Here is a 230686-nt window from a genome sequence, read left to right as displayed (position 1 = left end):
AGTTGTTGTCGCGCATCCGGGTGTTGCAGCGCTAGCGCGCGATGCGGCCTGTCCAACACCCCATCCCGCCTGATTCACACAGGCAAAAAAATCCCCGATCAAGCCGTGACAGGATCGGGGCAGGTGCGTTACTGGAGGAGCCGTCGCGCGAAGGTGACCAAACCATCGTGATTCAGCTTGGAGCTCAGTGTGCCCAGTCCCGATCCGGCTCAATTAGCCGAAAACGACACGCTCATAGCCATCCGGGCCATTGCGACAATTTGCCCTTGCCGCCATTCCGGGTGGCTACCAGAATCGAGTCACGACCCCACTCCCGGAACAAGGAAAAAGCGTCATGATGCACGCCGATTTGATCGACCACGAAGACCTGTTGGGCCAGCTCAAGGCCCTGGGGCTCCAGATACCCAGCGGCGCCACCGCCGAACAGGCGTGCGAGTGCGCCGTGCGAGGCCTGGACAGGGAACGCGCCAATGAATTGCGACGGATGGTCAAGGACATGTACACCAGCAGCGCAACCATCCTGCCGGCGGTGCGCCAGGCCATCGACAAGCAGCTGTTGCCGGCGCTGACGGAGTATCAGCAAAACCACAGCGCCTGACCTGTGGCGAGGGAGCTTGCTCCCTCACCACAAAAGCCCTCGGCTCAGAGCCTTACGCTGGCAAACGTCGACTCGTTGCGCGCCTGGCTCAGCGCCGACAGCGGACCGGACAGCGGCGACAGGACCAGGGCCTGCGGCAGCGGCATCATCGCCACCTGTTGCGTGGTGTTGGAACCGACGCGCTCGTCGCGCGGTGGAATGCCGAAGTATTCGCGGTAGCACTTGGAGAAGTGCGGCGTGGAGACGAAGCCACACACCGACGCCACTTCGATGATCGACATCGGCGTCTGCTTGAGCAGTTGCCGCGCACGAATCAGCCGCAGCTTGAGGTAGTAACGCGACGGCGAGCAGTGCAGGTACTTCTGGAACAACCGCTCCAACTGGCGCCGGGACACGGCGACATACACCGCCAGTTCATCCAGGTCGATCGGCTCTTCGAGATTGGCTTCCATCAGCGCGACGATTTCCTGCAACTTCGGCTGGTTGGTGCCGAGCATGTGCTTGAGCGGCACACGCTGGTGATCCTGCTCGTTGCGGATGCGCTCATAGACGAACATTTCCGAGATCGCCGCCGACAGTTCGCGACCGTGATCGCGGCTGATCAAGTGCAGCATCATGTCCAACGGCGCCGTGCCGCCGGAGCTGGTGAAACGGTTGCGGTCGAGGGTGAACAACCGGGTGCTCATCGAGACCCGCGGGAAGGCTTCCTGCATCGCGGCCAGGCATTCCCAGTGCACGCTGCAATCGAAACCGTCCAGCAGGCCGGCGCAGGCCAGGGCCCAACTGCCGGTGCAGACGGCACCGAGGCGTCGGGATTGACGGGCCTGGCCTTGCAGCCATGACACGTGTTCGCGGGTCACGGTGCGCTGGATGCCGATGCCGCCACAGACGATGACGGTGTCCAGCGGTGGTGCCTTGTGCATCGAGGCGTCCGGGGTGATCTGCAGGCCGTCACTGGCCCAGACTTGCCCGCCATCGACGGTGAGGGTGGTCCAGCGATACAGCTCGCGACCGGACAACTGGTTGGCCATGCGCAGCGGTTCTACCGCGGACGCCAGGGAAATCAGCGTGAAATTGTCCAGCAGCAAAAAGCCGATGGATTGAGGCGCACGGTTCTGGGGTTGGGCCCCGGAGTTGGACGTCGTCATCGCGGTATCTCCTCACACAAAGCGGGTGATGGCCTCAGGCGGAGGCTCTTGTTATGGCCATCGTTCTCTGGCGAGAGACGGGCTTTATCGGGGTAGAGCAAATGCCGTGCCTAAAATTGAATATGCATTCAATAAATCCTGAAAACGACATCGCAACCCGTCTACACAGGGCACGCGTTCGGCATGGGTTATAGGCGCCATCAGTGGCGACAGTCGGCTGTCACAGCGAGCTGTGAGCAGTTCGGTAGCACTTGTGGGAACTGGGCTGCGCCGCTTGCGCGAGGGGTATCACCACAGGCGCGGATGACGAACGGTCGAGCGCGATGCAAGGGCCGGTTCGTCATGGGGTGTCTTGTCTGTTTGCGACGCGCTAAAAGGTGGCGCATTTCGTCTTGCTGCTCATTTTTCGAGCGATTTGAAGCGTAACCCGTGGCGAGGGAGCTTGCTCCCGCTCGACCGCGCAGCGGTCGCAAATCCTATTTAGACGATAACGGTGAAACACCGCGAGATCAGGCCTTGGGGTTGCTTCGCAACCCAGCGGGAGCAAGCTCCCTCGCCACAGAGAGCCCCGACAATGCGTGCCTCAGCACTCCACCGCGCTCACCGCCAAGCCACCGCGCGAAGTCTCTTTGTATTTGTCATGCATGTCGGCGCCGGTATCGCGCATGGTGCGGATCACCCGGTCCAGGGAAATGAAGTGCTGGCCGTCACCGCGCAGCGCCATTTGTGCGGCGTTGATGGCTTTCACCGCGGCGATTGCATTGCGCTCGATGCACGGCACCTGCACCAGGCCACCGACCGGGTCGCAGGTCAGGCCGAGGTTATGCTCCAGGCCGATTTCCGCGGCGTTGCACAATTGCTCCGGCGTGGCGCCGAGGATCTCCGCCAGGCCAGCCGCCGCCATGGCGCAAGCCGAACCCACTTCGCCCTGGCAGCCGACTTCGGCACCGGAGATCGAGGCATTCTTCTTACACAGGATCCCCACCGCCGCCGCCCCGAGGAAGTAATCGACCACGTTGGCGTCGGTGACGGCCTCGCTGAATTTCATGAAGTAATGCAGCACCGCCGGGATGATCCCCGCCGCGCCGTTGGTCGGCGCCGTGACCATGCGCCCGCCGGCGGCGTTTTCCTCGTTGACCGCCAGGGCGAACAGGTTGACCCATTCCATGGCACTGAGGGTCGAGCCGATGACGTTCGGCTTGTTCAACTCTTGCAGGCTGCGGTGCAGCTTGGCCGCGCGCCGGCGCACATTCAAACCACCCGGAAGAATGCCTTCATGCTTGAGGCCGTGCTCGACGCAATCCTGCATGGCGCGCCAGAGCTTCATCAGCCCGGTGCGAATCTCTTCCTCCGAGCGCCAGACCTTTTCGTTGGCCATCATCAATTCGGCCACCCGCAGGTTGTGGGTGCGACACAGTTCGAGCAACTCCTCGGCGCTGGAAAAATCGTAAGGCAGTTGCGTGGTGTCCAGATCCACGACACCACTGGACGCCTGGGCCTGGTCGACGACGAAGCCGCCGCCGACGGAATAATAGGTGTCACGGTGCAGCTCGCCGCTGTCGCCCTCGGCCACCAGCGTCATCGCGTTGGGGTGGAACGGCAGGTTCTCGTCGATCAGGCGCATGTCCCGCGACCAGATGAACGGCACCGGCAGGCGGCCGTCGAGCAGCAGGGTTTCGGTTTCCCGCAGCAGCGTGATGCGCGTGCCGATTTGCGACGGATCGATCGCGTCGGGCCATTCGCCCATCAGCCCCATGATCACCGCGTTATCGCTGCCGTGGCCGATGCCGGTGGCCGACAACGAACCGTACAACTGCACCTCGACCCGACGCACGTCGTGCAGCAAGGCCTTGGCCCGCAACGCCTCGACAAACAACGCCGCCGCCCGCATGGGCCCCACGGTGTGGGAACTGGACGGGCCGATACCGATTTTGAACAGGTCGAACACGCTGATTGCCATTGCCGAGAGTCTCCAGAACGGGCATGTGCGGGCGCCGAAGCGTCCGGTGACGGAGCTGCTACGCTCAACGCCGGGATGGCCGCATCATCCGGCTTTTGCCCAGGTGCCCGACGTCTGACACCGACGCAATCATGCCCGCCAACGCCGCCGCTCTTTTGCTCCGTTTTCGCCGTTTTTCTGCGTGTCAGACGGCTCCCTGGGGCGGAAAAAATCTGTAAACGACGTCACCGACACTGGATGCGACCATCCCTGTACTGGATACGACCCACCCTGTAGGCGTCAGATTTGCGCTGGTACATGATCAGTTACGGCTCGTTTGCAAGGCCGCGTGTCAGAGAGTGCCCACGCGCCGCCAACCGCAACATCCAAAAAGCGTGCGGCTGTCCTGACAGGACACCGCCGATAAAACACCAGGAGTCCACCCATGAAAGGTTCCACGCCGTTGTTGTTGGCCGCCATCCTGAGTCTTCCGATGCTGGCCAACGCTGCAGAACCCGCACAATGCAGCACCGTTAACTTTTCCGACGTCGGTTGGACCGACATCACCGTGACCACCGCCACCACCAGCGTGGTACTCGAAGCCCTGGGCTACAAGACCAAGACCACCATGATCTCCGTACCGGTCACCTACAAGTCCCTGGCCGACGGCAAGAACATGGACGTGTTCCTCGGCAACTGGATGCCGACCATGGAGAACGACATCAAGGCCTACCGCGATGCCGGCACCGTGGAGACCGTGCGCACCAACCTCAAGGGCGCCAAGTACACCCTCGCCGTCCCCCAGGGTCTGTATGACAAAGGCCTGCACGACTTCGCCGACATCCCCAAATTCAAGAAGGAACTGGACGGCAAGATCTACGGGATCGAACCCGGCAACGACGGCAACCGCCTGATCCAGAGCATGATCGACAAGAACGCCTTCGGCCTGAAGGACGCCGGTTTCAAAGTGGTCGAATCGAGCGAAGCCGGCATGCTCTCGCAGGTTGACCGAGCCTCGAAACGCGGCACCGACGTGGTGTTCCTGGGGTGGGCACCGCACCCGATGAACACCCGCTTCAAGATCCAGTACCTGACCGGCGGCGATGACTTCTTCGGCCCGGACTTCGGCGCCGCCACCGTGGCCACCAACACGCGCAAAGGCTACAGCCAGGAATGCAGCAACGTTGGGCAACTGCTGAAGAACCTCGAATTCACCGTCGACATGGAAAGCTCGCTGATGGGCAACGTCCTGGACGACAAGATGAAACCTGAAGCCGCGGCCAAGGCCTGGCTGAAGAAAAACCCACAGGTGCTCGATACCTGGCTCGCTGGCGTGACCACCATTGACGGTAAACCTGGCCTGGAGGCCGTGAAAGCCAAGCTCGCGCAGTAATCGCTCATGTTATGCCGGGCGAGTTCGCTCGCCCGTGCTGTTTATCCCTTGCATGCGGACGTTCACTACCATGCTCATTGATCAGAAAATACCTTTAGGCCAGTACATTGCGGGCTTTGTCGAATGGTTGACGCAAGTTGGCGCCAGCACCTTCGACTCCATCGCACTGTTCCTGGAAACGATGATTCACGGCGTGACGTTTGCGCTGACCTGGTTCAACCCACTGGCCTTGATCGGCCTCATAGCCCTGCTGGCGCATTTCATCCAGCGCAAATGGGGCCTCACCGTATTCGTCATCGCCTCCTTCCTGCTGATCCTCAACCTGGGGTACTGGCAGGAAACCATGGAAACCCTGGCCCAGGTGCTCTTCGCTACCCTGGTCTGCGTCGTGATCGGTGTGCCGCTGGGCATTGTTGCCGCGCACAAGCCGATGTTCTACACCCTGATGCGTCCGGTACTCGATCTGATGCAGACCGTACCGACCTTCGTCTACCTCATTCCTACCCTGACCCTGTTCGGTCTGGGTGTGGTCCCGGGCCTGATCTCCACGGTGGTGTTCGCGATTGCCGCGCCCATCCGCCTGACTTACCTGGGCATCCGCGACGTTCCGGAAGAATTGATGGACGCGGGCAAGGCCTTTGGCTGCTCCCGTCGCCAGCTCCTGTCGCGTATCGAACTGCCCCATGCGATGCCGAGCATCGCGGCCGGTATCACCCAGTGCATCATGCTGTCGTTGTCGATGGTGGTGATCGCCGCACTGGTAGGTGCCGATGGCCTGGGCAAACCCGTGGTCAACGCACTGAACACCGCTGATATCGCCCTGGGCTTCGAAGCAGGCCTGGCGATCGTATTGCTGGCGATCATGCTCGACCGAATCTGCAAACAACCCGACGCCAAGGTAGGGGGTGACGCATGAGCATCATTCGTTTCGAAGACGTCGATGTTATTTTCTCCAGCCGTCCCAAGGCCGCGCTGGAACTCTTGGACAAGGGTTTTTCGCGCCCCGAGATCCTGCAGCAGACCGGCCTGATCGTCGGCGTGGAGAAGGCCAGCCTGTCCATCGAGAAGGGCGAAATCTGTGTCCTGATGGGTCTTTCCGGCTCAGGCAAATCCAGCCTGCTGCGCTGCATCAACGGTTTGAACACCGTCAGCCGTGGCAAGTTGTTCGTCGAGCACGAAGGGCGGCAAATCGACATCGCCTCCTGCTCCCCCGCCGAACTGAAGATGATGCGCACCAAGCGCATCGCCATGGTGTTCCAGAAGTTCGCCCTGATGCCTTGGCTGACCGTGCGCGAGAACATCAGCTTCGGCCTGGAAATGCAGGGCCGTCCCGAGAAGGAACGGCGCAAGCTGGTGGATGAAAAACTCGAGCTGGTAGGCCTGACCCAGTGGCGCAACAAGAAACCCGACGAGCTGTCCGGCGGTATGCAGCAACGGGTCGGCCTGGCCCGCGCCCTGGCGATGGACGCCGACATCCTGCTGATGGACGAACCGTTCTCGGCCCTCGACCCACTGATCCGCCAGGGTTTGCAGGACGAACTGCTGGAGCTGCAACGCAAACTGCAAAAGACCATCGTGTTCGTCAGCCATGACCTGGACGAAGCCCTGAAACTGGGCACCCGGATCGCGATCATGAAGGACGGCAAGATCATCCAGTACAGCAAGCCGGAAGAAATCGTGCTGAACCCGGCGGACGACTACGTGCGCACCTTCGTTGCCCACACCAACCCGCTCAACGTGCTCTGCGGTCGCAGCCTGATGCGCACCCTGGACAACTGCAAGCGCATCAACGGTTCGGTCTGCCTGGACCCGGGCGGCGACTCCTGGCTCGACCTGGCCGAAGGCAACACCATCAAGGGCGCCCGCCAGAACGGCGCGGCACTGGACCTGCAAAACTGGGCACCGGGCCAATCGGTGGAAGAACTGGGCCGCCGTCCGACCCTGGTGGACTCCAACATCGGCATGCGCGATGCCTTGCAGATCCGTTACCAGACCGGCAACAAACTGGTGCTTCACGATAACCAGAAAGTGGTCGGGATCCTCGGTGACAGCGAGCTGTACCACGCCCTGCTCGGCAAGAACCTGGGCTAAGCCTCAACCCTGTGGGAGCGGGCTTGCTCGCGAATGCGGTGTCTACGTCACGATTGGGTGGCGGCATAGCGCTTCGCGAGCAAGCCCGCTCCCACAGGGTTTTTGCTTTATGGACCGTGAGTGCTTGCTTCTCGAAAACCGTTCGATTTTTTATTGATTGAACGTTCAATCAAAACAAAATAGACTCTTCCTCACCCATCAAGACCGAGGAGAAGTCACCCAATGCCCAAGGTCGGTATGCAACCCATCCGCCGCCAGCAATTGATCGAAGCCACGTTGCAGGCGGTCGATCAGGTGGGCATGGGGGACGCCAGCATCGCGCTGATCGCCCGTCTGGCGGGTGTCTCGAACGGCATCATCAGTCACTACTTTCAGGACAAGAACGGCCTGATCGCGGCTACGGCCCAGTACCTGATGACTGTCCTGAGCGAGAACGTCACCGCGCGACGCCAGGCGCTCGAGGATTCCAGCCCACGGGCCCACCTGCAGGTGATCATCGAAGGCAACTTCGACGCCAGCCAGGTCAATGGCCCGGCCATGAAAACCTGGCTGGCCTTCTGGGCCACCAGCATGCATCACCCGTCACTGCACAGGTTGCAGCGGATCAACGATCACCGTCTGTATTCCAACCTGTGTTGCCAGTTCCGCCGCGCATTGCCCCTCGATGAGGCCCGCAGTGCGGCGCGGGGCCTGGCCGCGCTGATTGACGGCTTGTGGCTGCGCGGGGCGTTGTCGGGAGACGCGTTCGATACCGCCCAGGCGCACCGGATCGCTTACGAATACATGGACTTCCAACTGGCCAAGGCAGGAACGTCAGAGCACACAGAATCGCTCGGTTCCTGAACCGTCACCGAACCGCGTAGTCAGCTGTAAACGACACGCTCCCGGTGGCAGCCAACCACTCATGCACTTGCGAGGATTTTATGGCCCGTTTCGAACTGCAAAAACTCTACATCGATGGCGCCTACAGCGATGCCAGCGGCGACGCCACTTTCGAAGCCATCAACCCTGCCAACGGTGAAGTGCTCGCCCTGGTGCAGCGTGCAACGAAGGAAGACGTCGAGCGCGCCGTGGTCAGCGCTGAAAAGGGCCAGAAAGTCTGGGCCGCGATGACCGCCATGCAACGTTCGCGCATCCTGCGCCGGGCCGTGGACATCCTGCGCGAGCGCAACGATGAACTGGCGGCCCTGGAAACCCTCGACACCGGCAAGGCCTATTCCGAAACCCGCTACGTCGACATCGTGACCGGCGCCGACGTGCTGGAATACTACGCCGGCCTGGTGCCTGCCATCGAAGGCGAGCAGGTGCCGCTGCGCACCACCTCGTTCGTCTACACCCGTCGCGAGCCATTGGGCGTGGTGGCCGGTATCGGTGCGTGGAACTACCCGATCCAGATCGCCCTGTGGAAGTCGGCCCCAGCCCTGGCGGCCGGCAACGCCATGATCTTCAAGCCGAGCGAAGTCACGTCGCTGACCACCCTCAAACTGGCCGAGATCTACACCGAGGCCGGCGTTCCAGCGGGTGTGTTCAACGTACTGACCGGCAGCGGCCGTGAAGTCGGCACCTGGCTGACCGAGCACCCGCGCATTGAGAAGGTTTCCTTCACCGGCGGCACCGACACCGGCAAGAAAGTCATGGCCAGCGCCTCGAGCTCGTCGCTCAAGGACGTGACCATGGAACTGGGCGGCAAGTCGCCGTTGATCATCTTCGACGACGCCGACCTGGATCGCGCCGCCGACACCGCGATGATGGCCAACTTCTACAGTTCCGGCCAGGTCTGCACCAACGGCACCCGCGTGTTCGTCCCGAGCCACCTCAAGGCGGCGTTCGAAGCCAAGATCGTCGAGCGCGTGGCACGCATCCGCATTGGCAACCCGGAAGACGAGAACACCAACTTCGGCCCGCTGGTGAGCTTCGCCCACATGGAAAGCGTGTTGGGCTACATCGAGAACGGCAAGGCCGAAGGCGCTCGGCTGCTGTGCGGCGGCGCTCGGCTGACCGAGGGCGAATTCGCCAAGGGCGCGTTCGTCGCCCCGACCGTGTTCACCGACTGCACCGACGAGATGACCATCGTGCGTGAAGAGATCTTCGGCCCGGTGATGAGCATCCTCGCCTACGACACCGAAGAAGAAGTGATCCGCCGCGCCAACGACACCGACTTCGGCCTCGCCGCCGGCGTCGTGACCCGCGACCTGAACCGCGCCCACCGCGTGATCCACCAGCTCGAAGCCGGCATCTGCTGGATCAACGCCTGGGGCGAGTCCGCCGCCGAAATGCCGGTGGGCGGCTACAAGCAATCGGGCGTGGGCCGCGAGAACGGCCTCAGCTCGCTGAACAACTACACGCGCATCAAGTCGGTACAGGTCGAGCTGGGCGATTACGCGTCGGTGTTCTGAACCGAGACGAGATCTTGAGTGAACGCCGTTGTGGCGAGGGGATTTATCCCCGTGGGGCTGCGTAGCAGCCCCTTCCCAAGCCCCCCCGTTCTCCAGACAAGTCCAGTCGCCGGTTTACGACTGCTGCGCAGCCGAACGGGGATAAATCCCCTCGCCACAGGTTACGTGGCACCCCGGCAAGCGCGACCTGAACCCAACTCAAAAAGAGGGTGCCTTTCATGTCCCAAGAATTCGATTACATCATCATCGGTGCCGGCTCGGCCGGTAACACCCTGGCCACCCGCCTGACCGAAGACGAAGGCGTCACGGTCCTGCTGCTGGAAGCCGGCGGCCCGGACTATCGCCTGGATTTCCGCACGCAAATGCCCGCCGCCCTGGCGTTCCCACTGCAAGGTCGACGCTATAACTGGGCCTACGAAACCGATCCCGAGCCGCACATGAACGGCCGCCGCATGGAATGTGGCCGAGGCAAGGGCCTGGGCGGTTCGTCGCTGATCAACGGCATGTGCTACATCCGCGGCAACGCCCTGGACTACGACAACTGGGCCAAGCTGCCCGGCCTGGAAGATTGGACCTACCTGGACTGCCTGCCATATTTCAGGAAAGCCGAAACCCGGGACATCGGCCCGAACGACTACCACGGCGGCGACGGCCCGGTCAGCGTGACCACGCCCAAGGCTGGCAACAACCCGCTGTTCCACGCCATGGTCGAGGCCGGCGTGCAGGCCGGCTACCCGCGCACCGATGACCTCAACGGCTACCAGCAGGAAGGCTTCGGCCCGATGGACCGCACCGTCACGCCGAACGGCCGTCGCGCCAGCACGGCTCGCGGCTACCTCGACATCGCCAAGAAGCGTTCGACCCTGACCATCGTCACCCACGCCCTGACCGACAAGATCGTGTTCGAAGGCAAGCGTGCCGTGGGCGTGCGCTACCTGGTCGGTGCCGCTGAAGAGCGCGTCGAAGCCCGGGCCCGCAAGGAAGTGCTGCTGTGCTCCGGCGCCATCGCCTCGCCGCAGATCCTCCAACGCTCCGGCGTCGGCCCGGCCAAGCTGCTGGAAAGCCTCGACATCCCGGTGGTCCACGACCTGCCCGGCGTCGGTGAAAACCTGCAGGACCATCTGGAACTGTACCTGCAATACGCTTGCACCCAGCCGGTCTCGCTGTACCCATCGCTGCTCTGGTACAACCAGCCGGCCATCGGTGCCGAGTGGCTGTTCAACGGCACCGGCATCGGCGCCAGCAACCAGTTCGAGGCCGGTGGTTTCATCCGCTCTCGTCCAGAGTTCGATTGGCCGAACATCCAGTATCACTTCCTGCCGGTGGCGATTAACTACAACGGCAGCAACGGTGTGAAGGAACATGGCTTCCAGGCGCACATGGGCTCGATGCGTTCGCCCAGCCGCGGTCGGATCCAGGCCAAGTCCAAGGACCCACGCCAACACCCGAGCATCCTGTTCAACTACATGGCGACCGAGCAGGACTGGCAGGAGTTTCGCGACGGCATCCGCCTGACCCGCGAGATCATGCAGCAGCCGGCGCTGGACCCGTTCCGCGGGCGCGAGATCAGCCCGGGGATCGAGGTGCAGACGGACGAGCAACTGGATCAGTTCATCCGCGAACACGCCGAAACCGCCTTCCACCCGTCGTGCTCGTGCAAGATGGGCACCGACGACATGGCGGTGGTGGACGGCGAAGGGCGCGTGCATGGCATGCAGGGCCTGCGGGTGGTCGATGCCTCGATCATGCCGATCATCACCACCGGCAACCTGAACGCGCCGACGATCATGATCGCCGAGAAAATCGCCGACAAGATCCGTGGCCGCAAGCCACTGCCGCGCAGCACCGCTCCGTACTACGTGGCCGGCGACGCACCGGTCAAGGGCAAGCCGCTGCGTGAACTGGCGCCAGCCGGGCAGTAACCCCCAGCGCCGCCTTCGCGGGCAAGCCCGCTCCCACACAAGATCTACGGTGGACACATATCTCGCGCCCACCCACGATCAACCTGTGGGAGCGGGCTTGCCCGCGAAGCGGCCGGCCTATCCAGCATCTCTATCGACTGACACACCGCCTGACATCCACAATTTCCTTGTTCCTTGATCCCTCCCCCGGCCAGGCCTACTCTAGAGCCGCCGCATCAATGCGTCGCACCTCGCTGCAGCGCCAGTCCAGACAAGGAGGTTCCCGAATGTTCGACTTCCACCCTCAGCTCAAGCAGCGGTTTGCTGCCTTGCGCACGGGCGCCGAATTCTTTTCCCTGCGTTATGTGCGCGAGTCCGGCCAGCATTTGTCGGTGCGCAAGAATGTCGCCGAACCGCCCAGCCTGAGCCGTGACGAAGGGGCGATGCTCACCGCGCGGGTCAATGGCGTGGAGGCCTATGCCGCCACCAACGACCTGTCCCAGGCCGGCTTGCAGGCAGCGCTGGAGCGCGCCGAGCAACAGGCCCGCCGGCTCAAGCCCCATGCACTGCTCGACCTGCGCGAGCAGGCAGTGGCCAGCGACCGGGCCGATTATTTCTCGCCGCATTTCGACCAGGCATTCCCGTCCCTGAGCGACTGCTACCAGCTGCTCGGCGCCGAATCGGCGGCGGTGCCCCAAGACGAGCGCCTGGTGAACTGGCAGGTCAGCATCGGCCTGACCCAGGTCGAGCAGATCTACCTCAACAGCGCCGGCGCCGAATTGCGTCAGGCCCAGCGGTTCATCTACCCGTCCCTGGATGTCACCGCGTTCGACGGCCAGGACAGCCAGACTCGCACCCTGGGCCGCGAGAACTTCGGCCAGCAAGGTGGCTTCGATGTGATCGACCGCTGCGGCCTGATCGGCGCCGGACCGAAAATCGCCGACCAGGCCCTGCAACTGTTGATGGCGCCGAACACCCCGCAAGGCCCGCGGGACCTGCTGCTGATGCCGGACCAGATGATGCTGCAGATCCACGAGTCCATCGGCCATCCTCTGGAGCTGGACCGCATTCTCGGAGACGAGCGCAACTACGCCGGCACCAGCTTCGTCAAAGCCAGCGACTTCGGCCACTTGCAGTACGGCTCCAGCCTGTTGAACGTGACGTTCGACCCGGACATTCCCGAAGAACTGGCCAGCTACAGCCATGACGACGACGGCAGCCCGGCGAGCAAGCAGTTCCTCATCCGTGAAGGACGGCTGTTGCGCCCGCTGGGTGGCGCGCTGTCGCAATTTCGCGCGGGCCTTGCCGGCGTCGCCAACAGCCGCGCCTGCGGCTGGAATCGCCCGCCCATCGACCGCATGGCCAATTTGAACATCGAACCCGGCGACCAGTCCCTGGGGCAACTGATCCAGGGCATCGAGCACGGCGTACTGATGCGCACCAATCGTTCCTGGTCCATCGACGACGCCCGCAACAAGTTCCAGTTCGGCTGCGAGTGGGGCCAGTTGATCGAGAACGGTGAGCTCAAGGGCGTGGTGAAGAACCCCAACTACCGGGGTATCTCCGCGCAGTTCTGGAAGAGCCTGCGAGCGGTGGGCGATGCCAGTACCGCCCAGGTGCTGGGCACCCCGAACTGTGGCAAGGGCGAACCGAACCAGGTCATTCGCGTCGGGCATGCGTCGCCGGCCTGCGTGTTCAGCAACGTCGACGTGTTCGGAGGTGACGCCTGATGGCTACCATGAATAACCAGGCCGAAGCCTTCAAGGCATTGGTCGACTGGCTGCGCGCGGCGCTGCGTGAGCCTGAACAGTTCACCCTCGGCTACGCTGCCGAGTCCTCGGCCTTCGTGCGCTTCAACCATGGCAAGGTCCGCCAGGCCGGGCAGGTGCAACAGGCCAACGTCCGTTTCAAGCTGATCGACGAGGGACGCCATGCCGACCTGCAGATCACCTTGTCCGGCGAGGCCGAGACTGACAGGCAGCGCCTGGAAGAAGGCTTGCACCAGCTTCGCGAGACCCTGGCGCTGCTGCCTCGCGACCCATACCTGCTGCTCAACTCCAACCACTGGCAAAGCCACGCCGTGCAGGATCATCCATTGCCGGAGACCGAACAGGCCGTGGCCGAGATCGCCCGCGCCGCCGAAGGCCTGGACCTGGTGGGGATCTACGCCGCCGGCCCCATCAGCCGTGGTTTCGCCAGTTCGTCGGGGGCCTTTGGCTGGCATCAGGCCAACAGCTTCAACTTCGATTTCAGCCTGTTCCACGAAAACGGCCAGGCGGTCAAAGCCAGCTACGCCGGGCATGACTGGAGCAGCGAAGGGTTCGCCCGGCGCTTTGCACAGGCTCGCGAACAACTGGCGTTTCTCGGCCGGCCGCTGCGTACGCTGCCGCCCGGCGAATACCGCGCCTACCTCGCGCCCGCCGCCCTGGAAGAAATCATGGGCATGCTCAGTTGGGGCGGTTTCTCGGCCCGGGCGATCGCCAGCAAGCAGAGCCCCTTGCAGAAGTTCTATGCCGGCGAAGCCGCTTTCAGCCCTGCCGTGGGCTTGCGTGAACAGGTCAGCGGCTCCCTGAGCCCGGCCTTTTCCGACGAAGGCTATCCCCGTGACGACCTGGCGTTGATCGCCCAGGGCACCGCCAGTGCCCGCTTGATCAACTCCCGCAGCGCCGCCGAATATGGCCTCGCCGCCAATGGCGCGAGCAGCTACGAATACCCCACGGCCCTGGTCATGGACGAAGGCCAGTTGGCACAGCAGGAGATCCTCGCCCGCCTCGGCACCGGCCTGTACATCAGCAACCTCTGGTACCTGAACTACTCGGACCAACCCGCCGCCCGACTGACCGGCATGACCCGGTTTGCCACGTTCTGGGTGGAGGACGGCCAGATCCAGGCGCCGGTCAGCACCATGCGCTTCGACGACAGCGTCTACAGCCTGCTCGGCTCGCAACTCGAAGGCCTGACCCGGGAGCGGGAACTTCTGCTCTCGGCCAGCACCTACAGCCAGCGGGCCACGGCTTCGATGCTGCTGCCGGGAGCGCTGGTGAAGCGGTTGACGTTGACGCTGTAAGCCCCTGTGGCGAGGGAGCAAGCTCCCTCGCCACAAAAGCATCACCGCCCGATCAATACGCATACAAGAGGTCCCATGCCCAACCGCGCACCGCTCGACGCCACCACCGCCCGCTGGCTTCCGTGGGTGGTGGCGATCGCTTTCTTCATGCAGTCCCTCGACGGGACCATCCTCAACACCGCCCTGCCCGCCATGGCCAGCGACCTGGCCGAAAACCCGCTGCGCATGCAGGGTGTGATCATCGCCTACATGCTCACGGTGGCGCTGCTGATCCCGGCCTCGGGCTGGATCGCCGATCGTTTCGGCACCAAGAAGATCTTCTTCGGGGCGATCCTGCTGTTCAGCTTCGGCTCGTTGCTGTGCGCCCTGTCGAGTTCGTTGAGCATGCTGATCGGCGCCCGGGTGATCCAGGGCCTGGGCGGCGCGCTGATGCTGCCGGTCGGCCGGCTCGTGGTGCTGCGGGCGTATCCGCGCTCCGAGCTGGTGCGGATCATGGGCTTCATCACCATTCCCGGCCTGCTCGGCCCGCTGATCGGCCCGACCATGGGCGGTTGGATGGTGCAGTACCTGACCTGGCACTGGATCTTCATCATCAACCTGCCGGTCGGCGTGATCGGTTGCTACGCGGTGTGGAAGTTCATTCCCGACCTGCGCGGCAGCGAGCGCACGCGGTTCGACGGCCTGGGCTTCCTGCTGTTCGGCGCGGCGATGGTGCTGATCACCATTGCCATGGAAGGCCTCGGTGAACTGCACTTGCCGCACTTGCGAGTCATGTTGCTGCTGTTCGGTGGCATGGCCTGCCTGGCGGCGTACTGGCTGCGGGCCGGGCACATCGAAAACCCGCTGTTCGCACCGTCGCTGTTCAAGACCCGGACCTTCGCCGTGGGCATCCTGGGCAACCTGTTCGCGCGCCTGGGCAGCGGTGCCCTGCCGTTCCTGGTGCCGTTGCTCTTGCAAGTGGCCCTGGGGTACTCACCGTCCCAGGCAGGAATGAGCATGCTGCCCCTGGCGGCCGCCGCCATGGTCGCCAAGTCCGTGGCCCGCCCGCTGATCGAGCGCCTGGGCTATCGCATCGTGCTGACCGGCAACACCCTGGCCCTGGGCGTGATGCTGGCGAGCATGGGCCTGGTCAGCGAACAGACGCCGTACTGGCTGTTGCTCGCGCAACTGGCGGTGCTGGGGGCGATCAACTCGCTGCAATTCACTGCGATGAACACCGTGACCCTGATCGACCTGGACGACGCCAGCGCCAGCAGCGGCAACAGCCTGCTGTCGGTGGTGGCGCAACTGTCCCTGAGCCTCGGCGTCGCCTGCGCCGGCGCCCTGCTCGGCGGCTTTACCGCCCAGGTGGGCAACGATGGCGTGGAGACCGTGTTGGGTGCGTTCCAGTTGACGTTCGTGACGGTGGGTATCATGGCGATGCTGGCGGCGACGATTTTCTCTCAACTGTCTCGTGAAGACGGGCGACGGGTGAAGCGGCCGGATGAGCATATCGAGCACTGACAACGTGTGATATTCCCTGTGGCGAGGGAGCTTGCTCCCGCTCCGCTGCGAAGCAGTCGTCATCCGCGATGCTTCGCAATGCATCGGGTCGAGCGGTTTGGGGTCGCTGCGCAACCCAGCGGGAGCAAGCTCCCTCGCCACAAGAGCCAACGTACTCGCGCAACAAATCAGGCGCGAGCAGGGCCCTCAGCCCTCCACAGCTCGTCCAGAACTTTCAAAGAAAGTGGCAAGAGGCTGCTACACTGCGCGACATTTTGTTTTGCAGGCCCGTCCCGTGACCACCATTGCCACCGCTTTTAATACTTTGCCGCTGTCCGCCGCCATGCTGGCTAACCTCGAATCACTCGGTTATGCCCAGATGACGCCGATCCAGGCGCAGAGCTTGCCGGTGATCCTCAAGGGCATGGACCTGATCGCCCAGGCCAAGACCGGCAGCGGCAAGACCGCGGCCTTCGGCATCGGCCTGCTGAACCCGATCAACCCGCGCTTCTTCGGTTGCCAGGCGCTGGTGATGTGCCCGACCCGTGAGCTGGCCGACCAGGTGGCCAAGGAAATCCGCCGCCTGGCTCGCGCCGAGGACAACATCAAGGTCCTGACCCTGTGCGGTGGCGTGTCCTTCGGCCCGCAGATCGCCTCCCTGGAACACGGCGCCCATATCATCGTCGGCACGCCGGGACGTATCCAGCAGCACCTGCGCAAGGGTTCGCTGGTGCTCGACGGCCTCAACACGCTGGTCCTCGACGAAGCCGACCGCATGCTCGACATGGGCTTCTACGACGCCATCGAGGACATCATCCAGCAGACCCCGGAACGCCGCCAGACGCTGCTGTTCTCCGCCACCTACCCGGTGGGCATCAAGCAATTGTCGTCCAAGTTCATGCGTGACCCGCAGCAGGTGAAAGCCGAGGCGCTGCACTCCGATGCACAGATCGAGCAGCGCTTCTACGAGATCGCCCCAGAAGAGCGCATGGACGCGGTGGTCAAGGTGCTCGCGCATTTCCGCCCGGCGTCCTGCGTGGCGTTCTGCTTCACCAAGCAGCAGGTCCAGGAAACCGTCGACCATCTGACGTCCAAGGGCATTTCCGCGGTCGGCCTGCACGGCGACCTGGAGCAGCGCGACCGTGACCAGGTGCTGGCGATGTTCGCCAACCGCAGCACCTCGGTGCTGGTGGCCACCGACGTGGCGGCCCGTGGCCTGGACATCGATGCGCTGAACATGGTGATCAACGTCGAACTGGCCCGGGATTCGGAAATCCATATCCACCGCGTCGGCCGCACCGGTCGCGCCGGCGAAACCGGGATCGCCATCAGCCTGGTCGCACCGTCCGAAGCCCACCGCGCCCAGGCCATCGAGCAGCTGCAGAAGGCGCCGTTGAACTGGGACCAGCTGGACAATCTCAAGCCCCAGGGTGGCGGCCCGCTGCTGCCGGCCATGAGCACCTTGTGCATCGCCGCCGGCCGCAAGGACAAGGTCCGCCCCGGCGACATCCTCGGCGCCCTGACCGGCGAGGCCGGCATCCCTGGCGCCCAGGTCGGCAAGATCGCGATTTTCGACTTCCAGGCCTACGTGGCCGTGGAACGCGGCATCGCCAAGCAGGCCCTCAAGCGCCTGAATGAAGGCAAGATCAAGGGCCGCTCGTTGCGGGTGCGGATCCTCTGACCGATATCGATTCACCCTGTGGCGAGGGAGCTTGCTCCCGCTGGGCTGCGCAGCAGCCCTAAAAAACTATGAACACGGTGCTCCAGACAGTTCGCGTTCGTTAATTTTGCGACCGCTTCGCGCTCGAGCGGGAGCAAGCTCCCTCGCCACAAGAGCAAACTCCTGCCAGCCCCCAGACATACAGAGGACACCGTTTTGCGCTCTACCGAAGTCGTGATCATTGGCGCTGGCGCCGCAGGCCTGATGTGCGCGTTGACCGCCGCCGCGCGAGGGCGCCAGGTCATGTTGCTGGACCACGCCAACAAGGCCGGCAAGAAAATCCTCATGTCCGGCGGTGGGCGCTGCAACTTCACCAACCTGTACACCGAACCAGCCAACTTCCTCTCGCAGAACCCGCACTTCTGCAAATCGGCCCTGGCCCGCTACACCCAATGGGATTTCATCGCCCTGGTGGCCAAGCACAACGTGCCTTATCACGAGAAGAAACTCGGCCAGCTGTTCTGCGATAACAAGTCCAGCGACATCCTCGCCATGCTGCTGGATGAGTGCGACCAGGCCGGCGTCAGCCTGCACCTGGAAACCTCTATCGAGCACATCGACAAGACCGAAGGTGGCTACCAGTTGCAAACCACCCTCGGCGCCATCGGCTGCCAATCACTGGTGATCGCCACCGGCGGGCTGTCGATTCCGACCCTCGGCGCCACCGGCTTCGGCTATCAAGTGGCCCGGCAGTTCGGCCACCAGTTGCTGCCGACCCGCGCCGGCCTGGTGCCTTTCACCATCACCGACCAACTCAAGACGCTGTGCAGCGAGCTCTCCGGCACCTCGGTGGACTGCCTGGTGAGCTGCAACGAGCAGAGTTTTCGCGAGAACATCCTGTTCACCCATCGCGGCCTGAGCGGCCCGGCGATCCTGCAGATTTCGTCGTTCTGGACGCCTGGGGACACGGTGCAGATCAACCTGCTGCCCGACCATGACGTGCCGCAGTGGCTGCAACAGCAGCAGGCCGAACGCCCCAACAGCGAACTGAAGACCCTGCTCGGCGAGCTCTTCACCAAGAAGATGGCCAACCTGCTGGCCGACACCTGGTTCGTCTCCAAGCCCATGAAGCAATACACCCACGCCGAACTGGCGGACATCGCCGAGAAGCTGGCGAGCTGGAACGTTGTCCCGGCCGGCACCGAGGGCTACCGCACCGCCGAAGTGACCTTGGGCGGCGTCGACACCCGGGAAGTCTCGTCCAAGACCATGGAATCGCTGAAAAGCCCCGGCTTGTACTTCATCGGCGAAGTGCTCGACGTCACCGGGCACTTGGGCGGCTTCAACTTCCAATGGGCCTGGGCCTCGGGCTATGCGGCGGCGCAGTACGTTTGATTCATGATTCAAATGTGGGCACAAATCCTGTGGGAGCGAGCTTGCTCGCGAAAGGCGGTGTGTCAGCCAATTCAGATGCTGACTGACACACCGCATTCGCGAGCAAGCCCGCTCCCACAGGAGGCCAGTGGTGCTTTGGGAAGCGCATTCACACGTGACGGAACACTTTTTGCTGCCAGATGTGATCGTCCCCATTGCGTCGGCGTCATTACTGCCTCAATTTAGCGTCATTGCCCGTCAGGCCCGTGCACTTCATGTCATCGACCTCGTTTAGCCAATCTCTGCGTCGCCTTTGGGCGTTGGATAAGTTCAGTTATAGCGTGCGGGTGTTCATCGCCCTGACCGGCAGCATGGGGCTGTGCTGGTACCTCGATGAAATGGCCCTGCTGATCCCATTGTTCCTGGGCATCATCGCCAGTGCACTGGCCGAGACCGACGACAGTTGGCAAGGGCGCCTCAACGCGCTGGTCGTCACGCTGGTGTGTTTCAGCGTCGCGGCGCTGTCGGTGGAGTTGCTGTTCCCCTATCCCGTCCTGTTCATCATTGCCCTGGCCCTGGCGAGCTTCGGCCTGACCATGCTCGGTGCCTTGGGCGAACGCTATGGCGCGATTGCCTCGGCCACCTTGATCCTGTCGGTCTATACGGTGATCGGCGTGGACCAACGCGGTGGCGCGGTCACCGACTTCTGGCACGAGCCCTCGCTATTGGTCGCTGGCGCGGCGTGGTACGGCCTGCTCTCGGTGCTGTGGCACGCGCTGTTTTCCAACCAGCCGGTGCAGCAGAGCCTGGCGCGGCTGTTTCGCGAGCTGGGGCGCTACCTGAAGCTCAAGTCGTCGCTGCTCGAACCGATCCGCCAACTGGACATCGAAGCGCGACGCCTGGAACTGGCCCAGCAGAACGGTCGGGTGGTCGCCGCCCTCAACAGCGCCAAGGAGATCATCCTGCACCGCGTTGGCAACGGCCGGCCGGGGTCGAAAGTCAGCCGCTACCTGAAGCTGTACTTCCTGGCCCAGGACATCCACGAGCGCGCCAGCTCGTCTCACTACCCGTACAACGCCCTGGCCGAGGCGTTCTTCCACAGCGACGTGCTGTTCCGCTGCCAGCGCCTCCTGCGCCAGCAAGGCAAGGCTTGCCAGGCCCTGGCCGAATCGATCCAGTTGCGCCAGCCGTTCGTCTACGACGACACCTTCGCCGAAGCCCTCAACGACCTGCACGCCTCCCTGGAGCACCTGCGGATCCAGAGCAATCCGGCCTGGCGCGGTCTGCTGCGGTCGCTGCGGGCGTTGTCGGTGAACCTGGCCACCATGGACCGCCTGCTCAGCGACGCCAGCAACCCCGACGCCCTGGCCGATGCCACCGACAGCAGCCTGCTGGACCGCTCGCCGCGCAACCTCAAGGACGTCTGGCTACGCTTGCGCACCCAGTTCACGCCGACCTCGCTGCTGTTCCGCCATGCCCTGCGCCTGCCCCTGGCCTTGAGCGTCGGTTACGCCGTGGTGCACATGATCCACCCGTCCCAGGGTTACTGGATCATCCTCACCACGTTGTTCGTCTGCCAGCCGAACTACGGCGCCACCCGGCGCAAGCTCGGCCAGCGGATCATCGGCACCGCCATCGGCCTGACCGTGGCCTGGGCATTGTTCGACCTGTTCCCCAACCCACTGGTGCAGTCGTGCTTCGCCATTGCCGCCGGGGTGGTGTTCTTCACCAACCGCACGACCCGCTACACCCTGGCGACGGCAGCGATCACCATCATGGTGCTGTTCTGCTTCAACCAGGTCGGCGATGGCTATGGCCTGCTGCTGCCGCGCCTGTTCGACACCTTGCTCGGCAGCCTGATCGCCGGGCTGGCGGTGTTCCTGTTCCTGCCGGACTGGCAAGGCCGGAGGCTGAACAAGGTGCTGGCCAATACGCTGACCTGCAACAGCATCTACCTGCGCCAGATCATGCAGCAGTACGCCGCCGGCAAAAGTGATGACCTGGCTTATCGCCTGGCCCGACGCAACGCCCATAACGCCGACGCGGCACTGTCCACCACGCTGGCCAACATGCTGATGGAGCCGGGGCATTTCCGTAAGGAAGCCGATGTGGGCTTCCGCTTCCTGGTGCTGTCCCACACCCTGCTCAGCTACCTCTCGGGCCTGGGCGCCCACCGGGGCACCGAGCTGCCGGCGCAGGTGCGCGAAGACCTGATCGACGGGGCGGGAGTGAAGCTGGCGACCAGCATCGATGAAATCGCCCTGGGCCTGGCGAGCAAACAGCCGATTGCGGTGCAAAGTGACGAAGAAGAAGCCCTGGCCAATGCCCTGGAGCAGATGCCCGACGAGATCGACGAAGGCCAGCGGCTGGTGCAAACGCAATTGGCGTTGATCTGCCGTCAGTTGGGGCCATTGCGCACGTTGGCGGCGCATTTGATCAAGGAGACGGGTGAGGCCTGACCCGGTGGTGTCCAGACGGTCGCCTTCGCGAGCAAGCTCGCTCCCACGTTGGAATGCGTTCCCCTGTGGCAGCGAGCTTGCTCGCGATGAGGCCGGCGCAGGCACGCAAACTGCTTACATCCCGCTCACATCCCGTGCTGCTTCAATATTCGCTCATAGCTCCCATCGGCCTTCATCGCCGCAATCTCACGATCGAACCCCGCCACGATCTGCTCGTGCTCCGGGTTCTTCAGGCTGACCAGGATGTGCAGGCTGTTTTCGCTCAACGGCTTGGGCAAAAACTCCACGGCGTTGCGCACCTTGGCGGATTCGCGAGACAGGTAGTAACGGGCGACGAACTCATCTTCCAAGGTCAGTTTGACCCGGTCGGCGGCCAACATGCGCACCGCCATGGCGAAACTGTGGACCGGAACCTTCTGCATCTGCGGGTCTTCATCGAATGCCTTGGAGTAGGCATAACCGCGCACCACGGCAATCGGATACACGTGCAGTTGCTGCAAGTCGTCGTATTCGATGGGGATGTCCTTGCGTTTGATGAAACGCACGCTGTTGAGCAGGTACTCGGCCGAGAATTGGCCGATGCGGGTGCGCTCCTCGCTGTACCAGGCGTTGATCAACACATCGTAGCGGCCCTCGCCGATGCCCAGCATGGCCCGGGCCCAGGGCACCTGCTCGAAGTCGGTGGCATACCCCGCCCGCGCCAGGGCCGTGCTGACGATATCGGTCGCCAGGCCGCCGTTGACCAGCGTGGCGTCGGTAAAAGGAGGCCAACCATCGGCGACCAGGCGCAACTTTTGTGCGCAGGCGTTATGGCTCAGCAACAGCAACCCGACCAAAGCAAGAGCTCGATGCAATCGCGGCATGCCAACATCCTTGACGGGTTCAAATCCCGGTTTGTTTTTAGCCGAAACTCAAAGGCGATCCCTAAGATATCCGGTCCTAACATTAGCTCATTGAAACCGCTGCGCAGGGCTGGGTCGAAGATTACACAAAGAAGACAACAGCGCGACAGGCCAATGATGGCATTTTGGCCTCTATCACAGTTTTTTCCAGTCGCCCAAGGAAAGAGACTTCCCGGGGCAGCCCGCTTAATATCGGCAGCAGGTTTTTCAGGAAATTCAAAAAATGGATATCGATTGGGTCTGCAAACATCACAGTGACCTGAGCAAGGAACAGCTGTACGCCATCCTCAAATTGCGCGCCGAGGTGTTCGTCGTCGAGCAGAACTGCGCCTATCCCGACGTCGACGGCCTCGACCTGGAAGGCGACACCTGCCACCTGATGGCCTGGCAGGACAACCACCTGGTGGCCTACCTTCGCCTGCTCGATCCGCACTCGCAGAACAGCGACGTGGTGATCGGCCGCGTGATCATCGCGCCGCAGGCACGAGGCAAGGGCCTGGGCCATACGCTGATGGAGCAGGGCCTCAAGCAGGCCGAGAAGCATTGGCCCGGCACGTCGATCTCGTTATCGGCCCAGGCGCATTTGCAGGGGTACTACGGGCGGTATGGGTTCGAGGCGGTGGGGGTGGAATACCTGGAGGATGGGATTCCACACATTGGCATGCACAGGCCTTGAGGCCGTCTTCGCGGGCAAGCCCGCTCCCACATTGGAATGCATGCGCCCTTGTGGGAGCGGGCTTGCCCACGCAGGCGTCAGCCCTGATACCCACCCTCTTCAGGGGTATTGCAGCACCGTCTTGATCTGCTGCAGATTCTCCTCGATCCACCGCCGGTCGATCGCTCCCCAATCGCGAATCCGATAAGAGCCGGCATGATGGCGGGCGCCCTGCGCTTGCTCGAACTCGCAGACGATGTCCAGGTCCGCCAGCGCCGCCACGGTGTCCTGGGCCGTGCGCCGGGGCATCCCGGTGACCTCGGTCAGCGCGGGAATGCTGCTGGCCACGCCGCTGTCGATCAGGTAAGCCACGTACAAGCGCCGGTAGAAGCTGGTCTTGGTCTTGCTGACATCCATCCGATCATTCCTTGTGAGGTTGCAGGTCCCGCCAGGTCAGGTACACCCGCAGGTCGAATTCCAATTGGTGATAGCCCGGCAGCATGTGCTCGCAGAGCTGGTAGAACGCCTTGTTGTGGTCCGATTCCTTGAAGTGCGCCAGTTCGTGCACGACGATCATGCGCAGGAACTCCGGCGCCGCCTCCTTGAAGAGCGCCGCGATGCGGATTTCCTTCTTGGCCTTGAGCTTGCCGCCCTGCACCCGCGAAACGGTAGTGTGCAGGCCGAGGGCGCGGTGGGTCAGGTCCAGGCGATTGTCGAACAGCACCTTGTCGATGGCCGGCGCATTACGCAGGTACTGCTGCTTGAGCTCCAGCGCGTAGCCATACAGGGCCTTGTCGCTCTGGATCGCATGCCGTTCGGGATAGCGCTGTTGCAGGTAGTCGCCCAGGCGATCCTGGGCGATCAGTTGCTGCACCTGAGCTTGCAGGGCGGGCGGATAGGCCTGGAGGTACTTGAGCGCGGTCATCGGGCGGCAACAGTGTGAGAGAGGTCGCCAGTGTAGCGAATTCAGTGCCTGATCGCGCTCCAGTCGAACGGCTCGGCAAAGGCATCGGTGTCGTCGGCCACCAATGGCCGCGCCACCAGGAAGCCCTGCACGAACTCGCAGCCATGGGCCTTGAGCCACTGGTACTGCTCGGCGGTCTCCACCCCTTCGGCAATCACCCGCAAGCCCAGCTGCAGGCACAACTCGATCACCGACGCGGCCAGTGCCGCATCCCGCGGCGAACCGGGCAGGCGGGCGATCAGGTGCCGGTCGAGCTTGAGGGTGTCGAGCTCCAGGTCGCGCAGGTGCACCAGCGAGCACGGCCCCGAACCGAAATCATCCAGCGCCACCCGCACCCCGAGGTGACGCAGCAGCCGCAGTTGCTTCTGGGTTTCGTCGGGGTTGCGCACCAGCGCATCTTCCGTCACCTCGACCTCCAGTTGCCGGGGCTTCAAGGCATGGCGCTCCAGCACCTGGCGCAGCTCGGTCACCAGGTTGGGCATGCCGAACTGGGTGCTGCTCAGGCTCACCCCCAGCACCAGGTCGTCCGGGAACCTGCGCTCCCAGACTTTGCGCTGGGCGCCGCTGCGATGGTAGATCCAACTGCCCAGTCGACTGATCAACCGCGCCTCCTCCAGCAACGGCAGGAACAGCCCGGGCGGCACGTCGCCGACGCTCGGATGCTGCCAGCGCAGTAACGCCTCGAAGCCACGGATGCGCCCGTCGCCGATGCTGACCTGGGGTTGATAGACCAGGTTGAACTCACGGTTCTCGATGGCCGAGCGCACGCTTTCTTCGAGCATCAACCGTGAACGGGCTCGACCGTTCATTTCGTGATCGTAAAAACGGTATTGCTGGCGACCGGCGCGCTTGGCCTCGTACATGGCAATGTCGGAGGCACGCAGCAGGCCATCGAGGTTGGCGCCGCAGTCGGGGTACGTCGCGATGCCGATGCTGGCCCCGAGCGCCACGTCCATGCCCTCGATCTGCTGGCAGATCGCGACGCGCTCGATGAGCTTCTCGGCGATCTTGGCCGCCTGCTCCGGAAACTCCAGGTCCAGCAGCGCGGTGAACTCGTCGCCCCCCAGGCGGGCAAGGATGTCGAAGGGCCGCAGGCACGCCTTCAACTGTTCCGAGACCCAGCGCAGCACCCGATCGCCGGCGTCATGGCCGAGCAGGTCATTGACCCGCTTGAAGCCGTCGAGGTCCAGGTACAGCAGCACCCAGTTGCTTTCCAGTCGCTCGCTGCGCATCAGCAGGTTTTCTGCGGTCTGGTAGAACCCTCGCCGGTTGAGCAAGCCGGTCAGCGGGTCCGTGACCGCCTGGTATTCGAGTTGCTGGTGCAGGTGACGCACCACCGACATGTCCTGCAGTGTCACCACCATGGCCTTCTGCTCTGCCGGCAGCGGTGCACAGGACAACGCCACCGACACCTGCTGGCCCGGCGCCGTGCGCAATACGGCATCATGCAGGCGCAAGGTCTGCCCACGGCAATAGGCCGCGAAGATATCGGAATCGGCCCAATCGGGAATGTGGGGTTTTTGCAGGAAATCCAGCATCGGCAGCCCTTGCAACTGCTCAGCCGTCGCGTTGAGCAGTCGGCAGGTGGACGGATTGGCGAAGCGGATGCAGCCGCTCTCATCCACCACCAGGATCCCTTCGGCGGCGTTATCCAGCACCGAAGCGTTGAAGGCCCGGGCCGCTTCCAGGTCCTGGCTCAGGCGCTGCAAGGCTCGGCGATTGCGCTGATGCTCCAGCAACGCCTGGACCTTGGGCTTGAGAATCTGCGGGTCGAAGGGCTTGAACAGGTAATCCACGGCGCCACTGGCATAACCCTTGATCACCGCGTCCTGGGATTGTTCGTTGGCGGTCAGGAAGATGATCGGCGTGAGCCGCGTGCGTTGGCTACCGCGCATCAGGCGCGCCACCTCGAAACCGTCCATGTCGGGCATCTGCACATCCAGCAGCACCAGATCGATGTCGTGTTCGAGCAGCAGGTTGAGGGCCTCGACACCCGAGGCCGCCGTCATCACCTGCCAATCCTGACGCTGCAGTAACGCTCGCATGCTGAGCAGGTTTTCGGGGTAGTCATCAACAATCAAAAGGACAGAGTTGTCTTCGCCAAGCGTAGGTTGCGCGCATTCCATGCTGCTTCTCTTATCAGGCGCCACGTCCGTTTTTCACAAAGTAAAGCGGACAAATACTGAGATCTCACTCTAGACCGGGATTTTGAAAAGCAGTAGGTGTCATCACGCCATCATCCAGACAAAGCCCGAAATAGCCGACTAACGGTCACCCTCCTCAGGCATAGAACCTGCAAAGACGGATTTCGACGGACATTTGACGTCAACCATCCGCCGGGCAGCGCTCGAAAACATCCTGCCTGACTTTTATAGATACGCCTCAAAGGCCTGGGCTAGAGCCTCCCTGATGCGGCGTGCAACATTGAACCGTTACGCAGGATCCGAACATGATCGATCTCAACACCTGGAACTTGAGCATTCCTGAAGGCAGCCCGGCCATCACCATCGAAACCCCTCGATTGGCACAAGGTTTCAAGGACGAATACTTCAACGCCGAAACCGGCACACTATTCTTCTGGGCCCCGGTGACCGGCACCAAGACCGCCAACGCGATCTACCCGCGCAGCGAGCTGCGCGAAACCTACAGCGACGGCACCCTGCGTAACTGGCTGTATTCGGCGGCGGATAACTCGCTGAAGGCGACCCTGATGGTCAACCAGGTACCCAGTACCGGCAAGATCGTGATCGGTCAGATCCATACCAAGGACAGCACCAGCCCCATGGTGAAGCTCGAATACCAGTACAAGACGAAAACCTCCACCGGCAACATCGTCGCCAAGGTCCGCATGCGTCCTGACGACGAGGAAGGACAGGTCGTCATCATTGCCACCGGCGTCAAGCTCGACAGCCGGTTCTCCTACCAGATTCATCTCAACCAGAAGGGTGCGCTGGGTATCACCGCAGCGGGCTACAACTGGAGAACCACCATCGACCCGACCTGGAAAGACAAGCCGCTTTATTTCAAGGCGGGGGTCTACGTGCAGGACAACACCGGCTACACCACCGAAGGCGGAAAAGTGACCTTCAGCCTGCTGGCTGTCGATCACAAGATCTGATCCCCTCCAGGCGCCGAAGCAGCAGGGAACGCTGCTTGGGCGGACGCCTGTCGATCCCCCCCCTCTTCAAGCAAGAGCTGCCAAAAAGTGGAAAGCGACAGATACCACTTGGCCATCGTTCCAACCATTTTGCGATTAATCGACCAACGGTCATTCCGTTCGGGCACAAAAGCGGCAAATGCCACTCTGACGGTCCGTTGACGCCAACCCTCCGCCGAACGCGTACAGGAAGAATTACCGTCGCGCACGCCCACCGGTGTCTTCAAAAGCGCGTCACAGAGCCTCCGGCTATGGCGTAAATCATTTCTTTTGTACAGAAAGGATCCGAGCATGGTCGATCTTGCAACGTGGAACTTGAGCATCCCCGAAGGCAGCCCGCCGAAAACCATCGAAACCCCACGCCTGGTGGACGGGTTCAAGAACAAATACTTCAACTCCGACGGCAGTACCGTCTACTTCTGGGCGCCGGTCACCGGCGCCAAGACCGAAAACGCCATCTACCCGCGCAGCGAGCTGAGGGAAACCTATAAAGACGGCACCTTGCGTAACTGGTTGTACCCCGACGCCGATAACTTCTTGAATGCCACCCTGACCGTCAGCCAGGTGCCCAGCAGCGGCAAGGTGGTGATCGGCCAGATCCATACCAAAGACAGCAACAAACCCATGGTGAAACTGGAGTACCAGTACAAAGAGGCCACTGACACCGGTGACATCGTCGCCAAGGTCCGCATGCGCCCCGACGACAAAAATGCCCGGGTCATCACCGTCGCCACTGGCGTGAAGCTTGGCCGCGCCTTCTCCTACCGCATCCACCTTGACCGCACCGGCGACCTGGGCATCACCGCGGCGGGCCGCAGCTGGTACACCACCATCAGCGCAACCTGGCGAGTCAGGCCGCTGTATTTCAAGGCAGGCGTGTATGTGCAGGACAACACCGGCTATACCAGCGAAGGCGGGAAAGTGACGTTCAGCAAGCTGGATATCGATCACAACACCTGACACGTTCTGTTCCTAAAATCTCGTAGGCATTTACGCTTCGTGGCGAGGGAACTTGCTCCTGTTGGGCTGCGAAGCGGCCCTCGCTTTTCGTCAGACCCGGCGCATGCCCAGGCTTTGCGGCGGCCGCGCTACCGAGCGGGAGCAAGCTCCCTCGCCACGGGGGTGGTGATGGTCCTACAGGTCGGTTGTTGCGTTGGAAATCCACTCTATAGTTAGGGCCGTCGCTGGCTTTGGTCAGTGATCGGGTTTCGCAGCCCAGCAGCAGGAATGCACCGTCGAATGAAATTCAGGCAAACTTGCCCGCGTTCATTTAATGGCGGTTGCGCGCGGGAGACTTTCGGGTCTGCCGGGTTTGATTCCTCTCGGTCTGCGAACCCGCGCGTAGCTGCCACCCATTTGTTTCGCAGCAAAAAGGTGGCATTTCTTCTTAATTGCAGGGATCAACCTTATGACAGCTAATCAGACGTCCAGCCGCTTCACTGCTCTAACCTCAATTGCCACTTCCACCCCTGTCCTGTTCATCGACAGCACAGCACCGTTGGCCGAACTCCACGCCTGCGCCAGTGAGCGCTTGCACGCTACCCTCGATTATTTGACGCTCATGGCCTGCATGACTTTGCGCGATTCGGGAGCCAATGACGTCAATACCATTACTAATGTCGCCCGGATCATGGTGCAGGATGTAGCGGATGTTTTTGGGGTGATTGAACAGCGTGGGCTTGAAGCGCAATAGCGCTCCTATGGAAAAAATCTGTGGGAGCCTGCTTGCGATGGCGGTGGCTCAGCCAAACGGCTTCTGGATGTGCCGTTACCTTCGCGAGCACGCTCGCTCCCACACGGAGTTCTTCATTGGCCTGGGATTCTGTGCTCTACACAGCCCTCCCCTGTCTTAAAGCAAATATTTAGAGATGTACTGGCGCTCGAACGGCAATTCTACGTATAACCGAGTGGTTCCCAGCACCAGGAGATTGCCGTCTGAGGTGAACGCCAAGCGACTGACTTGCTCAAAAAAACCAGCGTCGACCGTGTGCGTCCAGCCCATGTATTCAGGGCTTCCATCAAAGCTTGGAAAGCCAAAGCTATGGTCAAGGGCACCGCTACGTTCCAAACGAAAAAGCACTCCCTGCTCTAGCCCCGCGGTTTGTCCGCCCACCACGATCTTGCCATCGGTTTGGATGGCGACAGCCTTTGCATCCCCACTGTCGATGCCCAGCTCTATTGCCACAAGCGGTTGCCCGCCGTTGAACGTGTTATCGAAGCTCCCGTCACTGTTGAGGCGCAAGACGACTGCATCAGTGGTATGTGCTCCTTCAATGCCGATTCCTCCAACCGCTACCAGTTTTCCGTCGGACTGCAACGCAAGGGCCTGCAGCATCGCCGGGCGCCCGTCAACGGGTACGAAAGTCACGTATCCTCCACTTCCGAATGCCGGTTCCAGGCATCCATCGAGTCGGTACTTGGCGACCAATGCGCTTTCCCCATTGATGACGCCCGTAGCAAGAATATGCCCACTGTGCAAGACAACTAGAGGCCCGCGCAGCCCTACAGGCGCCAGAAGCACGACGCCCAATTCACCGAATGAATGATCGATTTCGCCATCAACCGTGAAGCGCATGAGCCAGGATGCTCCACTCGAGTATGGACCATGACCAGCGCCGATCACCCGACCATCAGGCAGAAGGGCAATCCTGGCGGTCGTGAGCATACCGATAGGTACCGGTGCCCAAGCGAAGCCACCGTCGCCAAAATCAGGCTCAAGCACACCTTCGGAAGTGACGCACATCAGGCGCACGGTTGTCTGCTCTCGCCCCAATCCGTAGACCAGAACTTTACCCTCCGCCAGAATCGCAACATCTGTCACACTGAAGAACCCCGAATCAGGCATTTGCAGGCCGCCACCATTGCCATAGCTTTGATCGGGCTTGCCATCCGCTGTAAAGCGCCACAGCTCCAGTTGCAGGCCCGGCGCCATGAATGCTGCGAATATTTTTCCATCCGGCAGCTGGACGACCGAACCGGGAAAACGTTCGGTCTCAACACCGGAGGGGGGCGGAAAAACCAGTGCACCTCGGTCAGCAAAAGCTTCATAAGGACTGCCTGGGTGCAAAGGTACGCTCTGGTTCATGGTCATACTCTCCTGAGTTAGCAGCCTCTTGATGACGTCCCGGACAGATCTGCTCAAACTCGCACTTACGATCCGACTTCTGATGGTGCACGGCGTCGCTTTAACGGTCGTGCTTAAAGTGTCACCCAGGGTTTGCAGTGGCGCTACTGTCAGGATCGACAGCTGCACAGACAGTTTCCGAATATAAGGTTGCTCCAAACCACCAGAAGTCATCCAAGAGAATGCCCTCAACAACTGCTGGCACGAGGCGTGCATTGGCCATGAACGCAATGAGGGCGTTGAATGGATTCTGTATGTACCGACGCCTTCGCGGGCAAGCCCGCTCCCACAATTGGATCGGGTATTGCCGAAAGAGTCAGGCCGGCTATTAGGCCGCCTCGCGAGCAAGCTTTGCTCCCACAGCCTTAGCCCTACAGACCTTATGAATGTACGACCGCAAGAGCCAGATCGGCTTTAAGGCCGCTTCGGCGAGCTTTTGATCTGGGGGCCCCGTTAACCACGCCTGCGTTCGGGCACACCGAGCCTAGGCGAGGTGCCGAGTGGTGGGGCAAGGCGCTTTTGGTTACTTTTGGCGCCTTTCCAAAAGTAACCCGCTGTAAGAGCGGAACCCTAAGTAGCCGTTACCGCAGCAATGGATATGCACACAAAAACCGCCCATAAAAAAACCCGCAAAAATGCGGGTTTTTTCGAAAGCAGAAAGACTCAGTTGACCTTGGCGTTCAACTCGCCCTTCAGATAACGCTGGTACATGGCTTCCAAGGAGATCGGCTTGATCTTCGAAGCATTACCCGCCGTACCAAACGCCTCATAGCGCGCAATGCAAACGTCACGCATCGCAGTCACGGTCGCGCCAAAGAACTTGCGCGGATCGAACTCGCTGGGATTGGTCGCCATCAAGCGGCGCATGGCACCGGTGGACGCCAGGCGCAGGTCGGTGTCGATGTTGACCTTGCGCACGCCGTACTTGATGCCTTCGACGATTTCCTCAACCGGCACGCCGTAGGTTTCCTTGATGTCACCGCCGTACTGGTTGATGATCGCCAGCCATTCCTGAGGCACCGAGGACGAACCGTGCATCACCAGGTGGGTGTTGGGGATGCGCTTGTGGATTTCCTTGATGCGGTCGATGGCCAGCACGTCGCCGGTAGGCGGCTTGGTGAACTTGTAGGCGCCGTGGCTGGTGCCGATGGCGATCGCCAGGGCGTCGACCTGGGTCTTCTTGACGAAGTCGGCGGCTTCTTCCGGATCGGTCAGCATCTGGCTGTGATCCAGCACGCCTTCGGCGCCGATACCGTCTTCTTCACCGGCCATGCCGGTTTCCAGCGAACCCAGGCAACCCAGCTCGCCTTCCACCGAAACACCGCAGGCGTGAGCCATGGCAACGGTTTGCTGGGTAACACGCACGTTGTACTCGTAGTCGGTCGGGGTCTTGCCGTCTTCGCCGAGGGAGCCGTCCATCATCACCGAGCTGAAGCCCAGTTGGATGGAGCGCTGGCAGACGTCCGGGCTGGTGCCATGGTCCTGGTGCATGCACACCGGGATGTGCGGGAATTCTTCGATGGCGGCCAGGATCAGGTGACGCAGGAACGGTGCACCGGCGTATTTACGCGCGCCGGCCGAAGCCTGGACGATCACCGGGGAGTCAGTCTTGTCAGCGGCTTCCATGATGGCGCGCATCTGCTCAAGGTTGTTGACGTTAAAGGCTGGGACGCCGTAGCCGAACTCGGCTGCGTGGTCCAGCATCTGACGCATGCTGATAAGTGCCATGTGTGTCTCTCTCCCGGTCGAGGGTCGTTAATCGTGCCAGCCTGCCGGAGCGGCGGCGGCTATTCAAGTCATTGCAGGTCGGGGCTTGGCCCTGGCCTGGATGTTTGGTGAAGCAAATGCTCGAAACTGCAGCGGCCCCTTGTGGGAGCGGGCTTGCTCGCGAATGCGGTTTCACATCCAACTAAAATGCAATCTGATCCACTGCATTCGCGAGCAAGCCCGCTCCCACACTGGATCTCTGTGAATCAATCGGCCTTGCAGCCACGCCCAATCAAGTCATTGGTGGCGACCCAATACACCAGGCCTTCCTCACCCTTGACGTGAAACGCCAGCATGTCATCGCTGTACAGCGACCCTGAGGCGCCCGGCTCCTGCTTCAGGTGGTAGACCTGCTCGGCACCGCCAAGGCGCACGTCGACTTCCTGATGGGCGGCATCGGTGTAGCGCCAGAGCACCTTGGCCTCGCTGTCACAGGTCCAGGTCGTCCAACCCGTAGCAGGCGCGGACCCGCCCGAAAAACCCAACTGCGCACAACCGGCCAGCACTGCCAACGCCGCAACGGCGATCAAGCCTTTCATCCGTGTTCCTCGACTGACGGCGCACGCCGCCAGCCATGAGTTAAGAGTCAGACCCGTCAAGGACAACCACGTTCCTTGGCCGGGGTTTGCGTCTCGTATTTGTCCAGGCCGTCGGGTCCGGAACGCTTGTTCAGCACCGGATTGGTCTCGGCCTGCCAGTCGGCCTGGTAGCAGCCTTCCTCAGGCGCCGGCGTCCCGGTTTCCGGGGGCGTGGCCTTCGGACTGCCGGAGCAGGCCGCCAACAGCGTCGCCGCAAGCAGCAACGTGAACGTCTTGACCATCAGAACCCTCCTTTGCCTGGTCAACGCAGCCTCAGGCCTTGGCCCGGCTTTCCAGGACTTCCACGGCCGGCAGCACTTTGCCCTCGACGAATTCGAGGAACGCGCCACCCCCGGTAGAAATGTAGGAGATCTGCTCGGCCACGCCATATTTATCGATGGCCGCCAGGGTGTCGCCGCCGCCCGCGATGGAAAATGCCGCGCTCTCGGCGATCGCCTGGGCCAGCACCTTGGTGCCGTTGCCGAACTGGTCGAACTCGAACACGCCCACCGGGCCGTTCCACAGGATCGTCTGGGACGATTTCAACAGTTCGGCGAAATTGGCCGCGGTTTGCGGGCCGATGTCGAGGATCATGTCGTCTTCGGCCACGTCGGCGATCAGCTTCACGGTCGCGGCAGCGCTTTCGGCGAACTCCTTGGCCACCACCACGTCCACCGGCAACGGCACGCTGACCTTGGCGGCGATGTCCCGGGCCGTGTCCAGCAGGTCCGGCTCATACAGGGACTTGCCGACCGGGTGACCGGCTGCCGCAAGGAAGGTGTTGGCGATACCGCCACCTACGATCAGTTGGTTGCAGACCTGACTCAGGCTGTTGAGCACATCGAGCTTGGTCGACACCTTGGAGCCGGCGACGATGGCCGCCATCGGCTGGGCCGGGGAGCCCAGGGCCTTGCCCAGGGCGTCCAGTTCGGCGGCCAGCAGCGGGCCGGCGGCGGCGACCTTGGCGAACTTCGCCACGCCATGGGTCGACCCCTCGGCGCGGTGGGCGGTGCCGAACGCGTCCATCACGAATACGTCGCACAGGGCGGCGTATTGCTGGGCCAGTTCATCGGCGTTCTTTTTCTCGCCCTTGTTGAAGCGTACGTTTTCAAACAGCACGACATCGCCGGCCTTCACGTCCACGCCGCCCAGGTAGTCAGCCACCAGAGGCACCTCACGACCCAGGGCACGGCTCAGGTAGTCGGCCACGGGCTTGAGGCTGTTTTCGGCCGAGAACTCGCCTTCGGTCGGGCGGCCCAGGTGGGAGCAGACCATCACGGCCGCGCCTTTTTCCAGGGCCAGCTTGATGGTCGGCAGCGAAGCCAGGATACGTGCGTCGCTGGTGACAACACCGTCCTTGACGGGGACGTTGAGGTCTTCGCGAATCAGTACACGCTTACCTTGCAGATCGAGGTCGGACATCTTCAACACGGTCATGGGTCGCAATTCCTGGGTAACTGTTTAGAGAGCAGGTTTGTTGGAAGCACTGAGCGGGCCAGAATGCGCCGTCGCTGCTTGCAGGTAATGTTCAGCAACGTCGAGCATTCGGTTGGCAAAACCCCATTCGTTGTCGAACCAGGCCAGGATGTTCACGAGCCGCGGCCCGGAAACACGGGTCTGGCTGGCATCGACGATGGCCGAATGGGGGTCATGGTTAAAATCACAGCTGGCATGAGGCAATTCGGTGTAGGCCAGAAGGCCTTTGAGCGGGCCGCTGGTGGCGGCTTCGCGCAGGATCCGGTTGACCTCGGTGGCGTCGGTATCGCTCACGGTCTGCATCGTGATATCGAGGCAGGACACGTTGACCGTCGGCACCCGCACGGCTTTGGCCTGAATTCGCCCCGCAAGTTCCGGCAGCAGCCGTTCGATGCCGCGCGCCAGACCAGTGGACACCGGAATCACCGACTGGAACGCCGAACGGGTGCGGCGCAGGTCTTCGTGGTGATAGGCGTCGATCACCGGCTGATCGTTCATCGCCGAGTGGATGGTGGTGATCGACACGTATTCCAGGCCGATGGCCTGGTCCAGCAGGCGCAACAGCGGCACGCCGCAGTTGGTGGTGCAGGACGCGTTGGACACCAGCAGTTCGTCGCCCGCCAGGCAATCCTGGTTCACGCCGTAGACGATGGTCGCGTCCACATCCGCTTCGCTGGCCATCGGTTGGGAGAACAGCACGCGGGGCGCGCCGGCCGCGAGAAAACGCTGGCCGTCTTCGCGGGTGTGGTAGGCGCCGGAACATTCGAGCACCAGGTCGACGCCCAGGGACGCCCAGTCGATGCCTTCGGGGGTGGCACTGCGCAGGACCTTCACGCAGTCACCATTGATATGCAGACAATCGCCCTCGACCCGCACTTCGCCCGGGAACCGGCCGTGGGTGGAGTCAAAGCGTGTCAGGTATTCGATACTGGCCATGTCGGCCAGATCGTTGATCGCGACAATTTCAAACCCGGCCTTCGCCCCTCGCTCGAACAACGCACGCAAGACGCAACGACCAATCCGGCCGTAGCCGTTGAGTGCAACTTTGTAGGGACGCGGTTGGGGCATGGGGGTCTCTGGGCCTGGTTGAATCCATTAAGACAATCTTTATCTGGACCACCGCCATCGCGAGCAAGCTCGCTCCCACAGGTTCGACGAAGGTCTTTGTGGGAGCGAGCTTGCTCGCGATGGCGTCAGAACAGACAACTTGTTCGCGGATCAGTCTTCCAGCAACTCTTCAGCCTGGCCCAGGATGTTGTCCAGGGTGAAGCCGAACTCCTCGAACAGCGCCGGCGCAGGCGCCGATTCGCCGTAGGTGGTCATGCCGATCACGCGACCTTCCAGGCCGACGTACTTGTACCAGTAATCGGCGTGAGCTGCCTCGATGGCGATCCGGGCGCTGACCTGCAGCGGCAGTACCGCCTGCTTGTAGCCGGCGTCCTGAGCGTCAAACACGCTGGTGCACGGCATCGACACCACGCGTACGTTGCGACCCTGCGCGGTCAGCTTGTCGTAGGCCTGGACGGCCAGGCCAACTTCGGAGCCGGTGGCGATCAGGATCAGTTCCGGCTCGCCGATGCAGTCCTTGAGCACGTAGCCACCGCGAGCGATGTCGTCGATCTGGCCGGCTTCGCGCACTTGGTGTTGCAGGTTCTGACGGGAGAAGATCAGCGCCGATGGGCCGTCGTTACGCTCGATCGCGTACTTCCAGGCCACCGCCGACTCCACGGCGTCGCAAGGGCGCCAGGTATCCAGGTTCGGCGTGCAGCGCAGGCTGGCCAGTTGCTCGATCGGCTGGTGAGTCGGGCCGTCTTCGCCCAAGCCGATGGAGTCGTGGGTGAACACGTAGAGCACGCGTTTCTTCATCAGGGCCGACATGCGCACGGCATTGCGGGCGTATTCCATGAACATCAGGAAGGTCGCGCCGTAAGGCACCAGACCACCGTGCAGCGCCACGCCGTTCATGATGGCGCTCATGCCGAATTCACGAACACCGTAGTACATGTAGTTGCCGCTGGCGTCTTCGGCGCTGACACCCTTGCAGCCTTTCCACAGGGTCAGGTTGGAACCGGCCAGGTCGGCCGAACCGCCCAGCAGTTCGGGCAGCAGCGGGCCAAAGGCATTGAGGGTGTTCTGGCTGGCCTTGCGGCTGGCGATGGTCTCGCCCTTGGCCGCGACTTCGGCGATGTACGCCGAGGCCTTGGCGGCGAAGTCGGCCGGCAGCTCGCCGCTGAGGCGACGCACCAGCTCATTGGCCAACTCAGGGAATTCGGCGCTGTAGGCCGCGAAACGCTGGTCCCAATCGGCTTCGACGGCGCGGCCTTTTTCCTTGGCGTCCCACTCGGCATAGATGTCGGCCGGGATTTCGAACGGGCCATGGTTCCACTTCAGCGCCGCGCGGGTCAGGGCGATTTCCTCGGCGCCCAGGGGAGCGCCGTGGCAGTCTTCCTTGCCCTGCTTGTTCGGCGAGCCGAAGCCGATGGTGGTCTTGCAGCAGATCAGGGTCGGCTGGGCACTTTTGCGAGCGGTTTCGATGGCGGTCTTGATCTCTTCCGGGTCATGACCGTCGACGTTGCGGATCACCAGCCAGTTGTAGGCTTCGAAACGCTTGGGGGTGTCGTCGGTGAACCAGCCTTCGACTTCACCGTCGATGGAGATCCCGTTGTCGTCGTAGAAGGCGATCAGCTTGTCCAGGCCCAAGGTACCGGCCAGGGAGGCGACTTCGTGGGAAATGCCTTCCATCATGCAGCCATCACCCAGGAACACGTAGGTGTGGTGATCGACCACGTTATGGCCGGGACGGTTGAACTGCGCCGCCAGGACTTTTTCCGCGAGGGCGAAGCCCACGGCGTTGGCCAGGCCCTGGCCCAGCGGGCCGGTGGTGGTTTCCACGCCTGGGGTGTAGCCGTATTCCGGGTGGCCCGGGGTGCGGCTGTGCAACTGGCGGAAGTTCTTCAGGTCATCGATCGACAGGTCATAGCCGGTCAGGTGCAGCAGCGAGTAGATCAACATCGAGCCGTGGCCGTTGGACAGCACGAAGCGGTCACGGTCGGCGAACGATGGATTGCTCGGGCTGTGCTTGAGGTAGTCGCGCCAAAGCACCTCGGCGATATCCGCCATACCCATAGGGGCACCGGGATGGCCGCTGTTGGCTTTCTGCACGGCATCCATGCTGAGGGCACGAATGGCATTGGCTCGCTCACGACGGCTGGGCATCGCTGATCTCCTGCGGGAATTGAATCGAGAATGAATAAAACGAAACTGAAAAAGGCGAGCATTTTCCCTCACCCACCCGCCCCGGGGCAATGACAGATAGTCATCGGCAGGCGTTTTTCCGGTGGATAAAGTCTCATTCGCCAGGTGAAACCTTTCCGCTGATGGATTGTAGAGTCCGGCACGCGGCGGGAAGTGCCATTTATCAAGCAATATCAAAACTTTTTGATATTGACCTTGCGATGCACCGCCCCCCTCACTAGACTGCCGCCTTATGAACTTACACGTGCCTTCCATTCGCCACGACGATTGCGATGAGCTGGCGGCCCTTTGCAAGGCCGGCGGCGATCCGTTGCGGCTCAATGTATTGCGCGCCCTGGCGAACGACTCGTTCGGCGTGCTGGAACTGGCGCAGATCTTCGGCATCGGCCAGTCCGGCATGAGCCACCACCTCAAGGTCCTGGCCCAGGCCGACCTGGTGGCCACCCGCCGCGAAGGCAACGCCATTTTCTATCGCCGCGCCCTGCCCCACACCGATCTTCTGGGCGGCAAGCTGCACGCCGCGCTGCTGGACGAAGTGGACGCGCTGCAGTTGCCGACGGACGTGCAGGCACGCATCGCCCAGGTCCACAAGCAACGGGCCGCCGCCAGCCAGGACTTCTTCGCCCGTGTGGCCGAAAAATTCCGCGCCCAGCAAGACCTGATCGCCGGTCTGCCGCAATACCGCGAAAGCGTGGTGGCGCTGCTGGACAAGCTCGGCTTCGAGCCCACGGCCAGCGCGATCGAAGTCGGCCCTGGCGACGGCGCGTTCCTGCCGGAACTGGCGCGGCGTTTTAACCAGGTCACGGCGCTGGACAACAGCCCGGCCATGCTCGAACTGGCGCGCCAGGTGTGCGAGCGGGAAAACCTGGCTAACGTCAGCCTGCAACTGGCCGATGCCCTGGATGGCATCAACCAGCAGGCCGACTGCGTGGTATTGAACATGGTGCTCCACCACTTCGCCGCACCGGCCGATGCCCTCAAGCACTTGGCCAGCCTGGTGCAAACGGGCGGCAGTCTGCTGGTAACCGAGTTATGCAGCCACAACCAGAGCTGGGCCAGGGAGGCCTGCGGAGATCTCTGGCTGGGGTTTGAACAGGATGACCTGGCCCGTTGGGCCTCCGCTGCGGGCCTTGTGCCCGGGGAAAGCCTCTATGTGGGCTTACGCAATGGTTTCCAGATTCAGGTTCGCCACTTCCAGCGACCGACTGGCGACACTCACCAACGGTAACTTGTAGGAAAACATCGAGATGAGCGAATACTCCCTTTTCACCTCCGAGTCCGTGTCTGAAGGGCATCCGGACAAAATCGCCGACCAGATTTCCGATGCCGTGCTGGACGCCATCATCGCGGAAGACAAATTCGCCCGCGTGGCGTGCGAGACGCTGGTGAAAACGGGCGTGGCGATCATCGCCGGCGAAGTCACCACCTCGGCCTGGGTCGACCTGGAACAGATCGTTCGCGATGTGATCCTGGGCATTGGCTACAACAGCTCCGACGTGGGCTTTGACGGCGCCACCTGCGGCGTGATGAACATCATCGGCAAGCAGTCGGTGGACATCGCCCAGGGCGTTGACCGCAGCAAGCCGGAAGACCAGGGCGCAGGCGACCAGGGCCTGATGTTCGGCTACGCCAGCAACGAGACCGACGTGTTGATGCCGGCACCGATCACCTTCTCGCACCAACTGGTGCAGCGCCAGGCCGAAGCCCGCAAATCCGGCCTGCTGCCGTGGCTGCGCCCGGATGCCAAGTCCCAGGTCACCTGCCGTTATGAAAATGGCAAGGTAGTGGGTATCGACGCCATCGTGCTGTCGACCCAGCACAACCCTGAAGTGTCCTACAAAGATCTGCGCGAAGGCGTGATGGAGCTGATCGTCAAGCACGTATTGCCTGCCGAGCTGCTGTCCAAGGACACCCAGTTCCACATCAACCCGACCGGCAACTTCATCATCGGTGGCCCGGTTGGCGACTGCGGCCTGACCGGCCGCAAGATCATCGTCGACAGCTACGGCGGCATGGCCCGTCACGGCGGCGGCGCGTTTTCCGGCAAGGATCCATCCAAGGTCGACCGTTCGGCCGCCTACGCCGGTCGCTACGTCGCCAAGAACATCGTGGCCGCCGGCCTGGCCGAGCGTTGCGAGATCCAGGTTTCCTACGCCATCGGCGTCGCCCAGCCAACGTCGATCTCGCTGAACACCTTCGGCACCGGCAAGATCGGCGACGACAAGATCATCAAGCTGGTACGTGAAGTGTTCGACCTGCGTCCATACGCCATCACCACCATGCTCGACCTGCTCCACCCGATGTACCAGGAGACCGCAGCCTACGGCCACTTCGGCCGCACGCCGCAAACCAAGACGGTCGATGGTGACACCTTCACCACCTTCACCTGGGAAAAAACCGACCGCGCCGACGCCCTGCGCGCCGCTGCCGGCCTGTAATACCCGCAGTCAGGAAAGCCCCTGCCGACCTGGGTCGCCAGGGGCTTTTTTCATGCCAAACATAACCCTGTGGCGAGGGAGCTTGCTCCCGCTGGGTTGCGCAGCAACCCCAATAGCGCGCGCCGCAGATCCAATATCCCTGAATGTTACATCGGGGGGGCGCTTCGCGCCCCAGCGGGAGCAAGCTCCCTCGCCACAGGGGCTTGCATCGGACTCAAGATCGGCGAGCCACTAACAAAAACGAAGCCGCACTCGCCAACAACCCCGCACACATCCGATTGAACAAGCGCTTGCCGCTGGGCCGGGCAAACAACCGCCGTGCATAGATTCCCATGTAGCAGTACAACGCGATGGCGATGCATTCAAGCGCCAGGAACAGCCCGCCGAGTACCGCAAACTGCTGCATGACGACGCCCGCACGGTCGACGAACTGCGGCAGGAAGGCCGTGAACAACAGGATCGCCTTGGGATTGCCGATCGCCACCAGAAACTCCTGGCGTGCCAGGCTGCTCCTGTTCACCGCCCCGACTTCGGCTTCGCCGCCCATCTCGGGCCGGGCCCGCCACAACTGCACGGCCAGATAAAACAGATAACCCGCCCCGACCAGCTTGATCCCCAGGAACAACAGCTCCGAGGTATGCAGCACCGCCGTCAGGCCCACAGCCGCCAGGGCGATCATGATTGCAAAGGCCACCAGCCGACCGATGCCACCGCTACAGGCCCGCACGAAGCCATAACGCGAAGCGTTGCTGATCGATAGCAGGTTATTCGGCCCAGGCGCCATGTTCAGCGCAAAGCAGGCCGGAATGAAAACAGCGAGTGTCGTCAGGTCCATCGGGCAGATTCCAGGCAGGGACGAATCGAAGGATCATTCTGCGCCAGGCGATGAGGGGTTCAAGGCACAGTTGCACGGCTAAATCGCCTCGCACTGTACCGCCGCAACGGCGCCATCAGGTCCGGCAAAATCCGGAAACGCTCCAGCCGCGCAGCTTCGGCGACAGTGGCTAGCCTTCAAGGACACCCGCCGCAAGGATGCCTTTGATGCCAGCGTTGTCGTTTGTATTTGCCTGTCTTTTGTTCATCTGCGCCCCTGCCATCGCGACGCCCTGCCCCGACTGGCCCGCTGAGCGCGCCGAGGCACAGATCGCCGCCCTGCAACAGCAGATCGATACCTGGGACGACAGCTACCACCGTCTCGGTCGATCACTGGTGGCCGATGAACTGTACGACCAGTCCCGCACCCAACTGAGCCAGTGGCGCAACTGCTTTGACCTGCCGGGGCCAGCCGACCCGCTGCGCACGGCTCGTGGGAAAATCCCACACCCGGTGGCTCATACAGGGCTGGACAAGCTCAAGGATGCCGATGCCGTCGACGCTTGGCTGCGCGGTCGGGAAGACGTCTGGGCCCAGCCAAAAATCGATGGCGTGGCGGTCAGCCTGGTTTACCGCGAGGGACACCTGCATCAGGCCATCAGCCGTGGCGACGGCGTCCACGGCCATGACTGGACCCGGGCTGCAGTGCAGATCGACGCCATTCCCCGACGGCTGCGCCGTCCCTTGGATCTGCGCATCCAAGGCGAATTGTATCGGCGCCTGGGCGAGCATGTGCAAGCCAGCAGCGGCGGCCTCAACGCCCGGGGGACCGTGGCAGGCCTGATGGCGCGACACAACCTGACGGCGCAAGAGGCGGCAGGCATCGGCCTGTTTGTATGGGATTGGCCTGAAGGGCCGGACACCCTGGCCGAGCGGATGACGACGCTGAGTGAGCTGGGTTTCGCGGATGCGCTCAACTACAACCAACCCGTCCAGAACCTGGCCGATGCCGAGCACTGGCGTGACCATTGGTACAGAACGCCGCTGCCATTTGCCAGCGACGGGATCGTCCTACGGCAGAGCCGCCGCCCACCCGCCGATCGTTGGCAGGCCCGGGCGCCATTCTGGGCCGTGGCCTGGAAATATCCGTACGCCCAGGCCCTGGCGCAAGTGCGCAAGGTGCAATTCAAGATCGGACGTACCGGACGAATCACCCCGGTACTGGAGCTTGAACCGGTCATGCTCGATGACCGGCGCATCCGTCGGGTGAGCGTCAGCTCTCTCGAACGCTGGGAAGAAATGGACATCCGCCCCGGCGACCGGGTCGCCATCAGCCTGGCCGGGTTGACCATCCCGCGACTCGACAGTGTCGTGCTGCGCAATCCCGTGCGACAGGACATCCGCATCCCGAGGCAGGCCGACCACCACCCGTTGAGTTGCTGGCAACCGACACCGGGCTGCGAAAGCCAGTTTCTCGCCCGCTTGAGCTGGCTCAGCGGCAAGCACGGCCTCGCCCTGCCCCACGTCGGCCCCGGCACCTGGGAAAAGCTCCTGGCCGCCGGGCGAATCGACGGATTGCTGGATTGGTTGACCCTCGATGCCGCCGAGCTTGCTACCATTGCCGGCTTTGGCGAACACAGTAGCGCCCGTCTGCTCACCAGCCTGCAAGCCGCCCGACAGCGTCCTTTTGCGCAATGGCTCAAAGCCCTGGGTCTGCCGCCTGTCGGCGAGGCCCGTCTGGAGGGGCCGTGGCAGGTGCTGGCTGAACGCGATGCCGAACAATGGCAAGCCGAAGCCGGCATCGGGGCGGGGCGTGCGGCGCAACTGAGCGCTTTTTTTCGCGACCCGCAGGTGTTGGCCTTGAGTGAGGTATTACGCACCGTCGGGGTCGATGGTTTTTAATCCAGACCCGAGCGGTTGAACCCAAGGGGCCAAAATGCGCTCCAACAGCGCATCTGAACCGACCGCTCGCGATACTTACGGAGTTGCTATGAATTTCCTGTCACCCGTTGCCCTGCTGGTCATCTGCAGCGTCATGGCCACTCCCTTGCTGGCGGATGAGCAAGCCCCTGAGCTCACCGGCTGTGCGGCCAAGCGCCAAGGCATCATCAACCAGATCGAGCTGGCCAAGTCCCGCGGCAACCCGGATCAGCAAGCGGGCCTGGAGACCGCGCTGAACGAGGTCACCACCCACTGCACCGACGCGTCCTTGCGCAAAGAGCGTGAAAACAAAGTGCTCGAAGCCAAGCATGAAGTCAGTCGGCGCCAGGCCGACCTGGAAAAAGCTATGAAGAAAGGCGACGCCGAGCGGATCAACAAACGCAAGGACAAGCTGGCGACTTCCCGCAAGGAGCTGCAGGAAGCGGTGGATGAACTGGATAAATAGCTACAAGCTACAAGCTACAAGCTACAAGCGGCAAGTTACAGCGAACCGCGAGCTCTTCACTTGCAGCTTGCCGCTTGCCGCTTGAAGCTGCCGTATTTCAATGATCGCGAAATTCCTTATGGCAGGCGCTGCACGCATCTTCAACCTTCTGTACCGCCGGTCCCAGGTTGCTGGCTTTGTAGGGCTGGACCCGGCTGGCGACCACCAGCTCTGCAGTGGCCGCTTCAAGGTTGCGGGCCAGTTCCTGGAAACGCGCCTGTTTCTGCCAGACGTCATCCCGGGCGCTGGTATGGTCCTGCTCGCGCACTTGGGGAAAATGCTTCCACGGTTCGTGGGACAGTTGATCGAGTTGTACCGCGCCCTCGGCGAATCGCGCACCGTCGAACGGAACGCGGCCACGCAGCATGCCGCCCAGCTCTTCGCCGGTCTTGAGCATCTGTTTGAAAATCGCCTTGCGCTGGCCTAGGGGCGAATTGGGATCGACGCCACCACAGGCGGATAACATCAGGCAGGCCAGCACGGCCACGGAAAATCGTTTTACAAACATCTTGGCCTCGGGACAGGAAACGACGGTTAGTATCCTCGGGTCATTGGCAAACACCAATGGCCCTATCAACAATACGGGTTGTTCGAGCAGCAGATACAGCGCTCGGGGGACTCCAAGGGAAATCTTCATGAACAGCCGCTTCAACACCTGGCACAAAGGCCTGGTACTGACCCTACCGCTGCTCGCGCTACTGGCCGGTTGCAATCGCGGCGAACAGGTCGAAGAGCCCAAGACCCATGCCCTGGCGACCTACGTCAGCGCGCCATGGGAGGCCCTGCCGGCGGTATCCGATGAAGACCTGCTGGCCGGTTTCGGCTCCTGGCGCAGCGCCTGCACCCGGCTCAAGGCCGACCCGAACTGGGGCCCGACCTGCGCGGCGGCGGCGAATGTGCCGCAGACTGCCCGGGACGTACGCGCCTTCCTGAAACAGAACCTGGATGTCTATGGTCTGCGCTCGGGGGACAACAGCCCCAACGGCCTGATCACCGGCTACTACGAACCGGTCTACCCGGGCAGCCTGACCCGGACCGCCACTGCGAATGTGCCGGTGTACGGGGTGCCGGAGGACATGATCATCGTATCGCTGGACAGCATTTATCCGGAGCTCAAGGGCAAGCGCCTGCGCGGCCGGCTCGAAGGCCGGGTGCTCAAGCCGTACGACGATGCCGTCACCATCGAAACCAAGGGTGTGAAAGCACCGGTCATTGCCTGGCTGACCGATCCGATGAACCTGCAGTTCTTGCAGATCCAGGGCTCGGGCCGCATCCGCCTCGATGACGGCCGCCAGTTGCGCATCGCCTATGCCGACCAGAACGGCCACCCTTACCGGCCCATCGGTCGCTGGCTGGTCGAACAAGGGCAACTCGCGAAGGAAGACGTGACCATGGGCACCATCAGTGCCTGGGCCAAGGCCAACCCGAACCGGATTCCCGAGCTGCTGGGCAGCAACCCCAGCTACGTGTTCTTCAACCGCAATCCCGACAGCAACGAAGGCCCGCGCGGTTCGCTGAATGTGCCACTGACCGCCGGCTACAGCGTGGCGGTGGATCGCAAGGTGATTCCGCTGGGCAGCCTGCTGTGGCTGTCCACTACCCGTCCCGACGGCAGCGCCGTGAACCGGCCCGTCGCCGCCCAGGACACCGGCGGCGCGATCACCGGTGAAGTGCGCGCGGATCTGTTCTGGGGCACCGGCGAGGCCGCGGGGCAACTGGCCGGTGACATGAAGCAGCAGGGACAGATCTGGATGCTCTGGCCCAAAGGCATGGCACTGCCACAAGTGCCGCAGGTGGCGAATGCGGTGACGGCCAACCGCTAGAATCGGGTTGGCTGTTCCGGAGTTCAAAAACCTGGCTCAGATCGAAACAAAAAAGAAACTCGCCACCAACCCCACCCCCACCAACCACACCAGCGAACGCAGGATCGCCCAATCCGCCAGGTAGCAAATGATGTAAAGCAGCCGGCTGGTGATGAACAGCACCGCCAGCACGTTGATGGTCACCAGCTCAGCGTTGCCGGCCAGGTGCGCAACGATGACCGCCGCTGCAAAAGCCGGGTTGATCTCAAAGCTGTTCAACTGCGCGGCATAGGCACGCCGGGGGAAACCATCGAGGCTTTCCAGGAAGTCTCGCGGGTCGTGGTTGTCCTGCAACCGGAATCTACCGCCGACCTTGGCGATGACGATGCACAGATAAGGCAGCACGAAGGCAATCAAAATACACCACAGGGCAACCGTCATGACGCAGTTCCTTCTTCGGTTTGAGGAAAATCGGGGAATCGGCGGTGCGGTTCAGGACTTCATCACCAACATGCCTGCCAACACCAGCCCGCAAGCTAAGAGCCGCGGACGGCCAAAAGGTTCTTTCAGGTAGCGCATGCCGAACAACACCACCAGGATCACGCTGATCTCCCGCAGGGCTGCCGCTTCGGCAACCGACCCCAGCTGCATAGCCCACAGCACCAGAGCGTAGCTGAACAATACGCAGAACCCGACCGCCAGCCCCAACCGCCACTGCTCACGCCAGAACCCCACGAATGCCGGCCGCTTGGCGACCACCGCCAGCAACGGGAACGGCCAGGCACTGAGCAAGGTGAGCCAGACCAGGTAATCCAGCGGGTGCGACCAGCGGCGCAGGGCATGGCCGTCGATGAAGGTGTAGCAGCCAATACACAGGCCGATCAGCGCCACCACCGGCAACATCGACCAGGGCAGTCGATCTCCGCCGCCGCCCTGCCACAACAGGCAAAGCATGCCGAACGGGATCAACAGGATGCCGATCACCTGCTGGACCGTCAGCGCCTCGCCGCCGAAAATCAGCGTCAGGGCCAGCACCACCAGCGGCGACAAGCCGCGCATCAGCGGATACACCAGCCCCAGGTCCCCGACCCGATACGCCTGGATGAGCAGGTAGCGGTAAAGCAGCTCGAAGGCCGCCGAGGCCAGGATCCACGGCCAGATCTCCAGCGGCGGCAACGCCACGAATCCCAAGGCCGACACAGCGAACAGCAACGCGACGCTGTCCATGCACGCCACCACCAGCAAACGCTCGCCGCTGAACTTGATCAGCGTGTTCCACGCCGCATGCAACAGCGCCGCTACCAATACCAAGGCCGTCGCAAGCACGGCATACTCCTTTCCCTGCCCCATCGATCAGTGGGGCGATGAATTGATTCGCGATCCTTCGACAGCTGTTTATACTGCCAGCCACCACGCCGCATTCAGTTGCGCATACTCCAATTCCAATAATCCTGCTGGTGCCCCGTATCGTTCGAAACGGAGCAGCCCGGCTGCGTATGCCTGATCAAGAGCGTCAAGACTACAGACAGAGACCTTGCGCATGCCACTCGCCTTGCTTGCTTTGGCCGTCGCCGCTTTCGGCATCGGCACGACTGAATTCGTCATCATGGGGCTATTGCCCGATGTCGCCCGCGACCTGGCGGTGAGCATTCCCCAGGCCGGGCTGCTGATCACCGGTTATGCCCTGGGTGTGGTGTTCGGCGCGCCGATCCTCGCCATCGGCACCGCCAACATGCCGCGCAAAGCCACATTGCTGGGCATGACCTTGATGTTCATCCTCGGCAACGTGCTCTGCGCGCTAGCACCGAACTACGCCACGCTGATGGCCGCCCGGGTCATTACCGCGCTGTGCCACGGAGCGTTTTTCGGCATCGGTTCGGTGGTGGCGGCCGGGCTGGTGGCGCCGAATAAACGGGCCCAGGCGATTGCCATGATGTTCACCGGCCTGACCCTGGCAAACGTGCTCGGCGTGCCGTTGGGCACGGCCCTGGGCCAATACGCCGGCTGGCGCGCAACGTTCTGGGCGGTGGCGGTCATCGGCGTCATCGCAGCCGCCGCCCAATGGGTCTGGCTGCCCAGGGAGATCCCCATGGAGAAGGCCAATCTGGCCAGCGAGTTCAAGGTCCTGGGCAAGGCCAACGTGCTCCTGGCCCTGGGCATGAGCGTGCTGGCCTCCACCAGCCTGTTCAGCGTGTTCACCTACATCGCGCCGATCCTGCGGGACATCACTGGCGTCAGCCCCCACGGCGTCACGGTGATGCTGCTGTTGTTCGGGGTCGGCCTGACGGCGGGCAGTTTCCTTGGCGGCCGCCTGGCCGACCGGCGCCTGTTGCCGTCACTGGTGGGCATGACCCTGGCCGTGGTGCTGGTGCTGGCCGCGTTCAGCCAGACCAGTCAATCGGTAATTGCGGCGGCGATCACTCTGGTGCTGTGGGGCATCTTCGCCTTCGCCCTGTGCCCGATCCTGCAACTGCTGATCATCGACCAGGCCCATGAAGCGCCGAACCTCGGCTCGACCCTGAACCAGAGCGCATTCAACCTCGGCAACGCCGCGGGCGCGTGGATCGGTGGCCTGGTGGTCGCCAGCGGCGCGGATCTGGCGGACCTGCCGTGGACCGGGGCCCTGGTCGGCGGCCTGACGACGTTGACGGCGTTGTTCTTTATTTATCGACAGCGGCGCCTGGCTGCAGTCGCTGCCTGAGGCGACGGAAACCTGCCCTGCCGGCGACAGAATGGGCAACGCATGCTGTAAGACATTGCCAACCTGCTTGCAGGCTATTTTACGTACCGGCTAGGAGCCTCATTCCAGAGCGCTTTCGGAGACAGAGGCTGACGGCCCGCCGCGCGCGGCAGATGTTTTTCCAGTTGCGTCGCGCCACCGGCAGGCCTCCAATTCTCTTTACAGTTCCGTCCTTTCCCTTTCAGGTCAAAGGAACGAACCAGAATGCCATTAATCACTGGGCTCAAACTTTTCTCCACTATTCATCCAAAGGACCCAGCCAACAGCTCATCACAGCAAACGGCCCTGAAAAATGTGGATTGGAGTGGTTTCAGCCAGGGCATCAATGAGCGAGCAAACCCCGGGCGAGCCTGCCTGCTGGTATGCGGTGTGACAGACCGTCGGATGTCGATCGTTCTTCATGAGGACGGCAGCGTCAAAATCAGCATGGACCGGCCTCCCATTGACGATGTAAGCATGAGCGGTGGCGGTGCCAAAGGGGTGGCCAATTCCGGGCTCGTCAAGACACTTACCGAAAACAATGTCATGGATCTTGTCCGAAGGTTTTCAGGGTCTTCCGCAGGCGCCATATCAGCCGCCTTACTCGCCAGCGGCATGAGTCATGCGGATTTCGACAGGATCTCCGACTACGTTTCCCTCGTCTCGTTACTCAACAGTACCCAACCTGACCTTGCCGCCGAACAGGATGAATGGTCGAGGATGGGCAAGAACATGAACGCCATCCCACTGGCTCAATTGCTTTGCGATCTGCTGCCACGCCTGGGTTCCAAGGGAATGCCGCTGGAAGAGTTGATCAGGAAAGAAAGCTATAAGTCACTTTTGCAGCATTGCGTCCAAGGGCCGCTTTCTGAACAGGTGCATAAAGCCGTCGAAAATGTGAAACACAACCAATACGTCACCTTTGCCGACCTGGCGACATTGAGCAAGGAAATCCCGCAAATCAAATCCTTGGAAATCACCGGCACCGCCATGTTCGATAGCGGTGCGCAACTGGTGGTCTTCAGTGCGGACCTGACGCCTGACATGGACATTGCCGTGGCCGCGCATATCTCCGCAGCGCTGCCGGTGGTATTCAGCAAACCGACCTTGCAAGGACAGCCCTTTCAACCGGCAGACGCAACCACTGCATTTGCAGATGGTGGCATCCTGAACAACACACCGATACCAGCCTTGTACAACCCGATGCCCCAAATGAGCCCGATCCCGGAGGGGGAGCCTTTGATCCTGGTGTTCGAGACGGACGAATCGAATCAGAAAAAGCCACGAGGAACGGGAGTATCAGCCCTGGTCGACAAATTCCTCAAGGCTCCACATACGGCACTCTCCGCATTGAATTCCGAACGAATGAAGCCTTTTGCCGACCAGACCATCGTCGTTCCGCTGAAAACCGATAAAGGCGATTACCGTGGTGTGTTTACTGGAACGGTTTACTTCAGTATGCCCACGGAGGTGAAGAATCATCTTCAGGAAGAACTGCGCAAGGCTGTCCAATCCCATCTGGACAAACGCAATGCCACCCAGCAGACCTTCTGGTTTGCTTCGCTCGAGGCAGCCCTGCTGGCACTGGGCGACAAAGAGTTCGACCAACTGGGCGCAGAATTGAAAGGCAACGAAGCCTATGACGAAGTGGCTGCCTTCAGGCAGCAGGCCCAACAAACGCTGGCAAGTCTCAAGAGCGCGATCAAGGAGGCCAACATGACATCCACCCGGCTTGAACCCACTCCACAGATACGCGAGGCCATCGGGACTCTGGATCAGTTGGCGGACAACGCCGGGAAACTGGAGTGGCTGGCAAAACGCATTAACCACCGCAACGACCCGGACTTCATGCAATTGCTGCAAGCGGCCGCCCGTTGGGACAGCGGTGCGACGACCGGCGTCTCAGAGGTGACCCGTCAAGCCATCGAGGAAATGGACCGACGCGACCTTGCTACTCGTGTCGATAATGTCGTGCGAGACGTACTACAGATCTCCCGGTTTCTCGGCGGCCAGCACGACTCGAACCTCAAGCTGCTAGAGGGGGCCATCCGCGACTTGAGGGACGTGCAAACCCCAGAAGCTTTCAACAATGCACTCGAGCGGGTCATTGCCAACTACACATCACGCTATACGGGACTGAAACCCTTCAGTTCAAAAACGGTTGAGCAATTGCGTAACTGGCGGATCAAACCACCTATTCGGGATCTCCAGGCCTTGCAGACGACGTCTTATCTTTCGGAGGTCCCTCCTCGCTTCGAATCTGCGCGTGGCTGAGCAAGGCAAAGATAAAGCTGCCACCGACAATGTTGCCCGCCAGCGTCGGCCCGGCAAACACCATCCAGAAATCTTCCCAGGGTAGCTCGCCGGCAAACACCAGGTACGACACCTCGGCCGAGCCGACGACAATGTGGGTGAAGTCGCCGAGCGCCATCAGGTAGGTGATGAGGATGATGGTCCACATCTTGGCGCTTTCCATGGAGGGGATCATCCAGACCATGGTGGCGATCATCCAGCCGGAAATGATGCCCTTGGCGAACATCTGGCCAGCGTCGTTTTCCATGACCTTGCGACCGATCTCCAGGAAAGCGAGGTCGGTGCGCGGGTCGAAGATCGGCAGGTGCAGCATCACGTAGGCTACCAGCAGGGTGCCGCACAGGTTGCCCACCAGCACCACGCCCCAGAGCCGCAGCAATCGTCCGAAATTGACCAGGGTGGGTTTGCTCATGACCGGCAACACGGCGGTCAGCGTGTTTTCGGTGAACAATTGCTGGCGGGCAAGGATCACCGCGAGAAAGCCGGCGCAGTAGCCGAAACTGGCGATCACCTTGAAGCCTTCGTGGTCCGGCAGCCGGGAGTTGAGCAAGCCCATCGCCATCAGCGACAAACCCATGGTCAGCCCGGCCGCCAGGGCCGACCACCAGAGCGCGGCAATGCTGCGCTCCAGTTCCTGGTCGCCCTGGGTGCGGATGATTTCATGCAGCACCGCCGCCCGTGGCGGCTGGTTGCGGTCGACTTCCTGCTGTTCCTGAGCCGAAAGGTCAGGGGTTTTGCCGTCTTTATGAGTGTCCATACAGCTCCTGAACCGGTGGCGTGATGTAGCTACGACAGGCGGCGCACGAAGCTGTTCAGTGGTGGGTTGCACCTCGATGCTGAGATGGCTGCAAAACCCATGTGGGAGCGGGCTTGCTCGCGAAAAGCGGTGGTTCAGCGTGCCATGATGCTGAATGTAACGACGCCTTCGCGAGCAAGCCCGCGCCTACAAGATGGTCACTCAGTGATGTCGTCCTGGAACTGATCCTTGACGTACTTGATCTCGGTACGGCCATGGGGCGCCGGCAGGCCATCCTCGCCAAGATTGACGAAGACCATCTTCTCCACGGTCAGGATGCTCTTGCGGGTGATTTTGTTGCGCACCTCGCATGTCAGGGTGATGGAGGTACGGCCAAACTCGGTGGCGGTGATCCCCAGCTCGATGATGTCGCCCTGGCGCGAGGCGCTGACAAAGTTGATCTCCGAGATGTACTTGGTGACCACACGCTGGTTGCCGAGCTGGACGATGGCATAGATGGCCGCCTCTTCGTCGATCCAGCGCAGCAGGCTGCCGCCGAACAGCGTGCCGTTGGGGTTGAGGTCTTCGGGCTTGACCCACTTGCGGGTGTGGAAATTCATGTTCACTCCTGAGTGTCTGGCCGATGAATGGCTGCATCATGGCAGACCGGCCGGTCAGGCTCTACGTCGCGGGTCCTATAACGACCATCGGCAATTTTGATTTGCCGACAGAAACCCTTTGGAAGATCGGCCGAGCCCGTTATAATCGCCACCGCTTCAACCGGTCCTCGCTTTGGACCGTTCCCGCCACCTGTCCGAGGGGCGCTGCAGCAGGCTCGGCCTGTCAGGCTCGGATGGGGCGTTGTTCACACGGGGCAACCTGCATGGACACTAAACGCACAACGGCGCCCATTCGCATACATTACGAATGGAGGCTCTTCATGAGCGCTGTTATCACGCCTGCAGATTTTAACGACTACAAAGTTGCCGACATGTCCCTGGCCGCCTGGGGCCGTCGCGAAATCATCATCGCCGAATCCGAAATGCCAGCCCTGATGGGCCTTCGCCGCAAATACGCCGGCGAGCAACCGCTCAAGGGCGCGAAGATCCTCGGCTGCATCCACATGACCATCCAGACCGCCGTGCTGATCGAAACCCTGGTAGCCCTGGGTGCCGAAGTGCGCTGGTCGTCCTGCAACATCTTCTCGACCCAGGACCAGGCCGCCGCCGCCATTGCCGCCGCCGGTATCCCGGTGTTCGCCTGGAAAGGCGAGACCGAGCAAGAGTACGAGTGGTGCCTGGAGCAGACCATCCTCAAGGATGGCCAGCCATGGGACACCAACATGATCCTCGACGACGGCGGCGACCTGACCGAGCTGCTGCACAAGAAATACCCGGCCGTGCTCGAACACGTCCACGGCGTGACCGAAGAGACCACCACCGGCGTGCACCGCCTGCTGGACATGCTGGCCAAGGGCGAACTGAAAATCCCGGCCATCAACGTCAATGACTCGGTGACCAAGAGCAAGAACGACAACAAGTACGGCTGCCGTCACAGCCTCAACGACGCCATCAAGCGCGGCACCGACCACCTGTTGTCGGGCAAGCAGGCGCTGGTGATCGGCTACGGTGACGTGGGCAAGGGCTCGGCCCAGTCCCTGCGCCAGGAAGGCATGATCGTCAAGGTCTCGGAAGTCGACCCGATCTGCGCCATGCAGGCCTGCATGGACGGTTTCGAGCTGGTTTCGCCGTTCATCGACGGGATCAACGACGGCACCGAAGCGAGCGTCGACAAGGCCCTGCTGGGCAAGATCGATCTGATCGTGACCACCACCGGTAACGTCAATGTCTGCGACGCGAACATGCTCAAGGCCCTGAAGAAGCGCGCCGTGGTGTGCAACATCGGTCACTTCGACAATGAAATCGACACCGCCTTCATGCGCAAGCACTGGGCCTGGGAAGAAGTGAAGCCGCAGGTCCACAAGGTACACCGCACCGGCACCGGCAGCTTCGACCCACAGAACGACGACTACCTGATCCTGTTGGCCGAAGGCCGCTTGGTCAACCTGGGCAACGCCACTGGCCACCCGAGCCGGATCATGGACGGTTCGTTCGCCAACCAGGTCCTGGCCCAGATCTTCCTGTTCGGCCAGAAATACGCCGACCTGTCGCCTGCCCAGAAAGCCGAACGCCTGACCGTGGAAGTATTGCCGAAGAAACTCGACGAAGAAGTGGCGCTGGAAATGGTCCGCGGCTTCGGCGGCGTGGTCACCAAGCTGACCAAGCAACAGGCTGACTACATCGGCGTCACCGTCGAAGGCCCGTTCAAGCCGCACGCCTACCGGTATTAAGCAGCTGCGAGCTTCAAGCTTCAAGCGGCAAGCAGAGCGGTTTGTCTACTTGTGACTGGAAGCTTGGATCTACTTCTTCATCGCTATTACGCAGCCGCGAGCTGCAAGCCTGAAGCACAGGAATCGGCGCAACGCCCTCTTGTAGCTCGCAGCTTGCAGCTTGCAGCTGGGAGCTCCGACCATGTCCCAAGACCGTCGCTACAGCTTCGAATTCTTCCCGACGAAGACCGATGCTGGGCATGAAAAACTGATCGCCACTGCCCGCCAGTTGGCGAGCCACAAACCCGACTTCTTCTCCTGCACCTACGGCGCCGGCGGTTCGACCCGTGACCGCACGATGAACACCGTGTTGCAGCTCGAAAGCGAAGTGAAAGTCCCGGCAGCGCCCCACCTGTCCTGCGTGGGCGACAGCAAGGACGACCTGCGCGGCCTGCTGACCCAGTACAAGGCGGCGGGCATCAAGCGCATCGTTGCCCTGCGCGGTGACCTGCCCTCGGGCATGGGCATGGCCAGTGGTGAACTGCGCCACGCCAACGAACTGGTGAGCTTCATTCGTGAAGAGACCGGTGACCACTTCCACATCGAAATCGCCGCTTATCCGGAAATGCACCCGCAGGCGCGCAATTTCGAAGACGATCTGCGCAACTTCGTCCGCAAGGCCCACGCCGGGGCGAACAGCGCCATCACCCAGTACTTCTTCAACGCCGACAGCTACTTCTACTTTGTCGAACGCGTGCGGCAGCTGGGAGTCGACATTCCAGTGGTGCCGGGGATCATGCCGATCACCAACTACAGCAAGCTGGCGCGTTTCTCCGATGCGTGCGGCGCCGAGATCCCACGCTGGATCCGCAAGCAGCTGGAAGCCTATGGTGACGACACGTCCAGCATCCAAAGCTTCGGCGAGGACGTCATCACGCAAATGTGTGAACGTTTGTTACAGGGCGGTGCACCGGGGCTGCATTTCTATACCCTTAACCAGGCCGAGCCAAGCCTGGCGGTATGGAACAACCTCAAACTGCCACGTTAATGGCTTAACGTGCCGGTATGAAAAAGGCCTTGGCACCCTCCAAGGCTTTTTTTTCACCCAAGACACCTGAAGGATTGCAGTAGATGCTCAACGGTCAAAGGTTAAAGACCCCACAACTGATCTACCTGGTCTATGGGGCCAAGACCTATCACCAGGAAGCCTTGTTCAGCATCGCCAGCGCGTTGGCGGGCCTGCGCAAAACCCCCGGCGAAGCCTTGGATATCCAGGTATTCACCGACGATCCGGCACCGTACGAAGGCCTGCCGGTGCGCTTGCGCCTGCTGGACGACGAGACCCGCAAGGCCTGGATCGAGCCCCACGGCTATCATTTCCGCGCCAAGCATGTGGTGATGCAAAAGGTGCTTGAAGAAGCCGAACTGGCCCTGTTGATCGACACCGACACCTTCTTCCATTGCTCACCGCTCGAATTGTTCCGCCGTATCCAACCCGGCACCTTGCTGTGCAATGCCGTCAACCTGAGTTATGGCGCCAACAAGGATTCGTTGCTGTACGTGACGCTGGCGGACATCCTGCGTGAGCGCCGGCTGGCGGACGACAGCATGCCCCAGTTGAATTCGGGGGTCATCGGCCTCTACCACACGGAAGCGTCGGTGCTGGACCGCTCGATTGCACTGATGGATGAGCTCTTTCCCCTGGCACAAGGGGCCTACACCCTGGAAGAGTTCTGCCTGGCGGTGGCGGCCTACCGCTCGGTGCAACTGCGCGAATGCCCGGACCTGATCCATCACTATTGGAGCCGCAAGCAGCTGTTCCGCGCCAAGACCAAGGCCTGGCTCGACAAGCACCATGCCGCGCCCACCTGCCAGCAGGCGCTGGACGAAACGGCGCAGGTCACCACCGTCCTGCCCCGCCCTCCGGCGTTCCAACGCCTGGCCTACAAGTTCGTCACCCTGGCGCTGCCCGCCCATAAACGGCAATTCATGCGCGAGATCCTCTACGGCTGCTACCGCCATACCAACCAGTTCGATCAGGCTTGCGCCCCGGTCTGGTGGGAAAAAGCCCTGGAAAACGTCGAAGATCGCCTTAAAAAACCACTGGAAGACCACGAACTCAAGCGCTGGCTCAATCATCCGCTGATTCGCCTGGTGCTGGGCGAGCGCCGCGAAGTCATCTATGCGCACCTGATGCAGACAAAAGGCGACTGAGGCCCAGGCCAGAGCACTCTAGCTATTTGATGAGCTCTCGTCGTAACCTCAGGGCATGCCCGTCATTGCCCAGCTACTGACAGCCTTAATTCTCATGTGCCTGAGCATTGCCGCTCGGGCAGAGAAGTTGCGCATTGTCACTGAGCCCTGGGCGCCGTACGTGTACGAAGAAAACGGCAAGCGCCTGGGCCTGGACTACGAAACCACGGCCATTGTGTTCAAGCGCCTGGGGATCGACGTGGAATGGCAGTTCCTGCCCTGGAAGCGTTGCCTGGCGATGCTGGAGGAAGGCTTGGCGGATGGCGCGCTGGACATTTTCCACAGCGACGAGCGCGATGCCACGCTGCTGTACCCCAGCGAGCCGCTGTCGGACGTGGAGTTCGTGATGTTCTACGCCAATGCCCGCCCCCATCCCTTTCGTACACTCGACGACCTCAAGGGCCTGACCGTCGGCACGTCACCCGGCTATCTCTACAGCCAGGCCTTCAGCGAATCGAACCTGTTCAAGCGCGAAACCGCACCCACCCACGAAGCCAACTTCGGCAAGTTGCAACTGGGCCGGATCGACCTGCTCATCACCGATCGCCGGGTCGGCCGCCATGTGCTCGAGCAGATGCAGCTCGGCGACCAGATCACCGAGAACCCGACGGTCGTCAGTCGTCAGAGCCAATACCTGGCGGTGCGACGCAACGCCGGCATGGACCTGCTGGTGCAACGTTTCGGCGCCGAACTCAAGCGTTTCAAGCGCGAACCGGCCTATGCCGAACTGAGCGCCCGGTACGGCGCAGGCCCGATGGCCCAGGTCATGCCGTCGGCTGCGGCCAACGCCGAAATACACCGTTGAGCAGCAGGAAAGCAGCGCACGGCGTTTGCTCTGTTATACTCCGGCCTTCCCGCCAGGCTCACGCCCGGACGCCCGGTCTTGCAAAAGGTCTCCCGACACCGCTACAGCGCAGCTTTCAGCCCCGCGCGAGCCGTATCCGGACCCACCTTTAAGACCCGGCAGGACCGGACGGGATGACATTTATTGACCGTCATTCGCGCCAGGCAAGACTATCCCATTGGGCCAGGCCCTCACTAAAACAGGATTACTCATGTCCTTTGCTTCCCTCGGTCTCTCCGAGGCTTTAGTCGGCGCCATCGAAGCCGCCGGCTACACCGAGCCTACCCCGGTGCAACAGCGGGCCATTCCCGCCGTGTTGCAAGGTCGCGACCTGATGGTCGCGGCGCAGACAGGCACTGGTAAAACCGGCGGTTTCGCCCTCCCGATCCTGGAGCGGTTGTTTCCCAACGGTCACCCAGACAAATCCCAGCGTCATGGCCCGCGCCAACCGCGCGTACTGGTCCTGACCCCGACCCGCGAACTGGCGGCCCAGGTCCACGAGAGCTTCAAGATCTATGCCCGTGACCTGAAGTTCGTCAGCGCCTGCATCTTCGGCGGCGTGGGCATGAACCCGCAGGTCCAGGCCATGTCTCGCGGTGTCGACGTGCTGGTGGCCTGCCCCGGCCGCCTGCTGGACCTCGCCGGCCAAGGCAGCGTCGATTTGTCCCACGTGGAAATCCTCGTGCTGGACGAAGCCGACCGGATGCTCGACATGGGCTTCGTCCATGACGTAAAGAAGGTCCTCGCCCGCCTGCCCGCCAAGCGCCAGAACCTGCTGTTTTCGGCGACGTTCTCCAAGGACATCACCGACCTGGCCGGCAAGCTGCTGCACAACCCGGAACGCATCGAAGTCACGCCGCCCAACACCACGGTCGAGCGCATCGAGCAGCGAGTGTTCCGCCTGGCAGCCAGCCACAAGCGCGCCCTGCTGGCGCACCTGATCACCGCCGGCGCCTGGGAACAGGTCCTGGTGTTCACGCGCACCAAGCACGGCGCCAACCGCCTGGCCGAATACCTGGACAAGCATGGCCTGCCGGCCGTGGCGATCCATGGCAACAAGAGCCAGAACGCCCGCACCAAGGCCCTGGCCGACTTCAAGGCCGGTGAAGTGCGCATCCTGGTCGCCACCGACATCGCCGCCCGCGGCCTGGACATCGACCAGTTGCCCCACGTGGTCAACTTCGAACTGCCGAACGTCGATGAAGACTACGTGCACCGTATCGGCCGTACCGGCCGGGCCGGTCGTTCGGGCGAGGCGATCTCCCTGGTTGCGCCGGACGAAGAAAAGCTGCTCAAAAGCATCGAGCGCATGACCAAGCAGAAAATCGCCGACGGCGACCTGATGGGTTTCGACGCCAGCACCATCGAGGCCGAGAAGCCTGAAGTGCGTGAACGTCCGGACGTGCGCAACCCGCGCAATGCCCGTGGCCCACGGGGCGACGGTCCGAATGGCGGTGGCGGTCGCAAGGACAAAGGCAAGGACAAGGGCAAGGAAAAATCCGCCAGCAACGGCCGTGGCGAACGCCCGGCCCGTGAGCAGAAGCCCCGTGAAGGCAGCCCAGCCCGCGAGCAGCAGCGTCCGGCCCCACGCGCCGCAGCCGATCGCGCCCCGGACGAGTTCCTGGACGACGATATCGACAACTTCGGTAACCGCGTCGACTACGTACCGCAGCAAAAGCCCGCCCAAGGCCGCGGCCGTCGCCCGGGTGCTCCGGCACAAGGCGCAGCACGCAGCGGCCAGTCGCAGGGTCGCCAGAACGGTCCGCGCAACAGCAATGGCTCGTCCACCGGCACCCCGCCAGCCAAGCGCAACGGCCCACGCAACGGTGCGCCCCGTGACGGCCAGGCACGCCGCGAAGACTCCCGCCCTCGCCGCCCGGCCCGTGACGACCAGTCTCGCCAGGAACCGGCCGTACAGAACCCACGTGGCAACCAGCCGAAGATCATGCACAAGGAGTCGAAGATCGATCGTTTCCCGACGCCTGAGCAGCTGGATCAACTGCCGAGCCGTCCACGAGGCGAGAAACCGGCCTTGCTGACCCGCAATCGCTGAGTTTTTCCGTGCCGTAGAAAATGCCCCTTGGTCTCACGATCAAGGGGCATTTTTGTTGAAGCCTCACACACATTCCTGTGGGGCACATCCTAATGTGGGAGCGGGTTTGCTCCGGGCGGCGATCCGACGAATGCGCACTGTCATTCAACATCTGTGTCTACTGGCCCACCGCTTTCGCGAGCAAGCCCGCTCCCACAGAGGTCAGGGGTCGTTTGCAGCATATTCATACGGCCATAAAAAAACGCCCCCGACCGCAAGGCCGGGGGCGTTTTCTTGTCAGGCGCGAAGATTACTTCGCTTTGACACCTTCAAACGAAACGTACAGCTCGACCACATCGGACGATGGGCCCAGGTCTTTCTGTTTGCCGAAGTCCGAGCGCTTGATGCTGGTGGTGCCTTCGAAGCCGGCACGGTAGCCGCCCCATGGGTCCTTGCCTTCACCCAGGAAAGTGGCCTTGACCACGACTGGCTTGGTCACGCCCAGCAGGGTCAGGTCGCCGGTGACGTCGGCCGTTTCCTTGCCATCAGCGTTCTTGCCGGTGGACTTGACGCTGGTGGAGACGAACTTGGCGTCGGCGAATTTGCCCGCGTTCAGGAAGTCGGCACTGGCGATGTGCTTGTCGCGCTCGGCGTGGTTGGTGAACACGCTGGCGGTGCGGACGTTGAACTCGATCTTGCTGTCTTCAGGCTTGGCGGCGTCGAAGTTGAACTTGCCGTCGATGTCCTTGAAGGTACCGGTGATGTAGCTGTAGCCCAGGTGGCTGATCTTGAAGTCGACGAAGGCGTGCTGACCTTCCTTGTCGACTACGTAGTCGGCAGCCATGGCCTGGCCGGCCAGCAGGGTGGAACCGATTGCCAGGGCGGCGAGCGTCTTTTTCAACATGCTTTCTATTCCTTTGGAGTCGAGGTTGAACATCAGGCTTGGCGCCCCAGCATGCGCTTGAGGGTCGCGTCACGGTCGATAAAGTGGTGTTTCAATGCTGCCAACGCATGGAGGCCGGAGAAAATGACCAGCGCCCATGCCAGGTACAGGTGAATCAGGCCGGCGACGTCTGCCTGGTCAGGCAGTCCAGACACCAACGCGGGTACTTCGAACAGGCCAAACACCGGGATCCCGACACCGTCTGCGGTGGAAATCAGGTAACCGGCAATCATCACGGCGAACAACCCGAGATACAGGGCACTGTGGCCGAGCTTGGCGCCGACGCGGGTCAGGCGACCATAGCTGGGCAAGGTCGGTGGCGGCGGGCTGACAAAACGCCAGAGCACCCGCAGCAGCATCACCGCCAGCAGCACCAGGCCAATGCTCTTGTGCAGGTCCGGCGCGTCTTTGCGCCAGGTGCTGTAGTAATCCAGGCCGACCATCCACAAGCCAAGCGCGAACAAACCGTACACCACCAGCGCAACGCCCCAGTGCAAAACGATACTGACCCAGCCATAGCGAGAAGAAGAGTTGCGTAGCTGCATTGCTCATATCCTGTAAAAACTGCGACCAAGACTAGCGAGTTATCTATCGATTTAAAGCGGAAAATTTCGCTTTGAAATATCGAGAAATACGATCATCAGTGTGGGTGGAGCGGGTTAAGAAAAGATTAAAGCTAATACGCTGTGTGGTATTGGGTAATCCCCAGGCAAAAAAAGCGCGGCTGATACGCCGCGCTTTTTTGGTTCACCCCGAGTCGTTACTGAGCCTTGGTCTCAGCCGGTGTGGCCGTGGCCGGCTTGGCCGCCGGTTTTTTTGCCGGTGCGGATTTCTTCTCCGGCGCTTTTTTCGCCGGCGTTTTCGCCGCAGGCTTCTTGGCAGCCGGCTTGGCGGCGGCCTTCTTCGCCGGTTCAACCTTGGCCGGGACCGCAGGTTTCGGCGCTTCCACCGGAGCCGGGGCCGGTGCGGGAGCAGGCGCCGGGGCGGGTGGCGCTACCGGTTCCGGTGCCTTGACCGGCTCTGGCTTCTTCTCGTCGTCCGAACCACCGAACAGGTTGGTGAAGAAGTTGCCCTTCTTCGCCGCCACGGCGCCCGCGGCTGCGGCCGCGACCGGAGCTACCTTGGCCGGCTCGAACGACTTGCCCGCGGCCAGGTCTTCCACCTGGCTGGCCGCCCGTTGACCGCTGCGCAGCGCACCTTCGAGGGTGCCTGGGTACAAGGTGTCGGTGTGCTCGCCGGCAAAGGCTACGCGTTGCAACGGTTTTTCCCACAGACGCCAGTACTTGCTGATCTGGCCCGGGCCAAAGGCCAGGTAGGCGCCGCCCATGGACGGGTCGGTGCTGTAGCGGCGGATTTCATAGCCGGTGAACGCGCCACGGGCCTGTGGGTAGAACGCGTGCAGGCGAATGAGCACCTGGTCGACCATCTGCTTGTCGCCGAAGGCCTGCATCACCCGGGCGTTGTCGCCAGACAGGTTGATGACCACGTTGGCGCCGCCCTTCAAGGCCGGCTCGATCCACATCATGCCCAGGCCGGTGTTGCTGTAGATCTCGCCGGACATGCGCGCCTTGCTGTCCCATACCGGGGTCTTGAACTTGAGCATGATCTGGTCGCGCCAACCATAGTTGGTGCCTTTGATCGCGCCCTGGTGCTGGGCGTCGAGGGCCGGGGTCAGCTGGATCTTGTTCAGCGCCCGCAGCGGTACGGCCAACACCACGTAGTCGGCCTGGTAGCCGACGGCGCCGACCTTGACGGTCACGCCGTCCTTGTCCTGGGAAATCGCCGATACCGGCGAGTTGGTCTTGATGGTCTTCAGTTGCTTGACGAACGCCTGGGCCAGGACCGGGCTGCCACCGAGCAGGCGCGAAGCCCGCAGGTCGCGGTCGGACACACCCCGGTAAACGCGGTTCTGCTGTGCGAAATACAGCAGCGACAGGCGCGAAGGTTCGTCATAACGGGTACGGATTTCCTGGTTCACCAGTTGCCGCGCGGTGGCGGGCAGTTGCAGGCGGTCGAGCCAGTTGGACACGGTGATCTGGTCCAGGGCGTGCAACGTGTTGGTGGCGGCCGGGTTCTGCGGGTCCTCGATGGAGCGCGCCAGGTCGTCCAGGGTGGTTTCGTAGCGCTTCAGGGCTTCGGCGGTGGCCGGCTGCTTGGTCGCCAGGTCCGCGGCCGTGAAGTAGGTGCCGTCGATCAGGTAGCTAGGGGTGCGCACGAACTCCGGGGCCGGCGTGGTGCTCAGCTTGAAGGTCGAGACGTATTTGTTCAGTACCGGCTGGGTCTTGTCATTGCCGATCCATTCACTGGTGGCCATGCCCGAACGGCCGCCCAGGTCCTGCTTGGCCTCCAGCAGCGTCACGGCCCAACCCTTGTTCTGCAGCTCATAGGCCGCCGTCAGCCCCGCCAGGCCGCCACCGACGACGATGGCCGTCGGTTGTTTGTCCTTGGCCAGCGCCGAAACGCTGAACAGCCCTATCATCACCAGCGCACAGGCGCGCAGCCAACCAGCAGACATTCAGCGAACTCCGGATTAAAACGTAGGAAATTTCAGTTGTTCGAGCCAGACGGCTCTCGGTCTTGCGAGCCAGTCGGCTCAGGGAACGGCGAAGAATACGTCAGCCATCAAAACGCCGCCAGCGACGTCTATCGCCTCGGCCAAAGTAGCGGGAATGACACAATGGGTTGTCCGCGCGGCCACCATTGCATAGGCTTGCGCGATTGTTTTGCCCGCGCCCGCCGCGAGCCGCACCGAGGAGACTGTAAATGGGCCTGAATGACCAGTGGATGCAACGCGACCTCGCCGTGCTGTGGCATCCCTGCACCCAGATGAAAGACCACGAACAGCTGCCGCTGATCCCGATCAAGCGCGGTGAAGGCGTGTGGCTGGAAGACTTCGAGGGCAAGCGCTACCTCGATGCCGTCAGCTCCTGGTGGGTCAACGTGTTCGGCCACGCCAACCCGCGCATCAACCAGCGGATCAAGGATCAGGTCGATCAACTGGAGCACGTGATCCTCGCCGGTTTCAGCCATCAGCCGGTGATCGAACTGTCCGAGCGCCTGGTCAAGCTCACGCCTGAAGGCCTGACGCGGTGCTTCTACGCCGATAACGGCTCGTCCTGCATCGAAGTGGCGATGAAGATGAGCTTCCATTACTGGGTCAACCGCGGCCGGTCGGACAAAAAGCGCTTCGTCACCCTGAGCAACAGCTATCACGGCGAAACCATCGCGGCGATGTCGGTGGGCGACGTGCCGCTGTTCACCGAAACCTACAAGGCGCTGCTGCTCGACACCCTCAAGGTGCCGAGCCCCGATTGCTACCACCGGCCCGAGGGGGTGAGCTGGGAAGCGCATTCGCGCACGATGTTCGCCGCCATGGAGCAGACCCTCGCCGAACATCACGATACGGTCGCGGCGGTGATCGTCGAGCCGCTGATCCAGGGCGCCGGCGGCATGCGCATGTATCACCCGGTGTACCTGAAACTGCTGCGCGAAGCCTGCGATCGCTACGGCGTGCACCTGATCCACGACGAAATCGCCGTCGGCTTCGGGCGCACCGGCACGATGTTCGCCTGTGAGCAGGCCGGCATCACGCCGGACTTCCTGTGCCTGTCCAAGGCCCTGACCGGTGGCTACCTGCCGCTGGCGGCCTGCCTGACCACCGACGAGGTCTACAGCGCCTTCTACGACGACTACCCGACCCTGCGGGCCTTCCTGCATTCCCACAGCTACACGGGTAATCCACTGGCCTGCGCGGCGGCCCTGGCGACGCTGGATATCTTCGAGCAAGACCAGGTCATCGACAACAACCGGGCCCTGGCCCAGCGCATGGCCAGCGCCACCGCGCACCTGGTCGATCATCCGAATGTCGCCGAAGTGCGCCAGACCGGCATGGTGCTGGCCATCGAGATGGTCAAGGACAAGGCGAGCAAGACCGCCTACCCCTGGCAGGAACGGCGTGGCCTGAAGGTGTTCCAGCATGCCCTGGAGCGCGGGGCGTTGTTGCGTCCGCTGGGGAGCGTGGTGTATTTCCTGCCGCCGTACGTCATCGCCCCGGAGCAGATCGACTTCCTGGCCGAAGTGGCCAGCGAAGGCATCGACATTGCCACCCGAGACACGGTCAGCGTGGCGGTGCCGAAGGATTTTCATCCGGGCTTCCGGGATCCGGGCTAAACGCTGGGCTATGGTGAAACTCTGTGTGGCGAGGGGATTTATCCCCGCTGGGCTGCGCAGCAGCCCCAGATGCGTCCAACGCGTTTTGCCTGAAACCCACCGGGATCCGCCTTAGGGCTGCTTCACGCAGCCCAACGGGGATAAATCCCCTCGCCACAGAAACCGCATCGCACCGTTAACTTTTTCAGAGATTCAACATGAGACTGTCCCGCTTCTTCATCGACACCCCCCTGAGCCTTGGCGACCACGAGCTGCCCGAGGCCCAGGCGCATTACATCGGCCGGGTGCTGCGCATGGCCGAGGGGGATGCGGTGCAGGTGTTCGACGGCTCGGGCCAGGAGTTTCGCGGTAGCCTGGCCGAAGTCGGCAAGAAGCGCGTGCGGGTGCAACTGGACGAGCAGTTCGCCGGGCAGCCTGAATCACCGTTGCGCATCCACCTCGGCCAGGGCTTGTCCCGGGGCGAGCGCATGGACTGGGCCATTCAGAAAGCCACGGAACTGGGCGTTAGCGAGATCACGCCGATATTCAGCGAACGCTGCGAAGTGCGCCTCAAGGACGAACGCGCCGACAAACGCCTGCTGCACTGGCGCCAGGTGGCGATCAGCGCCTGCGAGCAATGCGGCCGTTCGACCGCGCCGGTGATCCATGCGCCATTGCTGCTGGCCGATTGGCTGAAGCAGACCGAGGCCGAGCTGAAACTGGTGCTGCACCCGGTGGCCGAGCCACTGGTCAGCCATGCCAGGCCATCGACGCTGGCCTTCCTGATTGGCCCCGAAGGCGGGTTGTCCGAGGGCGAAGTCGAACAGGCCAAGGCCGCCGGCTACCACGCCGCCCGCCTCGGCCCTCGGGTGCTACGCACCGAAACCGCGCCGGTGGTGGCGCTGGCGGTGGCGCAGCAGTTGTGGGGGGATTTCTAACCGCCTGCGGCCACTGAGGAACCCGTGTGGGAGCGGGCTTGCTCGCGAATGCCATGGGTCAGTGACATCGATGTTGGCTGACCCACCGCTTTCGCGGGCAAGCCCGCTCCCACACGGGTTCGGCGGTGTTTGTCAGAGTACATAACGCAGAATCGCCACGAAGTGCAGCAGGCTGCCGGCGATCACGAACAGGTGCCAGATGCCATGGGCATGGCGCAGGCGTTTATCGAGGGCGAAGAAAATGATGCCCACGGTGTACAACACGCCGCCCGAGGCCAGCCAGGCGAAACCGGTGCTGCCCAGGGCCACCAGCAGCGGCTTGACCGCCACCAGCACGATCCAGCCCATCACGGCGTAGATCACGATCGACAGGATCCGCGCCTCGGACCGCGGCTTGATCTCCTGCAGGATCCCGATCAGCGCCAGCCCCCAGACGATCCCGAACAGGCTCCAGCCCCACGGCCCGCGCAAGGTCACCAGGCAGAACGGCGTGTAGCTGCCGGCGATCAGCAGGTAGATCGAAAAATGATCGACCTTCTGCATGATCTCTTTTCGGCGCCCGCGCACGCTGTGATAGACCGTCGAGGCGCTGTACAGCACCAGCAGGGTAAACCCGTAGATCGCCACGCTGACGATCTTCCAGGGATCGCCGGTCAGCGCGGCAATCACCACCAGCCACACACCACCGATAAAGGCCGCAACGGCCCCGACCAGGTGGGTCCATGCGTTGAGTCGTTCCCCGTGATACATCGATTTCTGACCCTCCATGATGAAACAGGCGCCAAGGCTCAGCCCTGTGGCGCAAAAGTGCAATGGTTTGCTTCTTGGCGAAGAACACTCCGTGGCATCAGATCGATTGAGGCACAATCGGATGACACGAATAAGAGCCCGCCCCATGCTGATCGACGAAGAATTGACCCTGAAGAAACTCGAGGTGTTCCTGGCGTTCATGCGCACCGGCAACCTGGCGCGGGCGGCGGTTGAGTTGCAGACCAGCAACGTCAGTGTGCACCGGGCCATTCACTCGCTGGAGAGCGCCCTGCGTTGCCCGCTGTTCAAGCACGAAGGTCGCAACCTCACGCCGCTGGAAAGCGCCTACGTGCTGGAGGAACGGGCCCAGAAGCTGATTCAGGACGTGGTCGAAAGCGTGCGCCTGACCCGTGAGGCCGCCGGGTTCTCCGCTGAGCGTTTCAAGCTCGGCTCGCTCTACTCACTGACGGTCAAGACCGTCCCGCAACTGATCATGGGCCTGAAGATCCGCCGCAGCGAACTCAACATCGACCTGATCATGGGCTCCAACATCGACCTGCTGTACAAGCTCAAGAACATGGAAGTGGACGCGATCCTGGTCTCGCTGGACGACAGCGTCAACGACCCGGACTGCGAGCACATCGCGCTGTTCTCCGATGACATTTTCCTCGCCACGCCGGCCGACTCACCGTTCGCCCAGCGCAGTGAGGTCGACCTGGCCGAGGTCCGCGACGAGACGTTCATCACCCTGACCCAGGGGTTTGCCACGCACCAGGACGGCATCCGGGTGTTCAGGCAGGCGGGGTTCGAGCCGAAGGTGGCGATGCAGGTCAACGACATCTTTACCCTGCTGAGCATGGTCAGCTCGGGCGTGGGCTATGCGTTGCTGCCAGGCAGGATCGCGGCGGTGTACGAGAACCGGGTGAAACTCATCCCGTTGCAGGACAAGTACCGATTGCAACAGCACATCGGCGTGGTGTTCCTCAAGGCCAAGGAGCGCGACCCGAACCTGCTGGCGTTGCTCGCCGAGTGCCGGATGTACGCCAATCGCCAGGGTTGAGACCCCGCGGACTTCTTCGCGAACAGGCTCGCGCCCACAAGATCCCAGGACCTCTCGATCAAACGTGGGGCGAGCCTGCTCGCGAAGGGGGCGCCCCTGCCAACCGAACTACCCCAACAGCCCTCGCATGATCAAAAACAGTACCGAGGGACCCAGCAAGCAACCCAGCGCGGTATAGAACGCCGCCGTCAGACAACCATAGGGCACCAGCTTCGGATCCGTGGCTGCGAGCCCGCCCGCCACGCCACTGGAGGTCCCCATCAAGCCGCCGAAGATCACCGCGCTGCGTGGGTTGTTCAGGCCGATCAGTGGCGCCACGAACGGCGTCGCCACCATGACCAGGATCGCTTTGATCAAGCCTGCGGCAATCGACAGTGCCATCACCTCGGAACTGGCGCCGATGGCTGCGCCGGTCACGGGGCCGACGATGTAGGTGACCGCGCCTGCGCCAATGGTAGTCAGGCTTATCGCGTCGGTATAACCGAAGGCCATCGCCACCCCAACACCGGCGATGAATGATGTCCCGACGCCGACGAACAGCGCCAGCACTCCGACGAAACCGGCACGCTTGAGTTCTTCGATGTTCACGCCGAACGCAGTGGCGACGATGGCAAAGTCGCGCAACATCGCGCCGCCCAGCAGGCCGATGCCCGAGAGCAATGGAATGTCCACCACCCCTTTCTGTCCCCCGGTCATCGCGCCGCCAATGTACGACAGCACCAGCCCCAGCAGTATCGCGATGGCTGAACCATGCAGGCGACCCTTGGTGAATGTGTTACTGATCCAGTACGACACCCACATGGTGATGCCGACAATCGCGAAACCGCTGATCAGGCCGTAGCCGGTGATGACCTTCATCAATGACTCGTACATGGCGATCACCCTACCGTTTTCACGCAGGTGTCGGCTTCAGGCCCCTTGTTGCCGATGCGCACCAGCACCGGCACCATTGCAAAGGCAATCACCACCGCCAGAGTCCCCGCCAGGATCGCCATCGGCCCGCCCTTGAGGGCACCGTAGACATTCTGCTGGGCTGCCATTGCCACAACGATGGGAATGTAGACCGCGCTCCAGAATTCCACCCCGGCCTCGGATTTGCCCTTGAACAGACCACGCTTGCCCAGGTAGCTGCCCAGGCCGATCAGCAACAGCATTGCAATGCCGACCCCGCCGACATTGGCCGGCACGCCGATCAACTTACCCAGCAGTTCACCGATGAAAATACCCGTCAGGGTACAAAAAGCCAGAAACGCCACGCCGTAAATAATCATTGTTGTAGTCCTCAAAATGCATCGTCGAAGTTGTTGTTTTTGTGCTTCGCCAGCTTGAGTCGGTGGTCTAGGGTTGGCGGCGTCCCTCCTCTGCGAGCAGCGTCTGCAGCGTATCGAGCCGGGCACCGTCATAGGCCATGACCGTGCCCGACTCGAACACCCGGCGCGCCAGCCCGGTCAGCACCGCACCGGGTGGCAGTTCGATCTGCAGCCGCACACCGCGCTCGTAGGCACTTTGCACCGTGCCGCGCCAATCGACGACACGGCACATGTTGAAGGCCAGGTCGTCACGCAAGGCCTGCGGCGCGATGACCGGCCGGGCACGGCTGCCGCTCAAGTAACCCAAGGCCGGGGCTTGCAGCGGCACGTCGGCAAACGCCTGGGCCAACGTTCGCGCCGGCGTCTCCAGCAGCGGGCAATGGGACGGCACGCTCACCGCCAGGCGACAGGCCTTGCCGGCGCCCTGGCCGCGCGCGTGCCTGGCGACGGTGGCCATGGCCTCGTCGCTGCCGGCGATGACCACCTGGTTATCGGCATTGATATTGGCCAGGTAGACCGGCGTGCTGTCGCTGTGCACTTGCGCCAGCAAGCCTTCCACGGCGGCGAGGTCCAGGCCGATGATGGCGGTCATGCCATAGCCCTGTGGGTACGCCTGCTGCATCAACTCGCCCCGAAGGCTGACCAGCCGCAGCGCATCCTCGAAGCCCAACGCACCCGCCACCACCGCCGCCGGATAGGCACCGATGGACAACCCCGCCACATAATCCGGTGCCGGCGCCTGCTCCAGCAATCGACGGGATGCCGCCACGCCGGCGATCAACAGGCACAACTGCACGGCGCGGGTCGATTGCAACGCCTGGGCGCTGTCCAGTTGCAGCACGTCTTCACCGAGCACTTCGCTGGCCTGTTCCAACCACTGCGGCGCCAGGCCGTGGAGCATGCCTGCCCGCTGCGCGCCCTGGCCCGGAAACACCAAAAGGCTGCTCATGCCACCTGCTCCAGCGCCGGCTGCCAGGGATTGCTCACCAGTCGGGCCTGGCGGTCATCCTTGAGCAGGACCCGGCGCGACGACCCCGCCCACTCCCGCAGCGCCACGGCGCCGAAGGGCGTTTGCAACTGCATGTCCACCCCGCACGCCGAGTCCTCCAGGTCCGCCAGCAACGCCTTGGCTCGCTGGCGTTCCAACGGTTGTGGCGTGCGCAGGATCAGGTCCAGGTCGCTGCGCGCATGCAGGGCCTCGACCCCACTGGCAAGCTCGAACCCGGCGCTGCCGCTGATGCCCCAGCGCCAGCCGCAGGCATCGAGCAGCGGCCGCAGACGGGACAGCGCTCGCAGGGCCGGCAGGTCGCGAGCGGAGTGGGCCTGGCACAGGTCTTCCGGGCGAACCCGGCGCAGGATCGCCGCCAACGGCATCGACGTGGCATAACGTTGTTCCCGGGCCCGACCACGAATGCCCACCGCCACCCACCCGGCCGGGCTCAGCGCCCGTCGTACCACCACCGGGTGCCCGAGACCGAGGGCTTCGTTCGCCCAGGCGGGTGCATCCAATGGCAACTGCGCCGGGGTCATCCCCCAGAGCAGGTCGTGGGCCAGGAAGGTGCTCACCACTGCTCACTCAGCAATTGGCGAACATGGCTGGAAGCGGCGCGATGGGGCGCCCCAAGGCGACTGCGCAAATCCCGAGGCGCCCCGCCGACATGCTTGATCGCCTGTTGCAGGCAGTCGGCAACCCGGGCCAGATCGGTCGCCGAGGGCTGTTCGATCTGCTCGACCGACAAGGTTTCCCAGAGCAATCCCAGGCTGGCAAAGCTGTCGATGTCATAGGCCATCGGCGGCACGCTGGCGGCCAGTGCTTCCAGTTCTTCGACACTGCGCAGGGTCACCCGCGCCGCCGACGCCTTGCCCATGGCGTGGACCATCACCCCCGGATCGCGCAGCGCAATCAACCGGTTCGCCTGGTAGCCGTGGGCCAGGAACGCCCCAGACATCGCCTTGCCCACCAGCAGGCCGATCACCGGGTGCCCGGCCAGGCGGGCACGGGCGTAACTGTCCGCCGCCCCCGCCAGGGCCTGATGGATGCCCAGGGCTTCTTCCCGGCGCCCATAAGCCTGGCTGGGCACATCGACAATGGCGATCAGCGCCCGCTTGGCGGACGCCTGGCGGTCGGCCTCGATGGCGTCGTCCACCGCCTTGGCCAGGCCCCAGCCCTCCAGCAAACCGACCTCGCCGTTGCGCGCACGGGGAAAACGGTTGTCGGGGTCGGCCACGACCGCCAACAGGCGCACGGCCTGTTCGCCCAGCGTCGTGTCGACGACTTTCACCGAAGCAGGCAATCCCGACAGCGGCTCGGCACCGCCGCTCAAGGCTTCGAACCAGCGCAAGCCTCTCAATGAATACGAACTCATGGGCGTTCTCCCTGATACAACTGGCGAACCGCGGCCGGTTCGATCTGCGCGTGCGTGTCCAGGCGAGCCAGGCGTTGCAGGAACAGCCCGGCCTGGCCGCTGCGGTGCTGGGCAGGTACGCCCAGGTGCAGCAACTGCCTGACCTGTTGGCGAATCTGTGTCACATCATCGGCGCTGTAGCGGTCCACCAGCCCGGTGGCAAAACGCTGTTCGCCGCCGGTCAGGCTCCAGATGAAGGGGCGGTCGCGGGAGTCGTACTCGTCGAGCCCGGCCTCCTGCTCGATCACCTGCGGGCCGTTCAGGCCCAGCCGGGCCTCCTGGGTCACCAGCAGGTAACTGCACAACCCGGCGGCGATGGACATGCCGCCAAAGCAGCCGACGCTGCCCGCCACCACGCCCACCACCGGCTGGTACTGGCGCAGGTCGACGATCGCCGAGTGGATCTCGGCAATCGCCGCCAGGCCCAGGTTCGCCTCCTGCAAGCGCACGCCGCCGGTTTCCAGCAGCAGCACGGCGCGGGTCGGAATGCCACGACGGTTGTCCTCGGCAGCCAACTCCAGCGCACCGGCAATCTTCGCCCCACCGACCTCGCCGAGGCTGCCGCCCTGGAAAGCCCCTTCAATGGCGGCGATCACCACCGGCAGGCCGTCGAGCGAGCCCTTGGCGATCACCACCCCGTCGTCGCTTTGGGGCACCACGCCTTGGCGCAGCAACCAGGGCGACATGACCCGCTGGAACGGGTCGAGCAACTCGCGGAACGTACCGGCATCGAGCAAGGCTTTCGCCCGCTGCCGGGCGCCGAGTTCGACGAAGCTGTGCTTGTTGAGCAACGCTGCGCTGTCAGTCATGGCCGATCTCCTCGAAGCCTTGTTCCAGGCGCAGGCGCACCACGCCTGGGGTGGCGCCGAAATCGTGGATGTCGATGGCCAGCGCGGGAGGCGTCTGGCCGTCGAACATCCGGGCGAACAGATGTTGCCAGCGTTGTTCGCTGCCATTGACCGAGGTCTGCACCTGGATGGTCAGTTTGCCGGCCAGTCCCGGCTCGATCAGCACTTCCAAGTCGCCCGAGCCGACACAGCCCACCAGGGCACGCCCCCGTGGCGGCTGCCCGGCGGGGAATTCGAACATTAAGGTTTGCATCAGAAAGCTCCCTGGATGAGGCCGTCACCCGATTCGATACGGTCGACGAACAGGCAGGCGGCGAGCAGGTCGGCGGCGCCGCCGGGCGAGGCGTTCAAGGCGATCAGTTGTTGGTCCAGCCCGTGCAAGCGGCGGCGACCGTCGAGGCTGGCGCTGCCGCCGGCGTCCAGCACCGCCTGGGCGCCAGTCTGCATGGCCTGCAAACCGGGCTCGCCGGCGCGGTACAGCACGCAGGTGTCCGCCAGTTGGGTCATGATCGCCAGCAAGGCATCGAGCCGGGCGTTCTGTTCGCCGTGCCCTTGGGCGCGGCTGCGTCTGAGTTGCGGCAGGGCCCGTTGCGTGATCGAAGGGAAACCAAGCTGCGCTTCTTCCCTGGCGCCGCGGGCGCCGTAGCGTTGGGCGACTTGGGCGCCATGGCTGAGGGGCCTTGGCGCATAGCGATCGTCTAGCAACGCCAGGCGCGCGGCGCGCAAGGTGACCGCGCCGGCCGTAGCGGCTTGAGGTGCCAGCGCCGCCGCGGCCACCAACAGGCCCAGCGCCCAGATCGCGCCACGATGGGTGTTCACGCCGCCGGTGGTGGCAAGCATTGATGCTTCCCCTTCCCGCCCGATCCGCCCGAGGGCTTCGCGCAGCGGCAGGCCGATTTCACCGAACTCGATCGCTGCTTCAGCCATTTGCTTGAAAGCCGGCCACAAGGCCAGCGCCGAGGCGTGCATCAGTCCGAGGTGCAGGTCGGTGTGGGCGCCGTTGCCACGCCGGTCCACCAGCGCCGGTTTGGGCGACAGGTCCGCTTCGTCGATCAGCGCGTCCACCGCCAGGTCGGCCAGCCGGTCGGCCAGGCTCAGGGTTTTCGGTTGCAGGTTGAATGCGAGCATTACCAACTCCTGAATTTGGCGGGCGGGTTGTAGAGGCCACCGGACCACTCCACCAGATCGGCCACGCTCTTGGCGGCGAGCCATTGGCGGGTGGCGTCGGTGCGGCGAATGCCGAGGTCTTCGGGCAAGGCGATCAAGCCCTCGCGGCGCATGCGGGCGGTGTCCTTGGGGTTGTGCCGCAGGCCGATGGCGGTGACGCCGGCCACGGCAGCGATCATGGCCTGGCGCTCTTCCAGGGAACGGGCCTTGTACAGGTAGGCGATGCCTTCCTCGGTGAGCAGGTGGGTGACGTCGTCGCCGTAGATCATGATCGGCGCCAGGGGCATCCCGGCTTTCCTGGCCACGTCCACCGCATCGAGGGTGTCGACGAAGGTGGGCTTGCCGCCTTCCTGGAAGGTCTCGACCATTTGCACCACCAGCTTCTTGCCACGTTCGAGCAATGGCGCCTCGCCGTCGCCATGGCGCATGTCGAGCCAGGCCGGCGTGCCATGTCGACGACCACGCGGGTCGTGGCCCATATTCGGTGCCCCGCCGAAGCCGGCCAGTCGCCCTCGGGTCACGGTGGAGGAATGGCCGTCGCCGTCCACTTGCAGGGTCGCGCCGATGAACAGGTCCACCGCGTATTGCCCGGCCAGTTGGCACATCATGCGGTTGGAGCGCAGCGAGCCGTCGTGGCCGGTGAAGAACACGTCCGGCCGGGCGGCGATGTAGTTTTCCATCCCCAGCTCGGTGCCAAAGCAATGCACGCTTTCGACCCAACCGCTTTCAATGGCCGGGATCAACGTCGGGTGCGGGTTGAGGGTCCAGTTGCGGCAGATCTTGCCCTTGAGCCCGAGGGATTCGCCGTAGGTCGGCAAGATCAGCTCGATCGCCGCGGTGTTAAAGCCGATGCCGTGGTTGAGGGACTGGACGTTGTGTTTCTCATAGATCCCACGGATCGCCATCATCGCCATCAAGACGTGCACCGGCTTGATGTGACGCGGGTCGCGGGTGAACAGCGGCTCGATGTAGAACGGCTTGTCGGCCACCACCACGAAATCCACCCAGGACGCCGGGATATCCACCCGCGGCAGGTCGCTGACGTCGTCTACCAACTGATTGACCTGGACGATGACGATGCCATCGCTGAACGCCGCCGGTTCAATCAGCGCCGGGGTGTCTTCGGTGCTCGGGCCGGTGTAGATGTTGCCGGCGCGGTCGGCCATGAAGCCGGCCGAGAGCACCACGTTGGGAATCAAGTCCACCACCAGCCGGGCGTAAAGCTCGATGTAGGTGTGGATCGCGCCGACTTCCAGCAGCCCGTCTTCGAGCAACTGGCTGATGCGCAGGCTCTGGGTGCCGGCGAAGGAAAAGTCGAGCTTGCGGGCGATGCCGCGTTCGAACAGGTCCAGGTGCTCGGGCCGGCCGACGCTGGGCATGATCATGTGCAGGTCGTGCAGCTTCGAAGGATCGGCCTTGGCCAGGGCGCGCGCGAGGAAATCCGCCTGCTTCTGGTTATTGCCCTCCAACACCACACGGTCGCCTGGCAGGACCAGCGCCTCCAGCGCCGCCACGATCTTGTCGGTGGGCAACACCACACCGTCGGCCAGCCCCTTCACCAGCCCGAGACGCCGCTGCTTTTCGCCGCGCCGCCGCGTCCAGCGCGAGTCGGGGGATATTGTTGTTGTCATGACCACTCCACGGGTTCGCTGTCGTGGGGCTTACCTTAGGAGCGATGGTGTCAGGGCATCAATCAAGCTCGATGGTGGATCGTTACGCTTGGCGTAATGATCGAGCACCCCCCTTGTGGAAGGCTGTTTCAGGCACGCCGCTTTCGCGAGCAAGCCTGCTCCCACAGTGAGGGATGGCGGGCTGCTTGGATTGAGACTCGGCGCCGGGCTCTGTGGGAGCAGGCCAGTTCCCACAGACAGCGGGTGACCGTCTATCGAATAAGCGTCTCGACCTGTCAATGCTGACAGTATCCAACTGCTGTTTCTCAGTACTGAATGAGCTTGGCAGTGACCTGCTCATTTTAATGAGGAGAAACAACATGGCTTTTGAAGATTACACATCGTTCGATGACAAAAACTGGAATGGATGGGAGACGGGATCCGGAGCGACGCCAGGACATGGGATGCTGGTAAAGGACAAGGATTCAAACATCTACTGGGCTGGGCTGGTAGACATGGGATCCGTCGAACGCTTCGAACCCGCGCTCAGAAAAGCCTACATGGCCGTACCTAGCCAAAAGATTATTCAGGTACGGTTTCAGTACCGGATCAAAAAAGCACCAGAACCCGGTCAACATTTCTTGATTGGGGTCACCTCACCCAGTTTTCCAACCTCCAGGTTCAGCACATCTGTAGATAGCGATACCCCTCTAAACCGCTGGCTGGATTCAGCAGTAGGGGGTGCACCTCTTTTCAGCGGAGCGAAGGAAATCTGGATCGGCTTGTGGCGCGGAGGGGGCACGATCAACCCGCCGCAGTGGGCGATCGAGTTTGACAATATCAGGGTAACCGAAAGACCTTGACGCTTTTTGGGGCCGCTTTGCAGCCCAGCGGGAGCAAGCTCCCTCGCCACAAGAGCCGGGCACTGGCCTTTATGGGAGCGAGCCTACTCGTACACAGCGACGCTGGGTATGAATCAAGGTATCTGGCGTTCAGCCAGGCCGGCGGCGATGACCAGTTCTTCCAATGCCAGCAGGTCCGGTACTTTTGCCACGTGCTCGCCCACTTGCACCGCCGCCTGTTCCAGCCCGCACAGCGGTACATCGACGTAGCTCAGTTGAGCGTCGAGCTTGCAGGAACGGGGGATGCCTTGCACCAACAGTGCCATGAAGCGCAGCTCCGGGCGGCCGCCCAGGGCGTTGAGCACGACGATGCGCACTCGCTCGCCGATCACGGTTTTCTGGCCGCACGCCGATTCGAAGCTCAGCAGCGGGATCTGCCGTTCGCGCCAGCTGGCCCAGCCCAGGAACCACGGCGGCGTGTCCAGATCGAACGTGCTGCCCTGGTAGTCGATCAACTCGGCCACCGCGACGTTGGGCAGGATCAGGTGGCGGTCCGCCAGAGGCAACAGCAACCCGGTGAGGTGGCTGGTGCGCTGGTGGGGGTGCAGGTCATGCATGGGGCTTGCTCCAGTGCGCGATGCTGTCGAGCAGCACCGATTCCTGGTACGGCTTGCCCAGGTAGTCGTTGACGCCAATCGCCATGGCGCGGTCGCGGTGTTTCTGGCCGGTGCGCGAGGTGATCATGATGATCGGCAAATGTGCCAGGCGCGGGTCGTTGCGCACCAGGGTGGCCACTTCGAAGCCATCCATGCGCGGCATCTCGATGTCCAGCAGCATCAGGTCCGGCGAATGCTCGGCCAGCAGCGCCATCGCGTCCACCCCGTCCTTGGCGGTCAGGACATGCATGCCATGGCGCTCCAGCAGGCGGCTGGTGACCTTACGCACCGTCACCGAGTCGTCCACGACCAGCACCAGCAGCGGCCGTTGCGGCTCGCCCTCGCTTTCGGCCGGCAGCGGTCGGCGTGGCACCTGGTGAGGCAAGGCGCGGATCGGCGCCAGCAGGTCGAGGATCAACACCACCCGGCCATCCCCCAGGATCGTCGCCCCGGACACACCCTGCACCGCCGCGAACTGCGCGCCAAGGCTCTTGACCACGATCTCGCGGGTGCCGGCGGTGGTGTCCACCTGCACCGCGATATGGCGCTCGTTGCACTGCATCAGCAGCAGCGGCAACGGTTGGCTCTGGCCCAGCAGTTTCGGCCGCGCCGTGGTCTTGAGCAGCTCGCCCAGGTAGCACAGTTCGTAACGCTGCCCGGCGTAGGTATAGGTCGGCGGATCGAGCTGGTAATAGCCATCCAGCTCGGCAGGCAAGACCCGCACGATGCTTTCGATGGTATTGAGCGGGATCGCGTACTGGTCTTCGTGACACTGCACCATCAACGCCCGGTTGATCGCCAGAGTGAACGGCAGGCGGATGCGGAAATGCACCCCCTGCCCTGGCGTCGAGTCGATGATCATGCTACCGCCCAGTTGCCGCACCTCTTCGTGGACCACGTCCATGCCGACGCCGCGCCCGGAGATCTGGGTGATCTTCTCGGCGGTGGAAAACCCCGGCTGCAGGATGAACTGCAACACGTCGCGGTCACTGATGTCGCTGTCGGGAGCCAGCAGGCCGCGCTTGATCGCCTTGCGCCGCACCGCCTCCAACGGCACGCCGGCACCGTCGTCGCGGATGTCGAAAATGATGTCGCCGCCCTCCCGCGACAAGTCGAGGCTGATGCGTCCGCGGGTCGGCTTGCCGGCGGCGAGACGCACGTCGGCCGGTTCCAGGCCGTGGTCGACGGCGTTGCGCAGCATGTGCTCCAGGGGCGCGGCCATGCGCTCCAGCACGTTGCGGTCCATTTCGCCCTCGGCATTGTCGACCACGAACTCGACCTCCTTGCCCAGTTCCTGAGCCACTTGCCGGACGATGCGCTTGAGGCGCGGCAACATGCGCTCGAAGGGCACCATGCGCGTGCGCATCAGGCTTTCCTGGAGCTCGGTGCTGATCCGTCCTTGCTGTTGCAACAGGCTTTCGGCGTCGTGATTGCCGCGGTCGAGGGTTTCCTTGAGGTCGAGCAGATCCGAGGCGGATTCGAACAACGCCCGGGACAATTGCTGCAATTGGGAATGCCGATCCATTTCCAGCGGGTCGAACTCCTCGTAGCCCAGGCGCTCGGCCTCGACCTGCTGGCGACTGAGAATCCTCCCCTGGGTCTCGGTGTCCAGTCGGCGCAACTGATCACGCATGCGCTCGATGGTGGTTTCCATTTCGCTCAACGCCACCCGGGCGTCGTTGACTTGCTGTTCGATGCGGCCTCGGAAGATCGACGCTTCACCGGCCAGGTTGACCAGGTCGTCGAGCAGTTCGGCGGAGACCTTGACCATGTCCGCGCCGTCGCTGGGTGCGCTCGGCTCGGGCCTGGCGGGTGCCGGCGTGGCGGCAGTGACCGGGGCCGCGACCGGCGCCGGAAGCGGCTGTGCCACGGGCGTCGCCTGACTTGCCGGAGCGTCCTGCGCGTGACTCACCGCCTGGATCTGTGCGATCAGCCGGTCGCCCGGCGGGCACGGGTGCCCGGCGCGTACGGCATCGAGCATCTGCGCCAGTCGGTCGTGACTGCTTTGCAGCAGGGTGAACAGGCTCGGACTGGGCTGGAGCAGACCGGCCGACAAGCCTTCGTAAAGGTTCTCCAACTCATGGGCCAGGTCGCCGATGGGCACGATCTCCACCATCCGCGCGCCGCCCTTGAGGGTGTGCAGGTCCCGCAACAGGGTTTCCACGGCCTGGCGATTCGACGGCTCGGCCTGCCAGCGCAGCAACGCCGCGCCGGAGCTGTCGAGAATGTCGAAGCCTTCTTCGAGGAAGATCTCCAGCAACTCAGGGTCCTGGCCGGCTGCATCACCCTGGCCTGCCCCGGCGGTGTCGATGGCGTTCGGCTTGTCCTGGCGGAAGCGGCGGATGGCATCGATCAGCGCAACGGGATCGCCCAGCGGCTGGCCCTGTTGCAATTGCCCAAGCAGCAGGTCGAGGCGTTCGTGGCTGCGTTCGAGCAGTTGCTCCAGTGCCTCGCTGTGGCTGTAGCGACGGTCCACCAGGCCTTCGTAGAGGTTTTCCAGTTCCTGGGCCAGGTCGCTTACCGGCCGGATATCGGCCATCCGTGCCCCGCCCTTGAGCGTGTGCAGGTCCCGTTGCAACGAAGACAGCGGCGCACCGTTGTCCGGGTCGGCCAACCAGCGCTGCAAGGCCTGGGCGGCGCTCTCGAGAATGTCCTGGGCTTCCTCGAGGAAGATCGCCGCGATGTCGTCGTCCACCGCCGCGTCGGTGGGGGCGTCGCGTTCCAGCTCGGCGGTGGCCTGACCCAGTTCGTGGATGCTCAGGGTCCGACTGCCGTCGCTGCGGATCAGGCCGGTGGCCGCCGGGTCGAGGCCGTCTTCCAGCAACCTGCGCAAGGCCTGGACCCGTTCGGGTTGTGGATGCACCGACTGCCCGGCCGCCAGTTCATCGAGCATGTCGATCAGTGCCTCATGGGCGCGCTGGGCTTCCTGGAAAAACATGTCGCTGACCACCAGGCTGCTCTCTTCCACCGCGCCGTAGAGGTCGAGCAACGCTTCGCAAAGCTCATCGACCGGGTGCAGGTCGGCCAGGTGTGCGCCTTCGCCGAGGGTGGTCAGCTCATCCAGCAACGCACTCAGTTCCTGGCCTTCGCCCGGATGCTGCTGCCAGCGCTGCAGCAGGCTTTCGGCGTCGAGCAGGATGTCCATGCCCTGGGCGAGGAAGTTGTTGATCAGTTGGGGATCGCGCTTGGCACGCAGTCCCTTGTCCGGGGCGTCGAGGGCTGTTTGCAGGCGTTCGGCCAACAACGATTGGGCTCGCTGGATCAGGTCCTCGGCACCGGGAATCGGTGCCAGCGGCTCGCTGTGCAACTGGCGCAGGCTGCGGCGCAGCAACCCTTCGGCCTCCAGCAACAGTTCGACCTCATCCAGGTCGAGGGCAATCAGGTGGGCCTTGTATTCCCGGGCCAGTTCATCCAGTGCGCCAGTCAGCTCGGCAATCGGCAGCACGCCGGCCATGGAGGCACTGCCCTTGAGGGTGTGCAAGGCCCGTTGCAGTTCATCGCTGGCCTGCAACGGCAAGTGGTCGGTGGCCTGGTCGAGAAACCGATTGAGGCTGGCGAGGTGGCCCTGGGCTTCATTGTCGAAGATCTTCAGCAGCAACGGGTCGAGGGCGGCCACGTCCTGCACATCTTCATCGGCCTCGTCATCGCCCTTGGCGAGGGCATGGGCGCGGGCGGCCAGGCGATCGACGTCATCGCGCTGCCGTTGCTGGTGGGCGGCGAACTCGGTCACCAGGGCCGGCAGCAACTGCACGGTGTCCTCGATCAGTTGGCGCACCGAAGCCGTCGGCTCGACACTGCGCTCCAGCACCCGGTTGAGCAGGTTTTCCACCGCCCAGGCCAGTTCCCCCAGCACCAGCGCCCGCACCATCCGGCCGCTGCCCTTGAGGGTGTGGAAGGCCCGGCGCAATTCACTCAGGGCACCCTGGTCATCGGGGTGGACGTTCCAGCGCGGCAGGTATTCGCGCAGGACGTCCAGCACCTCATCGGTCTCCTCGAGAAAGACCTCGCGCAATTCATCGTCCACCGGATGTTCGTCCCGCGGCGGCGGCAGCAGGCTGCCCGGTGTGCTGCGGGCCGGCGGGTTGACCGTCGAGACCGGGCTGGCCAGCACTTGCGCCAGCGATTGCACCGTCAGCGGGTCGTCCAGTTCTTGCAAGTCCTGCATCAGCTGGGCTTCGTTGGGCCCCAGCACATCCTCCAGCAACGGCACCCGCGCTTCGTCCGGGAAATAGCCGAGCGCGGCCAGGCTCCGCTCGACCCCGTCGAGCAAAGACTCGCCAGGGGTCTGTGGGTCTTCGCTCAAGCGCTCCAGGTAGTATTCGAGGCCGCTGATCACATCGGCCAGATGGTCGAGGGCTTCCCAGCCCGGCTGGGCCTGGTCGAACAACAGGTGTTCGCGGATGAACCCGTTGCACGCCTCCACCAGGCCGGCCGCGCGGCTCAGGGGGATCATCGCCAGCGCACCGCGCACCTGGGTCAGCAGGGCCGGCAAGGGCTGCAACTGCTCGCGGTTCCAGTCGGCGTCGATGTAGTCGACGATCATGTCCTTGGCCTGTTGCAGGCAGGTGTGCGCTTCCTTGATGACAATCTGGTGGATCTGAGTCAGATCGGTGGTGGGCAGGTGCGTGTCTTCGCGGCTCTGCGGTTCGACGGTGCCGACCATGCCGGCCAGGGTGGCTTCGACGTAGAGCAAGGCACCGGCGACGTCCATCAGGGTCGCGTCATCTGGCTCGCGCTGGCCCTGGGCGAGGCTCAGCACCACTGCCAGTTGATCGATGATGACCTTGCGCGGCTGGCCGAAGCCCAGCACCGCCAGGGTATCGGCGATCTGTCGCAGCGGCGCCAGCAGGCTGTCCAGTTCCGAGGCGTGCTGGCGATCGCTGCGCACGAACAGGTCGAGGCGCTCCTTGACCCGCACCAGTTCTTCACAGAGCGCGGCAAGCACCGAGCGCAAGGCATCGCGGTCGGGCCCGGCGAGGCGCGCGCGTTCTTCGTCGACCATGGCGCTGTCGGGCAGCGCGTCGTCCAGTGAGTAGCGTTCTTTCATGATCAGCATCTGCCCGCTGGGGTGTTCGGCCTTGGCAATATAGAACAACAAGCTCTTGAGCAGGTGGGCCGGTGCCGGTTGATTGATGCCACCCATGCCGTGTTCGAGCAGGCGCCTGAGTTCCTTGTCGGCTTCCTTGAACAGGCTGCGCAACGCCGGGCTGTTGGCGATGCGCCCCTCGCGCATGCCTTCGACCAGCGCCGAGGCCACCTGCCACAAGGCATTGAGCGGCGCCCCGGCGCACAGCCCTTCCAGGCGATGGAAGACCTTGGCCAGGTAGCCGAGGTGGGTGGCATCGTCTTGTTCGCGCAACAGCCCGACGAGAGCCATTTGCAGGGTCTGGCGCAGCTTGCGCAGGGTGTTCGGTAGGTCCGGCGGTTCGAGTCGCCGCAACGCTTCGTCGCTCAGCGGCGGCAGTTGCGGCAGCTCGGGGCTGAACAGGCTGGTCTCCGACAACAGACTTTCGCCCCGGGCGCTGCGCAAGTCGTTGATCAACGGCAGCACCACCAGCGGTAAATCGCGGCGGGCGCCCTGGACACGGTCCAGGTAGATCGGCAACTGGCCCAGGGCCTGGCTCAACAGGCTGATGGCCTCTTCGCGATGGCTGATGCGGTTGTCCTTCAGGGCCAGGCACAACTGTTCCATCTCTTCGGCCAGCAGCGCGGCGCCGTAGAATTCGACCATCTGCAAGCCACCGTGCACCTGATGGATACCGGCCAGGCACTGCGCGAGGGCATCCAACGCCTGCGGGTCGTCCACCAGGCGATTGAGGGCCTGGTGGGCCTGCTTCAGCGTTTCGGCAATCTCGCCCTTGACCCACTCCAGGGCCACATAGTCGCGCCGATCAGCCATAACCACTCCAAATCAACAGTGACATGCCAAGGGTACGAATCAACCCTGTGGCGAGGGGATTTATCCCCGCTGGGCTGCGCAGCAGCCCCCAAAAACCCGGCAGCAAGATGTCAGCTCGTCAGACAGTTTGAATGGGGCCGCTTCGCGCCCCAGCGGGGATAAATCCCCTCGCCACAAAAGCGCCTCATCATCAGACGAATCCCGCTGGTCACCCCTTGTCCTCACCCGCAGCCGCCGGCAAGGTGAACCCGGACACCGACCGCCGCAGTTGGCTGGCCATTTTCGCCAGGTTGCCGATGCTCTCGGCGGTGGCGGTGGAGCCCGACGAGGTTTGCGTGGTGATCTGCTGGATCACGTTCATGGTCAGGGAAATCTGCCCCGCCGACGTGGTCTGTTGCTGCGCCGCGTTGGAAATGCTCTGGATCAGCGCCGCCAGGGTCTTGGACACGCCTTCGATCTCCTCCAGCGCGACGCCGGCATCCTGGGCCAACCGGGCCCCGCGCACCACTTCGGTGGTGGTCTGCTCCATGGAGATCACCGCTTCATTGGTGTCGGCCTGGATCGCTCGCACCAGTGTCTCGATCTGCCGGGTCGCCGCCGACGAACGCTCCGCCAGGCGCTGCACTTCATCGGCCACCACCGCGAAGCCGCGCCCGGCGTCGCCGGCCATGGAGGCCTGGATGGCGGCGTTGAGGGCCAGGATGTTGGTCTGGTCGGCGATGTCGTCGATCAGGCTGACAATGTCGCCAATCTCCTGGGACGATTCGCCCAGGCGCTTGATGCGCTTGGCGGTGTCCTGAATCTGTTCGCGAATGTTGTCCATGCCGTGGATGGTGTTGTGCACCACCTCGTTGCCCTTGTTGGCGATTTCCACCGAGCGCTCGGCCACCGCCGACGACTCGGCGGCGTTGGCCGAAACCTGGTCGATGGACTGGGCCATCTCATTGATGGAAGTCGACGCCTCGGAGATCTGCTGGGCCTGGTGCTCGGACGCCTGGGCCAGGTGCATCGCCGTGGCCTGGGTTTCCTGCACGGCGGCGGCAACCTGGCCGGCGGTGAGGTTGATGGTCGCCACCAGGTCGCGCAGTTGATCCACCGAATAGTTGATGGAGTCGGCGATGGTGCCGGTGAAGTCCTCGGTCACCGAGGCGGTCACCGTCAGGTCGCCGTCGGCCAGGTCTTCGATCTCGTCCAGCAGACGCATGATCGCGTTCTGGTTGCGCTCGTTCTTTTCCGCGGTCTCGCGCAATTGGCGGTTGGTTTCCCGAACCATTACCAGGCCGATCAGGATGATCGACGTCAGCGCCAGCAGGCCCAGCACATACCCGCCGATGGCGTTGGCCGCGCGCCCGCCGGCCAGGTTCTCGAACGCCGTGGCCAGGTGCGACGCTTCGTCGAGCAGGGTTTGCGACAGGCTGAAGATATTGCCGGCCGACTCACGGACCTTGAACAGCTCCGGCGACGTTTCGAGGATTTCATCCACCGAGCCCGAGACGAACTCGAACAGTTCGCTGATTTCGCTCAAACGGGCCCGGGCATCGCGGTCCTGGACCTGGGAAATCTTCAAGGCCGGGTCACCCTGCAACATGCCGTTGAGTACCTGACCGAAACGCGCGGCGTCGCGGCCGAAGGTGTCGGCGGCCTGGCTGGCGTTTTCATCCCCCGCCAGCACGGTGTTGACCGCGCCGAGAATCCGCTCGGCCAGCAGCGACTGGCGCTGGGCCATGGCCACCTGGGCCGCGGGCGCACCGCGTTGCAGCAGGATCTCGACGACTTTTTCGTACTCGACCTGCAGTTGCGGCACGGTCTCGGCCAACGTCGCCGCCACTTGATGCAACGACAGGACCGTCTGCTCGCTGGACAGAATGGCGTCGGCGTTTTTCAGCAGGCGTTCCCAGTCCAGCTGCACGGCGCGCATCTGCGGGCGCAGGGCGGCGGGCGCGGGCGGCAGCCCGGTCACCGGGTCCCCCTGTTTCAGGTAGCCCCAGCGCTGGGCAAAGTCATTGCGCGCATCGCTCAGCAACTTGAACGCGGCCGGCTTGCCGGCAGCGGCCTCGGTGGCGTTCTTGGCAATGCGCTGGGACAGCACCCGCAACTCACCGGCGTGACCGATGTACTGCTTGTCGTAGGTGGACTGGGTGTTGAGGTAGGCGAAGTTGGCGAACAGCAACATGATGAAGACAATCAGCGCGACGAACAGCACGATGATCTGCGAACGACTGCGCGACGCTTCCAGTGGCTTGCCTGCTTTTGCTTTGATCATCGGTTCTCGCCTGTACTGCATCATCCAACTCACTCACTGTGGTACCCCATGTGGGAGCGAGCTTGCTCGCGATAGCATTGGATCAGCCAGCCTTGATTTAGCTGACCCACCGCAATCGCGAGCAAGCTCGCTCCCACAAGGGACCGGCGCTGTATCCCGTCAAATCGCCACATCCATGAACCCTGGCGAGCGCGTCAACGCAAACGGGCTGAACACCTGCCACGGCGGCTCGCCGGGAAACTGCCCTTTGACGAACACCGACTCCGGGCCGTCGAGCTCGTCCACCAGCGTCGGCTCCAGGCTGCCCTGGGGAAAATGCTGCAACCCGAGGACCTCATCCACCAGCAAGCCGGTGAACACTTCGTCGTGATCCACCACCAGCACGCGCCGCTGCTTGCGCACGGGCGACAGTTCATGGCCGAAGAACCCGCACAGGTCCATCAATGGCAGCAACCGCCCGCGCAGGTTAGCCACACCGCGCACCCAGGGCTTGACCCCGGGCAACTGTGTGCAGCGCGGTTCATGCAGCACTTCACTGACCTCCCCCATGGGGGCCACGTACCAATGCTCGCCCAGGCGAAAACCGATGCCGCTCCAACTGTCGCGGTGGGTCGGCTGGGAAGGCAGGTCGGCCCCCAGCAGCCGGCAGCGCCGGTCGATCTGCAGCAGCAGTTCGAATGCCGTCAGGTTCTGGCTCATGGCCGCGTCGTCAATCCGCCAGCACTTTGTTCAGGGTCGCGATCAGGGTTTCTTCGTCCACCGGTTTGGTCAGGTAGTCCTTCGCGCCCTGGCGCGTGCCCCAGACCTTGTCGGTGTCCTGGTCCTTGGTGGTGATGATGATCACCGGGATGTGCCCGGTGTCAGGATCCTTGGTCAACTGGCGGGTGGCCTGGAAACCGTTGAGGCCGGGCATGACGATGTCCATCAGCACGGCGTCGGGTTTTTCCTGGCGCGCCAGGGCCACGCCATCGGCGCCGTTTTCGGCCTTCAGGACCTGGTGGCCGTGCTTTTCCAGCATGCCGGTCAATTTGTACATTTCGGTCGGCGAATCATCGACGATCAGAATACGTGCCATGGTGTTCCCCATTTTTGTCGACCCCAGGCCCGTTGGCCGAGTGTCATTAATGTGCCTGGTGCGGCTGGACAGCGGCAAAGCCCGGGACATGGGCCTGTATCGCACCCAGCAGTTCTTCCTTGCTGAACGGTTTGGTCAAAAACTGATCGGAGCCGACGATGCGCCCCTTGGCCTTGTCGAACAAGCCGTCACGGGACGACAGCATGATCACCGGCGTGGCCTTGAACGCGCTGTTGTTCTTGATCAGGGCGCAGGTCTGGTAGCCGTCCAGGCGCGGCATCATGATGTCGACAAAGATGATGCCCGGATGATGATCGGCGATCTTGGCCAGGGCATCGAAGCCGTCGATGGCCGTGATCACCTCGCAGCCGACGTTGCGCAGCAAGGTTTCGGCGGTGCGGCGGATGGTCTTCGAGTCGTCGATGACCATCACCTTCAAGGCACTGGGTTGCTGCTGCGTAAATTGCTCTGCCATTGCCACTGCGAACCGGTTTTTAACGCGCCAGGGTGGTCGACGGCGCAAACCCTTGATGTTCAAGGCCCGCGCGTCACATGGCAGCCTTTTTAGCACAGTCTCCATCGCCGATCTATCGGCCGCTCGGCGCGGCGGTTTTTCCTTGACCGCCAAACTTGGGGGCGCCACTCTGACGCCACTTTTTCACGCCATTTGTGCCCATCATATTTTCGAGGAACCAAGCCATGAGCGTACGCGTCGGCATTGTCATGGACCCTATCGCCAGCATTTCCTATAAGAAGGATAGCTCGCTGGCCATGCTGCTGGCCGCTCAAAAGCGCGGCTGGGAGTTGTTCTACATGGAGCAGCGCGACCTCTACCAGGCCGAGGGCCAGGCGCGGGCGCGGATGAAACCGCTGAAAGTCTTCGCCAACCCCGAGAAATGGTTCGAGCTGGGCGCCGAAAGCGATGCCCTGCTGAGCGACCTCGACGTGATCCTGATGCGCAAGGACCCGCCGTTCGACATGGAGTTCGTCTACTCCACCTACCTGTTGGAGCAGGCCGAGAACGCTGGCGTGCTGGTGGTCAACAAACCCCAGAGCCTGCGCGACTGCAACGAAAAGCTGTTCGCCACGCTGTTCCCTCAGTGCACGCCGCCGACCCTCGTCAGCCGCCGCCCGGACGTGCTGCGCGAGTTTGCCGAGCATCACGGCGACGTGATCCTCAAACCCCTGGACGGCATGGGCGGTTCCTCGATCTTCCGCCACACCGCCGGCCACCCGAACCTGTCGGTGATCCTGGAAACCCTGACCCTGCATGGCAAACAGCAGATCATGATCCAGGGCTACCTGCCGGCCATCGTCGACGGCGACAAGCGCATCCTGATGATCGACGGCGAACCGGTGGACTATTGCCTGGCCCGGATTCCAGCGGCTGGCGAAACCCGCGGCAACCTGGCCGCCGGTGGCCGTGGCGAGGCGCGCCCGCTGACCGACAAGGACCGCTGGATCGCCGCCCAGGTCGGCCCGAGCCTGCGGGAGAAAGGCCTGCTGTTCGTGGGCCTGGACGTGATCGGTGAGCACCTGACGGAAATCAACGTCACCAGCCCGACCTGCATCCGCGAGATCGACAACGCCTTCGGCACCGACATCGGTGGCCTGCTGATGGATGCCATAGAGAAGCAGCTGCAAGCCATTCGCGGCAAGCGGCAAGCGTGAAGCGGACGATGTGCAGCTTGTCGCTCGCTGCTTGAAGCTTGCAGCTAAAAACCAACATTGCGCTATCATGCCGGGCCCTGAAAAAAAGCGATGTTGGTTTTTGCCGCTATGACCCTCCCGTCCGACCTGCCCCAAGAGCTTGCCCATCGCGGCGTGCGCCCGGCCGATCGCCTCGGTTTTACGCTGTTCCTGGCGGCGCTGATCCACCTGGCCCTGTTGCTGGGCGTCGGGTTTGCCACGGTCGAACCCAAGCAGATCAGCCAGACCCTGGAAATCACCCTGGCCACCTTCAAGAGCGAGACGAAGCCGGCGAAGGCCGATTTCCTCGCCCAGGAAAACCAGCAGGGCAGCGGCACCCTGGAAAAAAAGGCCATTCCCAAGACCACCGAGATCGCGCCGTTCCAGGACAATCAGGTGCAGAAAACCAGCCCGCCCCCAGCCACCAAGCCCGAGGTGCAGGAGGCCGCGCCGAAGGCCGCCGTGACCACCGTGGCGCCCAAGTCCAAGAAGGCCCCGGTCAAGGAAGAGGTCAAGCCCGACCCCAAGCCCAAGGCCCCCGCCCCAACATTCGACAGCTCCCAGTTGTCCAGCGACATCGCCAGCCTGGAAGCCGAACTGGCCCAGGAGCAGCAGCTCTATGCCAAGCGCCCACGCATCCACCGCCTGAGCGCGGCCTCGACCATGCGCGACAAGGGCGCCTGGTACAAGGACGAATGGCGCAAGAAGGTCGAGCGCATCGGCAACCTGAACTACCCCGACGAAGCGCGGCGCAAGCAGATCTACGGCAACCTGCGGCTGATGGTCTCGATCAACCGCGACGGCTCGCTGTATGAAGTGTTGGTCCTGGAATCCTCCGGCCAGCCGCTGCTGGACCAGGCGGCCCAGCGGATCGTGCGCCTGGCCGCGCCGTTCGCCCCGTTTACCGGGGATCTGTCGGACATCGACCGGCTGGAGATCATCCGCACCTGGAAATTCTCCCGGGGCGACCGGTTGTCCAGTAACTGACACATCATTGATGCCTGTGGGAGCGGGCTTGCTCGCGAAGCGGCCTGTACATCCGACAGATTTCTTGCGGCAGGACCACCGTCTTCGCGAGCAAGCCCGCTCCCACATTGATGGGGCCGGGAGGCCGATAGGGGCATTTGCAACGCATCCCCAGCTTGTCAGTTCGCCCCCGCGCCGCCACACTAGCGCCTATGAAAAACGTCAGCCCCACCTACCTCAAGCATCAATTCCTGATCGCCATGCCGCACATGGCCGATCCGAACTTTGCCCATACCTTGACCTACATCGTCGAGCACACGGCCAATGGGGCCATGGGGCTGGTGATCAATCGCCCGCAGGAGCTGAACCTGGCGGACATCCTCGAGCAGCTGCGCCCTGATGTAGAGCCGCCATTGTTGTGCCAGCACGTGCCGATCTTCATCGGCGGCCCGGTGCAAACCGATCGCGGTTTCGTGCTCCATCCGTCGGGGCCGACCTACCAGGCCACGGTGGACCTGAACGGCGTGTCGCTGTCCACGTCCCAGGACGTGCTGTTCGCCATCGCCGACGGCGTCGGCCCGGAAAAAAGCCTGATCGCCCTCGGCTACGCCGGCTGGGAAGCCGGGCAACTGGAGGCCGAGCTGGCCGACAACGCCTGGCTGACCTGCCCGTTCGACGCCGACATCCTGTTCAACACCAGCAGTGAACTGCGCCTGGAAGCGGCCGCCAGCCGGCTGGGGATCAACCTCAGCCTGCTCACCAGCCAGGCGGGACACGCCTGATGGCCTTGCGCTTGCTGCTGGGCTTCGATTACGGCACCAAACAGATCGGCGTGGCAGTCGGCCAGGTCATTACCGGCCAGGCCCGCGAACTGTGCACGCTCAAGGCGCAGAATGGCGTCCCGGACTGGAACCAGGTCGAGGCGCTGATCAAGGAATGGAAACCCGACGCCGTGGTGGTCGGCCTGCCGTTGAACATGGACGGCACACCCAGTGACATGTGCGTGCGCGCGGAAAAGTTCGCCCGCCGGCTCAATGGCCGCTTCAACCTGCCCTTCTACACCCACGACGAACGCCTGACCACGTTCGAAGCCAAGGGCGAGCGCCTGGAGCGTGGCGGGCAGAAAGGCAGTTACCGCGACAACCCGGTGGACGCCATTGCCGCCGCCCTGCTGCTGCAGGGTTGGCTCGATGCCAACACCGCCCTGTTCGAAACCTGATTTTCTATAAAGCGCCGCCAAGGCGCTTTCTTTTAGCGATGAACCGCGCCCCTCACACCGGCCCGGAAACCTGAAGGAGCCAGCATGAGCCTGCCCAATCCTGCCGAACTGATCAGCCAGATGGCGATCCGTCTCACGGCACACCTGGAACAACGCGGCATCCGCGAACCGCGCTACATCGGTATTCGCACCGGTGGCGTCTGGGTCGCCCAGGCATTGCTCGATGAACTGGGCAGCCAATCGCCGTTGGGCACCCTGGATGTGTCGTTCTACCGCGACGACTTCAGCCAGAACGGCCTGCATCCGCAAGTCCGCCCTTCGGCGCTGCCGTTCGAGATCGAAGGCCAGCACCTGGTACTGATCGACGACGTGCTGATGAGCGGGCGGACCATCCGCGCGGCCATGAATGAGTTGTTCGACTACGGCCGCCCGGCCAGCGTGACCCTGGTGTGCCTGCTGGACCTGAACGCTGCCGAACTGCCGATCCGCCCGGACGTGGTCGGCGCGACACTGGCGCTGGCCGCCCACGAGCGCGTCAAGCTCTCCGGGCCCGCGCCGCTGCAACTCGAACTGCAAGACCTTGCCCTTTAACTGCCCTTGTAAGAGTCCATTGCGATGACGCCTCTCGAAACCAAGCGCCCGCTGCAGCTCAACGATCAGGGCCAGCTGCGGCACTTCCTGTCCCTCGACGGCTTGCGCCGCGAGCTGCTGACAGAAATCCTCGACACCGCCGACTCGTTCCTCGAAGTCGGCGCCCGGGCAGTGAAGAAAGTCCCGTTGCTGCGCGGCAAGACCGTGTGCAACGTGTTCTTCGAAAATTCCACCCGCACCCGCACCACCTTCGAACTGGCCGCCCAGCGGCTGTCGGCGGACGTGATCACCCTCAACGTGTCGACGTCCTCGGCGAGCAAGGGCGAGACCCTGCTCGACACCCTGCGCAACCTCGAAGCCATGGCCGCCGATATGTTCGTCGTGCGCCACGGTGATTCCGGCGCGGCGCATTTCATTGCCGAGCACGTCTGCCCACAGGTGGCGATCATCAACGGCGGCGACGGCCGCCACGCCCACCCGACCCAGGGCATGCTGGACATGCTCACCATCCGCCGGCACAAAGGCAGCTTCGAGAACCTCTCGGTGGCCATCGTCGGCGACATCCTGCATTCGCGGGTGGCCCGCTCGAACATGCTGGCCCTCAAGACCCTCGGTTGCCCGGACATTCGCGTGATCGCGCCGAAGACCCTGCTGCCCATCGGCGTCGAGCAGTACGGCGTGAAGGTCTACACCGACATGACCGAAGGCCTCAAGGATGTCGACGTGGTGATCATGCTGCGCCTGCAGCGTGAACGCATGACCGGCGGCCTGCTGCCCAGCGAAGGCGAGTTCTACCGCCTCTACGGCCTGACCACCGCCCGCCTGGCCGGGGCCAAGCCAGACGCTATCGTCATGCACCCGGGCCCGATCAACCGCGGGGTGGAGATCGAGTCGGCGGTGGCCGACGGGCCGCATTCGGTGATCCTCAACCAGGTGACCTACGGCATCGCCATCCGCATGGCCGTGCTGTCCATGGCCATGAGCGGGCAAACGGCCCAGCGCCAATTCGACCAGGAGAACGCCCAGTGAAGCTCAGCATTCTCGGCGCACGCGTGATCGATCCGGCCAGCGGCCTGGATCAAGTGACCGACATCCACATCGACGCCTGCAAGATCGTCGCCCTGGGCGCTGCGCCCGCCGGTTTCACCGCCGTGCAAACCCTCGACGCCCAAGGCCTGGTGGCGGCCCCGGGCCTGGTGGACCTGAACGTCGCCCTGCGCGAACCCGGCTACAGCCGCAAAGGCAGCATCGTCAGCGAAACCCGCGCCGCCGCCGCGGGTGGCGTGACCAGCCTGTGCTGCCCGCCGCAGACCAAACCGGTGCTGGACACCTCGGCCGTGGCCGAGCTGATCCTCGACCGCGCCCGCGAAGCCGGCAATACCAAGGTCTTCCCGATCGGCGCCCTGAGCAAAGGCCTGGACGGCGAGCAACTGGCCGAACTCATCGCCCTGCGCGACGCCGGCTGCGTGGCGTTCGGCAACGGCCTGAACAGTTTCCGCAACACCCGCACCCTGTGCCGCGCCCTGGAATACGCGGCGACCTTCGGCCTGACGGTGATCTTCAATTCCCAGGATCACGACCTGGCCGAAGGTGGCCTGGCCCACGAAGGCCCGACCGCCAGCTTCCTCGGCCTGCCGGGCATCCCGGAAACCGCCGAGACCGTGGCCCTGGCCCGGGACCTGCTGCTGGTGGAGCAAAGCGGCGTGCGTGCGCACTTCAGCCAGTTGACCAGCGCCCGTGGCGCGGCGTTGATCGCCCAGGCCCAGGCCCGGGGCTTGCCGGTCACCGCCGACGTGGCGCTGTACCAATTGATCCTGACCGACGAAGCGCTGATCGATTTCAACAGCGTCTATCACGTCCAGCCGCCGCTGCGCACCCGCGCCGACCGCGATGGCTTGCGCGAGGCGGTGAAGAGCGGCGTGATCTCGGCCATCTCCAGCCACCACCAGCCCCATGAGCGTGATGCCAAGCTGGCACCGTTCGGCGCCACCGAGCCCGGCATCAGCAGCGTCGAACTGCTGCTGCCGTTGGCGATGACCCTGGTGGAAGACGGCTTACTCGACCTGCCGACCTTGCTCGCGCGCCTGAGCGCTGGCCCGGCCCAGGCCCTGCAATTGCCGGCCGGGAAACTGGCCGTGGGCGCCGCGGCCGACCTGGTGCTGTTCGACCCTGCTGCTTCCACCGTGGCCGGCGAAGCCTGGCGCTCCAAGGGTGACAACTGCCCGTTCCTGGGCCACAGCCTGCCGGGGGTGGTGCGTTACACCCTGATGGATGGGCGGGTCACTCACCAGGCCTGAGACCGCGTCGCGCCTATCGCGAGCAAGCTCGCTCCCACAGTTGGATCTTTGGTGAACACATGATTTGTGAACACCTCGATCCAGTGTGGGAGCGAGCTTGCTCGCGATGCAGGCGCCCCGGTCTTACTGAAACGCCCCCCGCTTCTGCGCATTGCGTATCGAAACCTGGTCATTGAGTGTCCAGAAGTCATACAGCACCCCCAGGAAAAACACCCCGCCCGTCAGCAGATAGACAATCCCGCTGAGCCATTTGCCCTGGTACATGCGGTGTACGCCAAACACCCCGAGAAACGTCAGCAGGATCCACGCCACGGAGTATTCGATGGGGCCGGGGGTAAAGCGCAGGTCTGCCTCGCGGTCCATGGCCGGGATCAGGAACAGGTCGATCAGCCAGCCGATGCCCAACAGGCCAAACGTGAAGAACCAGAGCGTGCCGGTGACCGGCTTGCCGTAATAGAAACGGTGGGCACCGGTGAAACCGAAAATCCACAGCAGGTAGCCGATGACTTTGCTGTGGGTGTCGTGCACGGCGCCCGGTTGATAGCTGTTCATGAAGAGTCTCTTCGCCTCGATAGATAAATTTTTTCTGACTTTTTGTGACTTTTTCGTGTCTCGCCGACAAGCGGTCTTCGCCGCACCGATTCGACGAAAGCCCCGTACTAGCGGGGCTGTGTCGGACAATCGGGCCAATTTGTCGCATTTAGACGGGTTTTGCCTGGGGTTCCAAATCGACAAACGGCCTCGGAATCGCAAAAAAAGCTGTTATAAAGTTGCGCGCTAACCTTTATGAGCCCTGCCTAATGCGTCCATTTTTCAAGACATGGCTAACCATTTGCCTATTATTGCCACTGGCCGCCCACGCCACCAATCGTGAGCAACGTCTGCCCAACATCAACGGCTACACCCCCAAATCCCATGTTTCTGCTCCTTCGAGCAAGAACAAGCCCGGTGCACAACGCCCAGGCACCGCCAGCAGCAAGCTGGTACCGCCCATGGCGAGCAAGACCAGCAGCAACGTGCTGAGCCGCGCCGTCAATGTACTCGGTACACCTTATCGTTGGGGCGGCAGCAGCCCAAGTAAAGGCTTCGATTGCAGCGGACTGGTGAAATACGCCTTCAACGACGCCACCTTCGACCTGCCGCGCACCTCCAACGCGATGGCTGCCGGGCATGGCGAGAAAGTCGAGCGCAAGGACCTCAAGCCGGGCGACCTGATCTTCTTCAAGCTCAAGAGCCGCCGGGTCAACCACGTGGCGATCTACCTGGGCAACGACCGCTTCATCCATGCCCCGCGCCGTGGCAAGTCGGTGACCATCGACACCCTGAACAAGCCGTACTGGGACACCCACTATGTGGTAGCCAAGCGCGTGCTGCCAAAAGAGCCGGGCGGGATGCGGGTCGTCCAACGCTGATCAAAGCCCCCCCCTGTGGCGAGGGGATTTATCCCCGCTGGGCTGCGGAGCAGCCCCCAAATGTGGCGAGTCAGAAATAAAAATGTAAGCCTCTGCATTTTGGGGGCGCTTCGCGCCCCAGCGGGGATAAATCCCCTCGCCACAAGGGCTCGCGCCGGCCTTTCTAGAAATTATCCGGCGTACGCGCCTGCTCCCGCGCATGTTCCCGGCTGATCAGGCCCTTGTTCACCAGGTCCTTCAGGCACATGTCCAGCGTCTGCATCCCCAGCGACCCGCCGGTCTGGATCGACGAGTACATCTGGGCGATCTTGTCTTCGCGGATCAGGTTGCGAATGGCCGACGTGCCCAGCATGATCTCGTGCGCGGCAATGCGGCCGCCACCGATCTTCTTGATCAGGGTCTGGGAGATCACCGCTTGCAGTGACTCCGACAGCATCGAGCGCACCATGGACTTCTCGTCCCCCGGGAATACGTCCACCACCCGATCGATGGTCTTGGCCGCCGAGGTGGTGTGCAGCGTACCGAACACCAGGTGCCCGGTTTCGGCGGCGGTCAGCGCCAGGCGGATGGTTTCCAGGTCGCGCATTTCCCCCACCAGGATCACGTCCGGGTCTTCCCGCAGGGCCGAGCGCAAGGCCGTGGAGAAGTCCTGGGTATCGCGGTGCACCTCACGCTGGTTGATCAGGCACTTGCGCGGCTCGTGGACGAACTCGATCGGGTCTTCGATGGTAAGAATGTGATGGTGCTTGTGGCTGTTGAGGTAGTCGATCATCGCCGCCAGGGTGGTGGACTTGCCCGAGCCGGTCGGCCCGGTCACCAGGACCAGGCCCCGGGGTGACTCGGTCACTTTGCGAAACACTTCGCCCATCCCCAGGTCTTCCATGGTCAGGACCTTCGACGGGATGGTCCGGAACACCGCCCCCGCGCCGCGATTCTGGTTGAAGGCGTTGACCCGAAACCGTGCAACGCCCGGCACCTCGAAGGAAAAGTCGGTTTCCAGAAACTTTTCGTAATCCACTCGTTGCCGGTCGTTCATGATGTCGTAGATCAACTCATGGACCTGCTTGTGATCCAGTGCCGGCAGGTTGATCCGCCGCACATCGCCATCGACCCGGATCATCGGCGGCAAGCCGGCGGACAGGTGCAGGTCCGACGCCCCCTGTTTGGCGCTGAACGCCAGCAGTTCAGTGATATCCATAGCGCTCCTCAATTCCAGTAGAATGCCGCGAACCTCAGACCGCTGGCGCTTCTTTATGTCCACGATAGCAGACAACATCGCTCAGGTTAGATCGCGTATCCGCGCTGCGGAACAGGCCGCCCAGCGTGCCGAACAGAGTGTCCAACTGCTGGCCGTGAGCAAGACCAAGCCCGCCCAGGCCCTGCGCGAAGCCTATGCCGCGGGCCTTCGGGACTTCGGCGAGAACTACCTGCAAGAAGCCCTGGGCAAGCAGGCCGAACTCACCGACCTGCCCTTGATCTGGCACTTCATCGGCCCCATTCAGTCGAACAAGACGCGCGCTATTGCCGAACATTTCGATTGGGTGCATTCCGTGGACCGTTTGAAAATTGCCCAGCGCCTGTCCGAGCAGCGCCCTGCCGGGTTACCACCGCTGAACATCTGCATCCAGGTCAACGTCAGCGGTGAAGCCAGCAAGTCCGGCTGCACCCCGGCGGACCTGCCCGCCCTGGCCGCCGCCATCGACGCCTTGCCGCGGCTCAAGCTGCGCGGGCTGATGGCCATTCCCGAGCCAACCGAGGAGCGTACCGCCCAGGATGCCGCCTTCGGTGCGGTCCAACGCCTGCAAGCGAGTCTGCAACTGCCGCTGGACACCCTTTCCATGGGCATGAGCCATGACCTCGAGTCGGCCATCGCCCAAGGCGCCACCTGGGTACGAATCGGAACAGCCCTGTTCGGCGCCCGCGACTATAGCGCCGGCTGAGCCCAAGCCATGCCGACCCCCACTCTCTAATCAAGGACCAGTCATGAGCAACATGCGTATTGCCTTCATCGGCGCCGGCAACATGGCCGCCAGCCTGATCGGCGGCCTGCGGGCCAAGGGTCTGGATGCCTCGCAGATCCGCGCCAGCGATCCGGGCGAGCAAACCCGCAGCCGGGTGAGCAGCGAGCACGGCATCGAGACCTTTGCCGACAATGCCCAGGCCGCCGACGGCGCGGACGTCATCGTGCTGGCGGTCAAGCCCCAGGCCATGAAAGCCGTGTGCGAAGCCCTGCGCCCGAGCCTCAAACCCCATCAACTGGTGGTGTCGATTGCCGCCGGCATCACCTGCGCCAGCATGAACAAATGGCTGGGCGAGCAGCCCATCGTGCGCTGCATGCCCAACACCCCGGCGCTGCTGCGCCAAGGTGTCAGCGGCCTGTTCGCCACCCCGCAGGTGAGCGCCGCGCAACGCCAGCAGGCGCAGGAGCTGTTGTCGGCTGTGGGCCTGGCGCTGTGGCTGGACACCGAGCAACAGCTGGACGCCGTCACCGCCGTCTCGGGCTCGGGCCCGGCGTACTTCTTCCTGCTGGTCGAAGCCATGACCGCCGCCGGCGAGAAACTCGGCCTGCCCCGGGAGATCGCCGCGAAGCTGACGGCGCAGACCGCCCTCGGCGCGGCTCACATGGTGGTGTCCAGCGACGTCGATGCGGCCGAGCTGCGCCGCCGCGTGACATCGCCGGCCGGCACCACCGAAGCCGCCATCAAATCATTCCAGGCCGGGGGCTTCGAAGCCCTGGTGGAAACCGCACTCGGCGCCGCCGCGCACCGCTCGGCCGAAATGGCCGAACAACTGGGTCAATAAGGAGCCATCATGATTGGATTGAACACCGCAGCGGTCTACGTGCTGCAAACCCTTGGCAGCCTGTACCTGCTGATCGTGCTGCTGCGCTTCGTGCTGCAACTGGTGCGCGCCAACTTCTATAACCCGCTGTGCCAGTTCGTCGTCAAGGCCACCCAGCCGCTGCTCAAGCCCTTGCGCCGGATCATCCCGAGCCTGTTCGGCCTGGACATGTCGTCGCTGGTGCTGGCCATCCTCGTGCAGATGGCACTGATGGCCTTGACCCTGCTGCTGACCTACGGCACCACCGGCAATCCGCTGCAACTGCTGATCTGGTCGATCATTGGCGTGACCGCGCTGTTCCTGAAGATCTTCTTCTTCGCCATGATCATCAGCGTCATCCTGTCGTGGGTCGCGCCTGGCAGCCACAACCCGGGCGCCGAGCTGGTGAACCAGATCTGCGAACCGGCCCTGGCCCCGTTCCGCCGCATCGTGCCGAACCTCGGCGGCCTGGATATCTCGCCGATCCTGGCGTTCATGGTGCTCAAGCTGATCGACATGCTGGTGATCAACAACCTCGCGGCCATGACCATGATGCCCGAGATCCTGCGCCTGCTGATCTGACGAGGCGCACATCCTGTGGCGAGGGAGCTTGCTCCCGCTGGGCTGCGCAGCAGCCCCAAAAACCAGGGCCGCTACGCGCCCCAGCGGGAGCAAGCTCCCTCGCCACGGCAGGCTCTCAGTCATAAGTACCGCGTCAAGCAATAAGGCCCGCCCTTTGCTTGCCGCTAACCCCAGCGGTCTTTAGACTTACGCCTCATTTCAACGAGAGCAGGGTCGATGCCAGCTGCCTTTCCCGCCGATTCCGTTGGTCTGGTGACGCCGCAAGTGGCGCATTTCAGCGAGCCCCTGGCCCTGGCCTGCGGACGCTCGTTGCCGGCCTATGACCTGATTTACGAAACCTACGGCACCCTCAATGCCACGGCCAGCAATGCCGTGCTGATCTGCCACGCCTTGTCGGGCCACCACCACGCCGCCGGCTATCACAGCGTCGACGACCGCAAGCCGGGCTGGTGGGACAGTTGCATCGGCCCGGGCAAGCCCATCGACACCAACCGGTTCTTCGTGGTCAGCCTGAACAACCTCGGTGGCTGCAACGGCTCCACCGGCCCCAGCAGCCTCAACCCGGACACCGGCAAGCCGTTCGGCGCCGATTTCCCGGTGCTCACGGTGGAAGACTGGGTGCACAGCCAGGCACGCCTGGCCGACCGCCTCGGCATCGACCAGTGGGCGGCGGTGATCGGCGGCAGCCTGGGCGGCATGCAGGCGCTGCAATGGACCATCACCTACCCGGACCGCGTGCGCCATTGCCTGGCAATCGCCTCGGCCCCCAAGCTGTCGGCGCAGAACATCGCCTTCAACGAAGTGGCGCGCCAGGCCATCCTCACCGACCCGGAGTTCCATGGCGGCTCGTTCCAGGAACACGGCGTGATCCCCAAGCGCGGGCTGATGCTGGCGCGCATGGTCGGGCACATCACCTACCTGTCCGACGACTCCATGGGCGAGAAATTCGGCCGCGGCCTCAAGAGCGAAAAGCTCAACTACGACTTCCACAGCGTCGAGTTCCAGGTGGAAAGCTACCTGCGTTATCAGGGCGAGGAGTTCTCCGGGCGCTTCGACGCCAACACCTACCTGCTGATGACCAAGGCCCTGGACTACTTCGATCCGGCGGCGAGCTGCGACGATGACCTGGCGAAAACCTTCGCCGGCGCCACCGCCAAGTTCTGCGTGATGTCGTTCACCACCGACTGGCGTTTCTCCCCGGCACGCTCCCGGGAGTTGGTGGATGCGCTGATGGCCGCGCGCAAGGATGTCTGCTACCTGGAAATCGACGCGCCCCAGGGCCACGACGCCTTTCTGATCCCGATCCCGCGCTACCTGCAGGCGTTCGGTAACTACATGAACCGTATAACGCTGTGAGGACGCCATGAGAGCCGATCTGGAAATCATCCAGGAATGGATCCCCGCCGGCAGCCGCGTGCTCGACCTGGGCTGCGGCGACGGCGAACTGCTGACCTGGCTGCGGGACCACAAGCAGGTCAGCGGCTACGGCCTGGAAAACGACCCGGACAACATCGCCGAATGCGTCGCCAAGGGCATCAACGTCATCGAGCAGGACCTGGACAAGGGCCTGGGCAACTTTGCCAGCAACAGCTTCGACATCGTGGTCATGACCCAGGCCCTGCAAGCGGTGCATTACCCGGACAAGATCCTCGACGAAATGCTGCGGGTCGGGCGCCAGTGCATCATCACCTTTCCCAATTTCGGGCACTGGCGTTGCCGCTGGTACCTGGCGAGCAAGGGCCGCATGCCGGTGTCGGAGTTCCTGCCCTACACGTGGTACAACACGCCGAACATCCACTTCTGCACCTTCGCCGATTTCGAAGCACTGTGCCGCGAACGGGAAGCCAAGGTCATCGATCGCCTGGCCGTGGACCAGCAGCACCGACACGGGTGGGCCAGCAAGCTATGGCCTAATCTGTTAGGTGAGATCGGCATTTATCGGGTCAGCAGCCCAGGCCTGCCCGATTACCAGGTCGCGGTGTGAACCCCGGCCCTGACAGGAGCACGACATGAAACGTCTCGCATTGTTTCTCATCACCGCCTGCCTCTGTGCAGGCGCCATGGCCGCCGACGTCATCAAGGCCGAGCGCAAGGAAGTGTTCGGCGACGTCACCGTGCACTACAACACCTTCAACTCCACGTTCCTCACGCCGGACATCGCCAAGGCCACCGAGCTGGTGCGCAGCAAGAACCAGGGCGTGATCAACGTATCGGTGATCAAGGACGGCAAGCCCTTGATGGCCCAGGTCAGCGGCACGATCAAGGACCTGACCAGCAAGGCCGTCCCGCTGACGTTCCGCCAGGTCATCGAGCAAGGCGCGATCTACTACATCGCCCAGTACCCGGTGGAGCAGCAGGAAAACCGCACCTTCGAAATCAAGGTGCAGACCGGCGACAAGATCAACACCCTCAACTTCAACCAGGAACTGTTCCCCGGCGAATGATGAACCTCTCCCAACTCGTACTCGCCAGCCACAACGCCGGCAAACTCAAGGAACTCCAGGCCATGCTCGGCGGGTCGGTGCAATTGCGCTCGATCGGTGAGTTCAGCCAGGTGGAGCCTGAAGAAACCGGCCTGTCGTTCGTCGAGAACGCCATCCTCAAGGCCCGCAATGCCGCGCGCCTCTCGGGGCTGCCGGCGCTGGCCGACGACTCCGGGCTGGCAGTGGACTTCCTGGGCGGTGCGCCGGGCATCTATTCGGCCCGTTACGCCGACGGCAAGGGCGACGCGGCGAACAATGCCAAGCTGCTTGAGGCCCTCAAGGATGTGCCGCAAGCCGAGCGCGGCGCGCAGTTCGTTTGCGTCCTGGCGCTGGTGCAGCACGCCGACGACCCGCTGCCGATCCTCTGCGAAGGCCTGTGGCACGGGCGCATCCTCACCGAGGCCAGCGGCGAGCACGGTTTTGGCTATGACCCGCTGTTCTGGGTGCCGGAACGCAATTGCTCCAGCGCCGAACTCGGCCCGGTGGAGAAGAACCAACTGAGCCACCGCGCGCGCGCCATGGTCCTGCTGCGCCAGCGCCTGGGCCTGCAATGAACGATGACACCCCCGCGCCGCTGATCCATGGCGGCGCACAAACGCCTCGGGCGCCACTGCCGGTGCTGCCGCCCCTGGCGTTGTACATCCACATCCCGTGGTGCGTACGCAAATGCCCTTATTGTGATTTCAACTCTCACACCGCCAGCCCACAGCTGCCCGAAGAGGACTACGTCGATGCCCTGCTGGCCGACCTCGACCAGGACCTGCATGGCGTGCATGGCCGGGCACTGAGCTCGATCTTCTTCGGTGGCGGCACTCCCAGCCTGTTCAGCGCCCAGGCCCTGGGCCGGCTGCTCAAGGGCGTCGAGGCGCGCATACCGTTCGCCCCTGACATCGAAATCACCCTGGAAGCCAACCCCGGCACGTTCGAGCAAGAGAAGTTCGTCGCTTACCGGGCGCTGGGCATCAATCGCCTGTCCATCGGTATCCAGAGCTTCCAGCAAGCCAAGCTCGAGGCCCTGGGGCGGATCCACAACGGTGACGAAGCCGTGCGCGCCGCCGGCATGGCCCGCCAGGCCGGGTTCGACAACTTCAACCTGGACCTGATGCACGGCCTGCCGGACCAGTCCCTGGACGATGCCCTGGGCGACCTGCGCCAGGCCATCGCCTTGAAGCCGACGCATCTGTCCTGGTACCAGTTGACGCTGGAGCCCAATACCGTCTTCTGGAACCAGCCGCCGACGCTGCCGGAAGACGACACGTTGTGGGACATCCAGGAAGCCGGCCAGGCCCTGCTCGCCGAACACGGCTACGCCCAGTACGAAGTCTCGGCCTACGCCCAACCCGGCCGGGCGGCGCGGCATAACCTCAACTACTGGAGCTTTGGCGACTTCATTGGCATCGGTGCCGGTGCCCACGGCAAGCTCAGCCATCCGGACGGACGCATCGTGCGCACTTGGAAGACGCGCCTGCCCAAGGACTACCTCAACCCGGCCAAGCGCTTCCTGGCCGGCGAGAAGACCCTGGCCAACGAAGAGCTGCCGTTCGAGTTCCTGATGAACGCCCTGCGCCTGACCCAGGGCGTGGACGCCCACTTGTACCCGGAGCGCACTGGCCTGCCCCTGCAAAGCCTGGCCGACGGCCGCCGCGAGGCCGAACAAAGCGGGTTGTTGCAGGTCGAACCGTCACGTCTGGCGGCCACCGAGCGCGGACAACTGTTTCTCAATGACTTGCTGCAGAAATTTCTGAGCTGATCAACACAAGGAAATCGAATGGATCTGGTACTCGACCTGCTGGCCACCGTGTCCCGCTGGAGCCGCAGCAACCTGTCGGAAATCTCCCTGGCGCTGGTCGGCTGCCTGCTGGTGCTGTTCGGTGCGGACATCAAGGCCTGGGTCGAGCAACGCCTAGGCAGCATCGCCGGCGCGTTGCGCGTCCCGTTGATCGCCCTGCTGTGCATGATCGGCAGCGGCGCCGCCCTGATCTACGCCACGCCATGGGTGGTGCGAGGGCTGAGCCAGTTCAACAACTACAGCCTGGCGCCGGTGCTGTTGGTGGTACTGGTGTTGATCGGCGTGGTGGCGGATCGGCGCTGACCTTCGCACCGCCCCAAAACGACTGTGGGAGCGGGCTTGCTCGCGAATGCGGTGTATCAGTCGACATTAATGTGTCTGATACACCGCATTCGCGAGCAAGCCCGCTCCCACATTGAACTGCGTGTGGCTTAGGACTGCTTCTCGAACTTCAAATCCCAGACCCCATGCCCCAGCCGCTCGCCGCGGCGCTCGAACTTGGTGATCGGTCGTTCAGCCGGACGCGGGACGTATTGGCCGTCTTCGGCAAGGTTGCGGTAGCCCGGCGCGACGTTCATCACTTCCAGCATGTATTCGGCGTAGGGTTCCCAGTCAGTGGCCATGTGCAGCACGCCACCGACTTTCAACTTGCTGCGCACCAACTCAGCGAACGAAGCCTGGACGATGCGGCGCTTGTGGTGACGGCTCTTGTGCCAAGGGTCCGGGAAGAACAGCATCAGCCGGTCGAGGCTGTTGTCGGCCACGCAGCGGTTGAGCACCTCGATGGCATCGCAATCGTAGACCCGCAGGTTGGTCAGCCCCTGGGTCAGCACGCCGTTGAGCAGCGCACCGACACCGGGCCGGTGCACTTCCACACCGATGAAATCCTGTTCCGGCGCCGCGGCGGCCATCTCCAGCAGCGAGTGGCCCATGCCGAAACCGATTTCCAGCGAGCGCGGGGCCGAGCGGCCGAACACCTGGTCGAAGTCCACCGGCGCGTCGGCCAGCGGCAGGACGAACAGAGGGGCGCCCTGCTCCAGGCCACGCTGCTGGCCTTCGGTCATGCGCCCGGCACGCATCACGAAACTCTTGATGCGGCGGTGTTGGCGCTCTTCGCCTTCGTCCGGCTGGACAGGCGTGTCGTTCGATTCAGTCATCAATGGCTCTTACTTGATCAGACCATCCAGCGGCGAGGAGGCGCTGGCGTAAAGTTTTTTCGGCATGCGGCCGGCGAGGTACGCCAGGCGCCCGGCCACGATGGCGTGCTTCATGGCTTCGGCCATCAGGATCGGCTGCTGGGCGTGGGCGATGGCGGAGTTCATCAGCACCGCTTCGCAACCCAGTTCCATGGCGATGGTGGCGTCGGAAGCGGTGCCGACGCCGGCATCTACCAGCACCGGGATCTTCGCTTCCTCGAGGATGATCTGCAGGTTGTACGGGTTGCAGATCCCCAGGCCCGTGCCGATCAGCCCGGCCAGCGGCATCACCGCGATGCAGCCGATTTCCGCCAACTGACGGGCGATGATCGGGTCATCGCTGGTGTACACCATCACGTCGAAGCCTTCCTTGACCAGCGTTTCAGCGGCCTTGAGGGTTTCGATCACGTTGGGGAACAGGGTTTTCTGGTCGGCCAGCACTTCCAGTTTCACCAGGTTATGGCCATCGAGCAGCTCACGGGCCAGGCGGCAGGTGCGCACGGCTTCGGTGGCGTCAAAGCAACCGGCCGTGTTCGGCAGGATGGTGTAGCGATCCGGCGGCAGGATATCCAGCAGGTTCGGTTCGCCCGGGTTCTGGCCGATGTTGGTCCGGCGCACGGCGACGGTGACGATTTCGGCGCCCGAGGCCTCGATAGCCAGGCGGGTCTCTTCCATGTCGCGGTACTTGCCGGTGCCTACCAGCAAGCGCGACTGGTAGGTACGACCGGCCAGGACGAAGGGCTTGTCGCTACGAACGATGCTCATGGGAAATCCTCTGTTGGGGTGAGGTTCTTGCGAAAGACTGCGAAACCGGCGCGACTAGCCGCCACCAATGGCGTGCACGACTTCAACCTGGTCACCCTCGTTGAGGGTGGTGTCGGCGTGCTGGCTGCGCGGGACGATATCCAGGTTGAGCTCCACCGCCACACGGCGCCCGGTGAGTTCCAGGCGGGTCAGCAGGGCCGCGACGGTTTCACCGTCGGGCAGGTCAAGGGGTTCGCCGTTCAACTGAATGCGCATGCCGGATGCCGCCATCATTTTTAGGGGCAGGCATTCTAGCCCGATCAGTCTGGGGGACCCAAGTCCCTTGGTCAGCTACATCGGCAAGCGTTACGCCGCAAGCTGCAGGCGCCAGGCCGCGATCCCCAGGCAAAGCCAGCCGATCAAGAACGCCACGCCGCCGAACGGGGTGATGATGCCGAGCTTGCCGATGCCCGTGAGGGTCAGCAGGTAAAGGCTGCCGGAGAACAGCAGGATGCCGATCACGAATGAAATCCCGGCCCAGGTGACGATTCGACCAGGGATGTGCGTGGCCAGCAGCGCAACCCCCAGCAAGGCCAGGGTGTGCACCAGTTGGTAGGTGACGCCGGTATGGAAAATCGCCAGGTAATCGGCGCTCAGGCGGTTTTTCAGGCCGTGGGCGGCAAAGGCTCCGAGTGCCACGCCGGTGAAACCGAAAAAAGCAGCCAGCATCAGAAAGCTACGCAGCATGAGAACTCCAATCAGACGCGGTGGACAGGGTCTGTATAATGGCCCGCTCGACCGGTTCGGCCAAGCCATCCCTATGCTGCGTTCATTATTTCGACGATTCCTCAAAGCCCTGCTCTGGTTCGCCGTTGGCAGCGTTGTCCTGGTGCTGCTGTTTCGCGTCGTGCCGCCGCCGTTCACGGCGCTGATGATCGAGCGCAAAGTCGAGTCCTGGTTCAACGGCGAGCCCATCGACCTGCAACGCACCTGGCAACCCTGGGATCAGATCTCCGACAACCTCAAGCTCGCCGTGATGGCCGGCGAAGATCAGAAATTCCCCGAGCACTGGGGGTTTGACATCGGCGCAATCCAGGCCGCGTTCGCCCACAACGAACGGGGCGGTTCGATTCGCGGCGCCAGCACCCTCAGCCAGCAAGTGTCCAAGAACCTGTTCCTGTGGTCCGGTCGCAGCTGGCTGCGTAAAGGCCTGGAAGCCTGGTTCACCGCACTGATCGAAGTGTTCTGGTCCAAGGAGCGGATCCTTGAGGTGTACCTCAACAGCGTCGAGTGGGACGACGGTGTGTTCGGGGCCGAAGCCGCGGCGCGCCATCATTTCCGTGTTGGCGCCAACGCCCTGTCCCGACAGCAGGCCAGCCTGCTGGCAGCGGTCTTGCCCAATCCACGTAAATGGAGCGCCGGCCGGCCAAGCCCTTATGTGCTACGGCGGGCTAGCTGGATTCGCCAGCAGATGAGCCAGTTGGGGGGCGATAGCTACCTGCTGGAGCTCGATCGTGCGCGGCGAGCGCCCTGGGCTCAGTAGCCCAGACACTGAGGACCCCTTGTGGGAGCGAGCTTGCTCGCGATAGCAGTTCAACAGCCAGCACTGACGTTGAATGCAATGGCCTCATCGCGAGCAAGCTCGCTCCCACAGGATCAGCAGTGAGCTCAAATTATCGAGCCCGAACGAAAACGCCCCGATCATCGCTGATCGGGGCGCTTTTTATTACCGCTGCGAAGATCAGGCCGCAATCGATACCTTGAGCTTGTTCATCGCGCTTTTCTCGAGCTGACGAATCCGCTCGGCCGACACGTTGTACTTCTGCGCCAGGTCGTGCAGCGTGGCTTTTTCCTCGGCCAGCCAACGCTGGTAGAGGATGTCGCGACTGCGCTCGTCCAGCACTTCCAGGGCTTCGTGCAGGTTGGTGTTGGAGTTGTCGCTCCAATCGGCGTCTTCCAACTGGCGCGCCGGGTCGTACCGGTGGTCTTCCAGGTAGTTGGCCGGCGATTGGAAAGCGCTGTCATCGTCCGCTTCGGCGGCCGGGTCGAAGGCCATGTCATGGCCGGTCAGGCGGCTTTCCATCTCACGGACTTCCCGAGGCTCGACGCCCAGGCTTTCCGCCACGCGGTGGACTTCTTCGTTGTTCAGCCAGGCCAGACGTTTCTTCTGGCTGCGCAGATTGAAGAACAGCTTGCGCTGGGCCTTGGTGGTCGCGACTTTCACGATGCGCCAGTTGCGCAGGATGAACTCGTGGATTTCCGCCTTGATCCAGTGCACCGCAAACGACACCAGGCGCACGCCCATTTCCGGGTTGAAACGCTTGACCGCCTTCATCAGGCCGACGTTGCCTTCCTGGATCAGGTCGGCCTGGGCCAGCCCGTAGCCGGAATAGCTGCGGGCGATATGTACGACAAAACGCAGGTGGGCGAGCACCATCTGCCGAGCCGCCTCAAGATCCTGCTCATAATAGAGACTCTCGGCCAGTTCACGCTCCTGCTCGGGTGTCAGCAATGGAATGCTGTTCACCGTGTGCACATACGCCTCCAGGTTCGCACCCGGGACCAAGGCATAAGCAGGTTGCAAAGAAGTGGTCATACGAAAAAACCTCCGACTCACATAACTCGTGCAGTTCAGCACTGCGAAAATTGACCGGGAACCGTAGGACAAGTTCCCACAAAAACCGAAAGGTCAATACGCGCAAATTCACTATTTTGGTGCAAGCTCACGCAAGTGGCGTGCTACCGCAATCCATGCACCGATATAACCCAACAGTACGGCGCCAAGCAAGAGCGACAGACCGTCGGCGACTGGCACGCCGGCCAGTGCGAAGTCACTGCCGTACAAACCGGCCAGCCCCACCACCGCATCGTTCAGCCAATCCAGGCCGAACGCCAATACACCCCAGGACAGGATCCCGGCACCAAAGCCATAGAGCGCGCCCATATAGAGGAAGGGCCTGCGCACATAACTGTCCGTGCCGCCGACGAGTTTAATCACTTCTATCTCGGTGCGGCGGTTTTCAATATGAAGACGAATGGTATTGCCTATCACCAAAAGTAATGCAGAAACCAGCAGCACCGTCAGGCCGAAGACGAAACGATCGCCCAGCTTGAGGATCGCCGCCAGACGCTCGACCCAGACTAGATCAAGCTGCGCCTGTTGTACCTTCGGCAATTCGGAAAGTGTTTGTCTCAATGCTTCAAGGGTCGGCTTGTCGACCTCCTTCGGCGTCACCAGCACCACGCCCGGCAATGGGTTCTGCGGCAATTCCTTGAGGGCTTCGCCCAGGCCGGACTGCTGCTGGAACTCCTCCAGTGCCTGTTCGCGGCTGATGTACTCGGCGTCGGCCACCCCCGGCATGGCCTGGATCTGCTCACGCAGCGCCTGGCCTTCGCCCGGCGTCGCTTCCAGTTGCAGGTACAGGGAGATCTGCGCCGCACGCTGCCAGGAGCCGCCGAGGCGCTCCACATTGTTCAGCAGTAATGACAGCCCCATCGGCAAGCTCAAGGCGACGGCCATCACCATGCAGGTAAAGAAGCTGCCGATGGGCTGCTTGCCCAGGCGGCGCAGGCTGTCCAGCAGGCTGGCCCGGTGGCTTTCGATCCAGGCACGCAGCAGCGTCGGGAAATCCGGGCCGTCGTCATCGTCGCGTTTCTTTTTTTGCGGCTGCGGGTCGGAGGCCTTTGGCGCCACGCGCTCGGCCACTTTCGGGCTACGGGTTGCGCTCATACACCGGCCTCCCCGTCACCGATCAGACGGCCACGTTGCAAGGTGAGCATGCGGTGACGCATGCGTGCGATCAGGGCCAGGTCGTGACTGGCGATCAGCACGCTGGTGCCCAGGCGATTGATGTCTTCGAACACGCCCATGATTTCCGCCGCCAGGCGCGGGTCGAGGTTACCGGTGGGCTCGTCCGCCAGCAGCAAGGCCGGGCGATGGACGATGGCGCGGGCGATGCCGACGCGCTGTTGCTGGCCGGTGGACAGGTCGCCCGGATACAGGTCGGTCTTGTCCGACAGGGCCACGCGTTCGAGGGCCGAGTCCACGCGCTTGTTGATCTCGGCCTTGGACAGCCCGAGGATCTGCAACGGCAGCGCCACGTTGTTGAACACGGTGCGATCGAACAGCAACTGGTGATTCTGGAACACCACGCCGATCTGCCGCCGCAGGTAGGGAATCTGGGCATTGCTGATGGTGCTCAGGTCCTGGCCGGCCAGCAACAGCTTGCCAGTGGTGGGCCGCTCCATCGCCAGCAGCAGGCGCAGCAGGGTGCTCTTACCGGCACCGGAATGGCCGGTAACAAACAGAAACTCGCCGCGACGCACCCGAAAGCTCAGCTCATGCAAGCCGACATGCCCGTTCGGATAGCGTTTACCGACCTGTTCGAAACGAATCATGAATGCTCCCGCTCGGCAAACAGCGCCTGGACAAAGGGCTCGGCTTCAAAAGTGCGCAGATCATCGATGCCTTCACCCACGCCAATGTAGCGAATGGGCAGGCCGAACTGCTTGGCCAGGGCAAAGATCACCCCACCCTTGGCGGTGCCATCGAGCTTGGTCAGGGCCAGCCCGGTCAGTTCGACGGTCTGGTTGAATTGCTTGGCCTGGCTGATGGCGTTCTGGCCGGTACCGGCGTCGAGCACCAGCAGCACTTCGTGAGGCGCCTCGGCGTCGAGTTTGCCGATGACCCGGCGAACCTTCTTGAGCTCCTCCATCAGGTTGTCCTTGGTGTGCAGGCGACCGGCCGTGTCGGCGATCAGCACATCGATGCCACGGGCCTTGGCGGCCTGCACGGCGTCGAAGATCACCGAAGCGGAGTCTGCGCCGGTGTGCTGGGCGATCACCGCGATCTTGTTGCGCTCGCCCCACACTTGCAGTTGCTCCACCGCGGCGGCGCGGAAGGTGTCGCCCGCGGCCAGCATGACTTTCTTGCCCTCCAGTTGCAGCTTCTTCGCCAGCTTGCCGATGGTGGTGGTCTTGCCGGCGCCGTTGACGCCCACCACCAGGATCACATACGGCTTGTTCTGGGAAGCAATCACCAGCGGTTGCTCCACCGGCTTGAGCAGGTTGGTCAGCTCGCCCTGCAAGGATTTGTACAGCGCGTCGGCATCGGTCAACTGCTTGCGCGCGACTTTCTGGGTCAGGCTCTTGATGATCACCGAGGTCGCCTCCACGCCGACGTCGGCGGTCAGCAGGCGGGTCTCGATGTCTTCCAGCAGTTCGTCATCGATGACCTTCTTGCCCAGGAACAGGCTGGCCATGCCTTCGCCGATGCTGGCGCTGGTTTTCGACAGGCCTTGCTTGAGGCGGGCAAAGAAGCCGACCTTGGCCTCTTCGTTTGTACGTGCCGGCTGCGCCGGGGCCTCGGGCTCGACGGGCGCAGGCGCAACGGCGGGCACGGCTGGCGTGGCGACAGGTGTGGGTATGAGCGTGGCGGCCACCGCCGGCAGGTCGGCAACCGGCTGCACCACGGGTGCGACAACAGGCTGGGCAACAGCCGGGATCGGCGGGGTGACCTGCGAGGCCTGCGCGTCATCCACCAGCGCCACCGGCTCTTCCGCCACGGGCAGGGTCAGCCAGGGCGTTTGCCCGGCAGGCGCGGCCAGTGGCTGTTCGACCACAGGCTCGGGCGTGGGCTCGGGTTCGGATTCGGCCGGTTGCAGCACCGGCTCGGCAATCGGCAGGACGATGGGCGCGGCTTCCTCGGCCACCGGCTCGGCGGGTTCAAGCGGTGCTTGCGGCTGTTCGACGACGGTTTCCTGCGGCTTCTTGCGCAGCCATCCGAACAGGCCTTTCTTCTCGCCAGCCGCAGCTGGGGTCTTCTTGTCGTCGTTGGAACCAAACATGGAGGACGGCTATCTCACGGTAGCGAAGCGCCACAAGGGCGCCTCGGTGATAAATATTCGATGCTGAACAGACTGCGTTTCACCCAGCTTGTTCACGGGCAACAGATTGTCGAAATGTCCCGGGGACACCTCATGGCTGATTTTTTCAAAGGACTGGTACGGCATCATCGGCGAAAACGCCGGGATCGACGCGCTAACCCGGCGTTTCTGCGCAGAACCCAAACAGCCTCGGGCCGATAAAAGGCCCGATAGGCGTGGCCGCCAGTAAAACGGACCGTTATCCTAGCACCCTCTCGCCCGCCGACGCTAAGACCTAGCGGGCAGCCCAACAGGTTTAAACACGAATGAATGCTCTTGCCCGCCGCGTTGCAGGCCTGCTGTTCAGCACAGTTTGTCTGCCCCTTTCAGCCCTGGCTGCCGATCCACAACCCACCCACGAATTTACCCTCGATAACGGCCTGAAGGTCGTGGTGCGAGAAGACCATCGTGCGCCGGTGGTGGTCTCCCAGGTCTGGTACAAGGTCGGCTCCAGCTACGAGACACCGGGCCAGACCGGTTTGTCCCACGCCTTGGAACACATGATGTTCAAGGGCAGCGAAAAAGTCGGTCCTGGCGAGGCCTCGCTGATCCTGCGGGACCTGGGCGCCGAAGAGAACGCCTTCACCAGCGATGACTTCACCGCCTATTACCAGGTGCTGGCCCGTGACCGCCTGGGCGTGGCCTTCGAACTGGAAGCCGACCGCATGGCCAGCCTGCGCCTGCCGCCGGAAGAGTTCAGCCGCGAGATCGAGGTCATCAAGGAAGAGCGCCGCATGCGCACTGACGACAAGCCCATGTCCAAGGCCTATGAACGCTTCAAGGCCATGGCCTACCCGGCCAGCGGCTACCACACGCCGACCATCGGCTGGATGGCCGACCTCGACCGCATGACCGTCGAGGAACTGCGCCACTGGTACGAATCCTGGTACACCCCGAACAATGCGACCCTCGTGGTGGTCGGCGACGTAACGCCAGACGAGGTCAAGGCCCTGGCCCAACGCTACTTCGGCCCGATTGCCCGGCGCGCCGTGCCATCGGCTAAGATCCCCCTGGAACTGGCCGAACCCGGCGAGCGCCAGATCACCCTGCACGTGCAGACCCAACTGCCCAGCGTGATGCTGGCCTTCAACGTCCCCAGCATCGCCACCGCGACGGACAAGCGCTCGATCAACGCCTTGCGGTTGATCTCGGCGCTGCTGGACGGCGGCTACAGCGGGCGGATCCCGACCCAACTGGAGCGCGGTGAGGAACTGGTCTCCGGTGGCTCGTCGAATTACGACGCCTACACCCGCGGTGACTCGCTGTTCACCCTGTCGGCGACCCCCAATACCCAGAAAGGCAAGACCATCGCCCAGGCCGAAGCCGGGCTGTGGCGCCTGCTCGAACAACTGAAGACCACCGCCCCGACGACGGACGAACTGGAGCGCGTACGCGCCCAGGTCATTGCCGGCCTGGTGTACGAGCGCGATTCGATCACCAGCCAGGCCACCGCCATCGGCCAGCTGGAAACCGTCGGCCTGTCCTGGAAGCTGATGGACACCGAACTCGCCGAACTGCAAAGCGTGACCCCGCAAGATATCCAGAAGGCAGCCCAGCTGTATTTCACCCGCGCACGCCTGAGCGTTGCGCATGTCCTGCCCGAGGAGAAAGCCCATGAGTGAGCGCACATCATCGCGTCGGCTGTTGATCGGCCTGGTGTTCGTCGCCCTGGCCGGCGCACTGGCGTTCTATCTGTTGCCCGCCACGGGCGTCACCGCAAGCCAGGCCCTGGATAACGCCAAGTCCGGCAACAAGCTGCAATCGTTGGCCGAGCTGGACGGCAAGGCGCCCAGTCATCGCCAGCTCGACGTACAAACCTGGAAAACCGCCGAAGGCGCCAAGGTGCTGTTCGTCGAAGCCCGGGAATTGCCCATGTTCGACCTGCGCCTGACCTTCGCCGCCGGCAGCAGCCAGGACGGCGACGCCCCCGGCCTCGCGATGCTGACCAATGCCATGCTCAATGAAGGCGTGGCCGGCAAGGACGTCGGCGCCATTGCCGAAGGCTTCGAAAGCCTCGGCGCGGACTTCGGCAACGGGGCCTACCGAGACATGGCCGTGGCATCCCTGCGCAGCCTCAGCGCCGTGGACAAGCGTGAACCGGCGCTGCAACTGTTCGCCGATGTGGTCGGCAAGCCGACCTTCCCCGCCGACTCCTTCAGCCGTATCAAGAACCAGATGCTCGCCGGGTTCGAGTACCAGAAGCAGAACCCCGGCAAACTGGCGGGCCTGGAGCTGATGAAGCGCCTGTACGGCGATCATCCCTACGGCCACTCCAGCGATGGCACCGCACAGAGCATTCCACCGATCACCCTGGCCCAGTTGCGGGCTTTCCATGCCAAGGCCTACGCCGCCGGCAACGCGGTGATCGCGTTGGTGGGCGACCTGTCCCGTACTGAAGCCGAGGCGATGGCCAACCAGGTGTCCGCTGCGTTGCCCAAGGGGCCGGCCCTGGCCAAGACGCCTGCGCCGGTCGAACCGAAGGCCAGCGTCAGCCACATCGAATTCCCGTCCAAGCAGACCAACCTGATGCTCGCGCAGTTGGGTATCGACCGTGACGACCCGGACTTCGCCGCCGTGTCCCTGGGCAACCAGATCCTCGGTGGCGGCGGTTTCGGCACGCGCCTGATGACAGAAGTTCGGGAAAAACGCGGCCTGACCTATGGCGTGTATTCAGGCTTCACCCCGATGCAGGCCCGCGGTCCATTCATGATCAACCTGCAGACCCGCGCCGAAATGAGCGAAGGCACCTTGAAACTGGTGCAGGACGTATTCGCCGATTACCTGAAGAACGGCCCGACCCAGAAAGAACTCGACGACGCCAAGCGTGAAATGGCCGGCAGCTTCCCGCTGTCCACGGCCAGCAACGCCGACATCGTCGGCCAGCTCGGGGCCATGGGTTTCTATGACCTGCCGCTGAGCTACCTGGAAGACTTCATGCGCCAGTCCCAGGCGTTGACCGTCGAGCAGGTCCGCACCGCGCTGGAAAAACACCTGAGCACGGACAAGATGGTCATCGTCACCGCCGGCCCGACCGTGCCGCAAAAGCCGCTACCGGCCCCCACTGACAAACCTGCCGAGCAACCGCTCGGGGTTCCGGAGCACTAATGGCCCGCCCATCGAATTCCAAGAAACCCGCCCACAACGGCGTGAACCAGCTACGCATCATCGGCGGCGAATGGCGCAGCCGGCGCTTGAGTTTCCCCGACGCGCCCGGCCTGCGCCCAACGCCGGACCGTGTGCGGGAAACCCTGTTCAACTGGCTGGCACCGTACGTCGCCGGAGCACGGGTACTCGACCCGTTCGCCGGCAGCGGCGCGTTGTTCCTCGAAGCGCTGTCCCGTGGCGCCGCCATGGGCCAGGCCCTGGACGCCAGCAGCCTGGCGGTCTCCCAATTGAAAGAGCACCTGGGCACCCTGCGTTGCACCGTCGGCCAGGTGCAGACCGCCGATGCGCTGCGCTACCTGGACAGCCAGCCGGCGACGGCCTTCGACCTGGTCTTCCTCGACCCACCGTTCAACCAGAACCTGCTGCCGACAGTGTGCGCCCTGCTCGAGGAACGTCAGTGGCTGGCCGAGGATGCCTGGGTCTACACTGAAAGCGAGACCGCTCCGTCGACCCTGGGCTTGCCGGGCAATTGGCGTTTGCATCGCGAGCAGAAATCCGGGCGGGTGTACTACGCGTTATGGCAACGAATGGCGCAAGCCGTTGAATGAACGGCTGGCCGGTGCATCGAGAACAATAATAATGGCCGCTGCATCTGAACGATTCATCCCCGCCCGGGGCCTGGGCAACCCGCACTTGCAGACCTTGTGGGGGCCGCTGTGGCGCAAGACCACCGTCATCGAGCGCCAACGCGAGCGCCTGTGGCTGGAAGACGGTGACTTCCTCGACCTCGATTGGCATGGCCCCCACAACGCCGAGGCGCCGCTGGTGTTGGTGCTGCACGGACTGACGGGCTCCTCCAATTCGCCCTACGTGGCCGGCCTGCAACATGCCCTTGATCGCCAGGGTTGGGCCAGCGTTGCGCTGAACTGGCGCGGCTGCTCGGGGGAACCCAACCTGTTGGCCCGCAGCTATCACTCCGGCGTCAGCGAAGACCTGGCCGCCACCATCGCCCACTTGCGCGGGCGACGGCCGCTGGCGCCGCTGTTCGCGGTGGGTTATTCACTGGGCGGCAACGTGTTGCTCAAGCACCTGGGCGAAACCGGCAGCCATAGCCAGTTGCAGGGCGCCGTGGCGGTCTCGGTGCCGTTTCGCCTCGACCAGTGCGCCGATCGCATCGGGCAGGGTTTCTCCCGCTTCTACCAGGCCCACTTCATGCGCCAACTGGTGGCATACGTGCGCAACAAGCAGCGTCAGTTCCAGCACGACGGACGCCACGAAGGGCTGGCGACCCTGGCAGCGCTTGGTCCGCTGGAAAACATGCGCACGTTCTGGGACTTCGACGGCCGGGTGACCGCGCCGCTGCACGGTTTCTCGGACGCGGCGGACTATTACCGTCGCGCCTCCAGCCGCTATTTCATGGGCGAGATCAACACGCCGACCCTGCTGATCCAGGCGGCCGACGATCCTTTCGTCTTTCCCCACAGCCTGCCTGAACCTGGCGAACTGTCGGCGTCGACCCACTTGGAGCTGCATGCCCAGGGCGGGCACGTGGGGTTTGTCGACGGCACCATGCGCCACCCCGGTTACTACCTGGAGCGACGCATTCCCCAGTGGCTGGCCAGCCTGGGCCGCGGATAAGGTCCTGCACAAAGCGCCTGTGGGATGCACAAACCGCCTGTGGGAGCAAGCTTGCTCGCGAAAGCGGAGTGTCAGTCAACGTTTGTGTGTCTGGTACACCGCTTTCGCGAGCAAGCTCGCTCCCACAAGGCTCAATGACAGGGTTGAGTGTTACTCGCCGACGGCAACGGCCCTGTGTGGATCGGTGATCCACTCACTCCACGAGCCGGCGTACAACTGCCCCAACGGGTATCCCGCCAGGCAAAAGGCAAACAGGTTATGGCAGGCGGTCACGCCGGAGCCGCAATAGGCCACCAACCCCGCTGGTGAACGCTCGCCCAGTTTTTCGGCGAAACGCTGCTTGAGCTGGGCGGGCGGCAAAAAGCGACCGTCGCTGCCCAGGTTGTCGGTGAACGCGGCGCACTGCGCGCCCGGAATATGCCCGGCCACCGGGTCGATCGGTTCGACTTCACCCTTGAAACGCGGCAGCGCACGGGCATCCAGCAACGTCATGTCCGGCTGGCCGAGGCGCTGCTGCAAGGTTTGCGCGGTCAGCACCAGGGCGGTGTCCGGTGCGCCGTCGAAGGTGCCGCGGCGCGTCTGTGGCGGGTCGAGGCTCAATGGCAAGCCGGCCGCATGCCAGGCCTTGAGTCCGCCGTCGAGCAGGTACACGCCCTCGCGCTTGCCCAGCCAGGCCAGCAACCACCAGGCCCGCGCGGCATACGCGCCCGGACCGTCGTCGTAGAGCACGACGTCGCTGTCGTTATCGATCCCCCAGGCCCTCAAGCGCTCCACTAGGGCCTCGGGTGACGGCAGCGGATGGCGACCGGTCACGCCCTTGGTCACCGGCCCGCTCAGGTCTCGCTCAAGGTCCGCGAACGTCGCACCGGCGATATGGCCCTCGGCATAGCTGCGTTGGCCGTAATCCGGGTCTTCCAGGGCAAAGCGGCAATCAAGGATGACCAGCCCGGGCAGCGCTCGCCGCTGATCGAGGGCCTGGGGACTGATGAGTTGCGCAATCGACATGGTGAGCTCCTGTGGGAAATCGAGGGTCCGTTCCTACTGCCCTTCCTCCAGGGTCTGGGCCAGGGGGACATAAAACTCTTTGAACAAGGCATCCACCGCGTCGCGGGCCTGATCGGTCACGAAACCGGCTTCCAGCACCAGGACCTGATACACCCCGCGCTTGATGGCCTGTTCACTCAAGTGGCTGAAGTTTTCCCGCGTGGTGCACAGGAACCGCACCCACGACGTGAGGATGATCCAGGCATTGAGGGTCAGGGATTCGATCTGCACCCGGTCCATCTTCAGGATGCCCGCCTCGACGAAGCCCTCGTAGATGGCCGTGCCATGGATCAGGCTGCGCTGGGAAAAACGCCGATAGCGCGCCGCGAGGTCCGGGTCGCTGTCGAGCAGGTGCTCCAGGTCACGGTGCAGGAAGCGGTAGCGCCACATGGCCGCCAGCAGTTCCTGCAGATAGAAGCGCTTGTCCTCCACGGTCGCCGCGCGGCCCTGGGGCGGGCGCAGGAAACTGTCCACCAGGTTCTCGTACTCACTGAACAGCACGGCGATGATCGCCTGCTTGTTGGGGAAGTGGTAATAGAGATTGCCTGGCGACATGTCCATATGAGCGGCAATGTGGTTGGTGCTGACGCTGCGCTCGCCCTGCTGGTTGAACAGCTCCAGGCTGTTTTGCACGATGCGCTCGCTGGTTTTGATTCGTGGGGCCATGGTTTGGGCTTTAATTCTACGAAGGCATTGAGGGACATCTTACGACCTATTGGTCACCGGAAAAAACCCAAAGCCGCTTGTGGAGGCCATTGACTTTCTAGAGTATAAGCTCTAAAAAACACCCATTCTAATAACATCCGGTGCTCGAACATGCCTGCCGACGTTGCCTACCTGCATGAATCCCAACAGCAATTGGACGCGTTGCGGTCGCTCTTCGATGCCCAGCGCAAGGCCTACGCTGCCCACCCCATGCCGCCGGCCGAACAGCGCCGGCAATGGCTCAAGGCGCTGGGCGAGATCTTGAGCAACGAGCGCCAGGCCTTGATCGACGCCATCAGCCAGGACTTCAGCTACCGCAGCGCCGACGAAACACTGCTGGCCGAGCTGATGCCCAGCCTGCACGGCATCCATTACGCCAGCCGCCACCTCGCGGGCTGGATGAAGCCATCCCGGCGCAAGGTGGGCATGGCGTTCCAACCGGCATCGGCCAAGGTCATTTATCAACCGCTGGGCGTGGTCGGGGTCATCGTGCCCTGGAACTACCCGCTGTTCCTGGCCATCGGCCCGTTGGTGGGGGCATTGGCCGCAGGCAACCGGGTGATGCTCAAGCTCAGCGAAGCAACACCCGCGACCGGCCTGTTGCTCAAGCAACTGCTGGCCCGGATCTTTCCCCAGGACCTGGTCTGCGTGGCGCTTGGCGAAGCGGAGGTCGGCGTGGCGTTCTCCAGGCTGCCCTTCGATCACTTGTTGTTCACCGGCGCCACCAGCGTCGGCCGGCATGTCATGCGGGCCGCCGCCGAGAACCTGACTCCGGTGACCCTCGAGCTGGGTGGAAAATCGCCGGCCATCGTTTCCGCCGACGTCCCCCTGCGCGATGCCGCCGAACGCATTGCCTTCGGCAAGACCCTGAACGCCGGGCAAACCTGCGTCGCACCGGACTACGTGCTGGTGCCGCAGAACCGTGTCGGCGAATTCGTCGAAGCCTATCGCGAAGCGGTGCGCAGGTTTTATCCGACGTTGGCGGACAATCCGGACTACACAGCGATCATCAATGAACGACACCTGGCCCGGCTCAACGGCTACATCGGTGACGCCACCAGCAAGGGCGCACTGCTGATCGAGCTGTTCGACCAGGGCCAGGCGCGCCGCATGCCCCACAGCCTGCTGCTCAACGTCCACGATGACATGACCGTCATGCAGGACGAAATCTTCGGCCCGCTGTTGCCCATCGTGCCGTACGAGCTCCTGGACCAGGCCTTTGCCTACATCAACCAACGCCCACGCCCGCTGGCGCTCTACTACTTCGGCTACAACAAGGCCGAGCAGCAGCGTGTCCTGCACGAAACCCACTCCGGTGGCGTTTGCCTGAACGACACGCTGCTGCACGTCGCCCAGGACGACCTGCCCTTTGGCGGCGTCGGTCCTTCGGGCATGGGGCATTACCACGGGCACGAGGGCTTCCTGACCTTCAGCAAGGCCAAGGGCGTGCTGACCAAGCAGCGTTTCAACGCCGCGAAGTTGATCTATCCGCCCTACGGCAAGCCGCTGCAGACGTTGATCCAGAAGCTGTTCGTTCGCTAACAGGCCTGCCCCCGGTAACGATAAACATGAACCCTAGCCTCATCGATGCACCCGCGCTGTCGCGGCGCGGCCTGCTGAAGTTCAGCCTCGGTGCCAGCGCTTTCCTGGCCACGGTCGGATTGGGCGCCAGCCTCAGCGGTTGTTCGTCAAGCCTGCCGGCCCACGGTTTCGCCGCGTTGCGTGACAGCGACCTGCCGTTCTTGCGTGCCATCATTGCGGTGATGCTGGACGGCGCAGTGGCGGTTGAAGGGATCCCCGCCGCCACCGACGCTACCCTGCGCAACCTGGACACCGAGCTGGCGTACCTGTCCCCGGCCATGCTCAAGCTCACGCGCCAACTGTTCGACGTGCTCACCCTGGGCGTCACCTGCGGGCCGCTGGCGGGCATCTGGGGGGCGTGGGAAAACGCCAGCGCTGATGACATCCGCCAGTTTCTCAACCGCTGGGAAAACAGCTCCCTGGACCTGCTGCGGCAAGGCCACAACGCGTTGCTGCAAATGGTGATGATGGCCTGGTACAGCCGGGCCGAGGCCTGGGCGCACTGTGGGTACCCGGGACCGCCCAAGATTTGAGTCATCAAAATCCTGTGGGAGCGGGCTTGCTCGCGAAAGCGGTGTGTCAGCTTGCATAGAGGTTGAATGTACAGCCGCCTTCGCGAGCAAGCCCGCTCCCACAGGGTTCTTCATCGTCCATCCATAACAATAAGAGAGCCCTGAACATGCCCGTACCCGATCTCTTTCGCGAAGGCCTGGCCCGTGGCTGGACCACCTACAACGGCGCGCAACTGACCCAGGACCTGAGCCTGGACGCCGACGTGGCGATCATCGGCAGCGGCGCGGGCGGCGCAACCACGGCGGAAATCCTCAGCGCCGCCGGCTACCGCGTGTTGCTGATCGAGGAAGGACCGCTCAAGACCAGCAATGACTTCAAGCTGCTCGAAGACCAGGCCTATTCCAGCCTGTACCAGGAAGGCCTTGGGCGCATGAGCAAGGGCGGCGCCATCACCATTCTCCAGGGCCGGGCCGTGGGCGGTACGACGCTGATCAACTGGACCTCGAGCTTCCGTACGCCCGACCAGACCCTTGAGCATTGGGCCGCCGAACACGGCGTCCAGGGCCACAGCCCGGCGCAGATGGCGCCCTGGTTCGAAAAAATGGAGCAACGCCTGGGCGTGGCCCCCTGGATGGTTCCACCCAATGCCAACAACGACGTGATCCGCAAGGGTTGCGAACAGTTGGGCTACAGCTGGCACGTCATCCCGCGCAACGTGCGCGGCTGTTGGAACCTGGGGTACTGCGGCATGGGCTGCCCGACCAACGCCAAGCAGTCGATGCTGGTCACCACCATTCCCGCCACGCTGGACCAGGGTGGCGTGCTGCTTTACCTGGCCCGGGCCGAGCGCCTGGTGATCAAGGGCGATGCGGTCGTCGGCCTGGAGTGCGTGGCCATGGACGAGCGCTGCGTGGCACCGACCGGGCGGCGCATCACGGTCAAGGCGCGGCACTACGTACTGGCGGGCGGTGGCATCAACAGCCCCGGCCTGCTGCTGCGCTCCGACGCGCCGGATCCCCATGAACGCCTGGGCAAGCGCACCTTCCTGCATCTGGTCAACACGTCAGCCGGGCAATTCGACGACGTCATCAACCCGTTCTACGGCGCGCCGCAGTCGATCTATTCGGATCATTTTCAATGGCAGGACGGTGTCACCGGAAAAATGTCCTACAAACTTGAAGTCCCGCCCCTGCACCCGGCGCTCGCCGCCACCCTGCTGGGCGGGTTCGGGGCCGAGAACGCCGCGCACATGGGCAGCCTGCCCTACACCCACGCAATGCTGGCCTTGCTGCGCGACGGTTTTCATCCGGACAGCCCCGGTGGATGCGTCGAATTGCGCGGCGACGGCACGCCCGTGCTCGACTACACGGTTACGCCGTATACCTGGGAGGGCTTGCGCCGGGCCTTCCACAGCATGGCCGAGATCCAGTTCGCCGGCGGCGCCAAGGCCGTCATGCCGGTGCACGGCGATGCCCACTACGTGAAAACCCTGGCCGAAGCCCGGACCCTGATCGACGGCCTGGCGCTGGAGCTTTATCGCACGCGCCTGAGTAGCGCCCACGTGATGGGCGGCTGCGCCATGGGCGAAGACCCGAAAAACGCAGTCACCGACAGCCTCGGTCGTCATCACCAGTTGGCCAATCTTTCGATCCACGATGGCTCGCTGTTCCCCACCAGCATTGGCGCCAACCCGCAATTGTCGGTGTACGGACTGACGGCGCAACTGGCGACAGCCCTGGCCGAGCGCTTGAAAAACCCATGAATATCCGGATTATTCGCACCGTCTATAGTGCTTTCTTATCCCACGGCCGACTTGGCCGACCGGGTCGGCTGCGATACCATCCGACTCCCCAACGGACTCCCGCCAGGACGACGCGATGAACCGAGTGTTGTACCCAGGTACCTTCGACCCTATTACCAAGGGCCATGGCGATCTGGTCGAACGCGCCGCGCGCCTGTTCGACCACGTGATCATTGCCGTCGCCGCCAGCCCCAAGAAAAACCCGCTGTTCCCGTTGGAACAACGCGTGGAGCTGGCCCGTGAAGTCACCAAGCACCTGCCCAACGTGGAAGTGGTCGGCTTCTCCACGCTGCTGGCGCACTTTGCCAAGGAAAAGAACGCCAATGTGTTCCTGCGTGGCCTGCGCGCGGTCTCGGACTTCGAGTACGAGTTCCAGCTGGCCAACATGAACCGCCAGTTGGCGCCGGACGTCGAGAGCCTCTTCCTGACGCCGTCGGAACGCTATTCCTTCATTTCCTCGACCCTGGTGCGGGAAATCGCGGCCCTGGGCGGTGACATCACCAAGTTCGTCCACCCGGCCGTGGCGGATGCGCTGACCCTGCGCTTCAAGAAGTAGCCCTTGCCGGCGACACTGCGCTCACGCTTTCCCAAGCGCAGCGCAGCGCAGTCCATCGCACCCGCGTGCACTGCGCGCGCCAATGCGGCACAATTGCGCGCATACGTTTTCAGATGCCCGGGCCCAACGCCCCGGCAGGAGCCTGCATGTCCCTGATCATCACCGACGACTGCATCAATTGCGACGTCTGCGAACCCGAGTGCCCGAACGAAGCCATTTCCCAGGGTGAAGAAATCTACGTCATCGACCCGAACCTGTGCACCCAGTGCGTCGGCCATTACGACGAGCCCCAGTGCCAACAGGTTTGCCCGGTGGATTGCATTCCCCTGGACGAAGCCCATCCGGAGACTGAAGAACAGTTGATGGCGAAATATCGCAGGATTACTGGCAAGGGTTGAGCCGGATAATTTTGTAGTGTTTTTTGCGGGCCTCTTCGCGAGCAAGCCCGCTCCCACAAGGGGATCTGCTCAAGACGCAAATTCGGTGAGCACAGCCAATCCCTGTGGGAGCGGGCTTGCTCGCGAAGAGGCCATCAGCCATACCCCAAAACCAACTCCCTCACTCCTGCCGCTCAAATCCCTCCCCGATACACCCCAAACACCGCACAAACGTGGCTTTCGCCGGGTCCACCACCAGCGCTTTACCCGCATCGCCCACCCCACCGCCCAGCGCGGTAAAGGGCAACGACACCACGAACGCCCCCGTGCCGATCACGGTGGCAGCAAGCAACAACGGGCGGGCGATCAACAGGTCGCCGAGCATGGCATAGGCTGGTGGGTTCTGGATGGTATAGCGCGGGTCGCCGCTGCCACCGTTCGCCAGGGCGGGCGCGGCGACACTCAACAGCAACGTTAGAACGACGAGGCGAAACAGGTTCATGGGGCGGTCCTTCGGCTAAGCAGTCTGACAACTGACTATAGACCGTAGGACGGATCAGCTCCGATCAGCGCTGGCAGCGCGGACACCAGACACTGGCGCGCTGGCCGAGGCGGATTTCCCGCAGCCCCGTGCCGCAGACCTTGCACAGCTCGCCACCGCGGCCGTACACGAACAATTCCTGCTGGAAATACCCCGGCTGGCCGTCACCGCCGATGAAATCCCGCAGCGTGGTGCCGCCCCGCTCGATGGCATGGGCAAGGATGCGTTTGATCTCGATGGCCAGCTTCAGGTAACGCGCCCGGGAAATGCCCCCGGCCGCCCGGCGCGGGTCGATGCCGGCGGCAAACAGCGCCTCGGTCGCATAGATATTGCCCACCCCTACCACCACGGCGTTGTCCATGATGAACGGCTTGACCGCCATGGCGCGGCCCCGAGACAACTGGAACAGGCGCTCGCCGTGGAACAGGTCGGTCAACGGCTCCGGCCCGAGGCGCACCAGCAACTCATGGTTGAGCGGGTCGAGGCTCCAGAGCATGGCGCCGAAGCGCCGTGGGTCGGTGTAGCGCAAGGCCAGGCCGGACTCCAGCTCGATGTCCACATGCTCGTGCTTGGCCGCCGGCATGCCGATTTCCACCAACCGCAGGTTGCCGGACATGCCTAGGTGGCTGATCAACGTGCCGACCTCGGCATTGATCAGCAGGTACTTGGCCCGCCGCTCCACCTGCACGATGCGCTGGCCGGAGAGCCGCACGTCGAGGTCTTCCGGGATCGGCCAACGCAGGCGACGATCGCGCACCAGCACGCGGCTGACCCGTTGTCCTTCGAGGTGTGGCGCGATGCCGCGACGGGTGGTTTCGACTTCCGGCAGTTCTGGCATGGGGCTCTCGAGTCAGGCGAACCGGGCACTCAACGAGTGGACAGGTCGCGGATTTCCTGTTTCTGGGTCTGGAAGTCGTATTCCGACAAGCCGATGTAGTCGAGCACCAGCGCCCCGACGCTGTCCCACTCATGGTCTTCAGGCTGGTTGCCCAGCACCCGGTGGGAGGCGCAGATGTTCTCGGACATTTTCAGGATCGCCAGCAAATTCTTCAGCGCGGTGTTGTTGCGCGAGGACTCGTCGCTGAAGACCGCCAGGGCATTGTGGTGGTTGGCGATGGCCTGGCTGACGTGATCCGGCAGGCGCCAGGACTTGGAGGTGTAGTAGCCGACCACCGCATGGTTGGTATTGAACTCGCGGTTTTCAGTGTCCACCACCCGGCACTCGGCGCTGGCATTGGCGTAGGCCTGCTCGAGCACGCTCATGTAGTGGGGGAATTGCTTGAGCATCAACGGCACGCCGCAATCGTGGAACAACCCTAGCGCGTAGGCTTCGTCGCCGTTTTCCAGACCGACACGCTTGGCCAGGGTCAGGCAGGTCATCGCCACGTCCTGGGCGGTGTCCCAGAAACGGTTCAGGGTAACGATGGCGTCATCGTGCAATTCACCCTTGATCGACTGCGCGTTGATCAGGTTGATGATCGAACGACTGCCCAGCAGATTCACCGCGCGCTGAATCGAGGTGATCTTGTTGCGCAGCCCGTAGTAAGGCGAATTGACGATCTTGAGCAAGGCCCCCGAAAGGCCCGGGTCCTGGGAGATCAGCTTGGCGATGGTGTCCAGGTCCGGATCGGGCATGTACTGCTCCATCTGCAGGTCAACCATGATCTGCGGCTGGGGCGGCACACTGATGCCTTGCAGGGACTGTTGAATCTGTTCGGCGGAAAGCTCTTGGGACATGAGTACACACTCTGGGTCAAGCGGGGATTCTAACCCTTAAAGATGGATCCGATACACCGTCGGGTAGATAGTCGGAACTTTCCTTCGGGCTCAGGCTTCGGACTGTGTAGGGCCGACATCAAGCCTGCGTAAGGTTTAGGTCGGCCGCCAACCCACTCAGCTTGAGGAGATTTTTCATGCCCGGTTCGCTGAACAACAAGCGTGTTGCCATCCTGGTGACCGACGGTTTCGAACAGGTCGAACTGACCGGCCCGAAACAGGCGCTGGAACAGGCCGGCGCCCAGGTGGACATCATTTCCGCCGACGAAGGCCAGGTCAAAGGCTGGAACCATGACAAACCCGCCGACGACTTCAGGATCGACCGGACCTTCAAGGTCGCCAATGTCGAGCAGTACGACGCCGTGGTCCTGCCCGGCGGCGTGCAGAACTCCGACACCATCCGCATAGACCCCGACGCGCAGAAGCTGGTCAAGGGTTTCGAGGCGGCCAGCAAGCCCATCGCGGTCATCTGCCACGGTGGCTGGCTGCTGGTGTCGGCCGGGCTGGTCAAGGGCAAGACCATGACCAGCTACAAGACGCTCAAGGATGACCTGGTCAACGCCGGGGCGAACTGGGTCGACAAGGAAGTGGTCAAGGACGGCACATTGATCAGCAGCCGCCAGCCGGATGACATCCCGGCGTTCAATCGCGAGCTGATCGGGGCGTTGTCTGCCTGACTCATCGTAGCGAGGGGGCTTGATCGAAATAGGGCGGCTGCGCCACCCAGCGGGAGCAAGCTCCCTCGCCACATGTCCAGCGCAAGCCCCGGACCCGCTTCAACACGCTATACTCCCGCTCTTTTTTCCGGAGCGACGTCATGTCCCTGCCTAGCCTGCGCCTCAAAGCCAACGCCGACCGTCGCCTGCGCGCCGGCCACTTGTGGGTCTACAGTAACGAAATCGACGTGGCCGCCACGCCGCTGCACGGTTTCCAGGCCGGCGACCAGGCGGTCCTCGAGGCGGCCGGCGGCAAGCCGTTGGGCATCGTCGCGATGAGCCCCAACAACCTGATCTGCGCACGCCTGCTGTCGCGTGACGTGAAGCTGGCGCTGGACAAATCCCTGCTGGTGCACCGCCTCAACGTGGCACTGTCGTTGCGCGAGCGGCTGTTCGACAAGCCGTTCTATCGCCTGGTCTACGGTGACTCCGACCTGTTGCCGGGCCTGGTGGTCGACCGTTTCGGCGACATCCTGGTGGTACAGATTGCCTCCGCCACCATGGAGGCCCACAAAGATGACGTGATCGCGGCCCTGACCCAGGTGCTCAAGCCCAGCGGCATCCTGTTCAAGAATGACTCCGCCGCCCGCGACGCCGAAGGCCTGAACCGCTACGTCGAGACCGTGTTCGGCCTCGTGCCGGAATGGGTCGCCCTGGAAGAGAATGGCGTGAAATTCGAAGCACCGGTCATGGAAGGCCAGAAAACCGGCTGGTTCTACGACCACCGCATGAACCGCGCGCGCCTGGCCCCGTACGCCAAAGGCAAGCGCGTACTGGACCTGTTCAGCTACATCGGCGGCTGGGGCGTGCAAGCCGCGGCCTTCGGCGCCAGCGAAGTGTTCTGCGTCGACGCCTCGGGCTTCGCCCTCGACGGTGTCGAGCGCAACGCCGCGCTGAACGGCTTCGCCGAGAAACTGACCTGCATCGAAGGCGACGTCTTCGAAGCCCTGAAGGAACTCAAGGCCAGCGAAGAGCGCTTCGACGTGATCGTCGCCGACCCACCGGCCTTCATCAAGCGCAAGAAAGACCTGAAGAACGGCGAAGGCGCGTACCGCCGCCTCAACGAACAAGCCATGCGCCTGCTCAGCAAGGACGGCATCCTGGTCAGCGCCTCGTGCTCGATGCACCTGCCCGAAGACGACCTGCAAAACATCCTCCTGACCAGCGCCCGCCACCTGGACCGCAACATCCAACTGCTCGAACGCGGCGGCCAAGGCCCAGACCACCCGGTCCACCCGGCCATTCCCGAAACCCGCTACATCAAGAGCATTACCTGCCGGTTGTTGCCGAACAGTTGAGTGCTATCGTGGCGTGGGGCTTTTCCCGCGCCACTCCACCCTGTGGGCGTGAACGCTACCAATCGTCATCCCGTGCGCGACATTCACACCCGATCAGCACTTTGCGTCATTTCATCCTGACGCCAGCGGTGTAGAATCGCGACATTCATCGCCATTCATCCCCGGCGGGTTTATGAGCTCATGCCCAGGCTCGCAGCGATCCTGCACAGTCATCGGCCACCTCCAGACACTGCGCCCATCCCGAGTGTTCCAGAGGTCAACAGAAGCTCACTTCCCCTTGTTACCTGATTAGTACCTGATTAGCCGCCCGGAGTGCTCCATGCCCGATTACCGCTCGAAAACATCCACCCATGGCCGCAACATGGCCGGCGCCCGTGCCTTGTGGCGCGCCACGGGGATGAAGGATGACGACTTCAAGAAGCCGATCATCGCCGTTGCCAACTCCTTCACCCAGTTCGTACCGGGCCACGTGCACCTCAAGGACCTGGGTCAACTGGTGGCCCGGGAAATCGAACGCGCTGGCGGCGTGGCGAAAGAATTCAACACCATCGCCGTGGACGACGGCATCGCCATGGGCCACGACGGCATGCTCTATTCGCTGCCCAGCCGCGAGATCATCGCCGACTCCGTCGAGTACATGGTCAACGCCCACTGCGCCGACGCCATCGTGTGCATTTCCAACTGCGACAAGATCACCCCCGGCATGCTGATGGCCGCGCTGCGCCTGAACATCCCGGTGATCTTCGTTTCCGGCGGCCCGATGGAAGCCGGCAAGACCAAGCTGGCCAGCCACGGCCTCGACCTGGTGGACGCCATGGTGATCGCCGCCGACTCCAGCGCTTCTGACGAGAAAGTCGCCGAGTACGAGCGCAGCGCCTGCCCGACCTGCGGTTCGTGCTCCGGCATGTTCACCGCCAACTCGATGAACTGCCTGACCGAAGCCCTGGGCCTGGCCCTGCCGGGCAACGGCTCGACCCTGGCCACCCACAGCGACCGCGAGCAGCTGTTCCTGCAGGCCGGCCGCACCATCGTCGAGCTGTGCAAGCGCTACTACGGTGAGAATGATGCGTCGGTGTTGCCACGCAACATCGCCAACTTCAAGGCGTTCGAAAACGCCATGACCCTGGACATCGCCATGGGCGGTTCCACCAACACCATCCTGCACCTGCTGGCCGCCGCCCAGGAAGCCGAGATCGATTTCGACCTGCGCGACATCGACCGCCTGTCCCGCAACGTGCCGCAACTGTGCAAGGTCGCGCCGAACATCCAGAAGTACCACATGGAAGATGTGCACCGTGCCGGCGGGATCATCAGTATCCTCGGTTCCCTGGCCCGAGGCGGGTTGCTGCACACCGACCTGCCGACCGTGCACAGCAAGACCATGGCCGAGGCTATCGCCAAGTGGGACATCACCCAGACCACCGACGAAGCCGTGCATCACTTCTTCAAGGCAGGCCCGGCGGGCATTCCGACACAGACCGCGTTCAGCCAGTCGACCCGTTGGGAAACCCTGGACGACGATCGTGAGAACGGCTGCATCCGCAGCGTCGAGCACGCCTACTCCAAGGAAGGCGGGTTGGCCGTGCTGTACGGCAACATCGCCCTGGACGGTTGCGTGGTGAAGACCGCCGGCGTCGATGAGTCGATCCACGTGTTCGAAGGCAACGCCAAGATCTTCGAAAGCCAGGACAGCGCCGTGCGCGGGATCCTCGCGGACGAGGTGAAGGCCGGCGACATCGTGATCATTCGCTACGAAGGCCCGAAAGGTGGCCCGGGCATGCAGGAAATGCTCTACCCCACGTCCTACCTGAAGTCCAAGGGCCTGGGCAAAGCCTGCGCCCTGCTCACCGACGGCCGTTTCTCCGGCGGGACTTCGGGCCTGTCCATCGGTCACGCTTCGCCTGAAGCGGCGGCAGGTGGCGCCATCGGCCTGGTGCGCGATGGCGATAAGGTGCTGATCGACATTCCGAACCGCTCGATCAACCTGTTGATCAGCGATGAAGAGCTGGCCGCGCGCCGCGTCGAACAGGACAAGAAAGGCTGGAAGCCGGTGGAAGTGCGCCCGCGCAAGGTCACCACGGCACTCAAGGCCTACGCCCTGCTCGCCACCAGCGCCGACAAGGGCGCTGTACGCAACAAGGCAATGCTCGACGGCTTGTAAGCGTCTAAAGCGGCCAAAAAAATGCCCCGCCAAGTGCGGGGCATTTTTTTGGGCTCTCATTTGCCTTACGGCCGTGGAGTCTCTTGTGGCGAGGGAGCTTGCTCCCGCTGGCCTGCGCAGCAGGCCCCCAGCATTGCTTCAGGCAAACCGCATGACCTGGTTTGCGACTGCTACGCAGTCGAGCGGGAGCAGGCCCTTGCCACGGGTTCTTCGTGGCCCCCCGCGGGGTCGTGGGACTTACTGGATGTCTTCCGGCTTGACGATCACCCAGTTCTTGTCCGCCGTCACCGGCAGCCCTTCCTTGGCCTGGGCCGCAGCATGCTTGGCCATCATGCCGTTGATCTGGGTCATGTATTTGTCCTTGCGGTTGACCCACAGGTGGATACCGCCCTTCGCTACATCCACATCGTGGAACAACATGTAGCCATCGCTGCTCGGCGTGTCGCCGCCCACGAGCACCGGTTTCTTCCACTCGTCGATGTAGGTCAGGATCGCTGCATGCTTGCCGGCCATCCAGGTCGCCGGCGTCCACAGGTAAGGCGTGTACTCCAGGTCGAGGTTGGCCTTCTCGTCATACTTGCCGGCGCTGATCTGCTTGCGGGCCGTGGTCAGTTCGCCCGTCTTGCGATCCTTGAGCAGCGTGGTCACGCCGATCACGTTCTGCGGCTTGAGGTTGTAGCCATACTTCGGATCGGCAGCGACCATGCGCACCAATTCTTCCGACGCCGCGGTCATGACATAGACCTCGATGCCGTTTTCCATCAGTTTGTTGTACAGCTCGGCCTGGCCGGTGAAGACCTTGGGCGGGTTGACGGTGGAGTTGACGACCTTGTCGCCGTCGTAATACGTGGTGGGCACCGGCTTGCCAGAAGCCATCAGCTCGTCGACGTAGCCCTTGAGCTCCTTGAGGGTGAAACCGGAGAACACCTGGGCCACCCAGGGGTAGCAGACCATGTCGTCCACTTCGCACAGGCGATAGTAATAGCTGAACAGGCTTTCCTTGTGGTCGGCGGTGTCCTTGAACGGCATCAGCTTGAGGGACGGGTCCAGGGTTTCGCGGGTGATGAGGCCCTTGTTCTCCATGAACGGCAGCAACGATTCCTCGAGGTCGTAACGGTAGCTGGTGTTGTCCATGTCGAACACCGCGTAGTTACCCTTGTTGGCGTTGGCCGCGATCATCGCGTCCAGGGCCTTGGCCTGCTCGGCCGGCCAGTGCTTGAGCTCGGTGGCAAGGGCCTGTCCGGCCAGGCCCAGGCTCAAGGCGACAGCGAGAAAACGAGGTGCGAGCTTCATCGGCATTTCTCCCAGGTTCAAAGAACCCGACGCTAACAAATGCGTATGACAGTCCTCGCCTGTCCGCGACCGCTTACGTCTTGAAAACGCCAGCGACGTACCCGCAAACGCCACGTCCTTATTCCATAAACGACATTCAACATGCATTTTTAGTATTAATTCATTAGTTATCAGACTGTTAGGCTTCCCGGTTCGCAGTCGCGGCTTCAAGCGACTGGCAAAGTCTTAACGGAGCTCTCTTGATGAATCTGCCGCTGATCCTCAATCTGCTGGTGTTCCTCGCCTTGCTGTTCGGCCTGGCGCAAACCCGTCACGCCAGCTGGAGCCTGGCCAGGAAAGTACTGCTGGCCCTGGTGCTGGGCGTGGGGTTCGGGGTGGCCCTGCACACGATCTACGGGGCTGGCAACCCGGTGCTCAAGGCCTCGATCGGCTGGTTCGACCTGGTCGGCAACGGCTACGTGCAACTGTTGCAGATGATCGTCATCCCGCTGGTCTTCGCCTCGATCCTCAGCGCCGTGGCGCGTCTGCACAACGCCTCGTCCCTGGGCAAGATCAGCTTCCTGACCATCGGCACCTTGCTGTTCACCACGGCCATCGCCGCCCTGATCGGGATCGGCCTGACCAACCTGTTCGGCCTCACCGCCGAAGGGCTGGTGGCCGGCAGCCAGGAACTGGCGCGCCTGCAAGTGATCCAGAGCGATTACGCCGGCAAGGTCGCCGACCTGAACATCCCGCAGTTGCTGCTTTCGTTCATTCCACAAAACCCCTTTGCCGACCTGGCCCGGGCCAAGCCGACCTCGATCATCAGCGTGGTGATCTTCGCCGCGTTCCTCGGCGTGGCCGCCCTGCAGTTGCTCAAGGATGACGCGCAAAAAGGTCAGAAAGTGATCGACGCCATCGACACCCTGCAGAGCTGGGTCACGCGTCTGGTGCGGTTGGTGATGAAGCTGACGCCCTATGGCGTGCTGGCGTTGATGACCAAAGTGGTGGCGGGCTCCAACCTGCAGGACATCATCAAGCTCGGCAGTTTCGTGGTGGTGTCGTACCTGGGCCTGGGCCTGATGTTCGTCGTCCATGGCCTGCTGGTCAGCGCGGCGGGGATCAACCCGTTGCGTTTCTTGCGCAAGATCTGGCCGGTGCTGACCTTCGCCTTCACCAGCCGCTCCAGCGCGGCGACCATCCCGCTGAGCATCGAAGTCCAGACCAGCCGCCTCGGCATTCCACGCGCCATCGCCAGCTTCAGCGCCTCGTTCGGCGCCACCATCGGCCAGAACGGTTGCGCCGGCCTGTACCCGGCGATGCTGGCGGTCATGGTTGCGCCGACAGTGGGCATCAACCCGCTGGACCCGGTATGGATCGCGACGCTGGTGGCGATCGTGACCTTGAGTTCGGCGGGCGTCGCCGGGGTCGGTGGCGGGGCGACATTTGCCGCGCTGATCGTGCTGCCGGCGATGGGCTTGCCGGTCTCGCTGGTGGCGCTGCTGATTTCCGTCGAGCCGCTGATCGACATGGGTCGCACGGCGCTGAACGTCAGCGGCTCGATCACCGCCGGGGCGATCACCAGCCAGGTGATGCAACAGACCGACAAGGCCTTGCTCGACGCTGATGAACATGGGGAGTTGGTGCACGCTTGATGCGTGGCGCCTGATAGACCGCTTTCGCGAGCAAGCTCGCTCCCACAGTCGACCGAGGTCTGCCTGACAAAACTCGGTTAACTGTGGGAGCGAGCTTGCTCGCGATGCCCTTAACGCCTCTCCCACACCTCGAAGCTATACGCCGGCTTATCCCCTTCGGCCGGGTTCGGCTGGTTCGAAACCAGCGTCCACTGGTTCGCGTCGAACGCCGGAAACCACGCATCCCCTTCCGGGCTCAGCGCCACGCGGGTCAGGTACAGCCGGTCGGCCTGCTCCAGTGCCAGGGCGTACAGCTGCGCACCGCCGATCAACATCAGCTCATCGACACCCTGCGCCTGCGCCCAGGCTTCGGCCCGTTCCACGGCGGCGTCGAGGCTGGAAAAGACTTCCGCGCCCTCGAGCAGCAAGCCAGGCTGGCGACTGACCACGATGTTCAGGCGCCCCGGCAACGGTCGACCGAGGGAGTCCCAGGTCTTGCGTCCCATGATGATCGGCTTGCCCAGGGTGGTGGCCTTGAAGTATTTGAAATCCCCCGGCAAGTGCCAGGGCATGCTGTTGTCGACGCCGATCACCCGGTTTTCACCAAGGGCTGCGATCAGGCTTAAGGGAAGTGTTTTTTTCATGCCGCCGAGGATACCAGAGGCGCGCCGTACCCCGACAGGCGCTACAGCGGTTATGCTCAACCCTCATTTGAGCTACGGAAGCACCCGTGACGAAACTGCAAGAACTCTGGTTGACCGAGGCCATCCGCCTGCGTGAAGAGCACGCCGGCCCGTTGCAGGACCAGGAAGCCAATCGCCTGGCCCGTGCGGCCGGCGGTGAGTTGTCCACCCGTATCCGCCATCGCGCCCGCTGGCTGGCCGAGCGCGATGGCCTCGTCCTGGCTCTGCGCCACTGGTTGCAAGGGGCGCGCCTGGCGCTGGTGGTGTTGGCGGTGCTCGCCGTGGTCAGCGGCGCCGGCCTGGGCTTTGCCGCACTCGGCGACGGTCAGACGCCAGTCAACGTGTTCTGGGCCTTGGGCAGCCTCCTGGGCCTCAACCTGGTCCTGCTGATCGGCTGGGCCCTCGGCCTGGCGTTCGCCGGGGGCCAGGATGCCGTGCTGGGCCGCTTGTGGTTGTGGCTCAGCGAGAAGCTCGCCCGCGACGCCAAGGCCATCCAACTGGCGCCGGCCCTGCTGCTGTTGTTGCAACGAAAGCGACTCAACCGCTGGGTTCTCGGGGCGCTGGTCAACGGCGTCTGGCTGGTAGCGATGGTCAGCGCGCTGGTCATCGTACTGATGCTGATGGCGACCCGGCGCTACGGGTTTGTCTGGGAAACCACCCTGCTCGGCAGCGAGACCTTTGTCGCGCTGACCCGCGCCCTCGGTACTGTGCCTGCCCTGCTGGGTTTCAACGTACCGACCGTGGAGATGATCCGCGCCAGCGGCGACGGCGCCCTGAACCTCGACAGCGCCCGCCAGGCCTGGGCCACCTGGCTGGTGGGCGTGGTGCTGGTCTACGGCGTGCTGCCACGCTTGGGCCTGGCGCTGCTGTGCCTGTGGCGCTGGCGCCGCGGTCGCGCCGACCTGGCCCTGGACTTGAACCTGCCGGGCTATGCCCAGTTACGCGAACGTCTGATGCCCAGCAGCGAGCGACTGGGAATCAACGACGCCGCGCCCGCCCAGTTGCATCAGGTACAAAGCCCCGCCGGCACGGTGCAAAGCACCGGTGCCTTGCTGGTGGCCATCGAGCTGGACGAGCGGCCCTGGCCGCCGAAGCTGCCCGACTCGGTGAAAAACGCCGGTGTCCTCGACAGCCGCGAGTCTCGCCACAAACTCCTCGAACAACTGTCGCGATTTCCACCGGCGCGGTTGGCGATTGCCTGTGATCCACGCCGCTCGCCAGACCGGGGCAGCCTGGCGTTGATCGCCGAACTGGCCCGCAGCGCCAGCGCCACTCGCGTGTGGCTGTTACAGGCGCCGCCCGGCGAAGCGCTGGACGCCGAACGCCTGGGCGACTGGCACAGCGCACTGCAACAGCTGCAATTGCCTTTCGCCGATTGCGCCCCCATGAGCTGGTTGGAGAACGGCCATGACTGATTCCATCAAGCCGCTGAAACTGGCCGTGGTCGGGCATACCAACGTCGGCAAGACCTCGTTGCTGCGCACCCTTACCCGGGACGTCGGCTTCGGCGAAGTGTCCCATCGCCCGAGCACCACCCGGCACGTCGAGGGCGCACGCCTCTCGGTGGACGGGCAAGCCCTGCTGGAGCTGTACGACACCCCAGGCCTGGAGGACGCCATCGCCCTGCTCGACTACCTCGAATGCCTGGAGCGCCCCGGTGAACGCCTGGACGGCCCGGCACGCCTGGCCCGTTTTCTCGAAGGCAGCGAGGCGCGGCAACGCTTCGAGCAAGAGGCCAAGGTGTTGCGGCAGTTGCTCGCCAGCGACGCCGGCATTTATGTCATCGACGCCCGTGAACCGGTGCTGGCCAAGTACCGCGATGAGCTGGAGGTCCTCGCCAGTTGCGGCAAGCCGCTGCTGCCGGTACTCAATTTCGTCAGCAGCACCCAACACCGTGAGCCCGACTGGCGCGAAGCCCTGGCACGCTTGGGGCTGCATGCCCTGGTGCGCTTTGACAGCGTCGCGCCGCCCGAGGATGGCGAACGACGCTTGTATGAAAGCCTCGCGCTGTTGCTGGAAAGCGCCCGCGGGCAACTGGAGCGGTTGATTGCCGACCAACAGGCTCAGCGCCTGGCCCGCCAGCAGAGCGCAGCCCGGTTGATCGCCGAGCTGTTGATCGACTGCGCCGCCTGCCGCCGCAGCGTCGCCAGCGACCCCGAGCGGGAGCGCCAGGCCATCGACGAGCTACGCCATGCAGTGCGTCAGCGCGAACAACGCTGCGTCGAATCCCTGCTCAAGCTCTATGCCTTCCGCCCCCAGGACGCCGCCGCCAGTGACTTGCCACTGCTCGACGGACGCTGGGGCGATGACCTGTTCAATCCCGAGACTTTGAAGCAATTGGGTGTGCGGGTTGGCGGTGGAATCGCCGCAGGCGCCGCGGCCGGTGCCGGGGTGGACTTGCTGGTGGGCGGCCTGACCCTCGGCGCCGCCGCCCTCGCCGGGGCCATTGCCGGCGGCGCCCTGCAAACCGCCCGCAGCTACGGCAATCGACTCATGGGCAAACTCAAGGGCCAGCGCGAACTGACGGTGGACGACAGCGTGCTGCGCCTGCTGGCCCTGCGCCAACGGCAACTGCTGCAAGCCCTCAACCAGCGTGGCCATGCGGCCCTCGACAGCATCCGCATCGCCACGCCCCAGGCAGACAAGACCTGGCGCGAAGGCAAGCTGCCCGACGCCCTGGCCAAGGCCCGCGCCCATCCCCAGTGGTCCAGCCTCAACCCCCAGGCGCGGTTGAGCCAGGCTGAGCGGCAGGAGCAGATCGAGCAGTTGGCGGGTCAGTTATGACAGAAGACCGACTGTGGCGAGGGGATTTATCCCCGCTGGGGCGCGCAGCGTCCCTGATGCCTGACACCACGATGTGTCTGACAGACCGTGTCGATTCTTTTGGGGGCGCTGCGCACCCCAGCGGGGATAAATCCCCTCGCCACAACAGGGTTGTGCCAGATAGCAATCAGCGACTGTTCAACACCACGAGCGCCAACGCAACTTCAGCCAACTCCAACTCATTGAACACCCGCACCCCATGGCGCTTGAGCAAGGCCGCTGTCACGCCCTCGCCACTGACTTTCACGCCACTAAACGTGCCGTCGTAGGTCAGCAGGTTGCCGCACGATGGGCTGTTGGCCTTGAGCACGGCGATCCGGATGCCGTGTTCGCGCACCAGCGCCAGCGCCTGGTCGGCGCCCGACAGGAACTGCGCACTCACGTCCTCGCCGTCTGTGGTGATCACCGCCGCCTGGCCGTCGAGCACCTGGACGCCCTGTCCACCGGCAATCTCCGCCGCGGCCCGGGGCGTGGGCAGGCCGCCGGCGACTTCCGGGCACAGGGGCACGACCCGGCCTTCGTCGAACCATTGCTGAAGTTGATCGAATGGCCCGCTGGCACCGCCGTCATAGCGCACCCGGTGGCCGAGCAGGCAGCGACTGACCAGGATTTTTTCCATGGGGTCAGAACAACTCGTTGCCGCGGCGCCGGAACCAGCCGGTCAAGGACAGGCGGTTGCGCGTGGCCGGCAGGACTTCGTGGGGAATGTCGCCCGAGAGGAACACCACCAGGCAACCGCCGACGGGCACGACGTCATGCTCCACGCCATCGTCCAGGTACATGCGCAGTTGGCCACCCTGTTCCGCCGACCAGGCGTCATTGAGGTAGAGCACCGCCGACACCATGCGCCGGTCGTCGTCACGAAAGCGGTCGACATGCTTGAGGTAGAACGCGCCGGGCGGGTACAGGGCGAAGTGGCTTTCGAAATCCTCCAGGCCCAGGAACAGCCCACGGTTCATCGCCTCGCGCAGGCTGTCCATCAAGGCCAGGTAATGATCGCAAGCCTGCGCCTGGCCAGGCTCGATCCATTGGATGCGATCACCCCGGATACCTTCGCGGATCTCCGAGAACGGTCCGCGCCCGACCGCCGCCGGCGCCAGTTCGCCTTCGGCGGCGCGCTGGCGACACTCGGCCGCCAGGGCGCGGGTCAGCGCGTCCGGCAGGAACAGGTTCTGCTGCGACCAGCCGCGCTCGGCCAGGTCGTCGACGATACGTAACAGCAGCGGGTGATCAGAAGGTATTTGCATGGCGCGCATAGTATGCCTGTGCCTGCAAAACCGACAGCGCCACGCAGCGACTTTACGGCGCCAGGTAGCACTGGCGTACGAACTTGATACGAATTCTCGACAAGTTCCCATGCCCCACGGAGAATAGTCGGCTGCTGACAGGAGTCCCTATGCGCCGTTTGCTTTTCTCACTGTTGATGTTCTGCGTGTTGCCCGCCTGGGCAGACAGCTACGACCAGTTGTACAAGGTCGCCGGCTGGCCGGAACAACGGGCGCATTTCAATGACGCCCTGAGCGCGGCCCAGCAGCGCTACCAGAGCAGCCTGCCACCGGCGGTGTTCCAGGCCCTGGTGACCAACAGCAATCAACGCTTCGCCCCCCAGGCCATGGACCAGCGGGCCGAGGCGCAAATGCGCAAGAACCTTCGCGATCCGAACCCGGCACTGAATTTTTTCCAGACGCCCCTGGGTCGCAAGGTCGTGGCGGCCGAGTTGCTGGCCACCCGGCGCGATCAACTGGCCAAGAACGCCAAGGGCCTGCCGAAGATGCAAGCCAGTGACAATCGCCTGCTGATCATCGGCCACCTGGCCCAGGCCCTGCCCGCCCGCGAGGCCGGCGCCGAGGTCAGCCTGGCGATCGCCGGCGTCGCGGCCGACAGCCTGAGTTCGATGATCCCCGGCCTGCTGGGCGCCGGCCAGGCCCAGGGCATGCTGAACGGCCAGCGCCAGCGGTTGATGGAGCAGATCGGCGCGGACCTGAACAACACGCTGCTGTACGTCTACCGTGAGCTGAGCGATACCGAGCTGGAAGAATTCGCCACTTTCGCCGAATCAGCCGAGGGCCAGGCTTATTATCAAGCCGCGCTGGAGGCGATCCGGGCGGGGTTGGCGGTGGGGCAGAATCTCGGGCAGTAGTGTCCAATAACGCCATCGCGAGCAAGCTCGCTCCCACAGGGTTTTGAGTACGCTCAGATTTCCCGAACGCCAGAGGTCCAATGTGGGAGCGAGCTTGCTCGCGATTGCAAATTCAAAGTCACCGCCGCATCCGGCTCATCCGCTTCGCCAGAAACCCGAACATCTCCTGGCGCAACGCCAGGGTCTCGTTCGCCAGGTGATGCCGTCCCTGGGGCAGCATCAGCACGTGGGGCCGGTCGAACTTGCTGCGCAACACGTCCAGGTTGTGTTTCCAATCCACCGTCATGTCGGCCTGGCCCTGCACGATCAGCGGCTGGCGTGGGCTGCCTGGGGCGGCCTCGATACGCTTGATCCACTGGCCCAGCGCCCCGACCCACGCCGTGGGCAGGCGGAGCGGTTGCAGTGGGTCGGCTTGCAGGAATGGCAGGAACTGTGGGTCACTGGAGTTTTCGCTGAAGCGCCGGGCAATACCGGTCACGAACGGCTTGAGCAGGTAATAACTGAGACGCGACCAGCCCCAGGCCCGCGGTCGCACCAAAGGCGACAACAGGATGACCTGGCCCTGGGCCGGGCTCTGGGCGCCCTGGTTGAGCACGTGATCGACCACGATGGCCCCACCGGTGCTCTGCCCACACAGGTGCCAGGGCTGGGGCAGTTCCAGCGTGGTGGCCTCGCCCAACAGGCCCTGCAAGGTGGCCTGGTATTCGGCGAAATCACCGATGCTGGCGCGCTCGCCACTGGACAGGCCATGGCCCGGCAAGTCACAGGCGATCACCGCGAAGCCCTGCTCCAGGCCCCATTCGATCAAGTGCCGGTAAAGCCCCATGTGATCGTAATAGCCGTGGAACACGAACAGCGTCGCCACGGCTTTTTCCGGCCACCAGACCTGACTGACCAGCGTGTAACCCTCTACCTCGAAACACCCCAGCCCCTTGCGCACGTCGCGCCCGGGAAAGTCCAGGCCGTAGAAGCGCTGGTACGCCTGGGCTTGCTCCGACAGGGGTTGCCACCGGGCCAGGGGTTGCAGGCTGGCACGCAGGAGATCGGGATCGAAAGGAGCAGGCATCAATAGGTCCAGGCAGAAGCGCATCGCGCGAAACAGACTTTGTAGGCCTGAGATATTCATCTGTCGCGGCGGGCATGGCAAGCTACGCGACCTCAGAGGATCGACACCATGCGCCCGTCCCACCGCACGACCTTGCTTGCCAGCCTGCTTGCCCTCGCGTGCGCCATCCTGTTGTGGGTGGCCTACGACTGGTTCCAGGGGCGTTTTCTGCGGGCCTTCAGCCAACACACGGCGGTATTTTCCGGCGAGCCGCTGCGCCTGCCGTCCGAGCTGGCCGGCCCCGGTGCCATCCGCCTGGTGCATTTCTGGGACCCGGCCTGCCCGTGCAACGTCGGTAACCAGCAACACCTGTCCGAACTGGTCGATCAATATGCCGCGCAGGGCGTAGAGTTTTATGCGGTCCAGAAAACCGGCAGCCAGGGCCAATTGCCCGCGACGCTCAGCCGCCTCAAACCCCTCGCCACACTCCCCGGTTCCAACCAGATTCCCGCCAGCCCGGCAGTGGCGATCTGGGACCACAGCGGCCAACTGGCGTACTTCGGTCCCTACAGCGAAGGGCTGACCTGCAACTCCACTAACAGCTTTATCGAGCCGATCCTTGAAGCGCTTAGTACTGGCCGAAAAGTTAATGCGACTAACACATTGGCGGTCGGCTGTTATTGCCCCTGGTCAACTCCCAAGTGACTAATCTGAACTACGAAACGTATTTCCAAAACCCACTAGTTCAGTACTAAGCGATCGAACATTTGTTTGATTGTAGAGCGTTTGCTCCAAACAGGCGCTTGCGCTGAACCGTTTGTCGGATCCAATTTTCAGAAGCCCTTCCTACACGCCCCGTTTTTTGGCCGAACCCCATGCCAGACGGGTCGCGCAGGGGTGTTCCGGCTTTCCGGCCGTCGAGCTGAAACGATTAACATCTGCCGTGCCAGCATGAACTTTTTTTTAATCGGTTCTCTAAACCTCCGTAGCAAACAGAACGTTGGTCTCAAGTCGGTCATGCCGCGGCGCGGGAAATTTCTACGCGCCTTTGATCTTTAAATTGTCGACCTCCTACCAAAACAAGAATGGAATCGTCAGTGATGCAAAAGATGCTTTGCGCTGCACTTTCCACTACCCATAAAGAGGATGTTCTCAACCTTGAGGCGTTTGCCCAAAGTGTGGCGCCGCTCATGGTTGACGTGCTATTGCGCGGCGAAACCGGCACCGGCAAAGACACGCTGGCGGAGAAAATCCACCGCATGTCCGGTCGTTCCGGCAAGTTCGTCGCCATCAACTGCGCCGCCATTCCCGAGAGCCTGGCGGAGAGTCAGCTGTTCGGGGCCAACACCGGTGCGTTTACCGGTGTCAGCCAGAGCCGCGCAGGGTTCGTCGAGGCGGCGCATAACGGAACGCTGTACCTGGACGAGGTCGACAGCATGCCCCTGGCGCTGCAAGCCAAGCTGCTGCGTGTCCTGGAATCCAGGACCGTCCAGCGCTTGGGTTCGACCCAGAGCATCCCGGTGAACATGCGGGTGATCGCCTCCGCCCAGTGCCCTTTGGGGGAGATGGTCGAAAGGGGCGAGTTTCGTCGCGACCTGTACTTCCGGCTGAACATCGTCAGCCTCAAGCTGCCGCCCCTGCGCAGCCGCAAGGAACGCATCGTGCCGCTGTTCCAGTCACTGGTGCGGCGTGAAGCCAAGGCCCTGGACCGGCCCTACATCCCCCCGTCGCCGGAGCTGTTGTGCCACCTGATCGGCTACGCCTGGCCAGGGAACATCCGTGAGCTGCAATCCGCCGCCAAGCGCTACGTGCTCGGCCTGCCGGCGCTGCCCCGTGCCGAACTCTCGGAGCACTGCAACACCACGCTCAATTTGAAAGAGCAACTGCAGCAGTTCGAGAAAGTGCTCATCGAAGACTGCATGCGTCGCCACCATCGTCATATCGACAAGGTCATCGCCGAGCTGGGCATCGCCCGGCGCACGCTCTACTACCGGATGAAGTGCCTGGAAATATCGATGGGTTGAGTGCCCGGCGTGGAACCGTTTCCACCTGCGCCGCCACCTAACCTTCGAGACACTCACAACCGTCTCGCCATTCCACAATCCGGAGATACGACTATGAGTTTTGGTGGAGCTTCTCTTGCGGCCTCCATGGCGGCCATGCAGCAGATGGATGCTACCTCGGCTGCGATGACGACCATGAAATCCGAATTCGACCAAAAGAAACTGATCGCCGACACCATGAACGCCATCTCGGCAGAGTCCATGGACAGTGCCACCAAGGCCATTACGGCCATGGGGGAGGCGTCCAAGAACATACGATTCTGACAACCCGCTTCAAGCCCCGCCGCGGCGGGGTCTCTTCAAGCGCGATGAGATCAGGCCCATGCATATCGATCGGCTGAACAGCCTTCGTCCTCCCGCAGTCCTTTCACATGACGACTCCACGCAACGCCGCGCCTCGATCACTCAAGGCCTGGCAGATGCGGTGATCGAGCACCTGACGCAGCATGCGAGCAGCGGCCGGTTGAAAGAGTCACTGGTGCGATGGGGCGGTGAACACGACTCGGCAGGCGGACGCTCGCCCTTCGGCTGGCAGCCTCCGCAACAGGGCTTGGCCGTGGAAACGGAAAACCCGCTGAACCTGGTCCTGACGGACATCCTGGAAGAGATCAACGGCGGTACCGGCCAGAACCTGGAGGTCGATATCGACGACGCCTATTCCGATGAGGACCTGTTTGGCGACCTGGCGCAGATGTTCGCCCATCGCCGGCCACCCATCGGCGACAACGACGTCGGCAGCCAGAGTGATTTCGGCAGTGCGAACAACCCGTTCTGCGGCGCGCTGTTCGGCGCCTGGGAAACGGACGGCCCGCTCGACCGGCATAACGCCAGCCTGCGGCTGTTGCTCAGGCTCATCGCGGTGCTGGGCCGGCGCAAGCTGCTGACGCTGCTGGACATCGACGACAGCGCGGGCCAGGCGCGCTACGAGCCGGACGACCAGGACCTGTTGTTCGAGATCGCCAGCTTCATGGACCAGCACCCACAGCGCTACCCGCCGCCCAGCACCCACGGCGAAACGTGGACATGGACCGAGCGCATCGCCCTCGGCACGCCACTGCAAGCCCGCGAAACCCGGCTGTTCCAGCTGGCCCTGGAACAACTGGACCTGGCGCTGGCTCGCCTGGCGGGCCAGTACCCGGTCGCGCGGCGGCGAGCCCGGCGCGGGCGTGAGGAAATCGAGTTTCACCTGAGCGTCACCGGCAGTGCCCGCAACGTCCTGCGGCTGATGTGCGCCTGAAGGCATCCGCCCCTTTTGATTCGTCCCCTCGAGATTGGAGAAGCCCATGGAAATACAAGCCATCGATGCCAGCCAACTGGCCTCCTCACCGGCCAAGGCGGGCGCACGGCCGCAGGCCAGCGCCGAGACCAGCGACGTCAGCTGGTTCAACGCCCAGATGCGCGAGAAGCCACCGGCGCCGGATAACGAAAACAACGTCGCGGCACGCATCATCGATTCGCTGTCGAGTCGCTCCGGCGAACTGCAACGACTGGACGAGCGCGCCAACCGCGACATGCTCAAGGCCATCCGCACCGCCGACCCGCAGGACATGTTGCAGTCGAACCGGTCGTTGTCGTCGTTCCACCTGGAAAGCCTGATGACCGCGAAACTGGTCAGCAAAGGCTCCCAGGCGATCGAGAAGCTCACTAACCTCCAGTAAAGGAAATGCCGGCCATGTTCATGCGCGCATGCTCAACGTTGTTACTGTGCCTGCTGCTCACGGCTTGCGAGGAGCGATCGGCGCTGCACAGCCGCCTCTCCGAGCAGGATGCCAACGAAGTGATCGCGGAGCTGGCGGACAAGAACATCGAGGCGAGCAAGCAAGTCGACAAGGACGGCATGACCGTCCTGGTCGAGCCCGCCGACATGAACAGTGCCGTCCACGTGCTCGAAGCGGCCGGCCTGCCGCGGCGCTCACGTTCCAGCCTGGGGGATATCTTCCGCAAGGAAGGGGTCATTTCCACGCCACTGGAAGAGCGCGCCCGCTATATCTACGCGTTGTCCCAGGAGCTCGAATCGACCTTGTCGCAGATCGACGGCGTGGTGCTCGCCCGGGTCCATGTGGTCCTGCCGGAGCGGGTCGCGCCCGGCGAGCCGGTGCAACCGGCGTCGGCCTCGGTGTTCATCAAGCACACCGGGGCGCTGGATCCCGACAGCATCACGCCACGGGTGCGCAACCTGATCGCCAGCGGGATCCCCGGCATGGCCGATGCGGCCCACAATGCGAGCAAGTTGTCGGTGGTGTTCGTGCCCACCGTGCCGTATCAGGAGCGGCGCAAGATGGCGCACTTCGGGCCGTTCGTCATGCAGGCCGAGGAAGTCGCCTACTGGCGAACGGTCACTGTGGTGGCGGGTATCATATTGCTGGGGATCCTGCTGGGCGCCGGCTATGGTCTCTACCGGTTGTGGCGCAAGGGCGCCCTGACGCTGCCGCGCTTTCTCGAACACAAACTCACCCGGCCGGGCGCCCCCGCCGCACCACCGGGCAACACGGCGGCACCGTTGTTCGCGGTCAAGACACCGGGCGCTGGAACCCATGACAAAGGCTCTGCCGCATGAGCGCCGCGCTGGAGTGGGTTCACTGGTGGCACCACGCCTGGCGCCAGGCCACCCCCGAATGGCAGCCACCCGACCTTGCTCGACTGAGTGCGTCACGCCTCGACGCCCTCGCCCGTGGGCACCACGCCACGCTGGCCAGGCGCTTCGGCATGACGCCCTGCACGCCACCCAGGCCGAGCCCGGCGCAGCAGGCACTGCTTTGCGCACCGGCCGCCCTGGCCCTGGCCTGTGAACTGGTGGCGACCACCTGTTCACCGTTGACGGCCACCCCGGCATTGTCGGCGCAGGACCGCGCCTGGTGCGAACGCACGGCCAAGGCATTGCGCCCCGGGCATTGGCTCGAACCGGACCAGGACCCGCTCGCGCTGCTGCGGGCCTGGCTCGACGAACCGACCTGGCAACGGGCGCGCCTGGCGTTCCCTCGCGCAAGGATCATGGCCATCGAATGCAGCACGGCGCCCCAACCCCAACCGCCCGCGGCCAGGCTCGACACGCTCTGGCAGTCCGCCTGCTGGAAAGCCGGGCAAAGCCTGGCGTCCCCCGTCCCTACCCCCCACGACACGGAGATCCACGATGCTCGCCCGGCGCTCGCTTGAACTACGCCCCGAAGGCCAGGGCTTGCTGCAGCCCTATATCGCGCGCGAAACCCTGGTCGATTGCGCCCGTGCGCAACGTGTCATCGAACACGCCAGGGACCAGGCCGCGCAGTTGCTCGAACAGGCCAGCGAAGTGGCCGAAGCGCAGGTCCTTGAGGCCCAGGCGCAATTCTGGGACAAGGCCGACGCCCTGCTCGCCACATGGGAAGCGCAGCGCCAGGCGATGTGGGAGCAGATTGAAAGCAGCGCTGCACGGCTGGTCAACGAGGCCCTGCAAACGCTACTGGACGAGGTGCCTGAACCGGCGCGTATCGATGCGCTGGTGCGCCAGCTGGCCTCGGGGCAACGCGATCCGGCCAATGCCACCCTGCACTGTCATCCCGAAGACCTGGCGAGCCTGACCCGCAGCCTCGGCAACGCCAGCCCACAAGCCTGGACGCCGGTCGCCGATGCGGGCATGGACCGCCACCAGGTGAAACTGCAAACCCCTGGCGGCACGTTCCAGCTCGACTGGCCCAGCGCCGTGCAAGCGCTGCGGCTGCCAGAGCCGCAACCCTAAATCCAGTCCCCCGCTTCTTTTCTCGCTTCCTTGCGGAACCGCCACGGGCGTAACCACCACTCACCGGGTGAACACGCCCAAGCCCGGAGGAACCGTTTATGTCTTCTATCGATGCCCTGCAGCGCCGCCTCGACACTTACTTCCAACGCGCCACCGACAACGTCAACAACGCGGCGATGAACGCTGCGCAGAGCCAGTCCCTGGACGACATGCACACCTTCCTCACCAGCATGAACGGCATGTCGGTCGCGGTGACGGCGGCCACTCAACAGACCACGGCCCACCACAACCTCGCCAAGGCGATCATCGATGCAATGCCATGAGCTGCGCGCGCAGCTCATTCGCTGGAGTGCCGGCGCCGATGAGCCCGCGCCTTTCACCCTGGTCATCGACGACGGCGACGTCACCTTCGACAAACTCGAAGGCGCGCTGCTGCTGTCGGTCGAGCTGCCCGCCAGCGTGTCCAACGAGGCGGCCCTGGAAGAGGTGCTCCGGCTGGCCCACCCGAGCCTTTCGCGATTCCCCGGGGCACTGGCGCGCGCGCCCCACGATGCGCGGTTGTGGCTGATGGCACAGCTGGCTCCGGACGGACACGTCGACGACTTGATCGAGTTGCTCGAAGCGCTGCTCAACCAGCGCGACACCTGGCAATCGATTCTGCAAAAAGCCCCACGTGGTGCGGCGGCGCCCGTGGCGCGGCGGCCCTCGCACGCTCATTTCCTTGGAACAGGACTGCGCCATGCCTAACCAGTGGTTTATGCCGTACCGCTTGATGACCGAAGGCAACGCCCGTCTTCGCCAGTTGATCACGCAGCGCTGGGCGAGCCCCTCGCTGATTGCGCTGGTGCTGGCCGGCTCGCTTGGGCTGGCCGCGCCGACACAGGCCGCCGTGCCCACCGATTGGAAGAACACCCCCTATGCCTATGACGCCCAGGCCACGCCGCTGACCAAGGTACTCGATGACTTCGCCAATACCTTCGGCGTGCAACTGGTGATCGACGGCACCGTCAAGGGCACGGTGGAAGGCCGGATGCGGGCCGAAAGCCCCCAGGCGTTCCTCGACCGGCTCGGGCTGGAGAATCGCTTCCAGTGGTTCGTGTACGGCAGCAGCCTGTACGTCAGCCCGTTGCAGAACCAGCGCTCCAAGCGCCTGGAGGTGTCCGCCGATGCCGTGCCGGACATGAAACAGGCGCTGACCGATATCGGCCTGCTGGACCCGCGTTTCGGCTGGGGTGAATTGCCTGACGAAGGCGTGGTGCTGATCACCGGTCCCGAACGCTACGTGCGCCTGGTGACGCAGTTCGCCAGGGCACGCAAGACCCCCGAAGAAAAACAGGAAGTCATCAGCTTCCCGCTGCGCTACGCCACCGCGGCCGACCGCAACATCAAATACCGCGGCGACACCCTGGTCATCCCCGGCGTCGCCAGCATCCTGCGGGGCCTGCTGGAGAATCGTGGCTCGACCTCCGGCGCGGCACCCACCGCCCTGCCCCAAGCGTCGTTCCAGAACATGCAGGGCAACCAATCGATGGCCATGGGCAATATCGAACAACTGGCCTTCAACGGCATGGGCCGCCCGAACACCACCCGCGTGCAGCCCGGCGATAGCGGCGGTGGGAGCCGCGGCAAGATCCGTGTCGAAGCCGATGTGCGCAACAACGCCGTGCTCATCTACGACGCGCCCAAGCGCCGGGAAATCTATACCCCGCTGATCCGCGACGTGGATGTGCCGCGCAAACTGGTGGAAATCGACGCGATCATCCTGGACATCGACCGGACCCAACTGGCCGAACTGGCCTCCAACTGGAACGTCGAGAGCGGCGACCTGATCGGCGGCGCCTCGATGCTGCGCCCCGGTGCCAGCTCGACGGTATTCATCCAGGACTACGGCGACTTTTCCGCGCAACTGCGCGCGCTGGAAGGCCGCGGCCTGGCCACGGTGGTCGCCAACCCCTCGGTCCTGACCCTGGAGAACCAGCCGGCGGTCATCGACTTCAGCCGTACCGAATACCTCTCCGCCATCGGCGAGCGCGTGGCCAACATCGAACCCATCACCGCCGGCACCAGCCTGCAAGTGGTGCCGCATGCCATCGAAACCGGCGGGCACAAGCAGATCCAGATGGCCCTGGACATCGAAGACGGCCGCATCGAACCTTCCGAGGTTGGCCAGCAGACGCCCAGCGTACGCCGCGGAGTGGTCAGCACCCAGGCGGTGATGGGCGAAAGCCGCTCGCTGGTGGTGGGCGGTTTCCACACCGAGGAAACCGGCGACAACCTGGAACGGGTGCCATGGCTGGGGCGCATCCCGCTGCTGGGGCCGCTGCTGTTTTCGTCGACCACCCGCGAAACCAGCCGCCGGGAGCGAGTGTTCATCCTGACGCCACGCCTGATCGGCGACCAGGTCGACCCGGCCCGCTACATCTCGACCCTCGACCGCGAACAGGTCGACAGCGCCATGGCGCGCCTGGAAGAGCGGCGCAACGGCAAGCGCCCGGTCGGTCGCCTGGAGGTCAGCGACGTGCTCGCCCGCCTGGCCGACGGCAACATCCCGGCCTCGTTCAAGCAGGCCGATTCGATTCCCTACTCCCCCGAGACGCTGTGCGCCTTGCAGCCCGGACTGACGCTGGACGCCTCGCGCGCCCAATGGTTCGCCGGCCCCGACTACGGCATCGCCGTGGGCGTGGTGCGCAACGATGGCCAGCGGCGGTTGCGCTTCGATGAAGCGAGCTGTGGCAGCCGCTGGACCCTGGCGGCCTCTGCCTGGCCGAAAGTGTGGCTGGAACCCGGCGAGGAAACCGAAGTGTTCGTGGTCATGAACCAGCCCGCGCGCGTACCGGGCGGCGAACGTCCTTCCCTACTGCAAACCACTGCGAGGATGAACCCATGAGGCGCACACCGCTGCTGCTCGCCGTACTCCTGAGCCTGCCGGTATTCGCCGGCTGCGCAAGTCGCTCGGGCTGCCAGGCCGGTTCCTGTGAACGTGCCGAGCCCGACCCTGCGCGGATCGTCGTCTGGTGGTCGCCCGGCATGCGCGGCGGCCTCGGCTCGCCCGAACACCCACTCGACCACAGCGTCGTCCCCTTGGAGAACTGAATCGGCATGTCTTTCTCGGTGCACAGCGCAAGCACTCGCCAAGCTTTTCAAAAGAACATCATCGCCGGCATTGCGACGTATTGGGAAATTGCCCCCGGCATTGAGTTCGGCTTGAGACGCGAGCCTCACAGCGTGGGGCTCGCGCTACAAGTACAAAGCCAGGTGCTACGCGCCAACCAGATCCAGCAAGCGCTCGAACGACGCTTCGCCAACCCGCTGGAATACGCTCAACTGTTCGTGTTCCTCGACCCACAGCGAGCGCTCGTGGTGTGGCAGGCGCTGCCGGACTCCTCCATCACATCTGAACTGCTCGACGAGATCCAGTCCCGACAGCTTTCGCTGCTGGGCCTGGAAGACCTCGACGACCGTCCAGCCACCTACTGAGGCTCACCATGACCGCCGCACCGCTCGCCCAACGTTTGATCTCGGCCCTCGCAGACCATCTGCACGCGGACTTGCAACTGGAGCAAGGTGTGTGCGCGCTGTATGACAAGCACAACCGCGAAGCGGTGGTCATCGAGTTGCCCGAGCACAGCGACATGGCCATTCTGCACTGCGCGATCGAGGTGACGGTCCACGCCCCCGACCTGCACAAGCGCCTGCTGGAACTCAACTTTCGCCTGGACCTGCTCGGCGGCAGCTGGCTGGCCCTGGACGACAAGGCCTGTGTTCGCCTGTGCGCCCACAGCACGTTGTCGGCCCTCGACGAAACCCGGTTCTGTCATTGGGTGGTGGGGTTCGTCGCCCAGGTCAACGAGGTGCGCCCTCGCATCCTCGATTTGGCCAAGCCGGGCGAACCCCGTCCGGCGAGCCTCGCCATGAACCGCACCCGCCTGGGTTGAACCGCCCCGTCGAGCCCCACCAGGTATGCCTGGCGGGGCCGTGGGCGCCGGGCCTCAACGCAGCTTCATCGCTTCGCCACCTTCCTGCATGACCTTCCTGGCGCTGTCCAGGAAACCCTTGGTGACTTCGGTCACCGTGTCGCTCATCAGCTTGGTCATGTCCGCGGCGCTCTTGACTTGCAGCATCGCCGCCTGGCGCTCCTCCATGCCCATCTGAAGTTCGAACTGACGCTCCATCAACTGTCGCTGACGGGACTCCATGTCACGCAGGAGTGTTTGCTCGGAGGCGGGTGCGGTCGGCGGCGGGGTCGCCGTATCGGTTTCGGCGGACGGCCGTGGCTGCGGGGGCTGGGACCTCGCACGGGACGCGCGGGTTTCCTCGCGGGTGCGGGTTCGACCGCGCTGATGCAACGTCGGGGGCGTCGAGGACGAACGCCCTCGTGCCTGCAAGCTCTGGCTGGTGCGGCGTTGTTGGGCTTCGAGGGGCTGCTGGCTCAACGTGGAAGCGTTGGACAACAGGCTGCTGTCGACCCCGTGCAGGGCGCCTGTGCGCCCGACAAGGCTTGGATCATGGGGCATGGGAAATTCTCCAGTGGGTTCCTCGGGGAGGATGGGCGGGCCATAGCGGCAAGCCGGCAGCGCCCGGACGAATCCGGCTCATCCCCTGAGTGGCCGTCACGGGTGCATCGGTTCCCTCGCCCGGCCTCAGCGCAGGTTCAACTCCGGAATCTCGATCACCTCGGCCTTGGCCTCGTCGTCCAGTTCCCGCAGCACCCGGTAGATGTGCGCCACTGCCTGGAGCGTCTCGCGGGGGATGAAACCGCCGACGTCCTCGCGGTAGATCGTGCGCGCCAGCCAGATGCACTGGATGACCGGGATCCGCGCCGCCTTGGCCCGCTCGATCAGCGCCCGGGCCTCGGCATCGACGCCTTTGACGATGAGCTGCGGCAGCGCCGTTTCCTCGGGCCGGTAGCGCAGGGCGACGGCAAAGTGGGTGGGGTTGACCACCAGCATGTCGGCGTCCTCCACCGGCTGGGTTTCCTTCTCGGCGGACTGCCCGGCCAACTGCCGGGCCAGGTTGCGGCGGTGCATCTTGACGTGCGGATCGCCCTCCATTTCCTTGAACTCCTTGCGTACCTCTTCCTCGCTCATGCGCAAGCGCTTGGCAAAAAAGTACTTCTGCAGGCCGAAGTCGATGATCGCCAACACCAGCAACACCGCCAGGCACGTGTGCATGATGTGCCGGAACAAGCTGGCCAACCCGCGCCAGTAGGTTTGCAGGTCGCCGTTGACCAGGCTGACCAACGCCCCGAGCGCCGGCATCGTGACCAGGTACAGCACGGCCCCGATGAACACTGCCTTGACCAGCCCCATGAACAGGTTGATCAGCGCCTGCCCGGAAAACATCTGCTGGGCCTGGTTCAGCGGGTTCAGGCGGTTCGGGTCAGGCGCCAGGGCCTCGGGGGAGAACAGGAAGCCGAACTGTATCCAGCCGGCCACCAGCCGCGTGGCAATCGCCAGCCCCACGGTCATCAGGGTGAAGCTGAGCAACACGCTACCGGCATGGGCCAGGGTTTCCTCGAAGGCCCGCGTGAAATCGACGTCCAGCCGATGCAGCGGGAAGGCCGCCAGGTCTTGCAGCGTCTGCATGCTGTCATCGGCCAGCGTCAACGCCACCTCGGTGACCGCCGCGAGCACCAGCAGGCTGCTGAGGTCCTGGCTCTGGCCAACCTGGCCTTTGTTGCGGGCGTCGCGAATCTTCTTCGGCGTCGCGCTCTTGGTCTTTTCGCCACTGTCTTCACTCATCGGCGAGCCCCTCCCTCAGGGCGCCTGCAACAGCAGGTCAAGCAGGTGCCGGATTTCCCCATAGCGGATGAGTCGGCCGGTCATCGCGTCCCACAGCGTGGGCAGGTAGAACAGCAAGAAGCCCAGGCCGATCAGGCTCTTGGCCGGCATGGCGAGGATAAACACCTGCAGTTGCGGGCTGTACAGGCTCAGCAGCGCCAGGCTGAACTCCACCAACAACAACAGGCCAATGAATGGCGCGGCGTAGAGCAGCATGTGCATGAACATCTCGGCGAGCAGCCCGAGGAACACCCCGAAGCCATCCGCGCCGGGCAGCGGGAACCAGGTCGTGGGCGACCAGACCAGGTAGCTGTCCCAGATCACCTGGGTCAAGGTGCCGATGCCCAGGGTGGCGACCAGCAACAGGATGATCATCTCCTTGAACAGGTGGCCCAGGGGCGTGGTATCGGTGCCCAGCGCCGGGTTCAACTGGCCGCCGATGAGCGCGCCGCGCTGGTTGTCCAGCAAGGCCCCCACCGATTCGTACAGCCAGAACGGCATCGCCAGCAACACCCCGAGCAAGAAGCCCAATATCAGCTCCTTGACCATCAAGCCGCCCAGGAACAGCCAGTTGACCTGGGCGTCGATCAGCGCCTGGCGGATACCGGGGGCCGGCAACATCGCCAGGGCGAAGACGATGGCATGGCGCGGCAGGCCGCGCAGGTGCTGGAAGCAGAACACCGGCACCAGGTAGGCGACCGGATAGATGCGCGCCATGCCGAGCGCCACCGACAGCAGCAGGTCGAAATAGGGCAGGAACGCCGAGGCCGCCATCAGGTGTTGGCCATCATTTCAAAGGCCCGGCGCAGCAATCCCATCAGTTCTCCGCCCACCCAGCGCCCGGTCACCAGCAGGGTCAGCCCCACCGCCACCAGTTTGATGCCGAACGGCAGGGTCTGGTCCTGGATCTGCATCAAGGCCTGCACCAGTGAGGTCAGCACCCCCACCAGCACCGCCACGATCAACGGCGGCGCGGAGAGCAGGACCACCAGCAGCATGCCTTCCTTGAACAGCGTCATCGCGTCCATCGCAGGTCCTCAGAGGTAGGAATAGAAGAGGCTGTCCAGTAGCTGCGTCCAACCCTGGGCAAGCACGAAGACCAGCAACTTGAGCGGCAACGAAATGGTCATGGGCGCCACCATCTGCATGCCGAGCGCCAGCAGCAGGTTGGACACGATCAGGTCGATGACGATGAACGGGATGTAGATCAAAAAGCCCATCTGAAAGCCCGCCTCCAGTTCCGACAGCATGAACGCCGGGATCAGCAGCATCAGGTCATCGCGACTGGCCTGCTCGGCGCGCTCCTTGGGCCACATTCGCTGGGTGTTCTCCAACAGGTGGGTGAGGATGTCCGGGTTGGTGTTACGCGACATGAAGGCTTGCAGCGGCTTGATCGCGTTCAGGGCCGACCCCTGCAACGCCTCGGTGTTGCTGAAGTCCAGCGGCCGTTCTTTGAGCGCTTCGGCCACGTTGTGGCCCACCGGCGCCATGATGAACAGCGTCGCGGCCAGCGCAATGGCATACAGCGCCATGTTCGGCGGCACTTGCTGCACGCCGATGGCGTTACGGGTGATGGTCAGCACGATGGCGATCTTGAGGAACGCGCTGCAGATGATCAGCAGCAGCGGCACCAGGGAAATGCCCCCGATGAACAGCGCCAGCAGGAAGGGGTCGACCCCCTGGAAGCTCATCCAGCCACATCCACGCGGACGATCTGCAAGCCCAGCCGGCCATCGACCTCCACCAACTCGCCATGGGCCACGGGCCGCTCGCCGTAGAACAAGGCCCCGGCCCCCGCCGCTACGCCTTGCACTTGCAGCACCGCGCCGGGTGCCAGGTTGCGCAGCTCGCCCAAGGTCAGGTTCAGGTGACCGCAACGTACCGTGAGCGCCAGCGGCAGGTCGTCGAAACGTTCATGGCGGTCGACGGCCGCCTGTTGTGCCGCCGGTGCGTCCTCGGCATCGGCTTCGGCGTCGGCCTGGGCCAAGGTCGCCGGGTCGAACGCCGCCGGGTCCTGTTCGTCGGCGGCGTAGCGGGCGGTGTCGTCCCATTCGGGCGTCAGGATGTCGGTGTCGGCGGTGCTGCTCATAGCGGTCTCCTCAAGCGCGAGTACGGTCAGGTGCAACGGTGCGGCGTGGCTGTGCACCTGCACGTGTAGGCAATGCCGGCCCAGGCGAACCAGGCCTTGGCCGGATGAATCGAACCGGTGTTCCTCGGGTATCACCACGTCACCGGGGCGCAGGGCGGCGAGCTGTCCGCTGGCCAGGGCCAGGTGCCCGACCAGCAGCGGCACGCGGAACATAAAGTGTTCGGTCCAGGGCTCGGCCTGGCGCTGCCAGGGGGCGGCGTCGAGCAGGCCCAGCAAGGTCTGGCCGGGCACCTCCAGGTGGCTGACCACACGCGCGGCCCCCAACTGCACCTCGAGTCGACAGGCAATGCCGCTGACTCCGGTCGCGTCCAGCGGCTTGAGAAAACCGAAGGCTTGGCGCAAGGGCTCGCTCAGGAGCTGATGGAACAGGGACCAGAACCACTCGTCATCGGCCCCGGGCTCGGCGGGCAAGACCACCGGGCACTCACCGAACAGGCTCAGCACCGGGCCGGGTTCACCCAAGACAAACGCCCCGTGGGCACACTCGAGCACAGCGGGCGAGGCACCCGTGGGGCCGTTGCCCAGGCTCAGCGCCAGTCGCCCCGTTTCTCCCGCCACGTCGAACGGCAACTCGACGCCAGCCCCCAGCCGTTGGCGGGCAACGGCTTCCTCGGCGCTGACCGATGGCAGCAACAGTGCAAATGCGCTCATGTCAGTCGTCCTCTTCTGCGCGTGCCACGTGCACGCTGACCGGTTGTCCCAGGCTCTGCGTCAAGGCGTCTTCGAGGTGGCCGCTTCGGCTCGACAGGCGCGCCTGCACCTCATCGCTTTCGCCACTCAGGCCGATGTCCCAGCCGGGACCACTGTCCAGCCGCCGTGCCAGCACCTTGATCCGTCCCAGGTGCGGCAGGTGCAGCAGCAGGTCCAGTTGCAGGTCCTGGGTGGCGCGCAAGCGCGGCGTGAGCTGATCGACAAACGCCTCCACATCACTGCCGTCCAGACCCACCAGGCCCGACAACGAGCCCGCCCCGGCAGTATCCTGTTGCAAGCCGCCCTCTGGTGCCTCGACCCATTGGCGGAACCAGTAGCCGTCGCTGCGACCGATCGTGGCATCCGGGTCGCGATCGGTGCCGGGCGTGCAATCGCGCAGCGTCGAGCGTGGCGCCCGGCTCGCCTGGGCCGGTGGCGGTTCATACCCACGCAGCGGGTGGCGAACCGGGGCGCTCGGCGGTTCGTGCCGAGGCACCGGCTCATGGCGTACGGGACGCTCATTCATCGCATGACTCCTGCGCCAGGCGCTCCATCAACGCCTTCAGCTTTTCCAGGTCGCGGCGGCGCCCGCGCAGGCGCTGCTGTGCCGCTTCCGTGTCCTGTGCCTGCTGGGCCCGGGCAGCGTCCAGCGCCTGCACGCCCTGGGCTTGCTCGGCCAGCTCGCCCATCAGGCGGCGTTCCTGGGTACTCCAGGCATTCAACTCGACCACGCTCAGCGCCCGCCCACGGTGTTCGTCGCACAGGGCCGCACGCTGCGCGGCCTGGCGCTCACTGGCCGCCTGCCACTGCGCCCGCGCCGCTGCCACGCTGGCTTCGCGCTCACGCAGCAGGTCACGGGCCTGGCGCCACGCCCGCTCGGCCTGCGCCTCACGGTGACGACGCACCGGCGCCAGGGCATCCAGGTCAGCTTGGGACATAGGCAGTCAACTGGTGCAGGTGAGCCAGGGTCGAGGGCATCGGCTCCGGCTCGCGCAGGTCCTGGCGCAAAAAACCGTCCAGGGCCCCGCGTGACTCCACGGCCAGGTCGGTCAGCGGGTCGGCGCCGGCCTGGTACTCACCCAGGCGCAGCATCAGTTCGATCTGATCGTAGGCCGACAACAACCGGCGCAGGTTGATGCCCGCCCGCAGGTGCTCCGCCTCGGCCACATTGGCCAGGGTCCGCGACAGGCTCGCCAGCACGTCGATAGCCGGGTAGTGCCCGCGCTCGGCCAGTTTTCGCGACAGGACAATGTGGCCGTCGAGCAACGAGCGCACTTCGTCGGCCACCGGATCGTTCATCGAGTCCTGCTCGATCAGCACGGTGTACAACGCGGTGATGGCGCCGTCTTGGGTCAACCCGGCCCGCTCGACCAGGCGCGGCAGCAGGCTGTAGACCGACGGCGGCAGGCCTCCGCGCCCCAACGGTTCACCGGCGGCCAGGCCGATTTCACGCTGGGCCCGGGCAAACCGGGTCAGGGAATCGATCAACAGCAGGACGCGCCGGCCTTCGGCTCGAAAGCCCTCGGCCAGTGCCGTCGCCGTGAAAGCCGCGCGGGCGCGCTCCATGCTGGAACGGTCGGAAGTGGCGCACACCAGCACCGCGCGGGCCCTGAGTTCGTCGTCGAGTTCGTGATCGAGGAACTCGCGCAATTCGCGCCCACGTTCGCCAATCAGGCCGAACACGATGACGTCGCAATCGACGTTGCGGGCGATCTCTGCCAGCAGCGTGGTCTTGCCGCAGCCGGCACCGGCGAACAACCCCACGCGCTGGCCTTCGCCGAGGGTCAGCGGCCCGTCGATGGCACGCACGCCAGTCGTCAGGGCGTGCTGGATGCGGGGCCGGGCGGTGGGCGCAGGCGCTTCGCCAATCACCACCGACGCGTGCAGCACGGACGCATCGGCAAACGCGCCGGCGCCACCGTCCACCAGCGGCCGGCCGAACCCGTCCAGTACCTGGCCCAACAACTGCGGCCCCACGTGCACCCGGTGCGGCATGCCCAGGGGCTCCACCGTCGCCCCGACGCGCACGCCTTCCAGGCCGCCCAGGGCACTGAGCAAGGCGTCGTGCTGGTCGAAGCCGACGATCTCGGCGAGCAGTGGCTCACGGGCATCGCGCTCGACCCGGCACAGATCGCCGATCTGCGCCTCGGGCAGCCGGCATTGCAACAGAATGCCGTTGACCCGTTGCACCCGCCCGCGCACCGCGACCGGCGCGAACCGCTGCAAGCGTGCTCGCTGGGCGCTTTCCCAGGCCTGCAGGCGTGCCGCCGCCGCGTGTGTCATCACCAGGTGACCTCGTAGCGTTGGTCACCTTCGAAGGTCACCTTGTCGTTGCCGATGGCCGTCAGACGCAAGCCATCGATCTGGTCGCCGAGAAACAACCGGCGGCCGTCGGACGTGACGACATGGCCGCGCTTGCCGCCCACGATCTGGGCGATCTGGAACGGCAACTGCGTCAGGTGCTCCTGCACGTTGGCGGTGACCGGAACCGGGGTTTCATAACGGTCGTTGAACCGCTCGACCAGGCGCTCGACAACCGCCAGGCGCTGGCGCGGCAGCTCGCCCACCAGCACCAGGCGATCGTCCCGGGACTCGACCTGAACCTGCGCCGCGAGGTCGCGCTCTTGCAACATGCGATCCAGCTCCAGGCGCACCGCCGCGACGTTGTCCAGCGTCACCTTGCTGCGCTTGAGTGACTGGGCCGGGCCGGGCGCCACGGGCTGCGCCGGTTGGCTGGTAAAGGCCCAGGCACTGGACGCCACGGTGATCACGGCGGCAGCAATGGCCAGGCGCCTGGGCCACCAGGGCCGGGCCGCCGATTTCAGGTTGTCCGGGCTGCCTGCCGCCGGCGCACCGTTCTCCAACGCCGCCTCCTGGGGCCACGGTTGGTCGGCCGGGGCGAGGCACAGCCAGATGCCGGCGACGACAAAAGGCGCGTTGACCGGCAACGGTTCCGTGGGCGTCCAGGGTTGCCCTTGTGCATCACACGCCACGCCATCCAGCAGCGCCAGCCGCCACTGTTCCTCCACTCGTTCAAGGCGCACGTGCCGGGCGCAGATGCCTGGATCGTAGAGGGCCAGGTCGGCGTCCTCCGCCGCCCCGACCACCCATTCATCGCCCACCAACGGCAAGGCCGCACCCCGGTGCAGACCACTCAATACCCGTAGCTCGAACRTGGCCAACTCCTCAAGGGGCGACATCGCTCGCCCTCACCTGTTGTGGACGGGACACCCGCAGGCTCCCCTCCTCGTTATGTGCAATCCGTGCAATTGCCCCGTGACGCCGCCGAAGCCGACGGCGGTCAGGCAGCATCCTCTACCCGCAGTTGTTCCTGCTCGAGGTCGAAGCGGCCCAGGACGTTGACCTGGGCGTTGCTGTGCAACTCGCTGTAGGCGAGCACCGGCACGTGGTTGAATTCATCGCGCAGCAGGTCGCGCAGCGGCGCGCGCAGGTCCTGGGCCACCAACAGCACGGCCACGCGTTTGGCGCGCAGCGGGAAGCCTTCGCGCAACTGCAAGACCAGCGCCCGGGTGTGCCCGCTCTCCAGGGCAAAGAAGGTTTCGGTTTGCGTCTGGCGCAACGCCTCGCGCAACAGCGTTTCGGTTTCCGGCGTCAGCAGCCAGGCGTGCAGGCCCTCGGCGTCGCGGTACTGGTGATAGATCTGCGACTTCAGGGCGATGCGGGCGTAGTCGGTCAGGGCGCCGACGTCCCGTTCGTGTTGCCCGTGTTCGATCAACGACTCGGCGATCAGGCGCACCGCCCGCAGCGGAACGCCTTCGCCGGCCAGGCGTTGCAGCACCGCCGCGAAACGCGCAAGCGGCATGGTCCGCTGCAACTCCTGGACAAGCTCCGGCTGACCCGCCTCGAGCCAGCTAAGGATCGACTTGCTTTCCTGCAGGCCAAGGAACTGCGGACCGGTGGCGAACATGGCGCGGCTCATCCGCTCCACCAACAGCTCGGTGGCGGACACCGCCTCCACCCGCTCATCCGCCAGCAACGGGTCATCAGGCATCAACCACAGCCACTGCTGCTCGTCCCGCACCTCGCTGCCGACCTGCGCCTGGCGCGGTTCGAAAGGCAGGGGCCCGCGCGCCACGGCCACGCGCTCGCAGAAGGTGGCGCGCAACATCGGCACCTCATGCACGCAGAAGCGACATTCGTCGTCCTCCAGCAACGCGCTGTATTCGATTTCAAAGGGCGGCAACGTCAGGCCAAAACCGGCCACCAGCCCATTGCGCTTCTTGCGAATCGTCTGGATGGCTTCTTCGGTGGCCGGGTGTCCCTGCATGGCCTTGGAAAACTGCAAGAGATAGGCGCGGGTCGGGTCGAAGCTGCGCAGGTCTTCTGCACCGTTCTGCTCGGGGGACAACACCGTCGGTGCCTGATCGCCTTGCCGCGCCTGCCGTGCGCGGGCATACAACTGGACGATCCCGGCCGTGCCGGTGATCAGGGCGATGACGATGAACACCAGCGTCGGCATGCCGGGCAGCGCGGCGAAGCCCAGCATCCCCACCGACGCGATCACCCAGGCCTTGGGCTCGGCGGTCAACTGGCTGGCGATTTCCTTGCCGACGCTGCTTCCGGCCGGCTGTCCTTCCGGCGACACCCGGGTGATGATCATGCCGGCGGTGAGGGAAATCAGCAGTGCAGGAATTTGCGCGATGAGGCCATCACCGATGGTCAGCACCGAATACAGGTGCATCGACTCGGAGGCGCCCATGTCGTGCTGCATCATGCCCACCGAAAAACCACCGATGAGGTTGATCACGACAATCACCAGGCCGGCGATGGCATCGCCCTTGACGAACTTCATCGCCCCGTCCATCGCCCCGAACAATTGGCTTTCCTTGTTCAGTTCCTCGCGGCGGCGACGGGCTTCGTTGACATCGATCAGATTGGCGCGCAGATCACTGTCGATGGACATCTGCTTGCCCGGCAGCGCATCCAGGGTGAAGCGCGCGGCCACCTCGGCGACACGCTCGGAGCCCTTGGTGATCACCAGGAAGTTCACCACCGTCAGGATCAGAAAGATCACCAGCCCGACGGCCAGGTTACCGCCGACCACAAAGTTGCCGAACGCCTGGACGATATGCCCGGCATCGCCCTGAAGCAGGATCAGCCGAGTGGTCGCCACCGACAACGCCAGCCGGAACAACGTGGTCAGCAGCAGCACTGCCGGGAACGAGGAAAAGGCCAACGGGCGAGGCAGGTAGAGCGAGAGCACGATCAGCAGGCAGGAGATGCAGATGTTGACCGCGATCAGCGCATCGACCACCGAGGTCGGCAGCGGCAGGATCAGCATGAACACGATGCCCAGCACCACGAACGCGCCGGCCACCTCGATACGCCGCACCGCTGCGCCGGCGACTTTGTTCAACAGGGCGATCATGCGTGCACTCCTATGATCGGTGCGGCGGTCTGCCCGCGAACCTCGCCACGGGAACGCTCATCCAGCAGCACCAACAGATTCTTCAATGCGCTCTGCCGACTCTTGCCGTCGCGCCAGAGCGCCAGCGGCAAACGCTTGAGCATCGAATACAAGCCGTTCAGCGAAACCAGTTGGTCGCGTTCCTCTTCACCGCCGAGTTCACGTCCGATGCGGCGCACTTCGGCCGCCGACAAGCCACTGGCCGCCACCCCAAGCATGCGCTGGAGCAACAGCACCGCGGTGAGCTGGCTGGCCGGGCAACTGCCGGACAATTGCTCCAGCAACTGCCGGCAGCTGTGCAGCACGCTGCCGAGCTGGGTCGAAGCGGCCAGGCCGATCAGCAGCGCACGCAGCTTGGCGGTGGGGCTCGACGGGGTCTGCGCGGCGATGTCGTCTGCCAGGGCCCGGCGCATCATGTCCAGCCCCGACACGAACGCGGTTTCGCCAAACAGCCCGAGCAGCGCCTGCATCATGGTGGGCAGGGACTGCTTGAGCACCACGGTGTCGTAGTAGAGGCGGCGCACTGCCTGGCGCAGTTGCGGATCGCCGCCCGCCGCGCGCAACGCTTCGGCGATGTTCATGCCGGCCTGGATCTGCGCGCTGTATTGTTCGCGCAGCAATTGCAGGTAGTCGCGGGCCCGCTTGGCTTCGACCTGCCGGCCCTGGGACTCGGCCTCGCGCACCACTTGTTGCAGGATCAGGTCGGTACGGGCCGGATCCCCACCGGTGGCTTGCACCACGTCTTCGAGCACCGGCTCGCCGTAGAGCAGGGTCCCGGCCTGGGCCGCCATCGCACTCAGGCTCTGCTTGCCGGGATGACCGAGTTGGTCGTACCACTCTTCCAATCGCTCACGCGTCTCGACCCGCGTCTGGCCCACCTCGCTGCGCGCATTACGGATGCGCCGCTGGCTCAAGGCCTTGGTGTTGCGCTCCACGTGATGGCTGAAGGTCATGCCGACCTCCTCCATCGAATTGGACTGCACGGCCTGTTGCGTTTCGACAGGCTTGCCCACGCCCCCCAGCGCCGAAGCGGCCTGGGCGAGATTGACGGCAATGCGCATGTTTGTCGGTGCTTCTACTTTCATGATGACCATGAGCGTGGTTTCGGACGCTCAATGGGTGGCAGTGCTTCGCTGTTCGGTTCCATCCCCCGCACAGGCTTTTTTCGACGCATTCGCAGGGTGACGCCAGCGTGCTTTTTCACCCGGCCATGCGGTGCAAATTATTGCAGTGGCGCTCGGGTCGGCTGTGCACGGCTCTGCACAGATAGAGCCCGAGCTCTAATAAAAAACTGTTACTTATCAAAGTGATAAACCAAAAAATGGGTTTGGCACAGGTCCTGCTGATAGGGGTTGTCGACATCCGATCGACGCTATGCACCTATTCAGAGGGATTCATCGATGAGCAGTCTGAACCTCGTGTCACCCCCGAAAACCTCCTCGCCAGGCATGACATTTGGCGAGGAGCGCAAGCTGCGTCTGTTTGTACAAAAGCGTGTGCTCAACCAGGACGACGCCGACGACCTCATCCAACTCACGTACCTGGAAGCCTGGCGTAACCAGGAGAAATTCAAGGGGCTGGCCAAGCCCGACACCTGGCTGTGCGGAATCGCCCTGAACCTGATCCGCAACCATTTCCGCCGCTACTACGCGCAGCCGCCGCTGAGCACCTTCGATGAGAGCGAGTTCCACGAGTCCAGTGACGACATCGACCTCAGCGAGCTGTGCGACAACCGCCGGCTGCTGGATCGCACGCTGTTGGCGATGGATGAGCTGCCCAAGGACATGCGCGAAACCTTGTGGACCGCCGTGGACACCGAGAGCAGCTACCGCGACGCCGCCGAACGCCTGGGCGTGCCCATCGGGACCGTGCGCTCGCGTTTGTTCCGCGCCCGCGAGCAACTCAAGCGCAGCGTTTATGGAGAAGCCCGATCATGACCACCAATCGCTTGAACAGCCGACTCGACCTGCCCCACGGGGTACGTCGCTACACGCCCGACGACCTGCCGGTGATGACCGATATCTTCAACGAAAGCGCTCTGGGGGGCACCAGTTCCCCCGTGCTCAGAGCGTTTTCCCTGAAGGAAATGACATTCTTCGTCGACTGCTTCGTCAAGGAGGGCGACCCGATCTACGTGCTGGAGCGCAAGGGCGAAGTCGTCGCCTGGTTGATCGTCAACCGCTTCAGTTGGGGCGCCCAGGCCTGCCGGTTGACCGGAGAGGTGTCGATCTACGTGCGCAACGACCACGTGGGCAGCGGCGTCGGCATTCGCCTCGGCCAAGCCGCCGTGGTGTTGGCCCGACGCTATGGCTTCGAAACGCTGGTGGCCTGGATCATCGAGCATAACGAGGCCAGCAAACGCGGCGTGCAAGGCCTGGGCGCGACGCAATGGGGGCGGTTTCCGGGCATTGCCCGGTTCGCCGACACGCGGGCCGACGTGGTCCTCTACGGGCTGCACCTGACGTCGGACGTTTCGGCGCCTGCCACCGCACACACCCGGCAGGCGCACGCGGTCCTGGCGTAACGTCACGGCTCGCCCAGCCGGGTTGTCGGGCGAGCCTCACCTGCCATTGTCAGTCCACCGACCAGCGTACAGGCAAGGCTTGCGGCCCCCTGAAATTGGGGACATAGCGCCAGTGCACGGCCTCGGGCGCCACCGCCAGTTGCAGCCCCGGACAGCGCCTGAGCAAGGTGTTCAACGCGATTTCCAGTTCCTGCCGGGCCAGCGAGGCCCCCAGGCAATGGTGCGTGCCTTTGCCGAACGACAGGTGCGGGCAGGCCGGGCGGGTGATGTCCAGGGTGTCGGGATGGGCACACAGCGCTTCATCACGATTGGCCGCCCCCACCACCGCCATCAGTAGCTGGCCACGCTGCAAGCGTTGCCCCGCCAATTCGGTGTCCTGGGTCACGAAGCGGACCATGGCGCGTTCCACCGACGAGTCATAGCGCAGCAATTCCTCGACGGCATTGGGCATCAGGCCCGGTTCGTCGCGCAGTTGAACCAGCGCCTGGGGATGCTGCACGAGCAGGTACACCGCATTGCCGATCATCGACGCCGCTGTTTCATGCCCGGCGATGATGAGCAGCGCGATCATGCTGCACAACTCGCTGCAACTGAGCACGTTGCCCTCTTCCTCGACCTGCACCAACGCAGTCACCAGGTCGTCGGTGGGCTGCGCCCGACGCTGCTCGATCAAGGCCAGCATGTAGCTCGCGAACTCGCTGTAGCAGCGCTGCAACTCGCTCAAGTCGTGCCCGACCTGCTGGACGATCATGTGGGACCAACGGCGAAAATCGTCCCGGTCCCGGGCAGGGACGCCGAGCAGTTCGGCGATGACGGTGATCGACAACGGAAACGCGTATTGGCTCACCACGTCCATGTGTCCGCGGGGACCGGCCTGGTCCAGCAGCGTCTCGGCGATCTGCTCGATGCGCGGGCGCATGGCATTGACCGCCTTGAGCGTGAATGCCTTGTTCACCAGCCGGCGCAAGCGACGGTGGCGCTCGCCGTCGCGGTTGAGCATGTGATCGTTGAGAAAGGCGATGGATTGCTCGCCCCCGATCATCGCCGCGAACTGCGGGCTGATGCGGGCCGGGTCACGGGCGAAGCGCTCGTTGTCCAGCAGCACGGTCTCGACTTCCCGAGCGCCGGTGACGTACCAGATCGGCAACTGCCCCTGCGGTTGGCTGAGGAACACCGGCGCGACCTCGCGCAGCGCCGCATAGTGCCGGTAAGCCGCGCTGCGGAAGGCATCGCTGTTGAAATCGACGCCGTTGAAATCAAGGGTGCGCTCGTGCGCCATGGGCATGCTCCAGAGACAGGATGGTTGCCCGTGAGTGGCCTGGCGTACAGAAAAGATCCATCCCCCCGCCTTCGGGAAAACCTCTGAACCGTTTGCCGCGCCGCGCTCACTCAGCAGAGACCTTCCCCTCTTTTCTGGAGCAAACATGACGCGCGCATTCGTAGTCCATGGCCATTGCGACCCCCGCTTCGAACCGGTCAAGGCGGCCTTCAGCCAATTGATGCAAAGTCCCTTCGAACGCGGTGCCGCCTTGTGCATGCAGGTCGACGGCGAAACAGTCATCGACCTCTGGGCCGGCCAGGCCGGGCCCGAGCCGGATCGCCATTGGCAACACGACACCCTGCTCAACCTGTTCTCCTGCACCAAGCCCTTCACGGCGGTGGCGATCATGCAATTGGTGGGCGAAGGCCGGCTGGACCTGGACGCCCCGCTCTGCCAGCACTGGCCGGCCTTCGCCGACGCCGGCAAGGCCTCGATCACCCTGCGCCAGGTGCTGTGCCACCGGGCCGGGCTGCCGGCGCTGCGCACACCGTTGGCGCCGGAAACCCTGTACGACTGGGACACCATGGCGCAGCTGATTGCCGGGGAACAACCCTGGGCCGGCGCCGGCGAACGACAGACCTATTCGCCATTGCTGTTCGGCTGGATCCTGGGTGAACTGCTGCGCCGGGTGGACGGCCTGCCCCCCGCCCAGAGCATTTGCCGTCGGGTGGCCGCGCCACTGGCGCTGGACTTTCACCTGGGCCTGGACGACGTGACCATGGCGCGCTGTGCCTACATGGCACGGACCAAGGAGGACATCGACGACGAAGCCTTCGGGCGCGTGCTCCAGGACGTGCTCACCGAGCCGACGGCCATGAGTGCCCTGGCCTTCGCCAACCCGCCGATGGTGCTGGGACGCAGCAACGAACCCGGCTGGAAGCGCATGACCCAACCGGCCGCCAACGGGCACGGCAACGCGCGCAGCCTGGCGACGTTCTACGCCGGCCTGCTCGACGGGCGCTTGCTGGAATCACCGCTGCTCAATGAAATGCTGCGCGAACACAGCGCCGAGTACGACCCGACGCTCCACACGCCGGCACGCTTCGGCCTGGGCATCATGCTCGACCAGCCGAACGTGGCGAATGGCAGCTATGGCATGGGCAGCGAGGCGTTCGGCCACATGGGCGCCGGTGGCACGGTCGGTTTCGCCGATCCGGAGCGCGGCGTCTCGTTCGGTTTCGCGTGCAATACGATCGGTTCCTACGTGTTGATGGACCCGCGCGGCCGGCACCTGGCCACCGTCGCGACGGGTTGTCTGTAGCCGGCTTGAGCGGTGCCTCGCCCCGGGCACGGGGCGAGCGTCGGGTCATGCCCCTGGCGGCACGTTGGCCTCCGCGACCTGCGTCCCCGCTGCCCCGGTCTCGGGGGTGACGACCCGTTGTTCTTCGCCGCCCGGCACCCGGGGTTGCGCCGCCCGGGCGATCAGGTCCGGCTGCGCGCTCAATCGGCGCGAGGCCGCCATGGGCATCAGCAAGCGCCCACTGGCCCGGCCTCGTCCGGCCGGATTGAGCATGCGCAACTCGCGCTCATGCACACCGGACAACACCGCCAGATGCGCCAGGTCCACCGGCTGCGCCAGGGCGAGCATCTGGAAGTACGGCTGGTCGGCGATGGGCACCAGGTCGACGCCATAGTCCGCCGGCGTATTGACCAACTGCGACAGCGCCAGCAACCGCGGCACGTAGTTCTGGGTCTCGCCGGGCAGCGACAGGTCCCAGTAGCGGGTCGCCAGGCCACGGGCCCGGTTACGCGTGATGGCGTCGCGCACCCGTCCTTCGCCGGCGTTGTAGGCGGCCAGCGCCAACAGCCAGTCGCCGTCGAAGTAGTCATGCAGGTAAGACAGGTAGTCCAGGGCGGCGCGGGTGGAAGACGGAATATCCCGGCGCTCGTCATAGTCGGCCCGCTGCTGCAATTGATAACGGCGCCCCGTGGCCGGGACGAACTGCCACAGGCCCATGGCCTGGGCGGGCGATTGCGCGTTCGGGTTGAAACCGCTCTCGATGGCCGGCAACAGCGCCAGCTCCAGCGGCATGTTGCGCTTGCTCAACTCGCCGACGATGAAGTGCAGGTAACGGCTGCCGGCGCGCCCGGTCTGGGTGAGAAACGCCGGGCGCTCCATCAGCCAGCGGCGCTGCTCGTCGATGCGCGCCACGCCGCGGGCCTTGGCCTGCAGCGAAAACCCCTGGCGCATGCGCGCCCACAGGCTGCCGTCGCCTTGGGACGACAGTTCTTCGATCTGGACGATCGTGTCCGTGGGCGCCGGCGTGCGCCAGCGCAGTTGCGATCGATAGGTTTCATTGGCGAACGGGTCACCGATGGTCAGCGGCGGTTCGAGGTGCTGGCAGCCGTACAGCAAGGACCCCATCGCCAACATGGACAGCCCCCTGGGGACGAAGCGAAGGACCGGCGAACGTGAAAGTGAACGGGACATGGGCGGTCAACCTTGAATGAGGTGGCGCCAATGGGTGGCCGATCCTGGCCCGACGGTTCCCATCCGCACGACATGACAACGGCACTTGGAACCGAAATGCCGCCGGCGTCACTCACGAGGGGCAGCAGGCGCTCGTCGCGCCTGGATGACAATGCGAGGTCAATCATGGCGTCACCCATCTATTGCAAGCTGATCGATCAGCTTTGCGCCCTCACGATGATTCCCACCCCGTCCGCGTTCTACGAACAGGCGAACCTGTCGGTCAAGGAGGTCGACTTTTCCCTCAAGCACACCCCCAGCGTGGGTGAAGGCGACGTGTTCATCTACGCCAGCTTCGGGCCGCTGCCGACCGCCAATCGCGAAGCCGTCCTGCAACGGCTGCTGGAAACCAATCTCTACCTGCTGAGCGGGCCGTTCTGCCCGTCCCTGTCCTACAACAGCGACAGCGAGCTGGTGATCCTGATCGGCCACGTGCCCCTGGAAAACCTCACCGCCGAACACTTGCTGGGGCTCATGGGCGGTATCGCCGACATGGCGCTGATCTGGCGAGAGGGTTACTTCTTCGACGGTGCCAGCCCGAACGGCGCCGCCAAGCCCACCCAGCACAAACCCACACCCCGTAGCACCGGGCTCAACAACGCCCTGTCAATCTAGGAGAGCACGACATGCCAGATTTATCCGTAGGACGAAGCACAAGCTCGGCGGCGTTGCACGATGCAGATCGGATCACACCGATGGGCTCCCGCCTGTCCGAACAGGTCCGCCCCTCTACCACGCCGCTGGTGCCTTACCACTTCGAAGGAAAACCGACCGATGCGACCCAGCAGACCCTCAGGACCCGGCAGCAGCGCCTGACAGGGCTGGTCAACACCCTCGGCAAGAAAAACCCCGATACCGACCCGCTCGGCTACGCACGCGAGCACATGAGCTTGGAAAGTAAAGTACTGGGCTTTGCGCCAGGAACCAGCTATCAGGATGTGCAGAAGCATCTGGTCGACCTCGGCGGCACCCCCCACCCGATGCTGTCGGGCCAGGAAGAAACTGCCGAATTCGTGAAGGATTTCAACCAATACCTGGGCATGAGCGAGGAAGACCGCAAGGAAGGCGGCGGTTTCAAGGCCGTCTGGGACAAACACTGCGACCGCGTCGGTAACACCCTCGGCGCCTACCATTCGCTGTGCCAGGAGGTCATCGAAGGCACGCCGCAGGGGGATGAACGTACGAGTCTGCAAAGCAGCCATGATGCCTTCCGCGGTTACGCCAAAGGCGTCATGCAAGCCATGACGCAAGAGCTGCCCGACCGCTTGAATACCTTCATGGAAAGCCGCATCGAGCACGCGCGCAGTGCGATGAACAACGAGAGTCTTTCCCAGCCCGAACGAGACCAGGCGACCTCTGAACTGAACCAGTTGATCAAGGTTCAGGTGGAATTCGAAGAGTTAGTGGACAAGAAGGACGACAAGCCCAGCGAACTGACGACGGCGACGAAGAAAAACGAAGTGCTGGACACGGCGCTGAAGAACGTCGGCCGCCAGGACTATGTCGCAGACCTCAAGACCCACAGTGGATTCCGGACAGGGCTGGCGGTGTTTGCCGATGCGGGCATCCCGCAAGGCTTCGCCTCCTCGGCTCACTTCGGTGCCAGCACCGCGGCAATCGATGAGAAGCTCGACGGTACGCACCTCGCAGCCCACGCCGCGGGTACCTCGGCCGTCCTGGGTGCCGCCCATAAAGTGGTCAGCGACAGCGCCCGCCCCATCATCCAGACCATCGTCGATAAAACCATCGGCAGTGGCCTGGAGAAGGTCGATCCGCTGTCGGTGTACCCCAAGGCCCTGCAGGAGGTGACGGTGAATGGGCGACGGGTCGCCAATCCTCAACGCGAGGCCCTCGACAAGACGCAGGAAGACAAGCGCACCAGTTTCCTGCTTAAACAAAACGCCAACAACTTTGGCACCATCAGCGGCGACTTCACCGGATACATCGCGTTCGGTGCGGCTCATGCGGTACGAGAAGTCCTGAATCAATTCACCAGCGTGAACGCCTCGGGCATCGGCGCCCGCAGCCTGGCATCCGCGGTCGGTGGCACGCTCATGGCCGGCGGTCAGGCCGTGTTCAAATACTCTCAAACCCATGGCGACGAGAAGATCCCGACCTACCGGGTCAAAAACGAAACGCGCGAATGGAAGGAGCTCCTGCCCAAGGCACTGGCCGAATCAAGCAAAGTGCTGCCGACCAACATGACCAATATCAGTGACTATGTGAACCGAATCGTTGGCGTCGGTGCGGGTATTACCATGCGCACCGCAGTAGGGGACGCCGCCGCGCCAGGCGAAGATGCCGAGACACGGGAAAAAATGCAGCAGATCATCACGACCTTCTTCTCCTCGGGCCTGACCCTGCTTCCGTTCTTTGCCAACAGCGTAGCGGCACCGCTGGAAAACAAAGCGCTGAACGATGGCAAGGACGACCTGACCGCACGCGCAAATGTCCCATGGCAGAACCTCACGAATGCAAACCGGGACACCCTTGCCCACACCCAGCCACCGGGCTGGAGACGCGCTGGCGAGAACGTCTATCACGGCACGCGTGGTGCTTCCCAGTTGGTTCCGCAAGCCACGGTCGCCGGGCTCAACCTGGGTACCGAGTGGGTCAAGAGCTTGGGGACAGGACCTAAGAGTACGGCGGCTGGCGACACGATGGAGCTGGCCGAACGAGGCGAAGCGCCGCCGCAAGGCGGGCCGTCCAACGAACCGACGCCGACTACCCGGCCAAGCTGATGACCCCGTCGGGCCACCCTTCTATGGCTCGACGATCACCGCCTGAAACCGCCCTCCCACCACCGGCCGCCGGCGCTGCCCGCGGTCGGCCCTCCTGACACACGCCGACTGACATCCCCCGCACTTCGACGACGACAGGCGTGATTGCTGTCGCAATCAACGATAGCCTTGCGATGCTCGGCCTCGGCCGCCCGGTCGCGGCACCGGACCTTCCACCGCCTATTACGCTGGCCGCGGGGCCGTCTGGAGAAAATCCCTCCAATGGACGATGCGCCGGTAAGCGGCCGTATGCTAAACAGGGAAGCAACAGCGAGACGATGGACCGCTGTCACCCGAATAAGGAATCCCCATGAAACGCACCCTCGTTGCCTTCCTGTCACTGGTCGTCACCGCTGTCATCGTCGCGGGCGGCTACCTCTACAGCAAGCAGCCCACCCGCCAGGGCACCGTGCAATTGCAGGGCCTGCAGGGCTCGGTGACCGTGCGCTACGACGAGCGTGGGGTGCCGCATATCCGCGCCGAGAACGAAACCGATCTGTACCGCGCCCTCGGCTATGTCCATGCCCAGGATCGGCTGTTCCAGATGGAGATCATGCGGCGCCTGGCCCGTGGCGAACTGGCCGAGATACTGGGGCCCAAACTGCTCGACACCGACAAGCTGATGCGCAGCCTGCGGATCCGCGAGCGGGCGGCGCGCTATGTGACGGAGCAGGATCCGCAATCCCCGGCCTGGATCGCAATGCAGGCGTACCTGGACGGCATCAATGCCTACCAGGACAGCCACACCCGCCCACTGGAGTTCGATGTGCTGGGCATTCCCAAGCGCCCCTTCACCGCCGAAGACACCGTGAGCATCACCGGCTACATGGCCTACAGTTTCGCCGCGGCCTTTCGCACCGAACCGCTGCTGACTTATGTGCGCGATCAACTGGGCGCTGACTACCTGGATATCTTCGACCTCGCTTGGCAGCCCCAAGGCGTGCTGGCCGAGGGCCGCAAAAGCGCCTTGCCACTGGCCGCCAATGACTGGAAAGACCTCAATGCCCTGGCCCGCCTGAGCGAGCAGGCCCTGGCCGAGAACGGCCTGCCGCAATTCGAAGGCAGTAACGCCTGGGCGGTCTCCGGCAGCCGCACTCACAGCGGCAAGCCGTTGCTGGCGGGCGACCCGCACATCCGTTTTTCCGCGCCCTCGGTGTGGTACGAGGCGCACCTGTCGGCACCCGGTTTTGAACTCTACGGGCATTACCAGGCGCTGATGCCGTTTGCGACGCTGGGCATGAACAAGGATTTTGGCTGGAGCATCACCATGTTCCAGAACGACGACCTGGACCTGATCGCCGAGAAGGTCAACCCGGACAATCCCGAGCAGGTCTGGTACCGCGACAAGTGGGTGGACATGACCCGCAGCGAGCAGCAGATCGCGGTCAAGGGCCAGGCGCCGGTGACGCTGGTGTTGCGCCAGTCGCCCCATGGGCCGATCGTCAACGACGCCCTCGGTGCCAACGCCGGCAAGACCCCGGTCGCCATGTGGTGGGGCTTCCTGGAGAGCCGTAACCCGATCCTCGAAGCCTTCTACCAGCTCAACCGTGCCGACACGCTCACCAAGGCGCGCGATGCCTCGTCCAAGATCCATGCACCGGGGTTGAACGTCGTCTGGGCCAATGCCAAGGGCGATATCGGCTGGTGGGCCGCCGCGCAGTTGCCCAAGCGGCCGAGCGGCGTGAAGCCCGGGTTCATGCTCGACGGCAGCAGCGCCGAGGCGGAAAAGGACGGTTTCTACCCCTTCAGCAGCAACCCGCAGGAGGAGAACCCGGCGCGGGGCTACATCCTTTCGGCCAACTTCCAGCCGGTGGTGGCCAGCGGCATCGAGATCCCGGGGTACTACAACCTCGCCGACCGCGGCCAGCAACTGAACCTGCAGCTCGGCGACAAGCAGGCCAAGTGGGACATCCAGACCACCCAGGCACTGCAACTGGGCACCACCACCGCCTACGGCCCCCGTCTGCTCGCGCCGCTGCTGCCTGTGCTGCGTGGCGTGGTCAGCGACCCGCAGGAACGCAAATGGGTGGACCAACTGGCCCAATGGCCCGGCGATTATCCGCTGGACTCCGTCAGCGCCACGCTGTTCAACCAGTTCCTGTTCAACCTGGCCGAGGCGGCGCTGCGCGATGAACTGGGCGACGGCTTCTTCGACACGGCGCTGTCGACCCGGGTGATCGATGCGGCCCTGCCACGCCTGGCGGCTTCAGCCGATTCCCCCTGGTGGGACGATCGCTCGACGCTGGGCACGGAAACCCGCGCCGACATCGTCCACATTGCCTGGAGCAAAAGCCTCGCGCACCTCAAGGCCACCCTGGGCGAGGATGCCAGCCAGTGGCAATGGGGCAAGGCCCACACCCTGACCCATGGCCATCCGCTGGGCCAGCAGAAACCGCTGGATCGGCTCTTCAACGTCGGCCCGTTCGCGGCACCGGGCACCCATGAGGTGCCCAACAACCTTTCCGCCCGCATCGGCCCGGCACCCTGGCCGGTGACCTACGGGCCCTCCACCCGGCGCATCATCGACTTTGCCGACCCGAGCCACAGCGTCACCATCAACCCTGTGGGCCAGAGCGGCGTGTTGTTCGACAAGCATTACGAGGATCAGGCCGAGGCGTACATCGAGGGGGTGTATCACCAGGCACACCTGGCCGAGGAAGAGGTGACGGCCAACACCCATGGCACGCTCAAACTGTTACCGGCCCGAACCCCTTGAACGAGGAGCGGGCTTTTTTTCACCGCCAACGGGCCTGTTTGTCATGGATGGTCAAGACTACAAGGCTCAACACCCCGTCCACTTCCTGAGGAGTCAATGCAATGTTCAATAACTGGTCCGAGCTGCTGCCTACCATCAAGTCCGCCTTCGGTGCCCTGGGCAAGAGCAACCCGAAGATGGTCAAGGCCTACATGGCCCTGGATGAGGCCGCCGCCGAGAACAACGTGCTCGATGCCAAGACCCGCGAGCTGATCTCCATTGCCGTGGCAATCACCACCCGCTGCGACGGCTGCATCGGCGTCCACACCGATGCCGCCATCAAGGCCGGCGCCACCCGCGAAGAAATCGCCGCCACCCTGGCGACTGCCGTGTCACTGAACGCCGGCGCGGCCTACATCTACTCCCTGCGAGCACTGGAGGCCCATGACACGCTGAAGAAATGAGCAAGTGGCGGGACAACGCCGGCGCCCGCCCCACCGCCTTCGCGGGCAAGCCCGCTCCCACAATTGGTTCTGTGGTGGCCACAAACCCAAGGCAATCCCACAACTGCCCTGTGGTGGCCACAAACCCAAGGCAATCCCACAACTGCCCTGTGGTGGCCACAAACCCAAGGCAATCCCACAACTGCCCTGTGGTGGCCACAAACCCAAGGCAATCCCACCATTGTTCTATGGTGACCACAGACTCAAGGCAACCGCAAAACCTGTGGGAGCGGGCTTGCCCGCGAAGACGGCCGCACAGCCAACATCGCCATTGACTGACCCACCGCCTTCGCGAGCAAGCTCGCTCCCACACTCACACCTGGGCGGTCGCGGCGCGGCGCACTTCCGGTTGTTTCCAGGAGTCGGCGGCGCTTTCCTCGATGGCTTGCTGGATGGCGCGCTTGCGGTTCTCTTCGGCGCGACGGCTGAAGTACCAGACCAGGAACGTCACCAGCGACACCGCCAGCAGGATCAGGCTGGCCACGGCGTTGATCTCCGGCTTGACCCCCAGGCGCACCGCCGAGAACACTTCCATCGGCAAGGTCGTCGACCCCGGCCCCGACACGAAGCTGGCCAACACCAGGTCATCCAGGGACAGCGCGAACGACATCATGCCCCCCGCCGCCAGCGACGGCGCGATCATCGGGATGGTGATCAGGAAGAACACCTTCCACGGCCGCGCGCCCAGGTCCATGGCCGCCTCTTCGATGGACAGGTCCAGTTCACGCAAGCGGGCCGAAACCACCACCGCCACGTAGGCCGCGCAGAACGTGGTGTGGGCGATCCAGATCGTGACGATGCCACGCTCCTGGGGCCAGCCGATGATCTGCGCCATGGCCACGAACAGCAGCAACAGCGACAGGCCAGTGATCACCTCCGGCATGACCAGTGGCGCGGTGACCAGCCCACCAAACAACGTACGCCCCTTGAAGTGGGTGATGCGGGTCAGCACGAAGGCCGCCAGCGTACCCAGCGCCACGGCGGCCACCGCCGTGTAGCAGGCGATTTCCAGCGAGCGCAGCACCGACCCCATCAACTGGGTGTTGTCCAGCAGGCCGACGTACCACTTGATCGACCAGCCGCCCCACACTGTCACCAGTTTCGAGGCGTTGAACGAGTAGATCACCAGGATCAGCATCGGTGCGTAGATGAACAGCAAACCCAGCACCAGCATCAGGCTTGAAAAACTGAAGCGCTTCATTCCTTGCCCTCCATTTCCTTGGCCTGACTGCGGTTGAACAGGATGATGGGCACGATCAGGATTGCCAGCATCACCACCGCCAGGGCGGATGCCACCGGCCAGTCACGGTTGTTGAAGAATTCCTGCCACAGCACTTTGCCGATCATCAGGGTTTCCGGACCGCCCAGCAGTTCCGGGATCACGAACTCGCCCACCACGGGGATGAACACCAGCATGGCTCCGGCGATGATGCCGTTCTTGGACAGCGGCACGGTGATTTTCCAGAAGCTGTTGAACGTGCTCGATCCCAGGTCGGAAGCGGCCTCCAGCAGGCTGGGGTCGTGTTTGACCAGGTTGGCGTACAGCGGCAGGATCATGAACGGCAGGTAGGAGTAGACCACCCCGATGTAGACCGCCAGGTTGGTGTTGAGGATCTGCAACGGTTCGCTGATCCAGCCCATGCTCAGCAGGAAACCGTTGAGCAAGCCGTTGTTGCTGAGGATGCCCATCCACGCATAGACGCGGATCAGGATCGCGGTCCAGGTCGGCATCATGATCAACAGCACCAGCACCGTCTGGATTTCCTTGCGGGCGTTGGCGATGCCGTAGGCCATCGGATAACCGATCAACAGGCACAACACGGTGCTGATCAGCGCCATCTTCAGCGAGCCGAGGTAGGCGGCGATGTACAACTCGTCATCGCTCAACATCGCGTAGTTGGCGAAGTTGAGCAGCACCTGCAGCTTCTGGTCGACGTAGCTGTAGATCTCGGTGTATGGCGGAATGGCCACGTCGGCTTCGGCGAAGCTGATCTTCAGGACAATGAAGAACGGCAGCATGAAGAACAGGAACAGCCAGATGAAAGGCACCCCGATGACCAGTTGACGGCCACCGGGCGTTATTCGATCGAGTCGGCGTTTGAATTTGCGCATGTTCATGAGCGAAGCACCACGCCGCTGTCATCTTCCCACCAGACGAACACCTGGTCGCCCCAGGTCGGGCGCTGGCCACGGCGTTCGGCGTTGGCGACGAAGGACTGCACCAGCTTGCCGCTCGGCAGTTCGACGTAGAACACCGAGTGCCCACCCAGGTAGGCGATGTCGTGGACCTTGCCGCTGGACCAGTTGTGCTCGCAGGTCGGCTGTTCGACGGTCACCAGCAGTTTTTCCGGGCGAATGGCGTAGGTCACCGACTTGTCCTGCACCGAGGTGCTGATCCCGTGGCCGACGTAGATGTTGCGGTCCAGGTCCTTGCAGGTCAGCACCGCGTGACCCTCGGCGTCGTCCACCACTTCGGTCTCGAAGATGTTGACGTTGCCGATGAACTCGCAGACCAGCCGGCTGGTCGGGGTCTCGTAGATGTCGATCGGGCTGCCGATCTGGGCGATCCAGCCCAGGTGCATGATCGCGATGCGCTCGGCCATGGTCATGGCCTCTTCCTGGTCGTGGGTCACCATCACGCAGGTCACACCGACCCGCTCGATGATCTCGACCAGCTCGAGCTGCATCTGCGAGCGCAGCTTCTTGTCCAGGGCGCCCATGGGTTCGTCGAGCAGCAACAGCTTTGGACGCTTGGCCAGGGAACGGGCCAGGGCCACGCGCTGGCGCTGGCCGCCGGAGAGCTGGTGCGGCTTGCGCTTGGCGTACTGGCTCATCTGCACCAGCTTGAGCATTTCCGCCACGCGGGCCTCGATCTCAGGCTTGGGGATCCTGTCCTGTTGCAGGCCGAAGGCGATGTTCTGCGCCACGGTCATGTGCGGGAACAGGGCGTAGGACTGGAACATCATGTTGATCGGCCGCTCGTACGGCGGCATGTCGGTAATGTCCACACCGTCGAGGAAAATGCGCCCCTCCGTGGGCCGCTCGAAGCCGGCGAGCATGCGCAGCAAGGTGGATTTGCCCGAACCCGAACCGCCGAGCAAGGCGAAGATCTCGCCTTTCTTGATCTCCAGGGACACATCGTCCACGGCAATCGTCTCGTCGAACTTCTTCGTGACCCGGTCGATTTTGACCAGCACCTGCTTGGGTGTCTGGTCGCCCTCGAGGGCTTTCTTATAGGCGCCGGAGGCAACTGCCATTTGCGAAACTCCCACAGAATTTACTGTTCGCCCCATGCGGGCGAGCGTTTAGTTAGAGCGCTTAACGCTATTTACCCGACTTGACCTTGGTCCAGCTGCGGGTCATGAGTCGTTGGATCTTGGGCGGCAACTCGGAGTTGACGTACAGCTTGTCGACGACCGCCTGCGGTGGGTACACCGCTTCATCGGTGCGCACTTTCTGATCCATCAGTTCGCCCGCCTTCGGGTTCGGGTTGGCGTAGCCGACGGTGTCGCTCACCTGGGCGATCACCTCAGGCTTGAGCAGGTAGTTGATGAAGGCGTGGGCCTCCTTGACGTTGGTGGCGTCGCGCGGGATCGCCAGCATGTCGAACCAGAGGTTGCCGCCTTCCTTGGGGATCACGTAGGCGATCTCGACGCCTTTGCCGGCTTCGCTGGCACGCGAGCGGGCCTGGAAGATGTCGCCGGAGAAACCGGCGGCCACGCAGATCTCGCCATTGGCCAGATCAGAGATGTACTTGGAGGAATTGAAGTAGGTCACGTACGGCCGGATCTTGAGGAGCTGGGCCTCGGCCTTCTTGTAGTCTTCAGGGTTTTCGCTGTTGGGGCTCAGGCCCAGGTAGTTGAGCATCGCCGGGATCATTTCGTCGCCCGAGTCGAGGAACGACACGCCGCAGCTGGAGAGTTTCTTGATGTTTTCCGGCTCGAACAGCATGGCCCACGAGTCGATCTTGTCGACGCCCAGCACCGCCTTGACCTTCTCGACGTTGTAGCCGATGCCGTTGGTGCCCCACAGGTACGGCACGGCGTACTGGTTGCCTGGGTCGTTACGCTCCAGGCGCTTGAGCAGCGCGGGGTCCAGGTTGGCGTAGTTGGGCAACTGGGCCTTGTCGAGTTTCTGGAACGCCCCGGCCTTGATCTGCTTGCCCAGGAAGTGGTTGGACGGCACGACCACGTCGTAGCCGGTACGACCGGCCAGCAACTTGCCTTCCAGGGTTTCGTTGGAATCGAACACGTCATACACCGGCTTGATGCCAGTGGCTTTTTCGAAGTCCGCCAGGGTGGTCTCGCCGATGTAGTCCGACCAGTTATAAATATGCACGGTGGAAGCAGCCTGGACGCTGACGGCGAGCGTCAGGCCGGCGCCGACCAGCAAGGCGTTGCGTAACAAAGAAAAGACTGGCACGTGGAGGTCCTCTTAAATAGTTGGGCCCAAGTTGCCCCCGTTACCTGGCCACGACAGGCCCTGCAACAAAACCGGCGCGCAACTTACCCTCGATAAACCGATCCAGCAAAACTTTTAATTATTCTTGGCTTCCTGTTGCCGCCGCCCTGGAGGGTGACGGCGACAGGAAAGTACTTCAGGCCGGCTTACTTGCCGGATTTGATCTTGGTCCAGCTGCGGGTCAGGATCCGCTGGGTGGCCGGCGGCAAGTCACTGATCGCGTAGAGCTTGGCCTTCACTTCATCCGACGGGTAGATGTTCGGGTCGCCGGAGATATCTTTTTCCACCAGTGCCGTCGCCGCCTTGTTGCCGTTCGGGAAGCGTACGTTGTTGGTGATCTCGGCCATGATTTCCGGCTTCAGCAGGAAGTTCATGTACTGGTAGGCCGCGTCGACGTTTTCGGCGTCCTTGGGAATGGCGACCATGTCATAGAAGGAACCGGCGCCCTCTTTTGGAATGGCGTAGGCCACCTTGACCTTGCCACCCGCTTCGGCAGCGCGGGACTTGGACTGTTCGATATCGCCCGAGTAACCCACGGCGACGCAGATGTTGCCGTTGGCCAGGTCAGAGATGTACTTGGACGAATGGAAATAGCTGATCGAAGGACGGATCTTGAGGAACAGTGCCTCGGCGTCGGCCAGTTGTTTCTTGTCCTGGCTGTCGGTCGGGTAGCCCAGGTAGTGCAACGCCACCGGGATCATTTCGGTCGGTGAGTCGAGGAAACTCACGCCGCAGCCCTTGAGCTTGGCGATGTTCTCCGGCTTGAGCAGGGTGTCCCACGAGTCGATCTTGTCGACGCCCAGCGCGGCCTTGACCTTCTCCGGGTTGTAGCCGATACCGATGGTGCCCCACATGTAAGGGAAGGCATGCTGGTTGCCCTTGTCGCTGGCATCGCCAACGGCCTTGAGCAGGTCGGTGTCGAGATTCTTCCAGTTGGTCAGCTTGGACTTGTCCAGTGGCTGGTAGACGCCGGCCTTGATCTGCTTGGCCAGGAAGTTGTTCGACGGCACCACGATGTCATAACCGGATTTGCCGGCCAGCAACTTGGCTTCGAGGGTTTCGTTGCTGTCGAACACGTCGTAGACGACCTTGATCCCCGTTTCCTTCTCGAACTTGGCGACGGTGTCCGGCGCAATATAGTCGGACCAGTTATAGACGTGCAGCACTTTGTCGTCCGCCTGGACGGCACCCGCCATCGCGCCCACCAGCGACATGGCGAGGAGGGTCTTGCCAGCTATCTTCATACCTAATGCCTTCATGGATTGATGCTCCAGTTATTCTTTTTAGCCACGTTCAGTAGCCGGCTCGCGGGCAACTTGAACAGTCGGTAGTCTGGCAAGTTACAGGGCAGGCTTTCAACACAAGCCCGGCCTTTTGTTCGCACTGGGCGAGGCCCTTGTAAGCGCCTCGCTCAGAGCCTAGCACTTAGCCTTGCAACGCACTGAGGGTCAGGTCCAGGCACTGCCGCGCCTTGGTCACCAGTTCGTCGATCTCGGCCTTGCTGATCACCAGTGGCGGCGCAATGATCATGGTGTCGCCCACCGCACGCATGATCAGCCCGTTGTCGAAGCAGAACTGCCGGCAGATCATGCCCACGCCCCGACCTTCATAGCGCTTGCGCGTGGCCTTGTCCTGAACCAGTTCGATTGCCCCCAGCAGGCCGACACCCCGGACCTCACCCACCAGCGGATGATCGTTCAGTTCCCGCAAACGCTTCTGCAAATAGGGTGCCGTTTCGTTGTGGACGCGCTCGATGATCTTTTCTTCGCGCAGGATGCGAATGTTCTCCAGGGCCACCGCGGCGGCCACCGGGTGACCGGAGTAGGTGAAGCCGTGGTTGAAGTCGCCCCCTTCATTGAGCACGTCGACCACATCGTCACGCACGATCAGCCCGCCCATGGGGATGTAGCCGGAGGTCAGGCCCTTGGCGATGGTCATCATGTGCGGCTTCAAGCCGAAATGATCGGTGCCGAACCATTCCCCGGTGCGGCCAAAACCGCAGATCACTTCGTCGGCCACGAACAGGATGTCGTACTTGGCGAGGATTTCCTTCACCCGCGGCCAGTAGCTGTCCGGCGGAACGATCACGCCGCCCGCGCCTTGGATCGGCTCGGCGATGAACGCACCGACGTTGTCCACGCCGACCTCCAGGATCTTGGCTTCCAGTTGGTCGGCCGCCCACACGCCGAAGGCCTCCGGGCTCATGTCGCCGCCTTCGCCGAACCAATAGGGCTGGGCGATGTGGACGATGCCCGGGATCGGCAGGTCGCCCTGCTCGTGCATGTAGGTCATGCCGCCCAGGCTCGCGCCGGCCACGGTCGAACCGTGATAGCCGTTCTTGCGGCTGATGATGACTTTCTTGTTCGGCTGGCCCTTGATCGCCCAGTAATGGCGAACCATGCGCAGCATGGTGTCGTTGCCTTCGGAGCCGGAGCCGGTGAAGAACACATGGTTCATGCCTTCAGGGGCGATATCGGCGATGGCCTTGGACAGCTCCAGCACCGGCGGGTGAGCGGTCTGGAAGAACAGGTTGTAGTACGGCAGTTCGCGCATCTGCCGGCTGGCGGCGTCGGCCAGTTCATCACGGCCGTAACCGACGGCCACGCACCAGAGGCCGGCCATGCCATCGAGGATCTGGTTGCCTTCGCTGTCCCAGAGGTAGACGCCCTTGGCGCGGGTGATGATGCGCGGGCCTTTCTCCTTGAGTTGCTTGAAGTCGCTGAACGGCGCCAGGTGATGATCGTTGCTCAGGGCCTGCCATTCGCGGGTTTGCGGGTTGTTGCCGGTCATGCGGATTCTCCTTTCGTATCGGTGGGGGCGAGGCTGGCGCGGCAGCCCCGCCCGGCGCTTCAGACGGCAAAGAGCAGGAATTCCCGCTCCCACGAACTGATGACGCGCTTGAAGTTTTCATGCTCGGCCCGCTTGACCGCGACGTAGCCCGTGATGAATTTCTTGCCCAGGTATTTCTCGATGGTGGCGCTGTTTTCCATGCGCTCCAACGCATCTTCGATGGTCAGCGGCAGGCGCAGGTTCCGGCGTTCGTAACCCCGTCCCACCACCGGCGCACTCGGGTTGATGCCTTCGACCATGCCGATGAAACCGCACAGCAGGCTCGCGGCAATGGCCAGGTACGGGTTGGCGTCGGCGCCCGGCAGGCGGTTTTCCACCCGACGGTTCTGTGGCCCGGCATCCGGCACGCGCAGGCCGACGGTGCGGTTTTCTTCGCCCCACTCCACGTTCACGGGCGCCGAGGTATCCGGCAGGAAGCGGCGGAACGAGTTGACGTTGGGGGCGAACAGCGGCAGCAGCTCGGGGATGAGCTTCTGCAAGCCGCCGATGTGGTGCAGGAACAGCTCGCTCATGGTCCCGTCTTCATTGGAGAAGACGTTCTTGCCGGTGTCCTTGTCGATGATGCTCTGGTGCAGGTGCATTGCACTGCCCGGCTCGCCGGTCATGGGTTTGGCCATGAAGGTCGCGGCCACGTTGTGCTTGAGTGCCGCCTCGCGCATGGTGCGCTTGAACACCAGGATCTGGTCGGCCAGGGACAGGGCGTCGCCATGACGGAAGTTGATTTCCATCTGCGCCGTGCCGTCCTCGTGGATCAGGGTGTCGAGGTCCAGCTCCTGCAACTCGCACCAGTCGTAGACGTCCTCGAACAGCGGGTCGAATTCGTTGGCGGCCTCGATCGAGAACGACTGGCGCCCGGTTTCCGGGCGGCCGGAGCGGCCAACAGGCGGTTGCAGCGGGAAGTCCGGGTCGTCGCTGCGCTTGGTCAGGTAGAACTCCATCTCCGGCGCGACGATCGGCTGCCAGCCTTTGTCGGCGTACAGCTTGAGCACCTTCTTGAGCACGTTGCGCGGCGACAGCTCGATCGGGTTGCCCTGCTTGTCGTAGGAATCGTGGATGACCTGGGCAGTGGGCTCGATGGCCCAGGGCACAAGGAAGACGGCGTTCTCGTCCGGGCGGCATATCATGTCGATGTCGGCAGGATCGAGCAGTTCGTAATAGATGTCGTCTTCGACATAGTCGCCTGTCACGGTCTGGAGCAGGACGCTCTCGGGCAGGCGCATGCCTTTTTCGGCAATGAACTTGTTGGTCGGCGAGATCTTGCCCCGGGTGATACCGGTCAGGTCGCCAATCATGCATTCGACTTCTGTGATCTTGTGGTCTTTCAACCAATCGGTGAGCTGGTCGAGGTTGTTACTCATAAATGCCTCTAGGCGTGAGTTTCCTGACTGCTATTAGTCGTCAGGCGTTGTTTGACGCATCGGCGTCGCGTTGTATTGCCCTTGCTCGGCAGGCATCGCCAAATGCCTGGAAAATCGCAAGGTAGTGCGGGTTAGAGCTTACCGCCCATTCGGGGTGCCACTGCACTCCTAAAGCAAAAGCCTTGCCTTGTATAACCGAAACGGCTTCGATCAGGCCATCCGGCGCCCTCGCTTCAACCCGCAATCCCGGCGCCAGTCGCTCGATGCCCTGGCTGTGGATGGAGTTGACGTCGATCACCGGCGGCAGGCCCAGGCCCGCCAGCACGCCGCCGGGCTGGATATGCACGGCATGGGCCGGGCCGTACTGGATCGCCACCGGCTGGGTGTCGTCTTCACGATGATCGATAAAGGTTCCGACTTCATGAACTTTCTGATGCAGGCTACCGCCAAAGGCTACGTTCATTTCCTGGAAACCGCGGCAGATCCCCAGCACCGGGACGCCTGCCTCGACGGCGGCGCGGATCAGCGGCAGGGTGGTGGCATCGCGTGCAGGATCATGAGCAGTGCCCGGCGCACTGGCAGGGCCATGGTAGTGAAAAGGTTCTACATTGGAAGGAGAGCCGGTAAAGAGAATACCGTCCAGGGCGTCCAGAATAACGGACGGGGAGAACAGATCCGCCAGGGACGCAATCAGCATGGGCAAGCCCTTGGCGGCTGTCGCGACAGCCCGGGAATATTTATCGCCGCTGATGTGATACGCATGCAGGCCCAACTGCCTGGAGCAGGTGGTGACGCCGATTAACGGCAGGCGAGACATGAAGCACCCCGGTATTATTGCTGTTATGGGTTTGAATCGAGCTTAGCCTTGTTCATTTTTTTACACAACACCCCCGTAAAAAATACAACACGGCCCGCTCAAGCCCGCGGTCGACACGACCTTCAAAGGGAAAAAAACGCCCTAAATTGCCTCAAAAAAGCCCCACGAGTGCTTTTTTAGGGCAAAAAAGGCCCTGCTTGACTTCGGCATGCCGTTCGGGTTGACTGGCTTTCGAAGAGATCAATGATTGATATTTTTAACAACAAAGGTGTTGCATCATGTCGGTACCCCCGCGTGCCGTTCAGCTTAACGAAGCGAACGCGTTCCTTAAGGAACATCCTGAGGTTCTGTACGTTGACCTTCTGATTGCGGATATGAATGGTGTGGTGCGCGGCAAGCGCATCGAACGCACCAGCCTCCACAAGGTTTACGAGAAAGGCATCAACCTGCCGGCCTCCCTGTTTGCCCTGGACATCAATGGCTCGACGGTGGAAAGCACCGGCCTGGGCCTGGACATCGGCGATGCCGACCGGATCTGCTACCCCATCCCCGGCACCCTGAGCAATGAGCCCTGGCAAAAGCGCCCCACCGCGCAACTGCTGATGACCATGCACGAGCTCGAAGGCGAGCCGTTCTTCGCCGACCCCCGCGAGGTCCTGCGCCAGGTCGTGACCAAGTTCGATGAGCTGGGCCTGACCATCTGCGCCGCGTTCGAGTTGGAGTTCTACCTGATCGACCAGGAGAACGTGAATGGACGCCCACAACCGCCCCGCTCCCCCATCTCCGGCAAGCGTCCGCATTCGACCCAGGTCTACCTGATTGACGACCTCGACGAATATGTCGATTGCCTCCAGGACATCCTCGAAGGCGCCAAGGAACAAGGCATTCCCGCCGACGCCATCGTCAAGGAAAGTGCCCCGGCGCAGTTCGAAGTGAACCTGCACCACGTCGCCGACCCGATCAAGGCCTGCGACTATGCGGTCCTGCTCAAGCGCCTGATCAAGAACATCGCCTACGACCATGAAATGGACACCACCTTCATGGCCAAGCCGTACCCAGGCCAGGCGGGCAATGGTCTGCACGTTCACATTTCGGTCCTGGACAAAGACGGCAAGAACATCTTTGCCAGCGAGGATCCCGAGCAGAACGCCGCGCTGCGTCACGCGATCGGCGGTGTGCTCGAGACCCTGCCCGCGCAGATGGCCTTCCTCTGCCCGAACGTCAACTCCTACCGCCGTTTCGGCGCCCAGTTCTACGTGCCGAACTCGCCGACCTGGGGCCTGGACAACCGCACCGTGGCCTTGCGCGTACCGACCGGCGCTGCCGATGCCGTGCGCCTGGAACACCGTGTGGCCGGCGCCGACGCCAACCCATACCTGCTGATGGCCTCCGTGCTGGCTGGCGTGCACCATGGCCTGGTCAACAAGATCGAGCCGGGTGCTCCGGTCGAAGGCAACAGCTACGAGCAGAACGAGCAAAGCCTGCCGAACAACCTGCGCGATGCCCTGCGCGAGCTGGACGACAGCGAAGTCATGGCCAAGTACATCGACCCGAAATACATCGATATCTTCGTGGCCTGCAAGGAAAGCGAGCTGGAGGAGTTCGAACACTCCATCTCCGACCTTGAATACAACTGGTACCTGCATACCGTGTAAGCGGTTGCGGTAGAGAAAACGCCGCAGGCCTTCACGGGCTGCGGCGTTTTTTATGGCTGTTCAGCCCAGATGATGAATTGGCTGCCTCCACAATGGTCCGGCTAGACGCAAGACCGTGGCGAGGGAGCTTGCTCCCGCTGGGCTGCGCAGCAGCCCCAAAAAAGGCTTGAGCGATCAACTTGAAGCACCGCAGTGACTGACGTCGGGGCTGCTGCGCAGCCCAGCGGGAGCAAACTCCCTCGCCACAGGTTTCTTTTCCTCACAAGCGCCGCTATGGACCCTCCGCTCGCTCTGCGTACAATGCCCGCAGTCCCGCAGGAGCCACCCATGACGCGCACCGCCACCCCTCGCAAACCCCGCGCACGCAGCCAGGCCCGGATCGACTCGATTCTCGACGCCGCCCGCACGCTGCTTGCCGCCGAAGGCGTGGCCAGCCTGTCGATCTACAGCGTCGCTGAACGCGCCGGGATTCCCCCGTCCTCCGTGTATCACTTCTTCGCCAGCGTCCCTGCCCTGCTCGAAGCCCTGACCGCCGATGTCCACGCCGCGTTCCGCGCCTGCCTGCAAGCCCCCATCGACCATGACGCCCTGAACCACTGGCACGACCTGTCACGGCTGGTGGAACAGCGCATGCTCACCATCTATGGCCAGGACGCCGCCGCCCGCCAATTGATCCTGGCCCAGCATGGCCTGACCGAGGTCACCCAGGCCGACCGCCAGCACGACCTCGAACTCGGCGACCTGATGCACAAGCTCTTCGACCGCCATTTCGCCCTGCCGGCCCTGCCCACCGACGTCGACGTGTTCGCCCTGGCCATGGAACTGGGCGACCGCGTCTACGCCCGCTCGGTGCAGCAACACGGGCAGATCACCCCACGCATGGCCGAAGAAGGCATGCGAGTGTTCGACGCGTACCTGGGCCTGTACCTGCCGCCGTATCTGCCCAAGCGAGAAACAGCCTGATCCCCTCAGTCATCAGCTTTTCATACGTTTAGCGCCTATCGCGCTCACACCGAGTTCCAACTCAGCACCCGTCAAATGGCTGGCGTAATGCGCGCCAAGCTCTGCCTCCCAACTGATCACTTCATCCAGGACATCGGTGGCCTGCTCTGGCGTCAAGGCAAAGTGCAGGCAATGGCTGAGCAGGTTCTCTCGACTGATCACTCGCCCACTGCGACCAACCGCCATCGAAAGGTAGGGTGGTGACGAACCCTCCAGTCCCGGGACTACGTCATACATCGGAGCCAACCGCCAGCGTCCCTCGAGCCAGAGAATGGCGTGATTCTTCGGGTGATCATCGTCATTGCCCACCAGGGCGTTGAAACACATGCGCTTGAACAGTTCACGCAAGTCATCATCCGGCACCCCGCGACGCTGCATCTCGTTGGCAAGCCCGGCATACACCCAGGCGCTGCGATCATTGGATCGCCAATCGGCATCCAGGAGCGTCAGCCCGCTCAGCATCGGTATCCGACGGCCGGACTCGGCAATCGGAAATCGGTCGAATCGTTTGACCAGCAACGTCGAGGGCGCACCGAGGTACAGCGCAGTTTTCGCGACATTCAGTCCCTTGAGCGAAGCGAATGTCATGCAGGCATGTTCCATGGCCGGGACATCACAGGTGTCATAGCGATCACGGGGCTTGGCAAGAATGAAGACGCCCTCATCGTGTAATGTACGCTTGGGCCTTGCGCCCCCCAGCGATGAACGTTGTTTGCGCAACTGGAGGGTTTTGATCGCCTCATCATCCAGTTGGTTATCGAAGATCGCTTCGGTGGCCTCGATGAATGCAGACAACCCCTTAAGGGAGGGCAGCGCTTCCTGGCCGATGCCAACGGGTGGATGCCGGCTTATCCCGGCCATGAGGTTGCCGGCGCGATCGTTGTTGGGGGACTTGAGCAGGTAATCGACAGCCTCCAGATCCGCTCGATGAAGGTCTCTCAAGACACGCTCGCCCCAGCCGTCGGGCATTGAATCATTGATGAAACCGGGCACACCGCGGTTGGTGGCAATGCCGGTAAAAGGCTGGATGCGCAACGGATAACGGATGGGATCTGGCACCCAACGATGCTGGGCAACATACTCCGGGTCGTAGCTGAACTCGCCCCGACCATTATCGATGCTCAATCGCCCCAGCGTGCGGATCTCTCCAGTCTGAGGGTCTTCAACATAAATGTAGGCCCTGGCCATCAGAATTCTCCCTTTACACTGGCCAGGCGTACACGAGCGTTGCGAGGCGCTTGAGTGGATACAAGGGATGAAGCTTCGAGCTGTTGACGGCTTTGGAACACTTCCTGGATCAGCCCCAATTGCCACAGCACCAACATGAATGAGCGCAACTCCACAGTGGGGTCGCCCGCCTCGATTTTGCGCACTGTTCGCTCCGACAGCTTAAGAGAAGCGGCAAGATCTTTCTGCCGCTGCCGGTGTTGAAGCCGCCGACTTTTCACCAGCAGGCCAATGGCGTGGAGCGTGTCGGCACAATCAATAGGAAAAAATCCAGACATAAACGGTGCTCTGAAGCTGCTATGCTTGATAAAACGGACTATAGCACCGCTTAAACAGAATAAATGTTAAAAACAGTCCACTCTTAAAGATCTTATAAATCCCTTTAAATTAGATAAAACGCCTTTTAGTGACGCTAAAAAAGCCCCGAAGGGCTCGCGCCGTTCGGGGCCGTGGGTCACGCACCGCTCACAACTTGGCGATGGACACCTCGGTGGATTTGACGAAGGCGATCACTTCGCTGCCGATTGCCAGCTCCAGCTCTTTCACCGAACGGGTGGTGATGACCGAGGTGACGATGCCGGAGGCCGTTTGCACGTCGATTTCCGAGAGCACGTCGCCTTCGACGATTTCCTTGATGGTGCCTTTGAACTGGTTGCGCACGTTGATGGCTTTGATAGTCATGTTATTTCTCCTGGGGTCGAAATGAGCTGCAAGCTTCGAGCTACAAGCTGCAAGGAAAAGCACGCGCCTCTTCTTGCAGCGTGTCGCTGGCCGCTTGAAGCGGCTTCATTGCGCCCAACGCAACTGCGTGGGCAAGGGTGAAACGGGTTCGGGTTCCGGCGGTTGGCCGGGCAAGGACAGCACACGGTTGAGCACTTCGGTTTCCAGGCTCGCCAGGCGATGAGAGCCGCGAACCCGTGGACGTGGCAGGTCGATGAGCAGGTCGAGGCCGATCTGGCCGTCTTCGATCAGGATGACCCGGTCGGCGATGGCCACCGCTTCGCTGACGTCGTGAGTCACCAGCAACACGGTGAAGCCGTGTGCCTGCCACAGGTTTTCGATCAACTGCTGCATCTCGATACGGGTCAGGGCGTCCAGCGCCCCCAAGGGTTCGTCGAGCAACAGCAAGCGCGGTTGGTGGATCAGCGCCCGGGCCAGGGCCACGCGTTGCTTCTGGCCACCGGACAACGCGGCCGGCCATTCATTGGCACGGTCGGCCAGGCCGACGGCTTCCAACGCCTGCAAGGCTTGCGGCCGCCAGTTGCCCTTGAGCCCAAGACCGACGTTGTCGATGATTTTTTTCCAGGGCAACAAGCGCGCCTCCTGGAACATCAGCCGCGTGTCCTGTTGCACGGCACTCAACGGCGCCGAGCCGGCCAGCAATTGACCCGCGCTGGGTTGGTCGAGGCCGGCCAGCAAGCGCAGCAAAGTACTTTTGCCACAGCCGCTGCGACCGACCACCGCCACGAACTGCCCGGCCGGGATATGCAAGTCGATATCACGCAGCACCGCACGGGTGCCGAAGGTTTTCTGCAACTTGCGCACCGCCAGCGGGATGCCTCGCAGCAGGCGCGGAGGTTGTTGGGCCGTCATGCGACACCTCCCTTGCTCACTTGGTAGGCCGGGTGCCAACGCAACCAGACCCGTTCCAGCCCGCGGGCGGCAAGGTCGGCCAGCTTGCCCAGCACGGCGTACAGAAGAATCGCCAGCACCACAACGTCGGTCTGCAGGAACTCCCGGGCATTCATCGCCAGATAGCCGATGCCGGAACTGGCCGAGATGGTTTCCGCCACGATCAGCGTCAACCACATGAAACCGAGTGCAAACCGCACCCCCACCAGGATCGACGGCAAGGCACCTGGCAGGATCACCTGGCGAAACAGGCTGAAGCCGGACAAGCCATAGCTGCGGGACATCTCCACCAGGGCCGGATCGACATTACGGATGCCGTGATAGGTGTTGAGGTAGATGGGAAACAGCGTGCCCAGCGCCACCAGGAAAATCTTCGCCGACTCGTCGATGCCGAACCACAGGATCACCAGGGGAATCAACGCCAGGTGCGGGACGTTGCGGACCATCTGCACCGAGCTGTCCAACAGGCGCTCGCCCCATTTCGACAGGCCAGTGATAAAGCCCAGGATCAGGCCGATACCGCCGCCGATGGCGAAGCCGACCGCCGCCCGCCAGCCGCTGATGGCCAGGTGCGTCCAGATCTCGCCGCTGCGCACCAGGTTTACCCCGGCCTCGATGACCGCCACCGGGGCCGGCAGGATCCGCGTGGACAGCCAGCCCGCCGACACTGCCAGTTGCCACACCGCCAGCAACAGCAGCGGCACCGCCCAGGGCGCCAGGTTGTGGATAAGTTTTTTCATGGCCGCCTCAGCTCTGTGCGGCGGCTTTGGGGAGAATGTCATTGGCGACCATTTCCCCGAACGGGCTCACGTAGCCCTGGCTCTTGGGCAGTTCCGGGCGCTCCACGTCCAGATGCGGGAACAACAGTTCCGCCACGCGATAGGACTCTTCCAGGTGTGGATAACCCGAGAAGATGAACGTATCGATCCCCAGGTCGGCGTATTCCTTGACCCGCGCGGCGACAGTCGGGCCATCGCCCACCAGTGCCGTGCCGGCACCACCGCGAACCAGGCCGACACCGGCCCAGAGGTTGGGGCTCACTTCCAGTTTGTCGCGCCGACCACCGTGCAGGGCGGCCATGCGTTGCTGGCCCACCGAGTCGAAGCGCGCCAGGGAGGCCTGGGCGCGGGCGATGGTGTCGTCGTCCAGGTGGGAGATCAACCGGTTGGCGGCCTGCCAGGCCTCGGCATTGGTTTCGCGCACGATCACGTGCAAGCGGATGCCGAAGCGCACGGTGCGGCCCAGCTTGGCAGCCTTGGCCCGGACCTGTTCGATTTTCTGGGCAACGGCCTCCGGTGGTTCGCCCCAGGTCAGCACCATTTCCACCTGTTCGGCGGCGAGGTCCTGGGCCGCTTCGGAAGAGCCGCCGAAATACAAAGGCGGACGCGGTTGCTGGATCGGCGGGTAGAGCAACTTGGCGCCCTTGACGCTGATGTGCTCGCCGTCGTAATCCACGGTCTCGCCTTCCAGGACCCGACGCCAGATGCGAGTGAACTCCACCGACGCCTGGTAGCGCGCCTCGTGGTCGAGGAACAGGCCGTCGCCGGCCAGTTCGTCCGGGTCGCCACCCGTCACCAGGTTGAACAACGCGCGCCCGCCGGACAACCGGTCCAGGGTTGCGGCCTGCCGCGCCGCCACCGTCGGGGAAATGATCCCGGGGCGCAGGGCAACGAGGAACTTCAGGCGCTGAGTCACGGGAATCAACGAGGCCGCCACCAGCCAGGAGTCTTCGCAGGAGCGTCCGGTGGGAATCAGCACGCCACCGAAACCCAGCCGGTCCGCAGCCTGGGCGATCTGTTGCAGGTAGCCGTGATCGACGGCGCGGGCGCCTTCGGCGGTGCCAAGGTAATGGCCATCGCCGTGGGTGGGCAGGAACCAGAAAATATTGAGGCTCATGGAGTGGTCTCCTAAGGGGGTCGGATTACTGCGCGTTCGCGACGGCCGCCGGTGGCGTCCAGATCACGTCCTTGATGCTCAAGGGCTTGGGTATCAGCTTGAGTTGGTAGAAGCTGTCGGCGATTTTCTGCTGGGCTGCCACCACGTCGGGTGTGAGGAACGAGGCACCGAACCCCTGGCGTTTCATCGAGGTCAGGGTGATCGGCTCAGGCAGGCCGAGCAGTGGCGACACCTGTTTGGTCACGTCTTCGGGATTGGCCTTGGACCACTCCCCCACGGCACGCACTTCGTCCACCAGGGCGGTGATGACCTGGGGATGCTGCTGCGCATAGGGCTTGGTGGCGAGGTAGAACTGATGGTTGTCGACGATGCCCTGGCCGTCGCGCAGGGTCCGTGCCTGCAACTGTTGCTCGGCGGCGGCCTGGTACGGATCCCAGATCACCCAGGCGTCGACACTGCCGCGTTCGAATGCGGCACGGGCGTCGGCCGGTGGCAGGAAAACGGTCTGGATGTCGGTGTATTTCAGACCTGCATCTTCCAACGCCCGCACCAGCAGGTAGTGGACATTGGAACCTTTGTTCAGCGCGACTTTCTTGCCCTTGAGGTCTTGCACCGACTGGATGGGCGACCCCTTGGGCACCAGGATCGCTTCGCTGGTGGGCGCAGGCGGTTCATACGCCACGTAGAGCAAGTCGGCGCCAGCGGCCTGGGCGAACACCGGCGGGGTTTCGCCGGTCACGCCGAAATCGATGGAGCCGACGTTCAGGCCTTCAAGCAGTTGCGGGCCGCCGGGAAACTCGGTCCATTGCACATCCACGCCTTGGGCGGCCAGGCGTTTTTCCAAGGTGCCCTTGGCCTTGAGCAGCACCAGGGTGCCGTACTTCTGATAACCGATCCGCAAGGTCTCGGCTTGAGCCTGGGTAATAGCGCCGAAGGACACAGCCGCAGCAAACAGAGCGACCAGCCCGCGACGCAAAATGACAGTGCGCATGGCGCCTCTCCTTTTTGCTGTGGGGGTGTGGCTGCACCTGCTTGGCCGTTGGCGGCTGAGTAAGGTGAGTTGAAACTGGGTTTACACGGGGTCAAATGCTCCAGCGAGCACTCAACAGGCGTTCATTCAAGACGTGTGGGTCCAGCGGCCTGGGCCGCCGCGCCATGGCACTGAAAAACTGCTCCAGGGCTTCGTTCAAGCGTTGTTGCAGGGCCGGTGCCAATTGCGCCTGGGCAGTGCCTTCGCCATAGGCGATCTGGCTGTCTTCGGCAAAGATCCCCTGGAGCATTTCCTGGGCCTTGAGGGCCGACAACACCGGCTTGAGGGCGTAGTCCACCGCCAGCATGTGGGCGATGCTGCCTCCGGTGGCCATGGGCAGCACGACCTTGTGGCTCAGCGCTCGCTCCGGCAGTAAGTCCAGCAGCGTCTTCAGCGCGCCGGAAAAAGACGCCTTGTACACGGGCGTCGCGATCAACAGGCCGTCGGCGTTGTCGATCTGCTGGAGCAGGTCGACCACCTTGGGGCTGTCGAAACGGGCATGGAGCAAGTCTTCAGCCGGAAAATCACGCACCTGATAACTGACCACTTCCACACCTTGCTGCTGCAACCAACGTTGCGAGCGTTCCAGCAACACCCCGGAGCGTGAGCGCTGGCTGGGGCTGCCACCGAGTGAGACGACCAACATGCCTGCCATTCCTTAACTGTCACGTGCGATTCGCGGTGGGCGATCTCGCTGCATGAGGCAAACCATAACAGGGGATTCATATATCTTTAAATCATATTTATTCATTTGGTTATTCTTTATATGAATATGAAAGCGACGCTCCTCCAGGCATAAAAAAGGCCGTCGAAACGGCCAAAACCCTTTGGTGCACGGCGTTTCACTGTGGGAGCGGGCTTGCTCGCGAAGGCCATAGGTCAGGTTAAGAAATGTCGCCTGATACACCGCCTTCGCGAGCAAGCCCGCTCCCACAAAGAGACATTGGCGCCTGCCTGCTTATTTAACGATTGGGCTGCGGGGTAAGGCGCAGGTACGGCTTCACCGCGCGGTAGCCCTTGGGGAAACGCTGCTTGAGTTCTTCTTCGTCCTTGAGCGACGGGACGATCACCACTTCATCGCCATCCTGCCAGTTGGCCGGCGTGGCGACCTTGTAGTTGTCGGTCAGTTGCAGGGAATCGATCACCCGCAGGATCTCGTTGAAATTGCGCCCGGTGCTGGCCGGGTAGGTGATGGTCAGGCGAATCTTCTTGTTCGGGTCAATCACGAACAGTGAGCGCACGGTCAAGGTGTCGCTGGCGTTGGGGTGGATCAGGTCGTACAGGTCGGAGACCTTGCGATCGGCGTCGGCCAGGATCGGGAAGTTGACCACGGTATTCTGGGTTTCGTTGATGTCTTCGATCCACTTGTGATGCGAATCCACCGGGTCCACCGACAGGGCAATGGCCTTGACGCCCCGCTGGGCAAACTCATCCTTGAGCTTGGCGGTCAGGCCCAGCTCGGTGGTGCACACCGGCGTGAAGTCCGCCGGATGAGAAAACAGCACGCCCCAGCTGTCACCGAGCCACTCGTGGAAGCGGATCTTGCCGGCGCTGGAGTCCTGTTCGAAATCGGGGGCAATGTCGCCCAGTCTGAGGCTCATGGTAAAGCTCCTGGATGAGATTCTTGTGGAGCCTGACTGTGCCTCGGTTTGGACCGTTTTAAAAAGAATGAATATTGCTTTGGCTAGACTTTTTAAGAATATAAAAAACTGTTCACTGGCACCCACCCACCTATGGGTCCACCATCCTCGACGAGGTTTCGAGAAGGCCTCGAGTTGCTGTAAAGAGGAGAAGTTTCGAGAAGGGCTACAGGGGTGGGCCTGACCCGAAACGCAAAAGCCCCGTTCGGCGCAGGCCGGGCGGGTTTTTTTTGTCGGCCCTGTTTGCCATCCGGGCGAGTAAACACTGTCCCCATGCCAGGATGAGCGGCTAGGATAGGCGGCATGAACACTCAAGCCTTGCTGACTCACCTGCAACATCATCTGCCGGACTTACTGGCGGTGTACCTGTTCGGCAGCCACGCGCAGGGGACCGCCGGGCCTGACAGCGACGTCGACATGGCGGTGCTCCTGGCCGGCCAGGCGGACCCGGTACTGCTATGGCAGCTTTCGGGAGACCTGGCCGATATCGCTGGAAGTCCGGTGGATCTGATTGATCTACGTGGGGCCACGACGGTGATGCAGTACCAGATCGTGACCCGAGGTCGCCGATTGTGGGCCAAAGACGTACAGGCGGGCTTGTTCGAGAGTTTTATTCTCAGCGAGAAAACGGCCTTCGACGCGGCTCGCGCAGGCCTGCTCGAGGATATTCACAAGGAAGGCACCGTGTATGGTCGATGACGTCCTGATCAATAAAGCGGCGAGTATCGAACGCTGTGTGGCCAGAGTGCGGGAGGAATATGACAAGGACCCTGCCACCTTCGCCACGGATTTCACTCGCCAGGACTCAGCCATCCTGAATATCCAGCGTGCCTGTGAAGCGGCGCTGGACATGGGGCAGCATTTGATTCGCCGTGAGCGACTGGGTGTCCCGCAAAGTGCCCGGGACGTGTTCGAGTTGCTTTTTCAAGGTGGCTGGGTGGCGGAAGGCCTGGTGAAAAGCATGAAGAACATGGTGGGTTTCAGGAACATCGCCGTACATGATTACCAGGCCCTGCAACTGCCGATCATGATCGCGATCATCACCCGGCACCTGGACGACTTTCTGGCATTCAGTGCGTTCATTCTGCGCAAAGATGCAACCCGGCCCGCACCATAAGCAACTCGACGCATCAGGACAGAAAGTCTCCCGTCACGATGACCCGAAACGCAAAAGCCCCGTCCGGCGCATGCCGGGCGGGGCTTTTTTTCGTCACGCGAACGCGTGGCTTACAGCAGCGGCAGCGAGTAGCTGACGATCAGGCGGTTTTCATCCTGGTCGCGCTGACCTGGGATGTCGTTGCGCCAGGTGGCGTTTTTCCACATGACGCCAACGTTTTTCAGCGGACCTTCCGGTACGACGTAGCCGACGGTGATGTCACGTTCCCACTCGGAACGGCCAGTGGCCGACAGGTTGGTCTGTGCCACGCCTACACGGCCGGTGGTATCGATGTTATCGCCACGCAGGTAGATAACGCCGGCTGTCAGGCCAGGTACGCCAAGCTTGGCGAAGTCATAGGAGTAGCGACCCTGCCAGGTGCGTTCGCCGGCACGGGCGAACTTGGCGATTTGCATGTCGGTGGTCAGGTAGGCCGACGAGCCATCACCCTGGTTCAGCCAAGGGAAGTCGCTGTCGCCATTGCTGACCTGGTAGCCACCACCGAAGGTGTGTCCACCCACGGTGTACAGGAACAGGCCGCTGTACAGGTTGTTATCGACTTTGCCGCGGGTAATGCCGGTACCGTAGTCACCCGTGGTGTAGTAAGCCGAATCATGGCCATTGGCGCCGTCATCGGTGCTGTGGAAGTAACGCAGATCGGATTTCAGGACGCCTGGGCCGATTGCCCAGCTGTGAACCAGACCCAGGAAGTGCTGCTTGTAGAAGTCTTCCAGGTTGCCGTAGTAGTACTGGGCGGTCAGGTCCTTGGTGATCTTGTAGTCACCACCACCGTAGATGAACTTGTTGCTGTCACGGCCAGCGGCCGTGTGGGCGTTGGCACCGGCAATGGACAACTCTTCGTTGTTGCTGGAGTTACGTCCCTTGGCGTGCTCGATCTGACCGCCGACCAGCGTCAGGTCCTTGATCTCGCCGGAAGTGATCTGGCCACCTTGGAAGGTTTGTGGCAGCAGACGACCGTCGTTGGTCACGATCACTGGCAGTTTTGGCTGCAGGGTGCCCAATTTCAGTTCAGTCTGGGAGATCTTGGCCTTGGCAGTCAGGCCCAGGCTGGAGTAGTTGTCGACAGCCTTGCCGTTGGACTCGCTTGGGAAGACCGTACCGCCGTAGGAGGTTGCAGTGGCGCCGTTGGAACCGCCGCCCGAATCCAGCTTGATGCCCAGCAGGCCAATGGCATCCAGACCAAAGCCTACGGTGCCTTGGGTGTAGCCGGAGATGAAGCGCAGGTCAAAACCCTGGCCCCATTCTTCGCTCTTGCTTTGAACGCCGTTAGCCTTGTTGCGAGGGGCGTTGGCGTCGGAGTCACGGTTGTCCGTGTTGATGTAGAAGTTACGCAGACCCAAGGTAGCCTTGCTGTCTTCGATAAAACCGGCGGCGCCTGCCTGCTGCGCCAGAACCCCAACGGCCACAGCCAGGGCCAAGGTGGACTTGTTCATGCTTCGCTCCTCTCGTTTTCTAATTCTTGTGTTTCTTTGGGTGCCGGATCGAATGCCCGGAATCCGCAGATGCGCGATTAGCGCCAGACCGTGACTGACAAGTCAATCGTAACCATTTGTGATTACGACCATGGTCTAACCCCGCTACACCGGCGCGCAGAATAATGGATTCTGGATAACTCCAAAAAGAATTGTTTCCACAGTTTTCAGATTATTTTGAAATATAGATGCCATCAAAACTTCGTCAAACTGAGATACGGCGTATCGGCCAGTCGACGGATTACTGAATGGTCTTTTTCTGCACCTTTTCAGGGCAGTGATCGCTCTGCCACAAGCTCCGCCTGCCTGGGAAATTTTCACGGCCAGGCGCGAAGCACGGCCTCAGGCTGCAATCTTGATGGCTTTCCTTAAGACAGTTCCTTGTCTGAAGTCAAAAAGCCTGCAGCCTGACGCACGGCACCAGAGGTTGCGCCCTACAGGGATTTCTCGAAGATTTTCGAGTTGCGCTGGTAGTTGTAGAGCGAGGCCCGCGCGGCCGGCAGGCGTTCGACGCTGCTGGGTTCGAAACCGCGCTCGCGGAACCAGTGGGCGGTCCGGGTGGTGAGCACGAACAGGGTCTTGAGCCCTTGGGCACGGGCGCGGGTCTCGATCCGCTCCAGCAGTTCATCACCCCGGCCACCGTGGCGGTATTCCGGGTTCACCGCCAGGCAGGCCAGCTCCCCGGCGTCCGAATCGGCGATCTGGTACAACGCCGCGCAGGCGATGATCATCCCTTCGCGCTCGACCACGCTGAACTGTTCGATCTCACGCTCCAGCACTTCGCGGGAGCGACGGACCAGGATCCCTTGTTCTTCCAACGGGCTGATCAGGTCCAGCAAGCCGCCGACGTCTTCGATGGCCGCTTCGCGAACCACTTCGAACTGCTCCTGGGCCACCAGGGTCCCGCTGCCGTCGCGGGTGAACAGTTCGGCCAGCAGCGCACCGTCCTCGGCGTAGCTGACGATATGGCTGCGTGCCACGCCGCCACGGCAGGCCTGGGCGGCGGCATCCAGCAATTCGGCCTGGTAGTCGCTGCCCAGGCGCTGCATGTGGGCCGGCACCTGTTGGGGGCGCAACTCGCGCACCAGCCGACCGTCCTCGCCGATCAGCCCCTGCTCGGCGCCGAACAGCAACAGCTTGTCGGCCGCCAGGTCGATGGCGGCCCGGGTGGCGACGTCTTCACAGGCGAGGTTGAAGATTTCCCCGGTGGGTGAATACCCCAGCGGCGACAGCAGTACGATGGAGCGCTCGTCCAGCAGGCGGTTGATGCCTTTGCGATCGACCCGACGCACTTCGCCGGTGTGGTGGTAATCCACGCCTTCCAGCACGCCGATGGGCCGTGCGGTGACCAGGTTGCCGCTGGCGACCCGCAACCGCGAGCCCTGCATGGGCGAGGACGCCATGTCCATGGACAGGCGTGCCTCGATGGCGATGCGCAGCTGGCCCACGGCGTCGATCACGCATTCCAGGGTCGCGGCATCGGTGATGCGCATGCCGTGATGGTAGTGCGGCGTCAGGCCTCGCGCGGCCAGACGGGTCTCGATCTGCGGACGCGAGCCATGGACCAGCACCAGGCGCACGCCCAGGCTGTGCAGGAGCACGAGGTCATGGACGATATTGCCGAAGTTGGGGTGCTCCACCCCGTCGCCGGGCAGCATGACGATGAAGGTGCAATCACGGTGGGCATTGATATAGGGCGAAGCGTGACGAAGCCAATTAACGTATTCGGGCATGAACCTGGGCCTGTAATAAATAGCAGCCGAAAAAAGACCAAACTGAACGCACAGCGGGCTGGTGGTTATCGTCGGAACAGGCTTGGCGACACGCGCGCTCTCCTCATGAATACGGGCCCGGACAGGGGCAATTTAGCCGGCGGTGGCCGGCGTCAGGCAGTAATGGCCGATCAGCTGCCGCAGCAGTTGTACGGTAGGTTGCAAACGTGACATTTCAAGGTACTCGCCCGGTTGGTGGGCACAGGCGATATCTCCGGGGCCCAGGACCAGGGTTTCGCAGCCAAGGCGCTGAAGATAAGGCGCTTCGGTGCCGAACGCTACTGCTTCGGCACGATGACCAGTGAGTCGCTCGGCCACACGCACCAGTTCGGCCTCTTCGGCCTGTTCGAACGGCGGCACCTCGGGGAACAGCGGCGCATAGTCGATCTTGACCTTGTGTCGCTCGGCAATGGGGTCGAGCTTCTGCTGGATCGCCGCCCGCAGCACTTGCGGGTCCATGCCTGGCAAGGGCCTCAGGTCGAACTCCATGGAACACTGGCCGCAGATCCGGTTGGGGTTGTCGCCGCCATGGATGCAACCGAAGTTCAGGGTCGGCTGGGGCACGGTGAATTGCGGGTTGCGGTATTCGCGCTGCCATTGCAGGCGCAGGCCGCGCAATTCGCCCATGGCGTCGTGCATCGCTTCGAGGGCGCTGTGGCCCAGGCTCGGGTCGGAAGAATGGCCACTGCGCCCGAGGATATCGATGCGCTCCATCATCACGCCCTTGTGCAGGCGGATCGGCCGCAGGCCGGTCGGCTCGCCGATGACGGCCGCGCGCCCCAATGGACACCCGGCCTCGGCGAGGGCGCGGGCACCGGCCATCGAGCTTTCTTCGTCGCAGGTGGCGAGGATCAGCAGCGGCTGCTTGAACGGCTGGTCCAGCAGCGGCTTGACCGCTTCGATGACCAGGGCGAAGAAGCCCTTCATGTCGCAACTGCCCAGGCCCACCCAACGACCATCGACCTCGGTCAGTTTCAGTGGGTCGGTCTGCCACAGCGCACCGTCGAACGGCACCGTGTCACTGTGCCCGGCCAGCACCAGGCCACCGGGGCCACTGCCAAAACTGGCCAGCAGGTTGAACTTGCCAGGGCTGACCTGCTGGATGTCACAGCAGAACCCGAGGTCGCCGAGCCAGCCCGCCAGCAGTTCGATGACCGCGCTGTTGGACTGGTCCAGTCCGGGCTGGGTACAACTGACTGACGGCGCGGCGATCAGGGCAGCGAACTGATCTTTCATGGACGGCAAAGGCATCGCTGGCTCCGGCTTGCAAATTGACGTTCATCATAGAACCATCCGGCGCAAGGAAGAAACCGTCGCGGCGCGTAGGACGGATGAGTCCTGTACACTGCACGACCTTGGCAGCCAGACACCTTCCCCGGCTGCACACCCGATCCCTGGATTTTCCGGCCATGCAGAAAGAAACCGAAATCAAACTCCGCGTCAGCCGCGAGACCCTGGCAGCCCTGCGCGAGCACCCGCTGCTGAAAAAACGCAACAAGCATGGCTGGGAACGCCATGAACTGATGAACCAGTACTTCGACACGCCCGAGCGCGATCTCGCCAAGGCCAAGGTCGCGCTGCGCCTGCGTCGCGACGGCGAAGAGGTGATCCAGACCCTCAAGACCCGCGGCCAGAGCATCGCCGGCCTGTCCGAACGCAATGAATACGACTGGCACCTGCCCAAGGCCAAGCTCGACGTGAAGAAACTCGACGGCGAATGCTGGCCCGCGTCCCTGGCTGACCTGGACAAGAAAACCCTCAAGGCCATCTTCACCACCGATTTCGTGCGTGAGCGGGCCGAGATTGCCTGGGGTCGTGGCAAGGGCAAAGTGGTCATCGAGGCCGCACTGGACCTGGGTCATGTCGTGGTCGGCAAGCAGAAGGAAGAAATCTGCGAGCTGGAGCTGGAGCTGCGCGAAGGCGAGCCCGCCGCCTTGCTGGAACTGGCAGCCGAGCTGGCCGCCACGCTGCCCTTGATGCCTTGCGACATCAGCAAGGCCGAGCGCGGCTATCGCCTGCACGACGCGGCCAGCTATGCCCTGAGCCTGCCGGCCCCGCAACTGAGCGCCGAAATGCCGCTGGACGACGCCTTCGCCGCGCTGGGCTGGCACCTACTGGGCAGCAGCCAGCGCCTGGCCGAGCAATACCGTTTCAATGGCCACTGGCGCCTGCTGCAGGACTGGGTGGAAACCCTCGCCGAGATGCGCGCCCTGCTCAGCAGCCTCGGCCAGGCCGCCCCTCGTCAATCGACCCACGACTTGCGCATTGCCCTGGACGCGCTGCTGGAAGACTGGCGCCCACTGGTCCAGGCCGGCCTGGACGACGAAGACGTGCGCAAGGCCGCGCCGGAGCAGTTCCTCGACGAGCTGCAAGACCCGCGCTGGGGCCTGTTCTCCCTGAACACGTCACGCTGGTTGCTGGCCCGCAGTTGGACCGCCGAGCGCAACACCCGCGGCAATCGCCAAGGCGCCGCGCAACTGGGCAGCTGGTTGCCACGCCTGCTGGGCGAAGAGTCCACGTCCCTGCAACTGCAGCGCTACCAGCAGCAACCCGAAGACCTGGCCGAGCAACTGCCGCGGATCGAACGCATCCAGGCCTGGCTGCACCACGCCCGCCATGTGCTGGACATCCCGGAGATGGACCGGCTCTACGGCGAGCTGAACAAACTGGCGCAACTGGCCAACCAACCGATCACCGACGAAGCCCTGGACATGCGCAAGCAGCAGGCGATCGCGGTGTATCAGAACCGGGCCTGGAAGACTTTGCTGCGCCTGTGACGCCGCCATCGCGAGCAAGCTCGCTCCCACAGGGGTTCAGCGTGGTAACCACATCTAGTGGCCGCTGAAGATCAACCGTGGGAGCGAGCTTGCTCGCGATGAGGCCAGCACATCCTCCACAGAACTCAGCGCAGCACTGGCAAACTCGTCGTGGACTTGATCTCCGAAAGCGCGACGATCGAGTTCACTTCCTGGATTCCCGGCACCATCGATAGCTTTTCGAAGAAGAATCGCTCATACGCCTCGATGTCAGCCGTGACGATACGCAGCAGGAAATCCACCGCCCCCATCAATACGTAGCATTCCAGGACCTCGGGAAAGCCGCGGATCGCCTCGGTGAACTCGGTGAAGTTCGAACGTCCGTGGGCGTTGAGTTTGACTTCGGCGAAGATCTGCGTGTTAAGCCCGATCTTCTTGCGATCGAGCAGGGTCACCTGGCGGCGGATGATGCCCTCCTCCTTCATCCGCTGGATCCGTCGCCAGCACGGCGACTGCGACAACCCTACCTGCTCGGCCACCTGGGCACTGGACAGCGAAGCATCCTCCTGGAGCAGCGCCAGTATGCGGCGGTCGTAACTGTCCAGCTCACTGTGCATAAATAAACCCGCTATTTATAATTTCTAGAATTAAACCATTCGATCCGGCGTTTAATCGGGTCATCTTAGATAAGAAATACCCGTCAGTGCATGTAAATATTTCTCCCGCCCTCAAGGAGATCCACATGCCATTACTCGAAGCCATCGCCCCCCTACCCAGCCGCGTCGACGCCTGGCACACCGCCAACCCCCATTGCCGCGTGCACTACCAACTGCTAGGCGAAGCCGAACCGGACCTGTTGTGCCGGGCGCTCAACTTGTTTGCCTTGCAGGGCCTGACGCCGCAACAGGTGCGCATGGAGCGCCACGACGACCTGCTGTCGATGGACATCGTCGTGGAGGGGCTGAGCTGGCACCGTGCCCAAGTCCTCGCGGAAAAATTACGAAACCTGATCAGTGTGTGCTCGGTGGATTTACAAGAGGCTGATATTTCGCGGGTTCAGCCGGTCCAGGCCGCCGGTTGAGCCGCCCCAGGGCAAGACTTCGTAACGCATTGGTCGGGTAGTGGCCCAACGGTCCATGGCGTCAGGACTATTCTCTTGCACATCGAGCGAAGACGCCGAGGCGTCTGTATCGCTGCTTTGCTGCAATTGTCCAATAGGAACCCGCATGTCCACCAAACACGCCACTCAGGACCGCTGGCTGGACCTCAACGATCTGCTACGCCAACTGGTCGCCCAGGGCCTCATCAGCCAGGACTGCGCCGAGACCGCGCTGAACGCCCGCCGACGCCACGGCGCCAACAGCCAGTTGCATCCACTGGAGTTCATCGCCAACCAGCACCTGGACGACCTCAGCCGCCCCGGCAAGCGCCTGGACCTGGAGAGCCTGACCCTGTGGCTGGCCGAGCAGGCCGGCCAGCCGTACCTGCGCATCGACCCGCTGAAAATCAACGTGGCGGCCGTGACGCCCCTGATGTCCTACGCCTTTGCCCAACGCCACAAGATCCTCGCCGTGGCGGTCGATCGCGAGGCCGTCACCGTGGCCAGCGCCCAGCCCTACGTCAGCAGTTGGGAAGCCGACCTGACCCACGTGCTCAAGCTGCCGGTGCAGCGGGTGGTCGCCAACCCGGTGGACATCCAGCGCCTGAGCGTGGAGTTCTATCGCCTGGCCAAGTCGGTCAGCGGCGCCGCCACCCACGATCAGCAGCCGAGCAACCTGACCAATTTCGAACAACTGCTCAACCTGGGTGCCAGCGACCAGGAACCGGACGCCAACGATGCCCATATCGTCAACATCGTCGACTGGCTGTTCCAGTACGCCTTCCAGCAGCGGGCCAGCGATATCCACATCGAACCGCGCCGCGAACAAGGCACCGTGCGGTTTCGCATCGACGGGGTGCTGCACACCGTCTATCAATTCCCTCCGCAGGTGACGATGGCGATCATCAGCCGCCTGAAGAACCTGGGGCGGATGAATGTCGCCGAGAAGCGCAAGCCCCAGGACGGCCGGGTCAAGACCAAGACGCCGGATGGCGGCGAAGTGGAACTGCGCCTGTCGACACTGCCGACGGCGTTCGGCGAAAAAATGGTCATGCGGATCTTCGACCCGGAAGTGTTGCTCAAGGACTTCGACCAGCTCGGCTTCTCCGCCGACGACTTGCGCCGCTGGCAGGACATGACCCGCCAGCCCAACGGCATCATCCTGGTGACCGGACCCACCGGCTCCGGCAAGACCACCACCCTCTACACCACCCTGAAGAAACTGGCGACGCCAGAGGTGAACCTCTGCACCATCGAGGACCCGATCGAAATGGTCGAGGGCTCCTTCAACCAGATGCAAGTCCAGCACAACATCGACCTGACGTTCGCGGCCGGGGTGCGGGCGCTGATGCGGCAGGACCCGGACATCATCATGATCGGTGAGATCCGCGACCTGGAGACCGCCGAAATGGCGATCCAGGCGGCGCTGACCGGGCACCTGGTGCTCTCGACCCTGCACACCAACGATGCGCCGAGCGCCATCAGCCGCCTGCTGGAGTTGGGCGTGCCCCATTACCTGATCAAGGCTACGGTGCTCGGCATCATGGCCCAACGCCTGGTGCGCACCCTGTGCCCTCAATGCAAGGCACCCTTGACCCTGGATGAAGACGATTGGCAAACCCTGACACGCCCCTGGCAGGCACCATTGCCGGGCAATGCCCACCGGGCCGTCGGCTGCCTGGAGTGCCGTGACACCGGTTACCGGGGTCGTGCCGGGGTCTACGAGATCATGCAACTGACCGACAGCGTCAGGGCGCTGATTCATCCGGACACCGACCTGCTGGCGGTACGCCGCCAGGCGTTCAAGGAAGGCATGCGCAGCCTGCGACTGTCCGGCGCGCAAAAAGTCGCGGCCGGGCTGACCACGGTCGAAGAGGTATTGCGGGTAACGCCGCAAAGCGAACAGCGATGAAGCGGACGACGCCTGACCGGGCGGTCATGGAACTGAATCGAGGCGCTGGTAATCCAAAGTCATAGTTAACCCAGTGGAGTCACCTATCATGCGTCTCAAACTTGCTGTCGCCACCCTGGCCTTGCTGTCTCTCCCTGTTGGCTCGGCAATGGCCGACACGTTTTGGCGTAACGTCATCTCGTCCGGTGCGACCACCGGTTCGACCTACCTGACCTTCAAGGATCACAAGCTGATCGTCGCCGCCCAGGACGACGCCGGCAGCTTCGTCGCCAGTGACGGCGGTATCCGTGGCCCTTACCTGGAAGCCGCGATGCAGAAAGTCCGTGCCGACAACCCAGGCCTGCAAGCCACCGACATGGAACTGGCCAACGCGATCCTGGCGAAAAACGCCGTCGCCCAGGACTGATACCTGGCCAATAAAAAATGCCGCTCGATCGAGCGGCATTTTCAGACCTCGTTGAATACTGGAAAACAGAATAAAAGAAGCGGTGACGACACCGGTTGAAGACCGATCTCTATCGTAGAAAAAATGTTAGCCCCGGCAGAGCCGCCAGCATAATTCTTGCCACCTCCACTTCTCCTGGATATAAAATTTAATAATAACTCCGTATCTTGTAACTCTTGGAAGACACTTTTACCCCTAGACTCCTCAACTTGTATTTAGCGAGAGTATTTACTTTAGACGAAGGCACATAATGCCCAGAATCGTTTGTAATCTGGTACCCGCCTCCGGCTCTCGTGATCACCCCAGCACCAACAACATCGTATTCTTTGTGTGGTTTTCTGTTTTCTACCCAGCGTGCCAGCGCGGCGTGCTTTGGTTCCCATACCGTGTCTTTATTGCGACTGCGATAAGACAGCAAAAAAAGTCTATTTTTCTGAGTAAGAATAAATTTATGATCCATTCCATAATACTGATTTAATGGATTATTGCTTATAACTCCCAAGTCCGCCCTGCTCTTAACTGAAGTTATTTTTGCGGCACCGTCATTCAGGCCGACATCTAAAACCACATCCTCAAGGACATCTGACACATCATCACCAAGCATGTTTTTCAACGGCTTAATTGTCGCAGAACGCAACTTTCCAGCCAACTTATAATAAGCACGGGAACTTTTACTGGCCAGATACCTAAATGGATTAACCAAGCCAGATACCGAGAAGTGCCCATTAGGATCTACTCTATTAACAGGATCATTCGAACAGTATGCATAGGGGTTTAGGCCACCTCTGTCAAAAGGACTGAAGGCATCAGGACTATTGAATCGCATCAGTACCGGATTAAATGCCCGATAACCGCCCCCTAATAGATAATGCCCAGTGACAGGGTCAGGACGCTCTCCATTGAATCCGAGTAGACTCTGTAACCCGCCGCCCATCGGACGATGACCATAAGGACTATATGCCTGCGGATGTTGGAAGACAGTGTTGATAACGCTCAGCACCGATGTTTGAAGGTCAGTCGCTAGTAGGTTGACCTTCCTGCCCTGTTGTATCTCTGCCAAAGGCATTGCGTTGCACTCAAAGAAAAGCGCCTTAGACTCTCCTTGTATCTCGGTCGCGATGCGCGAGCCACTGTAAAAGCGCTGAACGGAGTGAGCACTCACCAGACGATCCAGCGGATCGTAGAGATAGAGATTTTCGTTGACTTTTCGTAACGTGTCCATGTGTCGACCTCTGAATATTGAGCATCGACACATGAGTATCCGCTGATTATTGGCCTTGCATAGCTAACAAATCTGATAGGTTTTCTTTGTTCACCTTTCAGATAAGCTTTCCCATACTTGATTAGCCGAGCAACTACTATACCAATGACTGGCAGTGATGAGCACAGATGGCAGATGGCAGATGGCAGATGGCAGATGGCAGATGGCAGATGGCTAAGAGACTGTTGATCTTTTGAATTATCCACGTCCTTACCGGTGGTTCGTGAAAAACCATTTCTCTGCTTGATAACGCGGAAGGCTGTACCCAGCGAACCTGTTCGCGGAGGCGGCGGATCAGTCACATCGGGTGATTGATAAACCGCATTCGCGAGCAAGCCCGCTCCCACAGGTTCTGCGTTACTCGCCGATGGCGGCCTTGTAGCCCGCGGCATCCAGCAGTTTGGCCAGGTCGGCCTGGGCGTTGGAAGGCTTGAGCTTGAAGATCCAGGCGCCGTAGGGATCGGAGTTCAACAGCTCGGGCGAACCGCCCAGTTCATCGTTGACGGCAATCACTTCGCCAGCAATTGGCGAATAGATATCGGAAGCCGCCTTGACCGACTCCACCACACCCGCTTGAGCGCCCGCTTCAAACACATTGCCCACTTCGGTCAGCTCGACGAATACCACGTCACCCAAGGCTTCCTGGGCGTGGTCGGAGATGCCGACGGTAACGGTGCCGTCGGCCTCCAGGCGTGCCCACTCATGGCTTTCGGCAAAACGCAGTTCGGCAGGGATATCGCTCATATTCTGTGTCCTCAAGAGAAAGTGTCAGCGGCCGGCGGCCTGCCGCATACAGTTAGATCAGGGTTTTGCCATGGCGGACGAAGGTCGGCTTGACCACTCGTACCGGGTACCACTTGCCACGAATTTCTACCTCGGCCCGGTCGGCGGTGGCCATCGGCACGCGTGCCAGGGCGATCGACTTGCTAAGCGTAGGAGAAAAACTACCACTGGTGATCTCCCCTTCGCCAACATTGGCGATGCGAACCACCTGATGGGCGCGCAAGACACCCCGCTCCTCCAGCACCAGCCCAACCAGTTTGTGCTGCACGCCGGCCGCGAGTTCGGCCTCCAGCGCGCTGCGGCCGATGAATTGGCGGCTCGCCGGTTCCCAAGCAATGCTCCAGGCCATGTTCGAGGCCAGCGGTGAAACGTCCTGGTGAATGTCCTGGCCGTAGAGGTTCATGCCGGCCTCCAGGCGCAACGTGTCGCGAGCGCCAAGACCAATGGGGGAAATACCGGCACCGACCAGGTCGTTGAAGAAGCTTGGGGCCTCGCGGGCGGGCAGGACGATTTCCAGGCCATCCTCACCGGTATAGCCGGTGCGGGCAATGAACCATTCGCCATCGGCACGCCCTTCGAAGGGCTTGAGTTGCTGGATCAACTGGCCACGCGACTGACTGACCAGCTCAGCGATCTTCTGTCGCGCATGGGGGCCTTGGATCGCCAGCATCGCCAACTCGGGGCGCTCGTGCAATTGCACGTCGTAGGCGCCGAGCTGAGCCTGCATCCAGGCGAGATCCTGGTCGCGGGTCGAGGCATTGAAGACCAGCCGGTAACCGTTCTCGACGCGGTAGATGATCATGTCATCGACGATACCGCCGCGCTCATTGAGCATGCTGCTGTACAAGGCACGTCCTGTGTCCTGCAAGCGATCGACGTCGTTGGCCAGCAAACGCTGCAGCCAGGCCTTGGCCTGGGGACCGGCGACATCGATCACGGTCATGTGGGATACATCGAACACCCCGCAGTCACGTCGCACCTGATGGTGTTCCTCGACCTGCGAGCCATAATGCAAGGGCATATCCCAACCGCCAAAATCGACCATCTTCGCGCCGAGGGCGAGATGAAGGTCATACAGAGGCGTACGCTGTCCCATGGGTTTCTCCTTCCGGGCTTGGCGAAGGTGCGGACGGATACTGCACAGCGCACACCTGGAAAAAAGGCGCGTCAGCCGTTCTCAGTTACCCGGTCCGACAGACGGACCGCACCGAATGCCGCGCATTGTAGCCGCATGATGTAGGACTGGCACCTAGCCAATTCGATGGGCCGAGCGCCGGATCAATCCGATGACCGGCAACAACCCGACCAGCACCAGGGTCAGCGCTGGCAGCGCGGCCCGAGCCCATTCGCCTTCGCTGGTCATTTCGAAGATCCGTACCGCCAGCGTGTCCCAGCCGAACGGGCGCATCAGCAGGGTCGCGGGCATTTCCTTGAGCACGTCGACGAACACCAGCAGCGCCGCGCTGAGCGTGCCGGGCACCAGCAGCGGCAGATACACTTTGAAAAACAGTCGCGGCCCACTGACACCAAGGCTGCGTGCGGCCTCAGGCAGTGACGGGCGAATTCGCGCCAGGCTGCTTTCCAGCGGGCCGTAGGCCACGGCCAGGAAGCGCACCAGATACGCCAGCAACAACGCCGACAGGCTGCCCAGCAACAAGGGTTTGCCCGCGCCACCGAGCCAGTTCGACAGTGGGATGACCCACGCACGGTCCAGGTAGCTGAACGCAAGCATGATCGACACGGCCAGCACTGAGCCAGGCAAGGCATAGCCCAGGTTGGCCACGGCAACCGCGGCGCGAATCGGCCGGGTCGGCGCCAGCCGCCGGGCGAACGCCAGCAGCAAGGCCACGGCAACGGTGACCAGCGCGGCCAGCCCGCCCAGGTAGAGGGTGTGGGCGATCAGCCCGGCGTAGCGTTCATCCAGGTCGAAGCGCCCGCGCTGCCAGAACCACACCAGCAACTGCAGCACCGGGATGACAAACGCACAGGCGAACACCAGCAAGCACCAGCCGCTGGCCGCCACGGCCTTGAAGCCGCGCAACGGGTACAGGGCCTTGCTCCGCGGCCTCTCGTTGCTGGCACGATGGGCGCCACGGGCCCGGCGCTCGCCGTAGAGCACCAGCATCACCACCAGCAACAGCAGGCTCGCCAGTTGAGCGGCACTGGACAGGCTGAAGAAACCGTACCAGGTCTTGTAGATGGCAGTGGTGAACGTGTCGAAGTTGAACACCGACACCGCGCCGAAGTCGGCCAGGGTCTCCATCAACGCCAAGGCCACGCCGGCCCCGATGGCCGGCCGCGCCATCGGCAGCGCCACCCGCCAGAACGCTTGCCACGGCGATTGCCCGAGCACCCGCGCCGCTTCCATCAATCCCTTGCCCTGGGCCAGGAACGCACTTCGCGCCAGCAGGTAGACATACGGATAGAACACCAGGACCAGCACCAGAATCACCCCACCGGTGGAACGCACCCTGGGCAAGCGCAGGCCGCTGCCGAACCATTCGCGCATCAGCGTCTGCACCGGGCCGGCGAAATCCAGCAGGCCCACGAAGACGAATGCCAGCACGTAGGCCGGAATCGCGAACGGTAGCATCAATGCCCAGTCGAGCCAGCGCCTGCCGGGGAACTCACACAAGCTGGTGAGCCAGGCGAGGCTGACGCCCAGCACCGTCACCCCGACGCCCACCCCCAGGATCAACGTGAGGGTATTGCCCAGCAGCCGGGGCATCTGGGTGTCCCACAAATGGGACCAGATCTGCGGGTCGATGCTTTGCCAGGACAGCACTAGCACGCTCAAGGGCAGCAGGACCAACGCGGCGATGGCGAAGACCAGGGGATACCAGCGGCGTTGGACGGGGTGGGTCAAGGAAGGCTCTCGTTCAAGTGATGCATCGGCAGGCACACATGCTGTGTAGCATGTGGCGAGGGAGCTTGCTCCCGCTTGAGTGCGCAGCGCTCACACAAAGGGCCGCTACGCAGCCCAGCGGGAGCAAGCTCCCTCGCCACGGGCCAATCCCAGGAACGAGCCCCCCTGCATGCCCAGGGGGCCGTTACCGTTCGGTCAGTTCCAGCCAGCCCGATCCATCATGCGAATCGCCTCGGCCTGGCGCTTACCGGCCACTTCCACCGGCAGGGTGTCGGCCTTGAACGTGCCCCAGGCCGCGACTTCCTTGGACGGCTCGACTTTCGGGTTGGCCGGAAACTCCTGGTTCACATCGGCAAAGATGCTTTGCGCTTCTGGCGTGGTCATCCATTCCACCAGTTGCTTGGCGGCCTCAGGGTGCGGTGCATGCCGGGTCAAGCCGATGCCCGAGAGGTTGATGTGCACACCGCGGTCGGCCTGGTTCGGCCAGAACAGCTTCACCTTCAGGTCCGGTTTCTGCTGGTGCAGACGGCCATAGTAGTAGGTATTGACGATCCCCACGTCGCACTGCCCGGCGTTGATAGCCTCAAGCAGCGCAGTGTCGTCGGAGAACACGTCGGTGGACAGGTTGCGAACCCAGCCCTTGAGGATTTCCTCGGTTTTTTCCGCGCCGTGGGTTTCGATCAGCGTGGCGGTCAGGGACTGGTTGTAGACCTTCTTGGAGGTTCGCAGGCACAGCCGACCCTCCCACTGCTCGCCCGCCAGGGCCTCATAGGTGCTCAATTCAGCGGGTTTGACCCGGTCGGTGGAATAGACGATGGTTCGCGCCCGCAGGCTCAAGCCGGTCCAGGCGTGGGAGGACGCACAGTATTGAGGTGGGATGTTGGCATCGATCACCGGGGAGGTGAACGGTTGCAGAATGCCCATCTGCTCGGCCTGCCAGAGGTTGCCGGCGTCGACGGTGAGCAGCAGGTCGGCGGTGGCGTTCTCGCCCTCGGCCTTGATCCGCTGCATCAACGGCGCTTCCTTGTCGGTGATGAACTTCACCGATACGCCGGTCTTCTTGGTATAGGCATCGAAGACAGGCTTGATCAGCTCATCGATACGCGAGGAGTAGACCACCACCTCATCGGCAGCCTGGGCGGCGGTGGTGCCTGCCAGGGTCAGGGCGAGGGCGGACAGCAGGCGCTTGGATGCCGACATGGGAGCAGTCTCTCGATGATGAAGTGCGCAAATGATAAGGACTCACATTTGGCATCTCAATCGAACAGTGGGCGGAGACATTTCCAAATGTTGCGCAGATGGATTCCCAGGGCGACTGTCCCGGCCCTATCGCGAGCACGCTCGCGATAGGAGCATAAGCTCCAACCCACATTTTTCAGGCCTTGGCCAGATCCGGCAAATCGCCAATCAGCCCCAGCGCCTCACGCACGAACAACGCCTTGGCTTCGGGCAGGCGGTCCACCAGCTTCAGGCCGGTGTTACGCAACCAGCGCACCGGCAACGGGTCGGCCTGGAACAGTCGCTCGAAGCCCTCCATGGCCGCCATCAACGCCAGGTTGTGAGGCATGCGGCGGCGCTCGAAGCGGCTCAGCACCTTCACGTCCGCCAGGCGCTCGCCCCGGCCCGCCGCCTGGAGCAGCACCTCGGCCAATACCGCGGCGTCGAGGAAACCGAGGTTCACGCCTTGTCCGGCCAATGGGTGAATGGTGTGGGCCGCATCGCCGATCAGCGCCAGCCCTTCGGCCACGTAGCGCTTGGCATGGCGCTGGCGCAGCGGCACGCACAGGCGCGGGTCGGCGCTCAGCACCGCGCCCAGTTGGCCTTCGAAAGCCCGCTCCAGTTCGCTGCAGAACGCACCGTCATCCAGCGCCATCAAGCGCTGCGCTTCGCCAGGGGTGGTGGACCAGACGATCGAGCACCAGTCGTGCTGGCCGTCACGCTCCAGAGGCAGGAACGCCAGCGGGCCGTTGTCGGTGAAGCGCTGCCAGGCCGTCAGGCGATGCGGCCGGGCACTGCGCACGCTGGTCACGATGGCATGGTGCAGGTAATCCCATTCACGCGTCGCGACGCCCGTCAGGCGCCGCACAGCCGAATTCGCGCCATCGGCAGCGATCACCAATGGCGCCCGCAAGCTGCGACCGTCCGCCAGGGTCAGCAACCAGTCATCGCCGGAGCGGCGCATCTGTTCGAGCCGAGCGTTGGCCAAAAGGCCGAGGTCGCAGTCATGCAGGCGTTCCAGCAAGGCATCCTGCACCACTCGGTTTTCAACGATGTGCCCCAGGACGTCGGCATGCAGGCTTTCGGCTGAAAAGTGGATCTGCCCGGTGCCGCTGCCGTCCCAGACATGCATGTCGGTATACGGACTGGCGCGCCGGGCAGTGATGCCCTCCCACACGCCCAGGCGTTCGAGGATCCGCTGGCTGGCCGCCGACAGGGCACTGACCCGCGGCTCGAACGCGGCCTGGGGGTCGTAGGGCTTGACGCTCAGCGGACTGCCATCGAGCAGCAACACTTGCAAGCCACTGCCCTGTAACGCCAGCGCCAGGGCGCTGCCGACCATACCCGCACCGACAATCAGCAGATCTGCACGCAATTCCATGCTTTAAGCCTGTTTAGCGGGCGACACGCGCCGCCCATGAAAAGAATGTCCCATCGCCGGCCTACACATCGGGCCGCGTCCCGATCCCCATGGCCTGCCGGGCGAACCAACGCTTGGCCGGCGGCAGCAGGTCGAGGCCGAGCAAACCGAGGTTACGTCCCACGGACACCAGCGGCAGGCTGCTGCCGAACAGGCGCGTGACCTGATCGGAGAAACCCACGGTCAGGGCCTGGTCCATGCGCTGGCGCTCGCGATAGGCCTGCAATACGGCAAAGTCGCCGGGCTCGCGGTCGCTGTCGAGCAAGGCTTCGGCCAGGGCCTGGGCATCGCGCAGGGACAGGTTGAAGCCCTGCCCGGCGATCGGGTGCAGGCTGTGGGCGGCATTGCCAAGGATCGCCAGGTGCGGGCGGACCTGCTCCTCGGCCTCCACCAGCGCCAACGGGTACAGGTGGCGCGCGCCCACCTGCTTGAGCGTGCCCAGGCGATAGCCGAACACGCCCTGCAATTCGCTGAGGAAGCTGCGCTCGTCAAGGGCTGCCAGCCGTTGCGCGTCCATCCCCTGGCGGGTCCAGACCAGCGCGCAGCGGTTCTCCGGCAGCGGCAGCAACGCCATCGGCCCGTCATCGGTGAAGCGCTCGAAAGCCATGCCGTTGTGGGCTTCGCTGGGGGTGATGTTGGCGATCAGCGCGCTCTGGTCATAAGGTCGATGCCGCACGCCGACGCCCAGTTGCTCTCGCAGCCCCGAACGGCCACCGTCGGCCAGCACGGCGAGATCGCATTCCAGGGTGGTTTCGTCGTCGAGGGTCAGGCGGTAGCCGCCGACCAGCGGCTCCATTCGCGTCACCTGGGCCGGACAGCGCCAACTGACCACGTCCTTGTCGAGGCCTTGCCACAGGCATTGGCCCAGCCAGGCGTTTTCCACCACGTAGCCCAACGCCGGCACGCCCTCTTCCATCGCCGACAGGCGCGCCGTGGAAAACCGCCCGCGATCGGACACGTGGATCTGCTTGATCGGCTCGGCGCGTCGGGAAATCTGCTGCCAGACACCCAGGCGCTGATAAATCTGTCGGGCGCCGTAGGACAAGGCCGAGGATCGGGCATCGTAGCTCGGCTGCCAGGCATCGCCTGGGGCGAAGGGCTCGATCAGCAGGATCTTCCAGCCCCGGGCCTTGGCGCCGGCTTGCAAGGCCAGCGCCAGGCTCGCCCCCACCAGGCCGCCACCGACGATCGCCAGGTTGACCCGGCTCATGCCGCTTGCGCCCGGGCCGCAGCCATCAGGGCCTCGATCTCGGCGACCGTCTTGGGCACGCCTCGGGTCAGGATTTCACAACCGGTTTTGGTCACTACCACGTCATCCTCGATGCGCACGCCAATGCCGCGCCATTTTTTCGCTACGCTACGGTCGGTCGGGCTGATGTAGATGCCGGGTTCCACCGTCAGTGTCATGCCCACTTCCAGTACCCGCCATTCGCCGCCGACCCGGTATTCGCCCACGTCATGTACATCCATGCCCAGCCAGTGGCCGGCACGGTGCATATAGAAGGCCCGGTAGGCTTCACTGGCGATCAGTTCGTCCACCTCGCCCTCCAGCAACCCCAGGCGCACCAACCCTTCGGTGATGACCCGGACCGTCGCTTCGTGGGCCTGGTTCCAATGCTTGTCCGGCGCGATCTCGGCAAACGCCGCTTCCTGGGCCGCCAGCACCACTTCATAGATCGCTTTCTGTTCGGGCGAAAACTTGCCGCTGACCGGCCAGGTCCGGGTGATATCACTGGCGTAGCAGTCGATTTCACAGCCGGCGTCGATCAGCACCAGGTCGCCCTCCTTGAGCAACGCGTCATTCTGCTGGTAGTGCAGGATGCAGCTGTTGCGCCCCGCCGCGACGATCGAGCCATAGGCCGGCATCTTCGCCCCGCCCTTGCGGAACTCGTAGTCCAGTTCGGCCTCGAGGCTGTATTCGTAAAGCCCCGGGCGCGCCGCCTGCATCGCCCGGATATGGGCCTGGGCGGAAATCCGCGCCGCCTCGCGCATCACCTTCACTTCCGCCGCCGATTTATACAGGCGCATGTCGTGCAGCAGGTGATCCAGGGCAACGAATTCGTTCGGCGGCTGGGCGCCGAGGTTGGCCTTGGAGCGAATCACGTTGATCCACTCCATCAGGTGCCGGTCGAATTCCGGGTGGCTGCCCATGGCCGAATACACCCGGTCGCGCCCTTCGATCAGGCCCGGCAGGATGTCGTCGATGTCGGTGATGGGGAAGGCGTCGTCGGCGCCATAGTCGCGGATCGCGCCTTCCTGGCCGGCTCGCAAGCCATCCCACAGCTCGCGCTCGGCGTTGCGCTCGCGGCAAAACAGGATGTACTCGCCATGGGCGCGACCGGGCATCAGCACGATCACGGCCTGCGGTTCGGGGAAGCCGCTGAGGTATTGGAAGTCGCTGTCCTGGCGGTAGACGTGCTCGACGTCGCGGTTGCGGATCGCCACGGCGGCAGCAGGCAGGATCGCGATGCTGTTGGGCTCCATCTGCGCCATCAGCGCCTTGCGGCGACGGCCGTATTCCGCTTTCGGGATATGAATCATGGGCAGGCGGCGTTCCCTTTCAGGCGATCAGTGCAAGGACGGCTTGGCGGCCGGTTCCGAGGTTTTCCGGGTCTCGGTGAACAGCAGCAAGGGCGCGACCCGCAGGTATTCCATCACTTCCATGTAGTCGCTTTCGCCGTCGTCGGACTCTTCCAGGGCATCCTGGACCTGGGAGATCGCGGCCAAATCCTGCAACACTTCTTTTGCTTCTTCGCTCAGCGCGTATTCGCGGCGAGTCAGGCCGAAGCCGGCGAGGAAACCCTGGCACCACTGGCCCAATGCAGCAGCACGTTCAGCCAGGGGGGTGTCGTCGGTGGGCAGCAGCAGGACGACGGTCATGTCGTCGCTGGTCAATTCGCCCTTGACCATTTCCTGCAGGCCAACAAGTGCATTGCGGACATTGTCCGCCGGCTCGCCTTCGAGCAGTTCGGCGGCATCGGCCAACCAGCCCTCGACATCGAAACCGGCGCCGGCGCAACTGCGCCCGAGCAGCAGGCCGTGCAGTTCGGCAGGCGAGACAGGATGACCGCTGGAACTCAGCAGGGTGGCGAACGCTTGATACGGGGAATTCTGAATGGGCATGGGCAGCTAGGCGCCAGACGGCGCTATGTCTAGAATGGAGGCCTTGTATCCTACATCGACAGACTCGCCAAGACTATCAGAGGCTGTGCGACCTGCATTCCCCATCAGACACTCTCTTCAGTGGACACAATGGAAGACAACGACCTGCAAGCGCTGATGGCCAGACTCGAATTGCTAATTGAGCGGGTCGAGCAACTAAAGAGCCAAAACGGACTCCTATTAGCTCAGGAAAAAACCTGGCGCGAGGAACGCGCTCACCTCATTGAAAAAAACGAAATCGCCCGGCGTAAGGTCGAATCGATGATTTCGCGCCTCAAGGCCCTGGAGCAAGACTCATGAGTTCAAGCAATAGCGTTACCGTGCAGATCCTCGATAAAGAGTATTCGATCATCTGTCCCCAGGAAGAGCGCAGCAACCTGGTGAGCGCCGCCCGGTACCTGGACGGCAAGATGCGCGAGATCCGCAGCAGCGGCAAGGTCATCGGCGCCGACCGCATTGCCGTGATGGCCGCCTTGAACATCACCCACGACCTGCTGCATCGCCAGGATACGCCTGACGTGCAGGTCAGTGGCTCGACCCGCGAACAGGTCCGCGACCTGCTCGAACGGGTGGATCTGGTGCTGGCGACCGATCCAGACGTCAGCAAGGGCTGATTCGCGAGGCAGCCTGGGGTATACTCGCCTCACTCCCTGGGGTGCTTGCCAGTTGGTGATGTCCCTGAGCCGATACGCACAACCACGGGGGTTGCACGTTGGGGCCGGTGTGCATGTCCGCTTGACGGAAAGCCTTAACGCCTCCTGCAACTTCCACCTTGAACTTTCGGGTTCAAGGGCTAAGCCGACAGCGGTTCATCCGGGGAGCCTGATTCCAGACGATGCCAGTCCATGCGACTGGCATCGTCGTTTCCGGCCCGGGCATTTATGAGTGTCCTGTTTTGCGGTTACGCTGTGCCATCGCCGACACCGTGAACTTTCGACATGACCGAACCCGCGCTGCTGCCCCGCCCGCAACTTCGCCGCCTGCTGCGCCAGGCCCGCCGAGCCCTGACGCCTGTCCAGCAACGGCAAGCGGCCCTGGGGCTGTACCGGCAACTGGCCCAGCATCCACTGTTCCGCCGCGCCAGGCACATTGCCCTGTACCTGCCCAACGATGGCGAGATCGACCCGCGCCTGCTGCTGCGTGCCGCCCAGCGCCGGGGCAAGGCCACGTACTTGCCAGTGCTCAGCCCGTGGCCGCGGACCAAAATGGTTTTCCAACGCATCCGCCCCGGCGAGCAACTGCATCCCAATCGTTTCCGTATCCTCGAACCCCGGATCGACATTGCCCGGCAACGCAAGGTCTGGGCGCTGGACCTGGTGTTATTGCCGTTGGTGGGGTTTGACGATGCCGGAGGTCGGCTGGGCATGGGCGGCGGCTTCTATGACCGCAGCCTGGCGTACCTGGCGCGGCGCCGGCAGTGGCGCAAACCGACATTGCTGGGGCTGGCCCATGAATGCCAGAAGGTCGACCGGTTGGCACAGGCAAGCTGGGACGTACCGCTACAGGGCACGGTCAGCGACAGGCATTGGTATAGTGCGCGATAGGCGCCGCGGCAATCAGCGGCGCCAGGAAGACGGGTTCAGCGTTTGAACGTGGGCGCGGGCTGGGTAATGTCCATCGGCGCCTCGACCTTGTTGGTCCACAGGCTTTGTGCGTAACCCGTGGTCACGACACCCAGACCGAACAGAATGACCAGAATCCACAACAAATCCGGTTTGCGTTTCATCGATTGCCCCCCTCAAGGCATATCACACACGATGACAGCAGCGGTTTTCTTATTGGCCGTGCAGCAGCGTCAAGCTTGGAAGGCCGGCATTTTGCGGCAACCTGCGGCGACACGCAAACTCTGGCGTCAACCGACTGTCGGTTTGTCATAAAATCGCTGAACTATTTTCAAGCACACCGCCCAGGAGTAGAAATCATGGCCTATTGGCTGATGAAGTCCGAGCCCGACGAGCTCTCCATCCAAGGCCTGGAAAAGCTCAGCCAGGCGCGCTGGGACGGGGTTCGCAACTATCAGGCGCGCAATTTCCTGCGAGCCATGGCCGTCGGCGATGCGTTTTTCTTCTACCACTCCAGTTGCCCCGAGCCGGGCATCGCCGGGATCGGCCGGATCGTCCGCGCAGCCTACCCCGACCCGACCGCACTGGACCCCGACAGCCATTACCACGACCCCAAGGCCAGCCCGGACAAGAACCCCTGGACGGCCATCGACGTGGCTCACGTCGAGACATTTGCCCGGGTGCTGAAGCTCGACTACCTCAAGCAGCAGAGCGCATTGGCCGAGATGCCACTGGTGCAGAAAGGCTCGCGACTGTCGGTGATGCCCGTGACAGCCGAACAATGGGCGGCGGTCATCGGGTTGAAACCCTAGACGACCGTCTTCGCGAGCAGGCTCACGAAAGCCCCGCCCTGGCCCTCAAGCCTTACTGAATGATCAGGTTGTTGAACAACAGATCTTCCACCGTCGGCTTGCCAGTCTCGTCGCTCATCACTTGCTGGGTCTGCTTCAACGCCTCCTGGCGCAGCTTTTCCTTGGCCTCGACGTTGTTCATCGTCTCGACGGTCTGCTGGGCAAACAATGCTACCAACTGGTTGCGAATCAGCGGTTCATTCGCCTTCACCGCCGCGGCAGCCGCATCGCCGGTCACCCGCAGCGCCACGTCAGCCTTGTAGACCTTCAGCTTCGCCGTACCGTCCAGGCCATAGTTGCCCACGAAGGGCGGGCTGAGGGTGATGTAGCTGACCTTCGGCGCCTCGCCTTCCTTCGCTTCCTTGGCCTCTTCGGCCATCACTGCCGCAGGCAGCGCCAGGGCCAGCATCAACACAATCCACGCTTTCACATTCGACTCCTCATCCGGTTTGCGGCCCAGCATACCGACCCGCCGTTCAAGCACAAGCTTATGGCCGGCTATCAGGGCGGGGCATGCTCGTTGACCCGTTGACTCTCACACCTACACTTATCGGCCATCACTCCCAAAGGAATAGCCCTGATGAAAGCCGTGCTGTGCAAAGAATTCGGCCCTGCCGAATCGCTGGTGCTGGAAGACGTCGCCAGCCCCATTGCGAAGAAGAATGAGATCCTGCTGGACGTGCACGCCGCCGGGGTGAATTTCCCTGACACGCTGATCATCGAGGGCAAATACCAATTCAAGCCACCCTTCCCGTTTTCCCCTGGCGGCGAAGCGGCGGGCGTCGTCAGTGCCGTGGGCGAAAAGGTCAGCCATCTGAAGGTCGGCGACCGGGTAATGGCACTGACCGGTTGGGGCAGCTTTGCCGAACAGGTCGCGGTCCCTGGCTACAACGTGTTGCCTATTCCAGCAGCCATGGACTTCAACACCGCTGCCGCCTTCAGCATGACCTACGGCACCTCGATGCACGCCCTCAAGCAACGGGCCCACCTGCAACCCGGCGAAACCTTGCTGGTGCTCGGTGCCTCCGGGGGTGTCGGCCTGGCGGCAGTGGAGATCGGCAAGGCCATGGGCGCACGGGTGATCGCCGCCGCCAGCAGCGCCGAGAAGCTCGCCGTGGCGAAGGCGGCCGGTGCCGACGAACTGATCAACTACAGCGAAGCCAGCCTAAAGGATGAGATCAAGCGCCTCACCGACGGCCAGGGCGCCGACGTGATCTACGACCCGGTGGGTGGCGACCTGTTCGACCAGGCCATTCGCGCCATCGCCTGGAATGGCCGGCTGCTGGTGGTGGGCTTTGCCAGCGGACGCATCCCCGAACTGCCGGTCAACCTGGCCCTGCTCAAGGGCGCCGCCGTCATGGGCGTGTTCTGGGGCTCTTTCGCCCAACGCCAGCCCCAGGACAATGCCGCCAACTTCCAGCAACTGTTTGGCTGGTTCACCGAAGGCAAGCTCAAGCCTCTGGTCTCGCAGGTGTACCCACTGGACAACGCCGCCCAGGCCATCAATGACCTGGCGCAGCGCAAGGCCGTGGGCAAAGTCGTCGTGCAGGTGCGCTGAAGCGCTACTGGCTCACGGCGTTTCGGGCGGCATCGGCGAAGTCGGGATGATCGCTGTGCAGCATCGCGCCCGACTCGACCCGGCCGTCGGCGTGCGCCGTAAAGCCGACCCGGACCGTGCCCGCCACCCCGGCCCTCATCAGCAGCATGGCCCAAAGGCTGAATGGCGAGACGTCCCCTATCAATGAAGGACGTTTCCCATTGCCTTGTCGCGCAGGCTGCGATTCGGGGTGTGAAAACGCCACTGACGAAGCTTCCTACAGCGCCCTTCGACTACGTCTGAGCGACATGTTCATTTAAGAACATTCGATCAGGAAAATTTCCGCTTTTTAAGTGATGAGAAGCAATGCTATTTTCGGTAACGAAACTGTAACATTCACATCCGCATAACAAGAATCCTGGAGCCCTTGAATGTTTGCTTTCTTTCGTCCTGCCGCACACCAGGCGCCCTTGCCTGAAGAAAAGATAGACAGTACCTACCGACGCCTACGCTGGCAGATCTTCGCCGGGATCTTCATCGGCTACGCCGGTTACTACCTGCTGCGCAAGAACTTCTCCCTGGCCATGCCCTACCTGATCGACGAGGGCTACAGCCGAGGCCAACTGGGCCTGGCCATGTCGGCCATCGCCATTGCCTACGGCCTGTCCAAGTTCCTGATGGGCCTGGTGTCCGACCGCTCCAACCCACGCTATTTCCTGCCATTCGGCCTGCTGGTATCGGCGGGGGTGATGTTCATCTTCGGGTTCGCGCCTTGGGCCACGTCCAGCGTGACCATGATGTTCATCCTGCTGTTCATCAACGGCTGGGCCCAGGGCATGGGTTGGCCGCCCAGCGGGCGGACCATGGTGCACTGGTGGTCGCAGAAAGAGCGCGGCGGCGTGGTGTCGGTGTGGAACGTGGCGCACAACGTCGGCGGCGGCCTGATCGGCCCGCTGTTCCTGCTGGGCATGGGCTGGTTCAATGACTGGCACGCCGCGTTCTACGTGCCTGCTGCCGTGGCCCTGGCGGTTGCTGTATTTGCCTTCGTGACCATGCGCGACACCCCGCAATCGGTGGGCCTGCCGCCGATCGAAAAGTACAAGAACGACTACCCGGAAGGCTACGACGCCAGCCACGAGAACGAATTCAGCGCCAAGGAAATCTTCGTCAAGTACGTGCTGCGCAACAAAATGCTCTGGTACATCGCCATGGCCAACGTGTTCGTCTACCTGCTGCGCTATGGCGTGCTGGACTGGGCACCGACGTACCTGAAGGAAGCCAAGGGCTTCACCGTGGATAAAAGCTCCTGGGCCTACTTCTTCTACGAGTGGGCGGGTATTCCCGGCACGCTGCTGTGTGGCTGGATGTCGGACAAGATCTTCCGCGGCAACCGTGGCCTGACAGGCATGGTGTTCATGGCCCTGGTGACCGTGGCCACGCTGGTGTACTGGCTGAACCCGGCCGGCAACCCGACCGTCGACATGATCGCCCTGGTCTCCATCGGCTTCCTGATCTACGGCCCGGTCATGCTGATCGGCTTGCAGGCACTGGAGCTGGCCCCGAAGAAAGCCGCCGGCACCGCCGCAGGCTTTACCGGCCTGTTTGGCTACCTGGGCGGCTCGGTCGCGGCAAGCGCTGCCATGGGCTACACCGTGGACCATTTTGGCTGGAACGGCGGCTTCGTGCTGTTGATCGGTGCCTGCCTGCTGGCCATGGCCTTCCTTGCGCCAACCCTGTGGCACAAGCAAGTCGCCAGTCAGAGTCGCGAAGCGGTCGTCTGATCCTGGGCTGACCTGCAACGCTTGAGCCGCGCCTCCAGATTCCGATCTGGCATGGCGTGGCTGCGCAGGGCGTGGACGGTCTGCTCGACGTAGTCGCGAGTGGTGCCGTAACGACCGCTGGCGCTTTCGAACACCTGGCTCAGCACATGGTCCGGCAAGTTGCCGGCGTAGCTGGGCAGGTGCCGCTCCAGCACGAAGCCCAGGGCCTGCACGCGGCTGCCATCCTCCAGGCGGCAACTGAGCCAGTGAGGCCGATAGGACGGCACCGGCATCTCGCGCTGCCACAGGGCAAACAGCGAATCCTCGAGGTTCTCCTGTGGCAAGCGATACGCGAAGCCGCTGCACGAACCACCGCGATCCAACCCGAACACCAACCCTGGCAACTCCGGGGTGCCGCGATGTTCGTGGGACCACAAGTACAAGCCGCGATGATAACCATGGACCCGGCCACGGACCCGCTCCACCGCCGTGCATTCGGGCCGCCAGATCAAGGAGCCGTAGGCAAACAGCCAGACCGGGCCGCCGCGATGGCGACTCATGGTCGACTGCATCGAGGCGAGCAATTGTTCATGGGTCAGTTGTGCCCCCAGGTCGAGCCGTGGTGGGTACAGAGCGCAGGTTATGGCGGATTCGATAGCGGTCATGGCCGGTAGCGTCTTTCAATAATGGGGCTGGCGCGCGTCAGGGGGATGACGTTTATCCGGAACAAGGCAAGTTGGATGCCATCCAGCGCTATATACGTTATCGGTATCCAGGCGCAAAGGCTAAATACCGAAACGAAATATAGGGGGTCATAAAGCTGTCACGAGGGGGTGGGATGGAGGGCTGCCAGGCAGCCCGGCCGGAGCAGGCGCCCCGCGCTATCAAGCCCGCGGGGCGTAGGCGAACACGTCGGCGCGCATTTGGTGCGCGTCCATCCCGGCTTCCACCAGGGCGTCCAGCGTGGCGTAGATCATCGCCGGCGAGCCACTGGCGTACACGTGCACGCCAGAGAGGTCGCGGATGTCCTCGCAGACGGCTTCGTGAAGCATCCCGCAGCGCCCTTCCCAACCGCACAAGTCGCTGACGACTTTGTGCAGGAACAGATTCGGCAGTTGCTTCCACTCGTCCCAATGCTCAATTTCATAAAAATCGTCCGGTCGGCGCACGCCCCAGTACAGGTGCACCGGATGCTTGAACCCCGTCGCGCGGCAATGCTCGATCAGGCTGTGCATCTGCGCCATGCCGGTTCCAGCGGCGATCAGCACCAATGGGCCGTCCGGCAGCTCGGACAAGTGCGTGTCGCCAAACGGCATTTCCACCGCCACGCTGGGGTTGCGTTGCAATTGTGCAAGCAGCGCCCGCGCACTGCTTTCGCGCACCAGGACATGCAGTTGCAGGTCACGCCCGCCGTGCGGTGCCGAAGCCAGGGAGAACGCCGACTTCTCGCCGTTTTCCCGTTCGAGCATCAAGTACTGCCCGGCGTGGTAGCGCGGCGGCTTGCCTGCCGGTGCACGCAGGCGTACCCGCCAGACATCGCCGCCCACATCGGCGCATTCGCTCACCTGGCACACCAGCTTGCGTACCGGCAGCTCACCCGGCGACAACACGCCATCCCACAGCACCACGCAGTCCTCCAGCGGTTCGGCGATGCAGGTGAAGATCTCACCGTGATCGCGCACCTCGCCCGCTTGCTTCACGCGACCCTCCACCAGCAACGCACCACACACGTGACAGTTGCCGTTGCGGCAGCTTTGCGGACATTCATAGCCCAGGCGCCGCGCGCCATCGAGGATCCGCTCGGCGGGCTGTATGTCCAGGACCGCCCCGGAAGGCTGCAAGGTTACACGCATCAATCTATTCCTAACTGATTCCAGAGGGCATCGATCCGCTGGGTCACGGCTTCATCCTTGACGATCACCCGGCCCCATTCACGAGTGGTTTCACCGGGCCATTTGTGCGTGGCATCGAGCCCCATCTTCGAACCCAGGCCGGACACCGGGGAGGCGAAGTCGAGATAGTCGATCGGCGTGTTCTCGATCATTACCGTGTCGCGCTTGGGGTCCATGCGCGTGGTGATGGCCCAGATCACATCGTTCCAATCCCGCGCATTGATATCGTCGTCGGTGACGATAACGAACTTGGTGTACATGAACTGTCGCAAAAACGACCAGACCCCCAGCATCACGCGCTTGGCGTGCCCCGGATACGACTTCTTCATCGTCACCACGGCCATCCGGTACGAACAGCCTTCCGGCGGCAGGTAGAAGTCGGTGATTTCCGGAAACTGTTTCTGCAGGATCGGCACGAACACTTCATTGAGCGCCACGCCGAGGATCGCCGGCTCATCGGGCGGGCGGCCAGTGTAGGTGCTGTGGTAGATCGGCTTGAGCCGATGGGTGATGCGCTCGACCGTGAAGACCGGGAAGCTGTCCACTTCGTTGTAGTAACCGGTATGGTCGCCGTACGGCCCCTCATCGGCCATCTCGCCGGGGTGGATCACGCCTTCGAGGATGATCTCGGCGGTGGCCGGCACTTGCAGGTCGTTGCCACGGCACTTCACCAGCTCCGTACGGTTGCCGCGCAACAGGCCGGCGAACGCATATTCGGACAGGCTGTCCGGCACCGGCGTGACGGCGCCGAGGATGGTCGCCGGGTCCGCGCCCAGGGCCACTGACACCGGGAAGGGCTGGCCAGGATGCTTATCGCACCACTCACGGTAATCCAGCGCACCGCCGCGGTGGCTCAGCCAGCGCATGATGACCTTGTTGCGACCAATCACCTGCTGGCGATAGATGCCCAGGTTCTGGCGGTCCTTGTTCGGGCCCTTGGTGACGGTCAGGCCCCAGGTGATCAGCGGCCCCACGTCGCCTGGCCAGCAGGTTTGCACCGGGAGCATGGCCAGGTCGACATCGTCGCCCTCGATTACCACTTCCTGGCAGATCGCGTCCTTGACGACCTTGGGCGCCATGGCAATGATCTTGCGGAAGATCGGCAGCTTGGACCAGGCATCCTTCAGGCCCTTGGGCGGCTCGGGTTCCTTGAGAAACGCCAGCAGCTTGCCGATCTCGCGCAACTCGTCGACCGATTCGGCGCCCATGCCCATGGCCACGCGTTCCGGCGTGCCGAACAGGTTGCCCAGCACCGGGATGTCATAGCCCGTTGGGTTCTCGAACAATAACGCCGGGCCCTTGGCCCGCAGCGTGCGGTCGCAGACTTCCGTCATCTCCAGCACCGGAGAGATGGGAACCTGGATGCGTTTCAACTCGCCGCGCTGCTCAAGCTGCTGCACGAAATCCCGAAGATCCTTGAATTTCATTGAGATGCCACCCCGAAAATAGGCGTACATCCTACCTGCTCCAGCGCTCAAACAGCAGCCCGCGCATGCGCGGAGCGCTCAATAATCGGTCGTACCCAGCAGCAAGGGGGCGAACAGCGGGCTCAGGCGGGTACTGCCGATGTCAGACAAATGATCTTCATCCTTGTACTGGGTATGGCCGTTGACCTCAATGCGACACACCTCGCCCGGACACATCATCGGCGCCGGGTCGATGACATGCACACCGGCGTCGGCGGCGCTCATCGACGCGAACAAGGCACTCAAGGCCTGCTGACGCGCCAGGTGCTCCTGAAGCGGACGGCCCAGGCCCTCGGCCGAGCGGCCTGTCCGTGCCAGGCTGGTCAAGCGGCTGATCGTGCCGAGGCGCTGCAGGGGCACTTCCTTGAACAACCAGACTTGCGCCCCCGTGGCCCTGATCGTCGCCACACGGGCCTTGATTGCCGCCGCCATGCGCGCTTCGGCCGTGGCGCGGTCATCCAGGCGGTTGAGCATGTGCTTCTTGTCCCCATCCTCGCGCCCGTAGACGTACAGGCTCCAGTTGGCCGCCAGCACCACATCCCTGATGTGCAGGCGACGCACCTGCTCCATGGTCCGCTCATTGAAATCCCGACAGCGCGGCGAGACGTCAGCGCTCTGCACCGGCGGGCAGCCGCCCATGGCGTAGAGCCACACGGGGCGCCCATCGCGGGTCCCGCAGGCTTGCACCGCTGGCAGCAGCGCCGCCGCATGACTGTCGCCCCAGAATAATTGCGTGGCCGGCAGGTCTTTGTTTGCGCCCAGCAGGCAGGCCTTGTCCGGCTGCGTATCCGAGAAACCGAGCATGCATTCCATCTGTCCGGCCCGCCAATCCCGCGCTTGCGCATATTCCAGCGCCTTGCCCGTGATGCGCTGGGGAAAGCCATCCGCCGATCGCACCACCACACCCGTCACGGCCAGGACGGCCATGGCCACTCCCGCCCCGATCAACACCGACTTGCGCCCGGCCAGCCAACGCTTCTCACGGAACGCAAGCTCGACGAAGCGCCAGCTCAGCCAGGCCAGGCCCAGCGCCAGCAGGATCCAGCCCAATGCCTCCCAAGACTGGATCCCGTCCACGGAAATGGCATTGGCATAGACGTAGACCGGCCAATGCCACAGGTAGAAGGAATAAGACAGCAAGCCCACCCAGACCAGCACTCGTGCGCTCAGCAGGCGCGCGGTCCAGCTCGGCCCCTGGGCACCGGACCAGATCAGTGCGGTGGCGCCGAGTACTGGCAGCAGAGCGGCCCAGCCAGGGAACACCGTGGTCTTGTCGAACGTGAAGATCGCCGCCAGCACGGCGATCAACCCTGCCAGGCCGACCAGTTGATAAACCCATGGGCGCACAGCGTGCCGGGGCGCCGGCCAGACAGCGAGCATCGCCCCACACAGCAGCTCCCAGGCTCGCGTGGGCAGCGAGAAAAAGGCCAGGTCAGGCTTGCGCTCGACATAGCCGATGTTCAGCGCGAAGGACCCCAGCAACACCGCAAACAACACCCAGCGCCAGTGACGCACATGGCGCATCAACAACACCATCAGCAGCGGGAAGAAAATGTAGTACTGCTCTTCGACCGCCAGGGACCAGGTGTGGAGCAACGGCTTGAGGTCCGAGGCTGGCTCGAAATAACCGTCCTCGCGCATGAACAGGATGTTCGACATGAACATCGCCTGATAGCGCACCGCCCTGCCCAACTGCGAGAAGTCCTTGGCCGCCAGCAACAACCAGCCCAGGACCAGGGTTACGAGCATGACCACGCTCAAGGCCGGAAGGATGCGCCGGGCACGCCTTGCCCAGAAGTCGACGAAACTGAAGCGCTGCGAGCTGATCTCGCGGAACAGGATGCCGGTGATCAGGAAGCCGGAAATGACGAAGAAGACATCGACGCCGACGAAACCGCCGCTGAAGGCGCCGAAGCCAAAGTGGAACAGCACGACCGGAATGACGGCCAGCGCCCGCAGGCCGTCGATATCACGGCGGTTGCCAAATACATGCATAACGATCCTTGTCGAGGTGGATACACAGGCGATGATGGGAAAAGAACCTGCAACCGGCAAAAGTTATCCGGTTCGATAAACGCGGTCCAGGCCGCGTGTCGCAAAAAAAAGGCGCCCTGTCCGGGGCGCCTTTTTGGCCGATGCCGTGCTTGTTACTTGCGCTTCATCGACAGGAAGAACTCATCGTTGGTCTTGGTCGTCTTCAGCTTGTCGACCAGGAACTCGATGGCAGCGACTTCATCCATCGGATGCAGCAGCTTGCGCAGGATCCACATGCGTTGCAGCTCGTCGTCGGCGGTCAGCAACTCTTCGCGGCGGGTGCCGGAGCGGTTGATGTTGATGGCCGGGAAGACCCGCTTCTCGGCGATGCGACGATCCAGAGGCAGTTCCATGTTGCCGGTGCCCTTGAACTCCTCGTAGATCACTTCGTCCATCTTCGAACCGGTTTCAACCAGTGCGGTGGCGATGATGGTCAGCGAGCCACCCTCTTCGATGTTGCGCGCGGCACCGAAGAAACGCTTTGGTTTTTCCAGGGCGTGGGCATCGACACCACCGGTCAGCACCTTGCCGGAGCTCGGGATCACGGTGTTGTAGGCACGGGCCAGACGGGTGATGGAGTCCAGCAGGATCACCACGTCCTTCTTGTGTTCGACCAGGCGCTTGGCCTTCTCGATCACCATTTCGGCCACTTGCACGTGACGGGTCGGCGGCTCGTCGAACGTCGAGGCAACCACTTCGCCGCGCACGGTGCGCTGCATCTCGGTCACTTCTTCCGGACGCTCGTCGATCAACAGCACGATCAGGTGAACTTCAGGGTTGTTGCGGGCGATGTTCGCCGCGATGTTCTGCAGCATGATCGTCTTGCCCGCTTTCGGCGGAGCCACGATCAGGCCGCGCTGGCCCTTGCCGATCGGTGCGCACAGGTCGATGACACGACCGGTGAGGTCTTCGGTGGAGCCGTTGCCGGCTTCCATCTTCATGCGCACGGTCGGGAACAGTGGGGTCAGGTTCTCGAACAGAATCTTGTTCTTTGCGTTTTCCGGACGGTCGAAGTTGATGGTGTCGACCTTGAGCAGCGCGAAATAACGCTCGCCTTCCTTCGGAGGGCGGATCTTGCCAACGATGGTGTCACCGGTGCGCAGGTTGAAGCGACGGATCTGGCTCGGCGAGACGTAGATATCGTCTGGGCCGGCGAGATAGGAAGCATCTGCGGAGCGGAGGAAGCCGAAGCCGTCCTGGAGAATCTCCAGCACGCCATCACCGGAGATTTCCTCGCCGCTTTTAGCGTGCTTCTTGAGCAGGGAGAAAATCACGTCCTGCTTGCGCGAACGGGCCATATTTTCTATGCCCATCTGTTCGGCCAATTCGAGCAGTTCGGTAATCGGCTTTTGCTTGAGTTCAGTCAGATTCATATAGGAATGACGTAATCATTTATGGAGGGGGGAAATTAAGCTTTTGGCTTAATGAGGCCGCGCCGCAGAGAAGGCGACAGGATCGCGTACTTAATCGAAAGGAGAGCGTCGGCGACGGCTTGCAGGGGGCACAGGAGAAACCAGTGCGGGGCCGAATGTAACACCTGGGTTTGCGAGCGTCTAGGCCCGAATAACGAAAAAGCCCCGCGATTTGCGGGGCTTTTTCAATGGCATTCGACGCTTAGATGTTGGCGTCGAGGAAAGCCGCCAGTTGCGATTTCGACAGCGCACCTACCTTGGTCGCCTCGACGTTGCCGTTCTTGAACAGCATCAGGGTCGGGATACCACGCACGCCGTGCTTGGCCGGAGTCTCCTGGTTTTCGTCGATGTTCAGCTTGGCAACGGTCAGCTTGCCTTTATACGTCTCGGCAATTTCGTCCAGGACCGGGGCGATCATTTTGCACGGACCGCACCACTCAGCCCAATAGTCGACCAGTACGAAGCCTTCGGCCTTGAGTACGTCAGCCTCGAAGCTAGCGTCGCTAACGTGTTTGATCAGATCGCTGCTCATGGAAATCTCCGGGGTTGTCAGCAAAAAAACGTGGCCCATCATAGCGGCCCTTCCCGGGTTCAGGAAGCCGCAGTTGATTGAGTCTCGCTATGGCGGTCGATGGCTTTGGGTATGGTCGAGGTCATGAAGCCGCGGGGGCGACGAAGGAAATCCCGGTACGCAGTGCGGCGTTACGTACATGTTCCTGCATGGCTTTTTGCGCAGCGCCTGAAGCCCGACGAGCCAGGGCGCGAAGGATCTTGCGATGCTCCTGCCAGGTTTCCATCGCCCGCTCGGCCCTGATGAACGGTAGTTTCTGGCTTTCCAGGAAGATGTCGGCGCTAGCGGTGAGAATGCTCAGCATCGCCTGGTTGCCGCTGGCCAACAGGATTCGTCGATGAAATTCGAAATCCAGCCGCGCGGCGGCGTCGAAATCGCCAATCTTCAATTCCCGTCGCATGGCTTCGACATTGTCTTGCAGCATGTCCAGCTCATTGGCGCTGAGCGTCACCGCCGCCAACCCCGCCGCGAAACCCTCCAGAGCGTAGCGCAACTGGAAGATATCCACCGGCGTGGCCTGGGCCGCGAACGGCCAGCCCGGCGCCGATTCGCTGCGTGAAGCCTCTAGCGGTGCCTGCACGAAGACCCCTTTGCCCGGCTGCACGCTGATCATGCCCAGGGCACTGAGGGATGACAGCGCTTCGCGCAGCGACGCCCGACTCACCCCCAATTGCAGCGCCAGCTCCCGTTGCGACGGCAACGCATCGCCCGGCCCGAAGCCTTCATCGACGATCAGTTTGCGGATGGCTTGCAGGGCCACTTCAGGAACGGCGCGAGCGATGGAATTCATGATTTTTAAGACGAACCGGGCCAGTGAGCGGCTAGTTGTAAAGCTATTCGCCGCGCCCGGCAAGTCGTGCCCCAGCAGGGTTCGGCGACAAATACCGACGCCCGATAACGGTGCGAAAAACACCGCGACTGTTCAGACCAGTAAGACCGCTTCCCACCAGCAAAACCGCGGCCTGGGCGGCTGAAAAGTCGCCTTGGCATGGCCTGTGCTCTGTCCGAACGCAGAAATCACATCACCGATTGCGGAGATTCGCCATGATTCAGCGTTGCAGCGCCCTGCTCACAGCTCTGTTTGCCAGCCTGATGCTCTGCCAGCTACCCGCCCACGCCGACGGCCTGGAAGACGTGGTCAAGCGGGGCACCCTCAAGGTCGCCGTGCCGCAGGACTTCCCGCCGTTCGGTTCGGTGGGCCCGGACATGAAGCCCCGTGGCCTGGACATCGACACCGCCAAGCTGCTGGCCGACCAGCTCAAGGTCAAGCTGGAACTGACCCCGGTCAACAGCACCAACCGTATTCCGTTCCTGACCACCGGCAAGGTCGACCTGGTGATTTCCAGCCTCGGCAAGAACCCTGAACGCGAGAAGGTCATCGATTTCTCCAGCGCCTATGCGCCGTTCTACCTGGCGGTGTTCGGCCCACCCGATGCGCCGATCAATGGCCTGGATGACCTCAAGGGCAAGACCATCAGCGTCACCCGTGGCGCCATCGAAGACATCGAGCTCACCAAGGTCGCGCCCGAAGGCACCACCATCAAGCGCTTCGAAGACAACAACTCGACCATCGCCGCCTACCTGGCCGGCCAGGTGGACCTGATCGCCAGCGGCAACGTGGTGATGGTCGCCATCAGCGAACGCAACCCCAAGCGGGTCCCGGCCTTGAAAGTCAAACTCAAGGACTCCCCGGTGTACGTGGGCGTGAACAAGAACGAGCCGGCGTTGCTGGACAAGGTCAACCAGATCCTCGCCACCGCCAAGACCGATGGCAGCCTGGAGAAAAACGCCCAGACCTGGCTCAAGCAGCCGCTGCCGGCCGATCTCTGATCGTCGCCTGAGAGACTGAGCATGGCTTATCAGTTCGATTTTCTGCCAGTGGTGCAAAACACTGAGTTGCTGGTGCGCGGCGCCCTGTTCACCCTGGAACTGACGGCCATCGGTGCCTTGCTCGGGGTCGGCCTGGGCATCGTCGGGGCCGTGGTGCGGGCGTGGAACATTCGCCCGTTCGCGACGATCTTCGGCGTATACGTGGAGTTGATCCGCAACACGCCGTTCCTGGTGCAGCTGTTTTTTATCTTCTTCGGTTTGCCGTCCCTGGGCCTGCAGATTTCCGAATGGCAGGCGGCGGTGCTGGCGATGGTGATCAACCTCGGCGCCTATTCCACCGAGATCATCCGCGCCGGCATCCAGGCGATCCCGAAGGGGCAACTGGAAGCGGCCGCGGCCCTGGCCATGAGCCGCTTCGAAGCGTTCCGGCACGTGGTGTTGCTGCCGGCGCTGGGCAAGGTCTGGCCAGCCCTGAGCAGCCAGATCATCATCGTGATGCTCGGCTCGGCGGTGTGTTCGCAGATCGCCACCGAAGAGCTGAGCTTTGCTGCCAACTTCATTCAGTCGCGCAACTTTCGCGCCTTCGAAACCTACGCCCTGACGACCCTGGTGTACCTGTGCATGGCGCTGTTGATCCGCCAGTTCCTGAACTGGGTCGGCCGCCAGTGCCTGTACCGGAACAGCGCGGGGGGCCGGCCATGAGTGACTTCACGTTCTGGGACGTGGTGCGCAACCTGCTCACCGGCCTGCAATGGACCCTGGCGCTGTCGCTGGTGGCGTTCATCGGGGGCGGCGTGATCGGCTTGCTGGTCATGGTGCTGCGCATTTCCGGAAACGCGCTGCCGCGCAACATCGCCCGTACCTACATCGAACTCTTCCAAGGCACACCGCTGTTGATGCAGCTGTTCCTGGTGTTCTTCGGCGTGGCCCTGGCCGGGGTGGAGATTTCGCCGTGGATGGCGGCGGCGATCGCCTTGACACTGTTCACCAGCGCCTACCTGGCGGAGATCTGGCGCGGCTGCGTCGAGGCAATCCCCAATGGCCAGTGGGAAGCATCTTCGAGCCTGGCCCTCAACCGCCTGGAGCAGTTGCGCTACGTGATCCTGCCACAGGCCCTGCGCATTGCCGTGGCGCCGACCGTGGGCTTTTCGGTGCAGGTGGTCAAGGGCACCGCCGTCACCTCGATCATCGGCTTCACCGAACTGACCAAGACCGGTGGGATGCTCGCCAACGCCACGTTCGAGCCGTTCATGGTGTATGGCCTGGTGGCCCTCGGTTATTTCCTGCTCTGCTACCCCTTGTCCATCAGTGCGCGCTACCTGGAAAGGAGACTGCATGCCTCTGCTTAGAATATCCGCCCTGCATAAGTACTACGGCGATCACCATGTGCTCAAAGGCATCGACCTCAACGTCGAGGAAGGCCAGGTGGTGGCGATCATCGGTCGCAGCGGCTCGGGCAAATCCACCTTGCTGCGCACGCTCAACGGCCTGGAGTCGATCAACGATGGCGTGATCGAAGTGGACGGCGAATACCTCGATGCGGCCCGCGCCGATCTGCGCAGCCTGCGGCAGAAAGTCGGCATGGTGTTCCAGCAATTCAACCTGTTCCCGCACCTGACGGTCGGCGAGAACGTGATGCTCGCGCCCCAGGTCGTCCAGAAAGTGCCCAAGGCCAAGGCGGCCGAGCTGGCGCGCCAGATGCTCGAACGGGTAGGCCTCGGCGAAAAATTCGATGCGTTCCCGGAACGCTTGTCCGGCGGCCAGCAGCAACGGGTCGCGATCGCCCGTGCCCTGGCGATGTCGCCGAAAGTGCTGCTGTGCGATGAGATCACCTCGGCCCTGGACCCGGAGCTGGTCAACGAAGTGCTCAGCGTGGTGCGGCAACTGGCCCAGGAGGGCATGACGCTGATCATGGTCACCCACGAGATGCGTTTTGCCCGGGAGGTCGGCGACAAACTGGTGTTCATGCACCAGGGCAAGGTGCATGAGGTGGGCGATCCCAAGGTGTTGTTCGCCGCTCCGCAGACGGCGGAGCTGGCGAATTTCATCGGCACCGTGGAACCGGCCGCCTGACGTTCAAGGCTGCGGCACGAGCTCGAAGCGCCCGCGGCCATCGATCGACGTCTCATCACGGACCCGGGCCGCACTGGCGGGCAAGTAGGTCTCGATCTCGACCTGCGCGGAAAACATCCGCCCCCGGACAGGCCCTCCGCCCTGCCGGGCAACCAGTGTCTGTCCGGGCAATAGACGGCTGCCCTGCTCCAGGGTGCGGGCACGCCCCTGGAACAGCTCGACAGCCTGCCCGTCCAGCCGGGGCCGCGTGAGGCTGATCGTGAAATGACCGTGGAGCCCCAGGCTGAAGGCCTCGGGCCCGGCCCCAGGGCTGTCGAAACGTAAGGCCATCGTGGTGGGCTCGGCACAGACCACATTCAGGTTCAAGGTTCGCTTGCCCAGCGCCAGCTCTGCCTGGCCCGGCTGCTCGACCAGCAGTTGGCCTTGGTGCAGGCGGCCATAATCGAGCCGGTCCTGGCTCAGCGACACGCTGCATTGCTCAGCCTTCGCTGGGTTCGCCAACAGCAGACCCAGGCAACACAGGCTCCTCGCTAGAAGCCATTGCCTCGGATGCCGAAAAGTCGCGACAGACCGCCGAAGCGGTCTCATAAGGGAGGTCTTCATCATTGTTTTCCATGAATTCGAATTGAAGCTGGCACGTCCTGGAGCCGGACAACGCAACTTTCAGGGCCTGCTGCTCATTGATATCGCTGAGGAAAATCAGGCCTTCGCCGGCCACGCTGGTCAGGAAGTCGTCATTGGTCGTCAGCACCGAGACGCCCTGTGGAAGTGCCGCGCCGCTTTCGTCACGGGCCTGGACCAGCAGCCGGCGCACGTTGAGCACGGAGAAATCGACGGCATTGAACGAGCCACGCCCGGCGCTCAGCACCTTGGTGCCATTCTGGATGTCCACGCGCCTGGGCAGTGACCGGGTGTCCACCTCGACACGACTGTTGTTGTAGGCAGGCAAGCTGGCAATCACCGCCCGGCCCTGCGAGTCGGTCCATACCGGGCCTTGCGGCGTGTTGATCCGGGCTCCGGGAACGCCTTCCACAGATACGACGCCGAACGTTTCCTGGATTCGGTAAGGAGAAAAGGTCACCCCTTGCCCATGGGCGACGACGCCCCCCCTGAGATAACCGTTGTAATGCGTGCTGAAACGGTCCTGGCTGGCGCCGAGCCCGACCTGGGTGTAGCGCGGCAAGGCGTTGAGACTGCCGCGTGTCTGGGAGTTCGGATGGTTCAGCCCTTGCTCGTGCCCCACTTCATAGTTGAGAGAGTCGCTTATGCGCTCACTGTAGGCAGCTCCCAGGGTGGAACGGCTGCCCTGATGGGTCAGAGACGAACGAGCGCGTCGGTCCCTGCCCAGCGGCACGCTGACCTGCAGGCGGACCGACACGCCATCGTCGTAGGCGCTTGACGTGCCCATTGCTGAGTCAACGTAGGCACTCACATTCGCGTGCTTGAACGATTTGTTCCACGAGCCGTACAAGCGTGCATACGTCTGGTTATCGAACTGCGATGACTGCGTGTAACCCAGCGAGAAACCACCCAGCGCCGGATCGAACCAGTTGAGCCCGGGCGTGTACTGGTCCTTGAAACGCGACGCGTAGAAGTCCTGCCGATCATCCTCCTTGCCAACGGAGTGGAGCTGCGAGACCTCGCGATACCCTAGCGTCTGCCGGGTCACGCTGAGTGACAGGTCAAGGCTGTCAGCCAATGAGGTGCCCAGCGAAAGACTGCTACGCGCGCCCGACCTGCCGCTGGCCTTGTCATGGGAGACGTTGCCCCGCGCGCCGAGCGCGAGATTGTCCATGGGGCGCGTGTCGAGCCCGAGGCCCACCGCCTGATAATTCTGCGCCCCCACCAAACCGCTGCTCAACGCCGCGCCGCGCCCGATGCCCCAGGTTGCGCTGCCCATCGCCAGCAACGGCTGCTCACCTTCCCCCTTCCCCGCCCCACGCGCCTGGCCCAGGGAGAGGTAATAGCCCGACTGAGCGGGCGTCATGCCGCGAAAAGACGCCGCCGGCACGACAAAACGCTGCTCTGCGCCGTTTTCTTCGATCACGCTCACGTCAAGATCACTGGTGCCGTTGAGCAGCGGCAAGTGGCTGAGGGTGAAGGGGCCTTCCGGAACCAGTGTCGTATAAATCAACGCACCGGACTGGCGGACTTCCACACGGGACTGGCTCAGGGCCAACCCTTCCACCACGGCCCCGCCAGAACCCTCGCCGCGCTTGACGCCGTCGGGGAAAAACTGGAAACCGGAAAACTGCACCCCTCCGAACACCGGGCTGTTGCTGGAAAGCTGCCCGGCCTGGAAGGTGGATTGCAACGCCAGGACGTCGCGCTGGGCATAGGCGTACAGGTGCTCGCTGCGTTGCACCCCGTTGATCGAGGTGTAGAGCTGGCGACTGCGCACGATCCAGTCCCCCAGGTTGACGCCAGCCTCCGTGGCCGCGGACAGATAGCGGTTGCCACCGCCCGAGCTGGATTGGCTATCCAGGCCCAACACATCGTAATTGAGCAGGCCGGCCAGGCCGCCCTGGGAAAAGGCGCCTTCGGCGAATCCCGGTTCTCGCAATGCCTCGCTCGGCACCACCAACGCAACCTCTTCGCGACCGGGAAGCAGGCTGACGACCGTGTTGGGGAACCGCGCCAAGAAATCATGGCAGGCCTGGTCGCCCACCCCTGCCCCGTCAATGATCGCGGCAGGCACTTGCACGCCGGCCTTTTCAAGCAGGCTGCGGGTGAAGCACAACGCGCCTTCGCGATCGAACCGCGCCTCGGTCAAGCCCAGCGGATTGCCATTGACCCGCAGGCTGACCACCTGTGCCCCCTCATGGAAACGTGGCGTGGCCCGCAAGTAATCCGAAACGCGAGGATCGATCCCTCGGGACGAGAGAATCGAGGTATCGAACTGGGCAAATGAGCGGTCGGTGGAACCTTGATCCTGCGCGTGCACCTGGCTACTGGCGCTCCAGCAGATCACTGCGGACAAGGCCAGGCCATGCGACCAGCGGGCGCTGCCCGTTCCCGCGACACCCCATTGACCATCACCGCTGCGCAGGCCAGGGCATGGCGTGGCATGCATGAGCATCATCATCGACTCACGACCGGCGCATCGAAGTTGCCAATCGCAAACCCATACAATGTCGCAGGCTGGATCGTGACCGACGTGACGGCGGACACGGGCGCCTTGAGCTCGGCCGTCAAGGTTTCGCCCGGCAAGACGTAAGTGCGCGGCAGGGCCACAGAGGCGTTGGCCGGGTTCAACTGCACCCGCTCAGACAAACGCACGACGTAGGGGCTGTCGTTCTGGACCGCCAGGTTTTCGCCCTCGACGGTCCATTTCAAGAGCTCCCACGGTGCCGAATGCCGAGGCAAGCCCTTGGGATGAATGATCAGCGGCAGGTTATGCCGGATGTTGATCCCGACAGTGGCCCCGCCGTCGAGCTTCTTCTGAGGAATCCCTTCGAAGGTGACACGCTTGTAGCGCTGGGTCTTGAGCGGTTCCGTGAACGCCCCAACCAGACGGATCAACTGCGTTTGCCCGGCGTCGACCCGCACCACCGGCTGCGTCACGATCACCGACAGCTCGGGGTCTTCGGGGATGTGTTCGACTTTCGAATGCAGCAGCGTCGGGCCGGCATCCGTATTGGTGACGTTGATATGGGCCTGGCCATGCTCTTCATAAAAAATGACCACCGTGGTTTCCGGCTGCATGCCGGCCGCCATGGCCGGCCCCGCTGCACAACAGCCCAGGCACAGCACTGCTCGCAGGGCCGATCCAAGTTTCATTGAGAAATCCAACACACACGCTCTCCCACCACGAAACGACGTTCGTGGAGCGATCTATAGGGTTTGAATAATCGGGCTCGGAACGGCCACATCCAGATGTCGGACCTGATCGTCCACATCCATCGACGGCGCAGAACCCATGTGCCTGCAAGGAGCCAGCCCCTGGAACGGGGCTGGCCGTTTCATCAGATGTAAGTCAACTCCAGCGTTGCACTGCCATCTATTTGCAGGTCTTCGCGCACAACCAGTTCAGTCGTATTGTTGATCGCCGCCTCGATTTCCAACTCGCCGGAGACTGTTGTCAAAAGGTGGGGAGTCGTGGCGCTGCTCGTAGACCACGAGAGCATGTAACTGGGTACGCTGCGCAAAAAGTTCCCAGCGTTGATCCAGCCGCCCGACCCCACTGCGGACAAGATCGTCTTGAAGTCCGTGTCCCCGTCTACGGAATAGTTACGAACATGCAGGCTGAAGGCACCAATTTTCTCGCCGTCGGCGTTCGCGCCCAGGCCGAAACTATTTTGTGGATAAGCAAGACCTGGATCGATGACCTCCATGGCTTCATGCTTTTTGCTAGCCGCCCGGTTATCGTTGGCGGTCAAACCGACAAGCGTCGGCCCGTCACAGACGATGGTGAATGCCGTATTCAGCTTGCTCAACTTTGTGTAATTGACCGGGCTCAAGTCCTTGACGCTGATTCGCCCATAATCGACAGCCGTCGTAGGAATATTCAGAGAGCAACTGCCCGGAACAATGCTACCTGTCACTTGCAAATCAGCCGCCTGGGCATGAGTGCACGCCAGAACGAGAACAGCGACTGCGGCCAGTCCAAACTTATTCTTCATATCAATTCCCTTAAAATCACATCAGCTTGATGTCAGTCATGCAACATCGACACTTCAACGATGCAACAACTAACTTCACGGCGAAATTGCCGGGCGAAAGTATCTGGAAAAAGCCCCTAAAGATAAGCAGGAAACATCATCATGAATCGTAGGAAACTTCTACCAACTACAAAACCATAGAAACTTTCCTACATAAATATCTTATAGATAACCGTTGCCCGCCAGAAACTCAGCCGCACCCGTTAGTGGCCATCATCGTTCATGCAGCATCGGAGCAGGTGTAGACCAGCCCTGTTCCCTTTGGGCAATACGCTTCAACGCAAACCCTGTAAAGAACCAGCCCCGGAAGCGGGACTGGCATTGACGTCAAATGTAGGTCAGTTCTAGCGTCGCATTTCCATCGATCTGGAGATCGTCGCTCACCACAAGCTCAGTCGTATTGTTGATTGCCGCTTCGATCTGGAACTCACCCGTGACCGTTGTCAGAAGGTGCGGGCTTCTGGCCCCAATAGCCGACCAAGTGAGAATACGATCAGGTTTACTCCGCATAATGTCATCTGCCTCGAACCAGGTATTACCCGCTTGCGAGATGGTTTCGAAATCGGTGCTCCCATCCACGGAATAGTTACGAACATGCAGGCTGAAGGCACCGATTTTTCCACCATCGGCGCTGGCGCCCAACCCAAAGCAGTTGATTGGCAAGGCTAACCAGGGATCGATCACCGTCATTGCCATGTGCTCTTTGCTGGCGGCCCGATTATCGGCAGCACTCAACCCCACCAGGGTCGGGCCGTCACAGGTAATGTTAAACGGCGTACTCAACTTGCCCAGCCTTGTGTAATTGACGGGGCTCAGATCATTGGCACTGATTCGCCCATAATCGACAGCCAAAGTAGGGATATTCAGAGAGCAACTGCCCGGGGA

221 protein-coding genes and 1 pseudogene (2 of these 222 running past the window's edge) are annotated in these 230686 nt (G+C 63.1%); 109 read left to right on the top strand and 113 right to left on the bottom strand.

The features are described from left to right. Positions 1–35, top strand: partial view of a gamma-butyrobetaine dioxygenase gene (locus tag VM99_03740; GenBank protein AKJ97202.1) — the end only. Its footprint begins 1129 nt before the window's first position; only the last 35 of its 1164 coding nucleotides appear in the window; its start codon lies beyond the left edge, outside the window; the stop codon is at positions 33–35. Positions 36–334: 299 nt separating this feature from the next. Then, positions 335–598, top strand: coding sequence for a hypothetical protein (locus tag VM99_03735; GenBank protein AKJ97201.1), 264 nt, complete (start codon positions 335–337; stop codon positions 596–598). 44 nt (positions 599–642) lie between these two features. Here the strand turns inward: VM99_03735 and VM99_03730 are convergent, their stop codons facing one another. Both VM99_03730 and VM99_03725 read right to left on the bottom strand, forming a co-directional pair. After that, positions 643–1746, bottom strand: a complete 1104-nt coding sequence (locus VM99_03730) for an AraC family transcriptional regulator (protein ID AKJ97200.1) — start codon at positions 1744–1746, stop codon at positions 643–645. Between the two features lie 583 nt (positions 1747–2329). Next, positions 2330–3706 carry a serine dehydratase gene (locus VM99_03725; GenBank protein AKJ97199.1) on the bottom strand — a complete coding sequence of 459 codons (1377 nt, stop codon included), beginning with the start codon at positions 3704–3706 and terminating at the stop codon, positions 2330–2332. Positions 3707–4130: 424 nt separating this feature from the next. Here VM99_03725 and VM99_03720 point away from each other — a divergent pair, with 424 nt between their 5' ends. The 12 genes from VM99_03720 (at position 4131) to VM99_03665 (ending at position 21508) form a co-directional block, all read left to right on the top strand. After that, positions 4131–5078 (top strand): glycine/betaine ABC transporter substrate-binding protein, encoded by a 948-nt coding sequence (locus VM99_03720; protein AKJ97198.1) that lies wholly within the window; start codon positions 4131–4133, stop codon positions 5076–5078. Positions 5079–5148: 70 nt separating this feature from the next. Then, positions 5149–5994 (top strand): ABC transporter permease, encoded by an 846-nt coding sequence (locus VM99_03715; protein AKJ97197.1) that lies wholly within the window; start codon positions 5149–5151, stop codon positions 5992–5994. Next, entirely contained in the window at positions 5991–7169 is a 1179-nt protein-coding gene (locus tag VM99_03710; protein ID AKJ97196.1) for an ABC transporter ATP-binding protein, read from the top strand. The genes VM99_03715 and VM99_03710 overlap by 4 nt, the downstream gene beginning before the upstream one ends. A gap of 222 nt (positions 7170–7391) precedes the next feature. Next, entirely contained in the window at positions 7392–8012 is a 621-nt protein-coding gene (locus VM99_03705; GenBank protein AKJ97195.1) for a BetI family transcriptional regulator, read from the top strand. An 80-nt stretch (positions 8013–8092) separates the two neighbouring features. After that, complete coding sequence (locus VM99_03700) at positions 8093–9565, top strand: betaine-aldehyde dehydrogenase (GenBank protein AKJ97194.1); 1473 nt, start codon at positions 8093–8095, stop codon at positions 9563–9565. A gap of 218 nt (positions 9566–9783) precedes the next feature. Beyond that, positions 9784–11487 (top strand): choline dehydrogenase, encoded by a 1704-nt coding sequence (locus VM99_03695; GenBank protein AKJ97193.1) that lies wholly within the window; start codon positions 9784–9786, stop codon positions 11485–11487. Positions 11488–11753: 266 nt separating this feature from the next. Beyond that, positions 11754–13196 carry a peptidase C69 gene (locus tag VM99_03690; GenBank protein AKJ97192.1) on the top strand — a complete coding sequence of 481 codons (1443 nt, stop codon included), beginning with the start codon at positions 11754–11756 and terminating at the stop codon, positions 13194–13196. Next, the gene (locus VM99_03685; GenBank protein ID AKJ97191.1) at positions 13196–14533 is read left to right on the top strand and encodes a Zn-dependent protease; all 1338 of its coding nucleotides are present in this window, start codon (positions 13196–13198) and stop codon (positions 14531–14533) included. The genes VM99_03690 and VM99_03685 overlap by 1 nt, the downstream gene beginning before the upstream one ends. A gap of 75 nt (positions 14534–14608) precedes the next feature. Further along, positions 14609–16036 (top strand): EmrB/QacA subfamily drug resistance transporter, encoded by a 1428-nt coding sequence (locus tag VM99_03680; protein ID AKJ97190.1) that lies wholly within the window; start codon positions 14609–14611, stop codon positions 16034–16036. 274 nt (positions 16037–16310) lie between these two features. Continuing rightward, positions 16311–17696, top strand: coding sequence for an RNA helicase (locus tag VM99_03675; protein ID AKK01690.1), 1386 nt, complete (start codon positions 16311–16313; stop codon positions 17694–17696). 195 nt (positions 17697–17891) lie between these two features. Beyond that, entirely contained in the window at positions 17892–19070 is a 1179-nt protein-coding gene (locus VM99_03670; protein AKJ97189.1) for a membrane protein, read from the top strand. Positions 19071–19324: 254 nt separating this feature from the next. Next, positions 19325–21508, top strand: a complete 2184-nt coding sequence (locus VM99_03665; GenBank protein ID AKJ97188.1) for a YccS/YhfK family integral membrane protein — start codon at positions 19325–19327, stop codon at positions 21506–21508. A gap of 125 nt (positions 21509–21633) precedes the next feature. Here VM99_03665 and VM99_03660 read toward each other — a convergent pair whose 3' ends face one another. Further along, positions 21634–22371, bottom strand: coding sequence for an amino acid ABC transporter substrate-binding protein (locus tag VM99_03660; GenBank protein ID AKJ97187.1), 738 nt, complete (start codon positions 22369–22371; stop codon positions 21634–21636). Positions 22372–22633: 262 nt separating this feature from the next. Here VM99_03660 and VM99_03655 point away from each other — a divergent pair, with 262 nt between their 5' ends. Beyond that, entirely contained in the window at positions 22634–23086 is a 453-nt protein-coding gene (locus VM99_03655; GenBank protein ID AKJ97186.1) for an acyltransferase, read from the top strand. A gap of 99 nt (positions 23087–23185) precedes the next feature. Here the strand turns inward: VM99_03655 and VM99_03650 are convergent, their stop codons facing one another. From VM99_03650 to VM99_03640, 3 genes are read right to left on the bottom strand one after another with little or no spacing between them, the layout of a single operon-like run. Further along, complete coding sequence (locus VM99_03650) at positions 23186–23482, bottom strand: hypothetical protein (GenBank protein ID AKJ97185.1); 297 nt, start codon at positions 23480–23482, stop codon at positions 23186–23188. 4 nt (positions 23483–23486) lie between these two features. After that, positions 23487–23990 carry a metal-dependent hydrolase gene (locus VM99_03645; GenBank protein ID AKJ97184.1) on the bottom strand — a complete coding sequence of 168 codons (504 nt, stop codon included), beginning with the start codon at positions 23988–23990 and terminating at the stop codon, positions 23487–23489. Positions 23991–24031: 41 nt separating this feature from the next. Next, positions 24032–26155, bottom strand: coding sequence for a diguanylate cyclase (locus VM99_03640; protein AKJ97183.1), 2124 nt, complete (start codon positions 26153–26155; stop codon positions 24032–24034). 323 nt (positions 26156–26478) lie between these two features. Here VM99_03640 and VM99_03635 point away from each other — a divergent pair, with 323 nt between their 5' ends. The 3 genes from VM99_03635 (at position 26479) to VM99_03625 (ending at position 28879) form a co-directional block, all read left to right on the top strand. Continuing rightward, entirely contained in the window at positions 26479–27147 is a 669-nt protein-coding gene (locus VM99_03635; GenBank protein AKJ97182.1) for an alginate lyase, read from the top strand. Positions 27148–27477: 330 nt separating this feature from the next. Further along, the gene (locus tag VM99_03630) at positions 27478–28146 is read left to right on the top strand and encodes an alginate lyase (protein AKJ97181.1); all 669 of its coding nucleotides are present in this window, start codon (positions 27478–27480) and stop codon (positions 28144–28146) included. A 448-nt stretch (positions 28147–28594) separates the two neighbouring features. Then, the gene (locus VM99_03625) at positions 28595–28879 is read left to right on the top strand and encodes a fructose-bisphosphate aldolase (GenBank protein ID AKJ97180.1); all 285 of its coding nucleotides are present in this window, start codon (positions 28595–28597) and stop codon (positions 28877–28879) included. 156 nt (positions 28880–29035) lie between these two features. Here VM99_03625 and VM99_03620 read toward each other — a convergent pair whose 3' ends face one another. The 7 genes from VM99_03620 to VM99_03590 form a co-directional block, all read right to left on the bottom strand. Further along, positions 29036–30526 (bottom strand): hypothetical protein, encoded by a 1491-nt coding sequence (locus VM99_03620; protein ID AKJ97179.1) that lies wholly within the window; start codon positions 30524–30526, stop codon positions 29036–29038. Positions 30527–30973: 447 nt separating this feature from the next. Further along, positions 30974–32038: a fructose-1,6-bisphosphate aldolase gene (locus tag VM99_03615; protein AKJ97178.1), complete on the bottom strand. Its 1065-nt coding sequence runs from the start codon at positions 32036–32038 to the stop codon at positions 30974–30976. 245 nt (positions 32039–32283) lie between these two features. After that, positions 32284–32616, bottom strand: coding sequence for a lipoprotein (locus tag VM99_03610; protein AKJ97177.1), 333 nt, complete (start codon positions 32614–32616; stop codon positions 32284–32286). A gap of 56 nt (positions 32617–32672) precedes the next feature. Further along, positions 32673–32897, bottom strand: a complete 225-nt coding sequence (locus VM99_03605) for a lipoprotein (protein AKJ97176.1) — start codon at positions 32895–32897, stop codon at positions 32673–32675. A 31-nt stretch (positions 32898–32928) separates the two neighbouring features. Beyond that, positions 32929–34092: a phosphoglycerate kinase gene (locus VM99_03600; GenBank protein ID AKJ97175.1), complete on the bottom strand. Its 1164-nt coding sequence runs from the start codon at positions 34090–34092 to the stop codon at positions 32929–32931. Positions 34093–34116: 24 nt separating this feature from the next. Next, positions 34117–35199: a glyceraldehyde-3-phosphate dehydrogenase gene (gene gapA, locus VM99_03595; protein ID AKJ97174.1), complete on the bottom strand. Its 1083-nt coding sequence runs from the start codon at positions 35197–35199 to the stop codon at positions 34117–34119. Positions 35200–35349: 150 nt separating this feature from the next. After that, positions 35350–37347: a transketolase gene (locus VM99_03590; GenBank protein AKJ97173.1), complete on the bottom strand. Its 1998-nt coding sequence runs from the start codon at positions 37345–37347 to the stop codon at positions 35350–35352. 271 nt (positions 37348–37618) lie between these two features. On the opposite strand from VM99_03590, the gene VM99_03585 reads away from it, so the two are divergent. Next, complete coding sequence (locus tag VM99_03585; protein AKJ97172.1) at positions 37619–38614, top strand: ArsR family transcriptional regulator; 996 nt, start codon at positions 37619–37621, stop codon at positions 38612–38614. A 19-nt stretch (positions 38615–38633) separates the two neighbouring features. Continuing rightward, complete coding sequence (locus VM99_03580; protein ID AKJ97171.1) at positions 38634–39824, top strand: S-adenosylmethionine synthetase; 1191 nt, start codon at positions 38634–38636, stop codon at positions 39822–39824. A gap of 214 nt (positions 39825–40038) precedes the next feature. Here the strand turns inward: VM99_03580 and VM99_03575 are convergent, their stop codons facing one another. Next, positions 40039–40659, bottom strand: coding sequence for a lysine transporter LysE (locus tag VM99_03575; GenBank protein AKJ97170.1), 621 nt, complete (start codon positions 40657–40659; stop codon positions 40039–40041). A gap of 203 nt (positions 40660–40862) precedes the next feature. On the opposite strand from VM99_03575, the gene VM99_03570 reads away from it, so the two are divergent. Both VM99_03570 and VM99_03565 read left to right on the top strand, forming a co-directional pair. Further along, the gene (locus tag VM99_03570) at positions 40863–42539 is read left to right on the top strand and encodes an NAD-dependent DNA ligase LigB (protein ID AKK01689.1); all 1677 of its coding nucleotides are present in this window, start codon (positions 40863–40865) and stop codon (positions 42537–42539) included. An 88-nt stretch (positions 42540–42627) separates the two neighbouring features. Further along, positions 42628–43023 carry a hypothetical protein gene (locus VM99_03565; GenBank protein AKJ97169.1) on the top strand — a complete coding sequence of 132 codons (396 nt, stop codon included), beginning with the start codon at positions 42628–42630 and terminating at the stop codon, positions 43021–43023. Positions 43024–43120: 97 nt separating this feature from the next. Here VM99_03565 and VM99_03560 read toward each other — a convergent pair whose 3' ends face one another. Continuing rightward, the gene (locus VM99_03560) at positions 43121–43570 is read right to left on the bottom strand and encodes a cytochrome C (GenBank protein ID AKJ97168.1); all 450 of its coding nucleotides are present in this window, start codon (positions 43568–43570) and stop codon (positions 43121–43123) included. 127 nt (positions 43571–43697) lie between these two features. On the opposite strand from VM99_03560, the gene VM99_03555 reads away from it, so the two are divergent. Continuing rightward, complete coding sequence (locus VM99_03555) at positions 43698–44885, top strand: transglycosylase (protein AKJ97167.1); 1188 nt, start codon at positions 43698–43700, stop codon at positions 44883–44885. Positions 44886–44921: 36 nt separating this feature from the next. Here VM99_03555 and VM99_03550 read toward each other — a convergent pair whose 3' ends face one another. Further along, on the bottom strand, positions 44922–45305 hold the full coding sequence (locus VM99_03550; protein ID AKJ97166.1) for a membrane protein: 384 nt from the start codon (positions 45303–45305) through the stop codon (positions 44922–44924). 51 nt (positions 45306–45356) lie between these two features. Beyond that, a complete protein-coding gene (locus VM99_03545; protein ID AKJ97165.1) occupies positions 45357–46190 on the bottom strand; it encodes a transporter in 834 nt (277 codons plus the stop codon). A gap of 214 nt (positions 46191–46404) precedes the next feature. Between VM99_03545 and VM99_03540 the strand changes: the two genes are divergently transcribed. Next, a complete protein-coding gene (locus VM99_03540) occupies positions 46405–47565 on the top strand; it encodes an arabinose transporter permease (protein AKJ97164.1) in 1161 nt (386 codons plus the stop codon). Between the two features lie 360 nt (positions 47566–47925). Then, positions 47926–49782 (top strand): annotated as a pseudogene (locus VM99_03535) (exou protein). Here VM99_03535 and VM99_03530 read toward each other — a convergent pair. Together VM99_03530 and VM99_03525 are read right to left on the bottom strand one after the other, a co-directional pair. After that, the gene (locus tag VM99_03530; protein AKJ97163.1) at positions 49778–50653 is read right to left on the bottom strand and encodes a membrane protein; all 876 of its coding nucleotides are present in this window, start codon (positions 50651–50653) and stop codon (positions 49778–49780) included. The pseudogene VM99_03535 and the gene VM99_03530 sit on opposite strands and share 5 nt — an antisense overlap. Positions 50654–50850: 197 nt before the next feature. Then, positions 50851–51252, bottom strand: coding sequence for a thioesterase (locus VM99_03525; protein ID AKJ97162.1), 402 nt, complete (start codon positions 51250–51252; stop codon positions 50851–50853). 320 nt (positions 51253–51572) lie between these two features. On the opposite strand from VM99_03525, the gene VM99_03520 reads away from it, so the two are divergent. The 5 genes from VM99_03520 (at position 51573) to VM99_03500 (ending at position 58111) form a co-directional block, all read left to right on the top strand. Beyond that, a complete protein-coding gene (locus VM99_03520; protein ID AKJ97161.1) occupies positions 51573–52982 on the top strand; it encodes an adenosylhomocysteinase in 1410 nt (469 codons plus the stop codon). A gap of 181 nt (positions 52983–53163) precedes the next feature. After that, entirely contained in the window at positions 53164–54009 is an 846-nt protein-coding gene (locus VM99_03515) for a 5,10-methylenetetrahydrofolate reductase (GenBank protein ID AKJ97160.1), read from the top strand. 83 nt (positions 54010–54092) lie between these two features. Further along, the gene (locus VM99_03510; GenBank protein ID AKJ97159.1) at positions 54093–55175 is read left to right on the top strand and encodes a hypothetical protein; all 1083 of its coding nucleotides are present in this window, start codon (positions 54093–54095) and stop codon (positions 55173–55175) included. A 55-nt stretch (positions 55176–55230) separates the two neighbouring features. Continuing rightward, positions 55231–56019 carry an amino acid ABC transporter substrate-binding protein gene (locus VM99_03505; protein AKJ97158.1) on the top strand — a complete coding sequence of 263 codons (789 nt, stop codon included), beginning with the start codon at positions 55231–55233 and terminating at the stop codon, positions 56017–56019. Positions 56020–56269: 250 nt separating this feature from the next. Next, on the top strand, positions 56270–58111 hold the full coding sequence (locus tag VM99_03500; protein ID AKJ97157.1) for a DEAD/DEAH box helicase: 1842 nt from the start codon (positions 56270–56272) through the stop codon (positions 58109–58111). A 289-nt stretch (positions 58112–58400) separates the two neighbouring features. On the opposite strand, the gene VM99_03495 is transcribed toward VM99_03500, so the two are convergent. The 3 genes from VM99_03495 to VM99_03485 all read right to left on the bottom strand — a co-directional run bounded on the left by VM99_03495 (position 58401) and on the right by VM99_03485 (position 61548). After that, on the bottom strand, positions 58401–58994 hold the full coding sequence (locus VM99_03495; GenBank protein ID AKJ97156.1) for a hypothetical protein: 594 nt from the start codon (positions 58992–58994) through the stop codon (positions 58401–58403). A gap of 32 nt (positions 58995–59026) precedes the next feature. Next, positions 59027–59578 (bottom strand): cytochrome B561, encoded by a 552-nt coding sequence (locus VM99_03490; protein AKJ97155.1) that lies wholly within the window; start codon positions 59576–59578, stop codon positions 59027–59029. Positions 59579–59793: 215 nt separating this feature from the next. After that, positions 59794–61548 (bottom strand): amine oxidase, encoded by a 1755-nt coding sequence (locus VM99_03485; GenBank protein AKJ97154.1) that lies wholly within the window; start codon positions 61546–61548, stop codon positions 59794–59796. Positions 61549–61796: 248 nt separating this feature from the next. On the opposite strand from VM99_03485, the gene VM99_03480 reads away from it, so the two are divergent. Together VM99_03480 and VM99_03475 are read left to right on the top strand one after the other, a co-directional pair. After that, positions 61797–63203, top strand: coding sequence for an adenosylmethionine-8-amino-7-oxononanoate aminotransferase (locus tag VM99_03480; GenBank protein ID AKJ97153.1), 1407 nt, complete (start codon positions 61797–61799; stop codon positions 63201–63203). A gap of 197 nt (positions 63204–63400) precedes the next feature. Then, positions 63401–64120 carry a 16S rRNA methyltransferase gene (locus VM99_03475; protein ID AKJ97152.1) on the top strand — a complete coding sequence of 240 codons (720 nt, stop codon included), beginning with the start codon at positions 63401–63403 and terminating at the stop codon, positions 64118–64120. Positions 64121–64252: 132 nt separating this feature from the next. Here VM99_03475 and VM99_03470 read toward each other — a convergent pair whose 3' ends face one another. Then, complete coding sequence (locus tag VM99_03470) at positions 64253–64870, bottom strand: hemolysin III (protein ID AKJ97151.1); 618 nt, start codon at positions 64868–64870, stop codon at positions 64253–64255. A 145-nt stretch (positions 64871–65015) separates the two neighbouring features. Between VM99_03470 and VM99_03465 the strand changes: the two genes are divergently transcribed. Beyond that, positions 65016–65930, top strand: a complete 915-nt coding sequence (locus VM99_03465; protein ID AKJ97150.1) for a LysR family transcriptional regulator — start codon at positions 65016–65018, stop codon at positions 65928–65930. Positions 65931–66038: 108 nt separating this feature from the next. Here the strand turns inward: VM99_03465 and VM99_03460 are convergent, their stop codons facing one another. From VM99_03460 to VM99_03420, 9 genes are all read right to left on the bottom strand, one after another. Beyond that, complete coding sequence (locus tag VM99_03460) at positions 66039–66803, bottom strand: malonate transporter (GenBank protein AKK01688.1); 765 nt, start codon at positions 66801–66803, stop codon at positions 66039–66041. A gap of 5 nt (positions 66804–66808) precedes the next feature. Next, positions 66809–67201 (bottom strand): malonate transporter, encoded by a 393-nt coding sequence (locus VM99_03455; GenBank protein ID AKJ97149.1) that lies wholly within the window; start codon positions 67199–67201, stop codon positions 66809–66811. Positions 67202–67268: 67 nt separating this feature from the next. Continuing rightward, positions 67269–68189, bottom strand: a complete 921-nt coding sequence (locus tag VM99_03450; protein ID AKJ97148.1) for a malonate decarboxylase subunit epsilon — start codon at positions 68187–68189, stop codon at positions 67269–67271. Next, positions 68186–68809, bottom strand: coding sequence for a phosphoribosyl-dephospho-CoA transferase (locus tag VM99_03445; protein ID AKJ97147.1), 624 nt, complete (start codon positions 68807–68809; stop codon positions 68186–68188). The genes VM99_03450 and VM99_03445 overlap by 4 nt, the downstream gene beginning before the upstream one ends. Next, a complete protein-coding gene (locus VM99_03440) occupies positions 68803–69606 on the bottom strand; it encodes a malonate decarboxylase subunit gamma (GenBank protein AKJ97146.1) in 804 nt (267 codons plus the stop codon). Before VM99_03440 ends, VM99_03445 begins: the two co-directional genes overlap by 7 nt. Continuing rightward, positions 69603–70454: a malonate decarboxylase subunit beta gene (locus VM99_03435; protein ID AKJ97145.1), complete on the bottom strand. Its 852-nt coding sequence runs from the start codon at positions 70452–70454 to the stop codon at positions 69603–69605. The genes VM99_03440 and VM99_03435 overlap by 4 nt, the downstream gene beginning before the upstream one ends. Next, the gene (locus tag VM99_03430; GenBank protein ID AKJ97144.1) at positions 70447–70746 is read right to left on the bottom strand and encodes a malonate decarboxylase subunit delta; all 300 of its coding nucleotides are present in this window, start codon (positions 70744–70746) and stop codon (positions 70447–70449) included. The genes VM99_03435 and VM99_03430 overlap by 8 nt, the downstream gene beginning before the upstream one ends. Further along, entirely contained in the window at positions 70746–71621 is an 876-nt protein-coding gene (locus VM99_03425) for a triphosphoribosyl-dephospho-CoA synthase (protein AKJ97143.1), read from the bottom strand. The genes VM99_03430 and VM99_03425 overlap by 1 nt, the downstream gene beginning before the upstream one ends. Beyond that, the gene (locus VM99_03420) at positions 71621–73291 is read right to left on the bottom strand and encodes a malonate decarboxylase subunit alpha (protein AKJ97142.1); all 1671 of its coding nucleotides are present in this window, start codon (positions 73289–73291) and stop codon (positions 71621–71623) included. Before VM99_03420 ends, VM99_03425 begins: the two co-directional genes overlap by 1 nt. 359 nt (positions 73292–73650) lie before the next feature. On the opposite strand from VM99_03420, the gene VM99_03415 reads away from it, so the two are divergent. Further along, positions 73651–74133 (top strand): hypothetical protein, encoded by a 483-nt coding sequence (locus VM99_03415; GenBank protein ID AKJ97141.1) that lies wholly within the window; start codon positions 73651–73653, stop codon positions 74131–74133. A 113-nt stretch (positions 74134–74246) separates the two neighbouring features. Here VM99_03415 and VM99_03410 read toward each other — a convergent pair whose 3' ends face one another. The 6 genes from VM99_03410 to VM99_03385 form a co-directional block, all read right to left on the bottom strand. Next, positions 74247–74729: a chemotaxis protein gene (locus tag VM99_03410; GenBank protein ID AKJ97140.1), complete on the bottom strand. Its 483-nt coding sequence runs from the start codon at positions 74727–74729 to the stop codon at positions 74247–74249. Continuing rightward, positions 74722–80667: a histidine kinase gene (locus tag VM99_03405; protein AKJ97139.1), complete on the bottom strand. Its 5946-nt coding sequence runs from the start codon at positions 80665–80667 to the stop codon at positions 74722–74724. Before VM99_03405 ends, VM99_03410 begins: the two co-directional genes overlap by 8 nt. A gap of 208 nt (positions 80668–80875) precedes the next feature. Further along, on the bottom strand, positions 80876–82930 hold the full coding sequence (locus VM99_03400; GenBank protein ID AKJ97138.1) for a chemotaxis protein: 2055 nt from the start codon (positions 82928–82930) through the stop codon (positions 80876–80878). A 159-nt stretch (positions 82931–83089) separates the two neighbouring features. Continuing rightward, a complete protein-coding gene (locus VM99_03395) occupies positions 83090–83629 on the bottom strand; it encodes a protein PilI (protein ID AKJ97137.1) in 540 nt (179 codons plus the stop codon). 10 nt (positions 83630–83639) lie between these two features. Further along, positions 83640–84005 (bottom strand): chemotaxis protein CheY, encoded by a 366-nt coding sequence (locus tag VM99_03390; GenBank protein ID AKK01687.1) that lies wholly within the window; start codon positions 84003–84005, stop codon positions 83640–83642. A gap of 46 nt (positions 84006–84051) precedes the next feature. Continuing rightward, on the bottom strand, positions 84052–84480 hold the full coding sequence (locus VM99_03385; protein AKJ97136.1) for a pilus assembly protein PilG: 429 nt from the start codon (positions 84478–84480) through the stop codon (positions 84052–84054). Between the two features lie 224 nt (positions 84481–84704). Here VM99_03385 and VM99_03380 point away from each other — a divergent pair, with 224 nt between their 5' ends. From VM99_03380 to VM99_03350, 7 genes are all read left to right on the top strand, one after another. Beyond that, entirely contained in the window at positions 84705–85676 is a 972-nt protein-coding gene (locus VM99_03380) for a glutathione synthetase (protein ID AKJ97135.1), read from the top strand. 108 nt (positions 85677–85784) lie between these two features. Continuing rightward, entirely contained in the window at positions 85785–86681 is an 897-nt protein-coding gene (locus tag VM99_03375; GenBank protein ID AKK01686.1) for an energy transducer TonB, read from the top strand. Between the two features lie 191 nt (positions 86682–86872). After that, positions 86873–87442 carry a hypothetical protein gene (locus tag VM99_03370; GenBank protein AKJ97134.1) on the top strand — a complete coding sequence of 190 codons (570 nt, stop codon included), beginning with the start codon at positions 86873–86875 and terminating at the stop codon, positions 87440–87442. Next, entirely contained in the window at positions 87442–87879 is a 438-nt protein-coding gene (locus VM99_03365; protein ID AKJ97133.1) for a Holliday junction resolvase, read from the top strand. The genes VM99_03370 and VM99_03365 overlap by 1 nt, the downstream gene beginning before the upstream one ends. An 84-nt stretch (positions 87880–87963) precedes the next feature. After that, a complete protein-coding gene (locus tag VM99_03360) occupies positions 87964–88470 on the top strand; it encodes a uracil phosphoribosyltransferase (protein AKJ97132.1) in 507 nt (168 codons plus the stop codon). 24 nt (positions 88471–88494) lie between these two features. Beyond that, positions 88495–89499, top strand: a complete 1005-nt coding sequence (gene pyrB / locus VM99_03355; protein ID AKJ97131.1) for an aspartate carbamoyltransferase catalytic subunit — start codon at positions 88495–88497, stop codon at positions 89497–89499. Continuing rightward, entirely contained in the window at positions 89496–90767 is a 1272-nt protein-coding gene (locus VM99_03350) for a dihydroorotase (GenBank protein ID AKJ97130.1), read from the top strand. Before pyrB ends, VM99_03350 begins: the two co-directional genes overlap by 4 nt. Positions 90768–90890: 123 nt before the next feature. On the opposite strand, the gene VM99_03345 is transcribed toward VM99_03350, so the two are convergent. Continuing rightward, the gene (locus VM99_03345) at positions 90891–91319 is read right to left on the bottom strand and encodes a membrane protein (protein AKJ97129.1); all 429 of its coding nucleotides are present in this window, start codon (positions 91317–91319) and stop codon (positions 90891–90893) included. 248 nt (positions 91320–91567) lie between these two features. On the opposite strand from VM99_03345, the gene VM99_03340 reads away from it, so the two are divergent. Further along, positions 91568–92179, top strand: a complete 612-nt coding sequence (locus VM99_03340) for a peptidase P60 (protein AKJ97128.1) — start codon at positions 91568–91570, stop codon at positions 92177–92179. A gap of 163 nt (positions 92180–92342) precedes the next feature. Here the strand turns inward: VM99_03340 and VM99_03335 are convergent, their stop codons facing one another. Then, positions 92343–93377 carry a twitching motility protein PilT gene (locus VM99_03335; GenBank protein ID AKJ97127.1) on the bottom strand — a complete coding sequence of 345 codons (1035 nt, stop codon included), beginning with the start codon at positions 93375–93377 and terminating at the stop codon, positions 92343–92345. Between the two features lie 55 nt (positions 93378–93432). On the opposite strand from VM99_03335, the gene VM99_03330 reads away from it, so the two are divergent. The 9 genes from VM99_03330 to VM99_03290 all read left to right on the top strand — a co-directional run bounded on the left by VM99_03330 (position 93433) and on the right by VM99_03290 (position 100156). Continuing rightward, a complete protein-coding gene (locus VM99_03330; GenBank protein ID AKJ97126.1) occupies positions 93433–94119 on the top strand; it encodes a hypothetical protein in 687 nt (228 codons plus the stop codon). Between the two features lie 43 nt (positions 94120–94162). Beyond that, positions 94163–94981, top strand: coding sequence for a pyrroline-5-carboxylate reductase (locus tag VM99_03325; protein AKJ97125.1), 819 nt, complete (start codon positions 94163–94165; stop codon positions 94979–94981). A gap of 9 nt (positions 94982–94990) precedes the next feature. Continuing rightward, a complete protein-coding gene (locus tag VM99_03320; protein ID AKJ97124.1) occupies positions 94991–95581 on the top strand; it encodes a membrane protein in 591 nt (196 codons plus the stop codon). A 216-nt stretch (positions 95582–95797) separates the two neighbouring features. Continuing rightward, positions 95798–96937, top strand: a complete 1140-nt coding sequence (gene metX / locus VM99_03315) for a homoserine acetyltransferase (GenBank protein AKJ97123.1) — start codon at positions 95798–95800, stop codon at positions 96935–96937. 7 nt (positions 96938–96944) lie between these two features. Then, positions 96945–97565 carry a methionine biosynthesis protein MetW gene (locus VM99_03310; GenBank protein AKJ97122.1) on the top strand — a complete coding sequence of 207 codons (621 nt, stop codon included), beginning with the start codon at positions 96945–96947 and terminating at the stop codon, positions 97563–97565. Between the two features lie 25 nt (positions 97566–97590). Next, positions 97591–98025 carry a homoserine acetyltransferase gene (locus tag VM99_03305; GenBank protein AKJ97121.1) on the top strand — a complete coding sequence of 145 codons (435 nt, stop codon included), beginning with the start codon at positions 97591–97593 and terminating at the stop codon, positions 98023–98025. After that, positions 98022–98618 carry a nucleoside-triphosphate diphosphatase gene (locus VM99_03300; protein AKJ97120.1) on the top strand — a complete coding sequence of 199 codons (597 nt, stop codon included), beginning with the start codon at positions 98022–98024 and terminating at the stop codon, positions 98616–98618. The genes VM99_03305 and VM99_03300 overlap by 4 nt, the downstream gene beginning before the upstream one ends. Further along, on the top strand, positions 98615–99814 hold the full coding sequence (locus tag VM99_03295) for an oxidase (GenBank protein ID AKJ97119.1): 1200 nt from the start codon (positions 98615–98617) through the stop codon (positions 99812–99814). Before VM99_03300 ends, VM99_03295 begins: the two co-directional genes overlap by 4 nt. An 18-nt stretch (positions 99815–99832) precedes the next feature. Further along, a complete protein-coding gene (locus tag VM99_03290) occupies positions 99833–100156 on the top strand; it encodes a membrane protein (protein ID AKJ97118.1) in 324 nt (107 codons plus the stop codon). A gap of 128 nt (positions 100157–100284) precedes the next feature. Here the strand turns inward: VM99_03290 and VM99_03285 are convergent, their stop codons facing one another. The 4 genes from VM99_03285 to VM99_03270 form a co-directional block, all read right to left on the bottom strand. Further along, the gene (locus VM99_03285; protein ID AKJ97117.1) at positions 100285–101010 is read right to left on the bottom strand and encodes a tRNA (guanine-N7)-methyltransferase; all 726 of its coding nucleotides are present in this window, start codon (positions 101008–101010) and stop codon (positions 100285–100287) included. A 9-nt stretch (positions 101011–101019) separates the two neighbouring features. Beyond that, positions 101020–101814, bottom strand: coding sequence for a thiazole synthase (locus VM99_03280; protein ID AKJ97116.1), 795 nt, complete (start codon positions 101812–101814; stop codon positions 101020–101022). Positions 101815–101868: 54 nt separating this feature from the next. Then, positions 101869–102069, bottom strand: coding sequence for a thiamine biosynthesis protein ThiS (locus tag VM99_03275; GenBank protein AKJ97115.1), 201 nt, complete (start codon positions 102067–102069; stop codon positions 101869–101871). Positions 102070–102159: 90 nt separating this feature from the next. Further along, positions 102160–102540 carry a membrane protein gene (locus tag VM99_03270; GenBank protein ID AKJ97114.1) on the bottom strand — a complete coding sequence of 127 codons (381 nt, stop codon included), beginning with the start codon at positions 102538–102540 and terminating at the stop codon, positions 102160–102162. A gap of 73 nt (positions 102541–102613) precedes the next feature. Between VM99_03270 and mtgA the strand changes: the two genes are divergently transcribed. Continuing rightward, a complete protein-coding gene (mtgA, locus tag VM99_03265; protein ID AKJ97113.1) occupies positions 102614–103336 on the top strand; it encodes a peptidoglycan transglycosylase in 723 nt (240 codons plus the stop codon). A gap of 198 nt (positions 103337–103534) precedes the next feature. Here the strand turns inward: mtgA and VM99_03260 are convergent, their stop codons facing one another. The 4 genes from VM99_03260 to VM99_03245 form a co-directional block, all read right to left on the bottom strand. After that, positions 103535–104389, bottom strand: a complete 855-nt coding sequence (locus tag VM99_03260) for an RNA polymerase sigma 70 (protein ID AKJ97112.1) — start codon at positions 104387–104389, stop codon at positions 103535–103537. A 111-nt stretch (positions 104390–104500) separates the two neighbouring features. Next, a complete protein-coding gene (locus tag VM99_03255) occupies positions 104501–105523 on the bottom strand; it encodes a cell division protein FtsX (GenBank protein ID AKJ97111.1) in 1023 nt (340 codons plus the stop codon). Then, on the bottom strand, positions 105520–106191 hold the full coding sequence (locus VM99_03250) for a cell division protein FtsE (GenBank protein ID AKJ97110.1): 672 nt from the start codon (positions 106189–106191) through the stop codon (positions 105520–105522). Before VM99_03250 ends, VM99_03255 begins: the two co-directional genes overlap by 4 nt. Further along, positions 106188–107639 (bottom strand): cell division protein FtsY, encoded by a 1452-nt coding sequence (locus VM99_03245; protein AKJ97109.1) that lies wholly within the window; start codon positions 107637–107639, stop codon positions 106188–106190. The genes VM99_03250 and VM99_03245 overlap by 4 nt, the downstream gene beginning before the upstream one ends. Positions 107640–107983: 344 nt before the next feature. Here VM99_03245 and VM99_03240 point away from each other — a divergent pair, with 344 nt between their 5' ends. From VM99_03240 to VM99_03225, 4 genes are read left to right on the top strand one after another with little or no spacing between them, the layout of a single operon-like run. After that, positions 107984–109339: a peptidase M16 gene (locus VM99_03240; GenBank protein AKJ97108.1), complete on the top strand. Its 1356-nt coding sequence runs from the start codon at positions 107984–107986 to the stop codon at positions 109337–109339. Beyond that, positions 109332–110822 carry a peptidase M16 gene (locus tag VM99_03235; GenBank protein AKJ97107.1) on the top strand — a complete coding sequence of 497 codons (1491 nt, stop codon included), beginning with the start codon at positions 109332–109334 and terminating at the stop codon, positions 110820–110822. Before VM99_03240 ends, VM99_03235 begins: the two co-directional genes overlap by 8 nt. Beyond that, a complete protein-coding gene (gene rsmD, locus VM99_03230; protein ID AKJ97106.1) occupies positions 110822–111430 on the top strand; it encodes a 16S rRNA methyltransferase in 609 nt (202 codons plus the stop codon). Before VM99_03235 ends, rsmD begins: the two co-directional genes overlap by 1 nt. Positions 111431–111461: 31 nt before the next feature. Beyond that, the gene (locus VM99_03225; protein AKJ97105.1) at positions 111462–112460 is read left to right on the top strand and encodes an alpha/beta hydrolase; all 999 of its coding nucleotides are present in this window, start codon (positions 111462–111464) and stop codon (positions 112458–112460) included. Positions 112461–112610: 150 nt separating this feature from the next. Here the strand turns inward: VM99_03225 and VM99_03220 are convergent, their stop codons facing one another. Both VM99_03220 and VM99_03215 read right to left on the bottom strand, forming a co-directional pair. Continuing rightward, positions 112611–113465, bottom strand: coding sequence for a 3-mercaptopyruvate sulfurtransferase (locus tag VM99_03220; protein AKJ97104.1), 855 nt, complete (start codon positions 113463–113465; stop codon positions 112611–112613). Between the two features lie 33 nt (positions 113466–113498). Beyond that, positions 113499–114170, bottom strand: a complete 672-nt coding sequence (locus tag VM99_03215) for a TetR family transcriptional regulator (protein AKJ97103.1) — start codon at positions 114168–114170, stop codon at positions 113499–113501. A gap of 150 nt (positions 114171–114320) precedes the next feature. Between VM99_03215 and VM99_03210 the strand changes: the two genes are divergently transcribed. The 5 genes from VM99_03210 to VM99_03190 all read left to right on the top strand — a co-directional run bounded on the left by VM99_03210 (position 114321) and on the right by VM99_03190 (position 119058). Continuing rightward, a complete protein-coding gene (locus tag VM99_03210; protein ID AKJ97102.1) occupies positions 114321–115751 on the top strand; it encodes a coniferyl aldehyde dehydrogenase in 1431 nt (476 codons plus the stop codon). A 26-nt stretch (positions 115752–115777) separates the two neighbouring features. After that, entirely contained in the window at positions 115778–116323 is a 546-nt protein-coding gene (locus VM99_03205; GenBank protein AKJ97101.1) for a twin-arginine translocation pathway signal protein, read from the top strand. Positions 116324–116469: 146 nt separating this feature from the next. Further along, a complete protein-coding gene (locus tag VM99_03200; protein ID AKJ97100.1) occupies positions 116470–118065 on the top strand; it encodes a GMC family oxidoreductase in 1596 nt (531 codons plus the stop codon). A 115-nt stretch (positions 118066–118180) separates the two neighbouring features. Further along, positions 118181–118660, top strand: a complete 480-nt coding sequence (locus VM99_03195; GenBank protein ID AKJ97099.1) for a phosphopantetheine adenylyltransferase — start codon at positions 118181–118183, stop codon at positions 118658–118660. 146 nt (positions 118661–118806) lie between these two features. Further along, positions 118807–119058, top strand: a complete 252-nt coding sequence (locus tag VM99_03190) for a ferredoxin (GenBank protein AKJ97098.1) — start codon at positions 118807–118809, stop codon at positions 119056–119058. A 160-nt stretch (positions 119059–119218) separates the two neighbouring features. Here VM99_03190 and VM99_03185 read toward each other — a convergent pair whose 3' ends face one another. From VM99_03185 to VM99_03175, 3 genes are all read right to left on the bottom strand, one after another. Then, positions 119219–119539 (bottom strand): multidrug transporter, encoded by a 321-nt coding sequence (locus tag VM99_03185; protein ID AKJ97097.1) that lies wholly within the window; start codon positions 119537–119539, stop codon positions 119219–119221. Between the two features lie 64 nt (positions 119540–119603). Next, complete coding sequence (locus tag VM99_03180) at positions 119604–120416, bottom strand: 5-hydroxymethyluracil DNA glycosylase (GenBank protein ID AKJ97096.1); 813 nt, start codon at positions 120414–120416, stop codon at positions 119604–119606. Between the two features lie 29 nt (positions 120417–120445). Beyond that, complete coding sequence (locus VM99_03175) at positions 120446–121315, bottom strand: histidine kinase (protein ID AKJ97095.1); 870 nt, start codon at positions 121313–121315, stop codon at positions 120446–120448. Between the two features lie 176 nt (positions 121316–121491). Here VM99_03175 and VM99_03170 point away from each other — a divergent pair, with 176 nt between their 5' ends. From VM99_03170 to VM99_03160, 3 genes are all read left to right on the top strand, one after another. After that, positions 121492–122031, top strand: coding sequence for a glutamine amidotransferase (locus VM99_03170; protein AKJ97094.1), 540 nt, complete (start codon positions 121492–121494; stop codon positions 122029–122031). A gap of 140 nt (positions 122032–122171) precedes the next feature. Next, positions 122172–123368, top strand: coding sequence for an SAM-dependent methyltransferase (locus tag VM99_03165; protein ID AKJ97093.1), 1197 nt, complete (start codon positions 122172–122174; stop codon positions 123366–123368). 319 nt (positions 123369–123687) lie between these two features. Continuing rightward, positions 123688–125529 carry a dihydroxy-acid dehydratase gene (locus VM99_03160; GenBank protein ID AKJ97092.1) on the top strand — a complete coding sequence of 614 codons (1842 nt, stop codon included), beginning with the start codon at positions 123688–123690 and terminating at the stop codon, positions 125527–125529. A 237-nt stretch (positions 125530–125766) separates the two neighbouring features. Here VM99_03160 and VM99_03155 read toward each other — a convergent pair whose 3' ends face one another. After that, entirely contained in the window at positions 125767–126822 is a 1056-nt protein-coding gene (locus VM99_03155) for a phosphorylcholine phosphatase (GenBank protein ID AKK01685.1), read from the bottom strand. Between the two features lie 242 nt (positions 126823–127064). Here VM99_03155 and VM99_03150 point away from each other — a divergent pair, with 242 nt between their 5' ends. Next, positions 127065–128456, top strand: coding sequence for an L-cystine transporter tcyP (locus tag VM99_03150; protein AKJ97091.1), 1392 nt, complete (start codon positions 127065–127067; stop codon positions 128454–128456). A 110-nt stretch (positions 128457–128566) separates the two neighbouring features. Here VM99_03150 and VM99_03145 read toward each other — a convergent pair whose 3' ends face one another. Next, entirely contained in the window at positions 128567–129079 is a 513-nt protein-coding gene (locus VM99_03145; protein AKJ97090.1) for a diacylglycerol kinase, read from the bottom strand. Between the two features lie 86 nt (positions 129080–129165). Here VM99_03145 and VM99_03140 point away from each other — a divergent pair, with 86 nt between their 5' ends. Beyond that, positions 129166–130533, top strand: coding sequence for a membrane protein (locus VM99_03140; protein AKJ97089.1), 1368 nt, complete (start codon positions 129166–129168; stop codon positions 130531–130533). Then, complete coding sequence (locus VM99_03135; GenBank protein ID AKJ97088.1) at positions 130526–131902, top strand: GTPase SAR1; 1377 nt, start codon at positions 130526–130528, stop codon at positions 131900–131902. Before VM99_03140 ends, VM99_03135 begins: the two co-directional genes overlap by 8 nt. Before the next feature lie 166 nt (positions 131903–132068). Here the strand turns inward: VM99_03135 and VM99_03130 are convergent, their stop codons facing one another. Beyond that, on the bottom strand, positions 132069–132560 hold the full coding sequence (locus VM99_03130) for a purine nucleoside phosphorylase (protein AKJ97087.1): 492 nt from the start codon (positions 132558–132560) through the stop codon (positions 132069–132071). 4 nt (positions 132561–132564) lie between these two features. Continuing rightward, a complete protein-coding gene (locus VM99_03125) occupies positions 132565–133197 on the bottom strand; it encodes a 2OG-Fe(II) oxygenase (protein AKJ97086.1) in 633 nt (210 codons plus the stop codon). A 140-nt stretch (positions 133198–133337) separates the two neighbouring features. Here VM99_03125 and VM99_03120 point away from each other — a divergent pair, with 140 nt between their 5' ends. Then, a complete protein-coding gene (locus VM99_03120) occupies positions 133338–134081 on the top strand; it encodes a hypothetical protein (protein AKJ97085.1) in 744 nt (247 codons plus the stop codon). A gap of 118 nt (positions 134082–134199) precedes the next feature. On the opposite strand, the gene VM99_03115 is transcribed toward VM99_03120, so the two are convergent. After that, complete coding sequence (locus tag VM99_03115) at positions 134200–135147, bottom strand: alpha/beta hydrolase (protein AKK01684.1); 948 nt, start codon at positions 135145–135147, stop codon at positions 134200–134202. Positions 135148–135255: 108 nt separating this feature from the next. On the opposite strand from VM99_03115, the gene VM99_03110 reads away from it, so the two are divergent. The 14 genes from VM99_03110 (at position 135256) to VM99_03045 (ending at position 144836) form a co-directional block, all read left to right on the top strand. Beyond that, positions 135256–135831 carry a thiol-disulfide isomerase gene (locus VM99_03110; GenBank protein AKJ97084.1) on the top strand — a complete coding sequence of 192 codons (576 nt, stop codon included), beginning with the start codon at positions 135256–135258 and terminating at the stop codon, positions 135829–135831. 395 nt (positions 135832–136226) lie between these two features. Beyond that, entirely contained in the window at positions 136227–137150 is a 924-nt protein-coding gene (locus VM99_03105; GenBank protein AKJ97083.1) for an ATPase AAA, read from the top strand. 93 nt (positions 137151–137243) lie between these two features. Continuing rightward, the gene (locus VM99_03100; GenBank protein ID AKJ97082.1) at positions 137244–137453 is read left to right on the top strand and encodes a type III secretion apparatus protein RspA; all 210 of its coding nucleotides are present in this window, start codon (positions 137244–137246) and stop codon (positions 137451–137453) included. Positions 137454–137511: 58 nt separating this feature from the next. Continuing rightward, complete coding sequence (locus tag VM99_03095; GenBank protein AKJ97081.1) at positions 137512–138426, top strand: type III secretion protein; 915 nt, start codon at positions 137512–137514, stop codon at positions 138424–138426. Between the two features lie 46 nt (positions 138427–138472). Continuing rightward, positions 138473–138847 carry an AraC family transcriptional regulator gene (locus VM99_03090; protein AKJ97080.1) on the top strand — a complete coding sequence of 125 codons (375 nt, stop codon included), beginning with the start codon at positions 138473–138475 and terminating at the stop codon, positions 138845–138847. 14 nt (positions 138848–138861) lie between these two features. Further along, positions 138862–139746: a type III secretion protein gene (locus VM99_03085; protein ID AKJ97079.1), complete on the top strand. Its 885-nt coding sequence runs from the start codon at positions 138862–138864 to the stop codon at positions 139744–139746. Next, positions 139743–140342, top strand: coding sequence for a type III secretion protein (locus VM99_03080; GenBank protein AKJ97078.1), 600 nt, complete (start codon positions 139743–139745; stop codon positions 140340–140342). Before VM99_03085 ends, VM99_03080 begins: the two co-directional genes overlap by 4 nt. Further along, positions 140320–140901 carry a type III secretion protein gene (locus VM99_03075; GenBank protein AKJ97077.1) on the top strand — a complete coding sequence of 194 codons (582 nt, stop codon included), beginning with the start codon at positions 140320–140322 and terminating at the stop codon, positions 140899–140901. The genes VM99_03080 and VM99_03075 overlap by 23 nt, the downstream gene beginning before the upstream one ends. A 98-nt stretch (positions 140902–140999) precedes the next feature. After that, positions 141000–141224 (top strand): type III secretion protein, encoded by a 225-nt coding sequence (locus tag VM99_03070; protein ID AKJ97076.1) that lies wholly within the window; start codon positions 141000–141002, stop codon positions 141222–141224. Continuing rightward, on the top strand, positions 141211–141648 hold the full coding sequence (locus VM99_03065; protein ID AKJ97075.1) for a type III secretion protein: 438 nt from the start codon (positions 141211–141213) through the stop codon (positions 141646–141648). The genes VM99_03070 and VM99_03065 overlap by 14 nt, the downstream gene beginning before the upstream one ends. Beyond that, the gene (locus tag VM99_03060) at positions 141641–143788 is read left to right on the top strand and encodes a secretin (GenBank protein ID AKJ97074.1); all 2148 of its coding nucleotides are present in this window, start codon (positions 141641–141643) and stop codon (positions 143786–143788) included. The genes VM99_03065 and VM99_03060 overlap by 8 nt, the downstream gene beginning before the upstream one ends. After that, entirely contained in the window at positions 143785–143994 is a 210-nt protein-coding gene (locus VM99_03055) for a type III secretion protein (GenBank protein AKJ97073.1), read from the top strand. Before VM99_03060 ends, VM99_03055 begins: the two co-directional genes overlap by 4 nt. A 6-nt stretch (positions 143995–144000) precedes the next feature. Further along, the gene (locus tag VM99_03050) at positions 144001–144378 is read left to right on the top strand and encodes a type III secretion system negative regulatory protein RspV (GenBank protein AKJ97072.1); all 378 of its coding nucleotides are present in this window, start codon (positions 144001–144003) and stop codon (positions 144376–144378) included. An 8-nt stretch (positions 144379–144386) separates the two neighbouring features. Further along, entirely contained in the window at positions 144387–144836 is a 450-nt protein-coding gene (locus tag VM99_03045; GenBank protein ID AKJ97071.1) for a type III secretion chaperone SrcB, read from the top strand. Positions 144837–144890: 54 nt separating this feature from the next. On the opposite strand, the gene VM99_03040 is transcribed toward VM99_03045, so the two are convergent. From VM99_03040 to VM99_02985, 12 genes are all read right to left on the bottom strand, one after another. Next, positions 144891–145097: a hypothetical protein gene (locus VM99_03040; protein ID AKK01683.1), complete on the bottom strand. Its 207-nt coding sequence runs from the start codon at positions 145095–145097 to the stop codon at positions 144891–144893. A gap of 444 nt (positions 145098–145541) precedes the next feature. Further along, a complete protein-coding gene (locus tag VM99_03035; GenBank protein AKJ97070.1) occupies positions 145542–146642 on the bottom strand; it encodes a type III secretion system protein in 1101 nt (366 codons plus the stop codon). A gap of 15 nt (positions 146643–146657) precedes the next feature. Next, complete coding sequence (locus tag VM99_03030) at positions 146658–147455, bottom strand: type III secretion system protein (GenBank protein ID AKJ97069.1); 798 nt, start codon at positions 147453–147455, stop codon at positions 146658–146660. Further along, positions 147455–147709, bottom strand: coding sequence for a type III secretory protein EscS (locus VM99_03025; GenBank protein ID AKJ97068.1), 255 nt, complete (start codon positions 147707–147709; stop codon positions 147455–147457). Before VM99_03025 ends, VM99_03030 begins: the two co-directional genes overlap by 1 nt. Positions 147710–147718: 9 nt before the next feature. Further along, the gene (ssaR, locus tag VM99_03020; GenBank protein AKJ97067.1) at positions 147719–148372 is read right to left on the bottom strand and encodes a type III secretion system protein SsaR; all 654 of its coding nucleotides are present in this window, start codon (positions 148370–148372) and stop codon (positions 147719–147721) included. Beyond that, positions 148369–149481: a type III secretion protein gene (locus VM99_03015; protein AKJ97066.1), complete on the bottom strand. Its 1113-nt coding sequence runs from the start codon at positions 149479–149481 to the stop codon at positions 148369–148371. Before VM99_03015 ends, ssaR begins: the two co-directional genes overlap by 4 nt. Before the next feature lies 1 nt (position 149482). After that, a complete protein-coding gene (locus VM99_03010) occupies positions 149483–150046 on the bottom strand; it encodes a type III secretion protein (GenBank protein AKJ97065.1) in 564 nt (187 codons plus the stop codon). Beyond that, positions 150039–150458, bottom strand: coding sequence for a type III secretion protein (locus VM99_03005; GenBank protein ID AKJ97064.1), 420 nt, complete (start codon positions 150456–150458; stop codon positions 150039–150041). The genes VM99_03010 and VM99_03005 overlap by 8 nt, the downstream gene beginning before the upstream one ends. After that, positions 150445–151803 carry an ATP synthase gene (gene fliI, locus VM99_03000; protein AKJ97063.1) on the bottom strand — a complete coding sequence of 453 codons (1359 nt, stop codon included), beginning with the start codon at positions 151801–151803 and terminating at the stop codon, positions 150445–150447. The genes VM99_03005 and fliI overlap by 14 nt, the downstream gene beginning before the upstream one ends. Continuing rightward, positions 151803–152720, bottom strand: a complete 918-nt coding sequence (locus VM99_02995; GenBank protein AKJ97062.1) for a type III secretion protein — start codon at positions 152718–152720, stop codon at positions 151803–151805. The genes fliI and VM99_02995 overlap by 1 nt, the downstream gene beginning before the upstream one ends. A gap of 101 nt (positions 152721–152821) precedes the next feature. Continuing rightward, positions 152822–154909: a type III secretion protein HrpI gene (locus tag VM99_02990; GenBank protein AKJ97061.1), complete on the bottom strand. Its 2088-nt coding sequence runs from the start codon at positions 154907–154909 to the stop codon at positions 152822–152824. Next, positions 154906–156033, bottom strand: coding sequence for a type III secretion protein (locus VM99_02985; protein ID AKK01682.1), 1128 nt, complete (start codon positions 156031–156033; stop codon positions 154906–154908). The genes VM99_02990 and VM99_02985 overlap by 4 nt, the downstream gene beginning before the upstream one ends. Before the next feature lie 315 nt (positions 156034–156348). Here VM99_02985 and VM99_02980 point away from each other — a divergent pair, with 315 nt between their 5' ends. Both VM99_02980 and VM99_02975 read left to right on the top strand, forming a co-directional pair. Then, positions 156349–156885 carry an RNA polymerase sigma factor gene (locus tag VM99_02980; GenBank protein ID AKJ97060.1) on the top strand — a complete coding sequence of 179 codons (537 nt, stop codon included), beginning with the start codon at positions 156349–156351 and terminating at the stop codon, positions 156883–156885. Beyond that, on the top strand, positions 156882–157472 hold the full coding sequence (locus VM99_02975; GenBank protein AKJ97059.1) for an acetyltransferase: 591 nt from the start codon (positions 156882–156884) through the stop codon (positions 157470–157472). The genes VM99_02980 and VM99_02975 overlap by 4 nt, the downstream gene beginning before the upstream one ends. 49 nt (positions 157473–157521) lie before the next feature. On the opposite strand, the gene VM99_02970 is transcribed toward VM99_02975, so the two are convergent. Further along, on the bottom strand, positions 157522–158751 hold the full coding sequence (locus tag VM99_02970; GenBank protein AKJ97058.1) for a cytochrome P450: 1230 nt from the start codon (positions 158749–158751) through the stop codon (positions 157522–157524). A gap of 145 nt (positions 158752–158896) precedes the next feature. Here VM99_02970 and VM99_02965 point away from each other — a divergent pair, with 145 nt between their 5' ends. Next, positions 158897–160054, top strand: a complete 1158-nt coding sequence (locus VM99_02965; GenBank protein AKJ97057.1) for a beta-lactamase — start codon at positions 158897–158899, stop codon at positions 160052–160054. A 45-nt stretch (positions 160055–160099) separates the two neighbouring features. On the opposite strand, the gene VM99_02960 is transcribed toward VM99_02965, so the two are convergent. Further along, positions 160100–161224, bottom strand: coding sequence for a transglycosylase (locus VM99_02960; GenBank protein ID AKJ97056.1), 1125 nt, complete (start codon positions 161222–161224; stop codon positions 160100–160102). 165 nt (positions 161225–161389) lie between these two features. Between VM99_02960 and VM99_02955 the strand changes: the two genes are divergently transcribed. The 4 genes from VM99_02955 (at position 161390) to VM99_02940 (ending at position 167202) form a co-directional block, all read left to right on the top strand. Then, positions 161390–161878 carry a type III effector gene (locus VM99_02955; GenBank protein AKJ97055.1) on the top strand — a complete coding sequence of 163 codons (489 nt, stop codon included), beginning with the start codon at positions 161390–161392 and terminating at the stop codon, positions 161876–161878. Positions 161879–161889: 11 nt separating this feature from the next. Further along, complete coding sequence (locus VM99_02950) at positions 161890–164004, top strand: type III effector (GenBank protein ID AKJ97054.1); 2115 nt, start codon at positions 161890–161892, stop codon at positions 164002–164004. A 349-nt stretch (positions 164005–164353) separates the two neighbouring features. After that, positions 164354–166759, top strand: coding sequence for a penicillin amidase (locus VM99_02945; GenBank protein ID AKJ97053.1), 2406 nt, complete (start codon positions 164354–164356; stop codon positions 166757–166759). 101 nt (positions 166760–166860) lie between these two features. Next, positions 166861–167202, top strand: coding sequence for a hypothetical protein (locus VM99_02940; protein ID AKJ97052.1), 342 nt, complete (start codon positions 166861–166863; stop codon positions 167200–167202). Positions 167203–167554: 352 nt separating this feature from the next. Here the strand turns inward: VM99_02940 and VM99_02935 are convergent, their stop codons facing one another. From VM99_02935 to VM99_02905, 7 genes are all read right to left on the bottom strand, one after another. Further along, positions 167555–168442: a spermidine/putrescine ABC transporter permease gene (locus VM99_02935; protein ID AKJ97051.1), complete on the bottom strand. Its 888-nt coding sequence runs from the start codon at positions 168440–168442 to the stop codon at positions 167555–167557. Next, positions 168439–169359, bottom strand: a complete 921-nt coding sequence (locus tag VM99_02930; protein ID AKJ97050.1) for a spermidine/putrescine ABC transporter permease — start codon at positions 169357–169359, stop codon at positions 168439–168441. Before VM99_02930 ends, VM99_02935 begins: the two co-directional genes overlap by 4 nt. Then, positions 169356–170498, bottom strand: a complete 1143-nt coding sequence (locus VM99_02925; GenBank protein AKJ97049.1) for a transporter — start codon at positions 170496–170498, stop codon at positions 169356–169358. Before VM99_02925 ends, VM99_02930 begins: the two co-directional genes overlap by 4 nt. Positions 170499–170565: 67 nt before the next feature. Then, positions 170566–171663 (bottom strand): ABC transporter substrate-binding protein, encoded by a 1098-nt coding sequence (locus VM99_02920; protein AKJ97048.1) that lies wholly within the window; start codon positions 171661–171663, stop codon positions 170566–170568. A gap of 185 nt (positions 171664–171848) precedes the next feature. Then, a complete protein-coding gene (locus VM99_02915; protein AKJ97047.1) occupies positions 171849–172961 on the bottom strand; it encodes a spermidine/putrescine ABC transporter substrate-binding protein in 1113 nt (370 codons plus the stop codon). 166 nt (positions 172962–173127) lie between these two features. Then, positions 173128–174492, bottom strand: a complete 1365-nt coding sequence (locus VM99_02910) for an aminotransferase (GenBank protein AKJ97046.1) — start codon at positions 174490–174492, stop codon at positions 173128–173130. Positions 174493–174551: 59 nt separating this feature from the next. Next, positions 174552–175910, bottom strand: a complete 1359-nt coding sequence (locus VM99_02905) for a glutamine synthetase (GenBank protein AKJ97045.1) — start codon at positions 175908–175910, stop codon at positions 174552–174554. Between the two features lie 187 nt (positions 175911–176097). On the opposite strand from VM99_02905, the gene VM99_02900 reads away from it, so the two are divergent. The 3 genes from VM99_02900 to VM99_02890 all read left to right on the top strand — a co-directional run bounded on the left by VM99_02900 (position 176098) and on the right by VM99_02890 (position 179345). Further along, positions 176098–176712: a hypothetical protein gene (locus VM99_02900; protein AKJ97044.1), complete on the top strand. Its 615-nt coding sequence runs from the start codon at positions 176098–176100 to the stop codon at positions 176710–176712. A 293-nt stretch (positions 176713–177005) separates the two neighbouring features. Continuing rightward, entirely contained in the window at positions 177006–178382 is a 1377-nt protein-coding gene (locus VM99_02895) for a gamma-glutamylputrescine synthetase (GenBank protein ID AKJ97043.1), read from the top strand. Between the two features lie 327 nt (positions 178383–178709). After that, positions 178710–179345, top strand: coding sequence for a TetR family transcriptional regulator (locus VM99_02890; GenBank protein AKJ97042.1), 636 nt, complete (start codon positions 178710–178712; stop codon positions 179343–179345). Between the two features lie 12 nt (positions 179346–179357). Here the strand turns inward: VM99_02890 and VM99_02885 are convergent, their stop codons facing one another. The 9 genes from VM99_02885 to VM99_02845 all read right to left on the bottom strand — a co-directional run bounded on the left by VM99_02885 (position 179358) and on the right by VM99_02845 (position 186770). Next, positions 179358–180572 (bottom strand): toxin/anti-toxin system, HipA-like toxin module, encoded by a 1215-nt coding sequence (locus VM99_02885; protein AKJ97041.1) that lies wholly within the window; start codon positions 180570–180572, stop codon positions 179358–179360. Then, the gene (locus VM99_02880) at positions 180572–180889 is read right to left on the bottom strand and encodes a hypothetical protein (GenBank protein ID AKJ97040.1); all 318 of its coding nucleotides are present in this window, start codon (positions 180887–180889) and stop codon (positions 180572–180574) included. The genes VM99_02885 and VM99_02880 overlap by 1 nt, the downstream gene beginning before the upstream one ends. A gap of 187 nt (positions 180890–181076) precedes the next feature. After that, positions 181077–181292: a transporter gene (locus VM99_02875; protein ID AKJ97039.1), complete on the bottom strand. Its 216-nt coding sequence runs from the start codon at positions 181290–181292 to the stop codon at positions 181077–181079. A 105-nt stretch (positions 181293–181397) separates the two neighbouring features. Continuing rightward, positions 181398–182204, bottom strand: a complete 807-nt coding sequence (gene ssuB, locus VM99_02870) for an aliphatic sulfonates transport ATP-binding subunit (protein ID AKJ97038.1) — start codon at positions 182202–182204, stop codon at positions 181398–181400. After that, on the bottom strand, positions 182201–182983 hold the full coding sequence (gene ssuC, locus VM99_02865; GenBank protein ID AKJ97037.1) for an alkanesulfonate transporter permease subunit: 783 nt from the start codon (positions 182981–182983) through the stop codon (positions 182201–182203). The genes ssuB and ssuC overlap by 4 nt, the downstream gene beginning before the upstream one ends. 7 nt (positions 182984–182990) lie before the next feature. Next, on the bottom strand, positions 182991–184139 hold the full coding sequence (locus tag VM99_02860) for an alkanesulfonate monooxygenase (protein ID AKJ97036.1): 1149 nt from the start codon (positions 184137–184139) through the stop codon (positions 182991–182993). Positions 184140–184164: 25 nt separating this feature from the next. Beyond that, entirely contained in the window at positions 184165–185130 is a 966-nt protein-coding gene (locus VM99_02855; protein ID AKJ97035.1) for an ABC transporter substrate-binding protein, read from the bottom strand. Positions 185131–185221: 91 nt separating this feature from the next. Continuing rightward, on the bottom strand, positions 185222–185815 hold the full coding sequence (locus VM99_02850; protein ID AKJ97034.1) for an NAD(P)H-dependent FMN reductase: 594 nt from the start codon (positions 185813–185815) through the stop codon (positions 185222–185224). 316 nt (positions 185816–186131) lie between these two features. Further along, positions 186132–186770 carry a peroxidase gene (locus VM99_02845; GenBank protein AKJ97033.1) on the bottom strand — a complete coding sequence of 213 codons (639 nt, stop codon included), beginning with the start codon at positions 186768–186770 and terminating at the stop codon, positions 186132–186134. A 342-nt stretch (positions 186771–187112) separates the two neighbouring features. Between VM99_02845 and VM99_02840 the strand changes: the two genes are divergently transcribed. Both VM99_02840 and VM99_02835 read left to right on the top strand, forming a co-directional pair. Then, positions 187113–187508: a DNA polymerase subunit beta gene (locus VM99_02840; protein ID AKJ97032.1), complete on the top strand. Its 396-nt coding sequence runs from the start codon at positions 187113–187115 to the stop codon at positions 187506–187508. Then, positions 187498–187926: a toxin-antitoxin antitoxin component gene (locus VM99_02835; GenBank protein ID AKJ97031.1), complete on the top strand. Its 429-nt coding sequence runs from the start codon at positions 187498–187500 to the stop codon at positions 187924–187926. The genes VM99_02840 and VM99_02835 overlap by 11 nt, the downstream gene beginning before the upstream one ends. Before the next feature lie 110 nt (positions 187927–188036). Here the strand turns inward: VM99_02835 and VM99_02830 are convergent, their stop codons facing one another. From VM99_02830 to VM99_02820, 3 genes are all read right to left on the bottom strand, one after another. After that, positions 188037–189419 (bottom strand): porin, encoded by a 1383-nt coding sequence (locus tag VM99_02830; GenBank protein AKJ97030.1) that lies wholly within the window; start codon positions 189417–189419, stop codon positions 188037–188039. Between the two features lie 473 nt (positions 189420–189892). Next, on the bottom strand, positions 189893–191191 hold the full coding sequence (locus VM99_02825; protein AKJ97029.1) for an N-acetylglutamate synthase: 1299 nt from the start codon (positions 191189–191191) through the stop codon (positions 189893–189895). Positions 191192–191323: 132 nt separating this feature from the next. Further along, entirely contained in the window at positions 191324–192481 is a 1158-nt protein-coding gene (locus VM99_02820; GenBank protein AKJ97028.1) for an acetylornithine deacetylase, read from the bottom strand. Positions 192482–192639: 158 nt separating this feature from the next. Here VM99_02820 and VM99_02815 point away from each other — a divergent pair, with 158 nt between their 5' ends. Beyond that, entirely contained in the window at positions 192640–194007 is a 1368-nt protein-coding gene (locus VM99_02815) for an adenylate cyclase (GenBank protein ID AKJ97027.1), read from the top strand. Positions 194008–194132: 125 nt separating this feature from the next. Here the strand turns inward: VM99_02815 and VM99_02810 are convergent, their stop codons facing one another. Continuing rightward, a complete protein-coding gene (locus tag VM99_02810) occupies positions 194133–194603 on the bottom strand; it encodes an AsnC family transcriptional regulator (protein ID AKJ97026.1) in 471 nt (156 codons plus the stop codon). 125 nt (positions 194604–194728) lie between these two features. On the opposite strand from VM99_02810, the gene VM99_02805 reads away from it, so the two are divergent. The 3 genes from VM99_02805 to VM99_02795 all read left to right on the top strand — a co-directional run bounded on the left by VM99_02805 (position 194729) and on the right by VM99_02795 (position 197403). Then, positions 194729–195067 carry a hypothetical protein gene (locus VM99_02805; protein AKJ97025.1) on the top strand — a complete coding sequence of 113 codons (339 nt, stop codon included), beginning with the start codon at positions 194729–194731 and terminating at the stop codon, positions 195065–195067. A gap of 145 nt (positions 195068–195212) precedes the next feature. Continuing rightward, positions 195213–196997 (top strand): type II secretion system protein E, encoded by a 1785-nt coding sequence (locus VM99_02800; protein AKJ97024.1) that lies wholly within the window; start codon positions 195213–195215, stop codon positions 196995–196997. Positions 196998–197085: 88 nt separating this feature from the next. Beyond that, positions 197086–197403 (top strand): ribonucleotide reductase, encoded by a 318-nt coding sequence (locus VM99_02795; GenBank protein ID AKJ97023.1) that lies wholly within the window; start codon positions 197086–197088, stop codon positions 197401–197403. Positions 197404–199060: 1657 nt separating this feature from the next. On the opposite strand, the gene VM99_02790 is transcribed toward VM99_02795, so the two are convergent. From VM99_02790 to VM99_02755, 8 genes are all read right to left on the bottom strand, one after another. Beyond that, a complete protein-coding gene (locus VM99_02790) occupies positions 199061–199447 on the bottom strand; it encodes a glycine cleavage system protein H (GenBank protein AKJ97022.1) in 387 nt (128 codons plus the stop codon). A 52-nt stretch (positions 199448–199499) separates the two neighbouring features. Then, entirely contained in the window at positions 199500–200582 is a 1083-nt protein-coding gene (locus tag VM99_02785) for a glycine cleavage system protein T (protein ID AKJ97021.1), read from the bottom strand. Positions 200583–200735: 153 nt separating this feature from the next. After that, complete coding sequence (locus tag VM99_02780) at positions 200736–202352, bottom strand: iron ABC transporter permease (protein AKJ97020.1); 1617 nt, start codon at positions 202350–202352, stop codon at positions 200736–200738. A gap of 195 nt (positions 202353–202547) precedes the next feature. Further along, positions 202548–203552 carry an iron ABC transporter substrate-binding protein gene (locus tag VM99_02775; protein AKJ97019.1) on the bottom strand — a complete coding sequence of 335 codons (1005 nt, stop codon included), beginning with the start codon at positions 203550–203552 and terminating at the stop codon, positions 202548–202550. Between the two features lie 175 nt (positions 203553–203727). Then, positions 203728–204951, bottom strand: coding sequence for a 2-octaprenyl-3-methyl-6-methoxy-1,4-benzoquinol hydroxylase (locus tag VM99_02770; GenBank protein AKJ97018.1), 1224 nt, complete (start codon positions 204949–204951; stop codon positions 203728–203730). A gap of 61 nt (positions 204952–205012) precedes the next feature. Next, entirely contained in the window at positions 205013–206200 is a 1188-nt protein-coding gene (locus VM99_02765) for a 2-octaprenyl-6-methoxyphenyl hydroxylase (protein AKJ97017.1), read from the bottom strand. Next, positions 206197–207531 (bottom strand): Xaa-Pro aminopeptidase, encoded by a 1335-nt coding sequence (locus tag VM99_02760; GenBank protein AKJ97016.1) that lies wholly within the window; start codon positions 207529–207531, stop codon positions 206197–206199. Before VM99_02760 ends, VM99_02765 begins: the two co-directional genes overlap by 4 nt. Before the next feature lie 27 nt (positions 207532–207558). Next, positions 207559–208113, bottom strand: a complete 555-nt coding sequence (locus VM99_02755; GenBank protein AKJ97015.1) for a hypothetical protein — start codon at positions 208111–208113, stop codon at positions 207559–207561. Between the two features lie 129 nt (positions 208114–208242). On the opposite strand from VM99_02755, the gene VM99_02750 reads away from it, so the two are divergent. The 4 genes from VM99_02750 (at position 208243) to VM99_02735 (ending at position 210526) form a co-directional block, all read left to right on the top strand. Further along, complete coding sequence (locus VM99_02750) at positions 208243–208452, top strand: hypothetical protein (protein AKJ97014.1); 210 nt, start codon at positions 208243–208245, stop codon at positions 208450–208452. Continuing rightward, positions 208449–208766 (top strand): cell division protein ZapA, encoded by a 318-nt coding sequence (locus tag VM99_02745; protein ID AKJ97013.1) that lies wholly within the window; start codon positions 208449–208451, stop codon positions 208764–208766. The genes VM99_02750 and VM99_02745 overlap by 4 nt, the downstream gene beginning before the upstream one ends. A 324-nt stretch (positions 208767–209090) precedes the next feature. Next, positions 209091–209696 (top strand): 5-formyltetrahydrofolate cyclo-ligase, encoded by a 606-nt coding sequence (locus VM99_02740; protein ID AKJ97012.1) that lies wholly within the window; start codon positions 209091–209093, stop codon positions 209694–209696. A 377-nt stretch (positions 209697–210073) separates the two neighbouring features. Then, the gene (locus tag VM99_02735) at positions 210074–210526 is read left to right on the top strand and encodes an EVE domain protein (protein AKJ97011.1); all 453 of its coding nucleotides are present in this window, start codon (positions 210074–210076) and stop codon (positions 210524–210526) included. A gap of 52 nt (positions 210527–210578) precedes the next feature. Here the strand turns inward: VM99_02735 and VM99_02730 are convergent, their stop codons facing one another. Then, a complete protein-coding gene (locus VM99_02730; GenBank protein AKK01681.1) occupies positions 210579–210995 on the bottom strand; it encodes a flagellar basal body protein FliL in 417 nt (138 codons plus the stop codon). Between the two features lie 150 nt (positions 210996–211145). On the opposite strand from VM99_02730, the gene VM99_02725 reads away from it, so the two are divergent. Together VM99_02725 and glpT are read left to right on the top strand one after the other, a co-directional pair. Beyond that, entirely contained in the window at positions 211146–212123 is a 978-nt protein-coding gene (locus tag VM99_02725; protein ID AKJ97010.1) for an NADPH:quinone oxidoreductase, read from the top strand. 410 nt (positions 212124–212533) lie between these two features. Further along, positions 212534–213883, top strand: coding sequence for a sn-glycerol-3-phosphate transporter (gene glpT / locus VM99_02720; GenBank protein AKJ97009.1), 1350 nt, complete (start codon positions 212534–212536; stop codon positions 213881–213883). On the opposite strand, the gene VM99_02715 is transcribed toward glpT, so the two are convergent. From VM99_02715 to VM99_02685, 7 genes are all read right to left on the bottom strand, one after another. Then, complete coding sequence (locus tag VM99_02715; protein ID AKJ97008.1) at positions 213859–214527, bottom strand: calcium transporter ChaC; 669 nt, start codon at positions 214525–214527, stop codon at positions 213859–213861. The genes glpT and VM99_02715 overlap by 25 nt on opposite strands. 219 nt (positions 214528–214746) lie before the next feature. Then, a complete protein-coding gene (locus tag VM99_02710; protein ID AKJ97007.1) occupies positions 214747–215715 on the bottom strand; it encodes a CDP-6-deoxy-delta-3,4-glucoseen reductase in 969 nt (322 codons plus the stop codon). Further along, positions 215715–217181 carry a 3-octaprenyl-4-hydroxybenzoate carboxy-lyase gene (locus VM99_02705; GenBank protein ID AKK01680.1) on the bottom strand — a complete coding sequence of 489 codons (1467 nt, stop codon included), beginning with the start codon at positions 217179–217181 and terminating at the stop codon, positions 215715–215717. The genes VM99_02710 and VM99_02705 overlap by 1 nt, the downstream gene beginning before the upstream one ends. Before the next feature lie 78 nt (positions 217182–217259). After that, positions 217260–219215, bottom strand: coding sequence for an acyltransferase (locus VM99_02700; protein AKJ97006.1), 1956 nt, complete (start codon positions 219213–219215; stop codon positions 217260–217262). A gap of 152 nt (positions 219216–219367) precedes the next feature. Next, complete coding sequence (gene rho, locus VM99_02695) at positions 219368–220627, bottom strand: transcription termination factor Rho (protein ID AKJ97005.1); 1260 nt, start codon at positions 220625–220627, stop codon at positions 219368–219370. Positions 220628–220868: 241 nt separating this feature from the next. Then, positions 220869–221198, bottom strand: coding sequence for a thioredoxin (locus VM99_02690; protein AKK01679.1), 330 nt, complete (start codon positions 221196–221198; stop codon positions 220869–220871). A 121-nt stretch (positions 221199–221319) separates the two neighbouring features. Next, complete coding sequence (locus VM99_02685; protein ID AKJ97004.1) at positions 221320–222027, bottom strand: GntR family transcriptional regulator; 708 nt, start codon at positions 222025–222027, stop codon at positions 221320–221322. Here VM99_02685 and VM99_02680 point away from each other — a divergent pair. From VM99_02680 to VM99_02660, 5 genes are all read left to right on the top strand, one after another. Next, on the top strand, positions 222017–222211 hold the full coding sequence (locus tag VM99_02680) for a hypothetical protein (GenBank protein AKJ97003.1): 195 nt from the start codon (positions 222017–222019) through the stop codon (positions 222209–222211). The genes VM99_02685 and VM99_02680 overlap by 11 nt on opposite strands. A 70-nt stretch (positions 222212–222281) precedes the next feature. Next, a complete protein-coding gene (locus tag VM99_02675; protein ID AKJ97002.1) occupies positions 222282–223067 on the top strand; it encodes an amino acid ABC transporter substrate-binding protein in 786 nt (261 codons plus the stop codon). A 21-nt stretch (positions 223068–223088) separates the two neighbouring features. After that, a complete protein-coding gene (locus VM99_02670; protein ID AKJ97001.1) occupies positions 223089–223769 on the top strand; it encodes an ABC transporter permease in 681 nt (226 codons plus the stop codon). Next, complete coding sequence (locus VM99_02665; protein ID AKJ97000.1) at positions 223766–224416, top strand: amino acid ABC transporter permease; 651 nt, start codon at positions 223766–223768, stop codon at positions 224414–224416. Before VM99_02670 ends, VM99_02665 begins: the two co-directional genes overlap by 4 nt. Next, entirely contained in the window at positions 224403–225140 is a 738-nt protein-coding gene (locus VM99_02660) for an amino acid ABC transporter ATP-binding protein (protein AKJ96999.1), read from the top strand. The genes VM99_02665 and VM99_02660 overlap by 14 nt, the downstream gene beginning before the upstream one ends. Before the next feature lie 3 nt (positions 225141–225143). Here VM99_02660 and VM99_02655 read toward each other — a convergent pair whose 3' ends face one another. The 5 genes from VM99_02655 to VM99_02635 form a co-directional block, all read right to left on the bottom strand. After that, positions 225144–225647: a hypothetical protein gene (locus VM99_02655; GenBank protein ID AKK01678.1), complete on the bottom strand. Its 504-nt coding sequence runs from the start codon at positions 225645–225647 to the stop codon at positions 225144–225146. Next, on the bottom strand, positions 225619–228084 hold the full coding sequence (locus VM99_02650; GenBank protein ID AKK01677.1) for an outer membrane usher protein: 2466 nt from the start codon (positions 228082–228084) through the stop codon (positions 225619–225621). Before VM99_02650 ends, VM99_02655 begins: the two co-directional genes overlap by 29 nt. A gap of 137 nt (positions 228085–228221) precedes the next feature. After that, positions 228222–228845, bottom strand: a complete 624-nt coding sequence (locus tag VM99_02645; GenBank protein ID AKJ96998.1) for a fimbrial chaperone protein — start codon at positions 228843–228845, stop codon at positions 228222–228224. Between the two features lie 260 nt (positions 228846–229105). Beyond that, entirely contained in the window at positions 229106–229762 is a 657-nt protein-coding gene (locus tag VM99_02640; GenBank protein ID AKJ96997.1) for a hypothetical protein, read from the bottom strand. Positions 229763–230128: 366 nt separating this feature from the next. Continuing rightward, positions 230129–230686, bottom strand: the 3' portion of a protein-coding gene (locus VM99_02635; protein ID AKJ96996.1) for a hypothetical protein. 93 nt of this gene lie beyond the right edge of the window; 558 of the gene's 651 nt are visible here — the last part of the coding sequence; its start codon lies beyond the right edge, outside the window — the gene reads right to left on this strand; its stop codon occupies positions 230129–230131.

This window comes from Pseudomonas chlororaphis, from assembly GCA_001023535.1.
Taxonomy (GTDB): Bacteria; Pseudomonadota; Gammaproteobacteria; order Pseudomonadales; family Pseudomonadaceae; genus Aquipseudomonas; species Aquipseudomonas chlororaphis_E.
This window is presented reverse-complemented; position numbering and strand designations above follow the sequence as displayed.

Bases quoted from the DNA above. Each gene is read 5' to 3' on its own strand.
- VM99_03645 (AKJ97184.1), bottom strand. From the start codon at position 23,990: ATGACCGCGCTCAAGTACCTCCAGGCCTATCCGCCCGCCCTGCAAGCT.
- VM99_03245 (AKJ97109.1), bottom strand. From the start codon at position 107,639: ATGTTTGGTTCCAACGACGACAAGAAGACCCCAGCTGCGGCTGGCGAG.
- VM99_03625 (AKJ97180.1), top strand. From the start codon at position 28,595: ATGACAGCTAATCAGACGTCCAGCCGCTTCACTGCTCTAACCTCAATT.
- VM99_03485 (AKJ97154.1), bottom strand. From the start codon at position 61,548: ATGTCTGCTGGTTGGCTGCGCGCCTGTGCGCTGGTGATGATAGGGCTG.
- VM99_03130 (AKJ97087.1), bottom strand. From the start codon at position 132,560: ATGGAAAAAATCCTGGTCAGTCGCTGCCTGCTCGGCCACCGGGTGCGC.
- VM99_03465 (AKJ97150.1), top strand. From the start codon at position 65,016: ATGCTGATCGACGAAGAATTGACCCTGAAGAAACTCGAGGTGTTCCTG.
- VM99_02670 (AKJ97001.1), top strand. From the start codon at position 223,089: ATGGCTTATCAGTTCGATTTTCTGCCAGTGGTGCAAAACACTGAGTTG.
- VM99_03200 (AKJ97100.1), top strand. From the start codon at position 116,470: ATGCCCGTACCCGATCTCTTTCGCGAAGGCCTGGCCCGTGGCTGGACC.
- VM99_02950 (AKJ97054.1), top strand. From the start codon at position 161,890: ATGCCAGATTTATCCGTAGGACGAAGCACAAGCTCGGCGGCGTTGCAC.
- VM99_03720 (AKJ97198.1), top strand. From the start codon at position 4,131: ATGAAAGGTTCCACGCCGTTGTTGTTGGCCGCCATCCTGAGTCTTCCG.
- VM99_03530 (AKJ97163.1), bottom strand. From the start codon at position 50,653: ATGGACACTCATAAAGACGGCAAAACCCCTGACCTTTCGGCTCAGGAA.
- VM99_03045 (AKJ97071.1), top strand. From the start codon at position 144,387: ATGACCGCCGCACCGCTCGCCCAACGTTTGATCTCGGCCCTCGCAGAC.
- VM99_03610 (AKJ97177.1), bottom strand. From the start codon at position 32,616: ATGAAAGGCTTGATCGCCGTTGCGGCGTTGGCAGTGCTGGCCGGTTGT.
- VM99_03330 (AKJ97126.1), top strand. From the start codon at position 93,433: ATGTCCACGATAGCAGACAACATCGCTCAGGTTAGATCGCGTATCCGC.
- VM99_03080 (AKJ97078.1), top strand. From the start codon at position 139,743: ATGAGCGCCGCGCTGGAGTGGGTTCACTGGTGGCACCACGCCTGGCGC.
- VM99_03560 (AKJ97168.1), bottom strand. From the start codon at position 43,570: ATGTTTGTAAAACGATTTTCCGTGGCCGTGCTGGCCTGCCTGATGTTA.
- VM99_02765 (AKJ97017.1), bottom strand. From the start codon at position 206,200: ATGAGCCGGGTCAACCTGGCGATCGTCGGTGGCGGCCTGGTGGGGGCG.
- VM99_03475 (AKJ97152.1), top strand. From the start codon at position 63,401: ATGAGACTGTCCCGCTTCTTCATCGACACCCCCCTGAGCCTTGGCGAC.
- rsmD (AKJ97106.1), top strand. From the start codon at position 110,822: ATGGCCCGCCCATCGAATTCCAAGAAACCCGCCCACAACGGCGTGAAC.
- VM99_03405 (AKJ97139.1), bottom strand. From the start codon at position 80,667: ATGGCTGATCGGCGCGACTATGTGGCCCTGGAGTGGGTCAAGGGCGAG.
- VM99_03695 (AKJ97193.1), top strand. From the start codon at position 9,784: ATGTCCCAAGAATTCGATTACATCATCATCGGTGCCGGCTCGGCCGGT.
- VM99_03180 (AKJ97096.1), bottom strand. From the start codon at position 120,416: ATGCCAGAACTGCCGGAAGTCGAAACCACCCGTCGCGGCATCGCGCCA.
- VM99_03425 (AKJ97143.1), bottom strand. From the start codon at position 71,621: ATGCTCGCATTCAACCTGCAACCGAAAACCCTGAGCCTGGCCGACCGG.
- ssuC (AKJ97037.1), bottom strand. From the start codon at position 182,983: ATGAAAAAACTTATCCACAACCTGGCGCCCTGGGCGGTGCCGCTGCTG.
- VM99_03165 (AKJ97093.1), top strand. From the start codon at position 122,172: ATGTCCCTGCCTAGCCTGCGCCTCAAAGCCAACGCCGACCGTCGCCTG.
- VM99_03710 (AKJ97196.1), top strand. From the start codon at position 5,991: ATGAGCATCATTCGTTTCGAAGACGTCGATGTTATTTTCTCCAGCCGT.
- VM99_02785 (AKJ97021.1), bottom strand. From the start codon at position 200,582: ATGGGACAGCGTACGCCTCTGTATGACCTTCATCTCGCCCTCGGCGCG.
- VM99_02845 (AKJ97033.1), bottom strand. From the start codon at position 186,770: ATGAGCCTCAGACTGGGCGACATTGCCCCCGATTTCGAACAGGACTCC.
- VM99_03655 (AKJ97186.1), top strand. From the start codon at position 22,634: ATGGATATCGATTGGGTCTGCAAACATCACAGTGACCTGAGCAAGGAA.
- VM99_03385 (AKJ97136.1), bottom strand. From the start codon at position 84,480: ATGGCAGAGCAATTTACGCAGCAGCAACCCAGTGCCTTGAAGGTGATG.
- VM99_02860 (AKJ97036.1), bottom strand. From the start codon at position 184,139: ATGAGCCTCAATATTTTCTGGTTCCTGCCCACCCACGGCGATGGCCAT.
- pyrB (AKJ97131.1), top strand. From the start codon at position 88,495: ATGACGCCTCTCGAAACCAAGCGCCCGCTGCAGCTCAACGATCAGGGC.
- VM99_03145 (AKJ97090.1), bottom strand. From the start codon at position 129,079: ATGAAAAAAACACTTCCCTTAAGCCTGATCGCAGCCCTTGGTGAAAAC.
- VM99_02985 (AKK01682.1), bottom strand. From the start codon at position 156,033: ATGAAAGTAGAAGCACCGACAAACATGCGCATTGCCGTCAATCTCGCC.
- VM99_03685 (AKJ97191.1), top strand. From the start codon at position 13,196: ATGGCTACCATGAATAACCAGGCCGAAGCCTTCAAGGCATTGGTCGAC.
- VM99_02645 (AKJ96998.1), bottom strand. From the start codon at position 228,845: ATGCAGCCGGAAACCACGGTGGTCATTTTTTATGAAGAGCATGGCCAG.
- mtgA (AKJ97113.1), top strand. From the start codon at position 102,614: ATGCTGCGTTCATTATTTCGACGATTCCTCAAAGCCCTGCTCTGGTTC.
- VM99_02885 (AKJ97041.1), bottom strand. From the start codon at position 180,572: ATGGCCAGGGCCTACATTTATGTTGAAGACCCTCAGACTGGAGAGATC.
- VM99_02855 (AKJ97035.1), bottom strand. From the start codon at position 185,130: ATGCGCACTGTCATTTTGCGTCGCGGGCTGGTCGCTCTGTTTGCTGCG.
- VM99_03170 (AKJ97094.1), top strand. From the start codon at position 121,492: ATGCCCGGTTCGCTGAACAACAAGCGTGTTGCCATCCTGGTGACCGAC.
- VM99_03735 (AKJ97201.1), top strand. From the start codon at position 335: ATGATGCACGCCGATTTGATCGACCACGAAGACCTGTTGGGCCAGCTC.
- VM99_03585 (AKJ97172.1), top strand. From the start codon at position 37,619: ATGAACTTACACGTGCCTTCCATTCGCCACGACGATTGCGATGAGCTG.
- VM99_03420 (AKJ97142.1), bottom strand. From the start codon at position 73,291: ATGACAACAACAATATCCCCCGACTCGCGCTGGACGCGGCGGCGCGGC.
- VM99_02965 (AKJ97057.1), top strand. From the start codon at position 158,897: ATGACGCGCGCATTCGTAGTCCATGGCCATTGCGACCCCCGCTTCGAA.
- VM99_02760 (AKJ97016.1), bottom strand. From the start codon at position 207,531: ATGATTCATATCCCGAAAGCGGAATACGGCCGTCGCCGCAAGGCGCTG.
- VM99_03335 (AKJ97127.1), bottom strand. From the start codon at position 93,377: ATGGATATCACTGAACTGCTGGCGTTCAGCGCCAAACAGGGGGCGTCG.
- VM99_03225 (AKJ97105.1), top strand. From the start codon at position 111,462: ATGGCCGCTGCATCTGAACGATTCATCCCCGCCCGGGGCCTGGGCAAC.
- VM99_03305 (AKJ97121.1), top strand. From the start codon at position 97,591: ATGAAACGTCTCGCATTGTTTCTCATCACCGCCTGCCTCTGTGCAGGC.
- fliI (AKJ97063.1), bottom strand. From the start codon at position 151,803: ATGACACACGCGGCGGCGGCACGCCTGCAGGCCTGGGAAAGCGCCCAG.
- VM99_03025 (AKJ97068.1), bottom strand. From the start codon at position 147,709: ATGGACGCGATGACGCTGTTCAAGGAAGGCATGCTGCTGGTGGTCCTG.
- VM99_02955 (AKJ97055.1), top strand. From the start codon at position 161,390: ATGGCGTCACCCATCTATTGCAAGCTGATCGATCAGCTTTGCGCCCTC.
- VM99_03095 (AKJ97081.1), top strand. From the start codon at position 137,512: ATGCATATCGATCGGCTGAACAGCCTTCGTCCTCCCGCAGTCCTTTCA.
- VM99_02910 (AKJ97046.1), bottom strand. From the start codon at position 174,492: ATGACCGGCAACAACCCGCAAACCCGCGAATGGCAGGCCCTGAGCAAC.
- gapA (AKJ97174.1), bottom strand. From the start codon at position 35,199: ATGCCCCAACCGCGTCCCTACAAAGTTGCACTCAACGGCTACGGCCGG.
- VM99_03480 (AKJ97153.1), top strand. From the start codon at position 61,797: ATGGGCCTGAATGACCAGTGGATGCAACGCGACCTCGCCGTGCTGTGG.
- VM99_02960 (AKJ97056.1), bottom strand. From the start codon at position 161,224: ATGTCCCGTTCACTTTCACGTTCGCCGGTCCTTCGCTTCGTCCCCAGG.
- VM99_03100 (AKJ97082.1), top strand. From the start codon at position 137,244: ATGAGTTTTGGTGGAGCTTCTCTTGCGGCCTCCATGGCGGCCATGCAG.
- VM99_03055 (AKJ97073.1), top strand. From the start codon at position 143,785: ATGAGGCGCACACCGCTGCTGCTCGCCGTACTCCTGAGCCTGCCGGTA.
- VM99_03660 (AKJ97187.1), bottom strand. From the start codon at position 22,371: ATGCCGCGATTGCATCGAGCTCTTGCTTTGGTCGGGTTGCTGTTGCTG.
- VM99_02835 (AKJ97031.1), top strand. From the start codon at position 187,498: ATGGTCGATGACGTCCTGATCAATAAAGCGGCGAGTATCGAACGCTGT.
- VM99_03195 (AKJ97099.1), top strand. From the start codon at position 118,181: ATGAACCGAGTGTTGTACCCAGGTACCTTCGACCCTATTACCAAGGGC.
- VM99_02905 (AKJ97045.1), bottom strand. From the start codon at position 175,910: ATGAGTAACAACCTCGACCAGCTCACCGATTGGTTGAAAGACCACAAG.
- VM99_02705 (AKK01680.1), bottom strand. From the start codon at position 217,181: ATGAAATTCAAGGATCTTCGGGATTTCGTGCAGCAGCTTGAGCAGCGC.
- VM99_03360 (AKJ97132.1), top strand. From the start codon at position 87,964: ATGAGCCTGCCCAATCCTGCCGAACTGATCAGCCAGATGGCGATCCGT.
- VM99_03010 (AKJ97065.1), bottom strand. From the start codon at position 150,046: ATGAATGAGCGTCCCGTACGCCATGAGCCGGTGCCTCGGCACGAACCG.
- VM99_03060 (AKJ97074.1), top strand. From the start codon at position 141,641: ATGCCTAACCAGTGGTTTATGCCGTACCGCTTGATGACCGAAGGCAAC.
- VM99_03495 (AKJ97156.1), bottom strand. From the start codon at position 58,994: ATGTTGAAAAAGACGCTCGCCGCCCTGGCAATCGGTTCCACCCTGCTG.
- VM99_03205 (AKJ97101.1), top strand. From the start codon at position 115,778: ATGAACCCTAGCCTCATCGATGCACCCGCGCTGTCGCGGCGCGGCCTG.
- VM99_03235 (AKJ97107.1), top strand. From the start codon at position 109,332: ATGAGTGAGCGCACATCATCGCGTCGGCTGTTGATCGGCCTGGTGTTC.
- VM99_02915 (AKJ97047.1), bottom strand. From the start codon at position 172,961: ATGAAGGCATTAGGTATGAAGATAGCTGGCAAGACCCTCCTCGCCATG.
- VM99_03715 (AKJ97197.1), top strand. From the start codon at position 5,149: ATGCTCATTGATCAGAAAATACCTTTAGGCCAGTACATTGCGGGCTTT.
- VM99_02990 (AKJ97061.1), bottom strand. From the start codon at position 154,909: ATGATCGCCCTGTTGAACAAAGTCGCCGGCGCAGCGGTGCGGCGTATC.
- VM99_03270 (AKJ97114.1), bottom strand. From the start codon at position 102,540: ATGCTGCGTAGCTTTCTGATGCTGGCTGCTTTTTTCGGTTTCACCGGC.
- VM99_03340 (AKJ97128.1), top strand. From the start codon at position 91,568: ATGCGTCCATTTTTCAAGACATGGCTAACCATTTGCCTATTATTGCCA.
- VM99_02940 (AKJ97052.1), top strand. From the start codon at position 166,861: ATGTTCAATAACTGGTCCGAGCTGCTGCCTACCATCAAGTCCGCCTTC.
- glpT (AKJ97009.1), top strand. From the start codon at position 212,534: ATGTTTGCTTTCTTTCGTCCTGCCGCACACCAGGCGCCCTTGCCTGAA.
- VM99_03150 (AKJ97091.1), top strand. From the start codon at position 127,065: ATGAATCTGCCGCTGATCCTCAATCTGCTGGTGTTCCTCGCCTTGCTG.
- VM99_03310 (AKJ97122.1), top strand. From the start codon at position 96,945: ATGAGAGCCGATCTGGAAATCATCCAGGAATGGATCCCCGCCGGCAGC.
- VM99_03525 (AKJ97162.1), bottom strand. From the start codon at position 51,252: ATGAATTTCCACACCCGCAAGTGGGTCAAGCCCGAAGACCTCAACCCC.
- VM99_03380 (AKJ97135.1), top strand. From the start codon at position 84,705: ATGAGCGTACGCGTCGGCATTGTCATGGACCCTATCGCCAGCATTTCC.
- VM99_02945 (AKJ97053.1), top strand. From the start codon at position 164,354: ATGAAACGCACCCTCGTTGCCTTCCTGTCACTGGTCGTCACCGCTGTC.
- VM99_03220 (AKJ97104.1), bottom strand. From the start codon at position 113,465: ATGTCGATTGCGCAACTCATCAGTCCCCAGGCCCTCGATCAGCGGCGA.
- VM99_03135 (AKJ97088.1), top strand. From the start codon at position 130,526: ATGACTGATTCCATCAAGCCGCTGAAACTGGCCGTGGTCGGGCATACC.
- VM99_03005 (AKJ97064.1), bottom strand. From the start codon at position 150,458: ATGTCCCAAGCTGACCTGGATGCCCTGGCGCCGGTGCGTCGTCACCGT.
- VM99_02820 (AKJ97028.1), bottom strand. From the start codon at position 192,481: ATGCCTTTGCCGTCCATGAAAGATCAGTTCGCTGCCCTGATCGCCGCG.
- VM99_03440 (AKJ97146.1), bottom strand. From the start codon at position 69,606: ATGAGTTCGTATTCATTGAGAGGCTTGCGCTGGTTCGAAGCCTTGAGC.
- VM99_03590 (AKJ97173.1), bottom strand. From the start codon at position 37,347: ATGCCCAGCCGTCGTGAGCGAGCCAATGCCATTCGTGCCCTCAGCATG.
- VM99_03090 (AKJ97080.1), top strand. From the start codon at position 138,473: ATGGAAATACAAGCCATCGATGCCAGCCAACTGGCCTCCTCACCGGCC.
- VM99_02710 (AKJ97007.1), bottom strand. From the start codon at position 215,715: ATGCGTGTAACCTTGCAGCCTTCCGGGGCGGTCCTGGACATACAGCCC.
- VM99_03635 (AKJ97182.1), top strand. From the start codon at position 26,479: ATGATCGATCTCAACACCTGGAACTTGAGCATTCCTGAAGGCAGCCCG.
- VM99_03065 (AKJ97075.1), top strand. From the start codon at position 141,211: ATGCAATGCCATGAGCTGCGCGCGCAGCTCATTCGCTGGAGTGCCGGC.
- VM99_03040 (AKK01683.1), bottom strand. From the start codon at position 145,097: ATGGAGTCCCGTCAGCGACAGTTGATGGAGCGTCAGTTCGAACTTCAG.
- VM99_03460 (AKK01688.1), bottom strand. From the start codon at position 66,803: ATGTACGAGTCATTGATGAAGGTCATCACCGGCTACGGCCTGATCAGC.
- VM99_03450 (AKJ97148.1), bottom strand. From the start codon at position 68,189: ATGAGCAGCCTTTTGGTGTTTCCGGGCCAGGGCGCGCAGCGGGCAGGC.
- VM99_03700 (AKJ97194.1), top strand. From the start codon at position 8,093: ATGGCCCGTTTCGAACTGCAAAAACTCTACATCGATGGCGCCTACAGC.
- VM99_02825 (AKJ97029.1), bottom strand. From the start codon at position 191,191: ATGCCCGAATACGTTAATTGGCTTCGTCACGCTTCGCCCTATATCAAT.
- VM99_03365 (AKJ97133.1), top strand. From the start codon at position 87,442: ATGGCCTTGCGCTTGCTGCTGGGCTTCGATTACGGCACCAAACAGATC.
- VM99_02975 (AKJ97059.1), top strand. From the start codon at position 156,882: ATGACCACCAATCGCTTGAACAGCCGACTCGACCTGCCCCACGGGGTA.
- VM99_03255 (AKJ97111.1), bottom strand. From the start codon at position 105,523: ATGAGCGCAACCCGTAGCCCGAAAGTGGCCGAGCGCGTGGCGCCAAAG.
- VM99_03115 (AKK01684.1), bottom strand. From the start codon at position 135,147: ATGCCTGCTCCTTTCGATCCCGATCTCCTGCGTGCCAGCCTGCAACCC.
- VM99_02685 (AKJ97004.1), bottom strand. From the start codon at position 222,027: ATGAATTCCATCGCTCGCGCCGTTCCTGAAGTGGCCCTGCAAGCCATC.
- VM99_03505 (AKJ97158.1), top strand. From the start codon at position 55,231: ATGCCCGTCATTGCCCAGCTACTGACAGCCTTAATTCTCATGTGCCTG.
- VM99_02775 (AKJ97019.1), bottom strand. From the start codon at position 203,552: ATGTCGGCATCCAAGCGCCTGCTGTCCGCCCTCGCCCTGACCCTGGCA.
- VM99_03375 (AKK01686.1), top strand. From the start codon at position 85,785: ATGACCCTCCCGTCCGACCTGCCCCAAGAGCTTGCCCATCGCGGCGTG.
- VM99_02675 (AKJ97002.1), top strand. From the start codon at position 222,282: ATGATTCAGCGTTGCAGCGCCCTGCTCACAGCTCTGTTTGCCAGCCTG.
- VM99_02665 (AKJ97000.1), top strand. From the start codon at position 223,766: ATGAGTGACTTCACGTTCTGGGACGTGGTGCGCAACCTGCTCACCGGC.
- VM99_03725 (AKJ97199.1), bottom strand. From the start codon at position 3,706: ATGGCAATCAGCGTGTTCGACCTGTTCAAAATCGGTATCGGCCCGTCC.
- VM99_02840 (AKJ97032.1), top strand. From the start codon at position 187,113: ATGAACACTCAAGCCTTGCTGACTCACCTGCAACATCATCTGCCGGAC.
- VM99_03730 (AKJ97200.1), bottom strand. From the start codon at position 1,746: ATGACGACGTCCAACTCCGGGGCCCAACCCCAGAACCGTGCGCCTCAA.
- VM99_03120 (AKJ97085.1), top strand. From the start codon at position 133,338: ATGCGCCGTTTGCTTTTCTCACTGTTGATGTTCTGCGTGTTGCCCGCC.
- VM99_03175 (AKJ97095.1), bottom strand. From the start codon at position 121,315: ATGTCCCAAGAGCTTTCCGCCGAACAGATTCAACAGTCCCTGCAAGGC.
- VM99_02800 (AKJ97024.1), top strand. From the start codon at position 195,213: ATGTCCACCAAACACGCCACTCAGGACCGCTGGCTGGACCTCAACGAT.
- VM99_03680 (AKJ97190.1), top strand. From the start codon at position 14,609: ATGCCCAACCGCGCACCGCTCGACGCCACCACCGCCCGCTGGCTTCCG.
- VM99_03035 (AKJ97070.1), bottom strand. From the start codon at position 146,642: ATGAGTGAAGACAGTGGCGAAAAGACCAAGAGCGCGACGCCGAAGAAG.
- VM99_03470 (AKJ97151.1), bottom strand. From the start codon at position 64,870: ATGTATCACGGGGAACGACTCAACGCATGGACCCACCTGGTCGGGGCC.
- VM99_02660 (AKJ96999.1), top strand. From the start codon at position 224,403: ATGCCTCTGCTTAGAATATCCGCCCTGCATAAGTACTACGGCGATCAC.
- VM99_03015 (AKJ97066.1), bottom strand. From the start codon at position 149,481: ATGAGCGCATTTGCACTGTTGCTGCCATCGGTCAGCGCCGAGGAAGCC.
- VM99_02740 (AKJ97012.1), top strand. From the start codon at position 209,091: ATGACCGAACCCGCGCTGCTGCCCCGCCCGCAACTTCGCCGCCTGCTG.
- VM99_02935 (AKJ97051.1), bottom strand. From the start codon at position 168,442: ATGAAGCGCTTCAGTTTTTCAAGCCTGATGCTGGTGCTGGGTTTGCTG.
- VM99_02875 (AKJ97039.1), bottom strand. From the start codon at position 181,292: ATGACTATCAAAGCCATCAACGTGCGCAACCAGTTCAAAGGCACCATC.
- VM99_02830 (AKJ97030.1), bottom strand. From the start codon at position 189,419: ATGAACAAGTCCACCTTGGCCCTGGCTGTGGCCGTTGGGGTTCTGGCG.
- VM99_03210 (AKJ97102.1), top strand. From the start codon at position 114,321: ATGCCTGCCGACGTTGCCTACCTGCATGAATCCCAACAGCAATTGGAC.
- VM99_03290 (AKJ97118.1), top strand. From the start codon at position 99,833: ATGGATCTGGTACTCGACCTGCTGGCCACCGTGTCCCGCTGGAGCCGC.
- VM99_03665 (AKJ97188.1), top strand. From the start codon at position 19,325: ATGTCATCGACCTCGTTTAGCCAATCTCTGCGTCGCCTTTGGGCGTTG.
- VM99_03415 (AKJ97141.1), top strand. From the start codon at position 73,651: ATGGCTTTTGAAGATTACACATCGTTCGATGACAAAAACTGGAATGGA.
- VM99_03070 (AKJ97076.1), top strand. From the start codon at position 141,000: ATGTCTTCTATCGATGCCCTGCAGCGCCGCCTCGACACTTACTTCCAA.
- VM99_03500 (AKJ97157.1), top strand. From the start codon at position 56,270: ATGTCCTTTGCTTCCCTCGGTCTCTCCGAGGCTTTAGTCGGCGCCATC.
- VM99_03490 (AKJ97155.1), bottom strand. From the start codon at position 59,578: ATGCAGCTACGCAACTCTTCTTCTCGCTATGGCTGGGTCAGTATCGTT.
- metX (AKJ97123.1), top strand. From the start codon at position 95,798: ATGCCAGCTGCCTTTCCCGCCGATTCCGTTGGTCTGGTGACGCCGCAA.
- VM99_03390 (AKK01687.1), bottom strand. From the start codon at position 84,005: ATGGCACGTATTCTGATCGTCGATGATTCGCCGACCGAAATGTACAAA.
- VM99_03435 (AKJ97145.1), bottom strand. From the start codon at position 70,454: ATGACTGACAGCGCAGCGTTGCTCAACAAGCACAGCTTCGTCGAACTC.
- VM99_03430 (AKJ97144.1), bottom strand. From the start codon at position 70,746: ATGCAAACCTTAATGTTCGAATTCCCCGCCGGGCAGCCGCCACGGGGG.
- VM99_03410 (AKJ97140.1), bottom strand. From the start codon at position 74,729: ATGCATGACCTGCACCCCCACCAGCGCACCAGCCACCTCACCGGGTTG.
- VM99_03600 (AKJ97175.1), bottom strand. From the start codon at position 34,092: ATGACCGTGTTGAAGATGTCCGACCTCGATCTGCAAGGTAAGCGTGTA.
- VM99_03240 (AKJ97108.1), top strand. From the start codon at position 107,984: ATGAATGCTCTTGCCCGCCGCGTTGCAGGCCTGCTGTTCAGCACAGTT.
- VM99_03320 (AKJ97124.1), top strand. From the start codon at position 94,991: ATGATTGGATTGAACACCGCAGCGGTCTACGTGCTGCAAACCCTTGGC.
- VM99_02930 (AKJ97050.1), bottom strand. From the start codon at position 169,359: ATGAACATGCGCAAATTCAAACGCCGACTCGATCGAATAACGCCCGGT.
- VM99_03260 (AKJ97112.1), bottom strand. From the start codon at position 104,389: ATGACCACTTCTTTGCAACCTGCTTATGCCTTGGTCCCGGGTGCGAAC.
- VM99_02690 (AKK01679.1), bottom strand. From the start codon at position 221,198: ATGAGCAGCGATCTGATCAAACACGTTAGCGACGCTAGCTTCGAGGCT.
- VM99_03185 (AKJ97097.1), bottom strand. From the start codon at position 119,539: ATGAACCTGTTTCGCCTCGTCGTTCTAACGTTGCTGTTGAGTGTCGCC.
- VM99_03565 (AKJ97169.1), top strand. From the start codon at position 42,628: ATGAATTTCCTGTCACCCGTTGCCCTGCTGGTCATCTGCAGCGTCATG.
- VM99_02895 (AKJ97043.1), top strand. From the start codon at position 177,006: ATGTCGGTACCCCCGCGTGCCGTTCAGCTTAACGAAGCGAACGCGTTC.
- VM99_03155 (AKK01685.1), bottom strand. From the start codon at position 126,822: ATGAAGCTCGCACCTCGTTTTCTCGCTGTCGCCTTGAGCCTGGGCCTG.
- VM99_02810 (AKJ97026.1), bottom strand. From the start codon at position 194,603: ATGCACAGTGAGCTGGACAGTTACGACCGCCGCATACTGGCGCTGCTC.
- VM99_03540 (AKJ97164.1), top strand. From the start codon at position 46,405: ATGCCACTCGCCTTGCTTGCTTTGGCCGTCGCCGCTTTCGGCATCGGC.
- VM99_03075 (AKJ97077.1), top strand. From the start codon at position 140,320: ATGCTCGCCCGGCGCTCGCTTGAACTACGCCCCGAAGGCCAGGGCTTG.
- VM99_02750 (AKJ97014.1), top strand. From the start codon at position 208,243: ATGGAAGACAACGACCTGCAAGCGCTGATGGCCAGACTCGAATTGCTA.
- VM99_03630 (AKJ97181.1), top strand. From the start codon at position 27,478: ATGGTCGATCTTGCAACGTGGAACTTGAGCATCCCCGAAGGCAGCCCG.
- VM99_02725 (AKJ97010.1), top strand. From the start codon at position 211,146: ATGAAAGCCGTGCTGTGCAAAGAATTCGGCCCTGCCGAATCGCTGGTG.
- VM99_02815 (AKJ97027.1), top strand. From the start codon at position 192,640: ATGCAGAAAGAAACCGAAATCAAACTCCGCGTCAGCCGCGAGACCCTG.
- VM99_02700 (AKJ97006.1), bottom strand. From the start codon at position 219,215: ATGCATGTATTTGGCAACCGCCGTGATATCGACGGCCTGCGGGCGCTG.
- VM99_03370 (AKJ97134.1), top strand. From the start codon at position 86,873: ATGAAAAACGTCAGCCCCACCTACCTCAAGCATCAATTCCTGATCGCC.
- VM99_03650 (AKJ97185.1), bottom strand. From the start codon at position 23,482: ATGGATGTCAGCAAGACCAAGACCAGCTTCTACCGGCGCTTGTACGTG.
- VM99_02890 (AKJ97042.1), top strand. From the start codon at position 178,710: ATGACGCGCACCGCCACCCCTCGCAAACCCCGCGCACGCAGCCAGGCC.
- VM99_02770 (AKJ97018.1), bottom strand. From the start codon at position 204,951: ATGGAATTGCGTGCAGATCTGCTGATTGTCGGTGCGGGTATGGTCGGC.
- VM99_02755 (AKJ97015.1), bottom strand. From the start codon at position 208,113: ATGCCCATTCAGAATTCCCCGTATCAAGCGTTCGCCACCCTGCTGAGT.
- VM99_03280 (AKJ97116.1), bottom strand. From the start codon at position 101,814: ATGAGCATCGTTCGTAGCGACAAGCCCTTCGTCCTGGCCGGTCGTACC.
- VM99_02805 (AKJ97025.1), top strand. From the start codon at position 194,729: ATGCCATTACTCGAAGCCATCGCCCCCCTACCCAGCCGCGTCGACGCC.
- VM99_03510 (AKJ97159.1), top strand. From the start codon at position 54,093: ATGCTCAACGGTCAAAGGTTAAAGACCCCACAACTGATCTACCTGGTC.
- VM99_02735 (AKJ97011.1), top strand. From the start codon at position 210,074: ATGGCCTATTGGCTGATGAAGTCCGAGCCCGACGAGCTCTCCATCCAA.
- VM99_03295 (AKJ97119.1), top strand. From the start codon at position 98,615: ATGAACGATGACACCCCCGCGCCGCTGATCCATGGCGGCGCACAAACG.
- VM99_02795 (AKJ97023.1), top strand. From the start codon at position 197,086: ATGCGTCTCAAACTTGCTGTCGCCACCCTGGCCTTGCTGTCTCTCCCT.
- VM99_03620 (AKJ97179.1), bottom strand. From the start codon at position 30,526: ATGCACGCCTCGTGCCAGCAGTTGTTGAGGGCATTCTCTTGGATGACT.
- VM99_03515 (AKJ97160.1), top strand. From the start codon at position 53,164: ATGTCCCAAGACCGTCGCTACAGCTTCGAATTCTTCCCGACGAAGACC.
- VM99_02980 (AKJ97060.1), top strand. From the start codon at position 156,349: ATGAGCAGTCTGAACCTCGTGTCACCCCCGAAAACCTCCTCGCCAGGC.
- VM99_03345 (AKJ97129.1), bottom strand. From the start codon at position 91,319: ATGAACAGCTATCAACCGGGCGCCGTGCACGACACCCACAGCAAAGTC.
- VM99_03125 (AKJ97086.1), bottom strand. From the start codon at position 133,197: ATGCGCGCCATGCAAATACCTTCTGATCACCCGCTGCTGTTACGTATC.
- VM99_03550 (AKJ97166.1), bottom strand. From the start codon at position 45,305: ATGACGGTTGCCCTGTGGTGTATTTTGATTGCCTTCGTGCTGCCTTAT.
- VM99_03250 (AKJ97110.1), bottom strand. From the start codon at position 106,191: ATGATTCGTTTCGAACAGGTCGGTAAACGCTATCCGAACGGGCATGTC.
- VM99_03395 (AKJ97137.1), bottom strand. From the start codon at position 83,629: ATGAGCCAGAACCTGACGGCATTCGAACTGCTGCTGCAGATCGACCGG.
- VM99_02680 (AKJ97003.1), top strand. From the start codon at position 222,017: ATGGAATTCATGATTTTTAAGACGAACCGGGCCAGTGAGCGGCTAGTT.
- VM99_03215 (AKJ97103.1), bottom strand. From the start codon at position 114,170: ATGGCCCCACGAATCAAAACCAGCGAGCGCATCGTGCAAAACAGCCTG.
- VM99_02790 (AKJ97022.1), bottom strand. From the start codon at position 199,447: ATGAGCGATATCCCTGCCGAACTGCGTTTTGCCGAAAGCCATGAGTGG.
- VM99_03615 (AKJ97178.1), bottom strand. From the start codon at position 32,038: ATGGCACTTATCAGCATGCGTCAGATGCTGGACCACGCAGCCGAGTTC.
- VM99_03400 (AKJ97138.1), bottom strand. From the start codon at position 82,930: ATGATCAAAGCAAAAGCAGGCAAGCCACTGGAAGCGTCGCGCAGTCGT.
- ssuB (AKJ97038.1), bottom strand. From the start codon at position 182,204: ATGACGGCCCAACAACCTCCGCGCCTGCTGCGAGGCATCCCGCTGGCG.
- VM99_02925 (AKJ97049.1), bottom strand. From the start codon at position 170,498: ATGGCAGTTGCCTCCGGCGCCTATAAGAAAGCCCTCGAGGGCGACCAG.
- VM99_03690 (AKJ97192.1), top strand. From the start codon at position 11,754: ATGTTCGACTTCCACCCTCAGCTCAAGCAGCGGTTTGCTGCCTTGCGC.
- VM99_02640 (AKJ96997.1), bottom strand. From the start codon at position 229,762: ATGAAGAATAAGTTTGGACTGGCCGCAGTCGCTGTTCTCGTTCTGGCG.
- VM99_03300 (AKJ97120.1), top strand. From the start codon at position 98,022: ATGATGAACCTCTCCCAACTCGTACTCGCCAGCCACAACGCCGGCAAA.
- VM99_03575 (AKJ97170.1), bottom strand. From the start codon at position 40,659: ATGGACCTGACGACACTCGCTGTTTTCATTCCGGCCTGCTTTGCGCTG.
- VM99_03105 (AKJ97083.1), top strand. From the start codon at position 136,227: ATGCAAAAGATGCTTTGCGCTGCACTTTCCACTACCCATAAAGAGGAT.
- VM99_03520 (AKJ97161.1), top strand. From the start codon at position 51,573: ATGAGCGCTGTTATCACGCCTGCAGATTTTAACGACTACAAAGTTGCC.
- VM99_03605 (AKJ97176.1), bottom strand. From the start codon at position 32,897: ATGGTCAAGACGTTCACGTTGCTGCTTGCGGCGACGCTGTTGGCGGCC.
- VM99_03110 (AKJ97084.1), top strand. From the start codon at position 135,256: ATGCGCCCGTCCCACCGCACGACCTTGCTTGCCAGCCTGCTTGCCCTC.
- VM99_02745 (AKJ97013.1), top strand. From the start codon at position 208,449: ATGAGTTCAAGCAATAGCGTTACCGTGCAGATCCTCGATAAAGAGTAT.
- VM99_02850 (AKJ97034.1), bottom strand. From the start codon at position 185,815: ATGTTGGTCGTCTCACTCGGTGGCAGCCCCAGCCAGCGCTCACGCTCC.
- VM99_02880 (AKJ97040.1), bottom strand. From the start codon at position 180,889: ATGTCTGGATTTTTTCCTATTGATTGTGCCGACACGCTCCACGCCATT.
- VM99_03285 (AKJ97117.1), bottom strand. From the start codon at position 101,010: ATGACTGAATCGAACGACACGCCTGTCCAGCCGGACGAAGGCGAAGAG.
- VM99_03705 (AKJ97195.1), top strand. From the start codon at position 7,392: ATGCCCAAGGTCGGTATGCAACCCATCCGCCGCCAGCAATTGATCGAA.
- ssaR (AKJ97067.1), bottom strand. From the start codon at position 148,372: ATGAGCTTCCAGGGGGTCGACCCCTTCCTGCTGGCGCTGTTCATCGGG.
- rho (AKJ97005.1), bottom strand. From the start codon at position 220,627: ATGAATCTGACTGAACTCAAGCAAAAGCCGATTACCGAACTGCTCGAA.
- VM99_03325 (AKJ97125.1), top strand. From the start codon at position 94,163: ATGAGCAACATGCGTATTGCCTTCATCGGCGCCGGCAACATGGCCGCC.
- VM99_03555 (AKJ97167.1), top strand. From the start codon at position 43,698: ATGAACAGCCGCTTCAACACCTGGCACAAAGGCCTGGTACTGACCCTA.
- VM99_03190 (AKJ97098.1), top strand. From the start codon at position 118,807: ATGTCCCTGATCATCACCGACGACTGCATCAATTGCGACGTCTGCGAA.
- VM99_03160 (AKJ97092.1), top strand. From the start codon at position 123,688: ATGCCCGATTACCGCTCGAAAACATCCACCCATGGCCGCAACATGGCC.
- VM99_02715 (AKJ97008.1), bottom strand. From the start codon at position 214,527: ATGACCGCTATCGAATCCGCCATAACCTGCGCTCTGTACCCACCACGG.
- VM99_03085 (AKJ97079.1), top strand. From the start codon at position 138,862: ATGTTCATGCGCGCATGCTCAACGTTGTTACTGTGCCTGCTGCTCACG.
- VM99_03030 (AKJ97069.1), bottom strand. From the start codon at position 147,455: ATGGCGGCCTCGGCGTTCCTGCCCTATTTCGACCTGCTGCTGTCGGTG.
- VM99_03050 (AKJ97072.1), top strand. From the start codon at position 144,001: ATGTCTTTCTCGGTGCACAGCGCAAGCACTCGCCAAGCTTTTCAAAAG.
- VM99_03275 (AKJ97115.1), bottom strand. From the start codon at position 102,069: ATGCGCATTCAGTTGAACGGCGAACCCCTTGACCTGCCCGACGGTGAA.
- VM99_03640 (AKJ97183.1), bottom strand. From the start codon at position 26,155: ATGGAATGCGCGCAACCTACGCTTGGCGAAGACAACTCTGTCCTTTTG.
- VM99_02970 (AKJ97058.1), bottom strand. From the start codon at position 158,751: ATGGCGCACGAGCGCACCCTTGATTTCAACGGCGTCGATTTCAACAGC.
- VM99_03580 (AKJ97171.1), top strand. From the start codon at position 38,634: ATGAGCGAATACTCCCTTTTCACCTCCGAGTCCGTGTCTGAAGGGCAT.
- VM99_03455 (AKJ97149.1), bottom strand. From the start codon at position 67,201: ATGATTATTTACGGCGTGGCGTTTCTGGCTTTTTGTACCCTGACGGGT.